This is a genomic window from Actinorugispora endophytica (assembly GCF_004363075.1).
In the GTDB taxonomy this organism is placed as follows: Bacteria; Actinomycetota; Actinomycetes; order Streptosporangiales; family Streptosporangiaceae; genus Actinorugispora; species Actinorugispora endophytica.
In genome coordinates this window covers 57672-287819 of record NZ_SNYN01000003.1, presented here as the reverse complement: position 1 = coordinate 287819, position 230148 = coordinate 57672, and the positions used below count along the sequence as shown (strand labels likewise).

The 230148-nt window shown below is 72.3% G+C and carries 197 protein-coding genes, 3 tRNA genes, 2 pseudogenes and 1 riboswitch (2 of these 203 running past the window's edge); of the genes and pseudogenes, 75 read left to right on the top strand and 127 right to left on the bottom strand.

Features of this window, described 5'->3' with window-relative positions:
- On the bottom strand, nucleotides 1-853 hold the 5' portion of the coding sequence (gene dxr, locus EV190_RS07380) for a 1-deoxy-D-xylulose-5-phosphate reductoisomerase (RefSeq protein ID WP_133740754.1). Its footprint begins 347 nt before the window's first position; only the first 853 of its 1200 coding nucleotides appear in the window; it begins with the start codon at nucleotides 851-853; the stop codon falls past the left edge of the window.
- A gap of 508 nt (nucleotides 854-1361) precedes the next feature.
- Between dxr and EV190_RS07375 the strand changes: the two genes are divergently transcribed.
- On the top strand, nucleotides 1362-2435 hold the full coding sequence (locus tag EV190_RS07375) for a trypsin-like serine peptidase (RefSeq protein ID WP_133740706.1): 1074 nt from the start codon (nucleotides 1362-1364) through the stop codon (nucleotides 2433-2435).
- Between the two features lie 255 nt (nucleotides 2436-2690).
- The gene (dacB, locus tag EV190_RS07370; protein ID WP_133740705.1) at nucleotides 2691-4289 is read left to right on the top strand and encodes a D-alanyl-D-alanine carboxypeptidase/D-alanyl-D-alanine endopeptidase; all 1599 of its coding nucleotides are present in this window, start codon (nucleotides 2691-2693) and stop codon (nucleotides 4287-4289) included.
- A 422-nt stretch (nucleotides 4290-4711) separates the two neighbouring features.
- On the opposite strand, the gene EV190_RS07365 is transcribed toward dacB, so the two are convergent.
- Both EV190_RS07365 and EV190_RS07360 read right to left on the bottom strand, forming a co-directional pair.
- Nucleotides 4712-4915: a cold-shock protein gene (locus EV190_RS07365; protein ID WP_133740704.1), complete on the bottom strand. Its 204-nt coding sequence runs from the start codon at nucleotides 4913-4915 to the stop codon at nucleotides 4712-4714.
- A 251-nt stretch (nucleotides 4916-5166) separates the two neighbouring features.
- Nucleotides 5167-6159, bottom strand: a complete 993-nt coding sequence (locus EV190_RS07360; protein ID WP_133740703.1) for an aldo/keto reductase — start codon at nucleotides 6157-6159, stop codon at nucleotides 5167-5169.
- 154 nt (nucleotides 6160-6313) lie between these two features.
- Here EV190_RS07360 and EV190_RS07355 point away from each other — a divergent pair, with 154 nt between their 5' ends.
- Nucleotides 6314-7237, top strand: coding sequence for a 3-methyladenine DNA glycosylase (locus EV190_RS07355; RefSeq protein WP_133740702.1), 924 nt, complete (start codon nucleotides 6314-6316; stop codon nucleotides 7235-7237).
- A gap of 321 nt (nucleotides 7238-7558) precedes the next feature.
- Complete coding sequence (locus EV190_RS07350; RefSeq protein ID WP_243742415.1) at nucleotides 7559-8995, top strand: pectate lyase family protein; 1437 nt, start codon at nucleotides 7559-7561, stop codon at nucleotides 8993-8995.
- Nucleotides 8996-9078: 83 nt separating this feature from the next.
- Here the strand turns inward: EV190_RS07350 and EV190_RS07345 are convergent, their stop codons facing one another.
- The 4 genes from EV190_RS07345 to EV190_RS07330 all read right to left on the bottom strand — a co-directional run bounded on the left by EV190_RS07345 (nucleotide 9079) and on the right by EV190_RS07330 (nucleotide 12830).
- Entirely contained in the window at nucleotides 9079-9954 is an 876-nt protein-coding gene (locus tag EV190_RS07345; RefSeq protein ID WP_133740701.1) for an STM4011 family radical SAM protein, read from the bottom strand.
- Nucleotides 9951-11285, bottom strand: coding sequence for an STM4012 family radical SAM protein (locus EV190_RS07340; RefSeq protein ID WP_133740700.1), 1335 nt, complete (start codon nucleotides 11283-11285; stop codon nucleotides 9951-9953). Before EV190_RS07340 ends, EV190_RS07345 begins: the two co-directional genes overlap by 4 nt.
- On the bottom strand, nucleotides 11282-12154 hold the full coding sequence (locus EV190_RS07335; RefSeq protein ID WP_133740699.1) for an STM4013/SEN3800 family hydrolase: 873 nt from the start codon (nucleotides 12152-12154) through the stop codon (nucleotides 11282-11284). Before EV190_RS07335 ends, EV190_RS07340 begins: the two co-directional genes overlap by 4 nt.
- 67 nt (nucleotides 12155-12221) lie before the next feature.
- Nucleotides 12222-12830, bottom strand: coding sequence for a helix-turn-helix domain-containing protein (locus tag EV190_RS07330; RefSeq protein ID WP_133740698.1), 609 nt, complete (start codon nucleotides 12828-12830; stop codon nucleotides 12222-12224).
- A gap of 247 nt (nucleotides 12831-13077) precedes the next feature.
- Here EV190_RS07330 and EV190_RS07325 point away from each other — a divergent pair, with 247 nt between their 5' ends.
- Nucleotides 13078-13908 (top strand): helix-turn-helix domain-containing protein, encoded by an 831-nt coding sequence (locus EV190_RS07325; protein ID WP_341770528.1) that lies wholly within the window; start codon nucleotides 13078-13080, stop codon nucleotides 13906-13908.
- Between the two features lie 14 nt (nucleotides 13909-13922).
- Here the strand turns inward: EV190_RS07325 and EV190_RS07320 are convergent, their stop codons facing one another.
- The 5 genes from EV190_RS07320 to EV190_RS07300 form a co-directional block, all read right to left on the bottom strand.
- Complete coding sequence (locus EV190_RS07320) at nucleotides 13923-15050, bottom strand: STM4014 family protein (protein WP_133740696.1); 1128 nt, start codon at nucleotides 15048-15050, stop codon at nucleotides 13923-13925.
- On the bottom strand, nucleotides 15047-16081 hold the full coding sequence (locus EV190_RS07315) for an STM4015 family protein (RefSeq protein WP_133740695.1): 1035 nt from the start codon (nucleotides 16079-16081) through the stop codon (nucleotides 15047-15049). The genes EV190_RS07320 and EV190_RS07315 overlap by 4 nt, the downstream gene beginning before the upstream one ends.
- 85 nt (nucleotides 16082-16166) lie before the next feature.
- Nucleotides 16167-17195, bottom strand: a complete 1029-nt coding sequence (locus EV190_RS07310) for an STM4015 family protein (protein ID WP_133740694.1) — start codon at nucleotides 17193-17195, stop codon at nucleotides 16167-16169.
- Nucleotides 17196-17295: 100 nt separating this feature from the next.
- Nucleotides 17296-18318, bottom strand: coding sequence for an STM4015 family protein (locus tag EV190_RS07305; RefSeq protein WP_133740693.1), 1023 nt, complete (start codon nucleotides 18316-18318; stop codon nucleotides 17296-17298).
- 90 nt (nucleotides 18319-18408) lie between these two features.
- A complete protein-coding gene (locus tag EV190_RS07300; protein ID WP_133740692.1) occupies nucleotides 18409-19374 on the bottom strand; it encodes a LysR family transcriptional regulator in 966 nt (321 codons plus the stop codon).
- 67 nt (nucleotides 19375-19441) lie between these two features.
- Here EV190_RS07300 and EV190_RS07295 point away from each other — a divergent pair, with 67 nt between their 5' ends.
- Both EV190_RS07295 and EV190_RS07290 read left to right on the top strand, forming a co-directional pair.
- Nucleotides 19442-20323 carry a serine hydrolase gene (locus EV190_RS07295; RefSeq protein WP_133740691.1) on the top strand — a complete coding sequence of 294 codons (882 nt, stop codon included), beginning with the start codon at nucleotides 19442-19444 and terminating at the stop codon, nucleotides 20321-20323.
- A 158-nt stretch (nucleotides 20324-20481) separates the two neighbouring features.
- Nucleotides 20482-21471 (top strand): MBL fold metallo-hydrolase, encoded by a 990-nt coding sequence (locus EV190_RS07290; protein ID WP_133740690.1) that lies wholly within the window; start codon nucleotides 20482-20484, stop codon nucleotides 21469-21471.
- 42 nt (nucleotides 21472-21513) lie between these two features.
- Here EV190_RS07290 and EV190_RS07285 read toward each other — a convergent pair whose 3' ends face one another.
- Together EV190_RS07285 and EV190_RS07280 are read right to left on the bottom strand one after the other, a co-directional pair.
- The gene (locus EV190_RS07285; protein WP_133740689.1) at nucleotides 21514-22098 is read right to left on the bottom strand and encodes a helix-turn-helix domain-containing protein; all 585 of its coding nucleotides are present in this window, start codon (nucleotides 22096-22098) and stop codon (nucleotides 21514-21516) included.
- 63 nt (nucleotides 22099-22161) lie between these two features.
- Nucleotides 22162-22767: a class I SAM-dependent methyltransferase gene (locus EV190_RS07280; protein ID WP_208113090.1), complete on the bottom strand. Its 606-nt coding sequence runs from the start codon at nucleotides 22765-22767 to the stop codon at nucleotides 22162-22164.
- Between the two features lie 102 nt (nucleotides 22768-22869).
- On the opposite strand from EV190_RS07280, the gene EV190_RS07275 reads away from it, so the two are divergent.
- On the top strand, nucleotides 22870-23337 hold the full coding sequence (locus EV190_RS07275) for a MerR family transcriptional regulator (RefSeq protein WP_133740688.1): 468 nt from the start codon (nucleotides 22870-22872) through the stop codon (nucleotides 23335-23337).
- Here EV190_RS07275 and EV190_RS07270 read toward each other — a convergent pair.
- Both EV190_RS07270 and EV190_RS07265 read right to left on the bottom strand, forming a co-directional pair.
- Nucleotides 23292-25247: an ABC transporter ATP-binding protein gene (locus EV190_RS07270; RefSeq protein ID WP_341770527.1), complete on the bottom strand. Its 1956-nt coding sequence runs from the start codon at nucleotides 25245-25247 to the stop codon at nucleotides 23292-23294. The genes EV190_RS07275 and EV190_RS07270 overlap by 46 nt on opposite strands.
- A 212-nt stretch (nucleotides 25248-25459) precedes the next feature.
- Nucleotides 25460-25663 (bottom strand): hypothetical protein, encoded by a 204-nt coding sequence (locus EV190_RS07265; RefSeq protein ID WP_133740687.1) that lies wholly within the window; start codon nucleotides 25661-25663, stop codon nucleotides 25460-25462.
- A 317-nt stretch (nucleotides 25664-25980) separates the two neighbouring features.
- Here EV190_RS07265 and EV190_RS07260 point away from each other — a divergent pair, with 317 nt between their 5' ends.
- Complete coding sequence (locus EV190_RS07260; RefSeq protein WP_133740686.1) at nucleotides 25981-26823, top strand: hypothetical protein; 843 nt, start codon at nucleotides 25981-25983, stop codon at nucleotides 26821-26823.
- A gap of 765 nt (nucleotides 26824-27588) precedes the next feature.
- Here EV190_RS07260 and EV190_RS07255 read toward each other — a convergent pair.
- Nucleotides 27589-28209 (bottom strand): TetR/AcrR family transcriptional regulator, encoded by a 621-nt coding sequence (locus EV190_RS07255; protein ID WP_133740685.1) that lies wholly within the window; start codon nucleotides 28207-28209, stop codon nucleotides 27589-27591.
- Nucleotides 28210-28275: 66 nt separating this feature from the next.
- Here EV190_RS07255 and EV190_RS07250 point away from each other — a divergent pair, with 66 nt between their 5' ends.
- The 5 genes from EV190_RS07250 (at nucleotide 28276) to EV190_RS07230 (ending at nucleotide 39109) form a co-directional block, all read left to right on the top strand.
- Nucleotides 28276-28926: an NAD(P)-dependent oxidoreductase gene (locus EV190_RS07250; protein ID WP_133740684.1), complete on the top strand. Its 651-nt coding sequence runs from the start codon at nucleotides 28276-28278 to the stop codon at nucleotides 28924-28926.
- A gap of 107 nt (nucleotides 28927-29033) precedes the next feature.
- A complete protein-coding gene (locus EV190_RS07245; protein WP_133740683.1) occupies nucleotides 29034-29819 on the top strand; it encodes a hypothetical protein in 786 nt (261 codons plus the stop codon).
- 163 nt (nucleotides 29820-29982) lie between these two features.
- The gene (locus EV190_RS24270; protein ID WP_166655399.1) at nucleotides 29983-36255 is read left to right on the top strand and encodes a hypothetical protein; all 6273 of its coding nucleotides are present in this window, start codon (nucleotides 29983-29985) and stop codon (nucleotides 36253-36255) included.
- An 8-nt stretch (nucleotides 36256-36263) separates the two neighbouring features.
- The gene (locus EV190_RS07235) at nucleotides 36264-38504 is read left to right on the top strand and encodes an MBL fold metallo-hydrolase (protein WP_133740682.1); all 2241 of its coding nucleotides are present in this window, start codon (nucleotides 36264-36266) and stop codon (nucleotides 38502-38504) included.
- A 179-nt stretch (nucleotides 38505-38683) separates the two neighbouring features.
- The gene (locus EV190_RS07230) at nucleotides 38684-39109 is read left to right on the top strand and encodes a hypothetical protein (RefSeq protein ID WP_133740681.1); all 426 of its coding nucleotides are present in this window, start codon (nucleotides 38684-38686) and stop codon (nucleotides 39107-39109) included.
- 269 nt (nucleotides 39110-39378) lie between these two features.
- Here the strand turns inward: EV190_RS07230 and EV190_RS23985 are convergent, their stop codons facing one another.
- Both EV190_RS23985 and EV190_RS24555 read right to left on the bottom strand, forming a co-directional pair.
- The gene (locus EV190_RS23985) at nucleotides 39379-40299 is read right to left on the bottom strand and encodes an SEC-C metal-binding domain-containing protein (RefSeq protein WP_449181823.1); all 921 of its coding nucleotides are present in this window, start codon (nucleotides 40297-40299) and stop codon (nucleotides 39379-39381) included.
- Nucleotides 40218-40556, bottom strand: coding sequence for a hypothetical protein (locus EV190_RS24555; protein ID WP_449181796.1), 339 nt, complete (start codon nucleotides 40554-40556; stop codon nucleotides 40218-40220). The genes EV190_RS23985 and EV190_RS24555 overlap by 82 nt, the downstream gene beginning before the upstream one ends.
- Before the next feature lie 12 nt (nucleotides 40557-40568).
- Here EV190_RS24555 and EV190_RS23975 point away from each other — a divergent pair, with 12 nt between their 5' ends.
- Nucleotides 40569-41219, top strand: a complete 651-nt coding sequence (locus tag EV190_RS23975) for a RelA/SpoT domain-containing protein (protein WP_243742414.1) — start codon at nucleotides 40569-40571, stop codon at nucleotides 41217-41219.
- Nucleotides 41220-41471: a hypothetical protein gene (locus EV190_RS07210; protein ID WP_133740679.1), complete on the top strand. Its 252-nt coding sequence runs from the start codon at nucleotides 41220-41222 to the stop codon at nucleotides 41469-41471.
- 180 nt (nucleotides 41472-41651) lie between these two features.
- On the opposite strand, the gene EV190_RS07205 is transcribed toward EV190_RS07210, so the two are convergent.
- The 7 genes from EV190_RS07205 to EV190_RS07175 form a co-directional block, all read right to left on the bottom strand.
- A complete protein-coding gene (locus EV190_RS07205; protein WP_133740678.1) occupies nucleotides 41652-43778 on the bottom strand; it encodes a DEAD/DEAH box helicase in 2127 nt (708 codons plus the stop codon).
- Nucleotides 43775-45112, bottom strand: coding sequence for a BREX system ATP-binding protein BrxD (gene brxD, locus EV190_RS07200; RefSeq protein ID WP_133740677.1), 1338 nt, complete (start codon nucleotides 45110-45112; stop codon nucleotides 43775-43777). The genes EV190_RS07205 and brxD overlap by 4 nt, the downstream gene beginning before the upstream one ends.
- Before the next feature lie 3 nt (nucleotides 45113-45115).
- A complete protein-coding gene (gene pglZ / locus EV190_RS07195) occupies nucleotides 45116-47884 on the bottom strand; it encodes a BREX-2 system phosphatase PglZ (RefSeq protein WP_133740676.1) in 2769 nt (922 codons plus the stop codon).
- The gene (locus EV190_RS07190) at nucleotides 47881-51639 is read right to left on the bottom strand and encodes a phage resistance protein (RefSeq protein ID WP_133740675.1); all 3759 of its coding nucleotides are present in this window, start codon (nucleotides 51637-51639) and stop codon (nucleotides 47881-47883) included. The genes pglZ and EV190_RS07190 overlap by 4 nt, the downstream gene beginning before the upstream one ends.
- A gap of 161 nt (nucleotides 51640-51800) precedes the next feature.
- Nucleotides 51801-55508, bottom strand: coding sequence for a BREX-2 system adenine-specific DNA-methyltransferase PglX (gene pglX, locus EV190_RS07185; protein ID WP_243742413.1), 3708 nt, complete (start codon nucleotides 55506-55508; stop codon nucleotides 51801-51803).
- A 164-nt stretch (nucleotides 55509-55672) separates the two neighbouring features.
- The gene (locus EV190_RS07180) at nucleotides 55673-55858 is read right to left on the bottom strand and encodes a DUF397 domain-containing protein (protein ID WP_133740673.1); all 186 of its coding nucleotides are present in this window, start codon (nucleotides 55856-55858) and stop codon (nucleotides 55673-55675) included.
- A gap of 5 nt (nucleotides 55859-55863) precedes the next feature.
- Nucleotides 55864-56721: a helix-turn-helix domain-containing protein gene (locus EV190_RS07175; protein WP_133740672.1), complete on the bottom strand. Its 858-nt coding sequence runs from the start codon at nucleotides 56719-56721 to the stop codon at nucleotides 55864-55866.
- A 144-nt stretch (nucleotides 56722-56865) separates the two neighbouring features.
- Between EV190_RS07175 and EV190_RS07170 the strand changes: the two genes are divergently transcribed.
- From EV190_RS07170 to EV190_RS07130, 9 genes are all read left to right on the top strand, one after another.
- Nucleotides 56866-57225 (top strand): hypothetical protein, encoded by a 360-nt coding sequence (locus tag EV190_RS07170; protein WP_133740671.1) that lies wholly within the window; start codon nucleotides 56866-56868, stop codon nucleotides 57223-57225.
- Complete coding sequence (locus EV190_RS07165; protein WP_133740670.1) at nucleotides 57225-57686, top strand: ATP-binding protein; 462 nt, start codon at nucleotides 57225-57227, stop codon at nucleotides 57684-57686. The genes EV190_RS07170 and EV190_RS07165 overlap by 1 nt, the downstream gene beginning before the upstream one ends.
- Before the next feature lie 173 nt (nucleotides 57687-57859).
- On the top strand, nucleotides 57860-58324 hold the full coding sequence (locus EV190_RS07160; RefSeq protein WP_133740669.1) for a hypothetical protein: 465 nt from the start codon (nucleotides 57860-57862) through the stop codon (nucleotides 58322-58324).
- A gap of 217 nt (nucleotides 58325-58541) precedes the next feature.
- Nucleotides 58542-59465 (top strand): type IV toxin-antitoxin system AbiEi family antitoxin domain-containing protein, encoded by a 924-nt coding sequence (locus EV190_RS07155; protein ID WP_133740668.1) that lies wholly within the window; start codon nucleotides 58542-58544, stop codon nucleotides 59463-59465.
- A gap of 52 nt (nucleotides 59466-59517) precedes the next feature.
- Nucleotides 59518-60693 (top strand): hypothetical protein, encoded by a 1176-nt coding sequence (locus EV190_RS07150; RefSeq protein WP_133740667.1) that lies wholly within the window; start codon nucleotides 59518-59520, stop codon nucleotides 60691-60693.
- Nucleotides 60694-60743: 50 nt separating this feature from the next.
- Nucleotides 60744-61283, top strand: coding sequence for a hypothetical protein (locus EV190_RS07145; protein ID WP_133740666.1), 540 nt, complete (start codon nucleotides 60744-60746; stop codon nucleotides 61281-61283).
- Between the two features lie 303 nt (nucleotides 61284-61586).
- Nucleotides 61587-62105 carry a DNA/RNA non-specific endonuclease gene (locus EV190_RS07140; RefSeq protein ID WP_133740665.1) on the top strand — a complete coding sequence of 173 codons (519 nt, stop codon included), beginning with the start codon at nucleotides 61587-61589 and terminating at the stop codon, nucleotides 62103-62105.
- Between the two features lie 5 nt (nucleotides 62106-62110).
- Nucleotides 62111-62566, top strand: a complete 456-nt coding sequence (locus EV190_RS07135) for a hypothetical protein (protein ID WP_133740664.1) — start codon at nucleotides 62111-62113, stop codon at nucleotides 62564-62566.
- Nucleotides 62567-63299: 733 nt separating this feature from the next.
- Nucleotides 63300-63623 (top strand): contact-dependent growth inhibition system immunity protein, encoded by a 324-nt coding sequence (locus EV190_RS07130; protein ID WP_133740663.1) that lies wholly within the window; start codon nucleotides 63300-63302, stop codon nucleotides 63621-63623.
- Nucleotides 63624-63716: 93 nt separating this feature from the next.
- Here the strand turns inward: EV190_RS07130 and pglW are convergent, their stop codons facing one another.
- On the bottom strand, nucleotides 63717-67979 hold the full coding sequence (pglW, locus tag EV190_RS07125) for a BREX system serine/threonine kinase PglW (protein WP_133740662.1): 4263 nt from the start codon (nucleotides 67977-67979) through the stop codon (nucleotides 63717-63719).
- A 366-nt stretch (nucleotides 67980-68345) separates the two neighbouring features.
- Between pglW and EV190_RS07120 the strand changes: the two genes are divergently transcribed.
- The 9 genes from EV190_RS07120 to EV190_RS07080 all read left to right on the top strand — a co-directional run bounded on the left by EV190_RS07120 (nucleotide 68346) and on the right by EV190_RS07080 (nucleotide 75690).
- Complete coding sequence (locus tag EV190_RS07120) at nucleotides 68346-68843, top strand: hypothetical protein (protein WP_133740661.1); 498 nt, start codon at nucleotides 68346-68348, stop codon at nucleotides 68841-68843.
- A 350-nt stretch (nucleotides 68844-69193) separates the two neighbouring features.
- On the top strand, nucleotides 69194-69646 hold the full coding sequence (locus EV190_RS07115; protein WP_133740660.1) for a hypothetical protein: 453 nt from the start codon (nucleotides 69194-69196) through the stop codon (nucleotides 69644-69646).
- Between the two features lie 762 nt (nucleotides 69647-70408).
- Nucleotides 70409-71662: a cytochrome P450 gene (locus EV190_RS07110; protein ID WP_133740659.1), complete on the top strand. Its 1254-nt coding sequence runs from the start codon at nucleotides 70409-70411 to the stop codon at nucleotides 71660-71662.
- 244 nt (nucleotides 71663-71906) lie between these two features.
- Nucleotides 71907-72086, top strand: coding sequence for a hypothetical protein (locus EV190_RS07105; RefSeq protein ID WP_133740658.1), 180 nt, complete (start codon nucleotides 71907-71909; stop codon nucleotides 72084-72086).
- 972 nt (nucleotides 72087-73058) lie between these two features.
- A complete protein-coding gene (locus EV190_RS24490) occupies nucleotides 73059-73394 on the top strand; it encodes a DNA/RNA non-specific endonuclease (RefSeq protein ID WP_133740748.1) in 336 nt (111 codons plus the stop codon).
- A gap of 83 nt (nucleotides 73395-73477) precedes the next feature.
- Complete coding sequence (locus tag EV190_RS07095) at nucleotides 73478-73858, top strand: hypothetical protein (RefSeq protein WP_133740657.1); 381 nt, start codon at nucleotides 73478-73480, stop codon at nucleotides 73856-73858.
- 107 nt (nucleotides 73859-73965) lie between these two features.
- On the top strand, nucleotides 73966-74361 hold the full coding sequence (locus tag EV190_RS07090) for an Imm7 family immunity protein (protein WP_133740656.1): 396 nt from the start codon (nucleotides 73966-73968) through the stop codon (nucleotides 74359-74361).
- Between the two features lie 26 nt (nucleotides 74362-74387).
- Nucleotides 74388-74867 (top strand): hypothetical protein, encoded by a 480-nt coding sequence (locus EV190_RS07085; RefSeq protein ID WP_133740655.1) that lies wholly within the window; start codon nucleotides 74388-74390, stop codon nucleotides 74865-74867.
- Nucleotides 74868-75174: 307 nt separating this feature from the next.
- Complete coding sequence (locus tag EV190_RS07080; RefSeq protein WP_133740654.1) at nucleotides 75175-75690, top strand: hypothetical protein; 516 nt, start codon at nucleotides 75175-75177, stop codon at nucleotides 75688-75690.
- A gap of 265 nt (nucleotides 75691-75955) precedes the next feature.
- On the opposite strand, the gene EV190_RS07075 is transcribed toward EV190_RS07080, so the two are convergent.
- The 7 genes from EV190_RS07075 to EV190_RS07045 form a co-directional block, all read right to left on the bottom strand.
- Nucleotides 75956-76657, bottom strand: coding sequence for a DUF6082 family protein (locus EV190_RS07075; protein WP_208113083.1), 702 nt, complete (start codon nucleotides 76655-76657; stop codon nucleotides 75956-75958).
- A gap of 48 nt (nucleotides 76658-76705) precedes the next feature.
- Nucleotides 76706-77299, bottom strand: coding sequence for a DUF6879 family protein (locus tag EV190_RS07070; RefSeq protein WP_133740653.1), 594 nt, complete (start codon nucleotides 77297-77299; stop codon nucleotides 76706-76708).
- On the bottom strand, nucleotides 77299-77538 hold the full coding sequence (locus EV190_RS07065; protein ID WP_133740652.1) for a hypothetical protein: 240 nt from the start codon (nucleotides 77536-77538) through the stop codon (nucleotides 77299-77301). Before EV190_RS07065 ends, EV190_RS07070 begins: the two co-directional genes overlap by 1 nt.
- Before the next feature lie 115 nt (nucleotides 77539-77653).
- Nucleotides 77654-78850, bottom strand: a complete 1197-nt coding sequence (locus EV190_RS07060; protein ID WP_133740651.1) for a TIGR04053 family radical SAM/SPASM domain-containing protein — start codon at nucleotides 78848-78850, stop codon at nucleotides 77654-77656.
- Between the two features lie 43 nt (nucleotides 78851-78893).
- Nucleotides 78894-79352: a hypothetical protein gene (locus EV190_RS07055; RefSeq protein WP_133740650.1), complete on the bottom strand. Its 459-nt coding sequence runs from the start codon at nucleotides 79350-79352 to the stop codon at nucleotides 78894-78896.
- Nucleotides 79353-79887: 535 nt separating this feature from the next.
- Nucleotides 79888-81285 (bottom strand): tetratricopeptide repeat protein, encoded by a 1398-nt coding sequence (locus EV190_RS07050; RefSeq protein WP_133740649.1) that lies wholly within the window; start codon nucleotides 81283-81285, stop codon nucleotides 79888-79890.
- Nucleotides 81282-82538, bottom strand: coding sequence for an ATP-binding protein (locus EV190_RS07045; protein ID WP_243742411.1), 1257 nt, complete (start codon nucleotides 82536-82538; stop codon nucleotides 81282-81284). Before EV190_RS07045 ends, EV190_RS07050 begins: the two co-directional genes overlap by 4 nt.
- 288 nt (nucleotides 82539-82826) lie before the next feature.
- On the opposite strand from EV190_RS07045, the gene EV190_RS07040 reads away from it, so the two are divergent.
- The 3 genes from EV190_RS07040 to EV190_RS07030 all read left to right on the top strand — a co-directional run bounded on the left by EV190_RS07040 (nucleotide 82827) and on the right by EV190_RS07030 (nucleotide 87938).
- The gene (locus tag EV190_RS07040) at nucleotides 82827-84905 is read left to right on the top strand and encodes a hypothetical protein (protein WP_133740647.1); all 2079 of its coding nucleotides are present in this window, start codon (nucleotides 82827-82829) and stop codon (nucleotides 84903-84905) included.
- Between the two features lie 233 nt (nucleotides 84906-85138).
- Nucleotides 85139-85885 (top strand): hypothetical protein, encoded by a 747-nt coding sequence (locus EV190_RS07035; protein ID WP_133740646.1) that lies wholly within the window; start codon nucleotides 85139-85141, stop codon nucleotides 85883-85885.
- Nucleotides 85886-86459: 574 nt separating this feature from the next.
- On the top strand, nucleotides 86460-87938 hold the full coding sequence (locus EV190_RS07030; protein WP_133740645.1) for a nitronate monooxygenase: 1479 nt from the start codon (nucleotides 86460-86462) through the stop codon (nucleotides 87936-87938).
- A 12-nt stretch (nucleotides 87939-87950) separates the two neighbouring features.
- Here the strand turns inward: EV190_RS07030 and EV190_RS07025 are convergent, their stop codons facing one another.
- Together EV190_RS07025 and EV190_RS07020 are read right to left on the bottom strand one after the other, a co-directional pair.
- Nucleotides 87951-88700, bottom strand: a complete 750-nt coding sequence (locus EV190_RS07025; protein WP_133740644.1) for an SDR family NAD(P)-dependent oxidoreductase — start codon at nucleotides 88698-88700, stop codon at nucleotides 87951-87953.
- 144 nt (nucleotides 88701-88844) lie between these two features.
- A complete protein-coding gene (locus EV190_RS07020) occupies nucleotides 88845-89273 on the bottom strand; it encodes an OsmC family protein (protein ID WP_133740643.1) in 429 nt (142 codons plus the stop codon).
- Nucleotides 89274-89661: 388 nt separating this feature from the next.
- Between EV190_RS07020 and EV190_RS07015 the strand changes: the two genes are divergently transcribed.
- The 5 genes from EV190_RS07015 (at nucleotide 89662) to EV190_RS06995 (ending at nucleotide 93067) form a co-directional block, all read left to right on the top strand.
- A complete protein-coding gene (locus EV190_RS07015; protein WP_133740642.1) occupies nucleotides 89662-90048 on the top strand; it encodes a spore germination protein GerW family protein in 387 nt (128 codons plus the stop codon).
- A 117-nt stretch (nucleotides 90049-90165) separates the two neighbouring features.
- A complete protein-coding gene (locus EV190_RS07010) occupies nucleotides 90166-91113 on the top strand; it encodes a DUF72 domain-containing protein (protein WP_133740641.1) in 948 nt (315 codons plus the stop codon).
- A 115-nt stretch (nucleotides 91114-91228) separates the two neighbouring features.
- The gene (locus EV190_RS07005) at nucleotides 91229-91807 is read left to right on the top strand and encodes a hypothetical protein (RefSeq protein ID WP_133740640.1); all 579 of its coding nucleotides are present in this window, start codon (nucleotides 91229-91231) and stop codon (nucleotides 91805-91807) included.
- Nucleotides 91808-91920: 113 nt separating this feature from the next.
- The gene (locus EV190_RS07000; RefSeq protein ID WP_243742410.1) at nucleotides 91921-92373 is read left to right on the top strand and encodes a hypothetical protein; all 453 of its coding nucleotides are present in this window, start codon (nucleotides 91921-91923) and stop codon (nucleotides 92371-92373) included.
- A gap of 151 nt (nucleotides 92374-92524) precedes the next feature.
- Nucleotides 92525-93067, top strand: coding sequence for a phospholipase (locus EV190_RS06995; RefSeq protein ID WP_133740638.1), 543 nt, complete (start codon nucleotides 92525-92527; stop codon nucleotides 93065-93067).
- Between the two features lie 71 nt (nucleotides 93068-93138).
- Here EV190_RS06995 and EV190_RS06990 read toward each other — a convergent pair whose 3' ends face one another.
- Nucleotides 93139-94023 (bottom strand): Fpg/Nei family DNA glycosylase, encoded by an 885-nt coding sequence (locus EV190_RS06990; RefSeq protein WP_133740637.1) that lies wholly within the window; start codon nucleotides 94021-94023, stop codon nucleotides 93139-93141.
- Between the two features lie 311 nt (nucleotides 94024-94334).
- Here EV190_RS06990 and pfkB point away from each other — a divergent pair, with 311 nt between their 5' ends.
- On the top strand, nucleotides 94335-95285 hold the full coding sequence (gene pfkB, locus EV190_RS06985; protein ID WP_133740636.1) for a 1-phosphofructokinase: 951 nt from the start codon (nucleotides 94335-94337) through the stop codon (nucleotides 95283-95285).
- A gap of 23 nt (nucleotides 95286-95308) precedes the next feature.
- Nucleotides 95309-95584, top strand: coding sequence for an HPr family phosphocarrier protein (locus EV190_RS06980; protein ID WP_133740635.1), 276 nt, complete (start codon nucleotides 95309-95311; stop codon nucleotides 95582-95584).
- 75 nt (nucleotides 95585-95659) lie between these two features.
- Here the strand turns inward: EV190_RS06980 and EV190_RS06975 are convergent, their stop codons facing one another.
- From EV190_RS06975 to EV190_RS06960, 4 genes are all read right to left on the bottom strand, one after another.
- Nucleotides 95660-99613: an AAA domain-containing protein gene (locus EV190_RS06975; RefSeq protein ID WP_133740634.1), complete on the bottom strand. Its 3954-nt coding sequence runs from the start codon at nucleotides 99611-99613 to the stop codon at nucleotides 95660-95662.
- Nucleotides 99614-99851: 238 nt separating this feature from the next.
- The gene (locus tag EV190_RS06970; RefSeq protein ID WP_133740633.1) at nucleotides 99852-100223 is read right to left on the bottom strand and encodes a hypothetical protein; all 372 of its coding nucleotides are present in this window, start codon (nucleotides 100221-100223) and stop codon (nucleotides 99852-99854) included.
- Nucleotides 100224-100330: 107 nt separating this feature from the next.
- A complete protein-coding gene (locus EV190_RS23315) occupies nucleotides 100331-100951 on the bottom strand; it encodes a hypothetical protein (protein ID WP_166655398.1) in 621 nt (206 codons plus the stop codon).
- A gap of 249 nt (nucleotides 100952-101200) precedes the next feature.
- The gene (locus EV190_RS06960) at nucleotides 101201-102229 is read right to left on the bottom strand and encodes a hypothetical protein (protein ID WP_133740632.1); all 1029 of its coding nucleotides are present in this window, start codon (nucleotides 102227-102229) and stop codon (nucleotides 101201-101203) included.
- 978 nt (nucleotides 102230-103207) lie between these two features.
- On the opposite strand from EV190_RS06960, the gene EV190_RS06955 reads away from it, so the two are divergent.
- Nucleotides 103208-103372 (top strand): hypothetical protein, encoded by a 165-nt coding sequence (locus tag EV190_RS06955; RefSeq protein ID WP_394345498.1) that lies wholly within the window; start codon nucleotides 103208-103210, stop codon nucleotides 103370-103372.
- A gap of 312 nt (nucleotides 103373-103684) precedes the next feature.
- Here the strand turns inward: EV190_RS06955 and EV190_RS06950 are convergent, their stop codons facing one another.
- Nucleotides 103685-104977, bottom strand: coding sequence for an aspartate aminotransferase family protein (locus EV190_RS06950; RefSeq protein WP_133740631.1), 1293 nt, complete (start codon nucleotides 104975-104977; stop codon nucleotides 103685-103687).
- A 175-nt stretch (nucleotides 104978-105152) separates the two neighbouring features.
- Here EV190_RS06950 and EV190_RS06945 point away from each other — a divergent pair, with 175 nt between their 5' ends.
- Nucleotides 105153-106754 carry a PucR family transcriptional regulator gene (locus tag EV190_RS06945; protein ID WP_133740630.1) on the top strand — a complete coding sequence of 534 codons (1602 nt, stop codon included), beginning with the start codon at nucleotides 105153-105155 and terminating at the stop codon, nucleotides 106752-106754.
- A 234-nt stretch (nucleotides 106755-106988) separates the two neighbouring features.
- Nucleotides 106989-107504, top strand: a complete 516-nt coding sequence (locus EV190_RS06940; RefSeq protein WP_243742409.1) for an Lrp/AsnC family transcriptional regulator — start codon at nucleotides 106989-106991, stop codon at nucleotides 107502-107504.
- Between the two features lie 77 nt (nucleotides 107505-107581).
- Here EV190_RS06940 and EV190_RS06935 read toward each other — a convergent pair whose 3' ends face one another.
- Nucleotides 107582-108052, bottom strand: a complete 471-nt coding sequence (locus EV190_RS06935; RefSeq protein WP_133740629.1) for a hypothetical protein — start codon at nucleotides 108050-108052, stop codon at nucleotides 107582-107584.
- A 7-nt stretch (nucleotides 108053-108059) separates the two neighbouring features.
- On the bottom strand, nucleotides 108060-109157 hold the full coding sequence (rlmN, locus tag EV190_RS06930) for a 23S rRNA (adenine(2503)-C(2))-methyltransferase RlmN (RefSeq protein ID WP_133740628.1): 1098 nt from the start codon (nucleotides 109155-109157) through the stop codon (nucleotides 108060-108062).
- 191 nt (nucleotides 109158-109348) lie between these two features.
- Here rlmN and EV190_RS06925 point away from each other — a divergent pair, with 191 nt between their 5' ends.
- The 3 genes from EV190_RS06925 to EV190_RS06915 all read left to right on the top strand — a co-directional run bounded on the left by EV190_RS06925 (nucleotide 109349) and on the right by EV190_RS06915 (nucleotide 112581).
- Nucleotides 109349-110431 carry a suppressor of fused domain protein gene (locus EV190_RS06925; protein WP_133740627.1) on the top strand — a complete coding sequence of 361 codons (1083 nt, stop codon included), beginning with the start codon at nucleotides 109349-109351 and terminating at the stop codon, nucleotides 110429-110431.
- A gap of 97 nt (nucleotides 110432-110528) precedes the next feature.
- Nucleotides 110529-110927, top strand: coding sequence for a hypothetical protein (locus tag EV190_RS06920; protein WP_243742408.1), 399 nt, complete (start codon nucleotides 110529-110531; stop codon nucleotides 110925-110927).
- A gap of 436 nt (nucleotides 110928-111363) precedes the next feature.
- Nucleotides 111364-112581 carry an MFS transporter gene (locus EV190_RS06915; RefSeq protein WP_208113082.1) on the top strand — a complete coding sequence of 406 codons (1218 nt, stop codon included), beginning with the start codon at nucleotides 111364-111366 and terminating at the stop codon, nucleotides 112579-112581.
- Nucleotides 112582-112631: 50 nt separating this feature from the next.
- Here EV190_RS06915 and EV190_RS06910 read toward each other — a convergent pair whose 3' ends face one another.
- The 5 genes from EV190_RS06910 to rpsB all read right to left on the bottom strand — a co-directional run bounded on the left by EV190_RS06910 (nucleotide 112632) and on the right by rpsB (nucleotide 116936).
- A complete protein-coding gene (locus tag EV190_RS06910; protein WP_133740624.1) occupies nucleotides 112632-113594 on the bottom strand; it encodes a phosphatidate cytidylyltransferase in 963 nt (320 codons plus the stop codon).
- A gap of 3 nt (nucleotides 113595-113597) precedes the next feature.
- Nucleotides 113598-114155 carry a ribosome recycling factor gene (gene frr / locus EV190_RS06905; protein ID WP_133740623.1) on the bottom strand — a complete coding sequence of 186 codons (558 nt, stop codon included), beginning with the start codon at nucleotides 114153-114155 and terminating at the stop codon, nucleotides 113598-113600.
- A gap of 55 nt (nucleotides 114156-114210) precedes the next feature.
- Complete coding sequence (gene pyrH, locus EV190_RS06900) at nucleotides 114211-114978, bottom strand: UMP kinase (RefSeq protein ID WP_133740622.1); 768 nt, start codon at nucleotides 114976-114978, stop codon at nucleotides 114211-114213.
- 137 nt (nucleotides 114979-115115) lie between these two features.
- Complete coding sequence (gene tsf, locus EV190_RS06895; RefSeq protein ID WP_133740621.1) at nucleotides 115116-115952, bottom strand: translation elongation factor Ts; 837 nt, start codon at nucleotides 115950-115952, stop codon at nucleotides 115116-115118.
- 54 nt (nucleotides 115953-116006) lie between these two features.
- Nucleotides 116007-116936, bottom strand: coding sequence for a 30S ribosomal protein S2 (gene rpsB / locus EV190_RS06890; protein WP_133740620.1), 930 nt, complete (start codon nucleotides 116934-116936; stop codon nucleotides 116007-116009).
- A gap of 326 nt (nucleotides 116937-117262) precedes the next feature.
- On the opposite strand from rpsB, the pseudogene EV190_RS06885 reads away from it, so the two are divergent.
- A pseudogene (locus tag EV190_RS06885) lies at nucleotides 117263-117694 on the top strand (peptidoglycan DD-metalloendopeptidase family protein); the annotation flags it as partial.
- Between the two features lie 111 nt (nucleotides 117695-117805).
- On the opposite strand, the gene EV190_RS06880 reads toward EV190_RS06885, so the two are convergent.
- The 16 genes from EV190_RS06880 to EV190_RS06805 form a co-directional block, all read right to left on the bottom strand.
- A complete protein-coding gene (locus EV190_RS06880) occupies nucleotides 117806-118720 on the bottom strand; it encodes a tyrosine recombinase XerC (protein ID WP_133740619.1) in 915 nt (304 codons plus the stop codon).
- A 285-nt stretch (nucleotides 118721-119005) separates the two neighbouring features.
- Nucleotides 119006-119368, bottom strand: a complete 363-nt coding sequence (locus EV190_RS06875; protein WP_133740618.1) for a RidA family protein — start codon at nucleotides 119366-119368, stop codon at nucleotides 119006-119008.
- Complete coding sequence (gene dprA, locus EV190_RS06870) at nucleotides 119365-120546, bottom strand: DNA-processing protein DprA (RefSeq protein WP_133740617.1); 1182 nt, start codon at nucleotides 120544-120546, stop codon at nucleotides 119365-119367. Before dprA ends, EV190_RS06875 begins: the two co-directional genes overlap by 4 nt.
- On the bottom strand, nucleotides 120543-122078 hold the full coding sequence (locus tag EV190_RS06865; RefSeq protein WP_133740616.1) for a YifB family Mg chelatase-like AAA ATPase: 1536 nt from the start codon (nucleotides 122076-122078) through the stop codon (nucleotides 120543-120545). Before EV190_RS06865 ends, dprA begins: the two co-directional genes overlap by 4 nt.
- Nucleotides 122079-122453 carry a YraN family protein gene (locus tag EV190_RS06860; protein WP_133740615.1) on the bottom strand — a complete coding sequence of 125 codons (375 nt, stop codon included), beginning with the start codon at nucleotides 122451-122453 and terminating at the stop codon, nucleotides 122079-122081. It abuts the gene before it with no gap.
- 167 nt (nucleotides 122454-122620) lie between these two features.
- Nucleotides 122621-122962, bottom strand: coding sequence for a hypothetical protein (locus EV190_RS06855; protein ID WP_133740614.1), 342 nt, complete (start codon nucleotides 122960-122962; stop codon nucleotides 122621-122623).
- An 86-nt stretch (nucleotides 122963-123048) separates the two neighbouring features.
- Nucleotides 123049-123381: a DUF2469 domain-containing protein gene (locus EV190_RS06850; protein ID WP_133740613.1), complete on the bottom strand. Its 333-nt coding sequence runs from the start codon at nucleotides 123379-123381 to the stop codon at nucleotides 123049-123051.
- Nucleotides 123382-123526: 145 nt separating this feature from the next.
- Complete coding sequence (gene lepB / locus EV190_RS06845) at nucleotides 123527-124528, bottom strand: signal peptidase I (protein ID WP_133740612.1); 1002 nt, start codon at nucleotides 124526-124528, stop codon at nucleotides 123527-123529.
- 54 nt (nucleotides 124529-124582) lie between these two features.
- Entirely contained in the window at nucleotides 124583-124942 is a 360-nt protein-coding gene (rplS, locus tag EV190_RS06840) for a 50S ribosomal protein L19 (RefSeq protein WP_133740611.1), read from the bottom strand.
- A gap of 154 nt (nucleotides 124943-125096) precedes the next feature.
- Nucleotides 125097-125882 (bottom strand): tRNA (guanosine(37)-N1)-methyltransferase TrmD, encoded by a 786-nt coding sequence (trmD, locus tag EV190_RS06835; protein ID WP_133740610.1) that lies wholly within the window; start codon nucleotides 125880-125882, stop codon nucleotides 125097-125099.
- Nucleotides 125883-125896: 14 nt separating this feature from the next.
- Entirely contained in the window at nucleotides 125897-126409 is a 513-nt protein-coding gene (gene rimM / locus EV190_RS06830; RefSeq protein WP_133740609.1) for a ribosome maturation factor RimM, read from the bottom strand.
- Between the two features lie 207 nt (nucleotides 126410-126616).
- Nucleotides 126617-126859 carry an RNA-binding protein gene (locus tag EV190_RS06825; RefSeq protein ID WP_133740608.1) on the bottom strand — a complete coding sequence of 81 codons (243 nt, stop codon included), beginning with the start codon at nucleotides 126857-126859 and terminating at the stop codon, nucleotides 126617-126619.
- A gap of 1 nt (nucleotide 126860) precedes the next feature.
- Complete coding sequence (gene rpsP, locus EV190_RS06820) at nucleotides 126861-127298, bottom strand: 30S ribosomal protein S16 (protein ID WP_133740607.1); 438 nt, start codon at nucleotides 127296-127298, stop codon at nucleotides 126861-126863.
- A gap of 259 nt (nucleotides 127299-127557) precedes the next feature.
- A complete protein-coding gene (gene ffh, locus EV190_RS06815) occupies nucleotides 127558-129153 on the bottom strand; it encodes a signal recognition particle protein (RefSeq protein ID WP_133740606.1) in 1596 nt (531 codons plus the stop codon).
- 149 nt (nucleotides 129154-129302) lie between these two features.
- Nucleotides 129303-130460 carry a hypothetical protein gene (locus EV190_RS06810; protein ID WP_243742407.1) on the bottom strand — a complete coding sequence of 386 codons (1158 nt, stop codon included), beginning with the start codon at nucleotides 130458-130460 and terminating at the stop codon, nucleotides 129303-129305.
- Nucleotides 130461-130852: 392 nt separating this feature from the next.
- Complete coding sequence (locus EV190_RS06805; RefSeq protein WP_133740604.1) at nucleotides 130853-132148, bottom strand: ammonium transporter; 1296 nt, start codon at nucleotides 132146-132148, stop codon at nucleotides 130853-130855.
- Nucleotides 132149-132529: 381 nt separating this feature from the next.
- Between EV190_RS06805 and EV190_RS06800 the strand changes: the two genes are divergently transcribed.
- Together EV190_RS06800 and EV190_RS06795 are read left to right on the top strand one after the other, a co-directional pair.
- Nucleotides 132530-133459: an ABC transporter ATP-binding protein gene (locus tag EV190_RS06800; protein ID WP_133740603.1), complete on the top strand. Its 930-nt coding sequence runs from the start codon at nucleotides 132530-132532 to the stop codon at nucleotides 133457-133459.
- Nucleotides 133449-134246, top strand: a complete 798-nt coding sequence (locus tag EV190_RS06795) for an ABC transporter permease subunit (RefSeq protein ID WP_133740602.1) — start codon at nucleotides 133449-133451, stop codon at nucleotides 134244-134246. The genes EV190_RS06800 and EV190_RS06795 overlap by 11 nt, the downstream gene beginning before the upstream one ends.
- A 91-nt stretch (nucleotides 134247-134337) precedes the next feature.
- Here EV190_RS06795 and ftsY read toward each other — a convergent pair whose 3' ends face one another.
- From ftsY to recG, 13 genes are all read right to left on the bottom strand, one after another.
- On the bottom strand, nucleotides 134338-135507 hold the full coding sequence (gene ftsY, locus EV190_RS06790; protein ID WP_133740601.1) for a signal recognition particle-docking protein FtsY: 1170 nt from the start codon (nucleotides 135505-135507) through the stop codon (nucleotides 134338-134340).
- A gap of 81 nt (nucleotides 135508-135588) precedes the next feature.
- Complete coding sequence (locus EV190_RS06785) at nucleotides 135589-136632, bottom strand: FecCD family ABC transporter permease (RefSeq protein ID WP_133740600.1); 1044 nt, start codon at nucleotides 136630-136632, stop codon at nucleotides 135589-135591.
- A 20-nt stretch (nucleotides 136633-136652) separates the two neighbouring features.
- Entirely contained in the window at nucleotides 136653-137588 is a 936-nt protein-coding gene (locus tag EV190_RS06780) for an ABC transporter substrate-binding protein (RefSeq protein WP_133740599.1), read from the bottom strand.
- Between the two features lie 306 nt (nucleotides 137589-137894).
- Nucleotides 137895-141446 carry a chromosome segregation protein SMC gene (smc, locus tag EV190_RS06775; RefSeq protein WP_133740598.1) on the bottom strand — a complete coding sequence of 1184 codons (3552 nt, stop codon included), beginning with the start codon at nucleotides 141444-141446 and terminating at the stop codon, nucleotides 137895-137897.
- 494 nt (nucleotides 141447-141940) lie between these two features.
- Complete coding sequence (locus EV190_RS06770) at nucleotides 141941-142132, bottom strand: hypothetical protein (RefSeq protein ID WP_133740597.1); 192 nt, start codon at nucleotides 142130-142132, stop codon at nucleotides 141941-141943.
- Between the two features lie 349 nt (nucleotides 142133-142481).
- A complete protein-coding gene (locus tag EV190_RS06765) occupies nucleotides 142482-142757 on the bottom strand; it encodes an acylphosphatase (protein WP_133740596.1) in 276 nt (91 codons plus the stop codon).
- Nucleotides 142758-142799: 42 nt separating this feature from the next.
- The gene (gene mutM, locus EV190_RS06760; RefSeq protein WP_133740595.1) at nucleotides 142800-143684 is read right to left on the bottom strand and encodes a bifunctional DNA-formamidopyrimidine glycosylase/DNA-(apurinic or apyrimidinic site) lyase; all 885 of its coding nucleotides are present in this window, start codon (nucleotides 143682-143684) and stop codon (nucleotides 142800-142802) included.
- Nucleotides 143685-143690: 6 nt separating this feature from the next.
- Nucleotides 143691-144419: a ribonuclease III gene (gene rnc / locus EV190_RS06755; RefSeq protein WP_133740594.1), complete on the bottom strand. Its 729-nt coding sequence runs from the start codon at nucleotides 144417-144419 to the stop codon at nucleotides 143691-143693.
- A 276-nt stretch (nucleotides 144420-144695) separates the two neighbouring features.
- Nucleotides 144696-144875, bottom strand: coding sequence for a 50S ribosomal protein L32 (gene rpmF / locus EV190_RS06750; RefSeq protein ID WP_133740593.1), 180 nt, complete (start codon nucleotides 144873-144875; stop codon nucleotides 144696-144698).
- Nucleotides 144876-145060: 185 nt separating this feature from the next.
- A complete protein-coding gene (locus EV190_RS06745) occupies nucleotides 145061-145615 on the bottom strand; it encodes a YceD family protein (protein WP_208113081.1) in 555 nt (184 codons plus the stop codon).
- Nucleotides 145616-145806: 191 nt separating this feature from the next.
- Nucleotides 145807-146295 (bottom strand): pantetheine-phosphate adenylyltransferase, encoded by a 489-nt coding sequence (gene coaD / locus EV190_RS06740; RefSeq protein ID WP_133740591.1) that lies wholly within the window; start codon nucleotides 146293-146295, stop codon nucleotides 145807-145809.
- A gap of 67 nt (nucleotides 146296-146362) precedes the next feature.
- Nucleotides 146363-146944 (bottom strand): 16S rRNA (guanine(966)-N(2))-methyltransferase RsmD, encoded by a 582-nt coding sequence (gene rsmD, locus EV190_RS06735; protein ID WP_133740590.1) that lies wholly within the window; start codon nucleotides 146942-146944, stop codon nucleotides 146363-146365.
- 194 nt (nucleotides 146945-147138) lie between these two features.
- Nucleotides 147139-149343: an ATP-dependent DNA helicase RecG gene (recG, locus tag EV190_RS06730; protein ID WP_133740589.1), complete on the bottom strand. Its 2205-nt coding sequence runs from the start codon at nucleotides 149341-149343 to the stop codon at nucleotides 147139-147141.
- A gap of 387 nt (nucleotides 149344-149730) precedes the next feature.
- Here recG and rpmB point away from each other — a divergent pair, with 387 nt between their 5' ends.
- Complete coding sequence (gene rpmB / locus EV190_RS06725; protein ID WP_133740588.1) at nucleotides 149731-149916, top strand: 50S ribosomal protein L28; 186 nt, start codon at nucleotides 149731-149733, stop codon at nucleotides 149914-149916.
- 136 nt (nucleotides 149917-150052) lie between these two features.
- Here the strand turns inward: rpmB and EV190_RS06720 are convergent, their stop codons facing one another.
- Together EV190_RS06720 and EV190_RS06715 are read right to left on the bottom strand one after the other, a co-directional pair.
- Nucleotides 150053-150781 carry a cellulose binding domain-containing protein gene (locus EV190_RS06720; protein WP_133740587.1) on the bottom strand — a complete coding sequence of 243 codons (729 nt, stop codon included), beginning with the start codon at nucleotides 150779-150781 and terminating at the stop codon, nucleotides 150053-150055.
- Nucleotides 150782-151057: 276 nt separating this feature from the next.
- Nucleotides 151058-152020 (bottom strand): thiamine-phosphate kinase, encoded by a 963-nt coding sequence (locus EV190_RS06715; protein WP_133740586.1) that lies wholly within the window; start codon nucleotides 152018-152020, stop codon nucleotides 151058-151060.
- A gap of 141 nt (nucleotides 152021-152161) precedes the next feature.
- On the opposite strand from EV190_RS06715, the gene EV190_RS06710 reads away from it, so the two are divergent.
- Nucleotides 152162-152395: an Lrp/AsnC family transcriptional regulator gene (locus EV190_RS06710; RefSeq protein WP_133740585.1), complete on the top strand. Its 234-nt coding sequence runs from the start codon at nucleotides 152162-152164 to the stop codon at nucleotides 152393-152395.
- A 22-nt stretch (nucleotides 152396-152417) separates the two neighbouring features.
- Entirely contained in the window at nucleotides 152418-152903 is a 486-nt protein-coding gene (locus EV190_RS06705) for a DUF3515 domain-containing protein (RefSeq protein ID WP_133740584.1), read from the top strand.
- Between the two features lie 43 nt (nucleotides 152904-152946).
- Here the strand turns inward: EV190_RS06705 and EV190_RS06700 are convergent, their stop codons facing one another.
- Nucleotides 152947-153666: a DUF3105 domain-containing protein gene (locus EV190_RS06700; RefSeq protein ID WP_133740583.1), complete on the bottom strand. Its 720-nt coding sequence runs from the start codon at nucleotides 153664-153666 to the stop codon at nucleotides 152947-152949.
- A gap of 119 nt (nucleotides 153667-153785) precedes the next feature.
- Here EV190_RS06700 and EV190_RS06695 point away from each other — a divergent pair, with 119 nt between their 5' ends.
- The 6 genes from EV190_RS06695 to EV190_RS06670 all read left to right on the top strand — a co-directional run bounded on the left by EV190_RS06695 (nucleotide 153786) and on the right by EV190_RS06670 (nucleotide 161856).
- Nucleotides 153786-154445 (top strand): DUF305 domain-containing protein, encoded by a 660-nt coding sequence (locus EV190_RS06695; protein WP_243742406.1) that lies wholly within the window; start codon nucleotides 153786-153788, stop codon nucleotides 154443-154445.
- 144 nt (nucleotides 154446-154589) lie between these two features.
- Nucleotides 154590-156044 (top strand): cytochrome ubiquinol oxidase subunit I, encoded by a 1455-nt coding sequence (locus EV190_RS06690; RefSeq protein ID WP_133740581.1) that lies wholly within the window; start codon nucleotides 154590-154592, stop codon nucleotides 156042-156044.
- Between the two features lie 9 nt (nucleotides 156045-156053).
- Nucleotides 156054-157088: a cytochrome d ubiquinol oxidase subunit II gene (gene cydB, locus EV190_RS06685; RefSeq protein WP_133740580.1), complete on the top strand. Its 1035-nt coding sequence runs from the start codon at nucleotides 156054-156056 to the stop codon at nucleotides 157086-157088.
- An 18-nt stretch (nucleotides 157089-157106) separates the two neighbouring features.
- A complete protein-coding gene (cydD, locus tag EV190_RS06680; protein ID WP_133740579.1) occupies nucleotides 157107-158906 on the top strand; it encodes a thiol reductant ABC exporter subunit CydD in 1800 nt (599 codons plus the stop codon).
- Nucleotides 158903-160681 carry a thiol reductant ABC exporter subunit CydC gene (cydC, locus tag EV190_RS06675; RefSeq protein WP_133740578.1) on the top strand — a complete coding sequence of 593 codons (1779 nt, stop codon included), beginning with the start codon at nucleotides 158903-158905 and terminating at the stop codon, nucleotides 160679-160681. Before cydD ends, cydC begins: the two co-directional genes overlap by 4 nt.
- Nucleotides 160682-161049: 368 nt before the next feature.
- Nucleotides 161050-161856, top strand: coding sequence for an EI24 domain-containing protein (locus tag EV190_RS06670; RefSeq protein WP_166655397.1), 807 nt, complete (start codon nucleotides 161050-161052; stop codon nucleotides 161854-161856).
- Nucleotides 161857-161922: 66 nt separating this feature from the next.
- Here EV190_RS06670 and EV190_RS06665 read toward each other — a convergent pair whose 3' ends face one another.
- From EV190_RS06665 to EV190_RS06650, 4 genes are all read right to left on the bottom strand, one after another.
- Nucleotides 161923-163038 carry a D-alanine--D-alanine ligase family protein gene (locus EV190_RS06665; RefSeq protein WP_133740577.1) on the bottom strand — a complete coding sequence of 372 codons (1116 nt, stop codon included), beginning with the start codon at nucleotides 163036-163038 and terminating at the stop codon, nucleotides 161923-161925.
- Nucleotides 163039-163107: 69 nt separating this feature from the next.
- Nucleotides 163108-164328, bottom strand: coding sequence for a trans-sulfuration enzyme family protein (locus EV190_RS06660; RefSeq protein ID WP_133740576.1), 1221 nt, complete (start codon nucleotides 164326-164328; stop codon nucleotides 163108-163110).
- Nucleotides 164329-164469: 141 nt separating this feature from the next.
- Nucleotides 164470-165495 (bottom strand): NAD(P)H-dependent glycerol-3-phosphate dehydrogenase, encoded by a 1026-nt coding sequence (locus tag EV190_RS06655; RefSeq protein ID WP_133740575.1) that lies wholly within the window; start codon nucleotides 165493-165495, stop codon nucleotides 164470-164472.
- A complete protein-coding gene (locus EV190_RS06650) occupies nucleotides 165492-166247 on the bottom strand; it encodes a lysophospholipid acyltransferase family protein (RefSeq protein ID WP_133740574.1) in 756 nt (251 codons plus the stop codon). The genes EV190_RS06655 and EV190_RS06650 overlap by 4 nt, the downstream gene beginning before the upstream one ends.
- Before the next feature lie 292 nt (nucleotides 166248-166539).
- Between EV190_RS06650 and cofC the strand changes: the two genes are divergently transcribed.
- Nucleotides 166540-167196, top strand: coding sequence for a 2-phospho-L-lactate guanylyltransferase (gene cofC / locus EV190_RS06645; protein WP_243742405.1), 657 nt, complete (start codon nucleotides 166540-166542; stop codon nucleotides 167194-167196).
- 69 nt (nucleotides 167197-167265) lie between these two features.
- Here cofC and EV190_RS06640 read toward each other — a convergent pair whose 3' ends face one another.
- The 4 genes from EV190_RS06640 to leuC form a co-directional block, all read right to left on the bottom strand.
- Nucleotides 167266-167544, bottom strand: coding sequence for an HU family DNA-binding protein (locus tag EV190_RS06640; protein WP_133740572.1), 279 nt, complete (start codon nucleotides 167542-167544; stop codon nucleotides 167266-167268).
- A 77-nt stretch (nucleotides 167545-167621) separates the two neighbouring features.
- Nucleotides 167622-167891, bottom strand: a complete 270-nt coding sequence (locus EV190_RS24550) for an SCO5555 family protein (protein ID WP_133740571.1) — start codon at nucleotides 167889-167891, stop codon at nucleotides 167622-167624.
- Nucleotides 167870-168460 carry a 3-isopropylmalate dehydratase small subunit gene (gene leuD / locus EV190_RS06630; protein ID WP_133740570.1) on the bottom strand — a complete coding sequence of 197 codons (591 nt, stop codon included), beginning with the start codon at nucleotides 168458-168460 and terminating at the stop codon, nucleotides 167870-167872. The genes EV190_RS24550 and leuD overlap by 22 nt, the downstream gene beginning before the upstream one ends.
- An 18-nt stretch (nucleotides 168461-168478) precedes the next feature.
- Nucleotides 168479-169876, bottom strand: coding sequence for a 3-isopropylmalate dehydratase large subunit (leuC, locus tag EV190_RS06625; RefSeq protein WP_133740569.1), 1398 nt, complete (start codon nucleotides 169874-169876; stop codon nucleotides 168479-168481).
- A gap of 200 nt (nucleotides 169877-170076) precedes the next feature.
- Between leuC and EV190_RS06620 the strand changes: the two genes are divergently transcribed.
- A complete protein-coding gene (locus tag EV190_RS06620) occupies nucleotides 170077-170778 on the top strand; it encodes an IclR family transcriptional regulator (protein ID WP_133740743.1) in 702 nt (233 codons plus the stop codon).
- A gap of 52 nt (nucleotides 170779-170830) precedes the next feature.
- Here the strand turns inward: EV190_RS06620 and EV190_RS06615 are convergent, their stop codons facing one another.
- The 6 genes from EV190_RS06615 to EV190_RS06590 form a co-directional block, all read right to left on the bottom strand.
- Entirely contained in the window at nucleotides 170831-171964 is a 1134-nt protein-coding gene (locus EV190_RS06615; protein ID WP_133740568.1) for a PQQ-dependent sugar dehydrogenase, read from the bottom strand.
- A gap of 125 nt (nucleotides 171965-172089) precedes the next feature.
- Nucleotides 172090-172165, bottom strand: a tRNA-Glu gene (locus EV190_RS06610).
- Between the two features lie 127 nt (nucleotides 172166-172292).
- A tRNA-Glu gene (locus tag EV190_RS06605) sits at nucleotides 172293-172365 on the bottom strand.
- Between the two features lie 63 nt (nucleotides 172366-172428).
- Nucleotides 172429-172500 (bottom strand) — tRNA-Gln (locus EV190_RS06600).
- Nucleotides 172501-172638: 138 nt separating this feature from the next.
- Nucleotides 172639-174018 carry a glutamate--tRNA ligase gene (gltX, locus tag EV190_RS06595; protein ID WP_243742422.1) on the bottom strand — a complete coding sequence of 460 codons (1380 nt, stop codon included), beginning with the start codon at nucleotides 174016-174018 and terminating at the stop codon, nucleotides 172639-172641.
- Between the two features lie 206 nt (nucleotides 174019-174224).
- On the bottom strand, nucleotides 174225-175022 hold the full coding sequence (locus tag EV190_RS06590) for a fumarylacetoacetate hydrolase family protein (protein ID WP_133740566.1): 798 nt from the start codon (nucleotides 175020-175022) through the stop codon (nucleotides 174225-174227).
- Nucleotides 175023-175531: 509 nt separating this feature from the next.
- On the opposite strand from EV190_RS06590, the gene EV190_RS06585 reads away from it, so the two are divergent.
- On the top strand, nucleotides 175532-177271 hold the full coding sequence (locus EV190_RS06585) for a glycoside hydrolase family 6 protein (RefSeq protein ID WP_133740565.1): 1740 nt from the start codon (nucleotides 175532-175534) through the stop codon (nucleotides 177269-177271).
- Nucleotides 177272-177444: 173 nt separating this feature from the next.
- Nucleotides 177445-177798 (top strand): antibiotic biosynthesis monooxygenase family protein, encoded by a 354-nt coding sequence (locus EV190_RS06580; RefSeq protein WP_133740564.1) that lies wholly within the window; start codon nucleotides 177445-177447, stop codon nucleotides 177796-177798.
- 583 nt (nucleotides 177799-178381) lie between these two features.
- Here the strand turns inward: EV190_RS06580 and EV190_RS06575 are convergent.
- On the bottom strand, nucleotides 178382-178717 hold the full coding sequence (locus EV190_RS06575; protein WP_133740563.1) for an EthD domain-containing protein: 336 nt from the start codon (nucleotides 178715-178717) through the stop codon (nucleotides 178382-178384).
- Between the two features lie 148 nt (nucleotides 178718-178865).
- Between EV190_RS06575 and EV190_RS24410 the strand changes: the two genes are divergently transcribed.
- Nucleotides 178866-179369 (top strand): MerR family transcriptional regulator, encoded by a 504-nt coding sequence (locus tag EV190_RS24410; RefSeq protein WP_133740562.1) that lies wholly within the window; start codon nucleotides 178866-178868, stop codon nucleotides 179367-179369.
- An 8-nt stretch (nucleotides 179370-179377) separates the two neighbouring features.
- Here the strand turns inward: EV190_RS24410 and EV190_RS23960 are convergent.
- Nucleotides 179378-179650, bottom strand: a pseudogene (locus EV190_RS23960) (IS5/IS1182 family transposase); the annotation flags it as partial.
- A 341-nt stretch (nucleotides 179651-179991) separates the two neighbouring features.
- Here EV190_RS23960 and EV190_RS06555 point away from each other — a divergent pair.
- On the top strand, nucleotides 179992-180717 hold the full coding sequence (locus tag EV190_RS06555; RefSeq protein ID WP_243742404.1) for a DUF3152 domain-containing protein: 726 nt from the start codon (nucleotides 179992-179994) through the stop codon (nucleotides 180715-180717).
- A gap of 256 nt (nucleotides 180718-180973) precedes the next feature.
- A complete protein-coding gene (locus EV190_RS06550) occupies nucleotides 180974-181384 on the top strand; it encodes a Rieske (2Fe-2S) protein (RefSeq protein WP_243742403.1) in 411 nt (136 codons plus the stop codon).
- Nucleotides 181385-181424: 40 nt separating this feature from the next.
- Here EV190_RS06550 and cimA read toward each other — a convergent pair whose 3' ends face one another.
- The 9 genes from cimA to gatB form a co-directional block, all read right to left on the bottom strand.
- Nucleotides 181425-183008, bottom strand: coding sequence for a citramalate synthase (gene cimA / locus EV190_RS06545; protein WP_133740559.1), 1584 nt, complete (start codon nucleotides 183006-183008; stop codon nucleotides 181425-181427).
- 296 nt (nucleotides 183009-183304) lie between these two features.
- Nucleotides 183305-184423, bottom strand: a complete 1119-nt coding sequence (locus EV190_RS06540; protein ID WP_133740558.1) for a branched-chain amino acid aminotransferase — start codon at nucleotides 184421-184423, stop codon at nucleotides 183305-183307.
- Nucleotides 184424-184625: 202 nt separating this feature from the next.
- On the bottom strand, nucleotides 184626-185690 hold the full coding sequence (locus tag EV190_RS06535; RefSeq protein ID WP_133740557.1) for a 3-isopropylmalate dehydrogenase: 1065 nt from the start codon (nucleotides 185688-185690) through the stop codon (nucleotides 184626-184628).
- A 635-nt stretch (nucleotides 185691-186325) separates the two neighbouring features.
- Nucleotides 186326-187912 (bottom strand): phosphoglycerate dehydrogenase, encoded by a 1587-nt coding sequence (serA, locus tag EV190_RS06530; protein ID WP_133740556.1) that lies wholly within the window; start codon nucleotides 187910-187912, stop codon nucleotides 186326-186328.
- Nucleotides 187913-188159: 247 nt separating this feature from the next.
- Complete coding sequence (ilvC, locus tag EV190_RS06525; protein WP_208113079.1) at nucleotides 188160-189155, bottom strand: ketol-acid reductoisomerase; 996 nt, start codon at nucleotides 189153-189155, stop codon at nucleotides 188160-188162.
- A gap of 110 nt (nucleotides 189156-189265) precedes the next feature.
- On the bottom strand, nucleotides 189266-189790 hold the full coding sequence (gene ilvN / locus EV190_RS06520; protein ID WP_133740555.1) for an acetolactate synthase small subunit: 525 nt from the start codon (nucleotides 189788-189790) through the stop codon (nucleotides 189266-189268).
- Nucleotides 189791-189801: 11 nt separating this feature from the next.
- Nucleotides 189802-191571 carry an acetolactate synthase large subunit gene (locus EV190_RS06515; RefSeq protein ID WP_279536608.1) on the bottom strand — a complete coding sequence of 590 codons (1770 nt, stop codon included), beginning with the start codon at nucleotides 191569-191571 and terminating at the stop codon, nucleotides 189802-189804.
- A gap of 488 nt (nucleotides 191572-192059) precedes the next feature.
- Complete coding sequence (locus EV190_RS06505) at nucleotides 192060-194711, bottom strand: putative bifunctional diguanylate cyclase/phosphodiesterase (RefSeq protein ID WP_133740741.1); 2652 nt, start codon at nucleotides 194709-194711, stop codon at nucleotides 192060-192062.
- 546 nt (nucleotides 194712-195257) lie between these two features.
- On the bottom strand, nucleotides 195258-196808 hold the full coding sequence (gatB, locus tag EV190_RS06500) for an Asp-tRNA(Asn)/Glu-tRNA(Gln) amidotransferase subunit GatB (protein ID WP_208113078.1): 1551 nt from the start codon (nucleotides 196806-196808) through the stop codon (nucleotides 195258-195260).
- 380 nt (nucleotides 196809-197188) lie between these two features.
- Here gatB and EV190_RS24265 point away from each other — a divergent pair, with 380 nt between their 5' ends.
- The gene (locus EV190_RS24265; protein ID WP_133740552.1) at nucleotides 197189-198394 is read left to right on the top strand and encodes a thioester domain-containing protein; all 1206 of its coding nucleotides are present in this window, start codon (nucleotides 197189-197191) and stop codon (nucleotides 198392-198394) included.
- Nucleotides 198395-199173: 779 nt separating this feature from the next.
- Nucleotides 199174-200406: a thioester domain-containing protein gene (locus tag EV190_RS06490; protein WP_243742402.1), complete on the top strand. Its 1233-nt coding sequence runs from the start codon at nucleotides 199174-199176 to the stop codon at nucleotides 200404-200406.
- Nucleotides 200407-200572: 166 nt separating this feature from the next.
- On the opposite strand, the gene gatA is transcribed toward EV190_RS06490, so the two are convergent.
- From gatA to mnmA, 11 genes are all read right to left on the bottom strand, one after another.
- Nucleotides 200573-202069 carry an Asp-tRNA(Asn)/Glu-tRNA(Gln) amidotransferase subunit GatA gene (gatA, locus tag EV190_RS06485; protein WP_133740551.1) on the bottom strand — a complete coding sequence of 499 codons (1497 nt, stop codon included), beginning with the start codon at nucleotides 202067-202069 and terminating at the stop codon, nucleotides 200573-200575.
- The gene (gene gatC / locus EV190_RS06480; RefSeq protein WP_133740550.1) at nucleotides 202066-202365 is read right to left on the bottom strand and encodes an Asp-tRNA(Asn)/Glu-tRNA(Gln) amidotransferase subunit GatC; all 300 of its coding nucleotides are present in this window, start codon (nucleotides 202363-202365) and stop codon (nucleotides 202066-202068) included. Before gatC ends, gatA begins: the two co-directional genes overlap by 4 nt.
- Nucleotides 202366-202442: 77 nt before the next feature.
- Nucleotides 202443-204503 (bottom strand): putative bifunctional diguanylate cyclase/phosphodiesterase, encoded by a 2061-nt coding sequence (locus EV190_RS06475; protein WP_133740549.1) that lies wholly within the window; start codon nucleotides 204501-204503, stop codon nucleotides 202443-202445.
- A 309-nt stretch (nucleotides 204504-204812) separates the two neighbouring features.
- Nucleotides 204813-207017 (bottom strand): NAD-dependent DNA ligase LigA, encoded by a 2205-nt coding sequence (gene ligA / locus EV190_RS06470; protein ID WP_133740548.1) that lies wholly within the window; start codon nucleotides 207015-207017, stop codon nucleotides 204813-204815.
- A gap of 19 nt (nucleotides 207018-207036) precedes the next feature.
- On the bottom strand, nucleotides 207037-208062 hold the full coding sequence (locus EV190_RS06465) for a methionine synthase (RefSeq protein WP_133740547.1): 1026 nt from the start codon (nucleotides 208060-208062) through the stop codon (nucleotides 207037-207039).
- An 11-nt stretch (nucleotides 208063-208073) separates the two neighbouring features.
- A complete protein-coding gene (locus tag EV190_RS06460) occupies nucleotides 208074-208493 on the bottom strand; it encodes a hypothetical protein (RefSeq protein ID WP_133740546.1) in 420 nt (139 codons plus the stop codon).
- The gene (locus EV190_RS06455) at nucleotides 208490-209569 is read right to left on the bottom strand and encodes a serine/threonine protein kinase (protein WP_166655396.1); all 1080 of its coding nucleotides are present in this window, start codon (nucleotides 209567-209569) and stop codon (nucleotides 208490-208492) included. The genes EV190_RS06460 and EV190_RS06455 overlap by 4 nt, the downstream gene beginning before the upstream one ends.
- A complete protein-coding gene (locus EV190_RS23310; RefSeq protein WP_166655395.1) occupies nucleotides 209566-210603 on the bottom strand; it encodes a hypothetical protein in 1038 nt (345 codons plus the stop codon). Before EV190_RS23310 ends, EV190_RS06455 begins: the two co-directional genes overlap by 4 nt.
- A gap of 37 nt (nucleotides 210604-210640) precedes the next feature.
- Entirely contained in the window at nucleotides 210641-211318 is a 678-nt protein-coding gene (locus EV190_RS06450; protein ID WP_133740544.1) for a vWA domain-containing protein, read from the bottom strand.
- Between the two features lie 271 nt (nucleotides 211319-211589).
- On the bottom strand, nucleotides 211590-212111 hold the full coding sequence (locus EV190_RS06445; RefSeq protein WP_133740543.1) for a DedA family protein: 522 nt from the start codon (nucleotides 212109-212111) through the stop codon (nucleotides 211590-211592).
- Nucleotides 212112-212228: 117 nt separating this feature from the next.
- Nucleotides 212229-213314: a tRNA 2-thiouridine(34) synthase MnmA gene (gene mnmA, locus EV190_RS06440; protein WP_208113076.1), complete on the bottom strand. Its 1086-nt coding sequence runs from the start codon at nucleotides 213312-213314 to the stop codon at nucleotides 212229-212231.
- A gap of 98 nt (nucleotides 213315-213412) precedes the next feature.
- On the opposite strand from mnmA, the gene EV190_RS06435 reads away from it, so the two are divergent.
- On the top strand, nucleotides 213413-214558 hold the full coding sequence (locus tag EV190_RS06435) for a DUF695 domain-containing protein (RefSeq protein WP_133740542.1): 1146 nt from the start codon (nucleotides 213413-213415) through the stop codon (nucleotides 214556-214558).
- Nucleotides 214559-214663: 105 nt separating this feature from the next.
- Here the strand turns inward: EV190_RS06435 and EV190_RS06430 are convergent, their stop codons facing one another.
- Nucleotides 214664-215833, bottom strand: coding sequence for a cysteine desulfurase family protein (locus tag EV190_RS06430; RefSeq protein ID WP_133740541.1), 1170 nt, complete (start codon nucleotides 215831-215833; stop codon nucleotides 214664-214666).
- Between the two features lie 212 nt (nucleotides 215834-216045).
- Between EV190_RS06430 and EV190_RS06425 the strand changes: the two genes are divergently transcribed.
- Both EV190_RS06425 and EV190_RS06420 read left to right on the top strand, forming a co-directional pair.
- Entirely contained in the window at nucleotides 216046-216645 is a 600-nt protein-coding gene (locus EV190_RS06425) for an RNA polymerase sigma factor (protein ID WP_243742401.1), read from the top strand.
- Entirely contained in the window at nucleotides 216642-217628 is a 987-nt protein-coding gene (locus EV190_RS06420) for a hypothetical protein (protein ID WP_133740539.1), read from the top strand. Before EV190_RS06425 ends, EV190_RS06420 begins: the two co-directional genes overlap by 4 nt.
- A 105-nt stretch (nucleotides 217629-217733) precedes the next feature.
- Here the strand turns inward: EV190_RS06420 and EV190_RS06415 are convergent, their stop codons facing one another.
- The 9 genes from EV190_RS06415 to glgP form a co-directional block, all read right to left on the bottom strand.
- A complete protein-coding gene (locus EV190_RS06415) occupies nucleotides 217734-218678 on the bottom strand; it encodes an electron transfer flavoprotein subunit alpha/FixB family protein (RefSeq protein WP_133740538.1) in 945 nt (314 codons plus the stop codon).
- Nucleotides 218679-218703: 25 nt separating this feature from the next.
- The gene (locus EV190_RS06410; protein ID WP_208113075.1) at nucleotides 218704-219483 is read right to left on the bottom strand and encodes an electron transfer flavoprotein subunit beta/FixA family protein; all 780 of its coding nucleotides are present in this window, start codon (nucleotides 219481-219483) and stop codon (nucleotides 218704-218706) included.
- Nucleotides 219484-219724: 241 nt separating this feature from the next.
- Nucleotides 219725-221578, bottom strand: coding sequence for a serine/threonine-protein kinase (locus EV190_RS06405; protein WP_133740737.1), 1854 nt, complete (start codon nucleotides 221576-221578; stop codon nucleotides 219725-219727).
- A gap of 481 nt (nucleotides 221579-222059) precedes the next feature.
- Nucleotides 222060-222602, bottom strand: a complete 543-nt coding sequence (locus tag EV190_RS06400) for a YbaK/EbsC family protein (protein WP_133740537.1) — start codon at nucleotides 222600-222602, stop codon at nucleotides 222060-222062.
- A gap of 6 nt (nucleotides 222603-222608) precedes the next feature.
- Nucleotides 222609-223397, bottom strand: coding sequence for an enoyl-CoA hydratase/isomerase family protein (locus EV190_RS06395; protein WP_133740536.1), 789 nt, complete (start codon nucleotides 223395-223397; stop codon nucleotides 222609-222611).
- Nucleotides 223398-223656: 259 nt separating this feature from the next.
- A complete protein-coding gene (locus tag EV190_RS06390; RefSeq protein ID WP_133740535.1) occupies nucleotides 223657-224439 on the bottom strand; it encodes an energy-coupling factor transporter transmembrane component T family protein in 783 nt (260 codons plus the stop codon).
- Entirely contained in the window at nucleotides 224436-226010 is a 1575-nt protein-coding gene (locus EV190_RS06385; RefSeq protein ID WP_133740534.1) for an ABC transporter ATP-binding protein, read from the bottom strand. Before EV190_RS06385 ends, EV190_RS06390 begins: the two co-directional genes overlap by 4 nt.
- 4 nt (nucleotides 226011-226014) lie before the next feature.
- Nucleotides 226015-226644 carry an ECF transporter S component gene (locus tag EV190_RS06380; protein ID WP_133740533.1) on the bottom strand — a complete coding sequence of 210 codons (630 nt, stop codon included), beginning with the start codon at nucleotides 226642-226644 and terminating at the stop codon, nucleotides 226015-226017.
- A gap of 104 nt (nucleotides 226645-226748) precedes the next feature.
- Nucleotides 226749-226856, bottom strand: a riboswitch (TPP riboswitch).
- A gap of 88 nt (nucleotides 226857-226944) precedes the next feature.
- The gene (gene glgP, locus EV190_RS06375) at nucleotides 226945-229566 is read right to left on the bottom strand and encodes an alpha-glucan family phosphorylase (RefSeq protein WP_133740532.1); all 2622 of its coding nucleotides are present in this window, start codon (nucleotides 229564-229566) and stop codon (nucleotides 226945-226947) included.
- Nucleotides 229567-230126: 560 nt separating this feature from the next.
- Between glgP and EV190_RS06370 the strand changes: the two genes are divergently transcribed.
- Nucleotides 230127-230148 carry the 5' end (the start) of an alpha-1,4-glucan--maltose-1-phosphate maltosyltransferase gene (locus EV190_RS06370; RefSeq protein WP_133740531.1) on the top strand. It continues 1961 nt past the right edge of the window, so only the first 22 of its 1983 coding nucleotides appear in the window; its start codon is at nucleotides 230127-230129; the stop codon falls past the right edge of the window.

Below are 230148 nucleotides of genomic sequence, written 5' to 3'. Positions count from 1 at the left end.
ACGCGATGCCGTTGGCGATCGGGATGCGCATGCTGGGAGGGCTCGCCTGGGCGAGGGTGGAGCCGTCCACGAACTCCACCATCGAGTGCACGACCGACTGCGGGTGCACCACGACCTCGATCCGGTCGAAGGGGATGTCGAAGAGCAGGTGCGCCTCGATGACCTCGAGCCCCTTGTTGACCAGGGTCGCGGAGTTGACGGTGATGACCGGGCCCATGCTCCAGGTGGGGTGCGCGAGCGCCTGCTCCGGGGTGACGTCGGCGAGCCCGGCGGCGGAGCGGCCCCGGAACGGGCCGCCGCTGGCGGTGATGACGAGGCGGCGCACCTCCTGGCGGCGGGCCGCGACCCCGCCCTGGGCCAGGCTGGCGAGTTCGTCCTCGGGCACCCGGGGGAAGCACTGGGCGAGCGCGAAGTGCTCGGAGTCCACCGGCACGATCTGGCCGGGCGCGGCGAGGGCGCGGACCAGCGGGCCGCCCACGATCAGCGACTCCTTGTTGGCCAGCGCCAGACGTCGTCCGGCGCGCAGCGCGGCGAGCGTGGACTCCAGGCCCAGCGCCCCGGTGATGCCGTTGAGGACGACGTCACACTCCGCGGCGGCGAGTTCGGCGACGCCTTCGGGACCGGCCAGCACCTCGGCCGCGCTGCCGCGCGCGGCGAGGCGCTCGCGCAGTTCGACCGCCCTGGCGCGGTCCGCGACCGCCACGGTCCGCGCGCCGAGCGCGCACGCCTGCTCGACCAGCAGGTCCAGTCGGCCGCCTCCGGCCGCCAGCCCCACCACGTCGAAGCGGCCGGGCGCGCCCTCGACCACCTCGATGGCCTGGGTTCCGATCGATCCGGTGGAACCGAGGATCACGACCCGGCGCGGGGGGCCGGAGAGCTGGGAGGACACCGGAGCAGACACCTCGTTGGACTGGTATGCGATGGTCACGCCCCCATTGTGGCGCAGCACCCGGTCCTTCGGGGGCGCACCCGCCGGGAACGGCGGACCGGTGGGCGGCGGTGTGACGCGCTCCACTGATGTCCGTCGTGCGAGGGTTTCGTCGGCGGTCTTGGGCTTTCTGCCCGTTTCGGGGCCTGGAAGGGCGGAAAGCCCGTGATCATTCCGAGCGGGGGCGGGACCGGTCGGCGCGGTGCTGCCGGCCGCCACGCCGAGGGCCGCGGTGAGCGGCTACGACTTCGTCCGCTGCGTGCTGCTGGACCCGGTGCGGGGCGCGGGCGCGGGGATCGCCTGCCATGTGGCGCTCTGGCAGGCCGTTCGGCTCCTCGGGGTCCTCCCCGGGAACGGGCGCCTTCCCCCCTCGAAGCAAGATACAAACTCACCGTAATTAAATGAACACGTATCGTGTGGCATGATCCGTGGCATGACTGCGTCCATCGCCCAAGCGATCCTGGGCTCCCTCGCCGGGCTCACCATCGCCACGGTCGGCGTCCCCGCCGACACCGCCCTGACCGCGCCCGCCCCCGAGTCCGGGCTCACGGCCGCGGCGCCCCTGTCCCAGGCCTCGCTCCCGCGGCCCGAAGCCCCCGACGGACCGGACGGAGTGGACGGAGCGGACGGAGCGGACGGAGCGGCGCACCGGCCGGCGGCGGAGGAGCCCGCCGGACAGTCCGGCACGCTGGACTACTGGACCCCCGAGCGCATGGCCTCGGCCGTCCCCAGGGGAAGCCTGCTCGGCGGGGTGGTCGACGCGCTCCCGCCGCTCCCGCCGCTGTCCGGGGCCTCCCCCGAGACCCAGGGCGCGCCCGTCCCGACCAGCACGGGCCGGCGCTGGACGGGCGGCGGCCGGGTCGTGGCGACCACCGGCCGGGTTTTCCTGCGCATGGACGGCGGGGACTACACCTGCTCGGCCTCGGTCGTCGACGCCGAGAACAGGGACACCGTGCTCACCGCGGGCCACTGCCTCAAAGACGGCCGGGGCTCCTGGGCCGACAACTGGATGTTCGTGCCGGGGTACGACAACGGTGTCGAGCCGTACGGCCGCTACCCCGCCCGCAAACTGGTCGTCTCGCCCCGGTGGTCCAGGGGGGCCGACGACAGCTACGACTTCGGGTTCGCCGTGCTCGACACCGACCGGTCCGGCGGGCACGTCGCGGACCGGACCGGCACGCAGCGGATCGTGTTCAGCGACCGCGTGGCCGACCGGGTGTACTCCTTCGGCTACCCGTCCGTCTCCCCGTACAGGGGCCGCCACCTGCACTACTGCTCGGGCCCGACCACCCCTGACCGCAACGGCACCGCGGGGGCGGGCATGCGCTGCGAGATGACGCAGGGCTCCAGCGGCGGCCCCTGGTTCGCCGACTTCGACGCCGGCGCCGGAACCGGGACGATCACCTCGGTCGTCAGCTTCAAGTACGCCAACGACCCCGACGTCCAGTACGGCCCCCGCCTGGGCGCCGAGGCCAACCGCGTCTACGACACCGCGCAAGCCCTCTGACGCCCTTGTCCGCCCGGCGGGGACGCGGGCCCGCCGCCCGCGTCCCCGCCCCCGGGACTCGGCCGAAGAGGTCCCGGCGGTCGTCCCGCGCAGCGCTCCTCCCGCGCCCACGGCTTCCACCAGCGCCTCCACGGCGGGGTGACCTACGGCACACCGCCTCGGCGCCACCGGGAAGGCACTCCGTGCGGACTTTCGGCCCGGAACCGGGTAGGTTGCCGTCGCCGACCCCCCGACCCGAAGGAGTCCGAGGCCGACATGCCGACCCGACAGGGAGACCGACGCCCGAAATCGTCACTGACCGTCACGACACCGTCGCTCCTGGCCGCCGCGCTCGTTGCCGGGCTGCTGGGGGCCGCCCCCGCCTCCGCCGACACCGACGGCCTCGCCGACCTGCGCGCCGACCTGGACGCGCTGCTGGCCGACCCCTCACTCGCGGGGGGCACCTCGGGGGTGGTCGTACGCAGTCTCGACAACGGCGAGGTGCTCTACCGGAACGAGCCGGACGCCTCGCTCCTGCCCGCTTCCAACAACAAGCTGTTGACCACGGCGGCCGCGCTGGACGTGCTGGGGACCGACCACCGTTTCAGCACCCGGGTGGTGGCCGCCTCCCGCCCCCGCCACGGCACTCTCCGCGGCGACCTGCACCTGGTCGGCACCGGCGACCCGTCGCTGACCGTCGAGGTCTTCGACCGGCTCGCCGCGGACGTCGCCGCGGCCGGGGTCACCACGGTCACCGGGGACCTGGTCGCCGACGACAGCTGGTTCGACGACCAGCGGCTGCCGTCCGACTGGGAAGAGGGCGACCTGCAGTACTACTACGCGCCGCAGATCTCGGCGCTGACCCCGGCCGCCAACGCGGACCTGGACACCGGCGTGGTCGCCGTGCGGATCACCCCGGGCGAGAGCGCCGGAGACCCGGTGACGACGGCCCTGGAACCCGCCACGGACTATGTGAGCGTCGACAACCGGGCGACCACCGGCGACCCCTGGAGCGTCGGCGTCGACCGCGCCCTCGGCGGCAACACGATCACGGTGACGGGCGCCATGCCGCCCGGCGACCAGGGCTTCACCACCATGCGCACCGTGCACGAGCCCACCGGGTACGCCGCCGACCTGTTCGCGCGGGCGCTCGCCGACCACGGGGTGGAGGTCCGCGGCGACGCGGTCCGCGGCGAGGCCCCCGGCGACGCGGTCGCGGTGGCCCGGCACGACTCCGCCGAACTGGGCGAGCTGCTGGTCCCCCTCCTGAAGCTGAGCAACAACGGGCACGCCGAGATCCTGGTCAAGGCGATCGACCGCGAGACCGGCGGCGACGGAGGCTGGGAGGACGGCCTGTCCGAGGTCGAACTCGCGCTCACCCGGATCGGCCTGGACACGTCCGACCTGGAGCTGACCGACGGGTCGGGGCTCTCCCGCGGCAACCGGCTGTCCGCGGGGCTGCTGGCGGACCTGCTGGAGGAGGCCCCCGACGAACCGTGGTTCGCGGCGTGGTCCGCGGCCCTGCCGGTCGCCGGGGTCGACGGCAGGCTGGAGGGCGGCACCCTGGAGAACCGGATGCGCGGCACCTCGGCCGAGGGCAACGTGCGCGCCAAGACCGGCACGCTGACGGCCGCCAGCGCCCTGTCCGGCTACGTCACCGGCGCCGACGGCGAGTCGCTCCTGTTCTCCGTCGTCAACAACGGCTACACGGGGGCCGCGCCGCGCCCGGTCCAGGACGCCATCGCGGTGCGCCTCGCCGACTTCTCCCGGACCGCCCCCACCAGCGACGCCACCGCCGGCGCCGTCCCTCGGCAGCGCCTGCTGTCCGACCCGGCCGCCGACCACCTCGAGTGCTCCTGGGTCGAGGCCTGCTGACCCCGCGCCCAGGACCGGGCAGCGCCACCCGTCCGCAGTCGCCGTGGACGGGTGGCGCGTCCGCCTCCGGTCGGCCGCAGTTGGACGGGGAGCGCTTCCGCGAAGCGCGCCCCGGGTCAGTGCGCCGGAGGGGTCCGGAAGGCGGCCCCGCGCCACCGGAGCGGTCGGGGAGGTCAGGCGCCGCGCCACGCGGATCGCGGGGTCACGGCGGGCGGCGGGTACGGGTCGGGGCCGCGCCCACGATGACCGTTCCGCGTGGTTCCTGTCCGGTGATCTAGACCTTTCCGGGGCCTCAACCGTCTCTGAGACCCCGAAAAGGTCAAGATCAGCGAGAAGAACACCGTGAAGCGGGAACGCGAAAGGCCCCGCGGAGTGATCCGCGGGGCCCTGGACACGCGGTGTGATCCGCGGTCGAAGCTCTGCTAGAGCGGGAAGACGTTCTCCGCCTGCGGGCCCTTCTGCCCGGCGACGACGTCGAACTCCACGCGCTGGTTCTCCTCCAGGTTACGGAAGCCCGAACCGGAGATCGCGCTGTAGTGCACGAACGCGTCGGGGCCGCCGTCATCCGGGGCGATGAAGCCGAAGCCCTTTTCACCGTTGAACCACTTCACGGTTCCCTGAGCCATGTTCTCTCCTTATATCGGCTCTACTCGGACACTTACTAACGGTGCCCGAAGTTGTCGCGAGCCGTCTTCGAAAAGAGAAAACGCCCGCCGGCCAACAACTCCGCGGGCGATCAGGAACCATCAACTGCGAAATCAAAGACTAACAACTGAGTAAGAACCTACCAGACCCTCCTCCCACCCTGTCCAGCATCCGAAGGGTGACCCTCGCCACAGGCCGGCGGGGCGCGCGGCGCGCCCCGCCGGGACCGGGATCAGCGCCGGACGAAGCGCATGCCCTCGGGGGCGTAGCGCTCGCCCGCCGCGGCCCCGCTCGGCGCGACCTCGTCGATGGCCTTGAGGTCTCCCGGGGTGAGCACGATCGACGACGCCTGGGCGTTCTCCTCCACGTACCGGACGCGCTTGGTGCCCGGGATCGCCACGACGTCCTCGCCCTGGGCCAGGACCCAGGCCAGCGCGAGCTGGCCGGGCGTGGCGTTCTTGACCGCGGCCAGCTCGCGCACCCGGTCCACCACGTCCAGGTTCCTGGCGAAGTTCTCCCCCTGGAAGCGCGGGAGGAGGTGCCGCCGGTCGTCGGCGGGCAGGTCCTCGGGCGTGCGGATGGCGCCGGACAGGAAGCCCCGGCCCAGCGGGCTGTACGCGACGAAGCCGATACCGAGTTCGCGGGTGGTGGCCAGCACCCCGTCGTCCTCGACCTCCCGGGTGAACAGCGAGTACTCGGTCTGCAGGGCGGTGACCGGGTGGACGGCGTGCGCCCGGCGGATGGTCTCGGGCGCGGCCTCGGAGATGCCGAGGTATCCGACCTTGCCCGCGGTGACCGCCTCCTGGAGCGCACCCCAGGTCTCCTCCACCGGCACGTCCGGGTCGACGCGGTGCTGGTAGTAGAGGTCGATGTGGTCCACGCCGAGCCTGCGCAGCGACCCGTCCAGGGCCCGGCGCAGGTAGTCGGGCCGCCCGTTGACCCGTCCGGTCAGTCTGCCGTCGGGGTCCACCTCGTTGCCGAACTTGGAGGCGATCACGACGCCGTCCCGGCGGCCCTTGAGCGCCTCGCCCAGCAGCTCCTCGTTGCTCCACGGCCCGTACATGTCCGCGGTGTCGAAGAAGTCGACGCCGAGGTCCAGCGCCCGGTGCACCGTGCGGATCGACTCCGCGTCGTCCTGCCCCCCGTAGGCGAAGGTCATCCCCATGCAGCCGAGCCCCTGCTCGGAAACCGTCAGTCCCTGCGTCCCCAGAGCCCGCTTGCGCATGCCGCCTCCCCGTTCCCGTCCGCGATGGGCGCGTCCCGCCCCCGCCACACCTCCCCGTACCCGTCGCACGCCAAACCAGGCGTCCCGGGAACCTCCCGCTCGGGGCGCCGGGCCCGGGGGACGGGGTCCTCGGGCCGCCTACCCTGGAGCTGTTATGGACAGCGGCATCACACCCCAGGTTCTCCCCCCGACCCGCGTCGTGCTCGCCGAGGAGGAGTGGCGCGAGCGTGCCGAGCGGCACGCGGCGCGGGCCGAGGAGTTCGTGCGCAGCGCCGGACGCGCGTCCGCCCGGCCGGTGGAGGGCTTCCTCTTCACCTACTACAGCCACCGCCCGGCCCAGCTGCGCCGCTGGCACCCCGGGCCGGGCGTGGTGCTGCTGGGCGGGTCCGCCCGCGCGGGGTTCGGGCGCTGGTACCGCGAGACCACCGCCGCCGACTCCTCGGGCACGCCGGTTCCCGGCGTGGAGCTCGACGTCCCCGCTTTCCGCGCCGCCCGGGACCGGGCGCTGGGCTTCGTCGGGGACCTGCTCTCCGCGGTCCGGGACCGCCCCGCGAACTTCGGCTGCTTCGGCCTGCACGAGTGGGCGATGGCCTACCGGCTCCCCGCCGGGGAGCTCCGGCACTCCTCGCTCCCCCTGCGTCTCGGCGCCGAGGGCACCGACCGGGTGGTCGAGTCGCACCGCATCCGCTGCTCGCACTTCGACGCGTTCCGCTTCTTCACCCCGGAGGCGCGCCCGCTCAACCAGCTCCAACCGACCCGCGAGAGCCAGGTCGCGCTCGACCAGCCGGGCTGCCTGCACGCCACCATGGACTGCTACAAGTGGGCCTACAAGCTCTCCCCGGCCACGCCGGGCGAGTTGCTGCTGGACTGCCTGGAGCTGTCGCGGGACGTGCGCGAACTCGACATGCGCGCCTCCCCCTACGACCTCGCGGACCACGGCTACCCTCCGGTCCGCATCGAGACCCCCGAGGGCAAGGCCGAGTACACCGCCGCCCAGCGGGCCTTCAGCGAACGCGGCCAGGTGCTGCGCGGCCGGCTGCTGGCCGTGGTCCGCGCGCTGGCCGCCGAGGACCGGTAACCCCCGGTTCCGCGGCCGGGGCGCGGTTCCGGGGCGACGGGCCCCGGAGTGTGACGCGTTCCACAGCGGACTATTGACACCATCGAAAGCACTCCGTAACATTGTTCTTACGGAAAGCGCTTTCCTATCCTGCGACGGGCTCGGGAAAACGGCATCCGCCGTGCGCGGTGCGACGGCACCTCGATGGATACCGCCCCGCCAGCCCCGGCTACCCGGTTCCCCGGCCCCCACGGGGAACCGTCCCCCACCGTCCCGATCCCCCTCGGCCGGACAGCGGTCCTCCGTCGGGGGCGTCGGGATTCGCGAAGGAGGTATTTCCCCATGCGACTCCGAGCGGCAGCATCCCCGGTCAGACGGGTCCCCGAACGATGGCGCCTGCTGGCGGCGATCACCGCGGCGCTGGCCATGGCCCTGGCCACCGTCGCCGCGGTGGCGCAGCCCGCCGCCGCGGCGACGATCGACACCAACGCCTACTACGTGCTGGTGAACCGGCACAGCGGCAAGGCGATGGACGTGTGGGAGTGGTCCACCGAGAACGGCGGGGAGATCCGCCAGTTCGCCGACCTCGGCGGCCACAACCAGCAGTTCCGGTTCGTGCCCTCCGGCGACGGCTACTACTCGCTGGTCAACCGGCACAGCGGCAAGGCCGTGGACGTGTGGGAGCACTCCACCGCCGACGGCGCCGAGATCCGCCAGTACGACCCGCTGGGCAACCCCAACCAGCAGTTCCGGGTCGTGGACTCCGCCGACGGCGACGTCCGGCTCCTCAACCGCAACAGCGGCAAGGCCCTGGAGGTGTGGGAGTGGTCCACCGCCGACGGCGCCCGCCTCTCCCAGTACACCGACGCCGACGGCGCCAACCAGCGCTGGCGCCTGACCAAGGTCACCGACGACGGGGGCGGCTCCTCGGACGGCCTGACCGGCTGGGCCACCCAGAACGGCGGCACCACCGGCGGCCAGGGCGGCTCCACCACCACGGTCACCAGCGCCTCCGCGCTCACCTCGGCCATTCAGGGAGACAACGCCGCGGTCGTCCGGGTCAGCGGGACCATCAACCTGTCGGGGATGAACCGGGTGGGTTCGAACAAGACCATCATCGGCGTGGGCTCCAACGCGGCGATCACCGGCGGCGGCCTCAACCTGAACGGCTCCCACAACGTCGTCATCCGCAACATCGCCTTCAGCGGATGGGACGACGACGCGATCAACATCCAGGAGAGCAGCACCAACGTCTGGGTCGACCACAACAGCTTCACCGACGGCTACGACGGCGCCGTGGACGTCAAGCGCGAGTCCGACTTCGTCACCGTCTCGTGGAACCACTTCTTCGACCACGGCAAGTCCATGCTGCTGGGCCACTCCGACAGCCACGACGAAGACGAGGGCCACCTGCGGGTGACCTACCACCACAACTTCTTCGACGGCAGCGACACCCGCCACCCCCGCGTGCGCTTCGGCAACCCCGTGCACGTCTACAACAACTACTACCGCGACAACGAGTACGGAGTCGCCTCCACCATGGGCGGCGGCGTCCTGGTCGAGGGCAACTACTTCGAGAACGTCGAGGACCCCACCCTCGTGGGCTACGCCTCCTCCGACGACGGCGCCATCGTCCAGCGCGGCAACGCCTTCACCGGCTCGGGCACCCCCGAGAGCGGCGGCGGCACCGTCGACCCCATCCCCTACAGCTACTCGCTCGACAGCGCGGGCAGCGTCCCCGGCATCGTCTCCAACGGCGCGGGCCCCGGCAACATCTGACCCGGCCCGCCACAGGAGTGAACGGGTGAAGAGGAGCCCGGCCCGTGCGGGCCGGGCTCCTCGCCCGTCCCCGCACCGGTTCCTCAGCGGCCCCAGCCCGCGGGGATCCGCTCCAGCACACCGCCCCGGAACACCTCGTACAGGTCGAGGGGTTCGAGGTGGACGTAGCCGATGTGGCAGTCGCAGCTCGCCGCCGGGCAGGGGCGCGGGCGCAACCGGGCGGCGAAGGAGCCGTCGTAGAGGTTGCCCAGCTCGGTGGGCAGGAAGTGGCAGCGGCGCACCGTCCCCTCACCGTCCACCGAGACGACGGTGTCGCCGGTGCGGCAGGCCAGGCCGAGGCTGCGGTGCGGATCGCGGCTGTAGTGGAAGTGCGGGTCGAGCTCCTGCCAGAGCGCGGCCTCGGCGTCCGTGTAGGAGCGCCCCTCGGCGGCGTTGACCCACAGGTAGACCCCGTCCGCGAGGTCCGCGCGGAGCCTGCGCGCGTCGGCCAGGTGCTCGGGCAGCCCCACCACGCCCACGCTGAACCGGACCCCCAGCTCCCCCAGTCGGCGGCACTTGGCGAGGAAGCGGTCGTACGGCGTCTGGCCCGGGTGGAAGGTCGCCCACAGCGCCGCGGTGGAGCGGTCGCACCCGGCGAGCCACTCCACGCGCCCGCTCAGGTTGGTCTGGATGGCGACCCGCTCGACGTTCGCCAGGTGGCTGAGCCGGGTGACGGCGGCGCGGTACCAGGAGCGGACGAGCCCCTCGCCCCACGGGGTGAACAGCACCGACAGGCGGGTTCCGGGATTCGCCCCGGCCTGCTCGGCCACCCAGTCGGTGAACCGGTCCAGGGCGGCGCGGTCGGCGCGCAGCTGCCCCGGGGTGTCGCGCCGCTTGGCGAAGGGGCAGTAGGGGCAGTCGTAGTCGCAGCTGGCGAGCGGCCCCCGGTACAGGACGGACAGGGTCTCGGGCAGGCTCATCGCGCCTCGTATCCGGCCATCAGGTCCGCCACCGGGGCGGAGAAGAACAGCGGGCCGATCGCGTCCGAGTGCGCGAGGCCGGTCGGGGTGAGCCGGGGCGCCCCCTCCTCCACCCAGCCGCGCCCGGCGAGCAGCGCGAACTCGGCCGCGAAGTCGGCGCGCGGGTCGGCGCCGAAGCGCGCGCGGTACAGGTCCGGGTCCACGCCGTCGGCCTGGAGCAGCGACTGGAGGAGGTGGCGGCGGCGGCGCTCGTCCCCGTCGAGGCGGAAGCCCACCTCGGCCCGGCCGAACCCGCCGGGGCCGCGCGAGGTGTAGTCGTCCAGGATCGCGCGGACCGGTGAGACCCCGACGGCGTAGTCGAAGGAGTAGTGCAGGTCGCGGGTGTAGGAGCGGGCGCCGCAGCCGAGCCCCACCATTCCGTCGGTCTGGCAGCAGTAGGCGGGGCCGTCCTCGGTCGGCGCGTCCGCGCGTTCGAACATGCGCATGGAGACCTGCCGGTACCCGCGCTCCAGGAGGTGGTCGCGGCCCTGGTGGTAGAGGCCGAGCCGGTGGTCGTCCCAGTCGCGGGCGCGCCGCCCCAGGCCGGTGAGGGGGCGCACGTACAGCGGGTAGAGGTAGACCTCCTCGGGGGAGTGCTCCAGCGCGGTGTCCAGGGAGTACCGCCAGGTGTCCGGCGTCTGGCCGTCGATCCCGTAGATCAGGTCGAGGTTGAGCCGGGCGCGGGGGGCGTGCGCGCGGATCGCGGCCAGGGCCCGGTCCACCTCGGAGCGGCGCTGCGGGCGCCCGGCGGCGCGCGCCTCGGCGTCGACGAAGCTCTGCACCCCGATGCTGATCCGGGTGGCCCCCCGCTCGGCCAGCACCGCCAGGCGGTCGGGGGTGGCGGTGGCCGGGGAGGTCTCCACCGACACCGGGATGCCCGCCAGGTCGGCGCCGAGCGTGTCCTCGGCGAGGTCGTAGAGGCGTTCCAGCTCCGGCGCGCTCAGGTAGGTGGGGGTGCCCCCGCCGAACGCGGCGCGGGCGAACCCCGCTCCGCCGCCGACGGCCCCGGCTGCGGCCTCGGCCTCGCGGGCCAGCGCGTCGAGGTAGGCGGCGACCTGCCCGGCGGGCGGGGTGGAGCGGGTGAACAGGTTGCAGAAGCCGCAGCGCATCTCGCAGAACGGGATGTGGAAGTACAGCGACAGGGCGTCCACCGGCTCGTCCCGCCACACGTCGGCGAGGGTCGGGGGTTCGGTGAAGGGCCGGTAGGCGGTCTTGTGCGGGTAGCCGTAGACGTAGGAGCGGTACGGCGAGTCCGCGGCGGGCGCGGCGGGTCCGGTGTCGGGCGTTGTCACGGTGTCCTTGGTCTTTCTGTGCGGTCTCCGCCGGTCGGTGGCCCCGGGCGCCTGCGGTCCAGCGTGAAGTGCGCGTAGGGGACGGTCCAGACGGTCTCGTGGCCGACGCGGTGCCCGGTGTGGCCGTCCTCGCCGTACGCGGTGCCGTGGTCGGCGCACACGATGGCGAAGCAGGGGCGGCGCGCGGCCGCCGCGTCGAACAGCGCGGGGATGTGGCGGTCCACGTACTCCAGGGCCGCGGCGTGGCTGGCGGGCGTGTCCCCGTCCCCGCTGGTGGCCCCGGGCAGGTGGAACCAGTTGGGCTGGTGCAGGGCGGCCACGTTCAGCAGCAGGAACAGCGGCCGGTCCGCGGGGGCCGACCCGATGACCCGCTCGGCGCACGCCACCTGGTTCTCGAACGAGGCGGGGTCGGCGACGCCGTAGCCGGGCTCCCAGTGGCTCTCGGCGAACATGCCGGGCAGCACCGAGCCGAGCGCGGACCCGCGGTTGAAGAAGCCGGTGCCGCCCACGCACGCGGTGTGGTAGCCGGCGGCGGCGAGCCCCGCGGGGAGGTCCGCCTCGTCGAACACCCAGGTCCGCTCGTCGGTGCTGGTGCTGCCGGGGAAGCCCGCGGCGAACAGCCGGGGACGCGGCCCGGGTTCGGCGGGTGTGGGCAGGAAGCCGGCCAGCATCGCCAGGTGGGAGGCGTAGGTGAAGCTGGCGGGGGCGTGCCGCCGCTCCCAGCCCCCGGCGGGCAGCACCGACGCGAGGTTGGGCGTGCGCCCCTCGGCGAGCAGCCGCGCCGCCACGTCGTACCGCAGGGTGTCGAGCGTGACGAGCAGGATGTCGTGCGTTCCGACCACGTCGTTCATGTCGGGGCGCGTCCCCATCGGCCTCTCCTCCGTCCCGTGCGGTGTGCTCGGGAAATCTATCCGACGGGGGTGTCAGCCGGGGCGTTCACCCGGCGGCCTCCCACGGGCGCGGCTGGAGGCCGACGAGGCGTCCGGGGACGCGGAGCGCGTCGGCGATCTCGGTGATCTTGTCGTGGGTGGTGACGCGGCCGTTGCCCTTGGCGAGGTGGCCCACGCGCGCGGGGTTCATGTCGCAGGCGATGGCGATGCGGGAGTAGCTGATCCCGCCCCACTTGCGGGCGAGGCGGAACACGGTGCCGAAGTCGTGCGCGGCCAGGGCCTCGCGCACGTCGGACCGGGCGAGCACGTGGTCGGGCAGCACCGCGTCGGGGCCGGGCGGGGCCGGGCGCGGCGCGGGCGCGTACGGGGCGGGGCCGGGGGCCGCCGTTCCCGCGTGCAGGAGCGGCCAGGCGCGGAACAGCACGCCCCCCGTGCCCAGGACCTCGTCCAGGGCCAGCGCCAGGGGCGCGGGGCAGGGGCAGGCGCCGGCCTCGACCTGCCCGACGAGCGCCGGCGCGGCGTTGACGCGCCGCGCGAGCGCCTTGACCGTGAGGGCGCGGTGCCGGCGCCAGTGGCGCACCTCGGCCCCGAACCAGTCGGCCACGGCACGGGGCGGGGCGGGGGGTTCGCACGTGGGGGAGCGGTCGGCGGACACGGGTTCTTCTTCTCCTCCGGATCGTCGGCGGGGCCGCGCACGGCGGCGGGTCGGGGGCCGGGAACGGGGCCGGAATTCAATGCGGGCGCATCAATGCGGAGCCGTTTCGGCGCATTCGGAGTTCGATTCCCGCACGCTTTACACCGCGTTCCCGAAAAGAAGAATAGGGCCTCTGTGGACGGCGATTTGCCACGTCTTCCGGTCAAGTGCTTATCTAAGCCGAGAGCCGTGAGCAGCCACTTCACCGGTGTGCAGAAAGGTGTGCAATAAAGTGCAGGAAGACAAGGGCCGTTGGGGGAGGATTGGCGGCCACATTCGTTTCCACCGTAAACGCGCTGGTCTTTCCCAGAGCGATCTGGCCGGCCGAGTCCTGTTGTCGGCCACCATGCTCAGTGCGATGGAACGCGGTGTACGGGGCATCAAACGGGAGTATCTGGACCGCATCGACAGCGCGCTCGGCACAGGGGGAGCGCTCGCCGACCTCTGGGACCGCACCCTGGACTCCGGGCTCCCGGCCTGGTGCCGGAGGGTCGTCGACGTCGAACAGGCGGCCTCCGAGATCCGGACCTACCACCCGCTGCTGGTCCCCGGCCTGCTCCAGACGGAGGAGTACGCCAGGCACGTCCTCCTCGTCAGCCGCCCCAAGGACACCGCCGCCGAGATCGACGTCCTGGTCCGGGAACACATGCGACGCCAGGCGGTCCTCGACCGGGAGCGCCCGCCCCGCCTGCTGGTCGTCCTGGAGGAGGGCGTCCTGCGCCGCCCCACGGGGGGCCGCGAGCTCATGCGGCGCCAGCTCGGCCGCCTGCTGGAGGCGTGCGACCACCCGGGCACGGCGATCCAGGTGGTGCCCTACGAGAGCGAGCACCACCCGGGCCTGTCCAACGCGTTCACCCTGTTCACCGTCCCCGGGAAGGAGACCGTCCTGCACGTGGAGACGCGGCGCCCCGGAGCGCCCACGAGCGACCCCGAGACGGTGGACGACCACGTCGAGCTGTTCGGCGACCTGCGCGGCGCCGCGCTGCCCCTGAGGACGTCGCGGCGGCTGGTCGCGGAGGCCCTGGGCGGCTCCCCGTGAGCGGCCCGGGGGCCTCAGGACCGGACGCCCGCGGCGGCCCCTCGGGGCGCGAACCCTCCCGAGCGCACCGCCTCCACCTGCTCCCCGTAGGTGTCGCGCCCCTCGTGCAGGACACCCGGCAGCAGGTCGCCGAACGCGTTCACCTCGCACACCGCGCTGGAGTGCCACCCGGGGGCCAGCAGCAGGTCCACGCCCGCGTGCAGCGACCGGGGAAAACACTCCGCCGCGTGCTCGGCGACGGCCATCGCGCCCGACCAGGCGGCCTCGCCCATCCGCTCGCGCAGCGCCGCCAGGTCGCCCCGCGCGTTGCCCAGGTGCAGGTTGGTCATCGGGGACTTCGACGAGCGCACCACGACGTGGGTGGCCCGCCCCGCGACGACCACCACCCGCAGGTCGATGACGCGGTCGTGCAGCCCGGCCTTGGGCAGCCAGCGCTCGACGTGCACCCCGTCGGCGCACAGCGCGTCGACGATCGCGGCCACGTCCGCCTCGTCCTCGTACTCGCGGATGGCGAGGCTGTTGTACAGCTCCGGCCCCGCCCCGGCGCGCACCAGGTCCACCGAGGTCACCGCGCGCACCCGGCCCGGGCGCGTCGCCAGCGCCACCACCCCGGACGCCGAGGAGCCGTGGGCGGGCTTGACGAAGACCCTGCCCCAGCCCCGTTCGGACATCCGCTCGCGCAGTTCGGCGTACCCGGCGACCGGTCCGGCCAGCGCGGGCGGCACCGGCACCCCGGCCCCGGCGAGCACCGCGTGGCAGCGCCGCTTGTCGCACATGACGGCCAGTTCGCCGGGGTCCTGGAGCAGCCGCGCGCCGGGCGCGTCGGCCACGGCCCCGGCGAGCCGGTCCAGCGCGGCGCGCAGCCCCGCGTGGAACGCGGCGGTGCCCTCCACCCGGTAAGGGTCGGGCGCGCGGTCGAGGCCGCGCAGCAGCCGCGCGGTCTCGTGGTCCTCCCCCGGCGAGTCGATCCGCACCAGCGCCCCCGGCGGCACCCGGACCCCGCCCGCCGCAAGCTCCGGCCAGGGCAGCAGCACCGGGCCGGCCATCCCCGCGGCGCGCACGGCCTCGGTGAACAGCCGCAGCCTCCGGCTTCCGGGGACCGCGACGACGGCCAGGGGGGCGGTGTCCGTGCCGGTCCTCATTCGGTGACCGCCGGGTAGTAGACGTCCCGGACGTCGTCCGTCCCGGGATCCTGGGGCTCCCCCAGGTCGACCTCGACTCCGGGCAGCGCCGCGCGCACCCTCTCCGCCATCCCCTCCTCGGCCAGGTAGTGGTGGCGCAGGTCCAGGCGGCCCAGGCCGCGGAACCCCGGGCTGTCGGCGATGATCCGGGCCCCGTCGTCGGTGAGCGTGCCCATCGACAGGTCCAGGACCTCCAGCCTTCCCAGAACCGGCGCGTCGGCAAGGGCCCGGACGAGGTCGTCGGTCCGCTCGGCGTTGCGCAGCCCCAGCGAGCGCAGCGCCGGAAGCGCCGTCCCCGACAGCAGCGGGGCCAGCGTGTCCACGGTGGTGGTGCGGCCGTGGTCCTCCACCCCGAGCCACAGCTCCAGGTTCTCCAGCGCGGGCAGGTCCGACGCCAGGATCCCGGCGACGGCCTCCTCGGGCAGCCCGCCGGTCTGCGCGGTCAGCGAGGTGAGCGCCTCGTGCCGGACCGCGGAGAACTCCAGCCCCATCCCGCCGCGCACGGTGAACTCCTCCAGAGCGGGGAACGCCGCCACCAGGGGCGCGACGTCGCACTGCTCGATCCAGGAGATCTCCGACTCCTCCAGGACGAACTCCCCGAAGAACAGCGACCGCAGCGCCGGGAACCGGCCCGCGCTCTCCACCAGCAGGTCGCGCGGCACCGCGTCCGGCTTCTCGTAGTACTCGCTCCAGCTCCCGACGACGAGCGCGGTGACCCTGGTGGTGTCGACCTCGGCCAGGAAGCGCGCGAAGCACCCCTCGAACGGCTTCTTCCCATTCGGGCCCACCGTGCGCAGCCGCCACGCGACCGACCCCGGGTCGGCGAGTGCCGCCGCGTAGGCCGCGTCCGGCTCCAGCCGCTCGGGAAGCGGCCGCCCCTCGCGCTGGGCCCGGTACCGCAGGACGCGCAGCCGCTCCGCCTCCAGGTCCGGGGAGAGGAACTCCATCACGGGAAGGCCCGCGAACTCGGTGATGTACTCGTTGATGGTCACACGCCACTCCGGGGAAGGGGGGTTTCTGTCGGTGGTCCCGGCGCCGGCGCGGCCCGGAACGGCCGCCGGGGACCGTCGTCCGGGGTCACTCGGTGACCGAGGGGTAGTGGGACGGCTTGTCGGGGGTGCTCTCCCCCCGCCAGTCGTCGAGGACGACCTCGACCCCGGGCAGGGCCGACGGCAGCGTGGCCGCCCTGTCCCGGGACAGGAAGTGGTGGCTCAGGTCCAGGCGGCTCAGGCCCCGGAAGGCCGGGCTGTCGGCGACGGCCCGCGCCCCGGTGTCGGTGAGGGTGCCCATCGACAGGTCCAGGGAGCGCAGCCCCTCCAGGACCGGCGCGTCTGCCAGCGCCCGCACCAGGTCGTCGGTCCGCTCGGCGTCGCGCAGCCCCAGGTGGCACAGCTCCGGGAGCGCCGCCCCCGACAGCAGCGGCGCCAGCGTCCCGGTGGAGGTGTCGCCGCCGTAGTGCCCGACCCCCAGCCACAGCTCCAGGTACTCCAGCGCGGGCAGGTCCGAGGCCAGGATCCCGGCGGTGACCTCTTTCGGCAGCCCCCCGGTCTGCACGACCAGCCCGCGCAGCCCGCCGTGCCGGACCGGGTGGAACCCCAGTCCCGTCCCGCCCCGCACCGTGAACTCCTCCAGTGAGGGGAACCCCTCCAGCAGCGGGGTGACGTCCGTCTGCCGGATCCAGGAGATCTCGGCCTCCTCCGAGAGGAACTCGCCGAAGAACAGCGAGCGCAGCGCCGGGAACCGGTCGGCGCGCGCCAGCAGCGCGTCCCGGACGCGGCCGCCCAGCGTCTTCTCGGCGGTGTCGCCCCAGCAGCCGATGACGAGCGCGCCCACCTCGGCGGTGTCGACCTCGGCGAGGAAGCGCGCGAGGTACTCCTCGAACGGCTCCCGCGGATCGTACGAGGACACCCGCAGCCGCCACGCCGCCGATCCGGGATCGGCCAGCGCGGCGTCCAGCGCCTCGTCCGGTCCGGGCTCCTCGGGCTCCGGCATCCCTTCGCGCCGGGCGCGGTACCGGAGGTCCCGCAGCCGCTCCGCTTCGAGGTCCGCGGAGGGGAAGTCCACCACGGGAAGGTCCGCGAACTCGGTGATGTGCTCGTTGATCACGCGTGACTCCGGGGGGAGGGGCGGTCGGGACACGACAGTGATACCAGGCCGGGGCGACACCGCGCCCCGGCGAGCCGCCTCCGTCACCGGCGGCGCGGACTCACTCGGTGACCTCGGGGTAGTAGTACACCTCGTCCTTGTAGGCGTCCGGCTCCTCGGGGCCGCTCAGGTCGAGGTCGACCCCCGCCAGGGCGGCGCGCAGTTCGGCCATGACCGGCTCGCTCAGGAAGTGGTAGCGCAGCACCAGGCGTTCCAGGCCGCGGAAGGCGGGCGCGGAGGCGAGCACCCGGCCGCCCTCGTCCCTCAGGACGTGCCCGGACAGGTCCAGGACCCGGATCCGGCGCAGCACGGGCGCCCCGGCCAGGGCGCGCACCAGGTCGTCCCCCCACGGGGAGTTGCGCGGGCCCAGGTGGCGCAGGCTCGGGAAGACCTTCCCCGACAGCAGCGGCTCCAGCGTCTCCACGGTGGTGGTGCCGCCGTAGTCCTCCACCCCGAACCACAGCTCCAGGCGCTCCAGCGCGGGCAGGTCCGACGCCAGGATCCCGGCGACCGCCTCCCCGGGCAGCCCGCCGGTCTGCACGGTCAGCGACGCCAGCGCCTCGTGCCCGGTCGCGGGGAACTCCAGCCTCTCCCCGCCGCGCACGGTGAGCTCGCGCAGCGCGGGGAACGCGGCCAGCAGCGGGGTGACGTCCGTCTGCTGGATCCAGGAGATCTCGGCCTCCTCCGCGAGGTACTCGCCGAGGAAGAGGGCGCGCAGCGCCGGGAACCGGCCCGCGTTCCCTACCAGGAGGTCGCGCGGGACCGAGGCGTCGACCTCGTAGGACTCCCCCCAGCAGCCGATGACGAGCGCGCCCACCCGGGCGGTGTCGACCTCGGCCAGGAAGCGCGCGAAGTACTCCTCGAACGGCTCCTGCGGATCGTACGAGGACACCCGCAGCCGCCACGCCACCGACCCCGGGTCGGCCAGCGCCGCCGCGTAGGCCCCGTCGTCCGGCTCGACCCGCGCGCCGTCGGCCCCGGCGTGGCGCCGGGCCTTCTGGTACCGCTCCTCCTCGATGTCATCGGAGAGGAAGTCCACGACGGGAAGGCCCGCGAACTCGGTGATGTGCTCATAGACGGACATGCCATGCTCCATACGACGGCGGCTCGATCGCGACCAGTGAACCAGTATCCGCCGACAGCGGGCGCGCACCACGCCCGCGCCGGGCCCGGCTCAGCGGAGCGTCGGAGGCGTGTAGACCACCGACCAGGGCAGGGGCCCGTTCCCGGTCGGGGCGACGCTCTCCGCCGGCCGGTCCGCGCCCAGCGCCGCGGCCGCCGGTTCCGCGACCCGGGGCGCGGCCGGGTGCGGGAACGCGGCGGGCCAGGCCGCCGAGATCCGGTGGTGCAGCGGCTCCCCCTCGATCGGCCGCCAGGCCACGCGCGGCTCCCTGCGGGCGGCCGCCTCCGGCGCGAACGCCACCCCCTGTCCGGCCAGGACCAGCCCCAGCAGGAACTCCAGGTTCCCGGCGTCGCGCACGCGCCCGGGGGCGTACCCGTGCGCCCGGCAGGTCCCCAGGACGTGGTCGTGCCAGGCGGGGGCCGCCGCCCGGGGGAAGGACACCAGGTCGTGGCCGTCCAGGTCGGACAGGGCGACCACGCGTCGGCGCGCCAGCGGGGACGCGCGCGCCAGCACCACGCCCAGCGGGGTCCGCGCCACGGGGCCGAACCGCAGGCCGTCGGCGTCGGCCGGGTGGTACACCAGTCCGACGTCCAGGCCCGCCGAGGCGAGCCGCCGGACCTGCTCGGCGCTGGTCAGCTCGTCGAGCTCGACGCGCAGCCCGGGGACGCGCTCCGCGATCCCGGCCAGCAGCGCCTGCAACGCCACGGCCGGGGTCTCCGGCGGGACGCCCATGCGCAGCGTCCCGACGTCGCCGTCGCGCACCCCGCGCATGACCGCGCGCAGCCGCTCCTCCCTGGCCAGCAGCTCCCGCGCCTCGTCCAGGAGGTGCAGCCCGGCCGCGGTCAACTGGATCCGGCGGCGCGACCGGTCGAACAGCTCGACGCCCAGCTCGCCCTCCAGCCGCCGGATCGACTGGCTCAACGGCGGCTGGGCCATCCCCAGCACCTCGGCGGCCCGTCCGAAGTGCATCTCCTGGGCCACGACGACGAAGTGGCGCAGATGCCGAGAGAGGTTCACCGCGCCACCATAGGCGATCACCGCCGGGGCCGGTGGGCTGCCGTCTCGGGACCGATAGCGTTCGGGCGTGAATACGGAAGAGCGGATCATCGACCTTTTCGATGGCGCGGACGTGGACGCGCGGCTGCACGCGGTGGACATCGAGACCGGCCGGGAGGTCGCGGCACGGGCCGACGAGCAGGTCGTCATCGCCTCGATGTTCAAGATCCTGCTGGTCCTGGAGTTCTCCCGGCAGGCCGAGGCCGGGCAGGTCGACCCGGCCGAGCGCGTCACGGTCGGCCGGGCCGACCGCCTGGGCGGCTGGGGGACGGCGGGGTGCGCGGACGACGCCGAGCTGTCGCTGCGCGACCTCGCCTTCTTCGCGATGTCGGTCAGCGACAACACCGCCGCCGACCTGCTCATGCGCAGGATCGGCCTGGACACGGTGCAGCTGCTGGCCGCCGAGCTGGGCCTGGAGCGCACGCGGATCGTCGGCGGCCCCCGCCAGGTGCTGGAGACGATGCTCGCGGACGCGGACGCCCGGGACCCCGCCGAGTTCGCGCGGGTCTTCCCGACCCTGCCGCTGGAGCGGGTCCGGTCGATGCGGGTGCTGGACCCCGCGCACACCACGTCCAGCACGCCCCGGGAGATGACCCGGCTGCTGGAGATGGTGTGGCGGGACGAGGCCGGGCCGCCCCGGGCGTGCGCGGCGGTGCGCGGGCTCATGGGGCAGCAGATCTTCTGGACCCGCATCGCCTCGGGGTTCGACGCGGGCGTCCGGATCGCCGCCAAGACCGGGACCCTGCCCAGCCTGCACATGGAGTGCGGGGTGGTGGAGTACCCCGACGGGGGCCGGTACGCGGTCTCGGTCTTCGCCCGGACGCGCAGGCTGGAGACCCGGCGCATCGACGTGGACCTGGCGATGGGGCGGGCCGCCCGCGCGGCCGTGGACGCGCTGCGCGGCGAATGAATTCCGTGCCCGCCGCCCCCGGCCGGGCGCGGCCCCGCCTGGTGCGATAGCCGATCGGGTATCGGTCGCGGCGGCGGCCGGTCTTGGACGCGCCGGGCCGGTCGGTGGTTGTCTTCCACCGCGACAACCTCCACCGACATCGAACCGAGGGGACCCTCATGTCCGAGAACGGCTTCAACCGGCGCGGCTTCCTGCGTGCGGCGGGCGCGGGCACCGCGCTCGCCTCCGTCCTGGGGGCGGGCGCCTCCGCCGCGCACGCCGCCCCCGCCCCCGCCCCCGCGGGGACCGCCGGCAGCGGAAGCGGCGGCCGGGCGGTGTGCGACTGGCTGGGCACGTCCGGCTGGCGGGTGCGGATCGGCTCCGCGCAACTGCTGGTCGACCCCTACATCACCCGCTTCCCCACCGGCCTGTTCCAGGAGGGCGAGGAGTTCGACTCCAAGACGTCGTTGACCGTGGACGCCGCCACCGTCGACAGGATCGCCGGGGACCCGGGGGTGGTCCTGGTGACGCACTCGCACTGGGACCACTTCGGCGACGTCCCGCACATCGCGACCACGACCGGCGCGCGCGTGGTGGGCACCGCCACCACCTGCAACCTGGCGCTCGCCATGGACGTGCCCACGTCCAAGGTCAGCCCGGTCAAGGGCGGCGAGGTGCTGGACTTCGGCGACTACACCGTGGAGGTGGTGGGGTCGCTGCACAGCCGCAACCCCAACTACTCGATGGCCTTCCCCGGGGTGCGGCTGGAGCGGCCCGCCACCCGGCCCGCGACCATCGCCGACCTGCCCGAGGGCGACACGCTCGCCTTCCAGGTGACGGTCGGGAACGGGCCGTCGCTGTTCTTCATGGGCGCCAGCGACTTCGTCGAGCGCAACCTCGAAGGGCTGGCCCCCGACGTGGCGATGCTGGCGGCGCCGTCCACGACCAGGACCCACGAGTACGTGCCCCGGCTCATGGAGGCCCTGGACAAGCCGCGCAAGGTCGTCCTCGTGCACTGGGACAACTTCGAGGTCCCCCTGGAGAACCCGCCCAAGCCCGACACGACCATGGCGTTCACCCCGCAGGAGCTCGCCGACGCCGTGCGGGCGGTGAGCCCGCAGACGGAGGTCGTCATCCCCGAGTACCTGACCTCCTACACCTTCCGCTGACGCTCCCGGCGGGCGGCCCGGCTCCCGGGCCGCCCGCCGCGGTCAGCGCCCGGCGGGCCGGGCCCTGACGTGCATGCGCTCGCCCTGGGGGCCGAACAGGGTGAGGATCTCCACCGGCCGGTCGTCCGCGTGGCCGAACCAGTGGGGCACGCGGGTGTCGAACTCCGCCGCCTCCCCGGCCTTCAGCACGACGTCGTGCTCGCCCAGCACCAGCCGGAGCCTGCCGCTGATCACGTACATCCACTCGTAGCCCTCGTGCGTCTTCGGGTCCGGCTCCCTGCGCTCGCCCTCGCCGGGGAGGATGTGCTTGAACGCCTGGAGTCCGCCCGGCTGCCCGGACAGCGGGAGGATCGTCATGCCGTTCCCGACGATCGGCTTGCCGTGGATCCGCGGGTCGGCCGTGGCCGGGGCGCCGACCAGTTCGTCCAGGGGGACGCCGTACGCCCTGGACAGCGGAAGCAGCAGCTCCAGGGTCGGCCGCCGGTTTCCCGACTCCAGCCGGGACAGCGTGCTGACCGAGACGCCGGTGGCCTCGGACAGCGAGGTCAGCGTCATCTCGCTCTTCTGCCGGAGGGCGCGCAGCCGGGGACCCACTCCGGTCAGCACCGCGTCCAGGTCGTCGCTCATACCGCTATTGCAGAACCGGCAACGGGTTTTGTCAAAACCGTCCGGACCGGGGCCGCCGGCGCGTCACTCCGGCCGGTGGGCGGCCACCCGGTCGAAGAAGCCGAGCGCGAGGCGGTCGTGGCGGTCGACCACGAAGCCCTGCTCGACGGCGACGTCCATCGGGCGCCGGCGGGGACCGGCGGCCCGCCGCCTCCCGCGCCTCCGCTCGATCCAGCGGACCGGCGCCCGCGTGTACTCGATGTGGTCCACGATCAGCAGCCCGCCGCCGGGGCGCAGCACCCGGTACATCTCGGCGAGGCCCGCGGCCTGGTCGGGGATCGAGCACAACGCGAGGGTGCACACGACCGTGTCGAAGGACCCGTCGGGGAACGGCAGGTTCTGGGCGTCCCCCTCGCCCAACCCGACCCGGCGCCCCAGGCGGGCGGCCTCCGCCCGGGCCTTCGACAGCATGCCGGGGCTCAGGTCCACGGCGGTCAGCTCCACGTCGTCGGGGTAGAAGGCCAGGTTGCGCCCCGTCCCCACCGCCACCTCAAGAGTGCGGCCCCGGGCCTGGCCGCACAGCCGGGCCCGGGTGTCCCCGATGATCCACCGCTCCGCGCCGGCGCCTCGGTCGTATCCGGCCGACATCCGGTCCCACTGCTCGCGCGTGCGCTCGGTGTGCTCGTCCAGCGGCCTCTCCGGCCTCTCCGGCCTGTCCCCGCCCATCGCGTCCACCCCTCTTCCTCCGGTGCTCCGGTTGACTTCCCCTCCAGTCTGGAAGTTAATGTCGACATGAAGTCAAGCGCCGCGGAGATGTCGATCGGCGAACTCGCCGAGCGGTTCGGACTGGCCGCCCACGTGCTGCGGCACTGGGAGTCGGTGGGCGTGCTGCGGCCGGACCGGCGGGTCAACGGCCGCCGCCGCTACACCGCCGACCACCTGACCCGGGTCGCGCTGATCCTGCGCGGCAAGGACGCCGGGCTCACCCTGGAGCAGATGCGCGACGTCCTGGACGCGCCCGGCGGGCCGGACCGCCGTGAACTCCTCACCGTCCACCTGGGCGAACTGGACGCCAGGATCGCCCGCCTCCAGCTCGCCCGCCGCATCGTCGAGCACGCCGCGTCGTGCTCCTCCGACGACTTCCTGACCTGCCCCCGCGTACGCGGCCTGCTCGAATGCTCCGCCACGGCGGCCCCCGGCCGTGACCTCCCCCGTCACACGGCGCGCGTCCCGTCCCCGTCGGCGGGGACGGGACGGTAGGCCGCGGCCTGGATCGAGTACAGCTCGGCGTAGAGGCCCCCGGCCCGCATGAGCTGGTCGTGGGTGCCCTGCTCGGTGACGCGGCCCCCGTCCAGCACGTAGACGCGGTCGGCCATGCGCACGCTGGCCAGGCGGTGGGTGATGAGCACGACCGCGCTGCCGGTGCTCCGGGCGTGCTCGTGGATGGACTCGAACAGCCGGTGCTCGGCGCGGGCGTCCAGCGCGGCGGTGGGTTCGTCGCAGATCAGCAGGGGCGCCTCGCGGTAGAAGCCCCGGGCCGCGGCCACCCGCTGCCACTGGCCGCCGGACAGCTCCTCCCCGGCGGCGAAGCGGCGGTCCAGCAGGGTGTCCCAGCCCCGGGGGAGCTCCTCCACGACCGCGTCCGCGCCGGACACCAGCGCGGAGCGCTCCAGCCGCTCGTCGTCGTCGGGGCTGCTCATGGTGACGTTGCGGCGGGCCGAGAGCGGCCAGTGCGTGTGGTCCTGGGCGATGACCGCGACGCGCTCGCGCAGCAGGTGCGTGTCGACACCGGCCAGGTCGGTGCCGTCCCAGAGCACGCGGCCCCGGTCGGGGGCGTAGAGCCCGGCCAGGAGCTTGGACAGGGTGGTCTTGCCCGACCCGTTCTCCCCCACCAGCGCGATCGTCTCGCCGCGCCGGATGTGCAGGTCGACCCCGTCGAGCGCGGGCTCCTTCTTGCCCGGGTACCCGAACACCACACCCTCCACGGTGATCCGCTCGAAGTCGCGCGGCGGCGGGGCCAGTCCGGTCGGCGGCAGCCACTCCCGGGCGTGCTCGCAGAACTCCAGGAAGTCCCGGAAGTACAGCCCCGACTCGTAGGCGCTGTTGACCGCCATGAGGGTGGTGTTCAGCGCCGACTGGCCGGTGCGGATCGCGATCACCGCCGCGCCCGCCACCGCCAGCGGCATCGCCCCGCCGACCAGCAGCATCCCCAGGACCACGTAGGTCAGCGCGGTGGCCGCCCCGCTCGCGCCGTCCCCGGCCATGCGCACGAGGGCCTGGCGGCGTGCCAGGTTCAACTGGACGTCGCGCTCGTGCCCGGCGATCGCGGCGAACTCGGCCAGCAGCGGCTCGCGCATGGTGAACGAGCGGACCTCCGCGCAGGTGGCGCGGGAGGTCATCAGGTCGTCGAGCATCCCCTTGCGGCGGCGGCTGTCGGTGATCGCCAGGATCCAGGTGTAGCGCATGCGCGCCGCCCAGGACGCCGCCCACCCCTCGGGGAGCACGGTGAGCATCAGCAGCGGGATCAGGACCGGGTGCAGCACGCCCAGCACCCCGGCCGCGGCGGCGATCCCGATCACCCCGGTGAGGATGTCCACCGCGTTGGTGACGACGCGCTTGGCCTCGCTGGCGCCGCGCATGGTGGCGCGGAACATCCGGTCGTGGAAGTCGTTGTCGTCGAAGGCCAGCACCCGGACCCGGGTGGCCAGTTCCATCAGGCGCAGCTCCGAGAGCCGCTCCACCTGCGGTTCCAGCCGGGACTGCGCCCACCCGGCGCCCGCCGAGAGCACTCCGCGCAGTACGCTCGCCACCGCCACCAGCACCAGCGCGGGCACCGCGGCCACCACCCGGTCGGGGGTCGGCCCGGCGGCGAAGAGCTCTTCGAGCACTCCGGCGGTGGCCACCAGCGCGACCGCGGTGAAGACCCCCGACGCCGCGTTGAACCCGACCGTCGCCACGACGTCCCGGGGCGAGGCCCGCCACGCCAGGGTCAGCGCCTGCCACATGAGGCCGGGCAGCCGCCCCGCCATGCGCGCCCACCCCGCCTCGGCCAGCTGACCCTCGTACCTGTACCAGCGGGGTTCGCTCAGTTCGGGCAGGTCGAGCCCTGTGGCCGCGCCCTTGCCCGCGGCGTTCGCCGCTTTCCCTGACCTGCTCCGCCTCGATCGCACAGGGGCCTCCAGAGGGTCGAAGATGCCCCGACGATGATGCTCGGCCCGCGGTCCGCCCGCATCGGTTTTCCCGGAACCGGCCGCATTACCGGCGGCCCGAAACCCCGCGCCGGACCGGAGGGGGCCCGCGCGCGGGCGTGGTTTTCGTCGATCTCGGCGTCAGCGCCCCGGAACCGGGGGTTCCGGGGCGCTGACGCCGAGGCCGCCAACGGTCACTCCGACGGCTGGGGGACCGGAGGGCAGTCGACCTCGGGGTTGGTTCCCACGTAGTTCAGCGGCCCCGAGACGACGGTGACCAGGGTGGTCCCGACCGACGCGCAGCTCTGCTCCGAGTCGGTGAGGTAGCCGCGCTGCCACGCGGCCAGGAACCCGATGACCAGCCAGACGACGATGACGAGTGAGATCGCGCTGCGCACTGCTTCCTCCGGGGGGTGCGTCGGTTCGGACTGGTCGGCCGCTACCCCGGGGAACGGATTCCATCCGCCGACCGGCCGGCGGGCGCCACACGACCGTTCGCAGGCCCTCCATCGGGGGCGTCCGCGTCCGGCGGAAGGCCGGGATCTCCTGCCGGCGTGGAGGCCACGGCTGCAACGATATCGTCAGCGGGTGAAGGACCGTTAACGGTCCCGATGGATCGGTGTTCGCGCCGGCGCCCCGGGGCATCCGCCCCGGGGGCTTGTTCGACCTTCGCGCCGGGGGCACCGGAAGTCAGGGAAACGGAGAAGGAGCCGACATGGACGACCGGTCACCATGGATCTGCCTGACCTGCGGCGGCCACTACCCCCCGGGGGAGGCGCCGCCCACCGCCTGCCTGGTCTGCGAGGACGAGCGCCAGTGGGTGCCCGCGACCGGCCAGCGGTGGGCCACCATGGCCGAGCTCGCCGCGTCCGGCTACGAGACCGACGTCCGCGAGGTGGAGCCGGACCTGATCGGGATCGGCGTGCGACAGGAGATCGGCGTCAACCAGCGGGGGCTGCTGGTGCGCACACCGGAGGGCAACCTGCTGTGGGACCCGCCCGCCTTCCTCGACGACCGGGCCGTCCAGGCGGTCCGGGAGGCGGGCGGGCTGCGCTTCGCCACCGCCAGCCACCCCCACATGTACGGGGCGATCGTCGACTGGAGCGACGCCTTCGGCGCGGAGATCCTGCTGCCCGAAGCCGACGCGCGCTGGCTCAACCGTCCGTCCCCGGCCGTGCGCACGTGGTCCGGCACCCTCGAAGCACTCCCCGGGACGACCCTCGTGCAGTGCGGCGGGCACTTCCCCGGCAGCGCGGTCCTGCACTGGGAGCGGGGAGCCGACGGGGCAGGCGCCCTGCTCGTCGGCGACACCTTCTTCGTGACCCCGGGCGAGGACCGGGTCACCTTCGCCTGGAGCGCGCCGAACCGGCTGCCGCTGCCCGAGCGCGGGGTGCGCGGCGTGGTCGAGGCGGTCCGCCCGTACCGGTTCGACCGCGTCTACGGCGGCTGGTGGCAGCCGGTGCTGCGCCGGGACGCCCGTCGGATCCTGGAGACCTCCGCCGAGCGGTACATCCAGTTCCTGCGCGGGGAGGTGCCGATCGACCGACCGGACCGCTGATCTCCGGCCGCACCGGAGCCGCCCGGGGGCGGGCCGCCGGGCGGACCCCACGCCTGTCGGTGCCCCGCCGCAACTGGCCGAGGAGACCGGCTCCCAGCTCGGCGAGCTCGACGACCTGGCCGCCCCCGCCCGCCACGACGACACGAGCCGCGCCGCCAAGGCCGCCTACTCCAGCCAGTACCAGGCCAGCCGAAAGCGCGGCAACGCCCAGGGCGGCTAGGGAACCTCCGGCGCGGGGGTGATTCGGGCATCGGTGTTTCGGGGGTCTTTCGGCCTCACGCCGCGCGGATCGCGAGGTGACGGCGGGCGGCGACGGCGGGTGCGGGTCGGGGCCGCGCCCACGACGTCCGTTTCGCGTGGTTTCCGTTGGTGATCTTGCTGTTTCCCCCCGAGAACCTTGACCTCGGGGGAAACAGCAAGATCACCGGACATTCGAGGGCCGGTTCCGCCCCCACCCGGAATGATCATGGGCTTTCCGCCCTTCCCGGCCCCGAAACGGGCAGAAAGCCCACGACCGTCAACGACACCCTCACGCAACGGACATCACGGGCGCGGCCCCGACCCCCGCTCGCCGTCGCCGCCCCCGTCACCGCGCCGCACACGAGGACACCCCGACGATCCGGTCGGCGGATTCCCGACGTCGAACCACCCCCGCGCCGGAACCCCCATACCGGAGCGGCCCTCGGCAGGGCGGCCCCGGGCAGCCGAACAGCTGACCCGGCCGAGGCCGGGTCCGGCGACGGCGCCCGGCCTCCCTTCTCGACCTCAGGCGGACCGGTCCGGGCGGCCCACGGCGGCCCACGTCGCGCGGGCCACTGCCGGCGCGAACTCCTCCACCGGCTGGACGGTGTCCTCCCCGGAGAAGTGCAGGAAGAACGCCCGCTGGAAACAGGCCCCCAGAAGCAGCGCCGCGGCGGCGCGCGGGTCGGCGTCGGGCCGGATCCGCCCGCGCCCGCGTTCGCGCTCCAGGCAGCCGGCCAGCGCCTCGAGCACCTTGTGCGGTCCCGCGCCGATCCCCCGGACGCCCTCCCGGTGCCGGTTGAGCAGGGAGGGCTCCGCGAAGAGGGAGCCCGCCAGCGGCATGGCCTCGGCGTAGAAGAGGGAGGCGTGGCGGGCGATCCTCTCCAGCCGCTCCGGGACCGCGCACTCCCCCGGCTCGGCCGCCAGCTCGGCCATGAGCGGACCGGCGTTGGCCGAGCGCTCGGTGAGGACCCGTACGAACAGCTCCTCCTTGTTCGTGAAGTGCTTGTAGAGCGCGGCCTCCGAACAGCCCGCCTCGCGGGCGATGGCCCTGGTCGTGGTGTTCGCCAGCCCGACGGTGCGCATCAGCCTCTCGGCCGCGTCCAGCAGGCGCTGCGGGGTGGGGCTTGACTTCGGGGTAAGCATCCGCTCACCATACAGGAAAAGGGGTGAGTAAACACTCACCCACCTTCTTTCACCGACGGAGTCCCCATGAGAATCACCGTTCTCGGCGCCACCGGCCGCGTGGGCCGGCTGGTCGTCCGGCAGGCGCTCGCCGCGGGCCACGAGGTCACCGCGGTGGTCCGCGACCCGGCCCGGCTGCCGGTTCCGGCCCACGAGCGGCTCCACGTGGCCACGGTGCCCGACATCACCGACGCCGAGGCCCTGCTCCCCGTCGTCACCGGCCGCGACGCGGTGGTCTCCGCGGTGGGCGCGGCGAGCAACGCGCGGGCCAGAACCGCTCCGATCGCGGCCCCCGCCCTGCGGTCGGTCCTCACCGCCATGGAACGGGCGGGCGTCCGGCGGCTGTCCGCGGTGAGCGCCACCCCGGTCGGTCCCCCCGCGGACGGCGAAGGCCCGTTCACACGCTTCGTGGTGCTCCCGATCCTGCGCAGGGCGCTGCGGGACGTCTACGCGGATCTGGCGGCCATGGAGGAGGCGATCGCCGGGAGCGGGGCGGAGTGGACCGTGGTCCGGCCGCCCATGCTGGTGGACAGGCCGCTCACCGGCACCTACCGGCGCGCCGTCGGCGGCAGCCTCGCCGGCAGCCGGACCATCGGCCGTGCCGACGTCGCGGACGCGCTGCTGACGAGCCTGGACGACCCCGCGACCGTCCGGCAGGCCGTCGGCGTCGCCGCGTAGACCACGTCGGACAGGACCACCGCCCGGGGGACGGGCCGGGCGGCGGTCCTGTCCGCCCCGTGTGGCAGGTTGGGCGCTGCTGACGGAGGACACCCCTTGGAGGAGACATGGACGCCCACCCCGGGAAGGCACCGGAACCCGCGCGGGTCGTGGAGGCGCTGCGGTCGGCCGCGGCGGCCTCGGAGGGCCGGATGGCCCTGCGCCCCGGTATCGGCGACCGCGCCATGGACGCCTGGGAGGTCCCCGTCCCCGAGCACGTCCGCGCGATCGCCCGCGAGGTCGGCGGCTTCGACACCCTGGACCCGCATGGCCGGCCGCGCAAGGAGTTCACCCTGGAGCACCGGGACAACCGCGACCCGGGCGGCAGCTACCACAGCCGCTGCGGCGAACCGGGGACGTTCCGGATCGCGCACACCAACGGCGCGGCCGAGGCGTACTACGCGGACGTGGACCCCGGGACCGGCGAGTGGAACGGGGTCTTCTCGCTGTGGGACGGCCTCGACGCCCGCTTCGAGGCGCCCAGCCTGGCGCACTGGCTGCTCGCCCTGGCCGACGGCGCCCGCGCCGCCGCCGACGCCGTCCGCGCGGGCCGCTTCGACGACTTCGACGACGCCTTCGGGAGGTGGTTCTGGAACGGCCTCCCCGGCGGGGACGACCGGCGGAACCCGCCGCGCGCGACCGTCGTCGACGCCCCGAGCGCCCGCGCCTCCGCCGACCCGGTCCTGGCCGGGGCCGCCGCGCGGCTGCCGGACTCCGCCTCGATCGCCGACCTGCGCGGCGTCACCCGCCGCACCTACGTCACGACCATCGCCCACTCCGACATGGACCTCGACGCGGCCTTCCGCCGCTTCCACGGCGGCCGGATCCTCGCGGCCGTCCCCTGGGACTGCTGAAGGGCCCCGGTCCCGCCGATGCCGCGTCCTCCGGCCGGTTGCGGCCTCCCGCCCGGGAACCTCGGAAAGACACTCCGCTTTTTACCGAAAATTCGCGAAGATACTCCTGCGACCCCCATGGTTCCGTGAGGAAGCCCCCCAACAGAAAAAGCGAGAGCCGACAGTGAGCCACCGGTACGGACAGGCCAGCGCCGAGACGGACTTCGACCACATCTGCTCCCCCGGATGCGACACGGCCTTCCAGACGGAGCTGGGCGGCGCGGCCGCGGACGGGGCCGGGGTCCGCCTCCGGCACGAGCTCCTGCGCCCGGTCCTGTGGCTCAACAAGAGACAGCTGCGCGAGACCCTGGACGTGCTTCCCCCCGAGCTCACCCGGGCGCTCCTGGGCGGCCAGCGGGCCGGTCTCGCCAAGTCGCTGTTCAGCATGGACACCGCGATGAGGGTCCACGACTACCTGTACAAGAGGTCGTCGGAGACCCAGCGCGTCCGCTACCTCCTCGCGTTCGCCGCCCCCCTGTCCACGATCGTGCGGGCGCCCCGCTCCCTGGGGCTCGACGCCGCGGACTGCGCCGCCCTGCTGGCCGGGGCGGACGAGGCCCGCGAGGTGATGGAGCGGCGGCCGGAACTGCTCCACCACCTGGGCCTCACCGGTCTCCGGCCCGCTGCCACGCGGTTGTGCGGGCTCGGCGCGGCCGTCCTCAGCTGTCGCCCCGCGCCGCCGCTCGCCGTGGGTCTGCTGCTGGCGGACCCGGGGACCCCTCCTCCCGTCGCCGCCGACGCCGCGGTCCTGTGGGCTGCCATGCGCGGGCACCGCCCCGGCCTCCCGGAGGCGCCGCTGCCGCTGGACCGCCTCCTCGAACTGGCGGCCGAGGTACGCGAGGGCCTGCCGACCGGGGAGGAGCCGCCCCCCGAAGCGCCTCCGCGAGGCGCTCCCCACTCCCCGGCCCCGACCGAAGGACCCGCCGACACCATGACCGCCTCCCCCGCCGCCCCGCCGCAGGACGCCCCCGGCCTCGACGCGCTGGCGGCGGAGATCACGCGGCTCCGCTCCTCCTTCGCCACCGCCGCCGACTCCGCCCGGGGCGTCCACGACGCCGTCGCCGAGGGCCGCCGACCCGACCCCGCCGACCTCGACCGGCTCGGCTCCCTGGTCGGCGACCTGGACCGGGTCGGCTCGGCTCTGGCCTCGATCACCGGCGGCCCCGCCCCCACCTCGCTGACCGGCCTGGACGCCGGCCTGGACCGGGCTCGCGCCCGCGCCGCCCGGGCGGGCGTCCGCTCCCGGTTCGCGTCGCTCACCGGGCCCGACGAGATCGCGCCGGTCCTCGCGGAGATCCGGTCCGCGGCCGCGGACCCCGACGCCGACGAGGGCGTCACCGAGCACCTGCGCGCACTGGCCGGACTGGTGGACACGGCGGAGCGGACCAGTCCCTTCGACCCCGCCCTGTTCGAGCTCGCCGAACGCGTCCGCCAAGCGGTCCCTCCGGCATGGCACCCCTCCGTGATGGCCGCCATGCAGCGGCAGCTGGTCCTGGGCGCCCCGGCCGCCGCTCCCGCGAAACCGGTCGGGGCCTCCTCCCCGGAACCGGACGAGGGCCCCGGGGAGCCGGACGGGGCCCCGCCTCCTGCGGAGCCCTCCCCCGCCCCCGGCACGCCTCCACCCCCGCCCGCCCCCGGCCCCCTCGACGGGCTGGCCGAACTCGACGCCGCACTGGCCCGCGAGTCGGCCCCCGGACCGGTCGCGCGGGACGTCCCCGGACCGGGACCGGCCGCCGACCCGCCCGGAAGCGCCCCCGAGCGGCCCGCCTCCGGCAGCGGGGCCGCGCCCGAGGCCGAAGCCCCCGATCCGAGGCCCGAGCCGGCGGCCCCCACCGCCCGGCCCGCGCCGGACTCGCGCGCCCCGACCCTGGTCCGGCTGGAACGCCGGGCCATGGAACTGCACCGGTTCGCCCTCGCGGGCTGGCTGAACCGGGCCGCCGGAGTGCCGGGCGCCACCGCCGAGATCCGCTTCGCCGCCGCCTGCGCCGAGCAGGTGTACGACACCACCGGCCCGATGGCCGAGGCGTTCCGCGTCCGCGCCGAGGCCCTGTGCGCGGACCTTCCGGACGAGCCCGCCGACCGGCTGCTGGCGTGGGCCGCAGCGATCCGCGCGGCCCTGGTGGCCCCCCTGGAGGCGTTCCCGCTCATCGAGCAGACCTCGGCCGTCAACTCCGACCGACCGGCACTCCAGGTCATCGGGGAGGCGTTCCGCAACGCCGCGCAGTCCGGCGTCTACCTGGACCTCTCCCACACCGGCGAGCAGCTGCGCGACGCCGACCGCGCGCGGCAGGAGCACGGCGAGGCGGTGCGCAGGGCCGCCGAGCTCCGGGAGACCGCCCGGTCCCGGACGATCAGCTACCAGGCGGCCACCGAGCTCTGGCGGGGCATGGTGCGGCCGAAGGGCCAGCTGTGGGACCTGCTGGACATCCCGGCCGAGGACGACGCCGCGCGGCTGGAGGAGTGCCGCCGCCTCGTCGCCGGGCTGCTCGGCTCCGACGCGATCGACGACCTGATCACCCGGCAGTACAGGGAGTCCCGCAGCGGCACGTCCGGGAAGAAGCGCAGGACCATCATCGCGGGGGCGCGCACCGCGCTGCGCAAGTACATCGAGGAGGTCCGCGACACCGCGCACGAGTGGGTGAGGGCGGTGCAGCGGACGCGCGCCCTCGGCGACTCGCGCGGCGGGCTCGGCAACACCGGCCACGGCCTCACGGAGCTCGGCCAGGTCATGACCGAGCAGCGCGAGCAGGCCGACCGCGAGCTGGACGCCCTGGCCGGCGGGGACAACCCCCTGCTGGGCGCGGTCGCCGACGGCGTCCGCCGCCTGCTCGACGACACCCACGACCTGCTGCGCGGCCGCACCCCCGAGGCGAAGGGGCGCGCGGTCGGCCTGACGCTCAACCGCGACCTCCTGCTCATCCCCCGCATCCGGGTCCCGCTCTCCGGGGAGGTCTCCGACCTGCCGACGCTGCCGGAGCTCGCCGAGGTCCTGCACGGGGACGACCCGGACTGGGCGGCCGCCTGCGACGCCCGGATCGGGCGCGGCGACCTGGTGGGCGCCGAGCTCGTCGCCGCGCTGGTCCGCGAGACCGATCCGGCGTCGGCGGACCGGCTGGTGTCCCGGATCGCCGACCGGGTGGACGGGGCGCGGGCGCGGCTGCGCGCCGCGAGCGAGGAGTTCCAGGACGACGTGGCGCTGCACTGGCGCAACGGCGCGCTCTCGGAGGAGGAGGCGCGGCACCTGCGGGGCGCCGCGGAGGCGCTGCTCGCCGAGCCGGACCGCCGCGACTTCGACGTCATGGCGGCGGAGCTGGAGGGCCTGCGCGCGGAGTCGGGCCGGCTGCGCGACCGGCGCGTCAACGAGCGCAAGGAGGAGGTGCGCCGGGAGGCCGAGCGGTCCGGCCAGGTCGCGCGGCACGTCGACCGCCTTCGCGACTACCTCGACGACGGCCAGGTCACCAGCGCCGACGAGATGCTCGCCCAGTTGAAGGCCAACCGGGAGATCGTGCGGCGCGGCGCGGAGACCGACCACTTCTCGGCGTTCTACCCGGCCTTCCCCCGGGAGCTGGAGCGGACGCAGGGCCGGGTCCGCAGGGGCGACACCCCCGTCCACCCGGTGATCTCCGAGCTGCTGGCGCACCTGGGCCGGGGAGCGGGCGGCGCCGCTCCGGGGCTGGCCACGTCCGGGCACCAGGCGCTGTTCGCGGGGCTGCTGGCCGCGCGGGGCTCCGACAGCGAGCGCGCCACCGCGGGCGAGGCGCTGCGCCAGTGGCGGACGGTCGCGCGGAGCCCGAAGAGCTCGGGCAACCTCAAGAGCGCGGTCGAGAAGATCCTGCTGCTGCTCGGCGTGGACGGCACCGTTCCGCAGAGCCCGCTGTCCAGCGAGCCGCAGCACCGGGGGAAGCTGCTGTCGATGTCCCTGACCCGGGTCAAGCTCACCGGTGACGCGCTGCTTCCGGCGTTCGGCTCCAAGATGAGCCCTTCGGGCGACGAGCTCTCCCTGTGCCTGCTGTGGAACCGGCCCGAGCCGCGCGAGCTGTTCGACTGGCTGCGCAACGCCCCCCGCGACCGCACGGTCCTGGTGCTCTACTTCGGCCTGCTCACCCACGCCCAGCGCCAGAGCCTGGCGGCGCTGGCCCGCAGCCGCCCCGGCCCGGTGATCGGGGTGGTCGACGACGCCGTGGTCGGCTACCTGGCGGCGCTGGCCGAGCCGTCGTGGTCGACCACCGTGCGGCTGATCGCGCCCTTCACCGCGACGCGGCCGTTCCAGGCCACGCGGATGATCCCCGAGGAGATGTTCTACGGCCGGGAGGAGGACCTGGGCGCGGTCATGGCGCCCTCGGGCGCGCACTTCGTCTACGGCGGCCGCCAGCTCGGCAAGTCGGTCCTGCTGGCCGAGGCCGGACGCCGCCTCCTCACGCAGGGCGACCGGACCGCGGTCATCCAGCGCGACATCTACGAGATCGGCCGGTCCGAGCTCCAGGCCGAGTACTTCTGGATGACGCTGGGCGGCAAGCTGTCCGAGCACGGGATCGTGTCGGCGGCCGTTCCCGCGCCGTCGGGCAGGGAGGAGGTCTGCGACGCCATCCGGGCCTGGTCGCGGGAGAACCCCGACCGGCGGCTGCTGCTCTTCTTCGACGAGGCCGACGAGTTCCTCAACCTGGACGCCAAGGAGCACCGCTTCGCGAACGTGGTGGCGCTGCGCGAGCTGATGAACGCGACCGAGGGCCGGGTCAAGGCGGTCTTCGCCGGCCTGCACAAGATCGCCCGGTTCCGCAGCTACCCCAACCAGCCCTTCGCCAACCTGGGCGAGCCGCTGGGCATCGGCCCGCTGTCGTCGCAGGACGCCTTCGACCTGCTGGTCCGGCCGCTGCGCACGCTCGGCTTCCACCTGCCCGAGACCCTGGCGGTCAGCGTCATCGCCCAGGCCAACAACGCCCCGGCGATCGTGCAGTACTTCGGCGACCTGCTGCTCGACCGGCTGCGCCGGGCGCAGCCGGTCGAGCTGCCCTACGAGGTGACGCTGGAGGACGTCAAGGCCGTCCGCTCCGACACCGACCTCGACAAGGCGTTCCGGGACCGGTTCGAGTGGACGCTCGACCTGGACCTGCGCTACAAGGTGATCGCGTACGCGGTGGCGCTGCAGACGATGGACGCGCGCGACGCCACCGTGGACGAGAAGGAGCTGCTGGCCGAGTGCCGCGACTGGTGGCCCAAGGCGTTCGACCGGTGCTCGCTCGACGAGTTCGGCGCGCTCCTGGAGGAGTGCGTGGATCTGGGGGTGCTCGCCGAGAGCAACGGGGACTTCGAGCTGCGCACCCCGCACATCCTCACCCTGCTCGGCGGGCGCTCCAAGGTGGAGCGCGAGCTGGCCGAGGCGGAGGAGCGCTACACCCTGCCCGACGACAGCTTCGACCCGGCCTACTACCGCGCCTACTACAACGGCGGCCCCCGGCTGTCCCCGCTCACCGCGGCCCAGGTGGCCCGGCTGGGCAGCCCGGGCGGCAGGATCAGGCTCATCGTCGGCTCCGACGCCCTGCACCTCGACCTGGTCCCCAAGGTGCTGGAGGACGCGATCTCGAACGTGCGGGGCCGCTGCCACCGGGTGGAGTCGGGCCGGGAGACGTTCGAGGGGGCCGTGCAGCGGGCCCGGCAGAAGGACGTCGTCCTGGTCCCGCTCAAGGAGGACGTCAAGGCCGCGCTGGCCCAGGTCGCCGCGGCCGAGGCGGCGCTGCACGAGGACGCCGGGCGCAGGCCCAACATCGTCATGCTGGCCCGGCCCGCGCACGCGCCGCTGATCAGCGGCGCGCTCGGCTACCCCGCCTCCGACGCGGCGGCCGACGCGCTCGCCCGGATCGACGTCGTGGAGCTGCGCCGCTTCGGCCGGTCGGGGGTCGGGCAGTGGCGGCTGCTCGACGACTTCACCCGCATCGCCAACGACGCCTTCCACGAGCAGCTCTTCGAGGTGACCGGCGGCTGGCCGTGCCTGGTGAACGCCGTCATCAAGGACGTCGTGGGCGGCGAGCAGCTCGTGCCGAAGAACGCGCTGGAGCGCCGCGCGGCGAGGCTGCGCGAGGATCCGGGGGGCTTCCTGGAGAGCACCGGGATCACCGACCACCCGGCCGTCCTCGCGGCCTGGGGCGAGATCGTGCGGCACGGATCGGCCGAGACCCAGGACGACCTCGCGCTGCTCCTGGAGCTGGCCGAGGAGCAGTCCCCGGGGTTGTTCGACGCGGACCGGCACGGGGGGATCGGCCACACCGGCCTGGTGAACGTGCTGCGCGCGCTGGGGGCGCTGGTCCCCGGGGAGGGCGGCCTGCTGTCCCCCGAGCCGGTGCTGCTGCGCACCTACCAGGCGTCCCGGTACTCCGCCGCCGACGAGAGCCGCGTCCGGTGAGCGGCGCGATGACGGAGCGCCCGGACCCGGCGCTGCGGCTGGTGGCCTCGGTGGTCCTGGCCCGGCCGACGTTCGGAGGACCCGAGCGCACCGCGGCCGAGCTCGCGGACGGCCGCCCCGCGTGGCTGCTCGGCCTGCTCGCCCGCTTCCCCGCCCTGCGCGACGGGGCGCGCGCCGCCGCCCGCCGCCCGCTGCCGCCCGCCGGCGCGCCCGGCGGCCTCGACGAGGCCGAGGCGCTGTGCCGCCTGCTGCTGCACCCCGCCCCGGGCGTCGCGGACGCGGCGGCGGCGCTGGTGGAACCGCTGTTCCCGCCGGTCGAGGAGAAGGCCCCGGAGGACGCCCCCGCTCCGGCGTCGGAACCGGTCGCCGCCCCGGCCTCGGCGGCCACCGGTCGACCCGCCGACACGGGGGCGTCCCCCCGGAGCAATCCGGCCAAGAGGCTCAAGTGGCTGGAGCGCAGCCGCGACGAGCAGCGGAGGAAGGCGAGCAACCTCTCCGGCCGGCTGCTCAACGCCGAACGCGAGCGGGACCGGGCCCTGGCCGAGGCCCGCGCCGAACGGGCGCGGGCCGAGGAGCTGGCCGACCAGCTCGACAGCACGGCCCAGCGGCTCGACTTCGCCGAGGCCGACCGCACCGACCCGCGCGTTCTCGCCGGGAGGCTCGCCGGGGTGTGGGAGGCCGCGGAGCCCGGCCGCGCCGAGGCCGACCGGGCCGGGCGCGACCCGCGCCCGCGCGGGCACGGCGTCCCCGTCGAGGGTGCGGCGCGGACGCGGTTCCGCTCGGCGGCGGAGCGGGCGGGGATCGCCGTCGAGGGCCTCCTGGCCGCGCTGCGGGCGCTCGCCGCGCCGGAGGCCGCCCCCGCGCCGTCCCCGCCCCGGCCGTCGCTGGAGGTCGGCGCGCAGCGGGAGCTGCGGGTCACCCAGCTCGGCGGCGGCACCTCGATCGGCGGCTCCTGCGTGCTGGTGGAGGCGGGCTCCACCCGGCTGCTCGTCGACGCGGGGACGGCGCCCCGGCGCGCGTGGGGCGACTCGGGCGCGCCGTCCGGGATCGCCGCCGTCGACGGGCTCCGCCTGGACGCGGTGGTGGTCACGCACGCGCACAACGACCACGGCGGCTACGTCCCCGCGCTGCTGGCCGGGCGCGCCCGCTTCCCCGTCGTCGCCACCCCCGAGACCGCGGAGCTGCTGCCGACGATGTGGCGCGACTCCGCCCGGGTCAACGGCCGCGACGCGGCCCGGCTGGCCGACTACGGCGCCTCCGGTTCCGGCGCCCTCTACGGCGTGGCCGAGGTCGCGGAGGCGCGGCGGCGGCTGACCGCGCTGCCGGTGGGCGTCGAGCACTCCGTCGGCGACGTGACCGTCGAGCTGTTCCCCGCCGGGCACATCCTGGGCGCGGCGGGCGTGGTGGTGCGCGCCGGGGACAGGAGGGCCGTGGTCACCGGGGACATCTCGGGGTTCGCGCAGGAGACCGTCGGCGGGTACGCGCTGCCCGAGTCGGCGCGCGGGGCGGACCTGCTGGTCGTGGAGACCACCTGCTGCGGCATGGACCTGGGGCCCCGGGAGAACGGGGTCGACCGGCTGGTGTCCACGGTCGCGCGGACCTGCGAGCGGGGCGGGCGGGTGCTGATCCCCGCCATGTCGCTGGGGCGCGCCCAGGAGCTGGCGGGCATCATGCGCCGCCGGCTGCCCGAGGTCCCGGTGCTCCTGGACGGGATGGCGGCCCTGCTGGCCCGGCAGTTCGAGCAGGCCACGGCGGGCGGCCCGGCCCCGTTGTCGATCCTCGGCGGCAACGTGGCGCGGGTGGACCCGCGGCGGCGCGCCGAGGAGGTCGCGTCGCTGCGCGGCGGGGTGGTGATCAGCCCGGCGGGGAGCCTGGCGGGCGGCCCCGTCGTGGAGTGGGCGCGCGCGATCCTGCCGGACCCGGACAGCGCGGTGCTCATCTCGGGCCACACCGACGAGGAGGCCCCGGGCGGCCGCCTGGAGCGGCTGCGCGACGGCGACGGCCGGCGCTTCACCCTGGACGGCCCGGACGGCCCGGAGGAGGTCGAGGTCCGGGCGCGGGTCGCCGACATGCGGCTGTCCGCGCACGCCGACCGGCCGGGTCTGCTGGAGATCGTCCGCGAGGTGGACGCGTCCCGCGTCAGCCTGGTGCACGGCGTCCCGTTCCACCAGAAGGAGTTCGGCCGCGTCCTCACCGCCGAGCGCCGCCGGTGGGCCCTGGGGCAGGAGGGCGTCCCCGTGGCGCTGTGACCCCCCTCGTCCCGGCGACCGTGACCTCTCCAGGGTCCCAACCGCTTCCGAGCCCCCGGAAGGTCACGACCACCGGGAAGAACGGACGCCGCGGCCCCGGACTACGTCAGGTCCGACGTGGCGGCGGCCGGAGAACCGGGTATGTTCGTCGGCCCCCCTCGCGAATCGGAGTCCCCTACATGAAGGTGCGCCACGCACGCTGGATACCGGTGTCCGTCTGGATCGCGGGCGCCGCCCTCCTCGCCCTCGGCGCGTGGCTGTGCGCGACCGCGGACTACGAGACCGGGGTCCCGGTGATCGCGGCCGGCGCGGCCGGAAGCGCCTACGCCCTGCTCCAGTGGCGGCTCCCCTACTTCGTCCTCACCGACACCCAGATGGTCCTCCCCCTGCAGCTCGGCCCCTACCGGCGGACGGGCATCGGCGGGCCCGACCGCCTCGCCGTCGAGGGGGACCGCGTCGTCGTCATCGCCGCGGGGAACCGGCGCGTCCCCCTCCCGGTCTGGCGCCACCTGGCCCACCCCGCCGACTGGGCCGAGCTGGCCGCCCGCCTGCCCCGGCGCGGCGGACCGGACCCCCGGGACCGGGAGCCTGGCCGGTGGTCTTGAGCTTTCCGCCTGTTCCGGGGTCCGAAAGGGCGGAAAGTCCGCGACCGCCACGAGCGAGGGCGGAACCGGTCCGTTGACCGGTCAGGAAGCCGGGGTGGACAGCGGTTCCGCCGGTTCGCGGACGGGATCGACCCGGCGGGCGAGGACGACCGCGACGACCGCGCGGGCTCCGGCCCTCTTGAGGCGGTGGGCCGCCGACCGGGCGCGGGGGGCCGGACCGCTCCCCGGACCCGGGAGCCGGTCCGCGTGTCCCCGGGGCCGCGTGGCGGCTACGGCCTGCCGCAGCACTTCTTGTACTTGCGGCCGGACCCGCACCAGCACGGCTGGTTCCGCTCCGGCGGCCACACCGGGAAGTCCCCGCCGCGCCGGTACTTGTCCAGGGCCGCGTCGTCTCGGGTCTCCCGGGTGAGGACGCCGGTTCCCCGCCTCTCCGCGAACTCCCGGATCTCCACGAGGGAGAGCGGGATGTCCGGCCCCCTGGAGAAGTCCGTCTCCGCCCGCATCCGCCGCCGGTCCAGCTCGGTCTCCCGGAAGTAGCGCTCCGGGGTGGGCTCCTCCCCGCCCTCGAAACCCGCGAGCAGGCTCTCGGCGTGCGCCGCCGCGACGTCGGAGCGGACGACGTGGGAGAGGACCGGACCGTCCCGGTCCTCGGCCGGGGAAGGGGCGGCCGCTCCCAGCGCCTCGACCCCCCGATCCCTCCGGAACCCGATCTCGCGCTCGGCCATCCGGTCGATGTCGTCCGGGGCCAGGCCCTGCCTCCTGCGGAGTCGGGCCCGCACCTCGGCGGCCAGCAGGTCGCCCGTGTCCCCGGCCTCTTCGACGCCGTCCGGGGCCAGCCAGCCCTCGACACCCCGGTCGTCCCGCCACAGCGCCCGGCGCGTCTCCCCCCGTTCCTCCAGGAACTCCGCGATCAGCGACGCCACCGTCCGCGCTTCCTCGTCCCGCTCCCACAGCTCCGCGATCGCGGCCTCGGCCTCGTCGTCGCGGCCCAGGCCGAACAGGGTCTCGACGCGGACGCCGTAGGCGTATCCCACGTACTCGCTTCCGGGAAAGTCCGCGATGATCCGCGCGGTCAGGTCGAGGGCCTCTTCCGGCCGCCCGATCCGGTTCAGCTCGTCGATCGTGTCCAGCATGGTCTCCCCCGCGGCCTCGGGGTACTGGCCGATCTCGCCTTCCATGACCCGGAACAGGGACCCGACCTGCCTGTCGTCCGCGCGCCGCCCGGATCTCTTTCTCCTCGCCATGCGGAAAGCCTACGAGAAACGGCCCGACCGGGTACGGGACCGCACGGGATCCGGCGGTCCACTCCCGGACGGCAGCCCCGCCCCGTGGGCGGCGCGTCGGGGAGGAACTGGCCGAGCACCGTCCCCCGCTCGGCGGTCTCGTCCTGGAGCTCCCGGTTCTCACTGGGACAGCAGCGGTTGGTCCCGGTTCCGATGACCGCCACGGTGCGTCCGCCGTGCCGCAGCGCGGCGGTCCGAGGGCCGGTCCCGCCCCCACCCGGAATGATCACGGGCTTTCCGCCCTTCCAGGCCCTGAAACGGGCAGAAAGCCCAAGACCACCAACGCCCCCACACAGACGACCAGGGCGGCCCGTCAGGACCGGCTGTGCCACCGGGTCGAGTCCCTCTTCTCCGACTGCCCCAAGCTCCCCAGGGTCATCGACCGGCGCGCCGCACCGAGCCACGGCTACCGGGCCGTCCACGTCGTCGTCTATCCCCACGGCATACCGGTGGAGGTCCAGGTGCGCACCCGCCTCCAGCACGAGTGGGCCGAGGCGTTCGAGAGGTTCGCGGATGCCGTGGGGAGAGGGGTCCGCTACGGTGAGCCCCCGAAGTACGAGATGGTCTACGACCAGCAGAACAATACCTGGATCACTGTCCCCTTCCGTGGCGAGGGGGCAGGACTGGGATCGGATACGGGCACACCTGCCATCCACCACCTGAGCGAGCTGTCGGATCTGATCATCCGACATGAACAAGAGAGACGTCTGGCTCCTGAAGCGACCCAGACCAGTCAGGCCGAGGCCGAGATCCTGGCGAACCTCAGACGTCTTCAGCGTGTGTTCTCCAACCTGGCCGATGCACTCAACGGAAGGTACGGTGGATAAGTGACGAACTTCCTTCTGGTCTATGACCGCTCACGGGGCGAGCTTCTCCGCGAGACGGAGTTCGACAACACCCGCGAGGCCATGCGCGCCCGGTTCGCAGCCGAGGACGCCTACCAGGGTCAGAACATCGAGGTCGTGGTGCTCAGCGCCCAGTCTCGTGACGACCTGCTGCAAACACACGGACGGTACTTCCTGTCCATGAACCAGCTCATCGAGAGATTCTCGGCGTCGGTCCGAACCGCCGCAGCTTGAAAACCCAGCGCGTTCAGCCGCCAGCGCGGCCCCTCACTCGTGGTTCCGGGTGCAAGGACGGGGTGATGGCCCGAACCGAACCTCCATCCCAGCGCGGCCTCCGCCACGGCCTCGGGGACCGGAAGAGCAGCCTCCGGACAACGGTGGATCCGTATCGGCCCCACCCCCATGTCCTTGGGGTCAACCCACCGTGAACCGCGTCCGCTCCTCCAGCAGCGCCCGTGCCCCTTCCACGTCCGCCAGTCTCGCGGCGAGGGTGCGGGACGCCAGGTGGGGCGGCAGGGCCGCGGTGAACTTGAGGCCCTGGAGGGCCTTCTCGCTCACCTCGGGCAGGGCGACGCGCTCGGCGGCGCCCTCGCGGGCGGCCGCCCAGGCGGCGGGGTCGAGGTCCTCGCGCAGGCGCAGGTAGTCGTCGCGGGCCTGCTGTCCCGGGTCGGCGAGGCCCGCCAGGGTCGCGCGCAGGGTCAGGTTGGCGCACGTTCCCGCCCACGTCCACCAGCGGACGTCGCCGGGGGCGCGGGTGACGACCGAGCCGCCCGTCCACACGTGGTCGGCGTGGCGCTCGCGCGCCTTCGCCAGCGCCTGGACCGCGCGCCTGGTCAGGCGCACCGGCGGGTCGGCGCCCAGCAGCACCTCGCGCACGGCGCGGGTCAGCGCGAACGACGCGCCCGCGTGGTCGGCGGAGTCCCAGCGGGCCTTCCCGCCGTCCTCGGCGGGTTCCACGAAGCAGCGCTGCCGCTTCCAGTCGACCCAGGTCACCGCCCAGCTGCGCCCGGCCAGCAGCAGCCGCCGGGGCCCCTCCCCCGGCTCCCGCGCCGACAGCAGCGCCGGGTTGGCCCGCCCGATCTCGGTGCGCCCGTGCAGCACCGTGAACTCGGGCGGCGCGGTGAAGACGCTGGTCAGCTCCATGAAGTGCCGCCACCCGAACGTCCGCTCGGCCTCGGGCCCGATCATCAGCATGCCGCCGTCGCGGTCCACGAACCCCTCGCGCAGCAGGTGCGCCACGATCGGCTCGCCGTGCCCGAACGGCTCCAGCCCCGGCCACCACTCGCGCCACAGGCGCTCGCCCACCCGGGACTCCTGCAGGCACAGCGCCAGCAGCTGCTGGGCGACGATGTGCCGAGGCTCGGGCGTGGGCGTGACGGGTTCGACCCAGTGCCGTCCCCACAGCCGCAGCAGCGCCGACGCGCGCAGCAGCCCGGCCTCGTCCAGGGTGAGGAACAGGCAGTTGCGCCGGGTGCCCGCACGCCGCCCGGTGCGTCCGACGCGCTGCAGGAACGACGCGACCGTGCCGGGCGCGTTGACCTGGATGACCCGGTCGAGGTCGCCGACGTCGATGCCCAGCTCCAGGGTGCTGGTGGACACGATCACGCAGTCGCGGGCCTCGGCGAACGCGGCCTCCGCGCGGCGGCGCTCGTCCGCCGACAGGGAGGCGTGCGACAGGAACACGGTGACGCCGCGCGGCCGCAGCGCCGCCCCCAGCTGCTCGACGGCCTGGCGGGAGTCGCAGAACACCAGGCGCTTCTCGCCCGCGTGCAGCGCCGCGATCACCTTGGCGGCGTTGTCGAGCGAGCCCACGTAGTCGAGTTCGACGTCACCGGGCGGCGGCTCGGCGGGCGGAACGGCGCCCGGAAGGCGCACCCCCGGTGCGACGACCCTGCCGGGCCGCGTCCCCGCTCCCCCGCCCTGAAGCCAGGCGAGCAGGTCGTCGGGGTTGCCGACGGTGGCGGAGAGCCCGACCCGCTGGACCGGCCGCCCGCACAGCCGGGTGAGCCGCTCCAGGACCGCCAGCAGGTGCCAGCCCCGGTCGTCCCCGGCGAAGGCGTGCACCTCGTCCACCACGACGGCGCGCAGCCCCGCGAACACGTCGCGGTGGTCGACCTTGGCGCTGACCAGCATCCCCTCCAGGGACTCGGGGGTGGTCAGCAGGATGTCGGGCCGGTCGCGCAGGACGCGCTGCCGGGCGGAGGCGCCGACGTCGCCGTGCCACAGCCCGACCGAGCGCCCCATCCACCCGGCGTAGGACCGCAGACGCGGCAGCAGGTTGTTGAGCAGCGCCTTGATGGGGCACACGTACAGCAGCGACACCCCGCTCCACCCGCCCGCCGCCATCGCCGACAGCAGCGGGAAGACGGCGGCCTCGGTCTTGCCCCCGGCGGTGGGCGCGAGCAGCACCGCGTCCTCCCCGCCTGCGAGCGGCGCGAGCGCCTCGCGCTGCAGCGGCCGCAGCCCCGGCCAGCCGAGCGTGTTGACAACGTGGTACGCCAGCGTGGGGTGCAGCAGGTCGAGGCCGCCGGCGGTGGTCACAGGTCGAGGTCCACCTCGTCGGCGGAGGAGGCGCGCTGGGTCCAGGCGTTGCGTTCGACGTCGTCGAGGTCGGCGGCCCTCACCGTCAGCCGGTAGTGCCTGCGCGGGTCGAAGCCGTCGATGTCGTCGACCCGGTCGACGACGTCGACGAGCTTGCGCAGGAACAGGCGCGGCGCGACGCCCGCCCGTCCGCCGAGCTCTCCGGCGACCGCCTCGGCCAGCTCCATCAGGTAGGCGTCGTCGACCCGCTCCCGCACGCGGCCGGGCTGCTCCGCGCCGTCGGCGTACAGCTCCCGCACGGCGACGCCGAGCCGGTGCAGCTTCTCCAGGTCGAACCCGCCGAGCCGGACCTGCGCGGCGCGCAGGTTGTCGTGCCGGGGGTCGGCCGTGAAGTCGGTGGCCAGGCGCTGGGCGAGCGGCGCGAGGCGCTGCACGCCCTGGGGCCCGTCGTAGAAGGCGGGCGTGCCGGTGATCACCAGGTACAGCCCGGGGAAGCGGCCCGCCGCGATCTCGTCGAGGAGCTGGCGCAGCGCGTTGAGCGCCTTCTCGCGGGTGTCGGTGCGCGCCCGCTGCAGGGTCTCCAGCTCGTCCAGGACCACGAGCAGTCCGGGGTGCCCGCAGTCGCGCAGCAGCGTCAGCAGCCCCTGGAGGGCGGTGAGCGCCCCGTAGTGGTCGAGGTCGCCCTTGATCCCGGCGTAGCGCTTGGCGGCGGCCGCCACGTTGGGCTGCCCGCCGAGCCAGGCGATGAGCGCCTCGGCGACGGCGCGCTCCCCCTCGGTCTGCGCCCGGTGGTAGCCGCGCAGCGCGGCGGCGAACCCGGGGTTGCCGCGCGCGACGTTGGCCAGGCGCCGCTCCAGGAGCTTCTCGACCTCCTCGGCGAGGCGCCCGGGGTCGGGACCGTCCGGTCCTCCGGGGACGGCCCCCTGGTCGAGGACGTCCTCCTCCAGGGTGTACACCCAGTTGTCGACGATCTCGCGCAGCGCGCTGGGCGCCAGGGTGGCCGTGGACAGCCGCTCGGTGAGCCGCCGGTAGACGGTCTCCAGCCTGTGCAGCGGCGTCTCGGTCTCCGACACCTGGATCTCGGTGACCGCGAAGTTCATCCGCTTGGCGCGCTCGCCCAGCCAGCGGGAGAAGAAGGTCTTGCCGGACCCGTACTCGCCGCGCACCGCCTTGAACCCGGCGCTCCCCGACGCGACCGCGGCGAGCTCCTTGTCCAGGACGCCCTCGAAGCGCTCCAGCCCGACCGCGAACAGGTCGAGCCCGGACGCCGGGACGGTGCCGCGCCGCAGCGCGTCGACGACCTCGCGGCGGCGCGCCGCGCTGACGTTGCTCAACGGTTACCTCTCCCCCGGCAGGAACTGCTCCCTGAGCAGCCCGGTGTTGAGTTCCACGGCGCGCTCGGCGTCGGTGAGGGTGAGCACCGGGAACGTCTCCACGTTCAGCACCTTGGCCACCATCTTGAGGAAGCGTACGGCGCGGTAGGGCTCCTTCCCCGCGGCCTCGGCGACGGCGCCGACCGGCAGCCTGGGCCGGGCTCCCCCGGCCTGGACGAGCGTGTCGACGACGGCGGCGACCTCCTCCCCGGAGGGGCCGCGCGGGACCTGGCTCCGGCTCGCCTCGAAGGCGGGCGATTCCGTGACCCGCTCGCCCAGGGTTCCGCCGTGCGCCTCGTCCGCGCCGAACAGCGCGGCCTCCTGGGCCGGGGCGCTCCTCCTGGTCTTCCCGGCCGGTCCGGCCCCCTCCGGCGCGGCCCCGGCGCGCGGTTCGACGGTCAGCGGCTGGGTCCACCAGGCGGGCTCGTGCTGCGCCGGGCGCAGCGCCGCCCACTCTCTGGGCGCGAGCGCGGCGTCGGGCGCGAACACCAGGACGGGGATGACCATCTCCGCGGTGGAGATCCCGCCGTGGTAGCCCTCCTTGCGGGAGGTGTAGCGGACGCGCTCGTCCCAGGGCACCACGATCCGGCCGCCTCCGGCGAGCACCCGGTCGCCGGTGACGAGCAGCTCGCGCTCGCCCGGTTCCCCGGTGCGGTAGCGGGCCGCCTCGCCCTTCTCGGTCCTCGTGCTCTCGCCCCGGTCCCACACGTGGCCGTGGTCGGAGGTCAGCACCACCGGGCGGCCGGCGCGGGCGGCGGCCTCCAGCAGCGCGCCGAGCTTGCCGATCTGCTCGATCCGCCAGCCCGCGCTGTCGGCCTCGCGGCCGTCGCCGAGCGCGTCGTCCACGATGTTGACGACGGCGGCGACGACGCGCTCGGTGTCGGCGACGGCGTCCTGGACGGCCTCGGGCAGCGCCTCGCCCACCCCCGCCTCCAGGTCGCGCTGGTACAGCAGGGTGGCGGGCCGGGGCCTCCCGGACCGCTGGCCCCACAGCGTGGCGAACCCCTCGCGCTCCTCGCTCTGGCCGCCGGTGGTGAGGCGGCCGCACAGGAGGGAGGCGCGCGAGCAGGTGGTGACGGACGGCAGGGTGGCGAGCGCCCCCTCGCGCCCCCTCGCGCTGCGGGCGATCTCGGTGAACCGCCCGCCCGCGGCGATCTCCGCGCCGATCTGCACGGCGACCTCGGCGCTCATCCCGTCGAGCACCACGACGAGCGGCGCGTGCCCGGCGGCGGCGAGCGGCCGGGCGATCCGCTGGAGGATGTTCTCGGCGAGCAGCAGGCCGTCGGTGTGCGCGGACACCTCGGTCCACGCGGCGACCCGCCGGGCGAACGCCTCGTCGATCTCCGCGCGCCGGTCGCGCACGCGCGCGTACAGGCCGCGGTAGGCCGAGCGCAGCGCCGCGACCTCGGTGCGGGAGGACCAGATCCGGCTGGCCGCGCGGTCGGTCCAGGCGGTGTCGGCGATGTGCGCGGCGACGCCCTCGGCGACGGTCCGGGGCTCCTTGGGGGCGGAGGCGAGCCAGCGCGTCAGCCGGACGGCGGCGACCGCGTCGGCGCCCCAGGGGGAAGCGGCGTCGAAGCGGCGGTGCTCCCACAGCCGGGTGAGCGCTTCTTCGACGGGCGCCAGGTCCCTGGGCTCGGGGTCGGGCGCCCCCGGCCGGACGGCGGCGCCGATCTCCGCGCCGAGCGCGGCCAGCCGCGCCTGGAGGCCGGTGCCGAGCACCCGGCTGTCGGCCGCGATCCCGTCGGCGCCGAGTTCGGCGAGGATCTCCTCGGCCCGGTCGCCGGCCTGGACGGCGGCGTCGTGCTCCTCGCCGTCCATCATGCGCAGCAGCACGGCCTCGCTGCTCTCGGCGAACCGGGACAGCGTCTCGGGGCGCGGCGCGGGGCTGCCCACGAACCGCTCCTCGGCGCGCGCCCGCGCCTCCGGCGCCCCCGGGCGGCCCGCGCCGTCGGCGGCCAGCAGCTCCCGGAACACCAGCCCGGCGGGGATGGCGTCGTGGACCTGGCCCTTGTCGAGCATGCGGAAGACCACCCGGGCGACCGCGCCGGTCTCCCGTTCGAGGTGGGCGCGCAGTCCGCGGTGCTCGTCCTCGCGCAGTTCGCCGAACCGGGTGACGAGGGTCGGCCTGCGCGTCCAGTCCAGGAGCGCGGCGGCGTCGATCCGGTCCCCGGCCTCCTGGCCGAACCGGATCGCGGCGACCCGCCGCACCGCGTCGTCGAGTTTGAGCACGGCGGCGGCGCGCCGCCACTCGGCGGCCGATCCGACGTCGCGCAGCGCCTCGGCGAGCCAGGACCACTCCCTGGAGTGCAGCCGCGGGTCCAGCATGCGCAGGCCGAGCTCGTCGGCGAGCAGCTCCCAGCTGTCGACGGTGAACACCTCGTGGCACAGCAGCCGCCCCAGCAGGGAGGGGCCGAGTTCGGCCTCCTCGCACGGGGTGAGCAGGACGAGGCGGTCGGCGCCCGGGGCGGGCGGGCGGCCCAGTTCGGCGAGCGCGGCCAGCACCGTGGGCGCGACCGCGACCCTGGCGCGCACCGGGCGTCCCCCGTGCTCGATCTCGACCTCGTCGGGTCCGTGCCACACGGGCGCGGCGCGCAGCGCGACGGCGCGCGCCCCGGAGGGCAGCCACCCCTTGCCGACCCTCAGGTCCTCTTTCTCCAGCGCCCGCCGCAGCCCGCCCCGGACCGCTTCGACCGTGGCCTGCTGAACCGTCCTGGTGCCGGCGGGGGTCATCCGACCACCCGGACCGTGACCTCGATGGTGGCGGCGGGGGAGGCGCCGAGCCGCTCGCGCAGTTCCGCGATGACCTTCGCCGGGTCGTCCGCCGCGCCGATCGTCGCGACGGCCTCCCCGTCCCCGGCGGCGCGCTCGGTCCCGCCCGGAGGGGTGCCGTCTCCCGTGTCCGGCCGCACGACCGGCGGCTTCGGGGGCTGCGGCCGCGTCACCGCCTTGCGGATCAGCACGGCCGCGTCGGCCGACACCGCGTCGAGTTCGGTGGCGAGCTTCTGCTGCTGCTCGTCGCAGCGGGCCGATTTCGCCAGCCGCTCCAGCAGCCGCGCCGCGGCCTCGGCGTGGTCGCCGCCGCCGTTGGCGAGGTCGTTCAGCGTCTCGAGGTTCGCCCAGCCGGTGCTCTCCAGCTTCGCGGCCACCGTCCCGGCGGCCGCCAGGCCGGCCTGGTAGACCGCGCCCTCACCCGGCAGGCCGGCCCGCGCCAGGGCGACCACCAGCTCGGTGTCGTCGGCGATTCCGCGCAGCCGCGTCAGCAGCGCGTGGGTGGCCCGCGCGGTCCGCAGGCGCGGCGACTCCTCGTCCAGGCCGAGCAGGCCGGCGCGCTTCTCCAGCTGGGCGAGCAGCGCCTCGGTCCCGGCCAGCCACGCGCCGCTCCGCTCCTTGAGGTCCTCGGCGAGCCGCTGCACGGCGCGGACGTTGAGCACCGGCTGCCGGGCGAGTCTGAAGACCTGCTCGGCGCGCCGGTTGGCGAGGTCGAAGTCCTCCTCCGAGGGCAGCGCCTGGCGGCGCAGCACGATGTCGCCTTCGAGCCTGCCGATCCCGACGTCGGTGTAGCGCCTGCCGCCCCGGATGAAGGCCCGGTCGGACTGCACCGCGTACACGAGGACGAGCAGGTCCACGATGTCGGGCGGCAGCCCCTTGCCCTGCTCCTGGTCGCGGATCCACTCCTTGAGCTCGCGCACCCGGATCTCGGTGGTGTCGGCCTTGGCGGTGCGGGCGGCCTCGTCCAGGGCGGCCAGCCAGGTCCTGTTGAGCGAGAACACCTCGGTGACCTTGGCGATCCCCAGGTTGTGGGCGACCCGGTACAGCGCGTCGAGTTCGCCCTTGACGGGTTCGTAGCGCTGGAGCTTGTCGGCCTTGGCCTCCTCGACCGCCTGGAGGACGGCGGTGAGGTCGGCCCGGCGCACCTCGGGCGTCGCCCCGGACGGGGACGCGAACCTGGGGTGCTCCGGGTACAGGTGGTCCAGGAGCTTCCCGGCGACGCGGTGGAGCGCGGCGCCCAGCTGGCTGCCCGCCTCGACGCGGATGCGCACGCCGGGCGGCAGCGCCTCGATGTGCTCGTCGATGCCGTGCCCGAAGTCGGTGTCGTTGCGGTTGGCCGCGCCGTAGGCCCCGCGCAGCAGGTCGCGCAGCTGCCGCTCGATCTGGGAGCGCTGGTTGTCGAGCTGGGCGCGCGCCTCGCGCTGGTCCTCGGAGCTCCAGTTGGGCGCCTTCTCCTCGATGACGCCGGGCTGGACCAGGTGCTCCATCATCAGCAGCCGCCGCGCGTCCTGCTGCCGGTTGGCCGACAGGAAGTGCGGGATCCAGGCGAGGGTGGCCGGCGGCGTGTCGAACTCCTCGCGCAGGTCCCGCACCCGCTGGCGGTCCTCCGCCGGGTTGTGGTCGCCGTCGTCGAAGGGGTAGTCGATGACGACGCGCACCGCGCCCGGCGCCTCGGGCACGAACCGCTGGCGCATCAGCGAGTCCTCGGAGCGGATGTTCCCGAAGTCGAGCTCGACGAGGCGGCGGGTGCCGCGCCACGTGGTCGTGGTGCTCGCGGCGTCGGGCCCCAGGCCCATCTCCTCCCACAGCATCCGCTTGAACAGCCGCCGCAGCGCCTGGTCGTTGGCCGCGGTGTAGCTGCTGCGCATCAGCGACTCGGTGTCCACGCGCAGCAGGTTGAGCGCGACCGTGGGGTTGCTCTTCTCCGCCCCGACCCGGACCTCGCCGAACTGGGCGTTGAGCTCGCGGAAGAACTGGGCGACGCGGGCGATGTCCTGGCCGGTGCGCCGGGCCGGGACGATGCCGTGGTTCAGGGCGATGAGCCGCCCGGCGGTCAGCTCCTTCAGGGCGGGCACGTTGGGCACCAGCGCGGACAGCAGCAGGGTCTTGACCAGCAGGTCCTCGGCCCGGAAGGGGTGGCGCACCTCCAGGCCGCCGGTGTCGCCGTCGCTCATGCCGTGCCGCCGCAGCAGCCAGGGCCGGACCCGGTCGCGGTAGAAGCCGCGGATCTTGTCGTACTCGGCGCTGAGCCGGTCGCGGAAGGGCCGGTCCTCGCCCTCGACGAGGACGTCCAGCACCGCGCCCATGGGCACGAGCTGGCCCACGGGCAGGGTGGCGCGGTGGTTGACCATCAGCTGGCGCATCAGCTTGAGGGCGCTGCGCTGCCGCTGGAGCGCGCTCGACAGGTCCACCATGACGTGCAGCAGCGCCGGGCTGAACGGGTACAGCGCCCCGAAGTCGTCCCAGGTGTCGGCGTCGCCGCCCTCGGTGTCCAGGAGGGTGTCGCGCACCTCGGGCCGGGTGTTGACCATGCGCTCGAAGGCGGCGGCGATCTCGGTGGCGGCCTCGGGGCTCCTGGGCCGCAGCAGCCGGTGCCGGACGACCTCGGTGAGGTTCCTGTCCTCCAGGCTGATGTGCCCGAAGCGCCCGTCCCAGTACTTGATGGTCTGGCCGACGCCCTCGGTGCTGCCGGAGAGGCCCACGAGGTCGCGCAGGTCGCGCTGGCGCGGCACGAAGCTGAGGATGGGCGCGGGCCGGTGGCTCTCGGAGGACTCCACGAGCTTGGAGACCTTCTGCACCTCCTCGTTGATGCGGCTCTCGTCGCCGATGAACTTGGTGAACCGCAGGACCAGCTCGTCCAGGAGGAGGATGACGGCGTCGCAGCCCAGCTCCTCCTTGGCGTGGCGGCTGATGGCGGACAGCCCGTCGTCGAGGGTGACGAACGCCTCGGCGTCGCCGTGCACGGTGTCGGCGTAGCGCTTGAAGTGGCTCTTGAGCAGGGCGCTGACGAGTGCGCGGCGCAGCGCCAGCTCGCTCTCGTCGGTGCTCGCGGGCGAGACGGCGAACGCCTCGTCGAGGCGCTGGGTCGTCCACTCGGCGGGGGCGGACCACTTGCCCCAGGATCCGCCGGAGCCGGGGTCCGCCGCGGCGGACAGCCCCTCGGCGAACTTCTCGTCGCCGAGCGCGGCGCGCATACCGCGGGCGTCGGCCAGCAGCCCCTCGGTCCGGTAGACCGCCGGGACGGACGCCTCGGGGTGGTTGCGGTGGACGTGGCGCGCGTAGCCGCCGAGGATGGCCGATTCGATGGAGTCGGCGTCCACGAGGTGGCTGGTGACGAGCAGGAACTTCCTGCCCTCCAGCCAGTCGTCGTGCCTGGCGAGGACGGTGGGCATCCGCTCGACGCCGCGCACCGCCGGGTCGTGGCGCAGCACGGCGTGCAGCACCGCCATGAAGTGGCTCTTGCCGGACCCGAACGACCCGTTGAGGTAGGTGGCCCGCGACTGCCCCTTGGCGAGCGCGCCCTTGATGGTGCCGAGCGCCTCGTCGAAGCACGCGGCGAGCTGGGGGGTGACGACGTAGTCCCGCACGGCCTGCGCGGCCTGCTGTTCGACCCCGTCGGAGACCTTGAACACGAGGTCGCCGTCGTGGACGGCCTCGGGGATCTCGATGAGGTCGCCGATGAACCGCTTGCCGTCGGAGCTGGGGGAGGAAGTCATCGCCGAGCGGAACCCTTCTGACGCGCGTCGGGGGAAGGCGTGGAGGTGCACACCGCTTAACAGTATTCACCGCCGGGGACAACGGCGCCCCGCCCCGGAGCACTCGGGGGCGCTCCGGGGCGGGGCACGCGGTTCCCGGCGGGGGGGCGGGGCGTCGGCTTCTACGCCTTCCTGCGCCGCCCCCGCGTCGGCGCGGGGGGCCGCCACGCCTTCATGTCGGACTCGGTGACGCCGGTGTCGTTCATCAGCGACTCCAGGTCCTGCGCGATGTAGTCGGCGGGGCTCTGCCCGTAGTCGTCGGGCTCGGAGTGCCATTGCCGCACCCACGGCATGAGCTCGGCGATCCCGGCGAGCAGCGGCGTCGCCTTCTCCCGGACGCTCCCCCACCCGTGCTCCCCGACCCGGTCCAGCGCGAGCGTGGCGAGCGCGTCGGCCTGCTGGGCGTGGTCCCACCCGGCCCAGCCGAGCACCAGGGAGCCGTCCTGCTCGGTCTCCGCGCCCGGGTAGGAGGTGAACCGCTCCTTGGGCACGTCGAGCTTGCCCCGGTTGGCCCAGTAGGAGGACTTGCGGAAGTCGGCGGAGGTGTACTTGGGCGGGACCGGGATGGGCAGCCGCTTCTCCTTCTCGCCCTCGGCCAGGTCCGCGTTGAGCCGGTCCTCCTCGCGCTGCTTGTCCCACACCTCCTCCCACTGCGCGCGCTTGCGCATCCCGGTGTCCTTGTACCGGAGCGCGGCGAGGTAGGGGACGTGCTCGGTCTCGACGACCTCCTTGACGACGTCGGCGAAGTCCTTGTCCGCGTCGTAGAGCGCGGCGACCTCGACGGCCTCGGGGTGCAGGTCGCGCAGCCGGTTCCCGAGAGCCAGCACGGACCGGACGACGGGCACCTCCGCGCCCGTGTCGTCGGCCGCGAACCAGAGGGCGCGGTCCTCGCACCGGTCGAGCAGCCACGACTTGAGGGCGGCCTTCTCCTTCTTCTCCCACGGCTCGGACTGCCAGCGGCGCTTGCACTCGGGACGCTCGATGAGCGCGATGTCCTTACGGGACTCGATGAGGGCGATGCGCTTTTCGACGACCTGCTTGTAGGCGTCGGGCCAGTGGGAGGGGAGTTCGGTGACGGGGGTGGAGTTGTGGCGCTTGAACCACTCGGTCTTGACCTCGCCCGCCTTCACCTTCCGGGCGAGGACGATCTCGAAGGCGCGCTCACCGAGGTTGAGGTTCGGGACGTCTGCGGTGTCGGGGACGACCAGCTCGGCGTGCTCGGCATCGGAGATGAGGCCGTAGCGGTGGTAGACGTCCCAGTCGAGTTCTTCCTGGAGCGCGATCATCCGGGCGCGGATGGCGGCGTATTCGGTGTGGGCCTTGCTCAGGAGAAAACGGGAAGGGGTGTCGGACTCGACGACGGAGGAGGGTTCGAGGGAGGAAAGGCGCTGAGCGAGGGAGTCGAGTTCCTTGGAACGGGAGAGGGGGAGGGTGGCGGGGAGGGGGAACTCTTGGAGCTTGGTTCCGGTGAATTCGTAACGTTCCTCCCATTCCTCATCCTGGAGTCCTCGCCCGAGACCACTTCCCCCCTTTCCTTGGCTCACCTGCTTCAGCCAGAAGCACGCCGTCGAGGAGTTCAACACCCCGAGAAGCTCCAGGTGCTGGTCCTCCGTAGCATCCTTGGGCAGCTTGATCACCGGCGCGGAACGATTGAAGACCTTCCCTTCACGATCCAGAACAAAGTGGTTATGGGTGGCAACAAACGCAAAAGCAATTGCCCAACGATGAGATTTATCATCTTTAGGAAGCTGATGCCACTCCCACCACAAACGCCCACTAGAAAGGTAAGTTCCTCCTCCAAACGTCCCACGCCCCCAAAGAGTAGTACGAAAACCCCAGAAGCGTCGAATAAAAGATTGCCCAATTTCGTGGGCCAGTAGAGGATTTTTAGTTGAGCCATAAGGAAAAACTACAAAATCCTCTTCTTTTGCCCCCCAATCTCTAACATCTTCCCCACGCGAAGATGGAAAAGCAAACCACTCATCCCTAGCCCTCAGCCCAACAGAAATTGTCTTTGGCAAGGTGAAGGCTTCGTCAGCATGGGTATCACCGTAGAATCCAATCCGCTCAACAAGGCCATCGAGCTTCGAATTGCCCCCTAGAACCCCAACGAGACCAACCGCGCCACCGCCATTCAAATTCCAAGGGTGGTTTTTAAAGTTCCCCCACCCCAAATCAGCAGAACTCACCCAGTCATTTTCACTTGTGGAATCCTCAATCTGCTCGACGATCGCAGACCAGACCAACCCCTTCGCCGCATCTTTCGGCTGCTCTGGCTCTCCACGAATACCCAGAACAGCTCGCACCTCGTTCTTGTGCGAGTTCCTCATGTTCCGACCGATGAGGATGACCGTCGGCGTCCCGTGTCCAGGGATGTAGGCACCCGAGGTGTCGATGACGTGGGTCAGCCGCACCTCGTCCCGGAAGAACTCCTGGATGAGCTTCTTGCCGAACTCGCGCTTCATGAAGGAGTTCGCGGTGATCTGGCCGACGACCCCCGCCCCCACCCGGTCTCCACCGGCGCGCTTCGCCAGGTTGAAGAACCTCTCGGCGAACGGCACCGAGAGCGCGTAGGTCCCCGCGCAGGTCGCGTAGCGGTCCCGGTAGTTCTGGTTCTCCTGCTTGTCCTTGACGGTGATATAGGGCGGGTTTCCGACCACCGCGTGGTAGCTGCCTGCGTCGAGCAGGTCGTATTCGGCGTAGTCGTAGACGTCCTCGGTGGCGTACCGGTGGACTTCCTCCGTGTCGAACAGGCTGGTCTTGCGTCCCGGGGCTCCGTCACCGTGGATCAGCGAGTCCCCCGTCGCCACCACGATCGGCCAGTCCGGGTTTCCCGCCGACAGCGTGGTGATGCCGCCTTCCCGCATCGCGGCGATCAGCAGGCGGAACCGCGCGATGGCGACCGCGAACGGGTTCTTGTCCACGCCGTGGACGCTGCGCAGGCTCCGGGCGATCAAGTCCCAGTCCGACACCCCCGGCTCGGCCTCGCGCCACTTGGCCAGCAGCCGGTGGAACGCCCCCAGCAGGAAGTGCCCCGACCCGCACGTCGGGTCGATCAGGCGGAAGCCCTTGCTCTCCACCTGGTAGATCTTGTTGCCGTCGAGCCCGAACTCCTTGAGGGCGGGTTCGAGGGTGTAGTCGAGGATGAACTCCTCGACGAACTCCGGAGTCTGGAGCAGCGCGTAGTTCTTCTTCGCCGCGTCCGACAGGTCCTGGTAGAGGTCGCCGAGGAACCGGGTGTTCCAGTCCGGGTCGTAGAAGCTGTGTACCAGGTGCCCGTTGTCTCCGACGGTGCGCCAGAACTCGATGAGGTTCTTGGCGGCCTGGTGCGACGGGGTGATGGTCCACATCGGGTTGTGGGCCCGGTCGAACAGGCCCGCCATGACCGACGAGACGCTCATCTGCTCGAAGGCGTGCACCAGCCAGTCGCGGTCGGTGCGCTCGGGCGCGTCCGGGTTCCGCTTGCGCTCTTGCAGAACCCAGTCGTCCTTGAGCTCCTGGGCGATGTCGTACCGGTTGGACTCGTCCCGGGGGCCGGTGATGAACGGCTGCTCCAGGAGCAGGTTGTCCTCGCAGAACCGCACGAAGACCGTCGCCAGCACCCACGCCACCGCGGCCTGCGTCACCCGGTCGTCGCGCCACGCCCCGTAGGTGGCGGCGGTGCGCTCGGCCTGGAACGCGCGGTGGTACTCGACCTTCAGCTCCTCCTCGAAGGTCTTGCCGGTGTGCTCGTTGACCGCTTGAGGATCTTCGCTCCGCTCCCGGAGATCCCCCTCAAGGACCGCGACCTGTTTCCTCAGGTCCTTGAGCAACGATTCGCGATTGATCACGGGCACTCCTGGCGATGCTGGGGGAACCGACCTGCCCATTGTCACCGACGCCGGTGACCATCCGCACGGGAAGCCCCAGATGAGGGCATCTCGCACACGTGGTGGCGCGGTAGGAGGCTCCCACGCCACCGGACGCCCCGCCGGACTGCTCCGTTCCGGCCCCTCTACACCTCGCGCCCTTTCAGCGCGGCGAGGAACGCCCGCCACTCGGACGCGGCGAAGGAGAGCTGCCCGACCTGGGGATGCTTGGAGTCCCGGACAGCAGCGGCACCGGGAAGTTCGGCCACTTCGACGCAGTAGTTGTTGGCGCCGCTGTAACTGCTCTTACGCCATGTTTGCTGGTCAGACACTGTTCTCACTCTTCTTCTAGTGACTTGATGACGTCGGTGATGAACTCCAGCGACTGCGCGGGACTGAGTGCAGATCCCTGTGCTCCGCCGAAGATGGAGTTGAGCTCGGCCAGTTCGTCCTCTTCTTCTACGTACACGCTGGATGTCGGTGTCTCCACGTAGCCGATACTCGCGTCCATGGGGTTGGGGAAATCCATGATGACAAAGCTGCCCATCGTCGTGGGATGGGCGCCCGCCGAGAACGGTAGTACGTAGATGTTGATGTTGTGGCGTGCGGCCATATGGGTGAGATGGCGCAGCTGCACCTTCATCACCTCTCGGGACCCGACGGTACGCCGCAAGGCCGCCTCATCGAGGATCACCCAGTAAGCGGGGGGATCGACACGGTTGAGGATCTCCTGACGCTTGAGTCGGGCAACCACCCGCTCCCGGATCTCTTCATCACTGCGAACCAGGTTCGCCCGGAAGATCGCCTCCGCGTATTCGGCGGTCTGGAGAAGTCCTGGGATCACCTGGCACTCGTAGGTCCGGATCACCGACGTCTCAGTCTCGAAGTCCGGTAGAGCCATGGAGAGGACACCCTTGTAACGCGCCCACCAGCCGCGTTGCTTAGCCATCCGAGCGCACTCGTGCAGCTCAGCGCGGACCTCCGGGTTCTCCTCCTTGTAGTGGTCCAGGAGCGCGTCCAGCTCGTCAGGCTGGACCGTCTTCTTGATCCCGGTCTCAATACGGGAGACCTTCGTCTGCTGCCAGCCAAGGGCCTGCGCCACCTGGCCGGTTGTCTTACCGGTTGCTTCCCGATAGCTACGCAGCCTGGAGCTGAGACGCCGACGCCGAACGCTCGGACTGTAGGGCTTCTGCATACGCGGCATCCTAGCCACCTCCCCAAGTTTTTAGCATTATCTAATTTTCTTCTTGACGACTCTAGGTAACCTAACTCACTATGGAGGGTAGGCAGCCAAGGCCAAGCTTGGCAGCTTGAGACCGGCTATGTAGGAGGTTTCTCCATGCCCGTAAACAACCCCCCGCCCCTGCGGCCCCCTGCGGCCGCTCGCTCCCAACTCCTCTCCGACCTGGCCGGACGGGTCCGGGCCCTCGGTGGGGTGGCCCTGTTGGCGTTGGCCGACGGGGAGCACCCGGTGCTGTACGTCCGCTCCCAGGACCGGACCGTCCCGGTCGTCCTCGTGCAGGGGGTGACCGGAGGGTGGTGGTTCATCTGGGGCAGGTCCGGGTGGGCCGACTCCTCGCAGGTGGACCGGGTCGCCGCCACCCTGGCCGCCCCCACCCCCGCCCCCGGCCCGGGCCCCGCGTGCCCGGACGGCGTCCCGGCGTCCGGGCGTCACGCCTCGCTCAAGGCCGTGGCCTGATGGGGCCGCGTCCGTTCGGCCGCCTGACGGCCGTGTCGGAGTTCTGGGAGTATCCGGGCGAGCCGGTGTGGTGTCGGGAGGTCCGGCATCGGACCCGGGCCGCGCTGGCCTCCTTCTCCCGGGTGGTGGACGAGGCCGAGCTGGTGGTGTCGGAGCTGTTCGGCAACGCCTGCCGGCACACGCGCAGCGGCGAGGGCGGCAAGGTCGCCGTCAGCGTGTCGGCGCTGCGCACCGGGCTGGTGTTCCTGTCGGTCGCTGACGACGGCCCGCGTCTGAGTCCGGGCACCCGGCGGCCGCTGGCGCCGCGCGTGGTGGCGTCCGATCCGGACGCCTGCGCCTTCCGGGGGCTGGGCCTGGTCGCCGAGGTCACCGACGACTGGGGGTACTGGGTGACCGAGGAGGGCGGCCACGCCGTGTGGGCGCTGTTCGAGCCCCCGCCCCCGGCCTTCCCCCACTCCTGACCGCACTCGCAGCACCCGCAGCACCCGAGGGGACCGCACATCCCTTCCGTGGGGCGAGCCTCCACGCAGGCCCGCCCGGGCCGTAAGCCGTCCGCGCCCGCTCGCCCCCGCCCCTTGAACCTTCCCGGCCCTCACCCGGCCCCCGCACGCCCGCACGAGAGAGGAACACACCCATGACCATGACCACCACCCACCGCGACCTCCTGGTCACCGACCGGGACGCCGCGCAGGACGCCGAGCTGGCCTCGCTCATCCGGCTCCTCGCCGTCCGCCGCCCCGAGATCGCCATGGGCTGGACCCCGCCTCCGGCACCCGTCCCTGCTCCGTCCGCGCCGCCGGTTCCCGCCCGGACGCCGCGGCCGCTGCCCTGGCCCCGCCTGCGTGACCCGCTCGCCCCGCACCCCGTCACCGGCCGCACCCCCACCCGCGAGGACTTCCCCGCGAACCGCGAACGCGCCGACTCCATCGCCCGCCTGCGCGCCATCGCCGCCGGAACCCACCGCCCCGGCCAGCACTGGCCCGCCCACGCCACCCCCGCCTACTACGCCCGCAAGACCCGCCCCACCCGACTCCACCGCACCCTCCGCGCCCTGCGCCGCGCCCTGCGCGCCGCCCTCCTCCTCTCCACGACCCCTTAACCACGGATCCTGGCGTTGGAGTTGGAAAGGATCTTGGGCTTTCAGCCCTTTTCGGGGCTGAATAGGGCTGAAAGCCCAAGGCGGTGGCGGTCAAGGGCAGAACCCCGACGACGGGCCGCCGTGAGGACCGCGCGGCCGATCACGTGTTCCGGCCGGTTGTCCACAGCCGGGAGATCCGGATCGCGGCGGCCCGGGCGTGCGGGCCATGCTCGACCGTATGGACGCGACTTGGGCGGCGGGCGCGCTCGCGGCCCGCCAGTACGGGGTGGTGAGCAGGGACCAGGTGATGCGGTGCGGGCTCTCCGACTCCGCGCTGCGCAACCTGGTGCGCCGGGGCGGCTGGACGCGGGTGCACCGGGGCGTCTACCGCGTCGCGGGGCACGCGCCCGTCACCGAACGGGAGCGGCTGCTGTCGGCGGTGATGGCCGCCCAGCTCACGCTGGGCCCCACCGCGTTCGCCAGCGGGCGGACCGCCGCCCGCCTCTGGGGCGTCCGGGGGCTGCCGCCCTGGACCGGCGCCGTGCACATGACCGTCCCCGTCGGGGACGCCCGGCGCAAGGTCCCCGGGATCATCCGGCGCACCTGGGCCACCGACCCGGCCGAGGTCGTCGCACGCGGCGGGCTGCGGGCCACCACCCCCCGGCGCACCCTGCGCGACACCCTGCTGGACGTGGACCGCTCCACGGCGGTGTGCCTGCTGGACTCCGCCCTCAACCAGGGGCTCGTCGCCGCCGAGGACCTGCCCGCGCTCGCCTCCGCCAACACGGGCCGTCCGGGGTGCGCGCGCTCGCTGCCGTGGTGGGGCCTGGCCGACGGCCGCGCGCAGAGCCCGCTGGAGACGAGGGTCCGGCTGGTCTGCGCGGACGGCGGCGTCCCGCCCGACTCCCTGCAACACCCCTTCCACGACGCGCGGGGACGGCTGGTCGCCATCGGCGACCTGTGGTGGCGCGACCGCGGGCTCCTGGTCGAGGCCGACGGCCGCGACCCGCACGAGCGCCCCAAGGCGCTGCTGCACGACCGCCGCCGGCAGAACGCCCTCGAACTCGCCTTCCCCGGCATCCGCATCCTCCGCTTCACCTGGGCCGACCTGGCGTTCCCCCGCTACATCGCGCACACCGTGCGCGCAGCCCTCGCCCGGTAGGGGGCCTCCGGCGCGGAGGTGGTCCGGCGGGCCGCCGGACCGCCGTGAGGCGTTGACGGCTTCGGCACCGGAGGTCCCGCCCCGGACGGCCCGCACCGGTTCTCCGCCGGCGGCCGTTTCCGGCCACCGCCCCGGCTCCGACGCCACCACCGGCGCTGCTTCCGGCAGCCTGTCCCCCACCGCCCACACCACCACCGGCGACGGATCCGGAGGGTCCAACGAGCTCTCGAATGACAGCGACAATCCAGGTGGATCCGAGAAGGGGACCGACCTCTCCTACAGCGAACCGAAAAATCACGACGGCAACCATTTCGGTTCTGGTGATGGGAGCTTCAACGGGATAGAAGGAACCTCGACCGAAAACGGGGATCCAGGAATTGGGGACGGGAACGGCAGGCCAGGCAACGACTCGGACAGCAGCGCCGAGGAGGACTTCGATCCCCGGAAAGAGGGGCGTCTGAAGAGGGCTGCAAGTCTCGAAGAGCCTCTACGCGATGGCGGACTCACCGAGGAGGAGATCGTCCGGCTTCGAGGTGACAACCCGCGCGGCGGAGATTCCTGGCAGCGGGCCGCCGACGCCCTCGGACAGAATTTCGACAAGAATGTCCACGGACGACTACACCCCGAGGCGACACGTTTCGCCTTCGAAGGCGCCGGCAATCCGAGAGAATTCGCCTATCGCCACGAGCACTACAAGGCAATATTCCAAGACGAGGTACGGCGACTTAGCGAAGACGATCCCGGGGGGACTAGACATCCAGGGCGGTCGAGAAGGCAGGCAGCCGCAGACAATATGATGGAAATGGATGTCGGTGCCATGCTGAGAGCCGACCGCGATGCGGTGCTCGAAGTCCGGAACGGCGTGGTCCGGATCGACCCGGAAGGACTCTCCGCAGACGAACTGGACCAGGCTGTGCGCAACCAGGCCGGGGAGAGCAACATGGGCCACGAGGCCTCGGCCGCATACCATCTGCGTAAGCACTACCATGAGCTTCCCGAAAGCGAGACCACCGGAGACCGGGTCCGGGATTACCACGACAGCATGGAGTTGACCATCCGCAATGGGACCCTTGTTGACTGGATCCCATTTCCCGGCGTAGGGGAAAAATTCGTATACCAGCGCGAAGTGCCCGACCCGACGGGGAGGGTCGACACAATGAAAGCAATCGTCCTTGTCAGATCCGATGGAATGCTGGTCACCATGACCTACGGGAGGAGGCCCGGGTGAGAAGTCGAACAAACGCCTCCCAGGATCGAGCACCCGGAACGACTGAGCTGATGCGGGATGTTATCCGCCTACTCGATGCGGGCGCTTCGGATGCCGGTGGGGACAGTTCGTTCGCGCAGTCAGCGCTGGAAAGGCTCGCACACCTCTACCAGGCCTCTCTCGACACCCCGATAAAAACGGAGGAAATGCGCGCCTTCAAGGATCAGGTCGTCACACTGCTCAAAAAAGGCAAGAACCCATCCGGGCTCAGTCTGTACAGCTTCGAGTGCATGGTGTACGCGGAACGGGGCCGTCTCGACGGTTTCCAGGAGGCGTGCCGGCGACGCTCGGTGCTTCAGATCCTCGACGACGCGTTCGCCCCCTGGGACCAAGTAGCTCCTGAACCCGACCGTGAAGAACTCGAAGAGATTGACGAGACTCTCAGGGAGGTCTCTGACGAGGCCCCTCCCGTTCCGGAGGAGGACATCCCCTCCTGGCTCCCGGACTCGCACTGGTGGTGGCGGGCGCCCAGGAAACAGGACATGAGCCAGGAGGAACGGGAGAGCCGCCTCAACTACGACCAGTACGACGGGCTGGAAACCCTTGGCTGAGGAGCGCTCCTCCCAGGAGATCGCTGCGGCGCGGATGCTCGCCGTCCCCGGAGCGGTCCGCCGAAAGCCGCAGGCCGACATCACCGCGCTCCAGGCTCGGAGGCACGGCGGTGTGCGAGTCGATCCGGCCTCCGGCACCGGGCGCAGAAAACGCGGCCTGTACGTCACCGACACAGACGGTGGTGTCATCGAGATCCGCACCCAGTCCGGCAAACCCAAAAGCTGGAATCCCGAACTGCGCCACCCCCGCCCCGACATGACCTACCTGGGGGATGACCGGTACACCTACCGGACCGACAGCAAATCCCGCACCGTTTCAATGGAGGGGTCCCTCCAACTCAGGACAGGATTCCGAGGCCCGACCAGACTCCGATCAGGACAGAGGGAAGAGACCACTACGAGGACGACCATAAAGCGGTCATCGAAAAGTTCGAGGAGCAGCACGGCAGACCCCCGAAACCGGGAGAGGCGACGCTGTACGAAGATGTCAGATGGAACGGCGGACACCTCGTCGGCACGCGGTTCTACGGCTCCGGAGGACGCGTCAACATGGTGCCGATGCTTGAGACCGTCAACAGGAACCTTCGGGGCGGCGGACCGCAAAGAACGTTCAAGGACAACTCCTACCTCCTGGAGAGAAAATGGGCCGACGCCCTCAAAGATAACCCACCGAAGACAGTGCGGATAAAGATCGATAATATTTTCAGTGGAGATTCAAATTCGCCGGACAGGATCATCGTAGAATATTGGACAGACGGCGTCACCCAAGGAATAGAGCACTACAGTAATATTCCCAAGACGGCACCCCGAACCAAAGGATGAGACAATTGAACTCCTCCGAAGGATCCATCAGCGAAATTGAACAGGATGCACTTCTCCAAGAAATCGGGGGAATGCTTCTGAGCTCAGCCCCAGAGGACTGGGAAGAAGTGACGATGTCCCACTACGCAGTTGTGGACAGATCCACCACCGATTCGGAATTCATCCGGAACGATGGATCAAAAGAATCCTTCTTCCCGCCTTCCGAAATCCTCGAGAAACTGGACGAACTTCGAAACGGAATGTACACCCCGAAGAAAGGGACCTGGTTTTCCGCGCGCTATGTGATCACACGTCCGGGCAACTACAGGATCGACTACAACTACGATGAGGAGCCGGCTTTCACGATCCCCCCCGTGGCCGGAAGCTACAAGCTGGACCTCCAGCACTTCCCCCGCGACGACGAGCACATCCCCGACTGGCTGCGCCGCAAGCTCCAGGAAGCGGAGGGTGAGCAGCAGTAGAGGGCCCCGCGCCCCTCTGGCTGCGATGCGGACCGGTGGTTGGGAGACTCCGTTCCCAGGGCCTCGGCACGATGCCGTGTCGTCCGGGTCTGTTCGCGTGTGATCCCGAGTAGGACAAGGGCGCCAAAACGCTTCGGCCCGACCCCTCCGGGCCCCCATGACCCCGCCCTGACGAAAAGAACCCCGTGGCCACTGGGGTACGAGTCGCACTCCGGCGGACACGGGGCTACCGCGTTCTGGTCCCTGACCAGCGGTCGCGTCTTCCCTCTCCCGGTTGATCGTTCACGGCTTTCGGGAAAGCCGGCGTCCCCAGGGCCACCAGCTCCTCCACCCACCCGAACGGGCCGGTTGGGACGCGCCGCAGCCCGCCCGGGTATATGTCCGTTCCGAGGGACGCCGGCGTCAAGACCGCCAACGGGACTCCCGAAATCCGGACGTCCCCCGCGCGTAGTCCGCCGCCGAGGACCGAACGGCACAACCAGCGGGGAGAGCAGAGGACGAGGAGCCGCCCTCCCGCCGAGTACACCGGGCCGGCCACCACCGACGGCCACGTCGACACGTTCGGCCGGTTCGTCGACGCGGCCGACGTCGCCGGCCTCCTCTCCGAGACGGGGATCTCCGACTACGTGAAGTACCCGTACCCCGAAACACCCCGTGCCCGAGGCTCCTCAGCGGCTGCGGCCACCGAACGCCGGGCCGCAGACCCGCGCACCAGAGAACACAGGGAACCACCATGGACCGGGACTTCAGAGAAGAGTTCAGCCACCTGACTTATTTCGTCGAAGCATATCTTCACCAAGACTGGGGGATCGAAGGAGGAAGCATCGAAGAGGTCATGAGAAGCAAGCGGGAGCTGGCTCCAGTTGTTCCCGGAATTCGGAGCGACGCAGAGAAACTGCTGGCAGAGAGCCTGTCCGAAAGGGCCCTCGAAGACATCTTCGAAAACACCTGGGGGAGCGGCTACGAGCCCGGAGACGCCACGGACGGGAGCTGGGCCGACGCACTCCGGGAGATAATTGACGCAAGCCTCTCCGTGGAGTCCACGGAGAACACTTGACAGAGCCTCCCCTCGGCCCCTCCCCCGGCCGCGAGGAGTGCGGGGAGGAACCGGCCGACCGGGTCTGACCGCCGGGTCCGCACGGACGCCCGATCACCCCGCCAGCGCCATCTCCGCGCCGAAGCCGCGCGGCAGCTCCAGCTGCTCGGACTCGATGATGGTCTCGGCGGACGCGCCGTCCAGGGTGGCCGGGCCCTGGGGACTGCGCATCGGGCACAGGACCCACAGGCCGTACGGGGCGGCTCCGCTGTCGCGGGCCTCCTGCGACAGCGCCCGCAGCAGCGTCCGGCCCGCCGGGTAGCGGCCCAGCGGAGTGGCGTTGTACAGCAGCACGGGGCGGTCCGCACCCGCCGAGCGGACGCGGCCGCCCAGGTTCTCGCACGCCTCGGCCACCATGGCGGCGAACTCGACCGGACCGCCGGGGCGGTCCGCGTCGACCACCATGCTCCACGGCGGGCCGCCGAACTCCTCGATCATCCCGGTGAGAATCGACACGAACTCCGCCGAGACGTCGATCGCGGCGACGTCCGGACGCGCGCCCAGCCGCGCGGCGACGCGCTCGGCGTCGCCCAGCCAGGTCTTGACCGCCAGGTAGCCGCCCCTGAGCGCGGACTGGTCGAGGCGCCGCCCGGCCGCCCGCTGCTCGGCGGGCGCCGCCGCGGGGCCTCCGCCGAGTTGGGTGAGCGTGCCCGTCGAGGTTCGGCTGAGCACGGCCGGCAGGGACCAGTACTCGACGCCGTCGGGGTCGGCGCGCCTCTCCAGCCTGGGGTACCTGCGGTGCAGCAGGGCCCACAGCTCGGCCTCGCCGGGGATTCCCAGCTCGGGGAACCGCGCCTTGACCCGGTCCCGGATCTGCTGCGGCGTGATCCCCGGATCACCCAGGTAGCTGACCGCCTGGGTCAGGTCCAGCGCCCTGTCGAAACCGAGGCTCTCGGGGTACAGCTCCAGGCGGGCGGTGACCCTGGCCCGCTCCGACGCGGCGGCGGCGACCGTCACCAGGTCGACGTCGGACAGCGGCGCCATGCCCTCCTCGACCGGGACCTCCCGCAGTACGGCGCGCACGTCCCCCGGCGAGGGGAGCGGGGCGTCGTCGCCGAAATCCACCAGCCGGTCGGCCGTCCGGCCCAGCGCCACCGCGTAGTCCAGAAGGTCGGCCTCGACCGGGACGCCGGGGTCGTCGTCGATGACCTGGGCGACCAGCACGCCGGCGCTGCCGTGCACACGCCGCAGCGCGAACCCCGGGCTGTCCTCTCGCTCCTCGCACTCGGCGACCGCGCGCACCGCCGCCAAGGCGTGCGCCCGACGGGTGTCGGAGACCTCCAGCGTGGAGCCGCGCATGCTGAGCAGCTCCTCGGCGATCTGGCGGACCTCGCGCAAGCGGCCGTGGCGTTCCAGGATCGCGACGACGTCGTCGCGCACCGCCGTGAGCAGGTCGCTCTTCTTCCAGTGCCGGCGCGCCTTGGCCAACTGCTGGGACACGTACACCTGGTCCAGGCCGAGCCGTTCGGCGACCTCGCGCTGGGTGGGCCAGACGGGGCGGGCCGCGGCGTCCTCGGGCAGGCCCAGCAGTTCACGGGTGACCCGCACCCACGCCCTGTTCTGCTCGGTGCTCTTGGGGATGAACTGGCGGATCACCTTGTCGAGGTTGGCCTGCCTCTTGGCGAGGTTCCGGGCCTCCTCTCCGCCGCCCTGGGGGAGTCGGACCGTGACGGAGGAGTCGACCGGCTCGGCCACCTCCAGGCGCCTGCGCCACCGGTTGACCTGAGCCGCCAACTCGTTGCGCACCTGGTAGCTGACCCCCCGGACACGGCGCAGGTCGGCGGCCGGGCGGGTCAGGAGGTCGCCCACGGTCTCGCAGCGCAGCACGCGGGTGGCGGCGTCCAGGGCGTTCGGGGTGAGCCCCGCCAGGTACAGCGGGGTCTCGGCGGTGGCCGTCTCGGCGTTGCGCAGCCGCGTCGCCTCGTCGTCCAGCGGAACCGCCCCGGCGCTGTCGGGCGTGGTGACCGGCCGTTCCGCGGGGGTCCGGAAGACCTGCTCCCAGGCGTCGCGCATGCCTTCCAGCGTGTCGAACCGCCGTTCGGGCCTGCGGTGCAGGGCCTGCTTGAAGAACGCGGTCAGCGGCCTGCGCAGCTGGTCGGGGAAGCTCTCCTCACGCAACCGGGGAAGCTCCAGGTCGGCGGGGAGGAAGCGGAGGTCGACACCGTCCTCGTGCCAGACGGGAAGCTCTCCCGAGGCCATCTCGTGGAGGGTGACGGCCAGGGCGTAGCGCTCGGCCGCGGCGTCGTAGACGCGCTTCGGCTCGTCCAGTTCGAGGAACGGGTCGAGGTAGCCGGGGGTTCCCGCCCTGGTGTCCGCGGGGTCGGCCCCCGCGAGCGAGAAGTCGAACAGGACGAGCGCGCGCCCCTTCTTCCTGCGCTCGCGGACCCCCACGTTGGCGGGCTTGATGTCGCGGTGGAAGACCTTGCGGTCCTCCAGGTAGTCGACCACCTCGAACAGGTGGACGCCGAACCGGTGCAGTTCCTCGACACCGAGGCTGCCCCCGATGTGCAGGTAGTCGGCGAGGGTGTGCTCCCCCGCCAGCTCCAGCTGCAGGACCGTGTGCTCGCCGACGGTCAGCAGCCCGTCGTCGACGATGGCGACGATGCGGTGGTTGCGCAGCTCCTTGAGCTGCGCCGCCTCCGCGCTGAGCTTCTGGACCGCGCCGGTCTGGTTGACGGCGACCTTGAAGACGCGCTCGGCCCCGTCCCGCTCCACCAGGAGCGCGCGGGAGGTGGCCCCCTTGCCCAGCACGCTCTTGACCGTCCAGCCGTCGATGACCTCCTGCCCCCGGACCGCCGTGAGGGGGTCGGTGACGGCGTCGGGACGGGTCAGATGCTCCTCGACCTCGTCGATCCGGCGCAGGAAGTCGCGGGGGGAACGGGTGCGCTCGCCCGGTTCGCGGCGGGTCGCCTCGCGCACGAGGGTGTCCATGATCGGGGTGACGTCGTCGTTGACCGACGCCGGGGTCAACTCGCCGTGCTCCCTGATCTGCTCGCTGACCTCGTGGCGGTCCTGCCCCGGGGGGCGACCGCTGAAGACCAGGTAGGCCAGCGCCCCCAGCCCGAACATGTCGAGCGCGCGCGGGTCGCCGTCGAACGCGGGGAACTCCGGCGCCAGGTACGCCTGCGCGGCCGCCTCGACGTGGTCGGCCAGGACGCGGGCGCCCAGGTGCCGGGTGACCTGGTGGGTGGTGTGGCCCCCGCTGCTGAACGCCGAGCCCTGGCGGGAGGCCACCTGCCAGTCGGCGATCCGCAGCCGCGGGTAGCTTCCGTCCATCTCCACCCAGACGCTGCGCGCGGCCAGCGCCCGGTGGAACAGCCGGTTGCGGTGGGCGTGGTTGACCGCCTCGGCGAGCTGGCGCACCATCTCCACCTGGGTGGAGACGTCCAGGTCCGCGCCCTTCTCCTGCATGAAGTGGTCGAGGCGCTGCCAGTTCCTGCGATGGGAGAACGCGATGGCCGGTCCGCGGCCGTCGATCACGTCGTAGTGCTCGGCCTTGACGATGCCCTCGTGCGCGATGCCGTCGAGGGAGCGGAACTCCCGGTCGGCCGCGCGCTTGATGGACTCCCTGGCCGCCTCGCTGCCCGCCTCGCCGTAGTGGTAGACGCGCACCCGGCTCTGCTTGCTCTTGAGCACCTCGTGCTGGCCGAGGTAGTCGGTCCAGGTGGGGCCGCTGCCGAACGCCCTGCTGTCCAGTGTGTACGCGCCGAACTTGAGGTCGCGGGCGATGGCCTGCGCGCCGATCTCCTGCATCAGCCGGGAGACGTTGCGCAGGAAGACCGGATCGGGCCGCTCCTTGCCCCGCGGCTTGTTGAGCAGTCCGTTCCAGATCCCCGGGAGCCCGGTCTGCCCGTCCAGCCCGTCGCGGCCGTAGACGTGCTGGACCTGGACCTCGTCGAAAGCGCAGCGCAGGTCGGGCGCCGAGAGGAAGACCGCGGCCTCGAAGAACGGCGACCGGTAGTCGCGGATCTTGAGCTTCCGGGCGGCCCATTCCAGCTGGGTCTTCAACTGGAGGGCCTTCAGCCGGGTCAGGTGGAGCGGGTTGTCGATGGTCCGCCTGCGGTCCTCACCGTCGAAGAACCAGGTGCCCCCGTGGTTGGTGGCCCGTCCGGGATGGCTCTTGATCTCGACGAGGAAGGCGCCCACGGAGGTGACGACGAACAGGTCGCACTCACGGATCTGCCCCGAGTTCGCCGTGAAGGAGAAGCACTGCCACGCGCGGTAGGGATCGCGGTCGGGCATCTGCGCCTTGACGTGGTCGAGCGCCTCCTGCTCCCACACGTACTCCGAGCGCTGCCCCCACCACCGGTCGGCCATAGAAACGCCCTCTCTCCGCTCCGTGCTCCGGGCCAAGGATAGGGGGTGCCCCGGACACCCGTCCTCCGTGCGTCCGCGTCATCCGCTCCCCTGCCGTCGGGAGAACCCATGAGACGACGTGCCGCGGATTCCCCACCCGGAATGATCACGGGCTTTCCGCCCTTCTCGGCCCCGAAACGAGCGGAAAGCCCAAGATCATCAACAAAAGTCCTACATAAAGGACATCGCGGTAGGCTTTCCCCCGAGCCCCTACAGCGCCTTCTCCTTCACCCAGCAGGAACTGTGGGAGCTCCACCGGCACGGAATGGCCCAGGAGTTCTGGGTGACGGGGAGTTCCCAGATCAGTAGTCCGGGGAGTGAATGACGATGGGCCGTGGATTCCCCGCTCTCACACTGGCGGTGATCCTCTGCGCGACCGGCTGCGCCGCGACCGGGGATCCCGAAGGCTCCTTCCGGGAGTCGACACCGCAGGCGGCCTCTCCCCTGCCCACCGCGAGCGCGAACCTGCACGCGGCCTTCGAGGACCTGAGCGGCCTGACCATCCCGCAGGACGCGACAGACCTGGAGGTCGCCGCGGAGAACAACTCCGCGAACCTTCCCGTCTACCGGGTCCGGTTCACCACCAGCCGCGGAGGCGCCGAGCGGTTCTGCACGACAGCCGGATTCAACGCCTACCGGGATCCCGACGCCCCCGACCGGGAGACCCGGGAGGAGTTCGGGATCACCGGGGAAACCATCGAGGGCACGGTCACCTGCCGCGGCGGGGACCCGGGCTCACGGGCCAGCCGCAAGGTCGTGGTGGTCTTCCCCAGTGCGGAGAGCGCGGTGGTCCACGTCATCGCCTACGCGTTCCCCAACGACTAGGGCGCGGGGTGTTTCGGGCACCGGTGCTTCGGAGGCCTTCCGGCTTCACGCCACGCGGATTGCGAGGTGACGGCGGGCGGCGACGGCGGGCGGGGTCGGAGGCCCGCGCGTGCCCGCCGGATGTCCGTGACGCGGCGGTTCGAGGGCCGGTCCCGCCCCCGCTCGGAATGATCACGGGCTTTCCGCCCTTCCAGGCCCCGAAACGAGCAGAAAGCCCAAGACCGTCAACGAACCCCCCACACACAACGGACATCATGGACACGACCTCGGTCCCCGCCCGCCGTCGCCGCCTCGTCGCCGCACCGGGCACAGGAACACCCCGACGATCCGACCTACGGAAGAGAGCCCTCATGGCGACCGGAACCCCCCTTACCCCGTCGGAACAGGATTCCATACTGAAAGAAATAGGATCCTCCCTCGCCCGGACATCCCCTTCCGGCTGGGAGAGGATCTCCTTCCACTACCGGACCCTTGTCGACTTCGCCAGTTCTCAGCTCGAAGTCGCGCTGCCCGGGGGTATCAGCAAGCGAATCGTTCCTCCCATCGAAGTCTCGGTCAAGATGGACGAACTTCGGAAAGGGATGTACATCCCGGGGAAGGGAACCTGGTTCTCCGCCCGCTATGTCGTCACACGCCCGGGGAATTACGGTATCGATTACGACTACGAGAACGAACCGGAGTTCACCACCGCTCCGGTAGCCGGCAGCTACGAGCTGGACCTCCGGTACTTCCCACGCGACGACGAGCACATCCCCGACTGGCTGCGCCGTAAGCTCCGGGAAGCGGAGAACGGGCAGCGGTAGAACCCCGCCGGGGCACGGGCGCCGGGCGCGGAGAGGAACGGCTCCGTTCCGCGTCGACACCCCGGCTCACAGCCGAGGGAGGACGAGGAGCCGCCCTCCCGCCGAGTACACCGGGCCGGCCACCACCGACGGCCACGTCGACGGGGCCGGCCGGTTCTTCGGCGAACTCCGGACCCGGTGGGTGACGGTCGAACGCCTCCAGGAGTACGACGAGTCGGACCTCGAGGGGTACCGGGCGTCCAAACGCGGGGAGCGCCCCTCACGGGGAGCGCTCCCCGGCCCGGCGGCGCGGAGCGGCGGAGCGACATCGGAGCCTGTGCCGGGATTCCTGGTCATCAACTTCTCCACCAGGGGTTTTCTGGTGTTCAGAAAAGGGACAGGCAACCGGCGTATGGCCGTGACCAGCACCTTCAATAGAAAAAAGGCCCAATACGCCTAGACCTCGCAACACGGACTCACTAGAGTCTCCGGTGTGCCGAATATGGCTCCCACTGTGTGGGGTTTTATGCGTGCCGTAGACGAGTCCACCCCCACCGCGACTCACCGTCCGTGCGAGGCGTGCCGCCCGGTCGTCGCCCGGTCGGCCGAGCACCGCGACGGTCGCTGTCCGCACACAGCACCGGGTCAGGACCCTCCTGCTGCCGCGAACCCGCGCCTCACACCACCCCTCGGCCGGGTCGGCGCCGCTCTGGTTCCGGCCCGCGTCCGTTCACGACGTGGGAGTCGCACGGCAGGCCATTCCGCGACCGAAACAGGGGCCCCATGACCGACTCCATGACCACGCCGGCGGAGATGATCGCCAGCTGGAACCCCACCGTCTCCCCCCACCGCGAGGACCCGAACAGCTACTACGCCTGGGCTCAGCAGCAGCAGCCGGTGGCCTGGAGCGAACTCGTCCAGGCGTGGGTGGTCACCCGCTACGAGGACATCCGCCAGGTCGTCACCTCCCCCGAGACCTTCTCCTCAAGCGTCGCGGTACCGCCGCTGGACAAGATCCTGCCGCCCGACGTGCTGGCGATCCTGGCCCAGGCCGGGCCGCCCGGGGTGAGCGTCCTCCAGACCGACCCTCCCGCCCACGACGCGATGCGCCGGATCGGCGAGCAGGTCGTGCGGGGCCCGCGCATCAACCGCGCCATCGACTACATGCGGCAGGCGGCCCACGAGCTGCTCGACTCGGCGGGAGAGGGCGAGATCGACCTGGTCTCGCAGTTCGCCTCCCCCTACGTGCACCGGGTCCTCAACAGGCTCGTCGGAATCCCCGACGAGGACATGGAGCGCGTGGACGCCTGGAACAACAGCTTCCTCGGTCTCATGGCCCCCTCGACGGACCACGAGACCAAGATCGCGCTCGCGCACCAGTTCCTCGACTACGAGAACTACCTGGCCGAACTGATCGCGGCCCGCCAAGCCGAACCGCGCGACGACATGGCCAGCGCCCTGGTCGCCGTCTACGACGACGAGCTCGGCGCCGATCCGGGGGAGTCCCTGGCGGAGATGCGGATGTGGCTGCGCGGCCTGTTCGCGGGCGGCATCCACACCACCAAGGACGCCATCGTCTCGACGGTCTGGACCCTGCTCACGACCGATGGCGGCGAACCCTGGCGGCAGGCCGTGGCCGACCGGAAGAGCATCGGCGGCGCGCTGGAGGAAGTGCTGCGCCTGGAGGCCCCGCACCGGGGCCTGACCCGCCTGGCGCTGCACGACACCACGATCGCCGGGGTGGAAATCCAGGCCGGCCAGCAGGTGATGCTGCTCTACGGCGCCGCCAACCGCGACTCCACCGTGTTCGACCAGCCGGGGGAGTTCCGCCCGGGGCGCGACAACATCAAGCAGCACATGGCCTTCGGGCACGGCAGCCACCGGTGCCTGGGCCGGGCCCTGGCCCGCACCGAAGCGCGTGAAGCGCTCACGGTGCTCACCCAGCGCCGCCCGGAAGCCCGGATCGCCGAGGACTGGAAACCCGAGTGGACGCCGGAGTTCTACTTCCGCGGCCTGACCAGCCTCCGACTCGCCTAGGACCTCCGGGGCGCCCGCTCCCCGGGCACCGTCCTGGGCGGGGCACGGCGGTGGCCGTCTCCGGCCACCGCCGTGTGCGCTCCCTCACGCCCCGCGTCGACGGAGCGTGAGGGAAGGCGCAGGTCGCGCCCCTTCCCCGACTCTCCGACGCCTCAGCGAACACCGACCACGCTCCCGTCCTGTCACTCAAGGGCTCCAGGGTGATCCGCGATTCACTGGGCGGCGCGGGTGCGAGGTGGCGGGCGTGGCGGGCAAGGGCTTCAGCGGAGCCGGACACGCCGGCGGCTCCACCATCCGCAACACCGGCGAAGAGGTCTACGGCCTCGACACCGCCCTCGACCACGCCGACACCCCCACCACCCCCGGAAACACCGGCGGCCACACCCCGGCCCGGGGAACCCAGAACCTGCCCACCACCCAGTAGGTCCAGGACCTCGTCAACCAGCTCCACGCCGACATCGAACGGGCCGAACAGCAACCCGGCGGCCTCACCGCCGCCCTGGGCGGCGACCGCCACCCCACCCTCGTCAACGCCGGAGAAACCGACGCCCGCGTGGAAGCGGACGGTCCCACCCCCGGCGTCACGACCGTCGACGGAAGCGGGAACTCCAGCGGACCGGGAGGAGGCGGCGACCCCACCAGCCGCAGCGGAGTACTGGGCTCCGGTACCGGCGGTTCGGGGAACGGCCACGTCTCCTCCGGCAGCGGCGCCGGTTCCGGCAGCGGCGGATCGGGCCCGTCCAGGGAAGCGGCCAGAGCGACAACGACGCCTGGGGGCCCGACGACGCCGAACTGTCCCCGCCGGTCGACATCGACGCGGACGACCCCAGAGCCCCAAGCCGGGGGAGGTGTTCGGGCAGAACGGCGGCCTGGAACCCAAGGCGCAGTACCGGGTCGTCGACTCCTCGGGCCGGGAACGCGGCGTGTACGTCACCGACGAGAACGGCGACGTCGCCCGGACCCGCATCGAACAGGGAACCTCCCTGTCCCCTAAAACCGACCAGCTGTTCGCGGAGAACGGCGGCCTCGACCCCGACGCCCGCTACGAGGTCTTCGACGAATCCGGCAGAAAGCGCGGCCTGTACGTCACCAACACTGACGGTGGTGTCATCGAGATCCGCACCCAGTCCGGGAAACCCGGAAGCTGGAATCCCGAACTGCGCCATCCCCGCCCCGACATGACCTACCTGGGGGATGACCGGTACACCTACCGAACCGACAGCAAATCGCGCACCGTTTCAATGGAGGGAAATCTCCAACTCAGGACAGGATTCCGCGGCCCCGACCAGACTCCGATCGGAACAGAGGGAAGAGACCACTACGAGGACTACCATAAAACGGTCATCGAAAAGTTCGAGGAGCAGCACGGCAGGCCCCGAAACCGGGAGAGGCGACGCTGTACGAAGATGTCAGATGGAACGGCGGACACCTCGTCGGCACGCGGTTCTACGGCTCCGGAGAACGCGTCAACATGGTACCGATGCTTGAGACCGTCAACAAGAACCTTCCGGGCGGCGGGCCCCCGAGGTCCTTCAAGGACAACTTCTACATCCTGGAGAGAAAGTGGGCCGACGCCCTCAAAGAGAACCCACCGAAGACAGTGCGGGTAAAGATCGAGAATATTTTCAGTGGAGATTTAAATTCTCCGGACGAAATTGTTGTGACATACTGGCTAGACGGCATAATGCAACAGATTGAAAATTACGACAATATTCCCGAAGTAACACCTTGAACCAAAGGATGAAGTAGCTGCCCTCCATCAAAGGTCCCATCAGTTCAATTGAACAGGATGTACTTCTTCGTGAAATCGGAGAAATGCTCCTGAGTTCAATCCCAGAGGACTGGTCAGAGTTGACCATGTCCCACTGTGCAGTCATAGGAAGATCCACCACCGACCCGGAATTCATTCGAGAGAACGGGACAAAGGAGCGCTTTTCCCCTCCTCTGGAAATCTTCAAAAAATTAAAGGAACTCCGAAGGGGGATGTACATTCCCGGAAAAGGAACCTGGTTTTCCGCGCGCTATGTGATCACTCGTCCGGGTAACTACAGGGTCGACTACAACTACGATGAGGAGCCGGCTTTCACGATCCCACCCGTGGCCGGAAGCTACAAGCTGGACCTCCAGCACTTCCCCCGGGACGACGAGCACATCCCCGACTGGCTGCGCCAGAAACTCCAGAGAACAGAGAAATGACGAGGAAAGGCGCCCATCTGACTATGAAGCGAACCGGAGATCGGGAAGTGGATAGCCTCAGAATCTTGACATGACACCCCCCAAAAAATTTGAGGAGCATTTCAGTCATGTTCCAGTACCATGCTTGGATCACTATTCAGGACTCTCCAGGAGATGGCAACGACAGCTCCCTGTCGCTGGCATTCGATTCGATCAAGAAAAGAACCGAAGTCTTGCGAGAGTTCAGCGGACTTGTCGACATCAGATGGGTCAATGGACTCCCGATGATTCACCTAGGGGGATTCTTGAACCGATATTCCAGCCAAGGCGAAGAAGTCTTCTCTCTACTTGAGCACACGGGAAGAGTGGCACCCGGGTCGTACGGAGTTCTCTACACATCCGACGACGAAGGCCCTCTCCATCGAAACGAGTTCAGAGTCTTCATAATGAGAAGAGGAAAAATAAGCGAACACCGCGACCCGTTTCTTTCTCCCATCACCCCCGTCATCGAAAATTTCGAATAGTCACAAAATCGAACAAAAAGGGTTCGTTGAGCATTTTTGCCCAGGATGCACAGAAGGAAGTGGAAACGAGAAACCGAATCCCAATGCCAGTTACTGAACAGGAAGTCGTCTTGCAAGAAATCGGCATCTCTCTCGCCAGCGCCTCCCCTGACGAATGGAAGAAGGTACATTTCCAATGCGACGCCCTCGTCGATACCGCCAACGTGAAGTTCGGAGTAGTCCGACCCGGCGACTCCAGAGATCGCACACGCCCCTCCATGGACGTTTCAAAAAAGATGAGAGAACTACGCAACGGAATGTACAGCCAAGGGAAGGGGACCTGGCTTACCGACCATCACATCGCCACACGCCCAGGGAAGTACAGCATCGATTACGGGACCGAGCCGGATTTCACAATCCCTCCAGTAGCCGGAAGCCGCAAACTGGACCTCCAGTACTTCCCCCGGGACGACGAGCACATCCCCGACTGGCTGCGCCGCAAGCTCCAGGAGGAGAAGAACGAATAGTGGCTGCGCTACTCGTTGTCCAGTCCTCAGCACCGGGGATGATTCTCCTCCGTACCCGGCGAACGGTTCCGAAGATAAGGCTCACGGAGGGGGTCTTAATGCGCCACGGTGAAACTCGCCGCCCTCCGCGATGCCCCAGCCGCCACGCCGATGAGCATCGAGTACCCAAGGGTCCTCGGAAATTCTTTCTTGATTGGAGCACAGGCGGATCACGATAGATTAATTCTGTTTCGATACTCGCCTCACGTCGCCCGGCAGAATCCTGACGATCTTTTTCCCGACCCACCACACCCGTCAAGGAATCCCCATGCCAAACGGTTCGACCGAGCATCTCGCAAACCGGCTTCTGGCTCTCGACTGGGAGGAACGTCAGGGGCGAAGAGCCTCTCAGGCGGGGTTGATGAGCGAATACCTACGACGCTCCGCCCTATGGTCGGACGGGATCGGCGCAGTCTGGCCTTTTGATGATTTTGCACGGAGAATTGATCCAACAGTTCGAGCCGACCCGAGACTGGTGCGCACTATAGAAGACCGCTTCCCTCCCCTGATTTTCCACATGGTGATCCGCACATGCACCTGGGCCTTGCATTTTGAAGCCTTGAGGGAGTCAGAGGGCCCACTCCCGAACCTGCCGAGTCCGTTCGACCCGTTGATCCTCATGTACGAACGCGGGAACTCGTTCAGCATGGAAGGGGCCGGGTACATAGAAGTCGGAGTCACCGGGATACCGAAATGGAATAAAGAAAGGTACCTGACTCCGAAGCCGCTCTCCCCCATGGACCCGAAGAAGCTGGACGCAATGGACCTCGAGCAAGGAGCCTGAAGAGCCTCAAGGGACAGGGAGAGTCCGGCGGTAGGCGGCCACGAGGCCGAGTCGCCACAAGACCGGCTACAGCCGTGACGATGGACCGGGGCTCACGGCTCCGCCTGGACGGGATCCCGTTCTCGCCCCCAGGTTCTCCTCACGAGGACGAGCACACGCCCGACCGGCTGCGCCGCAGGGTCCGGAGAGGAGAGCGAACAGGGCGGAGATGTCGACGGCACGACGCCGCTCACCGTCTTTCGGATTTCAGGGCGTTCCCGCTCCGCTATCCCCGCCGGGACCGGCGCTCGCGCCGCCACCGGCCCACCGCGTCCGTCAGGACGGCCGCCAGTGCCTGGGGCCGGGGAGGTCTTGCCCCGGCGAAGGCCGCGTCGACCTCGGCGGTGAAGAAGTCCTCGGCCTCGTCCCCGGCCGTCACCGCGGCGCGGGCCTCACGCGCCTTGGCCCAGAAGGAGTGAATATCGCGGCTGGTCATGAGATGGCGGAGCGCGCCGCGCAGCTCGTCGAGTTCGATCGTCCTCGTCTCGTACGCCACCTTCTGGAGATTGAGGACGAGGTTGCAGTAGTGGTCCCTGCGCGTCTCACTCGTCCCCGGGCTGATCTCGGGCCAGACTCGGAGGAGTTCCTCGTCGTCGATGGCCATCTTCACGAGGTCGGTGTGGATCTGCCGCAGTGAGATCTCGCTGCTCCGGCGCTGGTCCTCGATGGCGATGTCCAACTGCACCTGCTGGTTGCGCAGGTCGCGCCGCTGCAGGAAGAGGGTCAGCGCGATCCCGAGGAAGGCGACCCCCGAGAAGAAGACCCCCACGGGCGAGACGGCCTGCCCGATCTGGGACCAGCGGTCGAGCGTCCTGTCGTCGGTGCGCCACAGCAGGAGCACCGGGACAGCGAGACTCGCGGTGACCGCTCCGACCCCGAGCAGGACCATCGAAGCGGTGAAGACCGGACGCACCCATCGCTGTCTCATCGCACGCAGGTTACCGATCGCGGCCGAGCGGTTCCAGGGCCGTTCCGCTCAGGGTCGGACGGCCGCGAGGAAACGGGCGAGGGGTTCGGCCTTGGCGCGCAGTTCCAGCGCCCGCGCCTCCAGGCGGCGCAGGACCGCGCTCTCCCTGACAAGCCATCCGCCCGTCTGGACACCCGTCGGCCCCCTCCCGTAGTCGTGCACCAGTGCCGTGTCCCGGTCGAAGAGCAGGAAGTCGAAATGGTCCCCGTCGGGAAGGACACGTTCCGAGGAGGCCGGGACGACCTCGATGCTCTCTCCCATCTCCGAGCGGATCCGGTAGCCGACCATCTCGTACCGAAGGTAGTCGGTCAGAGGCGGTTGGACGATCCGGATCCGGGCGAAGTCGATCCCGCGCTCCTGGACGTCCTCGTAGAGGGGGCGGTCCGCCTCGGCCTCGTATCGCAGGAGTTCGTGGGCGCGCTTCACGTCCCCTCGCTCGAAGGCCTGCTGGGACTCGTTGTCCGCGCTCTCCCGGTAGGACTGCCACGCCTCCACCTTGAGGAATCTGGACTCCAGTCGGGACCAGGCCCGGGAGAACTCCGTTCCGAACCCGTCCAGATCAAGGCGGACCGCGTCCTCCACGGCCCAGGAAGGCGGTTGCACTAGACCTCCGGGATGTCTTCTCGGGCCGCGATGAGGGTGTTGCGGGGAATGCGCACGATCCGCTCGTTCGGCGCGCATCGCGCGTCGCCCAGCGGCGTCCTGCCGATCTCGTCGGTCACGTCCACCCCGATGACCGCGAAACCGCCGTCATCGAGCTCCAGGATATCGGGGGAACCGCTGACACCCGTGGTATTGCCCAGTTCCGCTGGTGTCCTCCCCAGACGCCGAACCGCTCTCATACCGGACTGCCCTCCAGGTCTGGTCTCCGGTGTTCCGGTGCCCGACGCTACAGACGCCTCCCCGTCGCGGACATCCCCGGCGGGGCCAGAGTCAGATGGCCGTCTCGGGAGCGGATCACCCCGGGACGCGGGTTCCGGCCGGGATCCCGAGCTCCGCGAGGTCGTCCTGGTAGGGGAAGGAGCCCGGCTCGTAGGCGCACCAGGGGTCCTCGGCGTGGGGGTCGCCCGAGGTGGCGAAGGCGCGGGAGCGGGAGCCGCCGCAGACGGTCCGGAACTCGCAGGCGCCGCAGCGCCCCGTCAGGCGGTCGGGGTCGCGCAGGCCGGTGAACAGCGGGGACGACCGGTAGATGTCGGGCAGCGGGTCGCGGCGCACGTCGCCCGCCGCGACCGGCAGGAAGCCGCTCGGGTGGACGGCCCCCCGGTGGGAGACGAAGACGAAGCCCCGGGCCGCGTTGACGTCCATGGGCGGGCGCCGGGCCCTCCGCCGGGGCAGGCCCAGTCCGGACAGCCGCTCCCGCAGGCGCTCGTACAGCGGGCCCAGTCCGAGGGCCTCGACGTGGTCGGCGCCGCGCCGCTCCAGGACGCCGCGCTGGACGGCGACGCGGCGGAAGTGGTGCGCCTCGGTCGTGCGGGAGGGGACGAACGCGCCCGCGTCGTAGACGAAGTTGAGGACGTCCTCGACCTGTCGCGCGTCGAGGCCGGGCAGCAGGCGTCCCCGACCGGTGGGCACGAGCAGGAAGGCGCTCCAGGTGGTCGCCCCCAGTTCGCTCACGACACGCACGACCTCGGGCAGGTCCGTGATGTTGTGCCCGGTCACGGTCGTGTTGACCTGGACCTTCAACCCCGTCTCGCGGGCGGCGCGCCAGGCGTCCAGGGTCCAGTCGTAGACGCCCCGGGTGGCCCGGAAGTCGTCGTGGACCTCCCTCGTCGAACCGTCCAGGCTCAGCGAGACGGCCTTGGCCCCCGCGTCCTTCAGCCGGGCCAGGTTCCCGGCGGTCAGCGTCGGGGTGCCCGAGGGCGAGACCGCCACCGGCAGGCCGGCCCCGGCCCCGTACCGGACCAGTTCGTACAGGTCGGGACGCTGGAAGGGGTCGCCGCCGGTGATGACGAACAGGGGCGGCGGCGAGCCGAACGCCGCCACCTGGTCCATGAGGCCGCGCGCCTCGGCCGTGGTGAGCTCGCCCGGGTCCCGGTCCGGCACCGCCTCGGCGCGGCAGTGCCGGCAGGCCAGCGGGCACGCCCGCGTCGCCTCCCAGATCACGATGAACGGGCGCTCCGAGGAGCCGTGGCGGGGTGCGCGTATGTGTCTCATGTCCGTCTCGTGGTCGCCGGGTGTCCTGCGGGTCGCGCCGCTGTCAGAGCGCCTGCCCCAGGACGACGAGGGCCGCGCCCAGGGCGGCGAGGAGGGCACCCAGGGCCGTCACCAGCGTGGTGAGGAGCCACGCCTGGTAGGCGGACATGAGGGAGGCCCGCAGCGTCTCGCCGGTGAAGGCGGTCTGGCGGAGCCGGGCGAGCGCCTCGTCCCTGTTCCCGGCCGTGATCTCGGCGCTGATCTCCGAGTAGGCGCGCCCGCCCGTGGCCTTGGCGAGGTTGCCCTTGATCACGTCCGCGAACGCCTTGGCCTGGATCCCGGTCGTCACCGGCCGCCCCGCGGGCAGGCCCTCCTTCTCGGGGAAGGTGATCCTCTGCTCCGCCAGCTCGGCCCGGATCTCCCTCCTGCCGAGCACCCCCCGCACCACCATGACCGGCCCGGCGGCCAGCATGGCGGCGCCGACGGCGGTGAGCAGGATACTCGCGAGCTGACTGAGGGGCATGGGTGCGCTCCATCCGCTTCGGGCCGGACTGCCGTGACCACCATCCACCCCGCCGCCCCCGCCCGCGTGGGGCCACTCGTCACCACCCCCGCGCCGAAGGTCCCCGCCGGCCCTGCTCGATGATCGTGACGCCGGCGCTCCGGAACCGCGCGGCGACGGTGGGGGCGGGTCGAGGCCGCGCCCACGATGACCGTTGCAGGAGGCTTCCGTTGATGGTCTTGAGCCTTCTGCCCGTTTCGGGGCCTTGGAGGGCGGAAAGCCCAAGATCATTCGAGCGAGGGCGGAACCAGCCCTCGAACCACCGCGTCAGGGACACCCGGCGGTCACGCGCGGACCTCCAGCCCCGCCCGCCGTCGCCGCCCGCCGTCACAGGCCCGGAGCGGACCCCGCCCCGACAGAGCCCGAAACACCCCGCGCCGGAGACTCCCAGATCCGGGACAGCGCGCTTCGGGCGGCCGACGCGACCTCGGGGTCGGGGTGGGTCCGGCTCACACTCCGGGCGGCGGATCCGGGCCGCCACGGGCTTTTCCGCGCCTCACCTCGGCACCGGGCGTCCCAGGAGGCGTTCGCCCTCCGCGTGCTCGGCCGCCGCCTCCCCGGCCGCGCCGGTCAGCTCCAGGCCCTTGGCGAGCCAGATCCGGGCCTCGCCCGACTCCGGATCGGCGGCGACGGCGGCGCGGAGTGTGGGGACGGCCTCGCGGGCGTCGCGGAGCAGCTGGGTGCTGCCGCGCAGGACGAGCGTGTCGGGGTGCGCCGGGTGCTCCTCCAGCGCACGGGCCGTGGCCTCCAGGACCCCGTCGTGGTCCCGCAGCGCGGACAGGGCCAGCGCCTCCACGTAGTGGAAGTTCCAGTCCCCTCCCTCGAAGCGCCGAGCGCCCTCGCGCGCGATCCCCGCCGCCTCCTCGTGGCGCTCCAGGTCGTGCAGCGCCAGCGCCGCGACGGCGTACCCGTCGGCGTCGGCGCGCCCCTCGCAGACCAGCCCCCCGGCCGTTTCCCACGCCTGCTCGCACTCTCCCCGTTCCAGGAGCGCCTCCGCCTGCCTGGCGCGGACCCCCGGATGGCCGGGGTTGTCCTCGTACAGGGCGGCGACGATCGGGGGGACGAGGTCAGAGGCGCCCAGGTCCGCGACGGCGTCCAGCTGCCACCGCACGAGCCCGGGGTCCGTCCCCGCCGCGTGCGGGACGGTGGGGTCGGGCCTGCCCAGCGCCGCGCACACCCGCGTCAGGAGGCCGCGCAGCGGCTCGGGAGCCCCCGCCCCCAGCAGCACCCCGACCATCCTGGTCAGCTGCCCGGGCAAAGGACGCTGGCGCAGCGTGGCCAGGAACGCCTCCTCGGCCTCGGTATGGCGGCCCAGGTACATCAGCACCTCGCCGAGCCGGAACCAGTGCCCGGCATCCCCGGGCCGGAGCGCCGCCGCCGCGCGGGCGGGCTCCAGCGCCTGCTCCCACTCGCCCAGAACGCCGTGGACCCTCCTGAGCGCCTCGTGGCAGGCGGGGTCGTCGGGGGCGATCCGGAGGGCCCGCCGCGCCGCCGTCCGGGCCTCATCCGCGCAGCCCCGAAGCTCGACGGCGACCACGGCCAGGACGCACAGTTCGAACTCGCCGTCCGGGGACAGTCGGACGGCGTGCCGCGCGTACGACAGCGCCCGCGAGTAGTGCCCCTCGACGTCGGCGACGAGCGCCGCGTACCAGGCCAGCCCGGCCGGGAAACCGGGGTGGAGGGCGAGCAGCCGCTCGGCCGCCTCCATCGACCCGCCGCCGTCGCCGCGCCTGTTCCGCGTCCGGCTGAGCATGAGCAGCGCCCACTGGTCGTCGGGCTCCGAGGCCAGGATCCGCAGGGCCTCCTGCTCGCACTGCTCGTAGCGGCCCATGTCGAACAGCGCTCTGACGCGGACCTGCCGGTTCCGCCGCTCCCCGGCGACCGGGCCGCTCACCGCCCACCGCCCTTGTCGAGGTAGGCCACCAGGTCGTCGTAGGCGCCGCCCTCGTTGGCGAACATCGCCACCCCCCGCGCCGCCTCCAGCCACGGCCCGGTCGAGGAGCGCACCTCGGTCAGCGCCTCCTCGAAGTCGCCCATGCCGATCATCCGCGCCCTGCCCCTGTCCACCGAGTCCAGCAGCGCCCGTTCGGCCGCCGACTCGCACAGGTGCACCATGTCCGCTCCCGAGAAGCCGTCCGTGGCGGCCGCCAGCGCACCCGTGTCGATGCCTTCGATGGGCCTCCCCTCCAGGTCCGAGCGCAGGATCGCCTCGCGCGCCGAGGCGTCGGGCGGGGTCACCAGGACGGTCCGGTCGAAGCGCCCGGGGCGGCGCAGCGCGGGGTCGACGTCCCAGGGCTGGTTGGTCGCCCCGAGCACGAACACCCCCTCGTTGTCGGTGTCGACGTTGTCCAGCTCGGTCAGGAGCTGGTGGACGGTGGAGTGGGAGGGGTTCCCGCCGTTCCGGCGGCGGCCCAGAGCGTCGAGCTCGTCGATGAAGAGCACGCACGGCGCCCTCCGCCTGGCCTGCTCGAACAGGGCGCTGACGTTGCGCTCGGACTGCCCCACGTACATGTCCAGCACGTCGGAGATCCCCACGGAGACGAAGTCCGCCCCCAGCTCCCCGGCCAGGGCACGGGCCAGGAACGTCTTGCCGCAGCCGGGCGGCCCGTAGAGCAGCAGTCCGCCCTTGAGGCTCTTCCCGTAGAGCTTCCGCAGCCCGGGGTTGCGCACGGGAGCGAGGAAGGCCGCGTTCAGGCGCTGCTTGACCTGCTCCATTCCGCCGACGTCGGCCAGGGTCACACGCGGGCGCTCCGCCTCGTAGCCGTCGCGCCCCGCCTTCTCCGGCGTGCTGGTGACGTAGCGGGGCTCGACGATGTGCTCGACCTCCCCCTCGGCCGCCTCCCAGTCGAAACCGGAGGGGGGCGCGCCCCCGTCGTCCGGGCCGCGCGGGCCGGGGCCGGAGGCGGGCGCGCCCCTGTCGGTGCCGGCCACCGGGGCGGGGGCCAGCGCCCGCGCCATCAGGGCCCGTGCCTGCCCGGATTCCGGTTCGAGGTGCAGCGCCTGTCCGATCTCGGCGATCGCCGCCCCGATGTCGCCTCGGGAGACGAGGAGCTCCGCCAGGTGCAGCCGCAGCGCGATGTCCTGCGGCGCCGCCGCGACAGCCGTCCTCAGACCGTTGATCAGTGCCGGGCTGACGTCCACGATCACTCCCTCTGTCCTCTGCCCCGTTCCAAGGCCGCGTCGCCCTCTATGATCCCGGCTCCGCCGTCCGCGTTCCTCCGGCCCCGAGACCGCGGGCCCCGGAGCGTCGACGGGGGTCGCGGGCGGGTCGGCCGGCATGACGACCGGGGCCGGGGCGAGTCCGGCGGCGCCCTCGGGGGTGGAGATTTTCCCTGGCCATGAGGGCGGGCCGGCGCCCCGGGTCGTATTCTGCGAACAGACGGGGCCGCCGGCGGACGGTCCGGCCCGGGACGCGGCTCCGCGAGGGGGCACGACATGCCGAAGCGAATTCCCGTCCTCGTTCTCCGCTGCGACCTCGGGGACCCCGTCGCCGGCGCCGTCGTGAACGGCGCGCGGACCCCGGACCGGCCTCTCGGGAGCGTGTACCAGGAGGTGGTGGGCCCCCAGGGGCGGCGGAGCCTCCTGCGGTTCTGGCGGGACGCGAGCCTGGGCCACCTGGACCTGCGCGGGTCGCGGCTCTCCCCGGTGCTCGGGATCGACGTCGCGGACGTCGTCGACGCGGACTCGCCCCGGGACGGGCGCGGCGACCCGGAGTGGCGCCTGAGCCGCGGCAGGATGCTCGCCGCCGCGCTCGCCGCGGCCCGCGCGCGCGGCGTGGACACGCAGGCGTTCACGGCCTTCGTCGTGGTCGTGCGCCAAGGACGCCTGCGGTTCGGGGGGCGCGAGGTGGCCCCGTTCACCGGCGGGGCCGTCGGCACGGCCGCGATCGTGCCCATCGGCGCCGACCACTTCACCTTCGCCCACGAGATCGGGCACGCCCTGGGCTTCCCGCACACCTGGGGCGTGCGGACCCCGGCGTGGGGCTGGTTCGACCCGCCCTTCGACCTCACCCGCGAGTACGGCGACCCGTTCTGCGTCACCGGCCGGGTCTTCGCCGAGCACGACTCCGCGTGGCTGGAGCGCAACCCCGTGCACGTCGACTGGCCGGGCAGCACGTTCACCTCCCCGGGCGCCGCCCCCGCGCTGGCCACGGTACACGTGGTCTGGCCGGGCGCGCCGGCGGAGGACCGCTGCGTCCGGCGCCTGGCCCACGAGGAGTGGACCGGCGGCGCCCCGCGCCCCTTCCGGCTCCACCCCGCGGGCGACCGGACCCCCGGGCGCGCCAAGCTCGTCGTGCTGGAGGGGAGCGGCCCCCCGGCGACGCTCGGCCCCGGCGAAGCGGGCCCGCCGGTGGACCCCCGCGACACCTACTACGTCGAGTACCGCCCGCGGCGGGGGTGGGACCGCTCCCTGGTCACCGACCCGGCCCACCGCGCGCGGGCCTGCCCCGCCGTCGTGGTCCACCAGCTCAGGGACACCTCCTCCTGCGTCCCGCCGCGCGACCGGGAGGGGCGGCGGGTCCCCGGGTACGACAGCTCGCTCCCGGCGTGCGCGCGGGGGGAGGGCGCGGACACCGGGGAGGGGCGCCTGCGGTCGGACGGCGTCCAGCTGCACTTCCGGGCGCGCGTCCCCGTGCCCGGCCCGCTGAGCGCCGACTGGCACGACGGCGCGTCGCCGTACCTGCGGGTCGTCGACGCCGCCCCCGACCACTCGTGGGTCGACGTGGTGGTCGGCCCCCCGGTGCGGTCCTCCTTCCGCGACCTGCTGCCGCTGGGCGTCCCCTCGATGCGCGAGGTCCGGCGCGAGCGGCTCTACGGAGGCCGGGACCGGATCACGGCCCCCTGCTTCCCCCAGGGCATGGACTCGGCCTTCTGGGTCGACGCGGTCACCCTGGAGCAGGCGCTGGGCGTCGAACCGCGCGGGTACGGCGGCGGGACCGGTCCGACCGGCGACGACCCCGCTCTGTCCTGGACGGTCGCGGGCCGGCCGGTCCGGGTCCCCGCCATCGGCGAACCGGACGCGCGCGGCACGGTCGTCGGGACCGCGCGGGTCCAGCGGTACGAGGGCGGCGTCCGGCCGACGGTGCGGGACGGCGTCCGCGTCTCCCTGGACTTCGTGGTCCGCGACGACGGCCTGCTGGTGCTGCGCAACCGCCCGGAGGACGGCAACTACCAGGTGGACGTCGCGGTCTCGGCGGTCGACGCGGACGGCGACCCGGCGACCCGGCGGGAGCGGAGCCGGACCCTGGTCGTCCAGGGCCAGGCGCTGACCCTGTCCGGCGACGTGCGCGACGCGGTCAGCGGCTGCCTCGACGACCTCCTGGAACGGGCGCACGACCTCCCCCTCGACCTGTCGGCGGTCCCGCGGCCGCGCCCCGAGCCCTGGCTGGAGCGGGACGACCTGGTGCGCCTGGGACGCGCCTCGACGGCGTACCGGCGGCTGACCCGGTCCGATCCGCACCTGGCCGGCGACCTCGCCCACCTGGTGCGGCTGCGCTACGGGGTGGAGGTCTGAAGCGGCCCGCCCACCGCGGCGGAGGGCCCATCCGGTAGGAATGGTCCTGGTCCGCGCCCTCCCACGGCCGCGAGGGCGGGCGGCACCGGCCGGTGGTCGGCAGGACCGATCCGGGGCCCGGGATGCTTTGCCAGAGGCGTCCCCCGGGAGTTATCGTTTCGATTCGACGGCGCATTCCTTATTGGGGGGCGCATGAGCGAGCCGACATCGCATGGAATGGAATAGAAAAAGAAATGGACCCGGAAGAGACCCAGGTATTGACCTGGACCGGAGAGTTCTCCGCCCCCGAGGACGCCGTCCCCCAATGGGAGGCGGACACGCGGAGCCGACTGGCCTCGGCCATCGAGAGTTTCACCAAACCCCTCAATGACCTGCTGTCCCGGGACGCGAACGAGGGCGACACCCGTATCCTGGTCACCGATTTCCTCGGCGACGGACTCGGCTACAGCAAATACGACGACCTTACGACCGAATACCAGACCAAGGGCGAATCCGTCGACTACGGTCTGAAAATCGGGGATTCGGTCTTCGCCTTCCTCGAAGTCAAGCGCAGCGGGCAGAATCTCGGTTCCCGGAATCTGCGTCCGGCCCGGGCGAGCGCGGCCCAGGAGAAGGTCGAGTGGCTGCTGCTCACCAACGGCGGGGTGTGGCAGGCGTACCACCTGGAGTCCGGCGACGCGGCCCCCGAGCTGATCCTGGACGTCGACCTGCTCGGCGAGGGCGACCCCGCGGCCAAGGCGGACGCCCTGTTCCACCTGAGCAAGGAGGCCGTCGAGCAGGGACGCCTGGAGCACCTGCGCAAGTGGCGCGAGGCGTTGAAGGGCGGTCCTCTCGCCGAGGCCGTGCAGAGCGCCTCCGTGGTGGAGGCCATCCGCGCGGAGGTGCGCCGGCGCACCGGCCACTACGGCCACGTCGGCGACTCCTGGGACGTCCTGCGCGCCCTGCGCGAGGAGGTCCTCCCCAAGGGCCTGGTCTCCTAGGTCGGTACCCCCGGGGAACCTCCGGCGCGGGGGTGGTTCGGTGTCGGGACTCCGCCGGCCGGATCGTCGGGGTGTCCTCGTGTGCGGCGCGGCGACGAGCGGGGGCCGGGGCCGCGCGGAGAGCCCCGGTTCGCGGTCCCCCAGGCCCCTGTCCGGTGATCCTGCCGCTTCCTCCGAGATCCTTGATCTCAGGGGGAAAACAGCAAGACCATCAACAGGAACCGCGCGAGACGGGCACCGTGGGCGCGGCCCCGACCGGCACCCGCCGTCGCCGCCCGCCGTGGCAGGCCCCGAGCGGACCCCGGCCCGACAGAGCCCGGACCGCCCCCGCGGGAGACTCCACCGTCCGCTGACGCGAGGTCTCCGCCCGGTCGGACGCGGAGGGCCGCCCGGCCGCCCCTCCGCCCTCGGCCGGGGCGGGGCCTCCCGCCGACGGCCGGGGTTCGTCGCCCCCTTCGGGACCTTCGGTCCCGCTTTCGCACCCTTTGGCCCCGGTTCTCCGGAACCTGTTCTACTGTCGACTGGAGAACCGCCCCAGCAGGGCGCGTATCTCCCGACGACGAGAAGGGCTGGGATGACCGTCACAGTGGGACCGACCGGCGACCGATCACCAGGAGAGGCCGCGAACGAGCCGCCCATGGTGATCCAGGGGGGTATGGGAGTGGGGGTGTCCGGGCACCGGCTCGCCAACGCCGTGGCGCGGGCCGGCCAGCTCGGGGTCGTCTCGGGAGTCGCGCTGGACCTGCTCCTGGCCCGGCGGTTGCAGCAGGGTGACCCTGACGGGGCGATGCGCCGGGCCGTGGCCCGCTTCCCGGTCCCCGAGATCGCCGAACGGCTCCTGGACCGCTACTTCGTGCCGGGCGGCCTTCCCGAGGGCCGCTCCTACCGCCCGGTCCCCCGGCTGGGGCTCCGCGACAACAGGCACCGCACCGAGCTGACGGTCCTGGGCAACTTCGTGGAGGTCTCGCTCGCCAAGGAGGGCCACGACGGCGTCGTGGGGATCAACTACCTGGAGAAGATCCAGCTGGCCACCCCCGCCGCCGTGTACGGGGCGATGCTCGCCGGTGTCGACTACGTCCTGATGGGCGCGGGCATCCCCTCGGAGATCCCCGCGCTGCTGGACGCGCTCGCCGAGAACCGGCCCGGCCGCGTCTCGGTCACCGTCGAGGGCGCCGCCTCCGGGCAGCGCCACAGCATCGGCGTCGACCCCGGGGACGTCGCTCCCGGGCTCGCGCCGCCGCGCAGGCCGAAGTTCCTGGCGATCGTCTCCGCCACCGCCCTGGCCCTGTACCTGAACCGCTCCCCCGCCACGCGCCCCGACGGCTTCGTCATCGAGGGGCCGGTCGCGGGCGGGCACAGCGCGCCGCCGCGCGGCAGGCTCCAGCTGGACGAGGCCGGCGAGCCGGTGTACGGCCCCCGCGACGAGGTGGACCTGGCCAAGGTCTCCGCGCTGGGCCTGCCGTTCTGGCTGGCGGGCGGCCGCGCGGACCACGACGGGTTCACCCGGGCCCGGGCCGCGGGCGCGGCGGGCGTCCAGGTGGGCACGGCGTTCGCGCTGTGCGCGGAGTCGGGGCTCTCCCCCGATCTGAAGCAGCGACTGCTCGACGACGCGGCGGAGGAGGTCCTGGAGGTCCGCAACGACCCCCGCGCCTCCCCCACCGGCTTCCCGTTCAAGGTCGCGCAACTGCCCGGGACGGTGGCCGACGAGCGCGTGGCGGCCGCGCGGCCGCGCCTGTGCGACCTCAGCTACCTGCGCACGCCCTACCTCAAGGACGACGGGGCGGTGGGGTACCGGTGCCCCTCCGAACCCGTCGACGACTACGTGCGCAAGGGCGGCGCCGTCGAGGAGACCGAGGGCCGGCGCTGCCTGTGCAACGGCCTGCTGGCCACCATCGGCCTGGGCCAGCACCGCCCCGACGGCTACGTCGAGGCCCCGCTGGTCACCCTGGGCCAGGACCTGGACTTCCTGCGCGACCTCCAGGAGCGTCACCCCGGCGGCCACTCGGCGGCCGACGTGCTGGCCCGCATCCTGGGCGGGGAGGGCGGCGGCTGAGCCGCAGGGGCGTCAGCGGGCCAGGTAGCCGCCGTCCACCGGGTAGTAGGAGCCGGTGACGAAGCTCGACGCGTCACCGGCGAGCCAGCCGACCAGCTCGGCGACCTCCTTCGAGGCCCCCAGGCGGCCGAGGGGGTGCAGGCCGACGAGCGCGTCCATCGCCTCCCGGTCCAGATTGGCCTCCAGCAGCGGGGTGCGGATGAAGCCCGGTCCCACGGCGTTGACGCGGATGCCGTCGGCCGCGTGCTCCAGCGCGGCGCTCCGGGTGAGCCCGACAACCCCGTGCTTGGCCGCCACGTAGGCGCTGGAGTTCACGAAGCCCACCGCGCCCAGGATGGAGGCCATGTTGACGATCGAGCCGCCGCCGCTCCCGCGCATCGCCCGCACGGCGGCGCGGGTGCAGTAGAAGACCCCGTCGAGGTTGACGCCGATCACCCGGCGCCACCCCTCGGTGCTGTGGTCGCCCACGGGCGCGGACTCTCCGCCGATCCCCGCGTTGTTGACGGCCACGTGCAGGCCGCCGAACCGCTCGACGGCGGCGGCGGCCATGGCGTCGACGGAGTCGGGGTCGGTGACGTCCACCCGCACCGGGTGCGCCTCGCCGGGCAGCGCCTCGGCGGCGCGCGCCGCCGCGTCCTCGTCGATGTCGGCGAGGACGACCCGCGCCCCCGACGCCGAGAGCACCCGGGCGCACTCCAGGCCGATCCCCGACGCCGCCCCCGTGACGACCGCGACCCTGCCGTCCAGTCCGTAGTCCGCCATCGAACTCCGCTCCCCTCTGTCGTCCTGCGGCAACGTTAGGCAGCGGGACGTCCGCCGGGCGGGACCCGGGAAGGGCGTGTCTCCCCGCCGGCGCCTGGGGCAGCGCGTCCGGCGGGGGCGGAGGCCGCACGCGGCCCCGGGGCGCTACTGCTCCAGCGCCGCGTCCAGGGTGATGGGCGTGGCGGCCAGGGCCTGGCTCACCGGGCAGCCGGCCTTGGCGTCCTCGGCGGCCTTGACGAAGTCCTCGGCGGAGATGCCGGGGACCTCGCCGCGGACGGTGATGTGGATGCCCTTGATGCCCTCACCCGGCTGGAAGGTCACGTCGGCCTGGGTGCGCAGCTTGGTCGGCGGGGTCCCGGCCTGGGCCAGGCCGTTGCTCAGGGCCATGGAGAAGCAGGACGAGTGGGCGGCCCCGATGAGCTCCTCGGGGCTGGTCAGCCCGCCGTGGGACTCGGCGCGGGCCTTCCAGTTGACCTCCTGCTGGGGCAGGTTCGACGAGTCGAAGAAGACCGTTCCCCTCCCCTCGAACAGGCTTCCCTCCCACTCGGCGTGCGCGGTGGAGACGATCGGCATGGCAACTCCCGTGTATGTCGGTTCTGCGGTTGTTCTTGACGCTGTGCCCGCCAAAGGCGCGCACGGCACCGATCATCCCCGATTCCGGGCCCGGTTTCACAACCGGGCCGTCGCGGGCGCGCCGCGCTCGCCCGCCCCCGCCGCCGATTCACTTCCGGCACACGATTGGTTTAGACCTATTGGTCTATGACGAACCACCCGCCGCCCCGACCAGGGCGGCCCGGTCTCGGTCCCGGGACCGGCCCCGTCGCGGCCGTCGGCCCCGGGGAGAGACCGAGCACCGGACCGCTCCCGGTTCGGCGGCGTTCCCGCCCCGGACGGGTACGCTCGTGCGCTCCACGCAACGCCCGGGGCCGACGGCCCTTCCGGGCCCACGAGAGGACTGGCGATGATCCACGCACGGCCACCGGCGGAGCGGACCACGACCCCCGGCGAACTCCTGGACTCCCTGGCCGCGAAGCTGGGCGCCCGGGCGTCGGCGGCCGCGGTCCACGGCGATCCCATCGAGTGCGGCGGGGTGACGATCATCCCGATCGCCAGGGTCGGGTACGCGTTCGGCGGCCGCACCGGAACGGGGACCGGGCGTGTCGGGCGGGGCGAGGGCGGGGGAGGCGGCGGAGGCGTGTCGGCGGTGCCCGTCGGCTACATCCGGGTCGCCGACGGCCAGGCCGTGTTCAAACCGATCCACGAACCGGTGAAGTCGCTGGTCGTCCCACTGGCCGTGATCGCCGGGATCACGGCCGTGCAGATCGTGCGCACCGCCCTCAGGCGCTGACCGGTACCCGCCCGCCGGGTCCGGCGGGCCCGGCGCGGGTATCAGTGGATCGCGTTCGGGGCGCGCCGTCGCCCCGATTCCCGGGATTGTTCCGATGACTGGGGGTAGCGTCGCGGCATGGGCGACATCAGAACAGGAACGGCTTCGTGGACGGACCCCTCACTGGTCGAATCCGGCTGGTATCCCGCCGACGCCGCCACCCCCGCGCACCGGCTCGCGCACTACGCCTCCCGCTTCCCGATCGTGGAGGTCGACTCCACCTACTACTCCCCTCCGGCGGAGCGGACCGCGCACCTGTGGGCGGAGCGGACCCCCGACGGCTTCACCTTCAACATCAAGGCGTTCTCCCTGTTCACCCACCACCCCACCCGGGTCTCGGCGCTACCGGTGGACCTGCGCGCGGCCGCGGGCAGGGCCGTCAACCGCAAGGGCAACCTGTACCTGCGCGACACCGCCCCCGAGCTGGTGGAACAGATGTGGGAGCGCTTCCTGGCCGCGCTCCGGCCGCTGGAGCGGGCGGGCAGACTCGGCGCGATCCTGCTCCAGTTCCCGCAGTGGTTCCCCGTCGGAGAGGCCAACCGGCGCTACCTGCTGGCCTGCCGGGACCGGTGCGCGCCCATGCGGGTGTGCGTGGAGTTCCGCAACCGCACCTGGATGAGCGAGGAGAACAGGGACGAGACACTGGGCTTCCTCCGCGGGAACGACCTGCCGTACGTCTGCGTGGACATGCCGCAGGGCCACTCCAGCTCGGTCCCGCCGGTCGCCGAGGCCACCTCCGACCTGGCCGTGGTGCGCTTCCACGGCCGCTCCGAACACTGGGCGAGCGGGGACAAGCAGCGGCGGTTCGGCTACCGCTACTCCGACGAGGAGCTGGCCGAGTGGGTGCCCCGGCTGGGCCGCCTCGCCGAGGACGCGGACACCGTGCACGTGCTGTTCAACAACTGCCTGCGCGACCACGCCCCGCGCAACGCCGAGCGGTTCGCCGAACTGCTGCGCGCCGACGGGCAGCCGGTCGTCCCGGCCCCGGAACCGCGGGCCGCGGAACGCGCGGACCTCGAAATATAACAAACAGGTGTATTTTCCTCTTTTCGGGAACCCGCCCCCTCCGCGCCGCGTCGCACTATCCGGCCGCCGTCGCACGGCGGCCGGACCCCCACCCCCCGAGTACGACAGGGCGAACATGGACATCCAGCAGCTCCAGGGACTCCAGCGGCTCATCATGCGCCAGCGGATCCGCCCGATGGTGAACCAGTACCAGATCCACGCGGCCGACGCCGAGGGCGGCGAGGGCCCGATGGTGGCGTTCGCCCAGCAGAAGCGGCTGGCCTTCAAGGAGCAGGTCACCCTCTACACCGACGACAGCAAGCAGTACCCGGTGCTGGGCTTCAAGGCGCGCAGCGTCGTCGACCTGGGCGCCACCTACGACGTCACCGACCCCTCGGGCGCCCCGATCGGCCTGTTCCGCAAGGACTTCAAGCAGTCGCTGCTGCGCTCCACCTGGCACCTCGAGCAGCCGAACCTGGGCCAGGTCACCGGGCAGGAGCGCAACACCGCGATCGCCGTGCTGCGCCGCTTCATCGAGATCTTCTCGTACGTTCCCTTCCACTTCGACTTCGTCGCCAACGGCGAGGTCGTCTTCTCGGTGGACAAGAGGTGGGGGCTGCGCGACCGCTACACCATCGACATCCCCAACCCGTACATCGACCGCCGCCTGGTCATCGCCATGGCCGTCGGTCTGGACGCGCTCCAGGGCCGCTGACCCGGGCTCTCCGCCATCCGCCCCGAACCCGTCGTCCGCCGCCCCTCCGAGCAGTGGGACCATGGAGGCCGGGCAGGGCAACGGGGGAAGGGCGGACGGTGGACGTTCACGAGTTGGCCGATCGGGTTCGGCGCTCCAGCTACGGGGCGGCCGGCGCCGACGCGGTGGAACGGCAGGTCACGGCGATCGCCGCGCGGTTGGCGGAGTACGCGGAGGACTTCGGCTACTCCCCCGGGTCGCTGGGCGAGGAGCAGGCCGAGGTGCTGGCCGAGGTGTACCTCGCCGAGCGCGACGTTCCCGTGGTGGAGGCCGAGCACATCCGGGACATGTACGAGGCGCACGAACCCGGGTCCGTCCCGCACAACGACGACATCGCGGTGCTGGCCGTGGACGGGGACCACTGGGACGACTACGCGGTGATGAGCTCCGCCGACGCCCAGCACAAGGGCATGGTCGCGGTCTACCACGCGGGCCTGCTCGCCGAGCGCCTCAACGGGGCCGAGCTCACCGACGAGCTCGCCGAGGAGATCGCCTGGGAGGTCACCAGCGAGGTCTCCCCCCGCTGAGCGGCCGGAACGGAGCGGGGGACCTCCTCTCCGAGGTATCCGGAAAGCCACCAAGAAGTCACCCTCCGTCCCGGGCGCGTCACTTCCCTCGAGCGGCCGCGATCGTTTATTACTCAGGGGTCGCGTCTCCTGACGGAAGGTCCCACCGCACATGCGTCCTCGCGTCCGACGCCTTGCCTCCGCCGCGATCAGCATGATCGCGGCCGCCCTGCTCGTCCTGTCCGGCTCGGGAGTGGCCCACGCCGCCCTCACCCCGAAGCAGCTGCGAACGGTCACCGACCAGTACCTGTTCGAGTACACGCTCGCCTCGTTCACCGCCACCCGGGCCCAGCAGCCCTACGCCGACCAGCTGGACTGGAGCTCCGACGCCTGCTCGTGGTCGCCCGACGCACCGCTCGGCTACGACTTCACCACCAGCTGCAACCGGCACGACTTCGGCTACCGCAACTACAAGCTCCAGTCCCGCTTCACCGAGGAGAACCGGCTGCGCATCGACGACCGGTTCCGCGAGGACATGTACTCCTCGTGCGGGGGCAACCCGCTGTGCCGGGGCGTGGCCAACATCTACTACAGCGCCGTGCGGCAGTTCGGCGGCTCCAGCTCCAGCACCGCCGAGGCTCTGAGCAGGGCGAACGTCGACGAGAGGGTCGAGAACTACGTCCGGGCCCATCTGGCGGCGCACGCCACGCGGTAGCAGGGCGCGGGTCCGCCGGTCCCGCGCCCCTCCCGGCGCCCGCCCGGGGGAGCGCGGTCCGGCGGGGACCGCTACCGCGCCTGGCAGCCCGGGCACCAGTAGAGGGTCCGGGCCGCCAGCCGCTCCGAGCGGATCGGCGCGCCGCACCGACGGCACGGTTCACCGGTGCGGTAGCAGACGTAGAAGGACTCCTCGCGCGGAACCGGGTCGGCGGCGGGGTCGCCCCGGTCCTCGGGCCGGGTGGTGACGATGCGGCCGCACTCCACGCCCGCCTCCAGCAGGCCGGTCAGGTCCGCCCACAGCGCGTCCCATTCGGCGCGGGTCAGGTCGCGTCCGGCGCGGTGCGGTTCGACACCGGCCCGGAACAGCGCCTCGGCGCGGTAGATGTTGCCGACCCCCGCGATGACGTCCTGGCGCATCAGCAGCGCCGCGATCGTGCTGCGGGACCTGCCGACCGTCCGCCACGCCCGTTCGGGGTCGGCGTCCGCGCGCAGCGGGTCGGGGCCCAGCCGGTCCTGGACCGCCCGCTTGCCCGCTTCGTCCAGGACCTCGCAGGCCGAGGGGCCGCGCAGGTCGACCCAGCTGTCGGCCGCGACGAGCCGGACCCGCACCGCGCCGACGGGCGGCGGCGCCGCGAAAAAGCCGTCGGCATCGCGCGCGGGTGTCCGCGAGGCGCCCGGGACCGCCTCTCGCGGCATCGCCAGACCGTACTCGCCGTCGGCGTCGCCGAAGGTCAGGGCCCCGTAGAGGCCCAAGTGGATCCGGAGCCACTCGCCGTGGCCGAACCCCAGGAACAGATGCTTGCCGTACGCCTCCGCCTCGGCCATGACCCGTCCGTCGATCCGGGCCGCCCCCTCCGCGAAGCGGCCCTGGGGGCTGGAGACGCGCAACCGCCGGCCTCCGTAGAACTCGGCGAAGTGGTTCGCCAACCGGTGCAGCATGTGGCCTTCGGGCACCGTGCCGTCCTCTCCCGCAGTCGTCGCCAGGCCATGGGTGCGGCCGCCCGGCCGATTCGCACCCTATCCCCGCCTTCGACGGGGCCTCCGGACCCCTCGGATCGAACACCTGTCCTCGTATTTTCGGTGGCCTGTTTTTGCCAGACCTCTTGACATCACCACACAATCAGACATATTCAAATAGAAACACACACGAAACCAAGCCAAAGCCCCACGGAAAGCGAGTATTGGCGCGGCATGCCAGCCCCTGAACGCCACCGGCGGTCCCCGGTGTGCGAACCCCAGGCCGCCGGACCATGAAACGAGTACGCATGATCCTTACCGTCACCCCCAACCCCAGCGTCGACCGAACCCTGGAGATCGACGCTCTGGTACGCGGAGAGGTCCTTCGGGCTCGCGTCGCGCGGGCCGAGGCCGGCGGCAAAGGGGTGAACGTCTCGCGGGCACTGTGCCGCCACGGCGTCGCCACCAGCGCGGTGCTTCCGGTCGGCGGGGCCGAAGGCGCCCAGCTCACCGATCTCCTCGCGGAGGGCGGTGTGTCCGCCGTGGCCGTGCCCATCTCCGGTGCGACCCGCAGCAACATCACCGTGACCGAGACCGACGGCACCACCACCAAGCTCAACGTCTCGGGCCCCGCGCTGAGCGAGGCCGAGACGGACGCGCTCCTGGCGGCCGTGGACACCGGGCTCGCCGAGGAGCCGCGCTGGCTGGTGGCCAGCGGAAGCCTCCCCTCGGGAGTCTCCGGGGACTTCTACGTGCGTCTGGCCCGCCGCGCCGCCGAGCGCGGCGTCCCGGTCGCCCTCGACACCTCCGGCACCCCGCTGGAGACCGCGGCCCGCTCCGGCTCCCTGTCGCTGCTCAAGCCCAACCAGGAGGAGCTGTCCGAGCTCCTCGGCCGCGAACTTCCCACCGTCGGAGACGTCGTGTCCGGCGCGCGGGAGGTCCTGGACTGGGGCAACGAGGCCGTGCTGGTGACCCTGGGCGCCCACGGCGCGCTCCTGGTGCGCCGCGAGCACTCGTGGCTCGCCCGGGGCCCCCAAGTGGTGCCGCGCAGCACGGTCGGCGCGGGCGACTGCTCGCTGGCCGGATACCTGTCCGCGCGCGAGGCCGCCCCGTCGGAGCGGCTGCGCAGCGCGGTGGCGTGGGGAGCGGCCGCCGTGGCGCTTCCCGGAACGACCGTCCCGGGCCCCGACGAGATCGACCCCGCCGCGGTCGACATCGTCGAGGACCCCGACCCCGCACTGATCATCAAGGAACTCTGACCCGTCCCCCCAAAGGAGAAGACATGCCCCAGCGAACCGCGACCATCGGCTCCTCCGTCGGCCTGCACGCCCGTCCCGCCACCCTGTTCGTGCAGGCGGCCACCGCGACCGGCCTGGCCGTCACCATCGCCAAGGAGGACGGCGCCCCCGTCGACGCCCGCAGCCTGCTGTCCGTCATGGCCCTGGGCGCGGGCAACGGCGCCAAGGTCACCCTGACCGCCGAGGGCGACGGCGCCGAGGCCGCCCTGGACGACCTCGTCCGCCTGCTCGAGATCGACCACGACGCGGCCGCCGCCTGACCTGTTCCGTTCGGGAGCCCCCGGACACGCGCACGACCCCCGCCGTTGCCCCCCTCCGGCGGGGGTTCCTCCGTCTCAGGCACCGTCGGGGCCGGCGGCGGAGCCTCTCCCCCCGGCCAGCACGACCTCCTCGGCCAGGGCTTCGGGGGCGTGCAGGCAGCGCCAGACCGGGGCGCGCAGGACCGGCAGTCCCGTCACCTCCCGGAGCCGGTGCAGGCGCTTGAGCAGCCGGCGCAGCCCGCGGCCGTCGCCGGTGCGGTCCACCAGGACCAGGACCGGACCGTCCGGGGTGTCCACCCTCAGGTCCACGCGGTGGCCCCGCACCACGGGGGCGAGGTCGACCCCGCCCGACACCCGCCGCAGCGCGGCGGCCAGGGCGGCCAGGGCCTGGTCCGGATCGGCGCCGGGCGGCTCCTCCGCCAGGTCCGCGAGGGTGGCCAGGACCCCGCCGGCGCCGCGCCAGAAGCCGCGGTCCCCCACCACGGCGAGCAGCCCGACCGCCGCGGTCAGGACCGGGTTCCACCGTTCGGGCCCGGACAGGTCCCGCGCCGTCGGACTCCTCGCCCCCGCCCCGCTCAGCACGGGGGACACCACGAGCACGTCGCACGGGCGCGGACCGAACGCGTGCGGCGCCTCGATCCGCACCTCGCGCAGCAGCCTGCGGTCCACCAGCCGGCGCAGCAGCGCGCGCTGCCGGAAGAACGGGCTGGCCACGCCCAACTCCATCCGCTCGGGCAGCCGCGCGTCCAGTTCCGCCAGCACCCCCACCGCCCGGTACGCCTCCTCCCGGTTGACGAAGGAGCCCCAGCCCTCCCGCTCGCACTCGCCCACCGCGTCGTGCCACCGCACGGGCCGGTCGGCGCACGCCAGCGCGCGGGTGTCGGTGAGCACGGCCGACCGGCCGCCGTAGCCGTACCGGTCGGCCGTCTCCGCGAGCAGCGGGTGGGAGCGGTCGTGCTCGTCCAGCCACAGCACCCGCCCGCCCGCCTCGGTCCCGGCCCGCGCCAGCGCGCGGTACGCCGAGGTCCCGGGGCCGCCCAGCGCGCGCTCGGCGATCCAGCGCGGAACCGCGTCGGAACGGGCGCCGCGGCCGGCCTCCTCGGCCGGGACCCGGGCGGGCGCGCGGCGCGCCGGGTCGCCGACGGCCAGCACGCGCCGTGCCCGGTACAGCAGCGGCAGCGCGGCCGCGACCCCGCACCGGTCCGCCGCGTCGAGGATCACCAGGTCGAACATCCCCGCCCTCGGGGGCAGCCAGCGCGCCCGGCCCACCTCCACCGCCCGGGCCGGGACCGCGGTGAGCGACTGCTCCAGCCCGGGCCAGGCAAAGTCCTCCGACCGCCAGTTCAGGCACTCCAGGCGGCCGGCGAGGGCCTGGTACCCCTCGGCCCGCCGACGCTCCACCACCGCCGCCAGGTACCCGGTCGCCGTGTCCCGGTGCGCGGCCGCGGCCTCCTCCAGGTCCCCGTAGAGCTCCTCCAGCGCGGTCGTGCGGCGCCACACGTCGACCGCGGCCCTCCAGGCCGCCTCGACCCGGGCGATCTCGCACACCCGCGCCAGGTCCTCGGGGGTGACGAGCGCCCCCAGGCGCCGCCGGACGACCGAGCGCCGGAAGCGGTCGATCCCGAACCGGCCGCTCCCCCGTTCCACCAGGCGCAGCCAGTCCTGCGGTCTTCTGCCGCGGAACAGCGCCTCGGGGTCCCAGCCCGCGGCGACGATCCGGCCGCGCGCGTCCGCCAGGAGCGCGAGATCGCGCTCGGTCCGCGAGATCGCGTCGATGGCCAGCCGTGCGACGCACGACGCGGCCCAGGTCCGGCTCGCCTCCGCCCACCACCCCGCCGGATCCTCCTCCCCCCCGGTGTGCGGCAGCCCCTTCAGGAACTCGGCCTCGGCCTCCAGCAGCTCGGGCCCGCCGGTACGCACGACCAGGTGGTCCACGCCCGCCTCCGCGCCCGCGCGGGCGGCGAAGGCGTCGGCGGCGGCCCGGTCCGGCCCGGCGTAGAGCACACTCTGGCCGGCCGCGACCGCGGTGTGCGCGACGGCCGTCACGAGCGCGTCGGCCCCGGTTCCGGGCGGGGCCGCCACCACCGTGAGACGGCGGTTCATCACCGCCTCCAGCACCCGGTGGTGGGACTCGCTCAGGGCGGTCGCGGCGACGGGCAGGACCGGCGCGGCGCTCCCGGCCCCGGGTCCGGGCCCACCGGTGAGGCAGTCCAGTGCCGTCTCCCCGACGCGCGCCACGTCCAACCCGTCGTCGGAGGTGTCGTCGAGGTCGTCGAGCAGCGGGCTGACCGCCTCCGCTCCGGCGCGGAACACGACGGCGACGTTGCGGGCTCCCGGCCGCGTCCCGGCGCGGTCGAACCCGCCGCCCAGCGCGCGGGTGTCGATGTCGTCCACCCGATCGATGCCCAGGTGGGCCAGCACCAGCCTGGTCGTGGCCGCGAGGTCGCGTACGCCGCCCTTCCCGCGCTGGGCGCGCCACCAGGCGCGCAGCGGCTCGTGTTCGGCGTCCGCGGCCACGAGCGCGGGGTTGACCTCCGGCGGCCCGAGCGCGCGCAGCACCGGCTCGTCGTCCCCGGGGCGGACCTCGACGTCCATGACGAACAGCGGGGCCGCCCGCTGGGACGGGACGTCCCCGCTTTCGGAGACCCCCCGCTCCAGGACCATCGGGTAGCCGTAGCGCAGCGCCTGCCCGCACCGGGCCGCGGCATCGGCCAGGCGCAGGACGGCGCGGGTGGCCGCCACCGCGTCGGCGGCACCGCTGATCAGGGACTCCCTTCGGGCCGGGAGGACCACCCAGCCGTCCGGATCGGCGGGGTCGAACAGGTGCGTGCGCACCTCGGTCCTCACCAGGGCTTCACGGTGGTGGGCCAGGAGGAGACGCCACCGCCCCTCGTCCAGCGGCTCGACCCGCTCCGGCGGGGCCGCGGGCGCCCGGACCGTCTCGTGGGCGGCGTCGGCCTCGCGGTCGCGCCGCAGCCGCAGGGCGAGCGCCGCGGCGGCGGCGCCGAACGCCGCGACCTCGGTCTCGGGGTCGGGCCCCCGTCCGGGGAACTCCCTGGGCTCGGTCCGGTCCGGGTCGTCGCCGTCCACCAGCAGGAGTTCGACCGCGGCGGCGGTCTCGGCCGCGAGTTCGGGGGCCAGCCCGGTCGACGGCAGTTCGATCCGGAGTCGGTCGCGCAGCTCCCGCGCGGTTCGGCACTCCCAGAGCAGCCCGGCGGTGAGAACCTCGATCTCGGCGGCCAGGTCCGCGTCGGCGCCGCTCTCCACGGGGGGTGTCGGGGGCGGCTCGGGGTCCGCGGGCGGCGCCCCGGCCCCCTCCACGCGGGCCCGCGCCAGGGGTACGGGCTCCGCTCCGGTGATGAGCGCGGGCGGGCAGCCGGTCCCGTCGAAGGCGGAGCGCAGGTACTCGTCCAGGTCGGCGGTGTCGATCCAGCCGTCGCCGTCGCGGTCGGGCGCCGCGCCCCCGAGCGCGTCCGCCACGCTCAGGGCGAAGGAGACGGCCGTGCCATCGGCCCGGTGGACGCGGTCGGCCGCGGTGTCGGCGATGACGACGCACCGGTCCGCGGGGAACACCCGGCGGATGTCGAGCCGGGGGACCGTCCGGGTGCGCCCGTCCGGGCCGTCGTCGGACCAGCCGCTGTAGTGGCAGCCGAGCAGCACGACCGTGGAGCGCGCCGCTCCCTCGCGGATCGCCGCGCCCACGGCGGCCAGTTCGACCGCGTCGTGCCCGGGGCGGCGCCCCTCCGGCGCGGCCGGGAAGTACAGGGCGCCCTCCCCGGTCTTGACGATCCCCCCGTTCAGCGCGAGGACGAGGACGTCGGCCGGTCCCGCCGCGGCGAAGAAGGAGCGCAGTCCCTCCAGCAGTCGTGACCGGCCCGGATCGGTCAGGGTGCGGACCTCGTCGAAGGCCGCGCCGGTCAGCGCCGAACGCAGCGCCCTGTTCTGCGCCCCGGCTCCGTCGCGCCGGACCACGGCGCCCACCGTCCCGGTGACCGCCACGAGCAGCGCTCTGCGCTCCCACCTCCTCATGGCGCGCCCGCCCCGAACGGTGTCTGAAGTATGTGAATTGACCGCACGCGGCACCCCTGGACTCCCCGCTGACCGACCCGACCGTGTCACCAAGTGATGAATTCATCACGTAAAGCAACCAATTGCATTGTCGCGATCGGCGGCCCCGCGCGTGGGGAATATCCGAAAAAACAAGGACTCCCCTGCCCCGGCCGCGCCGGAGGGGGAGTCCCGCGTGGGCGCGGTCCTGGTCCCGGGGTCAGATGTCGAGGCCCTCCTCGATACCGCGAAGCTGGTGGCGGGCCATCGCCAGGTTCGCGCGGCCCCGGTCCAGCGCCAGGTAGATGAAGAGCCCCTGCCCCTTCCGGCTGCTGAGCGGCCGGATGATGTGGTACTGCTTCCCCAGCGTGATGAGGATGTCCTCGATCGCGTCGTTGATGCCGAGTTGGTCGATGGTGCGCACCTTGGCCCGCACCACCTCGGTGTTCCCGGCCGAGGCGACCGTGACGTCGAGGTTCTGGGCGGTGGTCAGGGAGCCCAGGGCCATCCCGCTCCCGTAGTCGACCACAGAAGCGGCGATCGCGCCTCCGATCGCCATCATTTCCTTGAGTCCGGTGTCCAGGTCAGCCATGGTCAGTCCTTTTCCGTTGGGGGGCGAGTACGTCGGTTCCGGTGGTCCGCTCCGCTGTTCCGACCGCTTCACCAGCAACTTCTCGATGCGCCGGATGATCCGCACCCTCAGGTCGCCTCGGCCCTGACCATGACGCGCCCCGGCAGTCCGGCCGGGGGCGCGCACAGGGACCTCAACGCGCCGAGCACTCGTTCGAGGGTGGCCCGGTCCGGCGGGGACCACCCCCCTCCCGTGCCTCGCGCCGGCCGGCCCGGGTTCGGGGCCCGCCGGAGCGACACCGCGCCGCCGTCGGCCCCGCCCACCGCGTACCGCCGCCTGGGGAGCGGACCCCCCGTCCAGGCGGGCGGCCCCGCGTCGGCGTCCGCCCCCAGCCGCGCGGCCAGGCGACGCAGCGCCTGTCGTCCGAGCGCGAGGTTGCCGCCGCCCCGGTCCAGCCGGAGCTGGAGCCGGCAGCGCGAGCGGCCCGGCACCCGCACGACCGCCACGAGCAGGTACTCGTACCGGGTGGTGAGCACCAGGTCCTCCAGGGCCCCGGCGATCTCCATCGAAACGAACGCCGGATTATCGGCGATCGCGTGAACGACGCCTGCCGCTCCCCGGTTCTCCTCCCGGGGAAACGCGGTGTCGTGGCCGAATTCGGCCACGACACGGCCCGAATCCAGCAGGGATATGCTCCGCGCGCCGGGAATCTCCAGGATCGCCTTCAGGTCGCCGTCGATCGCGAACACCGTGTTCCTTCACTGTGTCGGTACAGCTCGCCGTTTCGAATTGAACAGCTTCGCCGCAAACGTCATCGCTTCGGGACAGCAGTGAGAATATTCGGCCGCGCGCGACTTGCGCAGGGGTTCGGTCGAAAAAAAGAATTCAAACCATAGAGTAGTTACTAAGTCACTTAACAATCGGGCGCGGACGGCGTGGAAGACCGAGGTCACGGCCGAGGGGGGCGCCTCTCCCCTGCGGGCCGCGGCCGGATCCGGTCAGTCCCGCTCCGCGCGGCGGGAGGGCAGGACGAGCACCAGGCCCACGAGCGCGAGGAAGGGGGCCGCGTAGATGAGGAACTCGGCCGCCCGGTCGAAGGCGGCGCTCCCGCCGTCGTCGCCGCCGCCCAGCCTCCGAAGCAGGTTCGTCAGGGTGGTGTCGGCGCTGTCGCGGTCCCTGACGCTGTTGGCCAGGCCCGCCAGGTCGTCTCCGCGCAGACCGAACCGGTCGTTGGACACCCGGCCGCTCGCGGCACTGGAGACGACGCGGCCGCCGGGGTCGACCAGGTAGACGATGACCGGCATGTCGCTCTCGCCCTGCACCAGCTCGGCGACGTTCCCCGATCCCCGCCGCGCCACCGCGCTCTCGTACTCCACCGCTTCGCTGGGCAGCAGCGCCACCCTGACCCGGGCGGGGACCGCGGCGAACCGATCGGCCAGCTCCTCGGCGCGGGCCGCCCCCAGGTCGGTCCTCAGGCAGGGGGGCACGTGCAGCGGCGAGTCGGCCAGCGACTCCGCGGCCCTGGAGATGACGTCCCCGCGCAGCACCGTCTCCAGCTGCGCCAGGCTCCGGAGCAGCTCGCCGGGGGCCGCCCATGAGCCGACGGTGGCGAGCGCCCCCTTCGGACCGGCCCCGTCCCCTCTCCCCGCCAGGTGGGGCCGGAAGCCCCCGTCGTGCCAGACGTAGAGGACGGCCGCCCCCTCGGCCCGCCCCTCGTGCATGTCCTCGGCGACCGCGTCCGGATCGGCCTCCACCGCGGGGAGCACGGCGACCCGGGTGGTCGTGTCCTCCCCGAGGACGCCGGCGACGGAGTCCGCGGTGATCGACGGGAACCGGTCGGAGACCCGCGGGTGCACGAGGGGTCGACCCTCCCGCACCGCCTCGAGGATCTCGGGGGCCGGATCACCGCCGAGCTCGGCCGCGAGCGGGTCCGGCGCTCCCCCGCCGTCGGTTCCGTCGGCCGCGGCCGGCGGAACCGAGAGCACCGCGAACACCACGGCCGCACCCGCGGCAGCCGCTTTCACCATGATCCTGACCATCGTCCCCCCGGACCCGACCCCCTGTGCGGGCGCGGGAGAAGAACCCCCCGACTCCGCTCCCGCGCCCCCGCCGCTCCCCACTCCGGGCGACGTCCGTGACCTCTAACGCACCACCCCGACCAGACATTCCACTTCCTCGGCCAACCCGTCCGCCGGCCGGCGGGGAAGGCCCCCGGCCCCTTCCCCGTCTCTTCCCGGGGCCGTCCGATAACGAAGACCACAGGTGAGAGCCGATTAACACCAAGATCATCGATAATGCGGACTGCCACCGAGCTCCTGGGAAAATACGCGCTGACGCCTCCGGCCGTGCCGAGCGCCCCGAAAACCTCGCATAACGGGAGAGGAACAAAGGCCGGTACGATTTCGGAGGGCGTATTCCCGTAAAGCATCGGAGCCTTCTCCCGAAACACCTTTCTCCTTGAGCAGTACCGCCGCCGATCAGGGATCCGAGGCAATTGCACTCGTCCGGACCACGGAAACCGCACCGCCGGACCGGCCTCTTCCCCCGGCGGTCCGGCCCCCGGCCCGGAGCCCCACCACGACCGCCGCGTGACCCGGCGCGGGGGACGGACGAGGCCGCCCCGCGTCCCGCCCCCTCCGGCGGCCCCCGCCCGGCCCGCTGACCGAAATGCCCCCGAGGGGCGCCTCCCACCGTCCCGGACGGCTTCCCATGTCTGACATGTCGACTGATTCATGAAGAGACAGGCCGCCACGCTCACCTTATGGCTACTTAGAGTTATTATTACCAAGCCCATAGTCACAAAATTTGGTCTTGGCTATTCCGGAAGCGCTCAACGTCTGCTTGAATTCCAGATGCCGATAACTATTGGCCCGCGACTGTCCTAAACCACGGGGGGAGCAGGGACGTTGAGCGGTCTGAGCACCATGTGCGATCGCGGGACAACCGCCGCCGAGAGCGGCGACGACGAGGTCTTCGATCCAGGGTCACTGACGAAAGCGCAAGTCATGGGGGATGCCTGCGCGGTCTGCCACACGCGGTGGCCACGGCCGCGAGATCCACTGGGCGAGCTGCCCGACGGAACCGAGGTGTACGGCTGCGCCGAGTGCGCGGAGATCGCCGCCGACCATCGCCGCGCGAGCATGTTCGACCACATGTTCGCGGCCCACTGACCCCCTCACGGGGAGGCGCGCCGCGAAGCGGGAAGGCCGGATCGAGACAGAGAGCGCTCCGGGGCCAAGGAGGGGTGTGGCCCCGGAGCGCTTCCCGTTGACGTGCTCGCCGCCCCGGGAGGAGGGGTGCGCGAGCACGCCGGCCTTCGGCCGTCCCGCGCCGCACCGCGGCGCGGGACTCCGGGGACCACGGTACTCCGTGTAGCGTCCGTACGACCGTGAGTAGGAGAACTTCACCGGTCCCGGTGGAGTTCCGCTACCCGTCCGGGGCCCGCTCCTCCCGGTGGCGGGGCGCCGCCGTCCGCGGGCCGGTCAGACGGCCGAGCCGCCGACCGAGGTGACGGCCTCCACGAGGATGCCCGCGCCCTCCAGCGCCTCCTCCGCGCAGAGGGTGAGCGGCGGAGCCATCCGCAGGGTGTGGCCGTGCAGGCCGCCCTTGCCGACGAGAAGCCCGAGCTCGCGGGTGCGCTCCAGGACGGCGGCGGCCAGCTCCGGGTCGGGCGCGCCGCTGCCCGGGTCGACCATGTCCACGGCGAGCATCAGCCCCCTGCCGCGCACCGCGCCCACGGCGGGCAGCCGCTCCAGCGGCGAGAGGCGCTCCAGCAGCAGCGAGCCCATCCGCGCCGCGTTGGCCTGGAGGTCGTGGTCCAGGACGTAGTCCAGGGTGGCGTTGGCCGCCGCCGTGGCGACGGGGTTGCCGCCGAAGGTCGCGAGCCCGTTGGCGGGCAGGGCGTCCATCAGGTCCCCGCGGGCCACCACGCCGCCGATGGCGAAGCCGTTGCCCAACCCCTTGGCGAAGCTCATCATGTCCGGGGCGACCCCGTGGCCGCCGATCCCCCAGAAGCTGGAGCCGGTGCGGCCCCAGCCGGTCTGCACCTCGTCGGAGACGAACAGGATCCCCTGCTCGTCCAGGACCTCCTTGTAGGCCGCGAACAGGCCGTCGGGGGCCGTCGCGATCCCGCCGACACCCTGGACGGGCTCGGCGATCAGGCAGGCCACGCCGGACGCGGTCGCGGTGGCCAGGACGTCGCGCAGGTCGGCCACGCAGGCGTCGACGTACTCGGCGTCGGACAGCTTCGCGAAGGCCGGGCGGTCGCGGTCGGTGCCGTGCAGGTAGTGCACGTTGAGCGGGGACAGCGAGGAGTTCTTCCACCCCCGGTTCCCGGTGACGGCGGTGGTGCCGTACGAGCGGCCGTGGTAACTGTTGCGCATGGCCAGAACCTGGTCGGTGCCGCGCGCGTGGGTGGCCAGGAGCAGCGCCGTCTCGTTGGCCTCGGTGCCGGAGTTGGTGAAGAACACCCTGGCGTCAGGGATCCCGGAGAGCCGGGCGATCTTCTCGGCCAGCTCCACCTGCCCGCGCAGGAGGTAGAGGGTGGAGGTGTGCGCGACCCCCCGGGCCAGTTGGGTCTCGACGGCCTCGCGGACCTCGGCCACGTCGTAGCCGAGCATGTTGGTGGCGATCCCGGCGAAGAAGTCGAGATAGGTGTTGCCGTCCGCGTCGACGACACGGTTGCCCTTGCCGCTGACGATCTCGATGGGCGTTTCGTAGTACAGGGCCAGCCACGAGGGCATGACCGCGCGGTGGCGCGCGAGCAGATCCGACATGCTCCCAGTCTCACCGCCCCGCCCCGCCTTGACCAGCACCAGACCGATGTTTCCCGACAGAACGGCCCACACCCCGCGAAAGCGGGTGGGGCGCCCGCGGCGCGTCGTCCCCGTGCTCGGCGGCCCCGGCCGCGATCACCGGTGACGGCGGTCACCCGGTTTGTACACTCGGCCTGTGCTGCCCTCACTCGCCGACGTCCTCGCGCTCCCCGCCCTGCGGCACGCCCGCCCCCGGGTCGTGGCGGGGTCGGACCGGCTGGACGTCGCCGTGCGCTGGGTGCACATCGCGGAGGTCACCGACCTGGCGCACCTGCTGCGCGGTGGCGAGCTCGTCCTGACCACCGGGATCGCGATGCCGGACGACGACGAGGCGCTGCGCCGCTACGTCACGGACCTGGCCGCGGTCGGGGTCAGCGGGATCGCCGTGGAACTGGGGCGCAAGTACCACTCCCGGCTGCCCGAGGCGCTGCTCGAGGCCGCCCTCGACGTGGGCATGCCCGTCATCTCGCTGGACCGCGAGGCCCGGTTCGTGGAGATCACCGAGGCCGTGCACAGCCGGGTGCTCAGCGAGCGGCTGGAGGAGCTGCGCGAGTCCGAGCGGCTGCACGAGGTGTTCACCGGCCTGTCCGTGGAGGGCGCCCGGCCCGACCGGGTGCTCCGGGAGGCCGCGCGGCTGTCGGGGTGCCCCGTGGTCCTGGAGAACCTCACCCACCAGGTGCTCGGCTGCGACCCCAACGGGGAGGACCCGGGCCTCCTCCTCGCCTCCTGGGAGGACCGCTCGCGAGCGGTGCCCAGCACCGAGCGGACTCTCCACGACCCGGCGTCGGGCTGGCTAGTCACCGTGGTGGGCGCGCGCGGCCTCGACTGGGGGCGGCTCGTCCTCGTCTGCGGGGCCTCACCCACCCAGCTCCAGACCGTCCTGGTGGAACGCGCGGCCACGACGCTGGCGCTGGGACGGCTGCTGGAGCGGCGCCAGGAGAGCCTGGAGCGCCAGACGCACCGCACGATCATCACGGGCATCGTGGACCGCGCCTACTCCGACCCCGAGGAGGCCCTGGTGCGCGCCGGCGCCGCGGGCGTCCCGCTCACCGGCCGCAACCTGGTCGGCCTGGTGCTGCGGCTGCCCGAGGCGGGGGCCGGGCCCTCCGCCCAGGCCCGGCTCGCCGAGGGCGCGGCGCGCGCCTGCCGGGAGGCGCGCCTGCCCGCACTGGTCGGCTCGCTGGACGACGTGCGGGTGGGCGTCCTGCTGGAGGTGCCGCCCCGGGAGGAGCTCGGCGGCTGCCTCGACCGGCTGGCCCCGCTGCTGCGTGAGCGCGTCGGCGACGGCCCGGTGATCGCGGCGGGGTCGCGCACCGAGGACATCCGCCAGGTCAGGCGCTCCTTCCTGGAGGCCCGCCAGGTGGGTGACGTGGCGCTTCACCAGCCCGGCGACCGGCTCTACTACCAGCTGCCCGACCTGCGCCTGCGCGGGCTGCTGCACCTGTTCCGCGACGACGAGCGGCTCCAGACCTACGTCGAGCGCGAACTGGGGCCGCTGCTGGCCTACGACGCCCGGCACGGCGCGGCCCTGACCCCGATACTGCGGCACTACCTGGACTCGGGCCGCAACAAGGCGCTGGCCGCCTCCACGGCGCACCTGTCCCGGCCCGCCTTCTACGAGCGGCTGCGGCGCATCTCGCACGTGCTGGACGCGGACCTGGAGTCGGTGGAGACCTGCCTGTCGCTGCACGTCGCCCTCCTCGCGCTGGACTCGGCGCGCGATCGGCTGTCCGGGTGACACCGGGACCGGCCAGGGGCTACGGTGGCGCGAGGGCTCCTGCTTCTGCTGTCCGAACCGCTCGGAACACCCGTTTCACGAAGATCCATCGGAAAAGCAGACGTGAGAGGGACAGGTGGCTGACCGAGGTCCGATTACCGGGTTCTGCGTCGAACCCCTCGATGATCTTGGCGTCAGCGCCCCCGAAACGGACATCGCAGGGCGTTGGCGTCAAGATCATCGAAGGTGGCGGCTGTGCGGATTCGACGGTCAAACCCCAGTGAGCAGCCGGATACAGCGTCTGCGGCACGCCGGGGCGGGACCGCCGCGGTCCTCGACGACACCGCGAAACGGATCATCGAGCAGCTGCGGCAGGACGGGCGCCGCTCCTACGCGGCCATCGGCAAGGCCGTCGGCCTGTCCGAGGCCGCAGTGCGCCAGCGCGTCCAGCGCCTGCTGGAGACCGGCGTGGTCCAGGTCGTGGGGATCACCGACCCGGTGATGCTGGGTCTGGGCCGCCAGGCGACGGTCGGCGTCCGATGCGCCGGCGCCCCCGACGCCGTCGCCGACGCGATCTCCGAGCTGGAGGGGGTCGGCGACGTGGTGGTCACCGCGGGTTCCCTGGACCTGCTCGTCGAGGTCGCGGCCGCGGACGACGAGCAGCTGCTGGAGATCCTCACCCGCATCCGGGCGACCCCCTCGGTCACCGGTACCGAGAGCTTCCTCTACCTGGCCCCCCGCAGGCGGACCCGGACCCCGGGCGCCCGCTGACCTCTCGGGGGGCACGCCCCGGCAGGGACCGCCGGGCGGCGGGACCCCGCGAACGGCAGCACCCCGTCCGGCCCCTGTCAGGGGAGCAGCGCGAGCGCCGCGCCCGGGGCGTAGACGAGGAGGAGGAAGCGGGCGGTGCGGGTCACCGCGGTGACCGCGACGAAGGCGGCCAGCGGCATGCGCACGGTCCCGGCCAGCACCGAGACGACCATGAACGGCGGGACGCTGGCGAAGGAGCTCACCGCGACCAGCCCCGCCGTCCACAGCGGGCGTCCCTCCGCCTTCTTCTTCCAGCGGATGACGTGCCCGCTCCACCGGCCCGGCGTCGAGGCCTTGCGACGCAGCCAGGGGGTGGTGAGCACGCCCCGGCCCATGTAGTAGTAGGCGATCTTGCCGAGGGTCTGGCCCGCCCCCGCGGCCACCGCCATCGCGGGCAGCCAGCCGTCGCGCACCAGCGCCGCCGCGCCGACCAGATAGACCTCGATGTTGATGAACGGCAGCAGTGCCGAGGCCAGCGCGACCAGGAAGGCCAGCCAGGTCTCGGTCACGCGCCGGTCAGTCCTCGGCGGCCGCGAGCTGGCCGCAGGCCCCGTCGATCTCCTGCCCCCGGGTGTCGCGGACCGTCACCGAGACCCCGTGCGCCTGGATCCGGCGGACGAACTCGCGCTCGTCCTCGGGGCGCGAGGCGGTCCACTTGGAGCCGGGGGTGGGGTTCAGCGGGATCAGGTTGACGTGCACCAGGTGCCCGGCCAGCAGCCTGCCGAGCAGGTCCGCGCGCCAGGCCTGGTCGTTGATGTCGCGGATCAGGGCGTACTCGATGGAGACGCGGCGGCCCGTGACGTCGGCGTAGCGCCAGGCGGCGTCCAGGACCTCGGCGACCTTCCAGCGGTTGTTCACCGGGACGAGCTCGTCGCGCAGCTCGTCGTCGGGGGCGTGCAGCGAGACCGCCAGGCGCACCTGGAGCCGCTCGGCGATGAGCTTGTCGATCGCCGGGACCAGCCCGACGGTGGAGACGGTGACACCCCGCTGGGAGATGCCGAGGCCGCCCGGGACCGGGTCGGTGATGCGGCGCACCGACTCCAGGACCCGCTTGTAGTTGGCCAGCGGCTCGCCCATGCCCATGAAGACGATGTTGCTGATCCGGCCGGGCCCCCCGGCGACCTCGCCGCGGGCCAGGTCCCGGGCGACCGAGACGATCTGGTCGACGATCTCGCCGGTGGAGAGGTTGCGGGTGAGCCCGTTCTGGCCGGTGGCGCAGAACGGGCAGTTCATGCCGCATCCGGCCTGGGAGGACACGCACAGCGTGATCCGGTCGGGGTAGCGCATCAGAACCGACTCGAACAGCACGCCGTCGAAGGCGCGCCACAGCGTCTTGCGGGTCATGCCGTTGTCGCAGGTGATGTGCTTGACGACGGTGAGCAGCCGGGGCAGCAGCGCCTCGCCCAGCCGCTCGCGGGACTCCTCGGGCAGGTCGGTCATCCGGGCGGTGTCCGCCTCCAGGTGGCCGAAGTAGTGCTGGGCCAGCTGCTTGGCACGGAACGGCTTCTCGCCGAGCTCGGTGACCACGGCCCGGCGCTCGTCCGGGCTGAGGTCGGCGAGGTGCCGGGGCGGTTTGGTCCGGCGCGGCGCGACGAAGGTGAGCTCAGCAGGCATGAAGTGGATCCAGATCGCGGAAGGAGGTGTCTGTCGTCATTGGGGCGGCGGCGGAGGGGCTGTTCGCGGTAATTTAGGCCCACTGCGACGTTTTCGCTAGGAAGCGGCGGTGCCACCCGAACCGGCACTGCCGTCCATACTATGCGGCGCCCGGGAGACCCCGTGCGGCGAGTCGGCGACGAGGAGACACTGTGGCCCGGACGCGGATCCTCCTCGACGAGACCAGTCCGTACCGCAGCCGCCGCGTCATAGTGGAGTACGACTCCCACACCACCGCCGCCTACCTGCTGGACCCGCGCGGGCAGGTGCGGGTCCCGGTCTGGCTGGCCAACCACGAGATGGCGCCCGAGACCGGCGACCCGTCCGGGCTGTACGCGGGGCAGGCCCCGCTGATGCCCTCCGACTTCACCAGGCACCCGCAGGGGCGCCCCCAGCTGGACCCCGACCGCCTCCGGGTGGTCTGGTTCGAGGAGGGCGACGGGGTGGCGCTGCTGGACGACGACGGGCTGCTCGCGGTCATCCCGGGGTGGGCCGAGGCCGACCGCGGCCTGCCGGGGTACTCCCGCGAGGCGATCGGGCGCAGCGCGTACGCCTGGGCGCTGGACGACGTGGCCGCGCAGCTGTGGCCGCGGGTGGTGCACGCCGAGGCGTACTGGTCCTGGCGCGCGGCCCCCGGAGCCTGGCGCGGCGTGCAGCGCTCGGTGTTCAACCACCTCAAGGCCGTGGGGCCGGCCGGCCACTACTGGGACGTCTCCGACGGCCACGACCCGCTGATCCGCGTCTCCGAGCGGCCGCCCACCCCCGACCGGCCGTACACGGTGCTGAGCACGGTGGGCATGTGCGGCCAGCGGATGCCCACGCTGGACCGGTACATGGCCGACACCTCCGCCTACGCGCGGATCGAGCTGGCGCTGGCCACCACCACCCCGGCGCACCTGGCGGCCCGCATCTTCCGCTGGCTGGGCACGTTCCCGTGGCGCGCGGTCACCTGGTTCGGCCCCGGCCACAGCGTCAAGTGGATGGAGTCCGGCGAGGACTCCCCCCTGCGCGGCAACCACACGGCCGTGCTGCTGGTGTCCGACCCCGGCGTGCTGGCCGGGCCGAGTTGGGCTCCGCCGCCGGACCTGTCCGGCCTGTCCTTCCACGGCGATCCGGTGAACTGGCTGTGGGTGGTCCCCATCACCCAGCCCGAGCGCCTGTTCGCCAAGGAGCACGACGCCGAGACCCTGATCGCCAAGCTCGCCGCGGAGGGCCGGAGCTGGATCCTGGGCTGAACCCGGCGGGGAGCGGGGAGCACCTCGGAGCGGTTCCGGCGACGGTGCCCCGGCAGTGGCTAATCTGTTGTTCTCCTCTCTGCCGCACGGACGAAAGATGATCGGCGTGTTCCCCTTACTCGAACGCGGTACCCACGCCCACCTGAGCACCCTGCTCCGCCTGGCCCAGCAGGAAGGGCTGCTGACCTTCCACGAGGGCCGGGGGCGCGACGCCTACCGGATCACCACCAGGGACGGCCGCCGGGTGGCGCTGCGCCCCGAGGAGGTGGCGGCGTTCTGCGAGGGACTGTGCGCCGCGCACACCGCGGCCACCGACGAGCGGCTGGGGTCGCTGGTGCGCGCCCTCGACGAGGGCGTGGGCACCCTCTCCTGCTCGACCTGCCACGCGCCCAACCCCAAGCACGCCCTGCGGTGCCGCATCTGCGGCCAGCGCCTGGAGGAACCCACCGGGAGCGGCGCCGGAGCCGACACGACCGAGGACTCCCCCGGCCGCTGACATCGGGATCATCGAGCAGGCCCCTCCTCCCGACGCCGGCCGGACCGCCGGGGTGCTCTCGTGCTCGGCGCGGTGCCGGGGCGGCGACGACGAGCGGGGGCCGGGGCCGTGCGAAGCGACCCGGTTCGCGGTCCCCACGGGGACCCCGTCCGATGATCGCGGTGTCGGACCCCGGGGTTCCTTGACTTCGGGGGGACAACACCACGATCCAACGGAAACCACGTGAAACGGCCGCCGTGGGCGCGGCCTCGACCGGCACCCGCCGTCGCCGCCCGCCGCGGCCTCGCGATCCGCGCGGCGCGAGGCCGGACGGCCCACCCGAAGCACCGGCACGCGGGCCACCCCCGCGCCGGAGGTTCCCTGGCCCCCGGATCGATAACCGTTTGACCGATGCCGGGGAATACTCCAGGCTGCCCGGTGTGCGAAGGAGACGGTCGTGACGGTTCCGGGCGCGCGGCTGTCCGCCCCGCTGCGCTTCCCCGCGTTCCGCGCCCTGGCCGGCGGGCGGCTCCTGCTCCACCTGGGGAACAGCGTCGCCACCGTGGCCCTGGCCTTCGCCGTCCTGGACCTCACCGGTTCGGTCGCCCGGCTCGGGCTGGTGGTGGGAGCCCGCTCACTGGCCACCGTCGCCCTGCTGCTGCTCGGCGGAGCGCTCTCCGACCGGCTCCCGCGCCCGCTGATGCTCCAGGGCTCCTGCCTGGCCTCCGCGTCCTCCCAGGCCGCCATCGCGGCGCTGGTCCTGCTGGACGCCGCCACGCTGCCGCTGCTCGTCACGCTGAGCATGCTCAACGGCGCGGCCACGGCCGTCGGCTTCCCCGCCGCGGCCGCGATCACCCCGCAGACCGTCCCCGAGGCGGTCCTGCGCCCCGCCAACGTCCTGGTCCGGACCAGCAGTCAGCTGGGGATGACGATCGGCATGTCGCTGGGCGGGGCCGTGTCCGGGTTCGTCGGCCCGGGCCCGGCCCTGGCCGTCAACGCCGCCCTGTTCGCCCTCGCCGCGCTGTGCTTCGCGGCGGTGCGGGTCCCGGCCCCGCCCTCCGAGGGCGAGCGGTCCGGGATACTCAGGGACCTCCTCGACGGCTGGACCGAGTTCGTCGCACGCCCCTGGGTGTGGATCGTCGTCCTCCAGTTCATGGTGGTCAACGCCTGCGTGTCCGGCGCGACCGTGGTCCTGGGGCCCGCCATCGCGGACGCGACCTTCGGACGCGGCGGCTGGGGCCTGGCGATGGCCTGCTCCACCGCCGGCGCCCTGGCCGGCGGCTTCCTGGCCGCGCGCTGGCAGCCTCGGCGGGCGCTGTTCCTCGGGGTGGCGCTCATGCTGCTGGAGTCGCTGCCGATGCTGGTGCTGGCCGAGGCCCCGTTCATCCCGCTGCTGGTGCCCGTCATGTTCCTGGTGGGCGTGGCCACCGAGCAGTTCGGGGTGGCCTGGGAGGTCTCGCTCCAGCAGAACATCCCCGCGCACAGGCTCGCCCGCGTCTACTCCTACGACGCGCTCGGCTCGCTCGTCGCGCTGCCGGTCGGGGAGATCGCGGTCGGGCCCGTCGCCGAGGCGGTCGGGCTGGAGCGCACCATGCTCGGGCTGGCCGTCCTGCTGTGCCTGGCCACCCTGGGCGCGCTGGGCAGCCGGAGCGTGCGCTCGCTGACCCGCCGTTGAGCACGGAGAAGGGGGTGGCCGCGTCGCGGCCACCCCCTCACAGCCCGCTCTCAGCCCGCCGAGGGGACCAGCAAGGTCAGCACCATCCACGCGACCGGGCCCGCGATGAGGAGCGAGTCCACCCGGTCCAGCAGACCGCCGTGGCCGGGCATGAAGCTGCCCATGTCCTTGATCCCGAAGTCGCGCTTGACGAGCGACTCGATCAGGTCGCCCACCGTCGCCGCCAGGACCACCGCGACCCCGAGCACCAGGCCGGCCCAGACCGGTCCGTCCAGCATGAGGCCGACGGTGACACCGCCCGCGATCATGCAGCCCAGGACCGACCCGGCGAAGCCCTCCCAGGTCTTGTTGGGGCTGATCACCGGGGCCATCTTGTGCCGGCCGAGCAGGATCCCGGCGAAGTAGCCGCCGATGTCGCTGCTGATGGTCACGATGATGAACGCGATGAGCCGCAGCCGGCCGTCGTCGGGGGCGGCCAGCAGCAGCAGCCACGTGCTCAGCAGGAAGGGCAGGTACAGCAGGGAGAAGAGGCTCGCCGCCGAGTCGCGGACGTACCCCTCGGCCCCGCCGCGCAGCCGCCAGGCCAGCGTGAGGATCGCGGCCAGCGCCAGCGCTCCCACCAGCCAGATCGGCCCCCCGAAGAAGGCGGCCCCCTGTATCGCGACGCCGCCCGCGACGACCGGGGGCAGAGCCATGCGGATGCCGCGCGAGGCGAAGGCCCTGCGCAGTTCCCGCACCCCCAGCACCACCGCGATCGAGGTGATGACGGTGAACAGCGGCGGGTAGGGCATGATCGCCGCGAACGCGAGGGCCCCGAGCGCCACCCCGCTTCCGATGGCGAGCGGCAGGTTGCGGCCGGTGCGTACGGGCTGCCCGTCCGGCTTGTGCAGCGTGAACCGCCTGCCGTTGGAGTCGGCGGCGCCGTTCTCTCCCGGTCCGGTCCCGCCCTGCGGGGACGCGCCACCGGGCCGCTGCTCCGGCGGCGCTCCCTCGGAGGATTCGGAGTTGGACAAGGATCAGACCTCGAGAAGTTCTGATTCCTTGTGCTTCAACAGCTCGTCGATCCCCGCGACATACTTGTGGGTGAGCTCCTCGAGCTCGTCCTGCGCGCGACGGCCTTCGTCCTCGCCGATGTCACCGGCCTTGACGGCCTTGTCGAGGGTGTCCTTGGCGTGCCGGCGCACGTTGCGGATGGAGACCTTGCCGTCCTCGGCCTTGGTCCGCACGACCTTGACGTACTCCTTGCGGCGCTCCTCCGACAGGTCCGGGAACACCACCCGGATGACGTTGCCGTCGTTCGCGGGGTTCACGCCGAGGTCGCTCTCCCGGATCGCCTTCTCGATGGCCTGCGTCGACCCTTTGTCGAACGGCGAGATGACCACCATGCGCGGCTCGGGGACCTGGAAGGACGCGAGCTGGTTGATGGGGGTCATCGTGCCGTAGTACTCGGCGACGAGCCGGTTGAAGGTGGCCGGGCCCGGGCGCCCGGTACGGATCGAGGCGAAGTCTTCCTTGGCGACGAGGACGGCCTTCTCCATCTTCTCCTCTGCCTCGAGGAGGGTCTCTTCGATCATTTCGGGCTCCCGTATGTCGCTTTGCCGGCGTGGTGTGGAGGCTGCGCGAACCTTGTCAGGCGTCCGCGGGGCACACGATCGTGCCGATCTTCTCGCCCTGCACGGCGCGGAGGATGTTGCCCCTGCCCATGAGGTCGAAGACCACGATCGGCAGACCGTTGTCCATGCAAAGGCTCACCGCGGTGGCGTCCATGACCTTCAGACCGCGGGTGAGCACTTCGTTGTAGTCGAGGCGGTCGAACTTGACCGCGGTGGTGTTCTTGCGCGGGTCGGAGTCGTAGACGCCGTCGACCTGCGTGCCCTTGAGGACGGCCTGCGCACCGATCTCCAGCGCGCGCTGGGCGGCGGCGGTGTCGGTGGAGAAGAAAGGCGCGCCCAGACCGGCGCCGAAGATGACGACGCGGCCCTTCTCGAGGTGCCGGATGGCGCGGCGCGGGATGTACGCCTCGGCGACCTGGCTCATGTTGATGGCGGTCTGCACACGGGTCTCGATGCCCAGCCGCTCCAGGAAGTCCTGCAGCGCGAGGCAGTTGATGACGGTGCCGAGCATGCCCATGTAGTCGGCGCGGCTGCGCTCCATGCCGCCCTGGGACAGCTGGGCGCCGCGGAACATGTTGCCGCCGCCGATGACCACGGCGACCTGGATGCCCTTGGCGACCGCCTCCGAGATGGCCGCGGCGACGTAGCGGACGACGTCCGGTGAGATCCCGAGCTGGTCGTCGCCGGCGAACGCCTCCCCCGACAGTTTCAGTACGACGCGCTTCCAGCCGCTGTCATGCATGGCTGGCCCGTCCACGGCGTTCCGTCCATCGTTGTCAGGCACGGAGATCGGCCCCCTTCTGGTTCCCCCGGGTGATTCTGCTGTGCGGGCCCGCCTGGATCGCAGTGGACCCCGCACCGTCCAGATCCGACGGAGGTGCCGGGGGGACTCCTCCCCGGCACCTCCATCATCTCAAAGCTCTAGGCCTGGCCGACCTTGAAGCGAACGAAGCCGCGCACGGCGACGCCGGCCTCGTCGACGATCTTCTGGACCGTCTTCTTGTTCTCCTTGACGAACGGCTGGCCGAGCAGCGTCACGTCCTTGAAGAAGCCGTTGACGCGTCCCTCGACGATCTTGGGCAGCGCCTGCTCGGGCTTGCCCTCCTCACGAGCGGTGGCCTCGGCGATCCGGCGCTCGTTCTCGACGATCTCGGCGGGCACGTCGTCCTTGCTGACGTACGTGGGCGCGAGAGCGGCGATCTGCTGCGCCAGGTCCTTGGCGACCTCGGCGTCGGGCTTGTCGAGCTCGACCAGCACACCCAGGGTCGGGGGCAGGTCGGGGTCCGACTTGTGCATGTAGCTGGCGACGTACTCGCCCTGGAGCCTGGCGAAGCGGCGGATCTCCAGCTTCTCGCCGATGACCGCGCTGTTCTCCTCGACGACCGTGGCGACGGTCTTGCCGTCGGCGTACTCGGAGGCCAGCAGGGCCGGGACGTCGGCCGGACCGGTCCGGGCGACGAAGGCGGCGAGGTCGGAGGCCAGCTGCTGGAACCGGTCGTTCTTGGCGACGAAGTCCGTCTCGCAGTTGAGCTCCAGCAGGACGGCGGAGGTGTCCCCGTCCGTCAGCAGGGTGACCAGGCCGTTGGCGGCGGTGCGCTCGGCGCGCTTGCCGACGTCCTTGGCGCCCTTGATGCGCAGCGCCTCGACAGCCTTGTCGAAGTCGCCATCGGCCTCCTCGAGGGCCTTCTTGCACGCCATCATGCCGGCGCCGGTGAGGTCGCGCAGCTTCTTGACGTCGGCGGCGGTGTAGTTCGCCATATCTGTTTTCTCTATCCCCTGGGAGTGGATCGGGAGGGAAGCGGAGGAGGAGGCCTAGGCTTCCTTGGTCTCGGCGGCCTCTTCGGCGGCGGCCGGAGCGGCCTCCTCGGCGGCCGGAGCGGTTTCCTCGGCGACGGGGGCCTCGGCAACCGGAGCGGCTTCCTCGGCGGCGGCCGGAGCGGCCTCCTCGGCGGCGGGGGCCTCGGCGGCCTCGTTCTTACCCTCCAGGAGCTCGCGCTCCCACTCCGCCAGCGGCTCCTCGGCGGCCTTCGCCTCGCCCGTGGCGCCACCGGAGCGGACCAGCAGGCCCTCGGCGACGGCGTCGGCGACCACCCGGGTCAGCAGGCTGACGCTGCGGATCGCGTCGTCGTTGCCCGGGATCGGGTAGTCGACCTCGTCGGGGTCGCAGTTGGTGTCGAGAATCGCCACGACGGGGATGTTGAGCTTGCGAGCCTCGCTGATCGCGATGTGCTCCTTCTTGGTGTCAACGATCCACACCGCGCTCGGGACGCGGGCCATGTCGCGGATACCGCCGAGGGTGCGCTCCAGCTTCTCCTTCTCACGGCGCAGGCCGAGCAGCTCCTTCTTGGTGAGACCGGAGGCGGCGACGTCGTCGAAGTCGATCTCCTCCAGCTCCTTGAGGCGCTGCAGGCGCTTGTGCACGGTGGAGAAGTTGGTGAGCATGCCGCCCAGCCAGCGCTGGTTGACGAAGGGCATGCCGACGCGGCGGGCCTGCTCGTCGATGGCCTCTTGGGCCTGCTTCTTCGTGCCGACGAAGAGGATGGTGCCGCCGTGGGCGACCGTCTCCTTGACGAACTCGAAGGCGCGGTCGATGTAGGCCAGCGACTTCTGCAGGTCGATGATGTAGATGCCGTTGCGCTCGGTGAAGATGAAGCGCTTCATCTTCGGGTTCCAGCGACGGGTCTGGTGCCCGAAGTGGACGCCGCTCTCGAGCAGCTGGCGAATCGTCACGACTGTGGCCATGACTCGGCCTTTCCTTGATGCGGCGGGCGACGCCCGCCTCGGTTGTTCCTGACGCCCTGACCTGGCCGCCGCACCGGCCGGTGAAGGCGTGGTGCGGACCGTGAGCCCGGTCCTCCCCTGGGGAAGCACGAGGACGCGCGTGATGAGCGGCTCAACAAGGAGCCACCAGAAGATTCTAGCCGCCTGACGGAGAGGCCCGCGCCCTTTAGTCCCGTCGACGGGGCGATGTCAAGCGTTCGGCGGCCTCCGACCGGGCTCCGCCGCGTTTGTCCACAGGCCGGGGATTCGTTCGGCGGCGGCGTCGGCACGCCGGTCAGGCTGGGCGCATGAGAACTCTCCACCGAACCCTGGCGGCTCTGCTCCTCGCCTTCTGCACCACGCCGTGGGGGCCGTCCGCCCACGCCGACACAGGACCGTGGGGGTGGCCGCTGGGCGGAGCACCCCAGGTCCTCCGCGGCTTCGACCCTCCGCCCGAGCGGTGGCTGCCCGGCCACCGCGGGGTGGACCTCGCGGCCGAGCCGGGAGACGAGGTGCTGGCCGCGGGCCCCGGGGTGGTCGGGTTCGCCGGGACGGTGGCGGGGACCCCCGTGGTGACCGTGGTGCACGGCGCGCTGCGCACCACCTACCTTCCGGTGCTGGCCGGGGTGCGGAGCGGCGACCCGGTCCGCGCCGGCGAGGCCGTGGGCGTGCTCGCGGACCGGCCCCGGCACTGCGCGTCGAGACCCTGCCTGCACTGGGGCCTGCTGCGGGGCCGCGACCACCTCGACCCGCTCGCCCTGCTGGGCCGGGGCCCGGTGCGGCTGCTGCCGGTGCCGGGGACCGGAGGGGATCCCGCGGGCGCCCCGGGGACGGCTCACCGGCGGTCCGGGTCAGGCCCGGGGATGGGCCTGGTTGTAGGTCCGGGTCAACCGCTCGATGGACACGTGTGTGTAGATCTGGGTGCTGGACAGCGAGGCGTGCCCGAGGATCTCCTGGACGCTGCGCAGGTCCGCGCCGCCGTTCAGCAGGTGGGTGGCCGCGCTGTGCCGGAGCCCGTGCGGGCTGGCGCCCCCGGCCGCGTCCGTGCCCTCGCGCACGTCCCGGCGGGCGGTGCGCACCCCCAGCCGGGCGCCGCGCGCACCGAGGAACAGCGCGCGGCCGCTGGCGGGCGCGACCCACCCGGGGCGGCCTTCCCGCAGCCAGCGCTCCACCGCCGCGATGGCCGGTCGGCCGATGGGCACGACCCTCTCCTTGCCGCCCTTTCCGAGCACCCGCACCGTGTGCCGCTCGTAGTCCACGTCGTCCAGGTCCAGCCCGCACAGTTCGGCCACCCGGATACCGGTGCCGTACAGGACCTCCAGCACCGCGCGCCGGCGCAGCGCGGTGGGTGAGCCGTCGTCGGCCTCCGCCGCGGCGAGCGCGTCCGCGGCCTGCTTCTCGTCCAGCACCGTGGGCAGGCCGCGGTGCTGCCTGGGTCCCGAGACGAGCGGTCCCGGGTCGACGGCCAGGCGCCCGGTGCGGTGCAGATAGGAGCTGAACACGCGCGCGGCGGCGACCCGCCTCGCCAGGGTGGCCCGGCTCGCCCCTGCCTCGTGCAGGACACCGAGCCAGCCGCGCACCGCCGCCAGGTCCAGGTCCGCCGGATCCGCGGCCGCGCCGCCGAGGTGCTCCATCAGCCCGCGCACGTCTCCCAGGTAGGCGCGCACGGTGTGCGGGGACCGCCCGAGCTCGGCGCTCAGGTACCGCTCGAAGTCGGCGAGGACGTCGGCCACGCCCTGGGGCGGGACTGGTTCGGATTCGGCCATGCGGCCAGCTTGCCCGATTCCGTCCGGGAAAGAACGGCTACGCGCCGCGCCGGGCGCGAAACCCGGCCTCCCGGCTCCCTGGTGGAGTCCCGCCGGGACACCCGCCCGACAGAGCCGCGTGACGTTCGCGTGGTCCTGGAGCGCGGCCGGTGGCCGGGAGGGACCACCCGGTGGCCCCACCGCTCCTGGACGGGCCGGGCTTCCCCTGACCCGACCGACGGACCCCGGACCCCGGGTGGGGCCACCGGGCTTTCCGCCGACCGGGGCGGGCAGCCGACCGGGACGTCAGGACGTCCGCTGGGGCAGGGTGGCCACCGCGTCGATCTCCAGGAGGTAGCGGGAGTCCAGCAGGCCGCTGACCTCGATGAGGGTCGCGGCGGGGCGCGGATGGTGGACCAGCCGCTCGGCCAGCACCGCGCGCAGGGCGGGCAGGTCGGCGATGTGGCGCAGGTAGTAGGTGAGCTTGACGACGTGGCGCAGGTCCGCCCCGTGGGGGGCCAGGGCCTCCTCGATGTTGTGGAGGACCTGCCTGGCCTGCGCGGTGGCGTCCCCCTCAACGACGCTGCCGTCGGCGGCTTCGGGAACCTGGCCCGAGACGAAGACCAACGGCCCGTCGGCGACGACGGCGGGACTGTAGCTCTTGCTCATCCTCGCACCCTATCCCCGGGGCCCTCCCCCGCGGGGGTTCTGCGGCGCCACCCCGCGCCGGCGCGCTCGGCGTACCCGGCCGCCGCGAGCAGGCCGAGCCGGCGCAGCGCGGACTCCGGGTCCAGCCCGCTTCCCGCGGCGATCCCGGCCACCCCGGCGCTCCCCCGGCTCGGAAGGGCCGCCAGGACCCTCTTCGCGGTGTCGTCGAGGAGGTCCTCCTCCAGCCGCACCCCCTCCCCGCCCCCCGGGTCCGCGCCGATCGGCCCCACCTGCTCGACGACGTCGGACGCGTCGGTGACGCACACGGCCTGGCAGTCGCGGAGCAGGCGGTGGCAGCCCACGGACAGCGCGGAGGTGACCGGACCGGGAACCGCCATCAGGACCCTGCACAGCTCTCTCGCGTGCGCGGCGGTGTTCATCGCTCCGCTGCGCGCGCCCGCCTCCACCACCACCGTTCCGGGGGTGAGCGCGGCGATGAGGCGGTTGCGGACCAGGAAGGAGCGCCGTGTCGGGGGCGTACCGGGCGGGTACTCGCTGACCAGGACGCCGCGCGCGGCGGCCTCCGCGAAGAGCCGCTCGTGGCCGCGCGGATAGCTGATGTCGAGGCCGCAGGCCAGAACCACCACGGTCGCCGCGCCACCGGCCAGCGCGCCCCGGTGCGCCGCGCCGTCGATGCCGTAGGCCCCGCCCGAGACAACGCTCCAACCGCGTCCGGCGAGCGAGTAGGACAGTTCGGCGGCGACGTGCAGCCCGTAGCCGGACGCGGCCCGCGAACCGACCATCGACACCGAGCGCAGACAGGCGTTGCGCAGATCGTGGGCGCCGCGCACCCACAGCGCGTAGGGGCGGCGCTCGGCCAGCGGGTCGAGCTGGCTGGGCCATTCGGGGTCGCCGGGCAGCACGAGGCGGACGCCGTGCTCCCCGGCGAGCGTGAGCAGCGTGTCGGCGTCGATCGCCCGGGCACGGGCCCGCCACCGCGGCAGCCGGGTGCGGAAGGCCTCGTCCCGGCATCCGGGTGGTGCCCCCAGCGGCGCGCCCGCGCGCAGCGCGGACCAGACCTCGGCCGGGGAACGGGCGGCCAGGAGCCCTCCCATCGCGGGGTCCCCCGGTTCGGCGACCGCGGTCAGCGCCGCACGGGCCACGGCGTCCTCGGAGGTGGCGGAGTCGTCGGGGCTCATCGCGCGGTCCCCGACCAGAGGGCGAACGCGTACCCGGTGTCGTCAGGGGTCGGTGAGCTCCTGCCGCCCAGGTCGGCGATGGTCCAGGACAGGCGGATGATGCGGTCCGCGCCGCGCGCGCTGACCTCGCCCCGGTCCATGGCGCAGCCCAGCACCCGCAGCGCGTCGGGCGGCAGCGGGAAGCGGCGGCGCAGTTCGGCTCCCGGGACCATCGCGTTGCAGGTCCAGGGGGTGTCCGCCAGGCGCGCGGCGGCGCGCGCACGGGCGTCGGCCACCCGGACCGCGACGACCTCGGAGGACTCCGCGAAGGCGCGGTCGGCCAGGAGTTCGGTCCGGGTCACCGGTTGCAGCTCGATCTTGAGGTCGACCCGGTCCATCAGCGGTCCCGAGAGCCGGGCGAGGTAGCGCCGGCGAGCGGCGGCCGGGCACACGCACGCGGCCCCCGGCTTTCCGCAGGGGCATGGGTTGGCCGCCATCACCAGCAGGAAGCGCGCGGGGAAACGCGCGGTGGCGGCGGCCCGCGCGACCACGACCTCCCCGCTCTCCAACGGCTGCCGCAGCGAGTCCAGGACGCCCCTGGAGAACTCCGGGGCCTCGTCGATGAAGAGCAGTCCCCGGTGCGCGAGGCTGACCGCGCCGGGCCGGAGCGCTCCGCTGCCTCCGCCGACCATGGCGGCGCGGGTGGCGGTGTGGTGGGGGTCGCAGAACGGTGGACGGGTGATCAGCGGCTCGCCCCGGGGCAGTGTGCCCGCGATCGAGTGGATGGCGGTGACCTCGAGCGCCTCGTCCGTGTTCAGCGCGGGCAGGACCGTGGGCAGCCGTTCGGCGAGCAGGCTCTTGCCGGTCCCGGGCGGTCCCAGCAGGAACAGGTTGTGCCCTCCCGCGGCCGCGATCTCCACGGCTCTCCGGGCCGCGGGCTGGCCCAGGACGTCGGCGAGGTCGGGGCCGGGGCTGCCGTCCCCGGCGGGCGGTCCGTCCGCCGCCTCGTCCCCCTCGGGCCCGGTCTCCGCGAAGTCCGGGATCCCTCGCAGCCTTGCCACGAGCTCGGCGAGCGAACCCACCGCGATGACCTCGGCCTCCGCGACGAGACCGGCCTCCTCGGCGTTGCCGCGCGCGACGACGAAGGTGCCACGGCCCCGGCCGTTCTCGGCGAGCACCATGGGCAGCACCCCGCGGATGGGCCGGGCCCGTCCGTCGAGGGAGAGCTCCGCCAGCAGGACCGCGTCGTGGATCCCCTCGACGGGGATCGCGCCGTCGGCGGCGAGCACCGCGACGGCGATGCTGAGGTCGAAGCCGCTGCCGCGCTTGGGCAGGCTGGCCGGGGACAGGCTGATGGTGATGTGCTCCTCGGGCCAGTGCTCGCCGCTGTTCACGATGGCGGCCCTGATCCGGTCCCGCGCCTCGCGCAGGGCCGCGTCGGGCAGTCCGACGATGGTCAACCCGGGTGTGCCGTCGCCGAGATGCGCCTCGACCTCGACGCTGTGCCCCTCCACCCCGAGCAGCGAGACCGAGCGGGTGCGCGCGAGCCCCATCTAGGCCACCCCCCGCTGGTGCCGCACGAACCAGCGGCCGCCGGGCCGGGCGAGCACCCCCAGCACGTCGACCCGGATCCGCCCGGTCCGGCCGCGGGCCAGCGCCCACCGCCGCCCGAGCCCGCGCAGCCTGACGCGCTTGCGCGCGTCCACCGCCTCCAGCGGGCGGCCGAACCGGGAGCCCGCCCTCGTCTTGACCTCGACGACCACCAGGGTCCGGCCCCAGCCCGCGACGATGTCGATCTCGCCGTCCCCGCAGCGCCAGTTGCGCTCCAGGACCCGCATGCCGATCCGCTCCAGATAGGCCGCGGCGACGTCCTCGCCCCGCCGCCCCAACTCCCGCCGCCGGGCCGCCGACAGTGCTCGCGCGCGCATGCGCACCACCTCCGGAGTCCAGGGTGGGGCACGGACACGGGACGCCCGCGAGGTTTTCCTACGGCTGTGGACAACCCCGTCCGAGCCCGCTGATCCCGACCTCTCCGGGGTCTCAACCGGCTTCGGGACCGGGAGGGGTCGGGATCAGCGGACTCGGACGGGGGACCCTACGGGGTTTCCGAACCGGTGGCGGGCTGCCCGGATCGGGTGTCGACCTCGCCGTCGGGGCGGCCGCGGACCGCGTTGGCGACCTCGGCCGGGAGCCGCCGCCCGTCCTCGGTGGACCGGGCGCGGGTCGCCTGGACACCGGGCGCGTCGGCCGGGGCGTCCTCGGCCGGGACCGCGGCCCGGGACCGCGCCGGCCGGTCCGGCGCGGCGCCCAGGCCGCCGAGCTCCTCGTTGCGCCGGACCGCCTCCTGGCCGGATCCGGATTCGGGGGTGGCCGGAAGCGGTTCCGTCCGGGCCTGGTTGGTCCGGGCGGCGTCCCGGCCGGGCTGCTGGTCGTCCATGTCTGCTCCAGGGTCGCGTTCGGTCGTCTCCCCGACCCGCTACCCGAGCGGAGGCGTTCCGACCGCGGGACGCCGTCCGGACCGGTTCACTCCCCCGGTGCCGGGTTCCCGTGCGAGGGGACCTCCAGGTCAGACTTGGTGATCTCCTCGACGTTGACGTCCTTGAAGGTCACCACCCGGACGTTCTTGACGAACCTGGCGGGCCGGTACATGTCCCAGACCCAGGCGTCCTGCATCCTGACCTCGAAGTACATCTCGCCGTTGTCGGTGGATCGCGGCTGCAGGTCGACGTGGTTGGTGAGGTAGAACCGGCGCTCGGTCTCCACCACGTAGCTGAACAACCCGACGACGTCCCGGTACTCGCGATAGAGCTGGAGCTCCATCTCGGCTTCGTACTTCTCCAGGTCCTCAGAACTCATCACACAGCTCGCTTTCGTCGTGCGCTCCCTGTACGGCGGCCCGGCCTCCTTCACCAACCCGGCGGGGTGCGAAACCCCGGCACTCCCGGTGGGGTCAGGGGCTGCCCCACAGCACCATCATGGAGTACGTGTCAACTACCCGCCGTTATTCCCGGTAATGATCCGGCTCGGTGGACGGGCGCGGGCGTCGCAGGAGGCGCCGTCCGGCCAGGTGGACGGGGACCGCCGCGACCGCGCCCAGGGCCAGCGGCGCGGCGGCCGCCGCCTGACCGGCGGACTCGTCGTCCAGCATGTCGAACACGTCCGGGGCGGGCAGGGTGGTGAACCTGTCCAGCGGCCACACGATGACGAAGGCGCGGCCGACCACCGACTCCTCGGAGACGCTGCCGCCCCCGGTGTCGGCCTGGTGCATGCGCGAGTCGTAGGAGACCGCGCGGTGGTCGCCCATCACCCACAGCCGCCCCTCGGGGACCGTCACCGGGCCGAACTCCTGGTGGGTCTCCACGCTGCCGGGGTAGAGGTAGCCCTCCTCCTCCAGGGGGACGCCGTTGACCAGGACCCGGTTCTGCTCGTCGCAGCACTCGACGGTGTCGCCGGGGAGGCCGATGACCCGCTTGATGTAGTCCTTGCCGGTCGGGGCGACGCCGAACTGCTGTCCGACCCAGGTGAAGAGCCGGGAGACGGGGTTGGTGGGCTCCTGCACCACCACCGTGGTCTCCTCGTCCCAGGAGTCCCCTCCGTTGAAGACGATGACGTCGCCGCGCTCGACGTCGCGGAACTCGTAGACCATCTTGTTGACCAGGACCCGGTCTCCGATGAGGAGGGTGTCCTCCATCGACTTGGAGGGGATGTAGAAGGCCTGGACGACCCACGTCTTGATGATGAACGCCAGTACGAGGGCGATCACGATCAGGATGGGGAGTTCCTTCCAGAAGGAACCCTGGTTTTCCTCTTTCTTCGCGCTCATGGTGGCGTCCGGGCTCTCTCCCGTGCTGGCCTTCCCGCCTCCTGAAACGGCACCGGCTCCCCCGCGCGTGGACGCGGAGGAGCCAGGGGTGCCGACCGGCCCGTCCGGGGTATCCCGGGCGGCTTGGTCGTCGGTGTCGTTGTTCTCGGAGTGGCGAGAAGGCAGATCGTCTTTGCTCATCGGCTCTGAAGCCTATCCGAGCCCGATGTCTTCCGCCGGTAAAGGCGCTCCGTACTAGCGGTTGACCGGCTCGCGACGCTCGCGGATGCGGGCGGCCTTGCCGCGCAGGGTGCGCAGGTAGTACAGCTTGGCGCGGCGGACGCGGCCGCGGGCGGCGACCTCGATCTTCTCGATCACCGGGGTGTGCACCGGGAAGGTGCGCTCCACCCCGACGGCGTAGCTGATCTTGCGGATGGTGAAGGTCTCACGGCTGCCGGAGCCCTGTCGCCGGATCACCACACCCTTGAAGACCTGGATCCGGGACCGGTTGCCCTCTGTGACCCGAACGTGAACGTTCAGCGTGTCGCCCGGACGGAAGTCGGGCACGTCGGAGCGCAGCTGGGCCTTCTCAAGCTCCTGAATGGCGGTGTGCATCTCAGCGGTTCCTCATCGAAAGCGCGCCGCGGCGACGGAGTGCGCTCGCGCGGGCGGATCTGCTGGGTTCAAAACAAAGGCTGCCTCAACCCGGATTCCCGAATCCTCGGGACCGCGGAGAATCGGCATACGCCGACGGTCAGGGGCAACTCGTCTAGTCTGCCATAGATTCAGGGCCGACCTGTAACCGAGTGTCGGCGACGACCTCCCGGTCGCGTCGGTCGAGGTCGTCGGGGCCGAACCTGTCCAGGAGCTCGGGTCGGTTGCGGGCCGTCCTGCGCAGCGCCTCGTCGCGCCGCCAGCGGTCCACCGCCCCGTGGTTCCCGGAGAGTAGCACGGGCGGCACCTCCCGGCCGCGCCAGACCGCGGGCTTGGTGTACACCGGACCCTCGACCAGGTTGTCCATCACCCCCGGCGCGAACGAGTCCTGCGCCACCGACTCGGCGTTGCCGAGCACCCCGGGCAGCAGCCGCGAGACGGCCTCCACCATCACCAGCGTCGCGGACTCTCCCCCGTTGAGCACGTAGTCGCCGATGCTGACCTCCTCGACCGGCATCCGCTCGGCCGCGTCCACCGCCACCCGCGAGTCGATGCCCTCGTAGCGCCCGCAGGCGAAGACCAGCCAGGGCTCGCCCGCCCACCGGACCGCGTCCCGCTGCGTGAAGGGCACCCCGCTGGGGGTCGGCAGGACCAGCCGGGGAGCCCCGGCGGCCCCGTCGGTGACCGCGTCCAGCGCCTCGCCCCACGGCTCGGGCTTCATCACCATTCCGGGACCGCCCCCGTAGGGCGTGTCGTCCACGGTGTTGTGCCGGTCGCGCGTCCAGCTCCGCAGGTCGTGCAGGCGCACGTCGAGCAGGCCGGACGCGCGGGCCTTGCCGATCAGGGACAGTTCGAGGGGGGTGAAGTAGTCGGGGAAGATCGTGATGATGTCGATGCGCATGGGACCGTTCCTGGCTATTCGCCGAGTTCGAGCAGGCCGGGGGGCGGATCGATCACGATGCGCCCGGCCTCGGTGTCGATGACGGGCACGATCGGGCGGACGAACGGCACCAGGACCTCGGTCCCGGCCCCGCCTTCGACCACGAGCACGTCCTGGGCGTGGTGCAGGACGTCCGAGACCGTGCCGACCGCGGCGCCGCCGGTGGTCTCCACCCTCAGGCCGATGAGCTCGTGGTCGTGGAACTCGTCGGGGTCGTCCACCGGCGCCAGGTCCGCCGAGTCCACCAGCAGGGAGGCTCCGCGCAGCCCCTCGGCCGCGGTCCGGTCCCTGACCGCCTCGAAGCGCACCAGCAGCCGGTCGGCGTGCCGCCGCACCGCCTTGATCGTGAGCGGTCCGGCGCTCGGGGGGTCGGTCTCGAAGACCGCGCCCGGGGTGAAGCGCTCGTCGGGGGTGTCGGTGCGCACCTCCACCGCGACCTCGCCCCTGATTCCGTGCGCGCGGCCGATCCGGCCGACGACGAGACGCACATCTTCTCCTTGCACGTTGACGCGGGGATGGTGGTTGTGTCGATGGTCTTGACGTCGGCGCCGCACGGAACGGGCGTTCCGCGGCGCCGGCGTCGAGGCCATCGCGGGACACGCCCCAATACGAGCGCGCGGGTGGGGACTCGCCCCACCCGCGCGGTTCGCACGCCCGCGGTGACACCGGCGGCAGCCGGTGTCACCCAGCGCGTGTCAGCGCACTTCGTGCAGGTCCAACAGGTCGACGCGAACGTACCGGCCACCGGCCAGCGAACCGATGACGGTTCGCAGCGACTTGGCGGTCCGGCCGTTGCGGCCGATCACCTTCCCGAGGTCGTCGGGATGGACCCGGACTTCGAGCACCTTGCCCTTGCGGAACCGGCGGGCCCGCACTTGGACGTCGTCGGGGTTCTCGACGATCCCCTTGACGAGGTGCTCAAGCGCCTCTTCCAACACGTCAGGCCTCGCCCTCGGACTTCTCCGCGGTGGTGGTCTCGGCCGGCTTGCTCTCGGCCTTCCTGGACTTGCCCTTGCCCTCGGCACCCGGCAGGACGAGTTCCTTCAGGGCGGCCTGGAAAGCGGCCTCCTGAGCTTCCTTGTCCTTGGGCTCGGCCACCTTGAGCGGGCCCCGGGCCGGCAGGCCCTTGAACTTCTGCCAGTCGCCGGTGAGCTTGAGGATGTGCTGCACCGGACCGGTGGGCTGGGCGCCCACGGACAGCCAGTACTGCGCCCGCTCGGAGTTCACCTCGATGAGGCTCGGCTCCTCCTTCGGGTGGTACTTGCCGATCTCCTCGATCGCCTTTCCGTCGCGCTTGGTGCGCGAGTCGGCGATGACGATCCGGTACTGCGGCGCGCGGATCTTCCCCATGCGCTTGAGCTTGATCTTGACAGCCACTGGTGTGGTCTCTCCCGGTTACGGCGGAAATTGCCCTGTCCGCACGTGCCGCGTGGGGTTGCGGCACCGCGGGAAGGCGGGGACGTGGATGCGGGGGTGAGTTAGAGGGCTGACCCCGCGCACCGTTAGTCGACACCCAATTGTGCCAGACGATTGGACGCGGGGTGCGCGTTCCACCCCGCTCGGGAGGGTCCGGGCGCGTGTCCGGGGCTCCCCACCGCCGTGGGAGAGGCGCCCCGGAGCGTCCGCCCGCCCCCGGTCACTGCTTCTTCGGCAGTTTGAACCCGGACAGGTCCGGCATCTTCCCGCCGCCCAGCCCCGGCGGGAGCTGCGGGGCGCCGCCGCCGAACCCCGGGGGCAGCTTCGGGGCCCCTTCGTCGGCCGGGGCCTCGGTCCGCCGCCGCTCGCGCTCGGCGACGCGCTCGGCCTCCTGCTGCCTGGCCTTCATGGGGTTGCCGCTGCGCTGCTTGTTCTTCTTCTTGCCGGCGGCCTTCACCGCCTTCTTCTTGCCGCCGCCCATGCCGGGCATGCCCGGCATGCCGGGGAACCCGCCGCCGCTCTTCATCTGGCGGAGCATCTTCTGGGCGTCGAAGAAGCGGGTGACCAGGCCGCTGACGTCGCCGACCTGGGTGCCCGATCCGTTGGCGATGCGCAGCCGGCGCGAACCGTTGATGATCTTGGGGTTCGCGCGCTCGGCCGGGGTCATCGACCGGATGACCGCCGCGACGCGGTCCAGGTCCTTGTCGTCGACGTTGTTGATCTGGTCGCGCATCTGCCCCATGCCGGGCATCATGCCGAGCAGGTTGCCGATGGGTCCGAGCTTGCGGACCATCATCATCTGCTCGAGGAAGTCGTCCAGCGTGAAGTCGTCGTCGGAGGCCAGCGTGCTGGCCATCTTCTCGACTTCCTCCTGCTCGAACGTGCGCTGCGCCTGCTCGATCAGGGTGAGCACGTCGCCCATGTCGAGGATGCGCGAGGCCATCCGGTCCGGGTGGAAGAGGTCGAAGTCCTCGAGCTTCTCACCGGTGGAGGCGAACATGATCGGCCGGCCGGTGATGTGCCGGATGGACAGCGCGGCGCCGCCTCGGGCGTCGCCGTCCAGCTTGGTCAGCGCGACCGCGTCGTAGCCGACGCCGTCGAGGAACGCCTGCGCGGTGTTGACCGCGTCCTGGCCGATCATGGCGTCGACGACGAAGAGGATCTCGTCCGGGGTGACCGCGTCGCGGATGTCGGCGGCCTGCCGCATCAGCTCCGCGTCCACGCCGAGGCGGCCCGCGGTGTCGATGATGACGACGTTGTGGTTGTTGCGCCGCGCGTGCTCGACGGAGCCGCGGGCGACCTCGATCGGGTCGCCGACGCCGTTGCCGGGCTCGGGTGCGAACACCGGGACGCCCGCGCGCTGCCCCATGACCTGGAGCTGGGTGACGGCGTTGGGGCGCTGGAGGTCGGCCGCCACCAGCAGCGGGGTGTTGCGCTGGGCGCCGAGCCACTTGGCGAGCTTGCCCGCCAGAGTGGTCTTGCCCGCGCCCTGGAGGCCCGCCAGCATGATGACCGTGGGCGGGTTCTTGGCGTACCGGATCTCGCGGGTCGCGCCGCCGAGGATCTCGACGAGCTCCTCGTTGACGATCCTGATGACCTGCTGCGCCGGGTTCAGCGCCTTGGAGACCTCTTCTCCGCGGGCGCGCTCCTTGATCTGCGCGATGAACTCGCGCACGACCGGAAGCGCGACGTCGGCCTCCAGCAGGGCGAGGCGGATCTCGCGCGCGGTCGCGTTGATGTCCTCCTCGGAGAGACGGCCTTTGCCGCGCAGCGAGGAGAAGACCGTTGTAAGGCGGTCGGAAAGCGTCTCGAACACGGGTGAGCCCTGTCCTTCGTCTCTCGGGTTAGATCCACAAGGTTACCCGCCGGAAGCCCGGCGGGGCGCCCGGCGTCCCGGCCGCGCGGCCGGGACGCCTTCGCCCGGACCGCCTCGGCGGGCCGGGCCCGAACCGGCGGGGACCGGGATCAGTTGCCCTCCTCGGCCTCCCCGCCCGCGCCGCCCGACAGGGTGGCCTCGCGCTGCTCCCCGATCTTGCCGACCAGGTCCTCCCTCGCGTCCCCCGAGAGGGCCCGGGTGGACAGGAACGCCTCGTAGGAGATCTGGTAGGTCTGCGGGTTGGTGCTGGGCGCCAGCCCGAAGTCGACGGAGCAGGAGAGTTCGACCGTACCGCCGGCCTCCAGCTCACCGGTCTTGTCGCACTTCTTCTCGCCGAGCTCGTCGTTGCTGAAGACGCTGTCCATGCGGACCCGGACGGAGCCCTCCGAGGCGCCGCCGACGTCCGTGATGGTGCCGATCATGGTGCACGCGCCGCCGGTCTCGCAGTTGCCGCCGAGGTCCCCTTCCCAGCCGACCTCCATCCGCGCGTCGCGGGCCGAGCCGAGCTCGTCCTCGGCGATCGTGGCGAGGTCGCCGTAGAGCTGCTCGACGGCGGCGGTGTCGACCTCGACGAAGTCGGCGTCGATCCTGCTGGCCACGCCCTCGCCGTCGGCCGGGGCGAGCTCTTCGACCTGCATCCGGATCAGCTGGTACGGCTCCTCCGCGGAGATCCAGACCTTGCCCCCGGCGAGGTCGACGCGGTAGGTGACGGCTCCGTCGAGCTTCTCCTCCACCGCCTGGGCCCCTTCACCGGGGGCCTGGGCGCGCAGGCTCTCGGCGAGCCTGCCCGGGGTCAGCACGGCGCCGGGGTCGAGCCCGAACTGCTCGGGCGAGGTGCGCACCCAGTTGTCGGCGTAGGTGTCGCTGTCGGGGTTGAAGATGCCGGTGGTCAGCCAGTAGTCGTCGTCGGCGTCGACGAAGAGCTTGCGGTCGGCCTCGATGTAGCGGGCCTCGCCGGACCCGGTCTGGAAGGTGCCGGAGGTGGCTCCGGAGTCGGTGACCGTGACCATGGTGTCCACCGCCGCGGTGGTGTCCTCGGGGTCGGAGAACTGGCCCTGGAGCTGGATCGCCGGGGCCTCCTCCAGCGCGGCCAGCGCCGCGTCCAGGACCGGTCCCGCGCTGACCGGGGTCGGCGAGGGGGACTGTTCGGTCTCGGCTCCGGGCCGCCAGGAGCTGAGGTCAATCGTGCACCCAGCGGTGCCGAGGGTGAATGCGGCCGCGGCAGCGGCGACGATCGTCGTTCTCACTGGTCTCCGCGGCAGGTGAGGTGCCCGCGCCATTGTGCCTCCCGGCCCAAGCCAAAGGGTTGAGGGATGTAGGGGACGTTTCGTCTGAGCGTTTGGACGCGCCGGAGCCCGATTCGGTTCGGGGTCTCACGCGGGAACAGCGCGACCATCCGGTACCGGACCGCGTGCGGGGCGGCACCCCGGCGAACCGACCGACATCCGGGACGAGACCCGAGCCTATCCAACCCCGCCGGTGGAACTCTCTGCCACCGGTCCGGGAGCGGCCGAACGGCCGTTTCCGGCCGCGGACCGGTCCGCCCGGGACAACGGCGCGGGCCGGTGAGGAGAACCTCACCGGCCCGGCCTGCCCCCATCGCGTCACGGTGCGGGGGACGACCTCGACATTGGGGACGTCAGACCCGCACCTGCTTTGAGGGCTCCTCCCCGCCCGGAGGCGTCGGCGAGGAGAGCTCTTCCTCGTCCAGCTCGTCGAAGGCGTAGGCCGACTCGGAGTGGAGTTCGGCGTCGAGACCGTTCGTCTCGACGTGTTCGGGGATGCGGAAGCCCATGATCAGGTCGATGACCTTGCCGATGGCGAAGCTGACCACGAAGGAGTAGACGAGCACCGCGAGCACCGCGAGGGCCTGCCAGACCAGGACCATGACGCTGCCGCCGTAGAGCAGCCCGTCGACCCCGTTGCCGACGCCGTCGGCGATGTTGACGGCCAGGAAGCCGATCATCAGGGAGCCGATGATGCCGCCGACCAGGTGGACGCCCACCACGTCCAGGGCGTCGTCGTACTTGAACTTGAACTTCCAGCTGATCGCGTAGGCGCAGACGGCGCCGGTGATCAGGCCGAGGGCGATGGAACCGATCGGGGAGAGCGCGGCCGCGGCCGGGGTGACGGCGACCAGGCCGGCGATGGCGCCGGAGGCGAAGCCGAGGGCGGTGACCTTGCCGTAGCGGATGCGCTCGACCAGCATCCAGGCGGCGGTGGCGGCGGCGGTGCAGACCTGGGTGTTGACGAAGGCGAGGACAGCGGTGTTGTCGGCGGCCAGACCCGACCCCGCGTTGAAGCCGAACCAGCCGAACCACAGGAGCGCGGCGCCCAGCAGGACGAACGGCAGGTTGTGCGGACGCATGGACTCGGAGCCGAAGCCCTTGCGGCGGCCCAGCACGAAGGTCAGCGCCAGGGCCGCGGCGCCGGCGTTGATGTGCACCGCGGTGCCGCCGGCGAAGTCGATCACCCCGAGGTTGAAGATCCAGCCGTCAGCGGACCACACCCAGTGCGCGACCGGGAAGTAGACGAGCAGCGCCCAGATCGGCACGAAGAGCAGCCAGGCGCCGAACTTGGCGCGGTCCGCGATGGCGCCGCTGATCAGCGCGACCGTGATGATGGCGAACATCATCTGGAAACCGGCGAACAGGAGGCCGTCGCTGTCGGACAGGATGCTGGTGAGGCCGACCGTGTCGAGGCCCCCGATAACCGGCGAGAGCGGGCCCGAACCCGATCCGAAGGTCAGGGAGTATCCGACCACGACCCAGAGCACGCTGACGATCGCGATGCTGGAGAAGCTCATCAGCATCATGTTGAGGACGCTCTTGGCCCGGGACATGCCTCCGTAGAAGAAGGCCAGGCCCGGGGTCATGAGCATCACCAGCGCGGCACAGGTCAGCACCCATGCGGTGTTGCCGCTGTCGATTTCCACATCGCCTCCACGATCTTGTACGGGGGATTACTGGCGCATTGGGGAGTGAGTGGTTCGCTCGGGCGCGCCTTTGGGCTCGACGACCAGTTCCACGGCCGAAAGCCTCTTCCCGGCTTGTTAAGTCGGTGCGACCAGAACTGTTGCGCGCGCGTAAAGACATCGGACACGGTGTTACGGCTGCGTGAACACGCGTCCGGACGGGCGGGCGCCCGGGCCCGGCGCGGCGACGCGGCCTCCGCCGACGTCCCGGACCGCCCGGAGCCGTGTTACGGAACCGTTGCCCTCGCGGTCCCCCGGCCCGCTCCCCTCGTGGACGACGCCGGTTCCGGGCACAATCCGACAAAGCCCCGCACGAGAAGGCTCCGAGAAGGGCGAGCTCCCATGACCGCAGCACCCCCGCCCGTCATCACCACCCGTGCTCTCACCAAGAACTACGGCCGCACCCGGGCCCTGTTCGGCCTCGACCTGGAGGTCCGCGCGGGCGAGGTCTTCGGTTTCCTCGGCCCCAACGGGGCGGGGAAGTCGACGACCATCCGGATCCTGCTCGACCTGATCCGCCGCTCGGGCGGGGAGGCCCGCGTCCTGGGCCTCGACCCGCGCGCCGACGGTGTCCGCGTCCGCCGCGAGGTCGGCTACCTCCCGGGCGAGCTGACGGTCGCGAGCCGTCGCCCGGCCCGCGAACTGCTCGCCTACCTGGGCGACCTGCGCGGCGGCGTGTCCCCCGCCCGGATCGGGGAACTCGCCGACCGGCTCGGCCTGGACCTGTCACGACCGGTCCGCGGCCTGTCCAAGGGCAACAAGCAGAAGGTGGGGCTGGTGCAGGCGTTCATGCACCGGCCCCGGCTGCTCGTCCTGGACGAGCCCACCAGCGGCCTGGACCCCCTCCTGCAGCAGGAGTTCCTGGAGATGGTGCGCGAGACCCGGGCCGACGGCCGCACCGTGTTCATGTCCTCGCACGTGCTCGGCGAGGTCCAGGACGTCGCGGACCGCGCGGCCGTCATCCGGCGGGGCCGGATCGTGGCCACCGAGGACATGGACGCGCTGCGCGAGCGCGCCTCCCGGCAGGTCCGGATCCGCTTCGCCGCGCCGGTCGACGCGGCCGGGTTCACCGGCCTGGAGAACGTGCGCGATGTCGACGTCTCCGGCGACACCGTGAGCTGCGTCGTCGACGGCAGCCCCGACGCGCTCGTCAAGCGCGCCGCGCGGCACACCGTGCTGGAGTTCGACAGCGCCGAACCCGACCTGGAGGACCTGTTCTTCACCCACTACAACAACGGCACCGACCGAGAGGGCCCGTCCGATGCGGAGTAGCGTCTTCACCCGGTTCCTGCGGGACAACCTCCGCGCCCTCGTCGGCTGGACGGTCGGCGTCGCGGCGGTGACCGCACTGTACGGCTCCTTCTGGCCGTCGATGAGCGAGGCCGGTGACGCCATGGACGCCTACGTGGAGTCCCTGCCGGAGGGCTTCATGGAGTCGATGGGCTGGACCAGCCTCTCCACCGTCGACGGCTATCTCAACGCCACCGTGTTCGGCCTGCTCGTCCCGGTCCTCCTGGTGATCGCGGCCGTCTCCCTGGGGTCCCGGGCGATCGCCGGGGACGAGGAGGCCGGTGCGCTGGAGCTGCTCATGGCGCACCCGGTCACCCGGGTCGGCGTCGTCCTGCAACGGGCCGCAGCGTCGGCGGTTTTCCTCGCGGTACCGGGCCTGACCGTGTTCGGCACGCTCGCCCTGCTCGGCCCGGCCATCGACGTCGACATCCCCCTCGACCGGCTCCTGGCCGCGAGCACCGGCGTCACCCTGATCGCGCTGGTCCACGGAGCGGTCGCGCTGGCCGTCGGCGCGGCGACCGGCCGACGCGCCGTCGCGCTGGGAGCCGCCGCTGTCCTCGCGGTCGTGGGCTATCTCGGAAACACCTTCGCGCGTCAGGTCGAGGAGCTGGAGTGGCTGCGCTTCGGCTCCGCGTTCCACTACGCGATGGCTCCCGACCCGCTGGTCAACGGCTTCGACGCCGGGGCCACCGCCGTACCGGCGGCCGCAGCGGCGGTCCTGACCGCGATCGCCGCGGCCGCGTTCGACCGCCGCGACATCGGGGTGTGAACCGCTGTTGTCGATGCCGAAGGGCCCTACTCCGCGCGGAGCAAGGCCCTTCGGCATCGACAACAGCGGGGACCCGGAGCGCCGGGTGAGGCTAACCGCCCAGGATCGCGTCGACGAAGGCCTCGGTGTCGAAGGGGGCCAGGTCGTCGGGCCCCTCGCCGAGGCCGACGAGCTTGACCGGCACGCCGAGCTCACGCTGCACCTGGATGATGATGCCGCCCTTGGCGGTGCCGTCCAGCTTGGTCAGCACGATCCCGGTGACGTTGACGACCTCGGCGAACACCCGCGCCTGGCGCAGCCCGTTCTGGCCGGTGGTCGCGTCCAGCACCAGCAGCACCTCGTCCACCTGGGACTTCTTCTCCACGACCCGCTTGACCTTGCCGAGCTCGTCCATCAGGCCCGTCTTGGTGTGCAGGCGTCCGGCCGTGTCGATGATGACGGTGTCCACGCCGTCCTCGATGCCCCGCGAGACCGCGTCGAAGGCGACGCTGGCGGGGTCGGCCCCCTCCTCCTTGCGCACGACCGGCGCGCCCACGCGCTCGCCCCAGGTCTGGAGCTGCTCGGCGGCGGCGGCCCGGAAGGTGTCGGCCGCGCCCAGCACGACGGTGCCCCCGTCGCCGATGACGACGCGGGCCAGCTTCCCGGTGGTGGTGGTCTTGCCGACGCCGTTCACGCCGACCACCATGATCACGGCCGGGCTCTCGCCGTGCGGCTCGGTGCGCACGGCGCGCTCCAGCCCGGGGTTGATGTGCGCGACCAGCTCGGCCTTCAGCAGCGCGCGGACCTCCTCGGGCTTCCGGGTGCCCAGCACCCTGACCTTGGTCCGCAGGCTCTCCACGATCTGCCCGGCCGAGGTGACGCCGACGTCGGAGGTGATGAGGATCTCCTCGATCTCGTCCCAGGCGTCGTCGTCGAGCGTGTCGCCCGACAGCAGGGTCAGCAGCCCCCGTCCGAAGACGTTCTGCGACTGGGCGAGGCGTGCGCGCAGCCGGACCAGGCGCCCGGCCGAGGGCGGCGGGGTCTCGACCAGCGGCGGCGCGACCGGTTCGACGACGGGTTCGGCCACCGCGGTCGCCCCCGCGGCGCCGGCCTCCGGTTCGGCCCCGGCCTCCGGTTCGGCGACCGCCGTCGAGCCCCGCGGCTCCTCGACGCTCGGCTTCTCCGCGCTCTCCAGCCTGCCGCGGGGACGGAACAGGAGCGTGCCTCCGGCCACCACCAGGGCGACGACGAAGATGACAATGGCAACGATCGTGTAGTCCATAACGCCTTCAGTCTTCCAGACGCCCGCCGATTCCCGGGAGACCCCGGCCGGGGGAGTCACCGGCGCTCCCGCCGCGCGCGGTCACGCGACGCGGCCGCGGGTGGCGCGCAGGACCAGGACGAAGAAGGGCGCGCCGATGAAGGCGGTCACCACACCGATCGGAAGCTCGGCCGGGGCCACCAGGGTGCGCGCGAGGATGTCGACCGCCACCAGGAACGCGCCGCCGAACAGCAGCGACACGGGCAGGATGCGGCGGTAGGCCGGGCCGACGAGGCGGCGCACCACGTGCGGGACCACGATGCCCACGAACCCGATCAGGCCGCTCACCGCGACGGCGGCCGCGGTGGCCAGCGAGGCCGCCGAGATCACCACCAGCCGCACCGCGGCCGGGTTCAGACCCAGGCTGACGGCCTTGTCGTCGCCGAGCGCGAGCAGGTCGAGCAGGTACGCGCACACCAGCAGCACCAGCGTCGACACGACCGCGTACGGCGCGACGAGCCGCAGGTCCTCCCAGCCGCCGCGGCCCAGACCGCCCAGGAGCCAGGAGTAGACGCGCTGGAGGTCGTCGATCTCGGCCTGCTGGACGAGGGTCTGCACCGCGGCCAGGAAGGACGACACCGCCACCCCCGCCAGCAGCAGCGACGCGGTACCGCCGCCGCCCGCGGTCCGGCCCAGCAGGTAGGCGCCCATGACCCCGGCCAGCGCCCCCGCGAACGCCGCCATCGGCACCAGCGGCAGCGGGCTCGCGAGCCCCCCGCCGTAGACGATGAGCAGGGTCGCGCCCAGCCCCGCCCCTCCGGCCGCCCCCAGCAGGTAGGGGTCGGCCAGCGGGTTGCGGAACACCCCCTGGTAGGACGCGCCCGCGACGGCGAGCAGCCCGCCCACCACCGCGCCCAGCACGACCCTGGGCAGCCGGAGCTGGAGCAGGACCGCCCGCTGCCTCTCCGACAGGGGCGGATCCACTCCGGCGACCCCCAGGCGGGCGAGGAGCTCGTGGACGATGTCGGTCGAGGTGATGCTGGCCGCGCCCGCTCCGGCCCCGAGGACCATCGCGGCCGCGAGCAGGACCAGGCCGCCGCCGGTCCACAGCAGGCCGGCGGCCCGCACCCCCCGGTTGGCTCCCATGGGACGCTGCGCCGTACCGGTCAGCTCTCCCGCGCCGCTTCGACCGCCCCGGCCACGTCCTCCGCGAAGTCGGCGACCCGCGGGCCCCAGCGGGAGGAGGTGTCGGCGTCCAGCTCGACCACGCGGTCCTCCTGGACGGCGGTGACCGAGTCGAAGGCCGGGCGCCCGGTGAAGTCCTCGGCCCCGCCCGGGTAGGACAGGAAGACCAGGTCGGGGTCCTCCTCGACGATGAACTCCGCCGACAGCTGCGGGTAGCCGCCCGCGGCGTCCTCGGCGGCGTCGGCGATGTTGGTGAGCCCGAACAGCTCGTAGACCTGGCCGATGAAGGTCTCGGAGGTCACCGAGTACATCGCGGCGTCGACCTCGTGGTAGTAGGTCAGCTCCTCCGCGCCGCCGTCCTCCTCGACCCCGGCGACGATGCCGTCGATGCGGGTCCGGAGCTCGTCGGCGGCCGCGGCGCCCTCCTCGGCGTTGCCCGTGGCCTCCCCGAGCAGCTCCAGCTGCGCGTAGGTGTCGTCCAGGGACGTGGCCGACGGCAGCAGCAGGACCGGGACCATCACCTTCTCCAGCTGCTCGGTGATGTCGTCGCCGTCTTCGGACAGCACCACCAGGTCGGGTTCGTACTCGACGATGGCCTCGACGTTGGGGGTGAACCCGGACAGGTCGGTGGTGGGAGCGTCCTCCGGGTGGTTCGAGTACTCGTCGGCGGCGACCACCTGGTCCCCCGCGCCGACCTCGAACAGGATCTCGGTGAGGGACGGCGACAGCGAGACGACGCGCTCGGGCGCGGCGTCCAGGGTGACCTCGCCGCGGGCGTCGGTGACGGTCACCGGGAAGCCGGCCGCGGACGCGCTCTCCTCCGCCGGCTCCTCGGGGGACTGCGAACCGCCGCCGCAGGCGGTCAGGACGAGCAGCGCCGGCAGCGAGAACGCCGCCAGGTTTCGTGCGATGCGCACGGGGGCTCCTTCGACAGGAAGAGCAGGGAGAACCGCGCCCGTGCCATGGACGGACCGTCCTTCCCACGAGGACAGTGAACGCCGACGGGCACGCGAGGCGACCTGGCTCCGCCCCTCCCTCCGGGAGAAGGCGTCACAGTTGCGTAGACAGCGCCGGTTTCGTCGTCCGGACTTCGCTCACCTGCCGTCATCGCGTCCGTCACCGGCGACCGGCCGGAGCGGGCGCGACCACGCCATCCTAGATCGCGCGCCCACCGGCCGGGGGTCCGCCCCCCCGGTTTGCCGCGCTCCGGCGCGGTCCCGGCGTCAGCCCGCCACCCGGTCGAGCTTCTGGCTGATCACCCGGGATATCCCGTCCCCCTGCATCGTCACGCCGTAGAGCGCGTCGGCGGACTCCATCGTGCGCTTCTGGTGGGTGATGACGATGAGCTGGGAGGCCCCGCGCAGCTCCTCGAAGATCACCAGCAGCCGCTGCAGGTTGGTGTCGTCCAGCGCCGCCTCGACCTCGTCCATCACGTAGAACGGGGACGGCCGGGCCTTGAAGATGGCGGCCAGGAAGGCGACCGCCGTCAGCGAGCGCTCCCCGCCGGACAGCAGCGACAGCCGCTTGACCTTCTTCCCCGGCGGGCGGGCCTCGACCTCGACTCCGGTGGCGAGCATGTCGTCGGGGTCGGTCAGGACGAGCCTTCCGTCGCCGCCCGGGAAGAGCCGCCCGAAGATCCCCGAGAACTCGCGCTCCACGTCGGCGTAGGCCGCGGCGAACACCTCCTGGACCCGGTCGTCGACCTCCTTGACCACGGTCAGCAGGTCGCGGCGTGTCTTCCTCAGGTCCTCCAGCTGGGTGGTGAGGAAGTTGTGCCGCTCCTCCAGCGCGGCGAACTCCTCCAGCGCCAGCGGGTTGACCCTGCCGAGCTGGTTGAGCCGGCGCTCCGCGGTCCTGGCGCGCTTCTCCTGGACCTCGCGCACGTACGGGGCCGGTTCGGCCGGACCGGCGTCGGCGGGCGGCGGGACCGGCACGTGCGGGCCGTACTCGGCCACGAGCACCTCGACCTCGACCCCCAGGCCGTCCAGGGCGCGTGTCTCCAGCTGCTCCAGGCGCAGCCTGCGCTCGGCGCGGGCCACCTCGCTGCCGTGCACGACGTTGAGGAGCTTCTCCAGCTCCACCGAGAGCTCCCGGACCCTGGCCCGCACCGTCCTGAGCTCGGCGTCGCGGGCGGCCCGCCGCTCCTCGGCGACCCTGCGCTCGCCGTCGGCGGCGGCGAGCGAGACCGCGATGCGGGACAGCGCCTCGGCCGCGCCCTCGGCGACCGCCTCGGCCACCCGCGACTGCGCCCGGCGCCGCTCCCGGCGGCGCGCGGCCTGCTCCCTGGCCCGGCGTTCGGCGGCGGCCGAGCGCAGCAGCGCCTCGGCGCGGCCGGTGATGGAGCGGACCCGCTCCTCGGAGGTGCGCACCGCCAGCCGCGCCTCCATCTCCACCGAGCGGAGGCGCGCCGCGGCGCCCGCGAGCTCGTCGCGCCGGGAGGTGTCGGGATCGTCCTCGTCGACGGGCTCGGCCTCGGCCTGTTCCAGCCGCTCCTCCAGAGCGGCGAGCGCGAACAGGTCGGACTCGCGGCCCTCCCCCGCCTTCCCCGCCGCGACCACGTACCGCTCGGCCTCGAGGGCGGCCGCGCGGGCCTGCCCTCCGAGCTTGCCGACCTGCCCGGCGACCTCGTTGCGGCGCTTGTCGGCCGTGCGGCGGCGGGCCGCGACCGCCTCGACCGCGGCCGAGGCGGCGGCCCGTTCGGCCTTGGCCTCGGCGAGGTCGGCGGCGGCGCGCTTGCACGTGTCGACGGCCGCCTCCAGCCGCTCGGCGGCCTCGTCCACGGCCGCCCGGACCTCCAGGACGCTCGGCACCGCGCCGGAACCGCCGTGCACGAACGCGGCGGTGAGCACGTCCCCGTCGGGGGTGACGGCGCGCAGCCCCGGCCGCTCCCCGATGGCGAGGCGCGCCGCGGAGACGTCGGCGACCAGGACGGTGTCGGCGAGCAGCGCGGTCAGCGCCGCGCGCAGGCTCTGCGGCGGGGTGACGGCGTCCAGGGCGTAGCGGGCGCCCTCGGGCGGGTCGGGCCACCGCTCGCGCGGGGGAACGGCGTGAGGACCGGGGTCGGCCACGATGATCCCGGCGCGCCCGGCGTCCCCGCTCTTGAGCAGGTCCAGCGCGGCGAGGGCGTCCTCGGTCCGGGCCAGCGCGACGGCGTCGGACGCGGGGCCCAGCGCGGCGGCGACCGCGGTCTCGGCCCCGGGCTCGACCTGGACCAGGGCGGCGAGCGAGCCGACCAGGCCGGGAACGCGCTCGGCGGCGGCCAGGAGGGCCGCGGCGCCGTCCTTGTGGTCCAGCCCCATGGAGAGGGCCTCCTTGCGCGCGCTGAGCGCGGCGCGCTCGCGCTCGGCGGTGCGCTCGGTGTCGCGCAACTCGTTCAGGCGGGCCTCTGCGGCGGCCAGCTCCTCCCGGGCCTCGGCGTGCGCGGCCTCCAGTTCGCTGTCGCCCAGGTCCAGGCCCTCGGCCTCGACACGGGCCTCCTCGAACTCCAGCCGGGCCTCCGCCGCGCGCTCGCGCGCCTCGGCGGCGGCCTGTTCGAGCCGCTCCACCTCGGCCTGCCCCGCCTCCAGCCTGCTGCGCAGGGCGTCCACCCGGCCGCGCAGCTTGGCCAGGCCCTCGCGGCGGTCGGCGGCGGCGCGCGCGGCCGCGGTGACGCGCTGCTCCTCCTCGCGCAGGGCCGCCTCGGCCCCGGCTCGCTCGAAGACGACGCCCTCCAGTTCGGCGCGGGCGGCATCCAGCCGTTCCGCCAGCTCCTCCTCCTGCGCCCGGATCTCCTCGGCCTCGCGCTCCAGCTCCTCGGGGTCGCGGCCGCGCCGCTCCTCGTCCCCTCCCGCGGTGAGGCCGCGGTGGCGTTCGGCGGCCAGGCTCGCGACCGAGCTGAGCCGCTCCTTCAGCCGGGACAGCCCGTGGTAGGTCTCCTGCGCCCCGGCGAGCAGCGGGGCGGCCTCGGTGGCGGCCTGGTCGAGCCGGGCCTCGCGCTCCTGGGCCTCGGCCAGGGCCTGCTCGGCCGCCGAGCGGCGCTCGCGCACCGCGGACTCGTCCGCCTCCTCCTTGGCCAGGGTCTCGCGCAGGGTAACGATGTCGTCGGCGAGCAGGCGGAGCCGGGCGTCGCGCAGGTCGGCCTGGACGACGGCGGCGCGCCGGGCCAGTTCGGCCTGCCTGCCCAGCGGTTTGAGCTGGCGGCGCAGCTCGGTGGCCAGGTCGTTGACCCGGTCGAGGTTGCCCTGCATCGCGGTGAGCTTGCGCAGCGCCTTCTCCTTGCGCTTGCGGTGCTTGAGGATCCCCGCGGCCTCCTCGATGAGCGCCCGCCGCTCCTCGGGCCCCGCGTGCAGGACGGTGTCGAGCTGGCCCTGGCCGACGATGACGTGCATCTCCCGGCCGATGCCCGAGTCGCTGAGCAGGTCCTGGATGTCGAGCAGGCGGCAGGTGTCGCCGTTGACGGCGTACTCGGAGCCGCCGTTGCGGAACATGGTCCGCCTGATGGTGACCTCGGAGTAGTCGATGGGCAGCGCGCCGTCGGTGTTGTCGATGGTGAGGCTGACCTCGGCGCGGCCCAGCGCGGGGCGCGAGGACGTGCCCGCGAAGATGACGTCCTCCATCTTCCCGCCGCGCAGCGACTTGGCGCCCTGCTCGCCCATGACCCACGCCAGGGCGTCCACCACGTTGGACTTGCCCGAGCCGTTGGGGCCCACGACGCAGGTGATCCCGGGCTCGAAGCGGAGCGTGGTGGCCGAGGCGAAGGACTTGAACCCGCGCAGCGTGAGGTTCTTCAAATACACGGCCGTGCGCCCCTCCCCGTCCCCTCGACGCTCTCCGGGCCCTCCCGGCCCGGCGGCGTCCGGAGTCAAGGGTGCCACGATACGCGCGGGGTGCGACACGGTTCCGGACACAGAGCGGACCGCAGGTCAGCGCACATGTCAGGGAAGCGGGAGGAACGGGGTGAAGGGGGCGCGGGCGCACGTGGGGAGTCGGGTCCGACCGGAGGCGGTCGTCGTCTTCCGGCCGTTCACGGTGCGTCCGGGGGGCCGCGGTGTGGCTCCGCGAGACGGTGCGGTCAGCGGAGCCGATTATCCGCGCGAAAGAAATATGAACCGGTCGAGGCAATTGAGGATTGTCGGAAACAGTCCCCGGGTAAACCCTCGACAAATCAAACTGGAAGAAAAGAAAACGGCTCGCGAATACCGATGGCCATCCGGTGTCGACTACCGGGACGCCGAGACCGCTGTGGGCGTCCCGTTTCGGTGGACCGCGGCACGGAGCCGGTGGAACCCCGTCAGGCCAGGGCCGGCTCCCGCTCGGAGGCGCGGACCGCGACGTCCGTAAGCGTCTCGCTGAGCTGGTCGTTCTGGGTCTGGAGTCGGCCGACCTCGTCCTCGAGATCGCGTACTCGCTTCTGCAAGCGTCGCATTTCCTGAACCATACGCGGGTCCGGGCCTCCGACGTGACCGAACAGAGCCTTCGCCATGATGCGGGTCCTCCACACTGAGTGACCAGACGGAAATTCGCACGCGAGACGGGAACACGACCGGGCGACCGGTGGTCCGGTCACCTGGATGTGAACGTGGATAGGCGCGTGATTGTGCCTTCCAGCGTCTCACTCTGCGAGCCGTCGGTCAAGAATCGAATGAAAACCGGAGACGACTGCGATTATCAGTGCCACCCGGGGCATGCGGGCGATCACGATTCATTTCGGAATACCCCGCTCCGGGCACTGGACCGAGTCCGGCCACGGAGAGTGATCGTCTCCCCGGTGTGGCGCAGGCGCCCCGACACACGAAGGCATCACACGAATCGCGTCGCTGTCCCCAGCATACTCACCGTTCGTCGAATCCGGTGAAAGAACCCCTATGGTTTGCCCAACGCTCGACGACCGAATCCACCCTTCCGGGGGTCCGCCCGCTCCTCAACAGCGCGAGCAGCCGCTCGCACACGGCGCGCTCCCCCTCGGCGACGACCTCCACCCTGCCGTCCACCAGGTTCGTCGCGGCGCCGGTCAGCCCGAGTTCGAGCGCGCGCGATCGCACCCACCAACGGAAGCCCACGCCCTGCACCCGGCCGCGCACCCAGGCGGTCAGACGAATGTCACCCATCGGATACCCCATTCGCGATCGGAAACAGGCTCTTGGCGGGGCTCAGAAGCGCGCGTCGCGCGGTGCCGGCTGACACTTGGGACAGCTGTACGACGAGCGGTTCATGAACGTCTCCCGCAGGATCGGCGTGCCGCACCGGCCGCACGGGCGGTCGCGGCGGCCGTAGGCGTTGAGGCTGCGCTCGAAGTAGCCGCTCTCGCCGTTGACGTTCACGTAGAGGCTGTCGAACGAGGTCCCGCCCTGGGCCAGCGCCTCGGTCATCACCCCCCGGGCCGCCGCCAGGAGCGCGTCGACCTGCGGGCGGCGCAGCGACTCGGTCGGCCGGGCCCAGTGCAGCCGGGCCAGCCACAGCGCCTCGTCCGCGTAGATGTTGCCCACCCCGCTGACCAGGGACTGGTCCAGCAGCGCCCGCTTGACCCCGGTGCGTCTGCGGCGCAGCGCCGCGGCGAAGGCGTCGTCGTCGAAGGCCGGGTCCAGGGGGTCGCGCGCGATGTGCCCGATGACCGACGGCAGGCCCTCCCCCGCGTCGTCCGGGACGAGCCGGTCGACCAGCAGGTGGCCGAAGGTGCGCTGGTCCACGAAGCGCAGCTCCAGCGGTTCGGGGGCGCCCGCGGGCGGCGTCAGCGGGAGGCGCACCCGCAGGTGCCGCTCGTCGTCCGCGCCGGGGGGCTGGACCAGCAGCTGCCCGCTCATACCCAGGTGCGCCAGCAGCGCGTCGCCCGAGTCCAGTGTCAGCCAGAGGTACTTGCCGCGCCGCCGCGCCCGCGCGACGGAGCGCCCGGCCAGGCGGCCGGTGAAGTCCGCCGGACCGGGGGCGTGCCGACGCACCGAGCGCGGGTGCAGGACCGCGGCCTCGCCGATGGACCTGCCGACGACCCAGCGCTCCAGTCCGCGCCGCACGACCTCGACCTCGGGAAGCTCCGGCATCGCGGCTCAGCCCCCGCTCGCGGCGCCGCCCGCGTCCGCCGCCGCCCGAATGGCCTTCCAGGCCGACTCCGCGGCCTGCTGCTCGGCCTCCTTCTTGCTGCGCCCCTCGCCCGAACCGTAGCTCTGGCCCGCGACCCGCACCGTGGCGCGGAAGGTCTTCTGGTGGTCCGGGCCGCTCTCCTCGACCTGGTACTCGGGCACGCCGAGCAGCTCGGAGGCGGTGAGCTCCTGCAGGGAGGTCTTCCAGTCCAGACCCGCGCCCAGCCCCGAGGCCTTGGCGATCATCGGGTCGAACAGCCTGTGCACCAGCGCGGAGGCCTCGTCCAGACCGCGGTCCAGGTAGACGGCGCCGATCAGGGCCTCCAGGGTGTCGGCCAGGATCGAGGACTTGTCCCGGCCCCCGGTGCCCTCCTCGCCCCGGCCCAGGCGCACGTAGCGGCCGATTCCGAGGCCACGGGCCACGTCGGCCAGCGCGCGCATGTTGACCACGGCCGCGCGCAGCTTGGCCAGCTGCCCCTCGGGAAGGTCCGGGTGGGTGCGGAAGAGGGTGTCGGTGACGACCAGCCCCAGCACGGAGTCGCCGAGGAACTCCAGCCGCTCGTTGGTCGGCAGCCCGCCCTTCTCGTAGGCGTAGGACCGGTGGGTGAGCGCCCGGGTCAGCATCTTGGGGTCCACGTCGACCCCGACCGACCTCTGGAACTCACGGGCCTCGGACGCGGAGATCTGCGTTGCCATCGGCTTTCACATCCCTGGTGTTGCGCCGGGCGACACTCCCGCCGGGCGGGAACCGCCGCATGGTGAACGTACTGTGCAGATCGGACACGGCTGCGAACTGCCCGGGCGATCAGGGATGCTCGAAGGCGAGGTGAGCGTCGCGGAGGCGTTCCCTCCCCGGCGGCCACCACGGCCTCGGGATGTCCCCGATACGGCCCGGACGCCCGCGGGTTCCTCCTCGCGGGCGCGAAAGCGCGAACGGCGGGCCCGAAACCACCGGACCCGCCCTTGCCCGCCTTAGGACGCCGGGCTGATGACCTGGCGGTTGTTGTAGGTACCGCACGTCGGGCACGCGATGTGCGGCAGCTTGGGGTCGCGGCAGCGCGGGCAGTTGACCAGCACCGGGCGCGACGCCTTCCACTGGGAGCGACGGGTGCGGGTGTTGCTCCGCGACATCTTCCGCTTAGGGACGGCCACTTCAATCCTCCTGGGTCACCCCCGCGCGCGCGGGAGCTAACTTTCCTCGGTCATCCCCGCGTTCGCGGGGAACACCATGCTCCTTGCGGATCTGCCCGCCGGAGCGGAGAGCGCAACCCGGTCGGGAAGCACGGACTTACTGGGTTTCGCCGGCCTGTCCGCCCGACGCTCCCTAGGTTGTGAGTTCAGCGCTCTCCCGGCTCCTCGCGCAGCCGGTGCAGCGCCTCCCATCGGGGGTCGACGCGGTCGCCGTGACCGTGGTCAGGACCGGCGTCGGCCAGTCGGACGCCGCAGTCCACACACAGACCGGGGCAGTCCTCTCGGCACAACGGCGACGACGGCAGCGCGAGCACCACCGCGTCGCGGACCACCGGCTCGAGGTCGAGCAGGTCGCCCTCAAGATAGTAGTCCTCATCCTCGTCGTCGGCGTCCGCCTCTCCCCCGGCGTCGCGCCCGTACGGGTCGTCGTCCGGCGGATACTGGAAGAGCTCCTGGAAGCCGGCCTCGACCTCTTCGGTCAGCGGGTCCAGGCAGCGCGAGCACTCGGCCGCGAACGCGGTCCGCGCCTCGCCCGTCACGAGCACGCCCTCCATGACGGCCTCGAGCCGGAAGTCCAGCTCGATCTCGCTCCCCTCGGGCACGCTGGCCATCCCCACCGCCAACGGCGCCGGAGCCGGGACGACACGGACGTCCGTCCGCATCGAGCCGGCCTGGCGGCCCAGCGGCCGGGTGTCGACCACGAACGGGGAACGGGGGTCTAGACGAGACAGGATGATCGCGCTTTCGGTGGGACCCGCCCCCGCGGTGCGCGGGAACGACGGCTGGGACAGCGGCTGCCGGTCACCGGCGGCCGCGCGACTGGACCACGGGCACAGTCAGGCACCGATTCTAGCGACAGGAGTCGACGCGCCCCAAATCAGAGCCCCTCGGATCACTCACCGAGGCGTTCGGCGTACTTCTCCCGCAGCCGCTCCTCCACGTATCCGGGGACCAGGCTGCTGACGTCCCCGCCGTACTGGGCGACCTCGCGGACCAGGCTGGAGCTGAGGAAGGAGTACTTCGGGTTGGCCGTCAGGAACAGCGTGTCGACGCCCGAGAGCTGGTAGTTCATCTGCGCGATCTGGAGTTCGTAGTCGAAGTCGCTGACCGAGCGCAGGCTCCGCACGATGGCGGAGACGTCGTTGCGCCGGCAGAAGTCCACCAGCAGCCCGTCGAACTTGGCCACGGTGACGTTGCCGAACTCCGCCGTGGCGGCCCGGAGCATGTCGAGCTTCTCGTCCACGGCGAACAGGCCGCGCTTGTTCACGTTGACCAGAACGGCGACGATGACCTCCTCGTTCTGGCGCGCGACCCGGCCGATGATGTCGATGTGGCCGTTGGTTACGGGGTCGAAGGACCCGGGGCAGACGACGCGGCGCACAAGACCGCTCCTCTCTGGTGGTCTCCAGGGATGGCGAGTCGGTATCACCAGGATTCTGCCCAGATGGTCAGAGCTGGTCGGGGAGGCTCGCGGCGCGACCGTACCAAAGGGTCGCTTCACCGTATTTACGCGCCCTGTCCCCTTCGTAACCCCTTGGCCACTCCAGCGCGGGACCCCGGGTCGCGCGCTCCACCACGACCAGCGCGTCGGCGGACAGCCAGCCGTGGTCGCGCAGCGCCTCCAGCACCGCCGCGACCTCCCCGTCGGCCATCGGATAGGGCGGGTCCGCGACCACGAAGTCGTACGGACCCCCCTCGGGCCCCTTGGCCAGCACGCGCTCCACCCGGTCCGCGGCCAGCCGCGCCCCCGGAAGGCCGATTCCGGCCAGGTTGCGCCGGACCACCTCCGCGGCGCGCCGGTCGGCCTCCACCAGCAGCACGTGCGCGGCGCCCCGGGAGAGCGCCTCCAGCCCGATCGCGCCGGAGCCCGCGTACAAATCCAGTACACGCAGCCCGGCGAAGGACCCCAGGTCCGACAGCGCCGAGGCGAACAGCGCCTCGCGCGCGCGGTCGCTGGTGGGCCGGGTCGTGCGCCCGTCGGGGACGGCGAGCCTTCGCCCGCCTGCGGCGCCGGCGATGATGCGGGTCATGTGCGCTGCGACTCCTGGATGCGATCGTCACGGTCGTGCGACAGCTTACGGAGTCTCCCGATGCGGCGGTCGGCACCGGAAGGCTCCCCCTCCGCCGCGCCTTCCTCGACGATCCTGACTCCGGCGTTCCTCGAAACGGACGTTCCGGAACGCCGGCGTCACGATCACCGGCGGATCCCCGCACGGGGCCGGGGTCAGGTCTTCTCCAGGTACTCGGCGCGGTCCTCGCCGAGAAGCTCCTCCAGCGCCGCGGCCAGCGGGGGGTGCGCGAGCAGCTCGGGGTCGTCCTCGACGAAGGCGACCGCCTCCTCCCGGGCCTCGCCGATGAGCTCCTCGTCACGCAGCAGGGTGAGCATCCGCAGGGAGGAGCGGCGGCCCGACTGGGCCTCGCCGAGCACGTCGCCCTCGCGGCGCTGCTCCAGGTCCACCCTCGACAGCGCGAAGCCGTCGGTGGTCGCGGCCACCGCGTCGAGGCGCTCGCGGGCGGGCGCCCCCTCCTCCACGTCGGTGACGAGCAGACACAGCCCGGGGAGCTTCCCCCGGCCGACCCTGCCGCGCAGCTGGTGCAGCTGGGAGACGCCGAAGCGGTCCGCGTCCGTGATCGCCATCACGGTGGCGTTGGGCACGTCCACACCGACCTCGATCACGGTGGTCGCCACCAGGACGTCGACCTCCCCCGCAGCGAAGGCGCGCATGACCGCGTCCTTCTCGTCGGGGGCGAGGCGGCCGTGCAGGGCGGCCACCCGCAGGCCTTCGAGCGGTCCCCGCGACAGTTCGGCGGCCACGTCCAGCACGGCCAGCGGGGCGCGGCGGGGCACCGCCTCCCCCTCCGGGCCGGGGCCGGCGGGCGGCGTCCCCTCCGTCTCCTCTTCCTCCTCGTTCCCGCCGATGCGCGGGCAGACGACGTACGCCTGGTGGCCCTTCCCGACCTCCTCGCGGATGCGATCCCAGGCGCGGGCCAGGAAGTGCGGCTTCTCCCGGGCCGGGACGACGTGGGTGGCGATGGGCGCGCGCCCGGCCGGGAGCTGGGTGAGCGCCAGGACGTCGAGGTCCCCGTAGACGGTCATCGCCACGGTGCGCGGGATGGGGGTGGCGGTCATCACCAGCACGTGCGGGCGCCCGGTCGCGGACTTGTCCCGGAGCGCGTCGCGCTGCTCGACGCCGAAGCGGTGCTGCTCGTCCACGACGACCAGGCCGAGGTCCGCGAAGGAGACCTGCTCCTGCAGCAGGGCGTGGGTGCCCACGACGATCCCCGCCCGGCCCGAGGCGGCCTCCAGGAGGGCCTCGCGCCTGGCCGAGGCCCCGAGCGAGCCGGTCAGCAGGGCGACCCGGGTCGCGTGCTCGGCCCCGTCGAGCCGCCCGGCCCCGGCGAGCGGACCGAGCATCGCGGTGATGGAGCGGTGGTGCTGCTGGGCCAGCACCTCGGTCGGGGCGAGCAGCACCGCCTGCCCTCCCGCGTCCACGGCCTGGAGCATGGCGCGCAGGGCGACCAGGGTCTTGCCCGCTCCGACGTCGCCCTGGAGCAGCCGGTGCATGGGGTGCGTGGAGGCGAGGTCCGCGGCGATCACCTCGCCGACCTCGCGCTGCCCGTCGGTGAGGGTGAAGGGGAGGCGCGCGTCGAAGGCGTCCAGCAGCCCGCCCTCGGCGCGGGGGCGCGGACGGGCCGGCTGTCCCTGCGCCTCGCGGCGGCGGCGGGCCAGCGCCACCTGGAGCACGAAGGCCTCGTCCCACTTCAGGCGGCGCCGCGCCTTGGCGATGTCGGAGCCGTCCGCGGGGGTGTGCACGAGCCGGTACGCCTCTGCGAGCCCGATCAGGCGGCGTCGGCCGCGCAACCCGCCGGGGAGGGGATCGGGGACCTCGCCGAGCTGGTCGAGCACGGTCCCCACGCACTTGGCGATCTTCCAGGAGGCGATCTTCTCGGTGGCGGGGTAGATGGGGATGGGCGTGTCCGCGTAGGCCTTGGCGAGCTCGAGTTCGGCGCTCTCCGAGGACGGGAAGAGCTCGTACTCGGGGTGCGCCAGCTGCCGGCGGCCCTTGTAGACGGAGACCTTCCCGGCGAAGAGCCCCCTCGTCCCCGGCCGCAGCCGGTCCCGGTGCCATCCGGCCCGGTGGAAGAACAGCAGGGACAGCCGCCCCCGGCCGTCGGTGACGGTGGCCTCGAAGATGGCCCCGCGCCGGTTGCGCATCGGCCGGCTCTCGCCCTTGAGCACCTCGGCGACCACGGTGGCCTGCTCGCCCTCGGCCAGCCCGGCCAGGTCGGTGAGCTCGCCCCGCCTGCCGTACCGGCGGGGGTAGTGCCGCAGCAGGTCCCCGGTGGTGCGCAGGTCGAGCGAGGACGCCAGCACCTTCGCGGTCCTGTCACCGAGCGTCCTGGCCAACGGCTCCTGCAGACTGGTCACGACTCTCCTCCCGACACCACCGGGGCGTGCCTCCCGGGTGCTCTCGGATCAGCGGACGCGCCCGGATCGGCCGGAGTGACACGCCCTGGTCCCGCTTGCGCGGCTGCCTGTGGCATCTTACGGATTCCGGCCGGGCTATACTGGACCGAGCGATTATCTTGGGACGACTCTTCACCGGAGGGGCTTCCTGGGGCGGGAGTTCCCTTCCGGTCGTGAATCCGGCGTCCATCCGAAGGCGCGGGCCCTCTCCCTCGCGGGGAGCCGTCCTTTCTTCGGGTACGCTTCCACGGTTGGCGCCCCGCGTCGACCTGCCTGCTCATCAGACCTCTCTCGGGTTCGTCGGCGTGCGCCCAGCACTCACGTCCCGAGCGCTTGAATGGAGTTGCCGTGGCTTCCGTCTGTGACGTCTGCAGCAAGGGACCAGGGTTCGGGAACAGTGTGTCCCACTCGCACCGCCGCACCCGCCGTCGCTGGAACCCGAACATCCAGACCGTGCGCACGCGCGTGGGCGGCACGCCCAAGCGTATGAACGTGTGCACCTCCTGCCTCAAGGCCGGCAAGGTCGAGCGCTAGAGCCTGGTTGTCAGCGAGCGTCTTCCACACGCTCGCGAGGAGCGCCATAGACGATCTGTCATGGCGCTCCTTCTCGTTCCCGGGACTGCTGGCGACGGCGCGCCCCGGGACCGGCCCGGCGCGGCGCTGACGGCCCTCAGGGGGCGAGGCCGCACGACCGGCCGTTGAGGGAGCAGCCGTCGGGGGTCCGCGTGCTTCCCTGGGCGGTGAAGTTCACCGTCACCGACTGGCCCGGTTCGATCCCCCCGGCCCAGGAGGGCTGGCGGGCGACGAGCCCGCCCGCGGTCGCCTCCCAGTCGGCCTCCCAGGCCGTGAACACCCGCGCGTCGGAGAAGTCGAGTTGGAGCTCCCAGCCGTCGATCCGGCTGCCGCTGTTGTTGGTGATGGTCACCGTGCCCATGAAGTTCTCGCCGCCGTGGGTCACCGTCTGGTAGGAGACCATCGCCCCGCCGGGCGCCTCCTCCGGCACCGGTTCCTGGCCGTCGGAACCGCCCTCTCCCTCGTCCTCGACCTGGTCCCCGTCCTCGCGTTCGGCGGTGACCTCGGTCCCGGCCGAGGCGGCGGGCTGCGGCGCCCTCTCGGTCGCGGGCGCCTCGGGGGTCGGGGACGCCAGGGCCTCCCCGGGGACCGAGGCGTCGTGGTCGGGCTCCGCGAAGCGGAGGTAGATCTGGGTGGTGCTGTAGCTGAACAGCACCAGGCCGACGATCACCCCGGAGAGCACGAGCACACGCAGCGGCCTGGGCGGGGGCACCCGCTTGGGGACGGTACTCCCCAGCACCTGCCCCACCGTGGCCAGCGCACCGGCGTCGGGAGACTCCGCGCGGTGCGCCCCGCGCTGCCCTCTCCCCAGTCCGTACCGCCCCATAGACCGCGCCCTTTCGATCCGCTCTCCCGGCGGGTCGGCCGACTTCCCGCCCCGCTCCGATGCGGCGATGATCGGGCAGAGCTTAGCGTGAACAGTTTCGCAAAACCGGCATCTTGCCTCCGGGTGACCGACTCATGACCTGGTCGCGCGTTCCGGTCCCCCGGAAAGTGAGAGGTGCCACAGAACCACGGCGAGCGGCGGCGTCCGGGCCCGGCCACGACGCACCGCCGCGGTGCCCGTTCTTCCCGGCGGTCTTGGGCCCCGGACTCCGGGCACTCAGGAGAAGTGGTCCCAGCCCGCCGCTTCGGCGGGTGCCCCGTCCAGGGCGACGCCCTCTCCCTCGTCGATCCGGCCGATCACGGTCCACTCGGCCGGCAGCGCGACGTCCGGGGGGAAGGTGGCGGCCAGCGCGTGGTCCTCTCCCCCGGCGAGCATGAAGTCGACCGGATCGCGTCCGGTGGCCCCGATCCGGTTGAGCAGTCCGACCGCCTCCGCCAGGGCGGGCGGCACACGCAGCGCCCCGCGCCGCAGGGCCACGCGCACCGCCGAGGCCGCCGCGATGTGGCCGAGGTCCTGCACGAGGCCGTCGCTGACGTCGAGCATCGCGGTGGCGCCCAGCTCCGCGGCGCGCGGTCCCGCCGCGTACGGCGGCGCCGGTCGGCGGTGCGCGGCCAGGCAGGCGTCCTCGCGTTCGGCGCGTCCGGCCCGGAGCAGGGCGAGCCCCGCCGCCGACAGCCCCAGGTCTCCCGCGACCGCGACGACGTCGCCGGGCGCGGCCCCGTCCCTGCGCACCGCGCGCCCGCCCCGGAGGTCCCCGAGCGCGGTGATGGAGACGGTGAGGCTGTCCGAGCGGACGGTGTCGCCGCCCACCACGGCGGCTCCGGCGACCGCGCACTCGGCCTGCAGCCCGTCGCCGAACTCCTCCACCCACCGCGTGGGCAGGTCCGCCGGAGCGGCGAGGCCCAGGAGCAGCGCGGTGGGCCGGGCCCCCATGGCCGCGACGTCGGCGAGGTTCTGCGCGGCGGCCTTGTGCCCGACATCACGCGGACCGGACCAGTCGCGCCGGAAATGCCGCCCTTCCACCAGCATGTCCGTGGTGGCGACAACGCGCCGGTCGGGGGCCCGCACGACGGCCGCGTCGTCGCCGGGCCCGAGGATTACATCGTCTGTGTGCGGGAATCTGGCGGTCAACCGGGCGATCAGCCCGAATTCACCGAGGTCCCCGATGGTGCTCGACACAGCCTTCAGGGTACGGTGACGCTCCCGGCGCATTGGTCTAGACCCGGGTTTCGCCCTTTCCCCGCTCGGCCCTTCTCTCGCGGCGGTCGGTGGAGCCCGGGGTCGGCCTCGCGCTCCAACGCAGAGTCGCGGAGGGTTCTCATGGTGCAGGCGTACATCTTGATCCAGACCGAGGTCGGCAGGGCGGCCCATGTGGCGAGCGAGATCTCCGGGATCGAGGGCGTGACCCAGGCCGACGACGTCACGGGGCCCTACGATGTGGTCGTGCGGGCGCAGGCCGACGACGTGGACGCCCTGGGGCGCCTGGTGGTCGCGCGGATCCAGCGGCTGGACGGCATCGCGCGCACCCTCACGTGCCCGATCGTGAACATCTGAACCGGACTGGAGCCAGGACCTGATGCGACGCGCACTCCGTGCGGCGGCCGGACCGGCCGGCCGTGCCGCGGCGGCGCTGGCCGCGGGGCTGCTCCTGCTGAGCGGCTGCGGCGCGGTGCGGATGCAGCCGCCCGAGCCCGACGAGCGGACCGCCGGGTTGTGCCGCGCGCTGGTGGACCGGCTTCCCGAAACGCTGTACGAGCAGGACCGGGTCGCCGTCCAACCGGACTCCGACCTGGTCGCCGCGTGGGGCTCGCCCACCATCGCGCTTCGCTGCGGTGTCGAGCGGCCCGAGGGGCTGCTTCCCGACTCGCAGCTGACCGTGGTCGGCGAGGTCGCGTGGCTGGGCGAGCCCGCGGACTCGCCCAGCCTGTACACGGCGGTAGGGCGCGAGGCCTACGTGGAGCTGACGCTGCCCGCCACCTACACTCCTCCGGCCCTCGCCCTGGCGACGATCAGCGGCCTGGTCGAGGAGGAGGTCCCCGCCCTTCCCGCCGGTGAGCTCTGAGGCGGTGCGCCGGCGGCCGGCCGACCGCCGGCGGACCGCGCGGTCACTCCTGGGCGGGGACCTCCTCGTCCTGGGCGGGGGCCTCCCCGTCCTCGGTGGGGGCCTCCTCGCCGCCGCCCTCCGCCTGGTCCGCGATCATCTGGTCGATCTCGGCGGCGGTGAAGTCGATCGCGCCCGAGCAGGCCGCGCCCGGCTCCAGGGTCTGCTCACCCTGCTCGTACAACTGGACGAAGGCGTCCAGGCGGCTGTCGTCGGGGCTCTCCAGCGGCAGCTGGTGCCCCCAGGCGGAGAGCACGATGGGCGCTTCCATCTCGCCCTCGTACGGACTGACCAGCACGTAGCTGCCCGGCGTGTACAGCGCCTCGAGCCGTTCGACCTGGTCCGCGGGCAGGTCCGGGGAGTAGTTCACCCAGACCGCGCCGTGCTCCAGCGAGTGGACCGCGTGGATGTGCTTGACCGGGGCGGTGTAGACGCCGCAGTTCTGCCAGTAGGAGCTGTGGTCGCCGCCCACCGGCGGGCTCTGCTCGTACTTCACCTCTTCGGTGACGTGGTCGTTGGTCAGGCCGTCGAACTCCTGGACCCCGTCGATGTTGCGGCGCTGGTACTCCATGTACCCCGCGAAGCCGACCCCGCCGATGACGACGACGGCCGCCGCGGTGATCCCGACGGTCGTGAGGGCTTTGCGCCTACGGGCTTCGCGCTCTCGTTGGGCACGCATCTCCGCGGCCCTCTGGCGCCGCCGCTCCGCCGAGCTCTTGCTCACCCGTGTCTCCTAGTGACCGACGTCCGAGTCATGTACCGAAAGGTGCTGAACTTGATTGCCTATGATCCAACTAGGGATCATATGCACCGACAAACGTGTTACCTACCAGGATGGTTCCATTGGGCAACGAAGGCGACGACAGGGACGTGACGGCCGCGCCGCCACGGACGCCCAGAGGCGTTCCGCTGCCGATCGCGGCGTTCCTCGTCATACTCGCCCTGGTCGGGGGCTTCCTCGCGAACCGTCCCGGCCATCCCCTGGACTCCTCCGCGGACGCGGGGTTCCTGCGCGACATGAGCGCGCACCACGCGCAGGCCGTGGACATGGCGATGATCGCCTACGACGGGAGCGACGAGTCGGTGCTCAAGACCGTCTCCTACGACATCGCCCGCACGCAGCAGGCGCAGATCGGGCGCATGCAGGGCTGGCTCGTGCTGTGGGGGCTGGGCGCCCGCGGCACGCAGCCGCCGATGGCCTGGATGGCCGGGCACGGCCACGGCGGCGGGGGCGAGGTGCCGGACCGGATGCCGGGGCTGGCCACCGACGAGCAGATGGACGCGCTCGAGGCGGCCTCGGGGGTCGAGGCGGAGATCCTGTTCCTGGAGCTGATGATCGAGCACCACAAGGGCGGCATCGAAATGGCCCGGGCGGCGGTCGACACCGCGTCCGAGGACGTCGTGGTGGACTTCGCGCGCGGCATGGTCACCGCCCAGCAGAGCGAGATCGACCTGATGAACGACATGCTCGTCGAGCGCGGCGCCGAGCCGGTCGACGACTGAGCGGAGGCCGGCCGCCCCGCCCCGAACCCCTTTCCCACGGCCTCCGAGTGATCTACTACGCATCGTAGAACTACAATTTGTAGTAGTACACTTCGTAGTAGAAGCGGCCGCGCGGTCGTTGTCGGGGTGCTCTCGGAGAGGCGCATGGAAGCACTAGATCTCGCACGGTGGCAGTTCGGCGTCACCACCGTCTACCACTACCTGTTCGTCCCACTGACGATCGGACTGTCGGTCATCGTCGCGAGCCTGCAGACCGCCTGGTACCGCACCGGCAGGCACGAGTACCTGCAGGCGACCAAGTTCTTCGGCAAGCTCTTCCTGATCAACTTCGCGATGGGCGTGGTCACCGGCATCGTCCAGGAGTTCCAGTTCGGCATGAACTGGAGCGAGTACTCGCGCTTCGTCGGCGACGTCTTCGGGGCGCCCCTGGCGATGGAGGCGCTGCTCGCCTTCTTCCTCGAGTCCACCTTCATCGGGCTGTGGATCTTCGGCTGGGACAAGCTCCCCCGCGGGGTCCACCTGGCCTGCATCTGGGCGGCGGCCATCGGCACCAACCTCTCCGCCTACTTCATCCTCGCCGCGAACGCCTGGATGCGGCACCCCGTGGGCTTCGAGATCAACGAGGAGACCGGCCGCGCCCAGCTCAACGACATCTGGGCGGTGCTCTCCAACGACCAGGCCTGGTCCACCTACCTGCACGTGGTGGCGGGCGCCTTCATCGCGGCGGGGCTGTTCGTGGTCGCGGTCAGCGCCTTCAAGCTGATGCGCTCGCGGTTCCACGGCGACGGCGGCACCCCCGGCGACGTCCCGCACCCCGGCGAGTCCGAGCTCTTCCGCAAGACGCTGCGCACGGGCATGGTCGTCACCCTCCTGGCCGGACTGCTCGTCTCCGTCTCCGGCCACCACCAGGCCCAGCTGATGGCCGACTACGAGCCGATGAAACTGGCCGGCGCCGAGGCGCTGTGGGAGGACGAGGACGGCGCGGGCTTCTCGCTCTTCGCGGTCGGCGACATCGTCGACGGGCGCAACCACGTCAACGTGCAGATCCCCTACCTGCTGAGCTTCCTGGCCACCGACACCCTCGACGGCAACGTCCAGGGCATCAACGACGTGCAGGAGCGCTACGAGACCGAGTTCGGCCCCGGCGACTACCAGCCCAACATCCCGGTCCTGTACTGGTCGTTCCGGCTGATGATAGGGCTGGGCATGACAGGAGTGGCGCTGGCCGCCGCCGGGCTCTGGCTGACCCGCGGAGGCCGCCTGCCGAACCGGCGCTGGATGTACCGGGCCGCGATCCTGGCCCTGCCCGCCGCCCTGTCCGCCAACCTCTTCGGCTGGGTCCTCACCGAGATGGGCCGCCAGCCCTGGACGGTCGTGGGCGAACTCCTCACCGCCGTCAGCGTCTCCCCGGGAGTCACCCTGGGCGAGGTCGCCTTCTCCCTGTCGGTGTTCACCCTGGTCTACGGGGTGCTCGCGGTCGTGGAGGCCGGACTGCTGTGGCGCTACGTCAAGGCCGGCCCCTCGCACGTCGTCCCCCACCTGGACGACGACGCCGACGACGAGGACCGCGACGCCCCCGTCCCCGCCTTCGTCTACTAGGAGCCCGGCATGGATCTCCCCGTCATCTGGTTCGCCGCCATCGCCGTCCTGTGGATCGGCTACTTCGTCCTGGAGGGCTTCGACTTCGGGGTGGGCGTCCTGCTGCCCCTCCTCGGCCGGAACAACACCGACCGCCGGGTCATGATCAACTCGATCGGCCCGGTCTGGGACGGCAACGAGGTGTGGGTGATCACCGCGGGCGGCGCCATGTTCGCGGCCTTCCCCGCCTGGTACGCCTCCCTGTTCAGCGGCTTCTACCTGCCGCTGCTCCTGATCCTGGTCGCGCTGATCGCGCGCGGGGTCGCCTTCGAGTACCGCGGCAAGGTCGACGACGACCGCTGGCGGGCCCGCTGGGACAAGGCGATCTTCTGGGGCAGCGCGGCGCCCGCGCTGCTGTGGGGGGTGGCCTTCGCCAACATCGTGCGCGGGGTGGCCATGGACGAGGCCAACATCGTCACGGCGGGCCTTCTCGACCTGCTCAACCCGTACGCGCTGCTCGGCGGGGTGACGACGCTGTCGCTGTTCACCCTGCACGGCGCGATGTTCCTGAGCCTCAAGACCGACGGCGAGGTCCGGACGCTGGCCCGCCGCGCGGTGCCCGCGATCGCGCTGGTGGCGGTGCCCGCCGCCGCGGGGTTCCTGATCTGGACCCAGACCGCCTACGGCAAGCCGTGGACGCTGCCCCTGGCCGGGATCGCGGCCGTCGCCCTGATCGCCGCGGTCCTGCTGTCGCTCAGGGGCCGGGAGGGCTGGTCGTTCGTCGCGACCGCGGTGACCATCGCCACCGCCACCGTGGTGCTGTTCGGCTCGCTGTTCCCGAACGTGCTGCCGTCCACCACGGACCCCGCCTTCAGCCTGACCGTCGAGAACGCGTCCTCGTCCGACTACACGCTGACCGTGATGACGTGGGTGGCGGTGGTCGCCCTGCCCATAGTGCTGGCCTACCAGAGTTGGAGCTACTGGGTGTTCCGCAAGCGCGTCACACGGGAACACATCGAACCGACGCCCGCCTACGGGGGCGCCGTCCCGCCGCACGGCTCCTGATCCGGAGGTAGACCGCGTATGAGACCCCTCGACCCGAGGCTGGTGCGCGCCGCCCGCGCGGTGCGCACGCACCTGGCCGTGACGGTGGCCTGCGGAGTGGCCGTGACCGGTCTGGTGCTGGCCCAGGCGTGGCTGCTGGCGCGCGTCATCGCCGGGACCCACGCGGGCGAGGGGCTCACCGAGCTGTCGGGCGCGATCACCGCCGTCGCGGTGGTCGCCCTGGTCCGGGCGGCGCTGGCCTACGGCGCGGAGGCCGCCGCCCTGCACTCGGCGGCGCGCGCCAAGTCCCAACTGCGCCGCCGCCTGATCGCCCACGTGACGGGCGTACGAGTGACCGGCTCCCCGGAATCCGCCCCGGGGGAACGCGGTCCGGGACCGGTCTGGCTGTCAGGGCGGACCGATCCCGACGACGAGGGGGCGGGTACTCCCCGCGCCGGCGAACTGGCCACGCTCGCCACTCGCGGCCTGGACGCGCTGGATGACTACTTCGCCCGGTATCTCCCGCAACTGGTGCTGGCGGTACTCGTCCCCCTCGCCGTTCTGTTCGTGGTGGCGCGGGCCGACTGGATATCGGCCCTCGTCATCGCGCTGACGGTCCCCCTCATCCCGGTCTTCATGGCGCTGGTCGGCTGGCACACCCAGGCCCGCACCCGGCGCCAGTGGCGGCTGCTGAACCGGCTCGGCGGGCACTTCCTGGACGTGGTGGAGGGGCTGCCCACGCTCGCGGTCTTCCGCCGCGCCAAGGCCCAGGCCGCCATCATCCGGCGGATCACCGACGAGCACCGGCACGCCACCATGGGCACGCTGCGGGTGGCCTTCCTGTCCGCGTTCGTGCTGGAGCTGCTCTCCACGCTCGCGGTGGCGCTGGTCGCCGTCGAGATCGGGCTCCGGCTGATGTACGGGATGCTCGACTACGAGACCGCGCTGCTGGTGCTGGTCCTGGCCCCCGAGGCGTACCTGCCGCTGCGGGAGGTCGGCGCGCGCTTCCACGCCAGCATGGAGGGGGTCGCGGCGGCCGAGCAGGTCTTCGCCGTCCTGGACGAGAAGCCCCCCGGGCGCGCCGGACCGCTCTCCGAGGCCGCCCTGCGGACCGGGGCACGCGCGCTCGTGCGGCCCTGCCGCGACGGCTGCGCGGCGCCCCGGATCCGGTTCGACGCGGTGTCCCTGACCTATCCGGGGCGCACCGCCCTGGCCCTGTCGGAGGTGTCCCTGGTGATCCGCCCCGGACGCGGCCTGCTGCTGACCGGGCCGAGCGGGTCGGGCAAGAGCTCCCTGCTGGCGCTGCTGCTGCGGTTCGCCGAGCCGACCGGCGGGACGATCCTGGTGGAGCGGCCCAGCGGGGAGGGCGGCGCACCTCTGGAGCACGTCCCGGTCGAGCGGTGGCGCGAGCTGATCGCCTGGGTCCCCCAGCACCCCTACCTCTTCGACGACACCGTCCTGGACAACATCCGGCTCGGCAGGCCCGACGCGAGCGTGTCCGAGGTGCGGCGCGCCGCCGAGCTCGCCGAGGCGCACGACTTCGTCTCCGCCCTCCCCCAGGGGTACGGAACCCGCCTCGGCGAGCGCGGCGCGCGACTGTCCGCCGGGCAGCGCCAGCGCGTCGCGCTGGCGCGCGCCTTCCTGCGGGACTCCCCGATCGTGCTGCTGGACGAGCCCACCGCGCACCTGGACCCCGACAACGCGGCGGCGGTGCGCACCGCCGTCGCCCGGCTGCTCGAAGGCCGGACCGGCGTCGTCGTCGCGCACGACACGGGATGGTCGGACCTGGTCGACGAGACCGTCCGCATCGAGTCCGGCCGGATCGGAGCCATGACATGAGCGACCCGCACCCCGTGGTCCACCCGAACCGGGGGCTGCGCCGGATGATCGCGCTGGCCCGCCCGCGCGGGGCCCGCTTCGCCCTCGGCGTGCTGCTGGGGGCGCTGGCCACCGGTTCGGGCGTGGCACTGCTGAGCGTGGCCGCCTGGCTGCTGGCCACCGCCGCCACGCATCCGCCGATCACCGCGCTGAGCGTGGCGGTGGTCGCGACCAGGGCGCTGGGCGTGTCCCGGGGCGTCACCCGCTACCTGGAGCGCCTGGTCACCCACGACGCGGCGTTCCGCACCCTCGCGGACGTGCGGGTGCGGGTGTACGAGCGGCTCGCCCACTCGGAGCCGGTCCGCCGGTTCCGCTCCGGCGACCTGGTGTCCCGGCTGGTCAACGACACCGACGCCACCCAGGACCTGCTGGTGCGCGGGCTCACCCCGCCGCTGGTCTCGGTCGTCACCGGCGGCGCGGTGGTGGCGCTGGGCACGGCGCTGCTGGTGCCCGGCGGCCTGTTGCTCGCCGCCGGACTGCTGCTGGCCGGGCTCGCCGTCCCGCTGTTCGCGGCGGCGCTGGGCCGGGCACCGGGCAGGCGCCAGGCGGCGGCGCGCGGTGAGCTGTCCACCACCCTGGTGGACACCCTGTACGGCGCGCCCGACCTCGTCGCCTACGGCGCGATGGAGCGGGCCGTGCAGCGGGTGGAGCGGGCGGACGCGGAACTGACCCGGGTCGCCGAACGGGACGCCGTGCTGCTGGGCTTCGGCGCGGGCGCGAGCGCGCTGGTCGCCGGGGGGACCGTGTGGGGGACGCTGCTGCTGGGCGTGGCCGCCGTGGAGGGCGGCACTCTGGGCGCGATCCCCATGGCGGTGCTGGTGCTGACCGCGCTCGCGGCGTTCGAGATCGTGGCCCCGCTGCCCGCGGTGGCGGCGCGGCTGGGGGCGGTGCGCGCGGCCGGGACGCGGCTGTTCGACGTCCTGGACACCGAGCCCGTGGTCCGCGGGGGCGGTTCCGAGCGGACGGTCCCCGAGGGCGACCTCCCGCTGCGGGTCCGCGGCCTGAGGGTCCGTTACGGCCCGGACGAGCCGTGGGCGCTGGACGGGGTGGACCTGGACCTCGGACCGGGGCGGCGGATCGCGGTGCTCGGGCCCAGCGGGTCGGGCAAGAGCACGCTGGCGGCGGTGCTGTTCCGCTTCCGCGACCCCGACGCCGGGACGGTCGAACTGGGCGGCGTCGACATCACCGCGTACCCGGTCGACGAGGTGCGCGGAGCCGTCAGCGGGGTCCCCCAGGACCCGCACATCTTCGCCAGCACCCTCCGGGAGAACCTGCGGCTGGCCCGGCCCGGCGCGGACGACGCCGAACTGTGGGCGGCCCTGGAGCGGGCGCGCCTGGCGGAGGACGTGCGGGAGACGATGCCCGAAGGACTGGACACCGAGGTCGGCGCGCACGGCGCCCGCCTCAGCGGGGGCATGCGCCGCCGCCTGGCCCTGGCCCGGGCGCTGCTGGCGGCGCCCCGCATCCTGGTCCTGGACGAGCCGACCACGCACCTGGACCCCGACGCGCGCGACGCCGTGCTCGCCGACCTGCTGGCGGCCTCCGAGGGCTGTGCCACCCTGCTGATCACACACGACCTGGCCGGTCTGGAGCGGATGGACGAGATCTACGTGATCGTCGACGGCCGCGTCCTCCAGCACGGCCCCCACACGGACCTGCTGTCCCGCGACGGCTGGTACCGCCGCGCCCACGGCCTCCCCGACCTCCCGGGGCAGGGGCTCCGAGCGGTGCGCTAGGAGATCTTCGGCGCGGGGGTGGTTCGCGTGCCGGTGCTTCGGGTGGGTCGTTCGGCCTCACGCCACGCGGATCGCGAGGTCACGCCGCGCCCATGATGTCCGTCGCGTGAGGGGTCCGTTGACGGTCGTGGGCCTTCTTCCCTTCCCGGCCCCGAAACGGGCAGAAAGCCCACGACCGTCAACAAAACCACCGGTGCCCGAATCCACCCCCGCGCCGGAGACCCCATGGTGCCCGTGGTGCCTCCCCGCCGGCCTTGGCCTTTCCGGGGTCCCGACCACCTCCGAGACCCCGCAAAGGCCACGATCGGCGAGGGAACAGACACCGCCCCCGGTCCCGGCACGGCGCCCGCAACGCTATTGTCACCCCCGTGACCACTCCCCTACGCGAAATCCTCACTGGTATCGGAACGCTGTTCCGGGGGTTCGGCCTGATCCTGCGCCGGCCCAGACTGTTCCTGCTGGGGGCGATCCCGCCCCTCATCACATCGGTCCTGTTCCTGGCCGCGCTCATCGCGCTCATCGCCCGGATCGACGAGCTCGTCGTGTGGATGACGCCGTTCACCGCCACCTGGAACGAGACCTGGGCGGGCGTGCTCCAGGCGGCGATCGGCGTCGCGGTCGTCGGCTCGACCGTCCTGGTCATGGTGATCGGCTTCACCACGATCACGCTCGCGCTGGGCTTCCCGCTCTACGACAAGATCGCCGAGGACGTCGAGGACGAGCTGGGCGGCGCGCCCCCGCCCCTGGACGAGCCGCTCGCCGCGTCCGTCGTGCGGGCCCTGCGCCAGTCCGTGGCGCTGATCCTGATCTCGGTCGCGGTGGCGATCCCGCTGTTCCTGGCGGGTTTCATCCCGTTCGTCGGCCAGACGGTCGTTCCGGTGGCCTCGGCCCTGTTCGGCGGCTGGATGCTGTGCGCCGAACTGGTCGGCACCGCCTTCGACCGGCGCGGCCTGCGGCGGCTGCGGGACCGCTTCGCCGGGATGCGGACGCGACGGCTGCGGGTCCTGGGGTTCGCGGTCCCCGCGTTCCTGCTGCTCTCGATCCCGTTCGTGGCGGTCGTGGTGTTCCCCGCCGCGACGGCGGGCGGCACCATCCTGGCCCGCTCGCTCACCCCGCGGACCCCGCCCGCGCCCGAAGGCCCCGCGCACCCGTCGCTGCCCGGCGGCCAGGTCTGAATCCTCCGTCTCCCCGGCCCCGCCGCGCCGGAAGCGCGCGGAAGGGGCCGGGTGCGGCGGGACCGCTCAGCGCAGCCCGGTGCGGCGGCGCAGCGCCGTCTGGATCAGCCGGTCCACCAGGGCCCCGTAGTCCGTCCCACTGGCCTCCCACATCTTCGGGAAGGCCGAGGACGGGGTGAACCCCGGCATGGTGTTGATCTCGTTGACGTAGACCTCGCCGTCGTCGCCGTAGAAGAAGTCCACCCTGGCCAGGCCCTCGCAGCCCATCGCCTCGAAGGCGTCGGCGGCCAGGCGGCGCACCCGCTCGGCCACGTCGGCGGGCAGGTCCGCCGGGATGCTGAGGGTGCTGCTGTCGGACAGGTACTTGGCCTCGAAGTCGTAGAAGTCGAAGCCCTCGGCGACGTGGATCTCGGCCGGGACCGACACGTCGGGGGCGGCGCCGTCGACGCCCTCCAGCACTCCGCACTCGATCTCGCGGCCGCTGATCCCCGCCTCGACGATGACCTTGGGGTCGTGCTCGCGCGCCGCCTCGATCGCCGCGGCCACCGCCTCGGCGTCGGCGGCGTCGGGGACCCTGCTGATACCGATGCTGGAACCGGCGCGCGCGGGCTTGACGAAGACGACCCCCGCGAGCGCGGCGACGTCGTCGAGGACGCGCTTGCGCTCCCCGCGCCAGGCGCGGTCGGTCACCGCCACGTACCGGCCGGTCCTGATCCCCTGGCCGGTCAGCAGCGCCTTCATGAACACCTTGTCCATGGAGGCGGAGCTGGAGAAGACCCCCGCGCCCACGTAGCGCGCGCCGATCATCTCGAACAGGCCCTGGATGGTGCCGTCCTCGCCGAAGGGGCCGTGCAGCAGCGGCAGGACGACGTCCACCTGGTCCAGGGCGCGCGGCGCGGACCCCGGGGCGACCTCCAGGAAGGCGGCCCCGGTGTCGAAGGGCAGCGCCAGCGCGGTGCCGCCCTTCACGCTGGGCAGCGTGCCGTCGGTGATCGCCAGACCGCGCGGGTCGGCCGCGCTCAGCACCCAGTTGCCCTCCCGGGTGATCCCGATGGGCACGACCTCATAGCGGTCGGTGTCGATGGCGGACATCACGCTGCCCGCCGTCACGCAGGAGATCTCGTGTTCGGAGCTGCGTCCGCCGAAGACGACGGCGACCCGAATCTTTCGCTGCTCGGCCATGGTGCCCGACCTTATCTCGCTCATCCCCGCAACCGGAAACAACCACGGCCGTCCGAAACGGGGTGTTTGTCATACCCGGTGGGAAAGCTCGTCCAGAGCGCGCAGCGCGTCGGCGATCAGGTCCGCCGGGTCCTCCAGACCGATGGAGAAGCGCACCGCGCCCGGTTCGATCCCGGCGGCGCTCAGGGCGTCGTCGGACATCTGGCGGTGCGACGTGGAGCCCACGTGCCCGACGAGGGTGTGCGCTCCGCCCAGTGAGGCGGCGATGGTCGCGAGCCGCAGGCCGTCGGCGAAGGCCGTCCCGGCCTCGCGGCCGCCGTGCGGGGTGACCGTGACGACCGCGCCGTACCGGGTGCCCGCCTCGCCCTCGTCGAACAGCGTCCGCGCCAGCCGGTGTCCCCGGTGCCCGGGCAGGCCCGGGTAGTCCACCCGGGCCACGGCGGGGTGGCCCAGCACCGCGGCGGCGAACTCGGCGGCCGAGTCGCACTGGCGGGCCACCCGGAGCGGCAGCGTCTCCAGGCCCCGGTGCAGCATGAACGCCTCGTCGGGGGACAGGCACGGGCCGAGGTCGACGCGGGCGGACCGGATCCGGGCCGAGAGCTCGGGCCTGGCCACGGTCACGCCCCCGGTGGCGTCGGAGTGCCCGCCCAGGTACTTGGTCGCCGAGTGCAGCACCACGTCGGCGCCGTGCTCCAGCGGGCGGCACACCGCGGGCGAGGCGAAGGTGGAGTCCACCACGAGCAGTGTCCCCGCGTCGTGCGCGACGGCCGCGAGGGAGGGCAGGTCCGAGACGACCATGGCCGGGTTGGACAGGGTCTCGGTGAAGACGAGCGCGGTCTCGGGGCGCACCGCGGCGCGCACGGCGTCCAGGTCGGTGACGTCCACGAAGTCGGTGCGCACGCCGAACCGGCGCAGCAGGCCGTCCAGCAACGTGTAGGTGTTGCCGTAGATCGACTCCGACGCCACCACGTGCGACCCGGTCCCGGTCAGGGCGAGCAGCACCGTGCTGATGGCGGCCATCCCCGAGGCGAACGCCTGGCCGCGCACCTCGTGGTCCAGCCCCGCGCCCTCCAGCGCCGCCACCGCGTGCGCGAACGCCTCGCTGTTGGGGTTGTCGATGCGCGCGTACGAGTAGCCGTCGCCGCTGTCCAGCGTGTCCGCGTACTCCTTGGACGTCCCGAAGGCGTACGTGGTGCTGCGGTACACCGGGATGCGCACCGGGTCGCCGACAGGGGTCCCCGGCCCCGGAAGGCGCACCGCGCGCGTGTGCTCACCATGGTTTTCTGACATTCTCGTCCTCCTCCGCCATCGTAGGGAGTCCCCCCGCCCGCGCGGCACGGAGCGGGGGGACGCGGCCCGCGGCCGCCCCGTCCCGCGGGGCGGCCGGGCGTCCGGCGGAGCGTGAAGGCCCCGGTCCGGCAGGTCCGGCCATCAGGGCCGGGGGGCCGACACCCCGTAGCGCTCGGGTTTGGCGCTGCGGGACATGAACGCCAGCAGCGCCTCCGCGGGCGGCAGCCCCTTGTGCATCATCGCCACGACGGCCTCGGTGATGGGCATGTCCACGTCGTTGGCGCGGGCCAGCGCCAGGACCGACTCGGACGACTTGACCCCTTCGGCGGTCTGCCTGGTCTCGGCGACGACCTGCTCCACGGTCATCCCGCCGCCCAGCTTCTCCCCGAAGGTGCGGTTGCGCGAGAGCGGGGAGCCGCACGTGGCCACGAGGTCGCCGAGCCCGGCGAGCCCGGCGAGGGTGTGCTCGTCGGCGCCCAGCGTGACCGCCAGCCGCACGGTCTCGGCCAGACCCCGGGTGATCAGGGACGCCTTGGCGTTGTCGCCGAACCCCATCCCCACGGCCACGCCCACGGCCAGGGCGATGACGTTCTTGACCGCCCCGCCCAGCTCCGCGCCGATGACGTCGGTGTTGGTGTAAGGGCGGAAGTACGCCGACTTGCAGATGTGCTGGAGGCGGGTGGCCGTCCCCTCGTCCACGCAGGCGACCACGGCCGTGGCGGGCTGGCGCTCGGCGATCTCACGCGCCAGGTTCGGCCCGGTGACCACCGCGACCTGGCTCTGCGGCAGCTCCAGGACCTCGGCGACGACCTCACTCATCCGACACGACGTACCGACCTCGATGCCCTTCATCAGGCTGACGACGACGGCGTCGCGGGGTACCAGGGGCGCCCACCGGGCCAGGTTGGCGCGCAGCGTCTGCGCGGGGATCGCGATGACCACGAACCCGGCGCCGTCGAGCGCCTCGGCGACGTCGGTGGTGGCCCTGAGGTCGGGGTTGAGGGTGATCCCGGGGAAGTAGTCGGGGTTCTCGTGCCGGGTGTCGACCGCCTCGACCACGGAGGCGCGCCTGCCCCACAGCACCACCTCGGCGACGCCCGCGTCGGCCACCACGTTGGCGAAGGCGGTGCCCCACGAACCGCTGCCGAGGACCGCCACCTTCGTCATTTCGCGTCCTTACCGGCGTCGCCCTGCTCCAGCGCCTCCTGGCGGGCCTTCTTGGGGTCGTACGGTTCGAGCGGCGGCTCCTCGCCGCGGATCCGCGCCTGCAGGGCGGTGATGTCCGCCATGATGTCGGCGGTCGCCGCGCGCAGCGTGGTCGCGGTCAGCGGCTTGTCCCGGTACTTGGACAGGTCCACCGCGGGTCCGGCCGCCAGCTGGACGGTCTTGCGCGGGACGAGGCTGATCCGCTTGCTGCCGTAGGGCAGCACGTGCTGCTCGCCCCAGTGGGCCAGCGGGATGACCGGCACCCCCGTCTCCAGGGCGAGGCGGGCCACGCCCGTCTTGGCGACCATCGGCCACAGCCCGGGGTCCCGGGTGCAGGTGCCCTCGGGGTAGAAGATCACCGACGAGCCGTGCTCGCCGAGCGCCCGACGGGCCTCGTGCAGGGCCTTGACCGCGTCGCTGCTGCCCCGGTGGACGGGGATCTGCCCGGTGGCGCGCGCCACCGCGCCCACGACGGGGATCCGGAAGACGCCCTCCTTGGCGGTGAACGTCGGCCAGCGGCGCCCCGCCACGTACAGGTAGTGCGCGATCGTCAGCGGGTCCGCCATCGACAGGTGGTTGGCCGCGATGATCACGCCGCCCTCGCGCGGGATGTTCTCCTGCCCGCTCCAGACGGGCTTGGTGAAGGCACTCATGATCGGACGCACGATGGTGGCGACGACCGCCTTCACCCACGGTGATTCGCGGCGTTTCATGGTGGACTCCTTAATCGGTTCGGCGCGCCTGCGGTCGTGCCGTCGCGGGATTCCCCGGCCGCGCAACCGCTCCAGTCTAGGGCGTGTTTCCCGAATGCTCTCGGGTCGGCCCGCGTCCGTCCAGGACGGGTCCCGCAGGACGGTTCGCGGTGTTCGTCCCGGTCCGCCGCCCGGGTGCCGCCGGTGCGGCGGGCGCCGTCCCGGACGGGGCCGCCCTCGACCGCCTTCGGACGGCTGGGACATACTCTTTACTACCGGCTGGCGTCGAGGCGAGAGGGAGCCGAGGAAACCGGTGGACTCCGAACGCGCGCGGCAGCGCTGGTCGCTGGTGGTACCGGTCAAACGGCTCACCGCCGCCAAGTCACGGCTCGCCGCGTTCGCCGGGCCGCTCCGGCGGGACCTCGCGCTGGCGGTAGCCGCCGACACCGTGCGGGCCGCCGTGGCCGTTCCCCAGGTGGGCGCGGTCTTCGCGGTCACCGACGACGGGGCCGCGGCCCCGGTGCTGCTCGGGCTCGGCGCGCGCGTGGTGGGCGGGGAGCCCGGCACGGGGCTCAACACCGCGCTCGCGCACGGGGCGGCGCACGCCCGCGCGCTGCGCCCCGGCGCCGGGGTGTGCGCGCTCTCGGCGGACCTCCCCGCGCTGCGCGCGGACGAACTCGCCCGGGTACTGGACGCCGCCGCGGCGCACCCGAACGCCTTCCTCGCCGACACGCCCGGTGTGGGCACCACCGTGTACAGCGCGATGCCGGGCGCGGCCTTCGCCCCCGCCTTCGAGGGGGCCTCCCGACTGCGGCACCGGGCCCGCGGGGCGGCGGAGATCGGCCTGGACGACGTCCCCACGGCGCGCCGGGACGTGGACACCCCCGACGACCTGCGCGCGGCCGCGGAGCTCGGAGTGGGGCCGGCCACCGCCAGGGTTCTGGCCGAACTGGGCCTGGCCCGGACCTGAGCGGCCCCGGACACACGGCTGCCCGGGACCCATCCATTCCGGGCCCCGGGCAGTGCGTGCTGTCGGTTGCTACTTGTCGCCGTTCACCAGGGCCTTGAAGTCGGCGCCCGGACGGAACTTCGGGACGAAGCTCGCGGGAACGTCGATGGCGGCCCCGGTGGCGGGGTTGCGTGCGGTGCGGGCCGCGCGTTCGGACTTCTCAAAGACCCCGAACCCGGTGATGGCCACCTTGTCGCCCTTGGCGACGGTCTGCTGGATCGCGTCCAGCACCGCGTTGACGGCTTCGGTGGCGGTCTTCTTGTCCCCCAGCCGATCCGAGATCGCGTCGATCAGGTCACGCTTGTTCATGGTTCCTCCGGTTCCCCCTTGCTCGCTCGAAATTAGGGGACACCAGGGGGCTTACACAAATACAAACGCCTGGAAAATCAGCGTGTCGAGGGGTCTTCCGCCTGTTCTGGGAGCTCCGCGAGCATGCGGTCCAGCCGTCCCGACGCCCGGACCGGATCCCTTTTGACCCCTTCTGTGACCGTCAAAAGCCTACGAATCGCCGGAATGCGGACAGGATCAGGAAGCGCGTTGGCCCGGCGGTGGGCGTCCCGGAGACGCCGTGCCAAGTCCAGGTAAAATTCCTGATCGCGGCCGGATTCCGGCTCCTCGTCGGGGTTCCCGGCCTCTACTGGGTGACCGGCAGCCACGGCTTGCGGTGCTTCTCGAACTCGGTGATGGCGTCGGTGTGCCGCAGTGTCAGGCCGATGTCGTCGAGGCCCTCCATGAGCCGCCAACGGGTGTAGTCGTCCAGCTCGAACGGCTCCGTGATCCCCCCGGCCCGCACCTCGCGCGCCTCCAGGTCGACCGTGACCTCGGTGGCGGGGTCGGCCTCCACCATCTCCCACAGCCGCTCGATGACCTGCTGGGGCAGCACGACGGTCAGCAGGCCGCCCTTGAGCGAGTTGCCCCGGAAGATGTCGGCGAAGCGGGGGGCCAGGACCGCCTTGAACCCGTAGTTCTGCAGGGCCCACACCGCGTGCTCGCGGGAGGAGCCGGTGCCGAAGTCGGGCCCGGCGATCAGGACGGTGCCCTCCTTGTACTCGGGCCTGTTCAGCACGAACCCGGGGTCGTTGGCGCGCCAGGCGGCGAACAGGCCGTCCTCGAAGCCGTCGCGGCTGACCCGCTTGAGGTAGACGGCGGGGATGATCTGGTCGGTGTCCACGTTGCTGTAGCGCAGCGGCACGGCGCGGCCGGTGTGGACGGTGAACTTCTCCATGTCGGCGTTCCTAACTGACTACAGGTCGGCGGGCGAGGACAGCGTGCCGCGCACCGCGGTGGCCGCGGCGACCAGCGGCGAGACCAGGTGCGTGCGGCCGCCCTTGCCCTGCCTGCCCTCGAAGTTGCGGTTGGAGGTGGAGGCGCTGCGCTCGCCGGGCTTGAGGGTGTCGGGGTTCATGCCCAGGCACATCGAGCAGCCCGCCTCGCGCCACTCGGCCCCGGCCTCACGGAAGACCTGGTCCAGGCCCTCCGCGGCGGCCTGCTCCTTGACCCGCATGGAGCCAGGCACGATCATCATGCGCACGCCCTCGGCGACCCTGCGGCCCCTGATGACCTCGGCGGCGGCGCGCAGGTCCTCGATCCGGCCGTTGGTGCAGGAACCGACGAAGACGGTGTCCACCCTGACCTCGCGCAGCGGAGTGCCGGGGGCCAGGTCCATGTAGGCCAGCGCCTTCTCGGCGGCGGCGCGGTCGGTGTCGTCCTCGAAGGAGGCCGGGTCCGGGACCGCGGAGTCCAGCGGGGCGCCCTGGCCGGGGTTGGTCCCCCAGGTCACGAACGGGCTCAGCTCGTCGGCGTCCAGGAACACCTCGTGGTCGAACTCGGCTCCCTCGTCGGTGGCCAGGCTCTTCCAGTGCTCGACGGCCCGGTCCCACAGCTCGCCCTTCGGAGCGTGCGGACGGCCCTCGAGGTAGTCGAAGGTGGTCTGGTCGGGCGCGATCATCCCGGCGCGGGCGCCCGCCTCGATCGACATGTTGCACACGGTCATGCGGGCTTCCATCGACAGCGACCGGATGGCCTCGCCCCGGTACTCGATGACGTAGCCCTGGCCGCCGCCGGTGCCGATCTTGGCGATCACCGCCAGGATGATGTCCTTGGAGGTCACCCCCGGCCTGAGCGTGCCGGTGACGTTGACCGCCATCGTCTTGAAGGGCGCCATGGGCAGCGTCTGGGTGGCCATGACGTGCTCGACCTGGCTGGTGCCGATACCGAAGGCCAGTGCTCCGAACGCGCCGTGCGTGCTGGTGTGGCTGTCGCCGCAGACGACGGTCATGCCCGGCTGGGTCAGCCCCAGCTGCGGGCCGATGACGTGGACGACGCCCTGGTCGATGTCGCCCATCGGGTGCAGGCGCACGCCGAAGTCGGAGGCGTTCTTGCGCAGGGTCTCGATCTGGGTGCGCGACACCGGGTCGGCGATCGGCAGGAGGATGTTCTCGGTCGGGACGTTGTGGTCCTCGGTGGCGATGGTGAGGTCCGGGCGGCGCAGCGTCCGACCGGCCAGGCGCAGCCCTTCGAACGCCTGGGGGCTGGTCACCTCGTGCACCAGGTGCAGGTCGATGTAGAGCAGGTCCGGTTCGCCTTCGGCACGCCGGACGACGTGCTCCTCCCAGACCTTTTCGGCCATCGTGCGGGCCATGTGCGACGCCTCCTCGCGTCTCGACGGTGTTGTCGCCAAGCTTCTCGCCATCGCGCGCCGCCCGTTCCGGGGCCGGCGCGGAGAGGTCCCGCGCGCCACCCGCCCGTGCGGGCGGATTTGCATTCCAAATAGCGAGACGGCAATATCAAGCCATGGACAACTCTAGCCCATCCAGTGGCGTAGGTGTGCTGGACAAGACAATGACGGTGCTCGACGCACTGGAGTCGGGGCCCGCCTCGCTGGCCCAGCTGGTGCAGATCACCGGCCTGGCCCGTCCCACCGCGCACCGGCTCGCCGTCGCGCTGGAACGGCACCGCATGGTCTCCCGGGACAGCCAGGGGCGCTTCGTGCTCGGTCCCCGGCTCGGCGAGTTGTCCATCGCCACCGGCGAGGACCGGCTGCTGGCCATCGCCAACCCGGTCCTCACGCAGCTGCGGGACCTCACCGGCGAGAGCGCCCAGCTCTACCGCCGCCAGGGCGACGTGCGGGTCTGCGTGGCCGCCGCCGAGCGCACCAGCGGCCTGCGCGACACCGTCCCGGTCGGCAGCGAGCTTCCGATGAACGCGGGCTCGGCCGCCCAGGTCCTCGTGGCCTGGGAGGACTCCGAGCGCGTCCGCCGCGCGCTGCGCGGCGCGCACTTCACCGCCGCGACCCTGTCCCAGGTGCGCCGCCGCAGGTGGGCCCAGAGCGTCGGTGAGCGCGAACAGGGCGTGGCCTCGGTCTCGGCCCCCATCGCGGGCGCGGGCGGCCGCGTCATCGCCGCGGTCTCGGTCTCCGGTCCCCTCGAACGCCTCACCCGCTCCCCTGGCCGCCTGCACGCCCCCGCGGTGATGGCCGCCGCCGACAAGATCAGCGAGGCCCTGCGCAACCACGAGGCGCAGTCCTCGGTGGTCTCCCGCTGATCGTGACCTTTCCGGGGTCCCAACCGCCCCCGGGACCCCGGAAAGGTCACGATCAGCGGGGGTCGAGGGGGACGCGCAGCAGGCGGTCGTCGTCACCGGCGGGGGCGCCGCGGCCGTCGTGGTTGCTGGTGCCGACCCACACGGCGTCGCCGCCCGGCTCGGCCGCGACGGCGCGCAGGCGGCCGTACTCTCCGACGAAGAGGGCCTCGGGCTCGTAGACCGGGCCGTCGTCCGCGCCGGTCAGGGGGATCCGCCACAGGCGCTCACCGCGCAGCGCGGCCACCCACAGGGAGCCGCCCGCGACGGCCGCACCGCTGGGGGAGGCCTCGTCGGTGGTCCAGGTGACCACCGGGTCGACGTACTCGTCCGACCCGCCGACCCCCTCGACCTCCGGCCAGCCGTAGTTGCCGCCCGGCTCGATCACGTTGACCTCGTCGAAGGCGTCCTGGCCGAACTCCACACCGAACATCCGGCCGTCCTCGTCCCAGGCCAGCCCCTGCACGTTGCGGTGCCCGTAGCTGTAGACCAGGTTGCCGAACGGGTTCCCCTCGGCGGGTTCGCCGTCGGGGGTCATCCGCAGGATCTTGCCCGCCGGGGAGCCGGTGTCCTGGGCGAGCTCCTCCCGCCCCGCGTCACCGGTCCCCGCGTACAGCATCCCGTCGGGGCCGAACGCGATCCGCCCGCCGTTGTGGTTGCCCGCCTTGGGCAGTCCGTCCACGATCACCTCCGCCCCGCTGAGGCCGTCCGCGGGGTCGTAGGCCATTCGGACGATCCGGTTGTCCTCGGCGGCGGTGAAGTAGGCGTAGACGGCCGAGTCCTCGGCGTACGACGGGGAGACCGCCAGCCCGAGCAGGCCGCCCTCCCCCTCCGCGACCACCCCGCCGACGGTCCCGGCCTCCGTGGTCGCACCGTCCGGGGCGACCCGGACGACGCGTCCGGAGTCCCGCTCGGAGACCAGCGCCGCGCCGTCGGGCAGGAAGGCGACGTCCCACGGGACGCGCAGCCCCGCCGCCACGTCGACCGGCTCCCCCGGCGGGATCAGGCGGTCCCGCTCCTCCGCGCCTCCGGTGGCCTCGGAGGTCTGCCCGGCCGGCGGGCTCGCCGGGGCGCCCGCCTGCTCCGGAACACCCGAGCAGCCCGCCGCCAGCAGCAGCGCCACGGTCGCCGCCCCCGTCCGCACACCCATGCCGCTCCCCCGCGCCTCGACGCCTCTTGTCGAGTCAACGGGTGCCCGCTCCGGGCTCCGCTCACACTCCGGCACCGGCCCCGGAAAGCAAAGAACGCCCCGCCTCTGGTGAGGCGGAGCGCTGGTGGTACCCCCGACCGGATTTGAACCGGCGTTACCGCCTTGAGAGGGCGGCGTCCTAGGCCGCTAGACGACGGGGGCCTCGGAACTGCTCAGGACTCACTCTACCGGAAGCCGGTGGACGCTCTGTCCTGCCTTCGAATCGGGATCTCATCTCCCGCTTCCCAGAAAAAAGCCTCCACCGAGGTGGAAGCGTCTTCTCCGTGAGTACCCCCGACCGGATTTGAACCGGCGTTACCGCCTTGAGAGGGCGGCGTCCTAGGCCGCTAGACGACGGGGGCCTTGGACTGCTGAAGCAGCCGGACCGGAAACCGGCCCTTGGCGAGTCCTCGAAGGACTCGATGCTGGGGTACCAGGACTCGAACCTAGACTAACTGAACCAGAATCAGTCGTGCTGCCGATTACACCATACCCCAGTGCTCATCGGGGATCGGTTCCTTGTGAGCCCCGTTCCCCTCGGCGCAGGCACAACTTTAGCGGACATCCTGAGTGCTCGCGAACGGATAGGCGCGCGAGCCGGAGGGCGGGGCGCGCGGTCCCGCCCTCCGTCCGGCTCAGGCTCCCGCGGCGGCGAGCCTGGCCAGGGCGGCGCGCAGCCGCTCCTGGACGCGCCCGCGGCCGAGCAGCTCCAGCGACTCGAACAGCGGCAGGCCCACCGTGCGGCCGGTCACCGCGACCCGGACCGGCGCCTGGGCCTTGCCCAGCTTGAGCCCCAGCCCCGCGCCGGCCTCCTCCAGCGCGGTCTTGAGCTCCGCGGCCTCCCACGCCAGGCCCTGGTCGGCGAAGCGCTCCAGAGCGGCCGTGAGCATCTCCTCGCCCACGCCCGGCTTCATGGCCTTGTTCCAGCTCTGCTCGTCCTCGACGGGCTTGTCCAGGAAGAGGAAGTCCACGTTGGGCACGATCTCGCCGAGCACCGCGATGCGGCTCTGCGCGAGTGGGGCGACCGCCTCGAAGACGGCGGCGTCGAAGTCCGCCGCGGGCCACGGAGCCTTGCCCGGGCCCAGCCATGGCGCGCAGCGCTCGACGAACTCGGATACGCCGAGCGCGCGGATGTACTCGCCGTTGAACGCGCGCAGCTTCTTCTCGTCGAAGAAGGCGCTCGCGCTGTTCACGTCCTCCAGCCTGAAGAGCGGCTCCATCTCGGCGAACGGCATGATCTCGCGGTTGTCCCCGGGCGCCCAGCCGAGCAGCATCAGGTAGTTGACCATCGCCTCGGGCAGGTAGCCCTCCTCGAGGTACATCTCCAGCGAGACCTTGTCGCGGCGCTTGGACAGCTTCTGCCGCTTCTCGTTCACGATCACCGGGAGGTGCGCCCACACCGGCGGGGTGTGCCCCAGCGCCTCCCAGATCAGCTGCTGCTTGGGGGTGTTGGACAGGTGCTCCTCGCCGCGCACCACGTGCGTGATGCCCTGGCTGATGTCGTCGGCGACGTTGGCGAGCACGAACAGCGGGGAGCCGTCGCCGCGGGCGATCACGAAGTCCTCGATCGCGGAGTTGGGGAACTCCACGTCGCCGCGGATCCTGTCGCGGACCAGCGTCACGCCCTCGTCGGGGGAGCGGAACCGCAGCGCCCGCCCCGGCGCCCACTCCAGGCCCGCGTCGCGGTGCCGCCGGTCGTAGCGCGCCCCGCTGGGGGCGTCGTCGGCTTCGACCCCGCGGGCCTCCTCGTAGTAGGCCCTGCCCTCCTTGAACAGCCGCTCGCACAGCTCCCGGTGGTTGTCGGCCATCTGGGACTGGAAGTACGGCCCCTCGAAGTGCGGGTCCTCCTCGTTGATCCCCAGCGCGGACAGGGCGCGCAGGATGCCCTCGGTCCACTCCGGCCTGTTGCGCGCGGCGTCGGTGTCCTCGATGCGCAGGACGAACGTGCCTTCGGGCTGCTGCCGGGCGAGGGCCCAGTTGAACAGCGCCGAGCGCGCGCCGCCGACGTGGAACATCCCTGTCGGCGAGGGAGCGAAGCGGGTGCGGATTGCGTTCTCAGTCACGGGCTCAGCCTATCGGGGGGTGCGCGCGCCGGGCGTTTCCCCGCGTCAGGCGGCACGGACCCCCTCGCGCGCCCCTTCCCCGGCGATCGTGACCTTTCCGGGGCCTCAGCTGCTTCCGAGCCCCCGGAAAGGTCACGATCGCCGGGGAGGCCACCAGGTCAGTCGCGTGTCACCACGCGGTTGGTCAGGTCGCCGATCCGCTCGATGGAGACGGTCATGCTCTGGCCGACCTCGACCGGTCCGACCCCCGCCGGGGTCCCGGTGAGGATGACGTCGCCGGGCAGCAGCGTCATGAACGAACTCACGTAGGCGATGACCTCGGGTATCCCGCGGATCATCTGCGCGGTGCTGCCGTCCTGGCGGACCTCGCCGTCCACGGTGGTGGTGACGCGCAGGTCCGCGGCCTCCTCCAGGCTCAGGCCGGTCTCGATCCACGGGCCGAGGGGGCAGAAGGAGTCGAACCCCTTGGCCCGCGTCCACTGCTTGTCGGTCTGCTGGAGGTCCCGCGCGGTCACGTCGTTGCCGACGGTGTAGCCGAAGACGACGTCCTTGGCGCGCTCGACGGGGACCTCGCGGCAGACCCGCCCGATGACCACGGCGAGTTCGCCCTCGAAGTCCACCCGCGAGGAGAGCGCCGGGTAGAACACCGGGTCGTCCGGACCGGCGACGGAGGTCGAGGGCTTGAGGAAGACGACCGGCTCCGCCGTGCCCTCACCGGTGATGTGCCGCATCTCCGCGACGTGGTCGGCGTAGTTCTTGCCGATGCACACGACCTTGCTGGGCAGCACCGGGGACAGCAGGCGCACGTCCTCCAGCCTGGCGCGCTCTCCGGTGAGCTGGATCTGCCCGAGCAGCGGGTGGCCGCTCAACCGGGAGACGAACCGGTTCCCCTCGTCGTCGGAGTCGATCAGGCCGAAGCCGACCTCGTCGCCGGCAGAGAATCTCGCGATGCGCACGGGGGTCCTACCTCTGGGTCATGTGCCGTTGTTCCAGCACAGGCTATCGATCCCGGCGGCCGGGCGGCCGGTTCCGCGCGCCCTCCCCGGTGCGCCGACCACCCGGCGCACCGGGGAGGGCGCGCGAAGCACCCCTTCGGCCGGTCCGCGCGTATAAGCCCAGTTAACGGACTGTTTACATCCACCATCAAAATAGTTACCCTTTCTGGGAGCGCTCCCGTGATCTCGGTCACACAGGATCGTGAACGAAGTCACTGTTGAACTTCGCACCTCGGCGGACAACTGCACAGAACGCTCGCGCCCTGTTCATGGGAGCGCTCCCATGCACCTCTTCCCCTTCCCGTCCGACCTTCACCGGAGGAAGCCGTGCCCCGCGACCCCCGCGCCCCTCCAGGGCGGCGACGTCCATCCGTGAGTCCACAGCAGGCCCCCGAACCGCGCGCTCCGGCGCCCGGTTCCACTGACTGCCCTCTTCGGCTGAACACCCTCCAGGTAAGGAAGACATCGAGATGAGAGAACTACCCCGTTCCACGGGCAGACGCTCGTGGGCGCGGAGCGGTCTCGCGGCCGCATCCACCCTGGCGCTCGGCGCCTCGCTGGTGGCCGCGACATCCTCCCCCGCCGCCGCGGCCGCTGGTTGCGCGGTCGACTACCAGGTCAACGACTGGGGTTCGGGCTTCACCGCCAACGTCTCCGTCACCAACCTGGGCGACCCGCTCAACGGCTGGGACCTGGAGTGGAGCTTCTCGGGCAACCAGCAGGTGACGAACCTGTGGAACGGCTCCCTCAGCCAGTCCGGCCAGGACGTCACCGTAGGCAACGTCTCCCACAACGCCTCCCTGAGCACGAACGGCACCGTCACGTTCGGCTTCAACGGCTCCTACTCCGGGAGCAACCCCGCCCCTGACACCTTCACGCTGAACGGCGTCGTCTGCGACGGCTCGACCGACCCGGGGACCGACCCCGACCCCGACCCGGATCCGGGTGAACGCGTCGACAACCCGTATGTGGGCGCCGACGTGTACGTGAACCCGATCTGGTCGGCCAACGCCGCCGCCGAGCCGGGCGGCGACCGCGTCGCCGACCAGCCGACCGGCGTCTGGCTGGACCAGATCAGCGCGATCGAGGGCAACGGCAGCCCCACCACCGGCAGCTACGGTCTGCGCGACCACCTCGACGAGGCCGTCGAGCAGGCCGACGGCGGCGAGATGGTGATCCAGATCGTCATCTACAACCTGCCCGGCCGCGACTGCGCCGCGCTGGCCTCCAACGGCGAGCTCGGCCCCGACGAGATCGACCGCTACAAGAACGAGTACATCGACCCGATCGCCGAGATCATGAGCGACCCGGCGTACTCGGACCTGCGGATCGTGACGACCATCGAGATCGACTCGCTGCCGAACCTGGTCACCAACGTCGGCAGCCGCCCGACCGCCACCCCCGAGTGCGACGAGATGCTCGCCAACGGCAACTACGTCGAGGGCGTCGGCTACGCGCTGGCCACGCTGGGCGACATCCCCAACGTCTACAACTACATCGACGCCGGCCACCACGGCTGGATCGGCTGGGACGACAACTTCGGGGCTTCGGCGGACAAGTTCTACGAGGCCGCCAACGCCGCTGGCGCCACCCCCGACGACGTGCACGGCTTCATCGCCAACACGGCCAACTACTCGGCCCTGCAGGAAGACCACTTCACCATCGACCAGACCATCAACGGCCAGATGGTGCGCCAGTCCGACTGGGTCGACTGGAACCGGTACACCGACGAGCTGTCCTTCTCCCAGGCGCTGCGCGAGGAGCTCGTCTCCACGGGCTTCGATCCTGGCATCGGCATGCTGATCGACACCTCCCGCAACGGCTGGGGCGGCCCCGACCGGCCTGACGGCCCCGGCTCGACGAGCGACGTCAACGCCTACGTCGACGGCGGCCGCTACGACCGCCGCATCCACCTGGGCAACTGGTGCAACCAGTCCGGCGCGGGTCTGGGCGAGCGTCCCACCGCGGCTCCCGAGCCCGGCATCGACGCCTACGTCTGGATGAAGCCCCCGGGCGAGTCCGACGGCTCCAGCGAGTTCATCGAGAACCCCGAGGGCAAGGGCTTCGACCGGATGTGCGACCCGACCTACGAGGGCAACGCCCGCAACGGCGACAACATGAGCGGTGCCCTGCCCGACGCGCCGGTCTCCGGCCACTGGTTCTCCGCCCAGTTCCAGGAGCTGATGGAGAACGCCTACCCCCCGCTGTAGGCCCCTGACCTGCCGCTGACGGGAGAAAACACAGGAAACCGGCGCCCGTCCACCACCGAGGTGGGCGGGCGCCGCCCTGTCCGGCGCCGTTCGCGGCCCGGTGGCCGCGCGACCGCGGGCGCATGGTCTAGGTTGGGCCGGTAACCCGACCCGTGATCACTGAGAGGCGTCTCATGAGTGTCGTGAAGTTCAACGTCCTGACCGTACCCGCCGGCACCGGGGCGACCCTGGAGGAGCGCTTCTCCAGGCGCGCGGGCCTGGTGGAGAACCAGCCCGGTTTCGAGGAGTTCCAGCTGCTCCGGCCGGTCGAGGGAACCGACAAGTACCTGGTCTACACGCGCTGGCGCTCCGAGCAGGACTTCCAGGGCTGGCTGCGGAGCCGCTCCTTCCAGCAGGGACACGCCCAGGCCTCCGAGGACGCCGGGCGTACCGGGCACGGCCACGGCCACGGGAACGAGGGCCCCGCCGCGACCGGAAGCGAACTCTGGGGCTTCGAGGTCGTCCAGCACGTCCGGGCCCAGGACTGATCCGAGGCGGACGCCCGCACCCCGCCTCCCGGATAGGTCAGCGGGGCTTGCGGGCCTCGATGAGGAGACGGGGCGCCGTGGCCGTGGACAGCCCTTCGCGCTCGATGCGCGCGCCACCGCTTCTGCCGGGGCGCCGAACTCCTATCGCGACAAGCCCAGGAGAGCCGCTTCAAGGACGCTTCCGATTCGTCGTTCCCCCCTGTCCTGACTCAAAAGCCAAAGGACTATGGAGGTTCCGGCGCGGGGGTGGTTCGCGTGCCGGTGCTTCGGGTGGGTCTTTCGGCCTCACGCCACGCGGATCGCGAGGTCACGGCGAGCGGCGACGGCGGGCGGGAGCCGGGGCCGCGCCCATGATGTCCGTCGCGTGAGGGTTCCGTTGACGGTCGTGGGCTTTCTGCCCTTCCCGGCCCCGAAACGGGCAGAAAGCCCGTGATCATTCCGGATCGGGGCAGGGCCGGCCCGCGAACCGCCGCGTCACGGACACCTGGCGGGCACGCGCGGACCTCCGGCCCCGCCCGCCGTCACAGACCCCGAGCGGACCCCGACCCGACAGAGCCCCGACCACCCCCGCGCCGGGGCTTCCCTAGATCACAACCCTTTCTTCGGTGACCATTACTGCCACCGAATTCATATCGATGAACTTGCCCTCGTCCGGGTTCACCAGCTCTTTGTAATTCTTGGAAGCAAAGAAAGCGTCGTGGTCCGCCCAGCTTTCAAACCAGATCTCGGTGAGACCGTCGTAGGCCGAACCAGGGTACCCTTCAGCCGAAACCGGATGAGAGACGGCGTACCTCTTCACATACTGCCGCGCTTCCGGGATGGAGGCGAACAACGGGGCGTGGCGGTTTCGGTGGTGCTCAACGAATTCCTCGAAGGCCATTCCATCGACACGGTTGACCATGAAGGCGAACTTGATCAATGACTTCTCCACTTTCGTGCTCTCGTGGACGCGGGAGGCCAGCGACCTGACGCCCTGGAAGCGGGTCGCGGGCCATTGGGTTTAACCTAAACGCTCACATCGACGTCAAGGGCAAGTCGCTGTGACCCAATGCACACGAGAGGTTGAGATGCGGATCGGTGAACTGTCCGCCCGGACGGGAGCGAGCCGTCGTTCGCTGCGCTACTACGAGCAGCAGGGTCTGCTGGCCAGCACAAGGTCCCCCAGCGGCCAGCGGCGCTACGACGACGGGCACGTCCAGCGGGTGGCGCTGATCCGGGTCTTCCTGGCCGCCGGGATGTCCAGTAGGACCATCGCCCAGTTGGTCCCCTGCATGACGCATCCCGACATGGACAGGGCCCGGCAGGCATCGACGGCGATGAATGAGGAGCGGACCCGCCTTTCATCCACGATTGACAGTCTGGCCGCCGCCAGGGAAGCACTTGACCACCTCATCGAGGTCAACCAGAAATTCCTGGCGAACGTAACGGGTTCCTCGACTTCGGACGGGACGAATCAACTTTCTGATTCGCCTCCAGCGGGACGCTCCAATGCAGATCGCGCCCAGAAGGCTTCCCTGGCTGACATCTTCAGCGATCCGCCGGATTTGGGTCTGCGAAAGTCCGCAGGGTAGGCGTGCGGTCATGGCCGACGGTTCGGGCGTACTCCCCAGCGGCGAGTCGTCCATGCTTGGCGGATCAGGCTACGCACGGTTATGATCATCTCGGCGAGGTCGAAGAACGCGTCGACCACGGTGGCGCACCGCTCGTAGCAGCGGGCGAGCCGACAGAAGGCGTTCCGCCATGCGTGGACGCGTTCGGCTTGCCACCGCCGGCTGGTCTGGATCGGCGCCTTTCCGCTTCTGTGCGCAATGCGGCCGCGGATTCCGCGTACGTTGAGCAGAGCGCGGGTCTTGACCAGGGCGGTTTCGCAGTTGTGTTCCGTACCGGGTTTTCAGAGGCTTTGGCATGTACCGGGCACGGGCACAACGGGGACGGCGGCCCCGCCGCGACCGGAAGCGAGCTCTGGGGCTTCGAGGTCGTCCAGCACGTCCGGGCCCAGGACCGATCCGAGGCGGGCCACCCCGTCGGCGCAGGGCGAAGGAGGCGCCAGAACCGTGCCCCTTTCGTAATACGGACTTGCCTGATCTGCGATAATAGAACGATTCCACCGCCCGCGAGAAAGGTCGCCGCTTGTCCACGTCCTCGCCGAAGACACGACGACCGCGACGAACCGGTCGGCATCGGCGGCGTCGGGTGCCGTGGGTGGCGCTGCTGGGACTGGCCCTCGGCGCCACCGGCCTGGGAGCCGTGTCGACCGGTGTCCTGACACCGGACGGGTCCGCTCCGGACTCGGCGATCCCCGCGACGTCCCTCGACCCGCAGCGCGAGCCCGCCGTGCCGTCCTCGTCGGCGGCACCCTCTCCACCCCCTCCGCTCCTGCGGTCCGTGGTGGAGGAGGTGTCCAGCGGCAGCGGCGACCTGCGGGTGGTCGAGGGCGAGAGCGAACCCGCGGGTGAAGGCCCGCTCAAGCGCTACACCGTGGAGGTCGAGAAGGGCCTGCCCGGCGAGGCGGAGGACTTCGCCGCGGCGGTCGAGACGATCCTGGGCGACCCCAGGAGCTGGAGCCACGACGGCGCCATGTCCCTGCAGCGGGTGGACGAGGGTCCGGTGGACTTCCGGGTCACCCTCGCCTCCCCCGCGACCGTTGACGACAGGTGCGCGCCCCTGCGGACCGGCGGCTACGTCTCCTGCTTCGCCGAGGGCCGCGCGATGATCAACCAGAACCGCTGGGTCTCCGGGGTTCCGCACTTCGACGACGACCTGGAGACCTACCGGACCTACGTGATCAACCACGAGGTCGGCCACGCCCTCGGCCACGGCCACGTGGGCTGCCCCGGCGCCGGCGAGCAGGCCCCCGTCATGCAGCAGCAGACCTTCGGCCTCGAGGGCTGCGAGAAGAACGGCTGGCCGCACCCCTAGGAAGGCTCCGGTTCGTGGTGGTTCTCCCGGTGATCTTGACCTTTCCGGGGTCTCAAGCACCTCTGAGACCCCGGAAAGGTCAAGATCACCGGGAGAACCGGTAAGAGTCCTCTATCCGGAATCCAATGGTTCTCTAGTACGCCTCTTCTACCGTTTCAGTCCCGCTCGATCGGACCGAGACGACAGGAACACGTCGATGGCAAACAGCCAGCACTGCGATGGAGCCGTTTGCACCTCTCGAAGAGGCGTGCTCGCGGTGGCCGGGGGAACCCTCCTGACAGGGGTGCTCGCGGCCTGCGGAGGCGCTCCGGAGGAGACCCCGGAACCGTCCTCCCCCGCACCGTCCGATCCGGCGGGCAGCGGCACTCCCGAGGGCGGCGGCGAGCCCTTCGCCCGGATCGACGAGATCCCGGTGGGAGGCGGAACCGTGTTCCCGGACGGATCGGTGGTCGTCACCCAGCCCGAGGCCGGAACGATCATGGCGTTCTCCTCGACCTGCACGCACCAGGGCTGCACGGTCGCCGACGTCAGCGACGGCACGATCAACTGCCCCTGCCACGGGGCCCGGTTCGACATCGCCGACGGGTCCGTCGTCGCCGGACCCGCCACGGAGCCGCTGCCCGAGATCGCGGTCAGCGTCGGGGACGACGGGATCACCCTGGCCTGACCGGGCGCGTGCCGGGCCCGCGGGCCCGGCACGCGCCCGGTCAGCCCTGCGGGTAGCCCTGGCGCATCAGGCCGTAGGTGATGGCCTGCTCCAGCGCGATCCAGGAGGCGTCGATGACGTTCTCGCCGACGCCGACGGTGGTCCACTCGCCCCTGCCGTCGGTGGAGCCGATCAGGACCCGGGTGACGGCGTCGGTGCCCGAGGTCCCCTCGAGGATGCGCACCTTGTAGTCGGACAGCTCCATGGTGGCCAGCGCCGAGTAGACGCCCTCCAGCGCCGAGCGCAGCGCCCGGTCCAGCGCGTTGACGGGGCCGTTGCCCTCACCGGTGGCGATCACCCGCTCGCCCTTGACGTGCAGTTTCACGGTGGCCTCGCTGACGTTGGCCCCGTCAGGGCGCCGCTCGGAGATCGCGCGCCACGACTCCACCTCGAAGTAGCGCACCGGTTGGCCCGCCTCCTCGCGCAGCAGCAGCTCCAGGGAGGCGTCCGCCGCCTCGAAGCTGTACCCGGCCAGCTCCAGCGCCTTGACCCGGTCCACGACCCGGCCCAGCGTCTCGCGGTCCCCGGCCAGCTCCACACCGAGCTCCCGGGACTTGAGCTCGACCGAGGCGCGCCCCGCCATGTCCGAGACCAGCATGCGCATGTCGTTGCCCACCAGCTCCGGGTCGAGGTGCTGGTAGAGGTCGGGGTCCACCTTGATCGCCGAGGCGTGCAGCCCGGCCTTGTGCGCGAACGCGGAGACGCCGACGTACGGCTGGTGGGTGGCCGGTGCGATGTTCACGATCTCGGCGACGGCCTGGGAGACCCTGGTCATCTCGCGCAGGCAGCCCTCGGGCAGCACCTCGCGGCCGTGCTTGAGCACCAGGGCGGCGGCCACGGAGAACAGGTTGGCGTTGCCGACCCTCTCGCCGTAGCCGTTGGCGGTGCACTGCACGTGCGTGGCGCCGGCGTCGACGGCGGCCAGCGTGTTGGCCACCGCGCAGCCGCTGTCGTCCTGGGCGTGGATGCCCAGGCGCGCCCCGGTCGCCTCGCGGACCTCGGTGACGATCCGGGTGACGTCGGCGGGCAGCATCCCGCCGTTGGTGTCGCACAGCACGACCACGGACACGCCCGCCTCGACGGCGGTGCGCACCACGCTGAGCGCGTACTCCGGGTTGTGGCGATAGCCGTCGAAGAAGTGCTCGCAGTCCAGGAAGACGCGCTGCCCCTGCTCGCGCAGGTAGGACACGGTGTCCGCGACCATCGCGAGGTTCTCGTCGAGGGTGGTGCGCAGTGCCAGTTCGACGTGCCGGTCGTCGCTCTTGGCGACAAGGGTGACGACCGGCGCGCCGGAGTCGCGCAGGGCGGCCACCTGAGGGTCGTCGGCGGCCCGCACACCGGCCCGGCGGGTCGCGCCGAACGCGGTGAGCTGCGCGTGTTTCAGCGAGAGCTCTGTTCGAGCCCGCTGAAAGAACTCCGTGTCCTTCGGGTTGGCCCCCGGCCATCCCCCCTCGATGAAGCCCACGCCGAACTCGTCGAGCAGCTTCGCGATCGCCAGTTTGTCGGCGACGGTGAGGTTGACGCCCTCGCGCTGCGCGCCGTCGCGCAGCGTCGTGTCGAATACGTGGAAACTGTCGTCCAGCATTTGGGGAACTCCCGGAAGTGGATGTCACCTGGTGGCCGACCCTCCGATGCCAACAAAAAAGACCCCTCGTGGACACGAGAGGTCAGCGCGCCGGCGGGGTCCGTTTTCAGCCGGCGCGCCTCACGATAATGATGGCCTGAGGCGACACGGGAACAAGTGTGCCACACGCCTCCCCCGGATCGCACCGGGGCTCCCCCGCCTCCGGTGCCCCACGTGGCGCTCGGGGGCGGTCCCGGAACGGGAACGGCCCCCGCGAAGGCCGCGGAGGCCGTTCCCGCGCTCGGGGCGGGGCCCGGTCAGCCGAACGTGCGGACCCAGCCGTGGTTGTCCGGGCGGGTGCCGTACTGGAGGGCCACCAGCTCCTCGCGCAGGCGCATGGTGACCGGGCCGGGCTGCCCGTCGCCGATCTGGAACCCGCCCCGGGTGCTCTTGACGTGCGAGACCGGGGTGATGACGGCCGCGGTGCCGCACGCGAACACCTCGGTGAGCTCGCCGCCGACCGCCGCCTCGCGCCACTGGTCGGTGGAGATTCGGCCCTCCTCGACGGGGATGCCGAGTTCGGGGGCCAGCTTCAGCAGCGAGTCGCGGGTGACGCCCGGCAGCAGCGTGCCGGTCAGCTCGGGGGTGAGCAGGCGGGCGTCCGCGCCGGAGCCGAACACGAAGAACAGGTTCATCCCGCCCATCTCCTCGACCCAGCGGTGCTCGACCGCGTCGAGCCAGACGACCTGGTCGCAGCCCTTCTCCACGGCTTGCGCCTGGGCCAGGAAGCTGGCCGCGTAGTTGCCGCCGAACTTGGCCTCGCCGGTGCCGCCGCGCACTGCGCGGGTGTAGTCCTCGCTCAGCCAGACCGTGACCGGCTTGACCCCGCTGGCGAAGTACGCCTCGGAGGGGGAGGCGATGAGGACGAACAGGTAGGTGCCGGACGGCCTGTTGACGCCCATGCCCACGTCGGTGGAGATCATGAAGGGACGCAGGTAGAGGCTCATGTCGGGCTTGACGGGGACCCAGTCGGCCTCGTGCGCCAGCAGGGTCTCGATCGCGCCGATGAACAGGTCCTCGGGCAGCTCCGGCATCGCCATGCGCACGGCGCTGCGGTTGAAGCGCGCGGCGTTGGCCTCGGGGCGGAAGGCCGCGATGGAGCCGTCGGGGTGCCGGTACGCCTTCAGGCCCTCGAAAATCTCCTGCGCGTAGTGCAGGACCGAGGTCGCCGGGTCGAGCGAGAGCGGCCCGTAGGGCTCGAGGCGGGCGTCGTACCAGCCCTTCTCCTCGCTGTAGCGGATGGTGACCATGTGGTCGGTGAACACTTTGCCGAACCCGGGGCTCTCCAGGATCGCCTCCCGCTCCTGCGGGGTCCTCCGCCGGGGGGAGACCTGGATGTCGAACGTCAACCCGCTTGTGGTGGTGTCGTTGCTCATTTGCTGTGGGTCCTCTCGGTACATCGGAACGGCAGCGCTGCCGTTCCGGGATCTAGTCTGACGGAAGCGACGCACCCGGGGCCAGAGCCGCCATCGCGGCGGACACGACGACGGGCGCGCCGTGGGGCGCGCCCGTCGCATCAAGGTGTGCTGGTGCCCGGCCGCGCCGTGGAGACAGCAGGGCCGGGGAGGTCTTTCCCGTCTAGCCCTGCTCCGCTACTCGCCGGGCGATGTCATCGCCGACCGCGCTGGTGGAACGCGCGGTCGAGTCCTTGGCCCGGGCCTTGAGGTCCTCGGCGACGGCGGCCTCGACCTGCCCGGCCGCGGCCGCGAGGCCGAGGTGGTCCAGCATGAGAGCCACGGACAGGATGGTCGCGGTGGGGTCGGCCTTGCCCTGGCCCGCGATGTCGGGGGCGGAGCCGTGGACGGGCTCGAACATGCTGGGGGAGTCGGCCTCGGGGTTGATGTTCCCGCTGGCGGCCAGTCCGATGCCGCCCGCGACGGCGGCGCCGAGGTCGGTGATGATGTCGCCGAAGAGGTTGTCGGTGACGACGACGTCGAAGCGTCCGGGGTTGGTCACGAAGAACATGGTGGCCGCGTCCACGTGCAGGTAGTCGACCTCGACCTGCGGATACCCTGCGCCCACCTCGCGCACCACGCGCTGCCAGAGCTCGCCCGCGAAGGTCAGGACGTTGTCCTTGTGGACCAGGGTGAGCTTCCCGCGGGGGCGCTCGGCGGCCTTGGCGAAGGCATACCGGACGACGCGCTCGACGCCGAAGCGGGTGTTGACGCTGTCCTGGGTGGCGATCTCGCCGGGGGTCCCCTTGCGCAGCACCCCGCCCATGCCGGCGTAGGGGCCCTCGGTGCCCTCGCGCACGACCAGCATGTCGATGTCCTCGGGCGCGACACCGGCCAGCGGGGTGGTCACCCCCGGGTAGAGCCGGACCGGGCGCAGGTTGACGTAGTGCGCGAAGCTGAAGCGCAGGCGCAGCAGCAGACCGCGCTCCAGGACGCCGCTGGGCACCGTGGGGTCGCCGACCGCGCCGAGGAGGATGGCCTCGTGGCCGCGCAGCTCCTCCTCCACCGAGTCGGGGAGGGTCTCGCCGGTGGCGTGCCACCGCTTGGCGCCGAGCTCGTACTCGGTGGTGTCGAAGGTGACCCCGTGCCGGGGCGCGACCGCGGAGAGGACCTTGAGCCCCTCCGCGACGACCTCGGGCCCGATGCCGTCACCGGGGATGACGGCCAACTTCACGGTACGAGCGGACATAAAGAGCCTTGCCTTTTGGTTCGATGGTGTCTCGGGGGTCCCAGGCGCGCGCTCCGGCCTCCGGAACCTGCCCGGACGCTGGAGCCCCGCAGACCTCGCGTCTCACTCTCTGAGACGTGAGGCGACGGGAATGAGACAAGCCTATCGAAGCGGGTGAGCGTTCGCGGAGGCTGCCTGGGTTTTCCCCGGAATCCCCGGCGCTCAGCGGCCCGCCGGTCCCCCGTTGTCGCGGCGGTCCAGCGCGGTCTGCAGCGCGCGGGTGGCCTCGTCGCCGTCCGAAGGGGAGGTGGTCTCGTACATGTCGGTCCTCGATTCGCGATCCCGAGCCGCCCCCGCGCGGGGCAGGGGTGAACGGCTCTGCACGGAGGTGCGGGTCCGGAGGGAACGCGCCGTCCCCGGTGGGATCGCCTGACCGGGAGGACCACCGCTCACACCCGGGTCCGGGCGGCGGCGCGGTGCGCGTGGCTGTCCCGGCTTCGTCACCGAGCACCATCTCCTAGGAAGGCAGAATATCGGAGGACCAACTAAATGGCCACACCGCCCCGGAAACGGGTGGGGCCCGCACGGCGCGTTTCGCCGTGCGGGCCCCATTCCGGACGGGCGCCCGCCCGCCCGGGAGCGTCCTGGGGACGCCCCTAGTCGTCCAGGTCGACCCGGCTGATGTCCGCGCCGATCTCGGCGGAGATGGTGGCGAGGGTCTCGTCGGGGATGGCGGAGTCGACGGTCAGCGCGATGAGCGCCGAACCGCCCTCCTCGTCCCGGCTGACCTGCATGCCCGCGATGTTGATCGACGCCTTGCCGAGGAGCTGGCCGACCACGCCGACCACGCCGGGGCGGTCGTCGTAGAAGAAGAACGCCATGTGCTCGCTGGGCGCGATCTCCATGGTGTAGCCGTTGATCTCGACGATCTTCTCCAGCTGGCGCGGCCCCGTCAGGGTGCCCGACACCGACACCCGCCGGCCGTCGGCGAGGATGCCGCGCACCGTGATGAGGTTGCGCCAGTCCGGGCTCTCCTCCTGCGTCGTCAGGCTGACCTCGATGCCGCGCTCCTTGGCCACCAGCGGAGCGTTCACGTAGGTCACGGCCTCCTCGACGACGTCGCCGAAGACGCCCTTGAGCGCGGCCAGCTCGATGATCTTGACGTCGTGGGCGACGATCTCGCCGCGCACCTCGACCTCGACGCGGGTGACCGCGCCGTCGGCCAGCGCGGTGAGGATGCGGCCGATCTTCTCGGTGAGCGGCAGGCCGGGCTTGATGTCCTCGGCCACGCCCTTGCCCTGGATGTTCACCGCGTCGGGCACGAACTCGCCCGACAGCGCGAGCTTGACCGAACGGGCGACCTGGGTGCCCGCCTTCTCCTGCGCCTCGTGCGTGCTGGCGCCCAGGTGCGGGGCCACCACGACGCTCTCCAGCTCGAACAGCGGGCTGTCCGTGCACGGCTCCTTGGCGAACACGTCGATGCCCGCGCCCGCGACCCGGCCGGCCTTGATCGCGTTGTAGAGCGCGGTCTCGTCCACGATCCCGCCGCGCGCGGCGTTGATGACGCGGACGCCCGGCTTGACCTTGCCCAGGGCCTCCTCGCCGATCAGGCCGATCGTGTCGGCGGTCTTGGGCAGGTGCACGGTGATGAAGTCGCTGCGCTCCAGCAGCTCGTCCAGGGTGACGACCTCGACGCCCAGCTGTGCCGCGCGGGCGGGCTGCACGAAGGGGTCGTAGGCGATCAGGTTGGTGCCGAAGGCCTCCAGCCGCTGGGCCACGAGCACGCCGATGCGGCCCAGGCCCACGATGCCGACGGTCTTGTCGTACAGCTCGACACCGGTGTACTTGGAGCGCTTCCACTCCCCGTTGACCAGGGCCGCGTGGGCGGGCGCGGTGTTGCGGGCCGAGGCCAGCAGCAGGTTGATGGCCTGCTCGGCCGCGCTGATGATGTTGGAGGTGGGCGCGTTGACGACGAGTACGCCCGCCTTGGTCGCGGCCTCGACGTCCACGTTGTCCAGCCCCACACCCGCGCGCGCCACGACCTTCAGGGCGGACCCGGCGGCCAGGGCCTCGGAGTCCACCTTGGTGGCGCTGCGCACGATCAGGGCGTCGACTCCGGCGAGCGCGGGGAGGAGCTGTGAGCGGTCGGCGCCGTTGACGGAGCGGACTTCGAAGTCCTCCTCCAGCAGCGCGATTCCAGCGGGCGAGAGTTCTTCCGCGACCAGGACGACTGGCTTGGGCACAGCGAGTTCCTTATGGGGAGTGCGTGTGTTCGGCTGCGACGGCGCCGCAGCCGTGACGTTGGCGGCGTCGGCTCCAGCCAGGCGCCCCGACCGGTGAGAAGTCTAGTTGCCGGGTTTCTCCGATGTTACGAGAACCCCCAGCTTGGCCGACAGGTCCATCCGGGAATTGGTATGGACCAGCGGTTTCCCCGGAGACGGGCGGGGCCCCGGGAGCACGGCGGCGTCCCGGGGCCCGCGCGACCGCCGCCTAGGCCTTGAGCCAGCTCATCAGCGGGCGGAGCTCGGCGCCGACCTTCTCGATCTGCTCGTTGTGCTCGGCCTCGCGGCGCTTGAGGAAGTTCGGACGACCGTTGTCGAACTCCTCGACCAGCTCGCGCGCGTAGGTGCCGTCCTGGATCTCGCCCAGGATCTTGCGCATCTCCTCGCGGGTGGCCTCGGTGACGACGCGCGGGCCGCGGGTGTAACCGCCGTACTCGGCGTTGTCCGAGACCGACCAGTTCATCTTGGAGATGCCGCCCTCGTACATGAGGTCGACGATGAGCTTCATCTCGTGCAGGCACTCGAAGTAGGCGACCTCGGGCTGGTAGCCCGCCTCGACCAGGGTGGCGAAGCCGGCCTTGATCAGCTCCTCGGCGCCGCCGCACAGCACGGCCTGCTCACCGAACAGGTCGGTCTCGGTCTCCTCGGTGAAGGTGGTCTTGAGCGCCCCGGCGCGGGTTCCGCCGATGGCCTTGGCGTAGGACAGCGCCAGGTCCCAGGCGGAGCCCGAGGCGTCCTTCTCCACCGCGACGAGCACCGGGACGCCGCGCCCGGCCTCGAACTGGCGGCGCACCAGGTGGCCGGGGCCCTTGGGGGCGACCATCGCCACGTCCACGCCCGCCGGGGGCTGGATCAGGTCGTAGCGGATGCTGAAGCCGTGGCCGAAGAACAGCGCGTCGCCCTCGCTGAGGTGCGGGGCGATCTCGTTGGCGTACAGGTCGCGGTGGATGTGGTCCGGGACCAGGATCATGATGAGGTCGGCCTCCTGCGCCGCCTCCGCCGGGGTGACGACCCGCAGGCCCTCCTCCTCGGCCTTGGCCCGGCTCTTGGAGCCCTCGGCGAGGCCGACCCGCACGTCGACACCGGAATCCCGCAGCGACAGCGCGTGCGCGTGCCCCTGGCTGCCGTAACCGATGACGGCGACCGTGCGCCCCTGGATGAGGCTCAGGTCGGCGGCGTCGTCGTAGTACATCTGTGCTGCCACTTCGGCTTACTCCTTGATGAAAAGACTTCTCGTCCGTGCTGCGCGGCGGCCGGGCTGGCCGTGGACGCCGCCGGGGCACGCGGGTTCTCCGGTCGGTCCCGGAGAAGGGGTCAGGCGCTGCGCTCGACCGCGCGCAGGGACCGGTCCGTGATGGACCGGGGCCCGCGGCCGAGTGCGACCAGACCCGACTTCACCAGCTCCTTGATCCCGAAAGGCTCCAGGTTGCGGATCAGCGCCTCGAGCTTCTCGGGTTTGCCGACGGCCTCGATGACGACCACGTCCGGGCTCACGTCGACGACGTTGGCACGGAACAGCTCGGCGGTCTCCAGCACGTGGGTACGGCTGCCGGCGTCGGCCTTGACCTTCACCAGCAGCAGTTCCCGCCGCACCGAGGCGTCGGAGTCCATCTCGACGATCTTGATGACGTTGACCAGCTTGTTCAGCTGCTTGGTCACCTGCTCCAAGGGGTGGCGGTCGCAGTTGACCACGATCGTCATGCGGGACAGGCCCTCGTACTCGGTGGGTCCCACCGTGAGGGAGTTGATGTTGAAACCGCGACGGGAGAACAGCGCGGAGGCCCGAGCGAGCACGCCCGGCGTGTCCTCCACGAGGACGGACAGCGTGTGCAGACTCATCGAAACCGTTCCTATTCCTCGTCGTCCCAGTGGGGCGCCATGTCGCGGGCGTACTGGATGCTGTCGTTGCTGACACCAGCGGCGACCATCGGCCAGACCATCGAGTCGTGGTTGACGGTGAAGTCGATGACCACGGGCGCGTCGTCGACGGCCATGGCCTTCTCGATGGTGGCGTCCACATCCTCGGCGCGCTCGCAGCGCAGCCCGACACAACCGTACGCCTCCGCCAGGCGGGTGAAGTCCGGGATACGGACCTTCTCGGTCCCGGGCGAGGGCGAGGTCTGCAGGTTGGTGTTGGAGTAGCGGCCCTCGTAGAACAGGGTCTGCCACTGCCGGACCATCCCCAGGTTCCCGTTGTTGATGACGGCGACCTTGATCGGGATGTTCTCCACGGCGCAGGTGGCCAGCTCCTGGTTGGTCATCTGGAAGCAGCCGTCGCCGTCGATGGCCCAGACCGCCCGGCCGGGGTCGCCGACCTTGGCGCCGAGCGCGGCCGGGACCGCGAAGCCCATCGTCCCGGCGCCGCCGGAGTTCATGAAGGATCCGGGACGCTCGTAGTTGATGAACTGGGCCGCCCACATCTGGTGCTGGCCGACCCCCGCGGCGTAGGCGGCGTCGGGGCCGACGATCTCGCCGATGCGCTGGATCACGTGCTGGGGGGCCAGGGAGCCGTCGCCCGGCTGCTCGTAGCCCAGCGGGTAGGCGGCGCGCAGCCGGTTGAGCTGGTCCCACCACGCCTCGTAGTCGCCCTGACGGCCGGCGGCCTGGTCGTTGCGCACGGCCACGACCATGTCGGCGATGACCTCGCGGCAGTCGCCGACGATGGGCACGTCCGCGTGCCGGTTCTTGGAGATCTCGGCCGGGTCGATGTCGGCGTGCACGATCTTGGCGTCGGGGGCGAAGGAGTCGAGCCTGCCGGTGACCCGGTCGTCGAAGCGGGCGCCGAGCGCGACGATCAGGTCCGCGCGCTGCAGGGCGCCGACCGCCGCGACGGTGCCGTGCATGCCCGGCATCCCGACGTTCTGGGGGTGGCTGGCCGGGAAGGCGCCCAGCGCCATCAGGGTGGTGACGACCGGCAGGCCGGTCAGTTCGGCCAGGACCCGCAGCTCCTGGGAGGCCCCCGCCTTGAGCACGCCGCCGCCGACGTACAGGACCGGGCGCTTGGCCTCGGCGATCATCCGGGCGGCCTCGCGGACCTGCTTGCCGTGCGGCTTGGTGACCGGCCGGTATCCGGGCAGGTCCAGGCGCTGGGGCCATTCGAAGCGGGTGTCGGCCTGCAGCGCGCTCTTGGCGATGTCCACCAGGACCGGCCCGGGGCGGCCGGTGGAGGCGATGTGGAACGCCTCGGCGATGGTGCGCGCGATGTCGTCCGCCTCGCGGACGAGGAAGTTGTGCTTGGTGACCGGCATGGTGATGCCGCAGATGTCGGCTTCCTGGAAGGCGTCGGTGCCGATCGCGGGCGCGGCCACCTGGCCGGTGATCGCGACCATCGGGACCGAGTCCATGTGCGCGTCGGCCAGCGGGGTCACCAGGTTCGTCGCCCCCGGACCGCTGGTCGCCATGCACACTCCCGGACGCCCCGTGGCGTAGGCGTAGCCCTCGGCGGCGTGCCCGGCGCCCTGCTCGTGCCGCATGAGGATGTGGCGCACTTTCTCGGAGTCGTACAGCGGGTCGTAGGCGGGGAGGATCGCTCCGCCGGGGATCCCGAACACGACATCGACGCCGACATGCTCTAACGACCTGATGAGCGACTGGGCTCCGGTCATCTGCTCGGTCATCACTAGATCCTTCGGAGAGGGCGGGTAACGCGTGTCTGGCAACAAAAAACCCCTCACCGCACCAGCGGTTGAGGGGAGCGCGCAGCGTTGACTCGATCAGCTGGCTGCGCGCCGACCAAGTACGAGAATCAGGGAGTTGCTCTGCACGCCACCAACAATGACCGAGGAAGGGACGCTACGTCAAACGGAACACCACTTTGTCTCAACATGTGAGATATTTGGACCACCATATGAATCCTCGCAGGTCGTCCGTTGGAGCCCGCCGGAAGGCCGCGGCCGTGGGGGGCCCCCCCCCCCCGCCCCCGCCCCCCCCCCCGGGCCCCCCCCGCCCCCCCGCCCCCCCCCCCCCCCGGCCCCGCCCGCCCCCCCCCGCCCCCCCCCCCCCCCCCCCCCCCCGGGGGGGGGGGGGGGCGGGGCGCCCCCCCCCCCCCCCCGCGGGCCGCGCGCCCGCCCCCCCCCCCCCCCCCCCCCCCCCCCCACGGCCGCGGCTCCTACAGCGCCGTGGCGCTCGTCTCCCCGCCGACCAGGGCCTCGACCCTGTCCGCGGGCATCGGCCGGGCCACCAGGAAGCCCTGGCCGAACGCGCAGCCCATCTCGCGCAGCCGCTCCAGCTGGCGGGGGTGCTCGATGCCTTCCGCGGTGACCTGCATGCCCAGGTCCTGGCCGAGCCGGATGATGGCCTGGGTCAGCAGCGTGACGGTGCCGTCCTCGCCCAGGTCCCGGATGAAGGACGGGTCGATCTTGAGCTCGTCCGCCCGCAGACGGCGCAGGTGCGCCAGCGAGGCGTGGCCCATGCCGAAGTCGTCGATGGCCAGGCGCGCCCCGAGGTCCCTCAGTTCGGCGAGGCGCTCCACCGCCTGCCCCGGGTTCTCCAGCAGGATCTCCTCGTCGACCTCCATCGTGAGCGCGTCGGCGTTGAGCCCGCTCTCGGCGAGCACCTCGGCGACGGTCGTCACGAACCGCGGCGACAGGACCTGCTTGACCGAGACGTTCACCGAAAGGCCGATGTCCAGCCCGGTGGTGGCCCGCCACACGGCGACCTTCTGGCAGGCCTCGCGCAGGATCCACTCCCCCAGCGGGACGATCAGGCCCGACTCCTCGGCCGGGCCGATGAACTCCTCCGGCGGCACCAGCACGTCCCCCTTGCGCCAGCGCACCAGCGCCTCCACCGCCGTCACCCGGGAGGTCTCCAGGTTCACCACCGGCTGGTACTCGAGCGTGAACGCGTTGTCGGCGAGGGCCTGGCGCAACTCGGTCTGCAGCTCCAGGCGGCTCACCACCTGGGCGTGCATGTGGGCGGCGTAGACCTCCAGGTGGCCGCCGCCCTCCTCCTTGGCCCGCGCCATGGCCATGTCGGCGTTGCGCAGCAGTTCGGAGCCGCCGGTCCCGGGATCGGCGAAGGCCACGCCCACGCTGGCCGTCACCACCACCTCCCGCTCGGCCACCTGGAACGGCTCACCCCCGATCACCCGGATCATCCGCTCGGCGAGGTCCACGACGTTGTCGGCCCTCGGGCGCTCCTCGACCAGCACCGCGAACTCGTCACTGCCCCACCGGGCCAGCGTGTCGCCCGGGCTCAGCGTCGCGCGCAGGCGGTGCCCGACCTGGGCGAGCAGGTAGTCGCCGAAGGTGTGCCCGGCGGAGTCGTTGACGGCGGTGAAGCCGTCCAGGTCCAGGAAGATCGCGGCGGTCTCGACGGGCGCCCGCCCCTCCTCCGCGTGCCGGTCCAGCACCTCCCGGGTGCGCTCCTCCAGGTAGGCGCGGTTGGGCAGGCCGGTGACCCCGTCGTGGAAGGTGAGGTGGTTGACCTGGTTCTGCAGCTCCACCTGGGCGCTGATGTCGCGGGTGGTCAGCAGGAAGCGGTTCGGCTCGCCGGGCCGCTCGTACACCGAAGCCGTCGACGTGGTGTGCCGCCAGGTCCCGTCGGCCGCGCGCACCCGGACCCGCATGTGCACGCTGTCGGCCCCGCGCTTGAACCCGGCCATCGCGGCGGCCACCGCCGGCAGGTCCTCGGGGTGGACCAGGGCGGTCACGGGCTCGGTCAGGATGTCGTCGAGCCGGTATCCGAACGTCTCGGCCGTTCCCGGGCTCACGTAGAAGACCTGGCCGTCCGTCTCCAGGATGAGGATGACGTCCCCGCTGTGCCTCGCCAGCTCGTGGAAGTGCCGTTCGCGGACGTTCACCATCCGGGCGAGGGTCGCGCTCTCCTCCAGCATCCCCAGCATCCGCACCAGCAGCACGACCACCGCCGAACCCGCCACCAGCGGCAGCACCGGCGCGATCCCGCTCATCCGCAGCCCCGCCACGGTCATGGCGACCACGGCCGCGGCCAGCGCCACCGACGCCGCGAGTTCGGGGGCGAACCGGTACAGCCCCCGCCCCGTGATGCGGCGCGGCACCGCCCCCGCGTTCTCCCTGATCAGCCAGGGCAGACCGGCCAGCACCGTGAAGCCGAGGAACCGCACCGCGTACTCGATGCCGCCCGCCACCGGCTCTCCCGTGAGGCGGGTGACGGTGCTGATGAGGTCCGCGCCGCAGATGACGGCGAACGCGCCCATCGCGAGCACGACCGCGCGCCGGGTGCTGTGCGGCGAGGTGAACACGAGCGGGGCCAGCAGGCACAGCACGGCGATGTCCGCGACCGGGTAGACCAGCGCGAACGCCACGAACCCCGAGCCCTCGCCCAGGTCCTGGTAGAGCGGCTGGAAGAGCACGAGCCACACGACGGTGAACACCGAGGCCGCGCACACGTAGCTGTCGGTGAAGTGCCGCAGCGCCGGGCGCACACCCTGGGGCATCGGCGCGAACTTGGTGAAGCCCAGTGCGAAGAGCGGGAGCGCCGCCAGCGAGAACAGGTCGCCGAAGGTCAGCGAGAACGCGGCGGAGCTGAACAGGCCGGTGACGCCGTAGGTGATCGCGCCCGCGCACCAGGCCAGCGCGGCGAAGCCGAACAGCCGCAGCGCCAGCACTCCGTCGGTGCCGTCGGCCCCGGCCCTGCCGTCGTCGTCGGCTCGCGCCCGCAGCCGGGCCGCGTACAGCAGCGAGCAGGCCGCGGCACCGGAGGCCGCGGCGGTCGGCCAGGTCCCCGCCCAGGTGGTCAGCGACACCTCGCCGACCTGGAACAGCGTGCCCAGCGCGTACATCAGGACGACCGCCGCGGCCGCGCCGAGCCAGACGCGCGGGCTCCTCACCGCTCCTCCTCTGGCGGGCGGCCGGGGGGAGCCGGGAACGTGGACGCGCCCGTGCGGTGGTGTTTCTCGACAGTGCCGACCGTGAACATGGGCACCCTTCCAGTCGGTGGTGCTCGAGTCGCTGCGGACTCATGACCCGGGGGAAGCGCACCGGCGCTCCGACGGGGGGATCAGTACTGGGCGGTCTGCCGGGTTCGCGTCGCCTTGTTCTGACGGCCACGGCGGAAGGGCCGTGGCGGCGGGCTCGAACACACCGCCGGATCCGGTGCCTGAAGCCCCTGCCTGCTCACCTCTCAGGCTATTCGGCCAAGGTCACGGTGAGATTGAGAGGAAGCCGAGAGTAGGTGACGGAGTGGTCACACTTCGTCACACGCCGCCCGGACCTGGGACGAGGGCGAGCACGCGATCCTGTGATCTGCGCTTCACCCCCGTCCGGAGCTCCCGGGGGCAGGCCCCCGCCGCGACGGCCGCGGGCGTCGCGGCGGCGGAGGGCACGCCTCAGCCCTGCACGCCCAGGCGCTCCAGGATGAGCTGGCGGGCCCGGCCCGCGTCGGCCTGGCCCCGCGTGGCCTTCATGACCGCTCCGACCAGGGCGCCGGCCGCGGCGACCTTCCCGCCTCGGACCTTCTCCGCGGCGTCGGCGTTGTCGGCGATCGCCTGGTCCACGGCCGCGCCCAGCGCGGAGTCGTCGTTGACGACCTTGAGGCCGCGCGCCTCGACGACCGCGTCGGGGTCGCCCTCTCCCGCCAGCACGCCCTCGACGACCTGCCGGGCCAGCTTGTTGGTGAGCGCGCCCTCCGCGACCAGCGCCGCGACTCGGGCGACCTGCGCCGGGGTGATCGCCAGCGCGGACAGTTCGGTGCCCGCCTCGGTGGCGCGGCGCGAGAGCTCGTTCAGCCACCACTTGCGCGCGTCGGCCGGCGGGGCGCCCGCCTCGACGGTCTCGGCGACCAGGCCGATGGCGTCGGCGTTGACGAGGTCGCGCAGCTCCTCGTCGGACAGGTTCCACTCGGCCTTGATCCGGCGGCGCCTGGCCGCGGGCAGCTCGGGCAGGGCCGCGCGCAGCTCCTCGACCCACTCCGCGGCGGGCGCGACCGGCACCAGGTCGGGGTCCGGGAAGTAGCGGTAGTCCTGGGCCTCCTCCTTGCTGCGCCCGGACACGGTCCCGCCGGTGTTCTCCTGGAAGTGCCGGGTCTCCTGCACGACGCGCCCGCCCGCGGAGAGCACCCCGCCCTGGCGCTCGATCTCGTGGCGCACGGCGCGCTCGACCGAGCGCAGCGAGTTGACGTTCTTGGTCTCGCTGCGGGTGCCCCACTCGGTGGCGCCACGCGGCATCAGCGAGACGTTGACGTCGCAGCGCATCGAGCCCTCCTCCATCCGCACGTCCGAGATGCCGAGGGAGCGCACCAGCTCGCGCAGTTCGCTGACGTAGGCGCGGGCCACCAACGGCGCGAGGTCGCCGGTGTTCTCGATGGGCCTGGTCACGATCTCCAGCAGCGGGATCCCGGCGCGGTTGTAGTCCACGATGGAGTACTCGGCGCCGTGGATGCGGCCGGTGGCCCCGCCCATGTGGGCGGTCTTGCCGGTGTCCTCCTCCATGTGGACGCGCTCGATCTCGATCCGGAACTCGCGCGGCCCGTCAGGGGTGTCCACCGTGATGTCGAGGTGGCCGTCGAAGCACAGCGGCTCGTCGTACTGCGAGATCTGGTAGTTCTTCGGCATGTCCGGATAGAAGTAGTTCTTCCGGGCGAAGCGGCACCACGAGGCGACGGAGCAGTTCAGCGCCAGGCCCAGCCGGATCGCGCTCTCCACGGCCACGCCGTTGACGACCGGCAGCGAGCCCGGCAGCGCCAGGCAGACGGGGCAGACCTGGGTGTTGGGCTCGGCCCCGAACGCGGTGGCGCAGGAGCAGAACATCTTCGACCGGGTGCCCAGTTCGACGTGGGTCTCCAGCCCGAGGACCGGCTCGTACCCCCGCAGGACCTCGTCGTACGCCATAAGCGCCGGAGCGCCGCCCGTGGCCGGGCTACTCGTTACCGCGCTACCCATCGCCGCACAACCCGTTTCCGTATCCGAAGGACCCCGTCCGGCGCTGCCCCCGCCGACCGGACGTCCGTTGGCCATCGTGCGCGCCCCGCCGTGCCGGGCAGTGATCGGGCAGGACACGTTCCGAGCCTACCGATGCCCTGGCGCGCGGGTGACGTCCCGAACCAGGTTGGGCGCGTTCCGGCCTCCGGGGTCGCGCCCCGGCGAAGGTCACAGGAAGCGCACGATTGTCCCGCGGTTTCGCCGGTGGCCGAAAGTGACCGGGTCACTCCGGTTACGCTTTCCGGGATCCGTCCTTTCGGGATCGGCGCAGCACCCCGCCACGAGCCCCGCACGGCCCGGACGCGGGTTCCCTCGCCGTGGTCCTCGCCCCGGGAAGCACATTGCCCAGCCTCACCTCTCTCACCCGACACGGACTGGCGGCACTGGCCGCGGCGGTCCTCGTCGGCTGGGCCGTCCCCCTTCCCGCCGCCGCCGAGGCGGCCTCCGTCGCCCGGGTGGACCGCGCCGGCACCCCCGGGGAGGACATCCACTTCGGCACCGGCGAGTCCGCCGCCACCACCCTGTTCGACCTGAGGGTCGACGACGACGCGACCGTGCGCGCGTACTGCGTGGACGTGAGCGAGTCCGTGGACCACCAAGCGGCGTACGCCGAGACCGGGTGGACGGACCGGACCGCCGCGCGGGACCCCGGCCGGGTCAACTGGATCGTGCGCAACTCCTACCCCGCGCTCCCCCTGGAGCGGGTGGCCGCCGACAGCGGGGTCCCCGGGCTTCGGGCCGAGCAGGCGATCGCCGGCACCCAGGCGGCGATCTGGCACTTCACCAACGGCGTGGACCTGGCGGCCGAAGGACCCGGCGACCGCAACTCCCCGCAGGCGCGGACACTGTACGAGCACCTGCTCGACGGCGCCGCCGACGTGGCCGAACCGAGTCCGGCGCTGGCCATCGGCCCGGCCGAGGTCGTGGGCGAGGCCTCCGCCGCGCTGGGGCCGCTGACCGTGCGCACCACGAGCGAGCAGCCGGTCCGGCTCACCGTGAACGGGGTGGAGGGGGTCGCCCTGGTCGACGAGCTGGGCGACCCGGTCTCCGAGGCCCGCGACGGCGACCAGGTCCTGCTCTCCGTCCCCGCGGGCACCGGCACCGGCACCGCCACGGTCTACGCGCACGCGGAGGAGGCCGCGGTGCGGACCGGCCGCGTCTACACCGGAAGGGACGGCGTGCAGACGCAGCCCCTGGTGGCGGCCGAGCCCGCGACGGCCTCGCTCACCGTCTCGGCGAAGGTGAACTGGAACGCGCCCGCCGCGTCGGACACCGACGCTCCCCCCGCGGACGGCGCCCCCCCGGCCCCGCCGACCGCCGCCGAGCCGCCCGCCGGCCCGGCCCCCGACTCCCCGAGCCCCGTGCCCGGCCCCGAGCCCGGGCCGTCCTCCCCCGTGGCCATCGCCGAGGACAAGCGGGCCGAGCCGGACCTGCCGTTCACCGGGACCTGGCTGGGGGCGATCCTCCTCGCCGCACTGGTCCTGCTGGGGCTGGGCGCGGTCGCCCTCGTCGCGTCGGCCCTGCCGTTCCGCCGCCGACGGGAGTAGGAAGCCCCCGCCGCAGGAGTGTTCCGGCGTCGGGGGTCCGCCGGCCGGATCGCCGGGGCGTCCTCGTGCGCGGCGCGGTGACGGGGCGGCGACGGCGGGCGCGGGTCGGGGCCGCGCCCACGATGTCCGTTTCGCGAGGGTCCCGTTGATGATCGTGACGCCGGCGTCACGGTCATCGGGGTGTTCTCATACTCGGAGCGGGAGCGGGCGCGACCGCCCCGGACGAAGGTGACCGAAACCGGTCGGGAACACTTCCGCAACCCTTGGACAACAATCGGCCGACGCCGGTAACCCTTTCCGGCCCTTTGCGCGTCTGCCATAGCAGGGCATCATAAAAATTGACTAGACAACGGGAAAGGCCCAGGCCCCGACCTTGCGGGGCGCGGAAACCCGACGGGGCAACGGAAGCGGGGCGGGAAAGCGGTCGCGGGGAACGCCCGGACGGACGGCTCCGAAGAGCCTGCTTAACGGGTTGTCCAAAACATATCCGGTTGTTTTTCGCGATCCCTATTGGAAGCCGCCGTTAAGGCTCGCTAGTATCTGGCGGTGCGGTGATCGACCACCTGTCGCCCCGGCGTCGCCCGGGGCCCTGACGTAGCGACGACCGACGTCGGCACAGAGCGACCCGCTGGTTTCCCGATCCGACTGGATACCCGCATCGAGGACTCGGCCCAGGCCCGACCACCCCTCGCGGCGCGGTCCCCCGCACGTGACCACGCGTCAGACCCTGGCGCGGGCGGACCGCTCATCCGGCCCCCCTCTACACACTGGGACACAACTTGCTGACCAACACATCCGTATCCCCCAAGGCCCGCCGGGGCGCACGGCGCGCGCTGACCACCTTCGCGGCCACCACGGCGGCCGGCCTGCTGGCGCTGGGCATCGCCACCGCCCCCGTCTCGGCCGACGAGATCGAGCCGTACGCGGGCGGCGCGCAGGGCACGTACACCGGCAACATCCTGGACGGCGTCAACCTCAAGTTCGACAACCGGGGCTCCGTCCGGGCCTCCCTCTTCGAGCTGACCCTCGAAGACAAGACGACGCTCCCCGCCTACTGCATCGACTTCGAGACCAGCATCGTCTCCCAGGCCGACTACCAGGAAGGCGAGTGGGAGGAGTACCCGGGCGAGGGCGAGTTCGCCGACTCCCAGCCCGGCAAGGTCCTCTGGATCCTGCAGAACTCCTACCCCACGCTCGACGCCGCCGCGCTGGGCGAGGCCGCCGGGGTCGAGGGCCTGAACGACAAGCAGGCCATGTCCGCGACGCAGGCCGCCATCTGGCACTTCAGCAACGGCGTGAACCTCTCCGAGGACAACAACGGGAAGATCCGGGCCGTCTACTCCTACCTGCTGGAGAACGCCACCGAGATCACCCAGGCCCCGGCCTCGCTGACCATCACCCCGAACGAGGCCTCCGGCGTGGCCGGCACCCCGATCGGCGACTTCACCGTCAGCACCACCGCCTCCTCGGTGCCGCTGACCCTGGACGGCCCCGAGTCGGGCGTCGAGATCCGGGACATCGAGGGCAACGTCATCACCGAGATCGGCGACGGCCAGCGCTTCACCGTCACGGTCGAGGACGACGTCCCGGCCGGCGAGGCCACCGTCACCGGTTCGGTGGAGGCCACCGTCCAGATCGGCCGCCTCTTCCAGGGCGTGGACCCCGAGAAGCCGACCCAGACCCTGATCACCGCCGGTGAGGGCGAGACCGAGGCCAGCGCCTCGGCCAAGGTCACCTGGACCGCGCCGGAGGAGTCCCCGAGCCCGACCCCGAGCACCCCGGAGGAGTCCCCGAGCCCGACCCCGAGCACCCCGGAGGAGTCCCCCACCCCCACCCCGAGCACCCCCGAGGAGTCCCCCACCCCCACCCCCACCACCCCTGACGACAAGCCCGGCCTGCCCGTGACCGGTGCCGCGCTGGGCGGCCTGATCGCCGCCGCGGTCGTCGCGGTCGGCGGTGGCGGTGCCGCGATGTACCTCTCGCGCAAGCGCAAGAGCGACCACGGCGCCTGACCGGGGAGTACCGCCCTGTAGAGGGCGGTGACCACGAGCGCCCCCGCCGCAGCGATGCGGCGGGGGCGCTCCGTCGTTCCCGGCGCCGGGAGCGGTCACGGCGGCGGGTCCGGCGACGCGGAAGCCCTCGGGGGCGCGGCCCCCGAGGGCTTCTCCGGCTCGGCGCTCAGACCGCGAACGCGCTCCTGGACAGCAGGTCGCCGCCCCACCGGTCCTTCAGCGCGGCCTCCACGGCCGCGCCCACCAGGTAGGTGCGGTCGTCGGCCAGGGCCGGCGCCATGACCTGCAGGCCCACCGGGAGGCCGTCCTCGGCCGCGAGTCCGCACGGCACCGACAGCGCGGCGTTCCCCGCCAGGTTCGTGGGGATCGTGCACAGGTCGGCCAGGTACATCGCCATCGGGTCGTCGGCGCGCTCGCCGATCGGGAACGCCGTGGTCGGCGTGGTCGGCGAGACCAGCACGTCCACCTGCTCGAAGGCCGCGTCGTAGTCGCGCTTGATGAGCGTGCGCACCTGCTGGGCCGAACCGTAGTAGGCGTCGTAGTAGCCGCTGGACAGCGCGTAGGTGCCCAGGATGATGCGGCGCTTGACCTCCGGCCCGAAGCCCTCCGCGCGGGTCAGCGACATGACCTCCTCGGCGCCGCGGGTGCCGTCGTCGCCGACGCGCAGGCCGTACCGCATCGCGTCGAAGCGGGCCAGGTTGGACGAGCACTCGCTGGGGGCGATGAGGTAGTACGCGGGCAGCGCGGTGGCGAAACTCGGGCAGGACACCTCGACGACCTTGGCGCCGAGGGACTCCAGCAGCTCCACCGCCTCGTGGAAGCGCTCCAGGACGCCCGCCTGGTAGCCCTCCCCGGAGAGCTCGCGGACGATGCCGACGCGCATCCCGGCGATGTCGGCGCGCTTGGCGGCCTCCACCACCCGGGGGACCGGCGCGTCGACGGAGGTGGAGTCGCGGGGGTCGTGCCCGGAGAACGCCTCGTGCAGCAGGGCCGCGTCCAGGACGTTGCGGGCGAACGGGCCCGGGGTGTCCAGGGAGGAGGCGAAGGCGATCAGGCCGTAGCGCGAGGAGCCGCCGTAGGTGGGCTTGGCCCCCACGAGGCCGCACACGGCGGCCGGCTGGCGGATGGACCCTCCCGTGTCGGTGCCGGTCGCCAGCGGGGCCTCGAACGCGGCCACGGCCGCCGAGGAGCCGCCGGAGGAGCCCCCGGGGACGCGGTCCAGGTCCCACGGGTTGCGGGTGGGGCCGTAGGCGGAGTTCTCGGTGGAGGAGCCCATCGCGAACTCGTCCATGTTGGTCTTGCCGAGGATGACGAGCCCGGCGTCGCGCAGCCGCGCGGTGACGGTGGCGTCGTAGGGCGGCTGCCAGCCCTCGAGAATCCTGGAGGCCGCGGTGGTGGGCATGTCCTTGGTGCTGAACACGTCCTTGTGCGCGACGGGCACCCCGGCCAGCGGGCCGAGATCCTCGCCCGCGGCGCGCCGGGCGTCGACCGCGCGGGCCTGCTCGAGCGCGCCCTCGGTGGCCACGTGCAGGAACGCGTTGACCTCGCCGTCGACCGCATCGATCCGGTCCAGGTAGGCCTGGGCCGCCTCGACCGCCGAGGTCTCGCCCGAGGCGATGGCCGCGCCGAGCTCGGCCGCGGTCAGCCGGATCAGCTCGCTCATTCTTCCTCCCCGAGGATCTGCGGTACCCGGAACCGGCCGTCCTCCACCGCGGGGGCTCCCGCCAGCGCCTGGTCGGGGGTGAGGCCCGGCACGGCCTCGTCAGGACGGTAGACGTTGGTCAGCGGCAGGGCGTGCGAGGTGGGCGGGATGTCGCCCTTGGCGACCTCCTGCACCTTCGCCACAGCGGAGATGATCACATCCAGCTGGGCGGCGAGCTGGTCGAGCTCGTCCTCGGGCAGCGCCAGCCGCGACAACCGGGCGAGGTGCGCGACCTCATCGCGGGTGATGGCGGACATGGATTAACCGTTCCTTCGGCGGATTCGGACAGGTCAATCCTATGGCCGCCGCAGGGTCCTCCGAGGACTCCGCCCGGTCAGCCGGTCGAACCGGTGCGCTCGGTGGACTGCGTCCCCAGGCCGCCCTGCTCCAGCAGCCATCCGGTGACGGCCCCGGCGTCCAGCGGCGGGGTGAAGTACCGGCCCTGCGCGGCGTAGCAGCCCAGGGACCGCATGTTCTCGGCGTCGGCGGCGCTCTCCACGCCCTCGGCGGTGGCGCGCAGCCCCAGGGTCCCCATCAGGTCCACCGCCGAGCCCACGATCATCCGGCCGTCCGGGCTCTCGGCCACCCGGCGCACGAACGACTCGTCCACCTTGATCTCCTCGACCGGCAGGCCGCCGAGGCGGGCCAGGGTGAAGTAACCGGTGCCGAAGTCGTCGAGGGCCAGTGAGACGCCCAGGTCCGACAGGGCCAGGATGGTGGGCGCGATGGACTCGGCCTCGGAGACCATGACGCGCTCGCTGATCTCCAGGCGCAGTGCCCCCGGCTCCAGGCGGTGCCGCCGCAGCCCGGCGGCGACGATCTCGGGGAGCGTGGGGTCGAGCAGCTCGCGCGCGGACAGGTTGATCGCCACCGGGACCCTGATGCCCTCGCCCCACCAGCGGGCGATCTGCGGGAGGGTCTGCTCGATCACCTCGTGCGTGAAGCTGCGCATCAGGTAGGACTGCTCGACCATGGGGACGAACTCCTCCGGCGGGAGGATGCCGCGGCTGCGGTGCCGCCAGCGCACCAGCGCCTCCACGGCGACCACGCGGTGGTCGGCGAGTCCGACGATCGGCTGGTAGAACATCTCCAGCTCGTTCTCGATGAGCGCGCGGCGCAGCTCGCTGAACAGGCTCAGGCGGGCGGTGGAGTTGCGGTCCTTGTGCGGTGCGTACAACTCGACCCCGGTGCGGCGCTCCTTCGCCACGTACATCGCCACGTCGGCCCGTTGCAGCAGCAGTTCGAAGTCGGGGGCGTGGTTGGGGTACAGCGCGATGCCGACGCTGGCCTCCAGGTCGAAGTCCATGCCGTCCAGGCGCATGGGCTCGGCCAGGGCCACCCGCAGGCGCGCGGCGACCTCGCGGGCCGATGCGGCGTCGCGGATCTGCGGCAGCAGCACCGCGAACTCGTCGCCGCCCAGCCGGGCCACCAGGTCGCCCGGGCGCACGCTGTGCGTGAGCCGGTGCGCGACCGTCTGTAGCAGGCGGTCGCCCGTGGGGTGCCCGAGGGTGTCGTTGACCTCCTTGAACCTGTCCAGGTCGAGGAGCAGCAGGCCGACCCGCTGCTTGCGGACCTGGGCCTCGCTGAGCGCCTCCTGGGTGCGCAGGATCAGCAGCTTGCGGTTGGCCAGGCCGGTGAGCTCGTCGTGGTTGGCCTGGTGCTCGCGCTTGACCGAGAGCGAGGCGCTGCTGTGGAGCGCGGCCAGCGGGAAGAAGAACAGCGGGACCAGCCAGACCGAGTGCGCCATGGCGACGACGACGAGCGGGGACAGGCTGAGCAGCACCCCCGCGACGAAGAGGCGCTGGCTGATGTCCTTCATCAGCACCTTGTGCAGCGGCGCGCGCTCGTGCATGGCGACCGCGCACTCCACCAGGACCAGGTTGGTGGCGAAGTACGCGGCCCCGGCCAGGGCGACCAGCAGCAGGCCGACGCCCTCGGGCACCCACGGGACCTGCGGCGTCCTGGGGTAGACCAGCTGGACGGCGGCGTCGGCGACGCCGAAGCTCAGGGTGTACTGGGCGACGTTGAAGGCCGTGCGGTGCGGCGCGTGGCCCCGGGCCACCCCGGCCACCAGGGAGGCGACCGCCTGGACCAGCCCTGCGACGGGCAGCCCGTAGTAGATGACCAGCGCGAAGGCGAAGGGCAGCGAGGTGGGGGTGCCGTCGCCCCCGGTGACGTGCTGGGCCGCGATGGGCCGCAGCTCGCCGATGACCACCATGCACAGCAGGACCCACACGAGCGGCTCGGCGCCGAACGCCTGGAGCCGCTCGGCCCCCAGCCAGACCAGGGACACGACAAGGAGAACGCAGCCCGCCGCCGTGGTGCTGACGAAATACAGCCACAGCGGTGTCCCTACCCGGGGTCCGACGTCCCGGGTGTTGTTGGGGTCCTTCATAACGTCCTCGGGGTGGTTCGTGGAACGCTGCTGAACGGGCCGGACTCCCCTCCCGCCCTCGCGCCCCTCACGGGCTCTGTGCCGACCGCCTCGATCACCCCCATGACCGGAACAGCCGCGAACGGCGTGTGCCGCCGCTGGCCAGCTTACGATGTTTCGTCACCACGTGTCGTTGATCGCAGACTTTAGGTGAACCGGACACCACCTGAAACGATCGCCCTTTTCACCCCACAGTACTACGACACGTAGTCTGCCGGACGCGCATCGTATTACCCCGCCGGCCGGCGGGAACAGCCCCCCGGACAGGCCCTACCCGGCCGCGCCGCCCTCCGGCTCCGGCGGGTTGAGCCGGAGCGCCCCGGCGGCTTCGGGCCCCTGCGTGAGCAGGACCCCGAACCCCGCCTCGTCCAGGATCGGGACCCCCAGTTTGACGGCCTTGTCGTACTTGGCCCCGGGGTTCTCCCCCACGACGACGAAGTCGGTCTTCTTGGACACCGACCCGGTGACCTTGCCCCCGAGCTCCTGCACCGCGGCCTTGGCGCCGTCCCGGCTGTAAGCCTCCAGCGAGCCGGTGACGACCGTGGTCAGCCCGTCCAGCAGGCGCGGGCCGTCGTCCGCGCCCTCCTCCTCCATCCGGACCCCGGCCGCGCGCCACTTCTCGACGATCTCGCGGTGCCAGTCCACCGCGAACCACTCGGTGATGGAGCGCGCGATGGTCGGGCCGACGCCGTCCACCGCGACCAGCTCCTCCTCGGTGGCCTCGGCGATCGCGTCCAGCGAGCGGAAGCGCCGGGCGAGGTCCTCCGCCGCGCGCGGACCCACGTGCCTGATCGACAGCGCCACCAGGACCCGCCACAGCGGGCGCCGCTTGGCCTCCTGAAGCTGCTCGAGCAGCTTCTCGACGGTCTTCTTCGCCTCCCCCTCGGAGTTGGCGAAGAAGGTCACCACCTTGGGCTCGCCGGTTCTGGGATCGGTCTTGGGTTCGGTGGTGTCAGGGTCCAGGACCAGCGTCTTGATCGGCAGCAGCTGCTCGACGGTGAGGTCGAACAGGTCCCCCTCGTCGCGCAGCGGCGGCTCGGCCGGCTCCAGCGGCTGGGTCAGCGCGGTGGCCGCCACGTAGCCCAGGGCCTCGATGTCCAGCGCCTTGCGCCCGGCGATGAAGGCCACGCGCTCGCGCAGCTGGCCCTTGCAGTAGCGGGCGTTGGGGCAGCGCAGGTCGATGTCGCCCTCCTTCTGCTGGCCCAGGAGGCTGCCGCACTCGGGGCACTCGGAGGGCATCACGAAGGGGCGCTCGGCACCGGTGCGCTTGTCCGGCACCGGGCCCACGACCTCGGGGATGACGTCCCCGGCCTTGCGCAGCACCACGGTGTCGCCGATGAGGACGCCCTTGCGCGCGACCTCGGAGGCGTTGTGCAGGGTCGCGAACTCCACCTCGGACCCGGCCACGTGCACCGGCTCCATCACCGCGTACGGGGTCACCCGCCCGGTGCGGCCCACGCTCACCTTGACGTCCAGCAGCGTGGTGGTGACCTCCTCGGGCGGGTACTTGTAGGCGATCGCCCAGCGCGGGGCGCGGCTGGTGGAGCCCAGGCGGCGCTGCACCGAGACGTCGTCCACCTTCACCACGACGCCGTCGATCTCGTATTCGGGGTCGTGGCGGTGCTCGGCGTAGTAGGCGATGTAGTCGCGGACCTCGTCCAGGGTGGCCACCACCCTGGTGCGGTCGCTGACCGGCAGCCCCCACGCCGCCAGCAGGTCGTAGGACTGCGACTGGCGGGTGACGGCGACGCCGCTGTGCGCGCCGACGCCGTGCACGAGCATGCTCAGGGGCCGGGTGGCGGTGACACGGGGGTCCTTCTGGCGCAGCGACCCCGCGGCGGCGTTGCGCGGGTTGGCGAACGGCGGCTTGCCCTCGTCCGCGAGCCGGGAGTTGAGCTCCTCGAAGGCCTTGCCCGGCAGGAACACCTCGCCGCGCACCTCCAGCAGCTCGGGCGCGGGGTGCGCGGACTCGTCCAGCCGGAGCGGGATCGCCCCGATGGTGCGGATGTTGAGCGTGATGTCCTCGCCGACGCGCCCGTCGCCGCGGGTGGCGGCGCGCACCAGGCGGCCCTCCTCGTACACCAGGTCCACGGCCAGGCCGTCGATCTTGAGCTCGCACAGGAAGGCGTCGACCGGCACCTCGGCGGTGACCCGCTGCCCCCAGGCCGCCAGCTGCTCGTCGTCGAAGGCGTTGTCGAGGCTCTGCATCCGCTCCAGGTGCACGACCTCGGCGAACTCGTTGCTGATCGGCGCGCCGACCTTCTGCGTGGGGGAGTCGGGGGTGGCCAGCGACGGGTACCCGGCCTCCAGCGCGCGCAGTTCCAGCATCAGCCGGTCGTACTCCGCGTCGGCGATGACCGGCGCGCCGAGGTAGTACCGGTAGCTGTGGTCGTCGAGGTCCTGGCTCAGGCGTGCGTGGTGCTCGCGCGCCTCGGCGGGGACTCCGTCGACGGAGGTCGGGTCTTGCGCGCTCACGCACACGTCCTTTCGTTCACTACCGGCGCTGTGGTTCATCGCGCAGCACCCGTGCCGCCTCGCGGCAGAGCCCGAGCGCGGCGCGGGCGTGCCGGGGAGAGGCTCCGGCCAGCCCGCAGGTGGGCGTCACGACCACGTCGCGGGTCGCCAGTTCGGGGTCGAAACCGATCCGGTTCCACAACTCACGTACGGGGTCGACGGTATCGGCCGCCGCCGACAGTTCCACGTCCTCGGTGGGCGCCACTCCGAGGAGGAGCCCCACCCCGGCCTCCACCGCCGTCCCGATCGCCTCGTCCGACTCGCGGGTCAGCCGCGTGGCGTCCAGGCTGATGGCGCGCGCTCCGGAGCGGCGCAGCAGGTCGACGGGGACCCGGGCGGCGCAGCAGTGCGCGACGGGGTACCCGCCCGCGTCGGTGACGGCGGCGAACAGCGCGCGCAGCCGCTCCTCCACCACGGTCCGGTCGACCGCGCGCAGCCTGCCGTAGCCGCTGGCGGTCGGCACCGAACCGGTGAGCACCGCGGGCAGGCCGGGCTCGTCGACCTGGACGAGGATCCGCGCGCCGGGCAGCCTGCCCCGCACGTCGGCCAGGTGCGCGCCGAGCCCTTCGACCATCGACTCGCACAGGTCGTCGACGGCGCCGCTGTCGGCGACCAGCTTCTCGCCGCCGCGCAGTTCGACGGCGGCGGCCATCGTCCACGGACCGGCGAGCTGGATCTTGAGGGGGCCCTCGTACCCGGCGGCCTGCTCCTCAAGGGCGTCCAGGTCCCAGGCCAGGAAGCCGCGCGCCCGCGTCAGGTCGCGCCCCGGCCGCCGGGCGACCCGCCACCCCGAGGGCTGCACCTCGATCGGGTACTCCACGAGGAGCGCGCCCGCGCGCCCGATCATGTCGGCCCCGGCCCCCCGGCCGGGCAGCTCGGGCAGGTGCGGCAGGCGGGGGAGTTCGCCCATGACGGCGCGCGCGGCCTCGACCGGCTCCGTCCCGGGCCACGACCCGACTCCGGTGAAGGCTCCCGGCTCCCAGGGATGACGCTGTTGATCACTCACGATGCAACAGATTAGGGCACGCCGGACCTCTCATAGATCACCGAGGATTCCCAGAGGACGGCCAGGCCCGAGAGGACGACCAGGAAGGAGAACACGAGGAGGAGGATGACCCATCTGGCTCGCCAGAGCCATCCGAGAACCCCCCACACCGCCATCAAGGACAGGAGGACGGCCAAGAGAACCACCACGATCGGCCATATGACGATCCGGCCGTACCAGGGGTACTCCCCGATGAGCTCGCCCAGCGGCCTGGACTCGGTCTTCCTCCCCGAGGCCTCGGAGAGCACGGACCCGCCCGGTGCTCCTGCTTCGGCCGTCGCTGGCAGAGCCGCGGAGGCGGGTGTCCCGTCCTCGAGCCGCTCGTCACAGACCGCGCAACGAAACGCGCGCCTGGGGTTGAGGGTCTCGCAGACGGCGCAGCTCTTGTTCATGCGGACGAGGAGTCCCGCCCGCGGAGCAGGCTACCGCGCAGCCGGCCGCCTTCCCCCGATGCTCCGGACGCGGCGTGCTTCGGCGCGTCCGGCTCCGGGGCGGCCGCCTCCAGCAGCTTTCCTCGCAGTCGGCGTCCGGTCGAGGGCCCCTCGGACTCCGTTTCCCTCGGCCACCCGCCGGTCCGCTTGGCCTCCGTGCGGAGCTCCTTGAGCCCGTCGAAGACCTGGAGAGCGGTCGGCCGCTCATCCGGGTCCGCGGACAGCATCCTCTGGATCAGAGCGTCGGCCCGGGCCGTCCGTCGCAGGCCCGTGGAGCAGTCCGCACCGGCTCCGCGGAGTTCACCCGGGTAGCGTCCGGCATCCGCCACCGATTCGAAGGCCGCCCCCCGGCCGGTCAGGAAAAGCGCGGCGACCAGGCCCAACGCGAAGACGTCCGAGGCCGTCGTCAACCGCTCCCCCGTGACGCCCCCATTGAAGTAGCCGAAGATCTCGGGCGAGTAGTAGTTGGGGTCCCCGACCATGTCCTCCGGCGGGACCGGTCGGCCGGAGAAGAAGGCGTTGTCGAAGTCGATCAGTTTGGCGGCGTAGTACCCCTTGGCGGTCTCCTTGATGAGGATGTTCTCGGGTTTGAGGTCTCCGTGGACCAGACCTGCTCTGTGCAGGATCTCCAAGGAGTGGGCGACCGTGAGCAGAACGAGGATCCTGCGCTCCACCGGCTCACGGGAGATCATCCGCGGGGAGAGCGAGGTGACGTCGACCTTCTCCGTCACCTTGTAGTACTTCGCCCCTTCCCGGAAGAAGTCGCGCGTGGTGACCAGGTTCCCGCCCGTTTTGGAAAGGGGGGCCAGAGCACTGGTGACAGACTGGTGGTGCTCCTCGAACTTCTCGCACTTCCGAAGCTTGCGCTCCTTCGTCGTGGCGGAACCCGGTGATTCGGGGATCGGATACGTGGGTGCCAGGAACTCCTTGAGGAAGTACTCGTCACCGTCACGGACCGCGAAGGCCCATCGGCACTGACCCCCTCCCGCGGTGGTGAAGTCGGTGGTGATCCGGTACCCCCCGACGGACCTGCTCACGAGGTTCCTCCCAGCCCTTCGGAGGGGAGGATCGCTTCGTACGACTTCCGGTACTCGTCCCACGAGGTGCGGAGTGCTTCGGAGTACTCCTTCTCCGCCGCTTCGGCCTCCGACCGAAGCTCGTCGCGCCTGGCCTGTCTCACGCGAAGCGGTCCGACCCTGTCCTCTACCCGTTCGCGCCGCACCGCGAAGGACTCCTTCATCTGCTGAAATCCGGAGAAACCGACACCGACCGCGGAAAGCGTGGCGTCGTCCCCGGTGGTCCGGTCCACTTCAGCCGTGAGGCGGTCCTGCCACTCGCCGACGGAGTCGGAATCCGCCAGGGTATCGAGGAGCAGCCCCTCGAAAAGGACCGGGCTCTGCAGGTAACCGAAACAGCCGTCCGTAGCCGCGAGAAACACGGCCGCAGTCCTTCCGTTGACGGAGGCTTCGGACAGGCGGAAGGGACGGTCCGCGCAGACGCAGTTGGACAGGGGGGAGTCGGCGGAGAGGTTCTCGTAGGCGTCGGGGGACCCTTTGAGGTGGTCTCGGGTCAACTGCTGGAGTCCGGCATCCGGAGACAGGAGGTAGCCTCGCGAGTCCCCGGCCCAGAAATACCGGCAGACGACTTTCGATGGAAGGCCGTCAGCGCTGTTCCCGACCTCCGGCTCCGGCCTCCCAACCTCCGACACGGCGAGCACCGTCAACGTGGTGGGCAGGGTCCGCAGCATCGAACTGCGCAACCGGCTTCCTGAAGGCCGCAGCGACCTGGAGTACTCGTTCAGGTCCTTCCTGATGCGCTGTTCCAGCCTTGAGCCCGCGTCGGGGGGTATCTCCCCTGAGCGGAGAACCTCGTACGACCACTCTCGGACAGAGCTTCTGACTCTGCGGGACGCCAGGTAGGCTCCACTGAACGTCCCGTTCGGGGTCTGGTAGCCCACCGCGCCGGCCCCGCCGAGACCGTCGAAGACACCGAGGACCGTTGTCCTCCCGATGGCCTCGCACAGCGGTGGCGCGTCTTCCCTCGACCCCTCCCTGTCGATCTGGATCGTCAAGTGCAGCCGTCGCATCACCATCGATTCGGACCGGCCTTCAGATGCTGTTGGCGATGGTGTCGAGGATCGTGGAGTAGTCGACCTCCTCCAGCCCCTTGCCTCCCTGCGAGGGAAAGTGGATGACGTTCTCCCAGTGGTTGGCGATCTCGGTCCAGCCCAGCGCGTCCGGCGCGTAAACGATCAGCCGTTTGGCGTTGGGGTCCATGTGCTCCTGGCCTTCCCACATGTCGGTCAACGCGTCGAAGTCGGCGGGAAGGTCCTCGGGGTAGCCCTCGGGCTTACTTCCGGCCTTCCTCTCCAGCGGATGGACACTGGCATCGGTCCAGACCACGATGATCTGGCGGCGCTTGTCGCTGTCGACGGCCCAGTTCGAGCGCATCGCCACAGCCAGCGCCTCCAGGCCGTTCTCCGGCTCGTCACCGCCACCGGTCGCCGTGATGCCGTCGACGAAGCGGGAGAAGTCCGATGCCTGCTGCGGCAGCGAGAAGAATTCCGAGGCCTCCATCGCCTTGGAGAGGTCGTCGAAGTAGTAGTCGCGGTAGACCACGGCCCGAACCCTCAGCGAGTCGATGCTCTTGCTTTTGTCATCCATCACCCGTCGCAGGTCTTCATGGAAGCGCAAAGCGCTTTCCTTGACCCGGTCGATGATGGGATACATGCTGCCGGTGGCATCGATGCAGAAGACGATGTCGACACCGTAGGTCAAACCCTGCATGCGCGGTGGGGCCTCTCCGATCGGGGGACAGCGGACCACGGCCGTTACAGCACGTCGCCGAGCCGTTCGAATCCCGAGCATCGCCGAGCCCCGACCGGATATCCATCCTCAAAAAAGAGGGGACGGTGGCTTTCCGTCCGACACCACACGCAGAACGGGACGACCCGGACGGATCTCCTGCTCAAAGGGCCTTCGGTGGCCTCATTCGGCCAACCGGAGGGCCGTCTCCGGCGTGGCGGAGGCCGCTCGGAGCCACCGCCCCGGCCCCGGCCTACTCGGCGGCGGAGACCGGTTCCGACCGTTCCGGGGCGGCCCCGGGGTCGGTCGCGGCCCTGCGGCGGCGGCGCCACCACAGGAGGCCGGTGACGGCCGCGGCGGTCGCCGCGACGACGGCGAGCGCCAGGAGCGGCGAGCGCAGGAACAGGCTCCACCACGCGGCCAGGACCGCCATTCCGCCGAGGCTGTAGATCGCCGCCCAGATCAGGCAGCCCAGGAACATCGCGACGAGGTAGCGCGGGAACCTCATCCGCACGCCCCCGGCGGCGAGGTTCACCGCCGTCTGGATGCCGACCGTCATGAAGGAGAGGGTGACAGCGGGCGGTCCGAAGCGGTTGACGAGGCCCTCGGCCCTGGCCAGCCTGGGGCCGATCCGCTCGGCGAACCCGGAGCGGTGCACGCCCGCGCCGAGTCCCCGCCCGATCCAGTAGGTCGCCTGGGCTCTGGCGAAGACGATGCCGAGCAGGGAGAAGTAGACCACCCAGAACGGGCGCCCCTCCAGGAACTCGTACGGCATCACGGTCCTCCCGACGCGGGGTTGGGCACGCCTCCCGGACCGTTCCGGGCGACGCGCCCCAAGGCAGAACTATGCTATGCCTAACCTAACTTGGCGCGACGGAGGGGGGTGAATCGGTCAGCCCGCCGCGGCCGCCTCGCCCACGCGGGACGTCGCCGAGATCGTCGCCGACCCCATCACCACGTCGCCGTCGTAGAGCACCGCCGCCTGCCCCCGGGCCACCCCGGTGGCGGGCTCGTCGAGGACGATCTCCAGCCGGCCGTCGCGCTCGTGGGCCCGGCAGCCGTGCACCTCTCCGTGGGCGCGGAGCTGGACGGTGAACGCCGTCGGCTCGGCGGGCGGCTCGCAGCCGGACCACACCGGGCGCTCGGCGGTGATGCGGTCCACCGCGAGGGCGTCGCGCGAGCCGACGGTCACGGTGTTGCTCACCGGCTCGATCGAGAGCACGTACCGCCGGTTGACCGCGCCGCCGAGGTTGAGGCCCTTGCGCTGGCCCACGGTGAAGGCGTGCGCGCCGTCGTGGCTGCCCAGCACCTCCCCGGACTCGTCCACGATGGGGCCGGGCTCGCTGCCGAGCCTGCGGTTGAGGAAACCCGCGGTGTCGCCGTCGGCGATGAAGCAGATGTCGTGGCTGTCCGGCTTGTCGGCCACCGCCAGACCGCGGCGGTCGGCCTCGGCGCGCACCTCGGCCTTGGTGCAGTCGCCGAGCGGGAACATCGAGTGCGCGATCTGCTCCCGGTCGAGCACCGCCAGCACGTAGGACTGGTCCTTGGCGTAGTCGACGCTGCGGCGCAGCCTGCCGTCCTCCAGCCGCACGTGGTGGCCGGTGCAGACCGCGTCGAAACCGAGCGCGACCGCGCGCTCCAGGACGGCCTCGAACTTGATCTTCTCGTTGCACCGCAGGCACGGGTTGGGGGTGCGGCCGGCCGCGTACTCGGCGACGAAGTCCTGTACGACCTCCCGGTCGAACTCCTCGGCCATGTCCCAGACGTAGAAGGGGATGCCGATCACGTCGGCGGCCCTGCGCGCGTCCCGGGAGTCCTCGACGGTGCAGCAGCCGCGCGCGCCCGTGCGGTAGGACTGCGGGTTCTTGGACAGCGCGAGGTGCACGCCGGTGACATCATGGCCCGCCTCGGCGGCACGCGCGGCGGCCACCGCGGAATCCACGCCGCCGGACATGGCGGCCAGTACTCGCAAAGTCATAACAGTCCAAGCCTAAGCGCTCACCGGAACCACTCCCTACCGGGATCCCGACGCGGTCCCCTGCGGAGAGCACCCCCGGACTCTGCGAAAATCAGGACATGGCTCTGTTCCGTCGCCGCCGCCCAGCCGACTCCGAAACCGCCGTCGCCGTCGACGGCTTCTGGTCCCAGTGGGCCGACCTCCGCGACGCCCTGGCGTCGTCCGTCGACGCGGGGACACCCGTGCCCGACGAGACCTCCGAACTGCTCGGCGAACGCGTCCGGCGCATCCACCCGAACCTCCGCTGGGAGGTGTCCCGCGCGCCGACCCCGGACCCGATCGACCTGACCGCCTCCTTCGACGACCCCGACGCGCTGTTCGCCCGCCTGGACGCGCCCGCCTCGGCGAGCGCCTCCTACGCGCTGACCCTGTCGGCCGGAGCCGACGACGACGCCCGCGTCCTGGCGGAGCGCTGGTACCGGGCCGCGCCGCCGGACGCCGACTGGACGTTCTTCCCGGCCGTCCCCGCGGACCACACCGGGCTCGTCCGGCCGACGACCTGGGACGACCACGAACTGGACCTGTCGCACACGTCGGTGGCGCTGCGCGTGGACCACGCCAGCGGGCGGATCGAGATCGGCGTCTACCACCCCGACTTCATGTTCCTGCCCGAGGAGGTCCAGCGCGGGGTCTCCGAGCACGTGGCGATGCTGGCCCTGGGCGAGGACGACTTCGTGCGCTGGGTCTCCTCGGTGAACCCGCTGGTGGAGAAGCCCTTGGACCCCCTGCCGCCCACCTCGATCCCCTCGGTGGTGCAGCAGCTGTCCGGTGTGGGCGCCAGTGGCGGCTGGGTGACCTTCCAGGGCCGGATACCGCTGCGCGGCGCCCTCCAGATCACGGCGCGGCACCCGCTGCACCGGCGCGACTACCCCGCGCTCTCCTTGTACGTGCAGGTCACGACGGCCTACGGCGAGAGCGACGAGGACCGGCTGCCCGCCGGCTCCTCCGCCTCCGCCCTGGACGCCTACGCCCTGGGCCTGCGCGAGCTGCTCGGCGCGAACGGCGCCCTGTTCGCCCAGCAGACCGTCGGCGGGCAGCGGACCTTCCACTTCTACCTGGACCCCGAGTCGGGCGTCCTTCCCGAGTTCGAGAAGGCCGCGCGCGGCTGGTCCGAGGGAAAGGTCCAGATCACCAGCGCCCTGGACCCCGACTGGAGCACCATCGACCAGATCCTCCGTCCCATCAGGCGCCAACTGGACCGCTAGCGTCCGGTCCGTGGTGTTTTCCCCGCCGATCGTGGCCTTTTCGGGGTCTCGGAGGCGGTCGAGACCCCGAGAAGGCCACGATCGGCGGGAAACCGGCGCGGGGCGCTAGCGGCGCTTGGCGCGGGCCGCGCGGGCGCGCTCCACGGCCGGGCCGATGGCCTCGGCCAGGGTCTTGACGTCGGCCCGGGTGGAGCCGCGCCCCAGGGAGAACCGCAGGGAGTCCCGCGCGGTGTCGGGGTCCGCGCCCAGGGCGAGCAGGACGTGGCTGGCCTGGGAGACCCCGGCCGAGCAGGCCGAGCCGGTGGAGCACTCGATGCCCTGGGCGTCCAGCAGCATCAGCAGCGCGTCGCCCTCGCACCCGGGGAAGCCGATGTTCGCGTTGCCCGCCAGGCGGTCGGTGGGGTGGCCGTTGAGTCTGGCGTCGGGCACCACCGCCCGCACCGCCTCCACCAGCTCGTCGCGCAGCGTCGCGAGTTCGGCCGCGTGCTCGACGCGCTCGGCCGCGGCCAGGCGCACCGCCGTGGCGAAGCCGCGCAGCAGCGGGGTCATCAGGGTGCCCGAGCGCACCTCGCGCTCCTGGCCGCCACCGTGCAGCACCGGGACCGGGTCCACCCCCCTGGCCAGCAGCAGCGCGCCCGCGCCGACGGGACCGCCGAGCTTGTGCCCGGTCACGGTCAGCGCCGACACCCCGCTCGCGGCGAAGTCCACGGGCTCGACGCCGACCGCCTGCACCGCGTCGGTGTGGAACCAGATCCCGTACTCGGCCGCGGCGGCGGCGAGCTCGGCGACCGGTTGGACGGTGCCGACCTCGTTGTTGGCCCACATCACCGACACGAGGGCCACACTCGCCGGATCGCGCTCGATCGCCGCGCGCAGGGTTCCGGGGTCCAGGCGGCCGCGGCCGTCGACCGGCAGCTCCTCCACGACCGCGCCCTGGTGCTCGGCCATCCAGTGCGCCGGGTCCAGGACCGCGTGGTGCTCCACCGCGCTGACCAGGATGCGCCGCCGCGCCGGGTCCGCGCCGTTGCGCGCCCAGTACAGGCCCTTGACCGCGAGGTTGTCGGCCTCGGTCCCTCCGCTGGTGAACACCACCTCGTGAGGGGTGGCGCCCAGCGCCTCGGCGACGGCCTCGCGCGACTCCTCCACCGCGCGCCGGGCCCGGCGGCCCGCCGCGTGCAGCGCGGACGCGTTCCCGAGGGCACCGAACTCGGCGGTCATGTCGGCGACGGCCTCGGGGCGGACCGGGGTCGTGGCAGCGTGATCGAAGTACACCATGGCGATCACAGGATACGACCGCGAAACGGTGTGAAACGCTCCGCCCCCTGCCGGACATGTGTCTTGGTACAGGGCGCGCTCCGGGCCCTGCCCACCAGAACGACGCCTGCGGCGCCGATCCGCCCGGGCCTCCCCGGGCGGCCCTCGCGAACCGGCCGGCCCGGGGACGCGCCCCAGGACGGCCCGCCCACAGAGACAGAGGAGGAGACCACGTGCCTCGCGATGCCCCGGCAAGCGCGCCGGAGGATTCCGTCACACGCTTCGAGGCCCTCTACGACACGTGCTACGGCGATGTCCTCGGATACCTGCTACGCCGTCTCGACCATCCCGAGGCCGCCGCGGACCTGGTCGCGGACGTCTTCGTCACGGTGTGGAACCGCATCGGCGACGTGCCGCCGGCCCCGCAGGCCCGTCCCTGGGTCTTCGGGGTCGCCCGCCGGGTGCTGGCCAACCACCGGCGCGGGGCCCGGCGCGGCAACGCCCTCGCCGCCCGGCTCCGGCTCGAACTGGGCGCCGCCGCGGTCTCCCGCCCCGACTGGGAGGACCAGGCCGTCGCCGACATCGGCCGGGTGTTCCGGACCCTGTCCGACAAGGACCAGGAGGTCCTGACGCTGGCCGCGTGGGAGGCGCTGGACCCCGGGCAGATCGCGGTCGTGCTGGGCTGCGCGCGCGGCACCGCACGCGTCCGGCTGCACCGCGCGCGCGGCCGGTTCGCCCGCGCGCTGCGCGGAGCCGGGCTCGACGTCGCCTCCTGCCTGCCCCCCGAACCCCCTCCCGCCGCCCGCAGAACCCCGAAAGGAGCACTCCGATGAGGGCCGATGAAGGCATCGACCGCGTCGTGGGGCGGCTCGCCCCCCGTGTGGAGGCGCCGTTCGCGCACGATCCGGCCGGCCCGGCCGCACGCGAACTCCGTTCCATGATCATCCGACAGAGCAAGGAAACCACCATGGCAGGAAACCCCCTCCGCCGCCGCAGCCTGCTGATCGGCATCCCGGTGGCGGCCGGCCTGGCCGGAGCCGCGGTCGTGGGCACCGCCCTGGTCTCCCCGTCCTCCCCCGCGGGACCGCCCGCCGCAGAGGCCGACGTACTGGCGATCTCCGAGGACGGCGGCTACCTCGACGTGACCGTCAACGACCCCGTGGCCGACCCCGTCGAGTACGCCCACCAGTTCGAGGAGTACGGGCTCGACGTGGACCTGAGCCTCGTCCCCGCCTCCCCGACCCTGGTCGGGCGGATCGTCATGAGCGACGCCGGGGGCGGGATCGAGGTCATCGAGGCGCCCGGGGAGTGCGCGGCGACCCTGGGCGGCTGCGCGATCGGCGTGCGGATCCCCCTCGACCATCCCGACCCGGTCCGGCTGGTGTTCGGCCGCGCCCCGGCCGAGGGCGAGGAGTACCGGTCCTCCGGCCTGGTCACCGACCCCGGCGAGATCCTGGAGGACGCCGACCTGGCCGGCATGCGGGTCTCGGAGGCCCGCGACGCGCTGGCCGAACGGGGGATGCGCGCCTCCGACTACCGCTACCAGGTCGACTTCCTCACATCGGACGGGACGCCGAGCGGTGTGGGCGCCTCCCGGGTGGTCGCCGGGGACGAGGTCCCCGGCGACTGGTACGTCCACGACGTCGTGGGCACGAGCGACGACTCGGTCCTGCTGTTCGTGGGCCCCGGGACGGAGACCGAGCAGCTGCCCTGCGACTCCCCCGAGGCCCTCGACGCCGCGGAGGCCGCCGGCGCCCCCGCGACCGCCGCCTGCGAGTCGCTGGACACCATGAGCTCCCCGGTCCCGGGCTCCTGAACGGGCCCCGGCTGTTCGGCGGCGGCGGCGCGGGCACGCGAAAGGGCGGCGGCCCCGGGAGGGATCACTCCTCCCGGGGCCGCCGCCCCGCGCCCGGTCCAGGCGCTACTTGCGCTTGTTGATCTCCTCGGTCAGCTGCGGGGCGACCTTGTGCAGGTCGCCGACCACCGCGAAGTCCGAGATCTCCAGCAGCGGAGCCTCGGGGTCCTTGTTGACCGCGACGATCGTCTTGGACGTCTGCATGCCCGCCCGGTGCTGGATGGCGCCGGAGATGCCCAGGGCGATGTAGAGGTTCGGCGAGACGGTCCTGCCGGTCTGCCCCACCTGGAACGCGTTGGGGTACCAGCCCGAGTCGACCGCGGCACGGGAGGCGCCCACGGCCCCGCCGAGCGAGTCGGCCAGGTTCTCGACGACGGAGAAGTCGTCGCCGCCCACGCCGCGGCCACCGGAGACCACGACGGCGGCCTCGGTGAGCTCCGGACGCGAGCCCTGCTCCTGCTTCACGCGCTCGGTGACGCGGGCGGCCTTCGCGGAGTCCGACAGCTCGACCGAGACGGCCTCCTCGACCGCGGCGCCGGGCGCGGCCTCGGCGGCGATCGCGTTCGGGCGCACGGCCACCACCGGTACACCGGTCCTGACCTTGGCGTGCGTGACGACGGCGCCACCGAAGACCGAGTGCTCGGCGACCACGTCGGCGGTGATGTCGACGACGTCGGTGAGCACGCCGGAGCCCAGCTTGACCGCGGTGCGCCCGGCGATCTCCTTGTTCTCGGCGGTGGCCGAGAGCAGGACCGCGGCGGCGGACCTGTCGGTGGCCAGCGTGGCCAGCAGTTCGGCCTTGGGCGCCACGACGTAGTCGTCGAGTTCGGCCGGGGCCGTGTAGACCTTCTCCGCGCCGTACTCGGCGAGCTTGGCCTTGATGCCGTCGGTGGCCTCCCCGACGACCACCGCGGCGGGCTCGCCGATGCGGCGGGCCGCGGTCAGCAGCTCCAGGGCGACCTTCTTGACCTGTCCGTCGACGTGGTCGACGAGGACGAGGACCTCAGCCATGATCTTTCTCCTCTCGTCTCGTCGCTTACAGGAACTTCTTGGCGGCGAGGTAGTCGGCGATCTGCACGCCGCCGTTGCCCTCGTCCTTGACGACGGTGCCCGCCGCGCGCGGCGGGGCCGCCGCGAAGTCCACGACCTCGGTGGTGGCGTTGGCCAGGCCGACCCTGGCGGTGTCGATGCCGGCGTCCGCCGCGCCGAGCTTGGCGACCGGCTTCTTCTTGGCCGCCATGATCAGCTTGAACGACGGGTAGCGCGGCTCGTTGATCTTCTCGACGACCGAGACGACGGCCGGCAGCGTCGCCTCGACCACGTCGTAGCCCTCGTCGGTCTGGCGCTGGATCCGCACCGACGTGCCGTCGATGTCGACCTTGTTGGCCAGGGTGAGCTGCGGCAGGCCCAGGTACTCGGCCAGCGCCGCGCCCACGACGCCGGTGCGGGCGTCGGTGGACTCCGAGCCCAGGATCACCAGGTCGTACTCGACCGTGCCCAGCGCCTGCGCCAGCGCGTAGGCGGTCTGCAGCGCGTCGGAGCCGTGCAGCGCGGCGTCGTTCAGGTGCACCGCCTTGTCCGCGCCCATGGAAAGGGCCTTGCGGATGGAGTCCGTGGCCTGGTCGGGACCGGCGCTGAGGATGGTGACCTCACCGCCGTGCTTCTCCTTGAGCAGCAGCGCCTCTTCGATCGCGTACTCGTCGAGCTCGTTGATCACACCGTCCGAAGCGGCACGGTCCACCGTGCTGTCCGCCGGGTCCAACTTGCGCTCGGTCGCGGTGTCCGGGACCTGCTTGACCAAAACGACAATATTCATGGCCGGTGGCCGACCTCCCTGCCCTTGCCTGCGCCGCCCTGGTGGACGCCGTGGACGCTGGCGCGTCCGTGGTTTCTCTCAAGAGTGCCAAATACCCGAACGGGATTCGGCATCGGGTCGGCGTTCCGGGAACGCCGTCCCGCGCTGTCTCGTCTACTGCTTCCAGACCGATGTTACTGACTGGTAGCAAATGGCGCGAACACCACCTCCCCTCGTCAATTGAGGGAAGGCTCTCCTAAGCTTAGGACCCGAACCACTCCGACGGCCCGGGAAGGGGGTCCCACGCCTGGCCGGGCTGGATCCCGAACACCACCAGGAACAACGCGATCAGGCTGACCGCGACGATGGTCCCCCAGTACACGTACGGGTTGCGGACGGTGATCTTGCCGACCAGCCACCGCGCCTGGCGCTGGGCGCCCCGCGCGTGCGGACCGAACAGGAAGTTCATCAGGACCACGATCCCCACGGCCCAGGTGCCCACCACGTTCGCCGAGTTGCTCCCCGTCGCCAGCCCGATGCCGATGCCGATCACGATCCCGGCCAGCAGGTAACCGAGCCCGTAGGCCGCCGCGGACCCCAGCGTACGCAGGACCGCCCACGGCAGGCTCAACGCCACGACCATGTTGTCGGAGTTGCGCGGGCCCCTCTCGTGCAGGCGGCGGGCGTGCTCGCGCTTGGCGATGTCCAGACCGCCCAGGATCGAGACCGCGATCAGTCCCAGGATCAAGCCGATGGTGGGGACCATGAGGGTCAGGCCGACGATCCACAGGGCGGCCGGAACGGCCAGCAGCCACGGCAGCCGCCGGGCCTCGCGGTCGTCGTACTCGTCCTCGTCGTCCCCGCCCAGGTAGTCGCTGAGCCGGTCCTCGCCCCTGCGGCGCGCGCGGAACCGCTCGAGCAGCCCCTTGGGCTCGTCGTCCTCGAACTCGTCCGCGGAGAAGGTGGAGGTCCGGTTGGCCCGGCCGCCGTCGTAGTCGACGGGAGGAAGGATGTCGCGGAACTCGTCCGGACGCAGGGTGGAGTTGAAGAACTGGGTATGTGGTGGCGAGTCGTCGTCCTCGGGATCGCCCTCGGCGGGCAGCAGCCCGGTGCGCCGCGGGTCGTCCCCGGGCGCGGCCATGGTCTGCTCCGGGGCCCTCTCGGCCCCGGCCGCCATGGTGCGGTCGCTGTTCTCGGCGACGGGGGCGACCTCGGTCCTGGACGTGTCGGGCCGGCTCGCGGCCACGGTGTGGTTGCCGGTCAGCCCCGAGGCCTGGTAGTCGGCCTCGGTCCAGGGCAGGTCCAGGTTGAGCCGCTCGGTCTCGGCGAGCAGCCGGACCGCGTCGGGGCGGGAACTGACATCGCGCGCCACGGCGGACTTGACCAGCGGGCGCAGCGCGTCGGGGATGCCGTCCAGGTTGATCTCGCCGTTGAGGATCCGGAAGAAGATCACCTCGAAGGCGCCCGCGCCGTAGGGCGGGTTGCCGGTGGCGGCGAAGGCCACGGTGGCGCCCCAGGCGTGGATGTCGGTCGCCGGGCTCAGGTCCGACCCCTCGATGACCTCGGGGGACAGATAGCTCGGCGTGCCCACGAAGGTGCCGGTCTGGGTGAGCTTGGCGCCGTCGACCGCGTGCGCGATGCCGAAGTCGATGACGATCGGCTCGCCGTTGGAGATGATCACGTTGCCGGGTTTGAGGTCCCGGTGGATGACCTCGGCGACGTGGATGTCGCCGATCGCCCGGGCCAGGCCGGTGACCAGCCGGGTCAGCGCGCGTCCGCGCAGCGGCCCGTGGTTGGTCACGGTGGAGTCCAGGGTCGGGCCGGGGATGTACTCGGTGACCACCCAGGGCAGCCGCGCGTTGGTGTCGGCGTCGATGACCGCGGCGACGTTGCGGCTGCGCACCCGCCGCATGGTCGCGACCTCGCGGGCCAGACGGGCCCGGGCGATGTCGTCCCCGGCCACCTCCGAGCGCAGCACCTTGACCGCGACAAGGCGGTCTTCAGGGTCTACGGCTTGGTACACAACGCCCATTCCGCCCTGGCCGATACGCCGGCGGATCTTGTACGGGCCGATGTGTTCCGGCAGCCCCTCAGCCTCGGGGAAACCTGCCGTCATTGCCATAGTGAACTCATCCCCTCGAACACCGCATACCGCCTAAAACCGGCCTGGTCGCCGCAATCTTTCGGACCCGCGCACCGGAACCCGGCCGCGCTGTGCGCCGCGCCGATCACCAGGACCGCGCCGACACAGCCTCCCGGCGACACCGGGCGGTCCACGCGGTATCACCGCGGTCACCTCACGCTAACCGGATCGCGCACGGCCGCAAAGAGCTTGCCCTCGACGTCCCACGCGTCCCACGGAGGGACTCCATGAGTATGACGGAAAAACAGGCGATCCGGTTCCCGCGAATATCGGCGGCCGCCTGCCCGGCCGGCTCCCGGACAGGCCCTGGCCTCGGGGTTGTGCGGATCGTAGCGGTCCGCTGATCTTGGGTGATCAGGGCGCTCTCCGTCTCACCCCCCGAGACCCCGCCCCCGGCGCCGCGACCCGCGCCCCGGGGGCCCGGCGCTCCCGCCGGACGCCCCGGGGCCTCCCCTCAGGCGGGTCGTGCCAGGTCCTCGACGACCTCGGCCCCCGGAAGCCCGGCGAGGGCCGCGCCCGGCAGGACGAGTTTGGAGCGGCGCAGGCCGCTGCCGACGACCACATGCGGCCGGGCGAGCACGGCGGCGTCGACCAGGACCGGCCAGTCGTCGGGGAGGCCGACCGGGGTGATCCCGCCGTACTCCATACCGCTTTCCCGCACCGCGTCGTCCCGGGGGGCGAAGCCGGCCTTGCGGGCCCCCAGCCGCCTGCGGACGACACCGTTGACGTCGGCCCTGGTGGTCGCCAGCAGCACGCAGGCCGCCAGGCGGGTCTCACCACCACGCCTGGCCGCGATCACCACGCAGTTGGCCGAGGCGTCCATCGGCACGCCGTAGGCGGCGCAGAACTCGGCGGTGTCCGCGAGTTCCGGATCGATCCCGGCCACCAGCAACCGCTCCACCGGGGTGGTGTGCTTCCAGTCGGCCACCGCCGCGGCGACCGGCGCGGCCAGCAGGTCGGTCCGCTCGACGGCGGGACGGGCGTCGAGCCCCCACATCCCCGCTCACCGCCCCGAGAAGGCGGCCTTGCCGGGCCCCCGCTCGACGAAGCCGCGCATGCCGGTCTTCTGGTCCTCCGTGGCGAACAGCGCGGCGAACTGGAGCCGCTCGACCTCCAGGCCGCTGTCCAGGTCCACCTCCAGGCCCGCGTCGATGGCCTGCTTGGCCGCGCGCAGCGCGACCGCCGGACCGCCCGAGTAGCGCGCGGCCATGGACACGGCCGCGGCGTACACCTCCCCGGCGGGCACGACCGAGTCCACCAGGCCGATCGCCAGCGCCTCCGCGGCGTCGACGTGCCGACCGGTGAAGATCAGGTCCTTGGCCCTGGCCGGGCCGATGAGGCGGGGCAGCCGCTGGGTGCCGCCCGCGCCCGGGATCACACCGAGCAGGATCTCGGGCTGGCCGAGCCTGGCGTCGTCGGCCGCGACCCGGAAGTCCGCGCACAGCGCCAGTTCGCAGCCGCCGCCGAGGGCGTAGCCGGTGATCGCGGCGATGACGGGCTTGGGAATCCGGGCCACGGCGGTGAAGGAGCTCTGGAGCGTCCGGGAGTGCTCGGCCATGCGGACGTAGTCCATGTCCGCCATCTCCTTGATGTCGGCCCCCGCGGCGAACACCCGCTCCCCGCCGTAGAGCACCACGGCCGCCACCGACCGGTCCGCGCCCACCTGCGCGGCGGCCTCGGCGATCTCGGCCTGGACCCGGGCGTTCAGCGCGTTCATCTTGGGCCGGTCCAGCCTGATGACGGCGACCGCCGGATTGTCGGGGTCAGTCTCCACACGAACGAACTCGCCCACAGTCGACACCTCTCACGCGGCTTCGCTTTCCACCCCCTGCCTACCATCCGGAGGCGCCCGCGAAGCGCCGGAGCGTCAACCTCCGGTTCGCTTCGCGCCCCGAACCGGTCACGTCGGCGCGCCGCGGCGCGCCGTCCGGCGGCGGACCCGCCCAGAATCGGCACCGGGGCGTGTCCTCGGTCCAGGTGACCCCGAGGACACACCCTTCCCTCGTCCGCAGGACCGGGAGGCCGGACCCCGCCTCCCGGCCCCGCGGAGCTCAGCCGAACAGCAGTGTCAGCGTGCCGAGTCCGGCCGAGACCGCGTAGGCGGCGGCCAGCAGCACCGGACAGGCCGCGACGAGCAGGGTGTCGGCCGGGCGCCACCGGCTGGTCCGGGCGTGCGAGCGCGGACCGGTGCCGAAGGCGCGGGCGTCCATCGCGGTGGCCAGCAGGGTCCCGGTCCGGATGGAGCGCACCAGCAGCGCGAACAGCCGACCGAAGAAGAGCGCCGTCATCGCGACCGGGTTGTGCCCCGCCTCCAGGCCGCGGGCGCGGCGGGCCAGCGTGATGGTGCGCCACTGGCCCGCCAGCAGCGGGATCAGCCGCAGCGCCGCGAGCACCCCCATGGCGGGCCGCTCGGGGATCCGGAGCCGCTGCACGAGGCTGTCGGCCGTCTCGGTCGGGTCGCTGCTGACGGCGGCCAGGATGCCGGGAAGCGCGATGGCCAGCAGCCGCACCGCGGCGCCGAGCGCGCCCAGCGGCCCGGCCTCGCCGTACAGGAGGTTGACCAGGCCGCTGGACAGGCCCATGAACAGGAACGGGACTCCGAGGACCAGCAGGGTCCGGCGGTCGGCCCCGCTGAACAGCACCAGCGGCAGCACCGCGGCCAGCACCACCCCGCCGGTCACCGCGTCCACCGCCGGGACCAGGCCGACGGCCAGGACCAGCGCGGCGATCAGTTTGGCGGCCGGATTGAACCCCAGCAGCCAGTAGCGCGCCCCGCCGTCCCCGGGGGCGTCGAGGGTCATCGGGTCGCCCCGCCCCCGGTCGGTCGTCCTCATCGCGTCCCTCCGTCCGGGCGCTCCACGCCGTCCGGGCGCTCCACGGGGGTGACCCGGCCGTCGGCGACGCGGAGGCGCGTGTCGGCGAGGTGCCGCAGCAGCAGCGCGTCGTGTGTGGCCATGACGATCGCCCGCCCCTGGGCGCGCAGGTCGCCCAGCAGTTCCACGAGTTCGGCCCAGGTCCTGGTGTCCTGGCCGAAGGTGGGCTCGTCCAGGACCAGCGCGTCGGGGGCGTGCGCGGGGCCGGAGCTGAGCGCGGTGGCCACCGAGAGCCGCCGCTTCTCGCCTCCCGACAGCGTGAAGGGGTGCGCGTCGGCGAGCCGGGCCAGCCGCAGCCGCTCCAGCAGCTCGTCCACCCACGCGTCCGTCTCCGCCCGGCCCATCCCGGCCCTCAGCGGCGCGAACCGCAGCTCGTCCCGCACGGTGGCGGTGACGAACTGGTCCTCGGCGTGCTGGAACACCGTGCCGATGTGCCGGGCGAGCCGCCGCGCGGGCCACCTGGCCAGCGGACGGGCGTCGGCCTCGGCGAGGGGGCCGCGCGGCAGCACCGCCCCGGCGCGCGGCCTGGCGAGCCCGGCCAGCAGCGTCAGCAGCGTGGACTTGCCCGCGCCGTTGGGCCCGGTGAGGGCGGTGGCGGTCCCCGCGGCGACGGCGGCGCGCACACCGCTCAGGACGGTGCGCGCCGGGGCCGCGCGCATGCCCAGGTCGGGCGGGGTGCGCACGAGGCAGTCCACGGCCTCGATGAGGACCGGCCCCCCGGGAGCGGGGGCGAGCCCGGGGTCGGGCTCGCCACCCGGGACCCACACCCCCTGCCCGGCGAGCGCCCTGCCGTGCTCGGCGAAGACCGCGCGGGGGGCGCCGTCGGCGATGACGCCGCCGCCGGGTTCGACCACGACGACGCGGTCCACCAGGTCCACGACCTCGGCGACGCGGTGCTCCACCAGGACGAGGGTGGCCTCGGTGGCGGCCAGCAGCCGGGCCAGGACCCCGCGGATGAGCTCGGCCCCCGCGGGGTCCAGGTTCGCGGTGGGCTCGTCCAGCAGCAGCAGCCGGGGGCGCATGGCGAGCGTCCCGGCGATGACGAGCCGCTGCTTCTCCCCGCCCGACAGCGCGCCGGTGGAGTGGTCGCGCCCGTAGGGGAAGGCGACCTCGCCGAGGGCGGCGTCCACGCGCCGCCAGACCTCGTCGCGCTCGACGCCCAGGTTCTCCGGTCCGAAGGCGACGTCGTCGCCCGCTCGGGCCATCACCAGCTGGGTCTCGGGGTCCTGGCTGACCAGGCCGACGCGGCCGCGCCGCCGGGTGGCGGGTTCGCCGTCGACCAGCAGGACGCCCTCCTGTTCCCCGCTGATGGCGCTGTCGGGGCCGGTGAGGCCGGCGAGGGAGTGCAGGAGGGTGCTCTTCCCCGCGCCGGAGGCGCCGAGCAGCAGCACGCGCTCACCGGGTTCGACGCTCAGGTCGACGCCGCGCAGCGCGTACTCGTCCCGGCCGGAGTGCTTCCAGCCCCAGCCCTCGAGTTCGACGCGGGCGCCGGGGCCGCCCGACGCGCGGGCGGCCCGGTCCGTGGCGGCCACGGTGTCAGTCCCCGGCCGACGGGAAGGGGGCGAGCGCGCCCGCCCTGGCCAGCGCGGTGGTGAGCAGCCTGGCGCCCACGCCCGCGATGACGCCGGAGCTGACCACGACGATGACCCCGTAGGCGATCTGGTGGCCGAGCGGCCAGGTCACGTTCCACAGGATGTTGTCCTTGACGGCGGGCGAGAGCCCCGCGGCCATGGCGGCCAGCACGGCCGCGCCCATGCCCCAGCGCCGGTAGGCGAGGGCGAGGAAGACGAGTTCGGGCAGGAGCCCCTGGAGGGTTCCGTCGATGACGACCATGAGGCCCCACTGGGTGCCCAGGACCGCCGAGACGGAGGCCGCGGCGATGGAGGTGAGCAGCGCCGCGCCCGGCTTGCGGATGACGAGGGCGCCTAGGACCCCGGAGAGCATCCACATGCCGTAGATGACGGCCTGGGCGGGCGGGAAGACCACGAACAGGGGCGTGGTGGCGGTCCACACCATCCCCCACAGCCAGAAGACGACGCCGACGCCGACGCCGATGACGGCGGCCACCACGATGTCCACGGTGCGCCAGTCGAGCAGGTCCCGCAGAACAGCACGGAAGAAGGCGGCGAGGCCCCTCCGCGGCTGGGGGGCGGCCTGGGTGTCCATTGAACGAAGTCCCTTCGTGCATGACGAGAGGGCTCTGCTGCCAAGAGCACTACCGGGCCGTGCCGCGCGCGCCGGAACGGCCGGCGCGCGGGAGCACGCCACCGGCGGCGGTTCCTACGACTTCCTTCGCTGGCATTACCCAGATCAGGTGTGTAAGGGTCTGCGGCGGGGTGCCGCACTCTCAGCGCCGAAGCGCTCCCCTGTCGGTTTCCCCCATTATGGGCGCACGGTCCGTCTTCGGGTCAAGGCGCCCCCCGCGAAGGGGCCGGCGGGCCCGGCCCGCCGGTCCCGGCCTCGTTGTCAGCGAAGGACCACCCCGCCGATGCCCGCCGCGGGTTCGGGGACGACGACCAGGCCCATCTCGGCCGGGTCGGCCAGCAGCGGGTGCCTGGGCAGCACCCGGACCGTGTAGCCGCACGCGCCCGACCTGGCCAGGGGGACCGATCCGGCGAACCGCACGAGCGGGCCCTCGGCGGGCTGGCCGGCCAGCACCGCCAGCTCGGCGAAGGACGGGGTCACCAGCTCCTCCGCCTCGTCGACGCGGCCCAGCGCCACCTCCACCCGCAGGTCCTCGGGGTCGATCCCGCCCAGCACGAGGGTGGCCCGCACCGTGAGCTCCCCGCCGACCTGCGGCGGGTCGTCCATCCCGGTGATCTCGACGTGCTCGATGCGCACCCCCGGCCAGGCCCGCACCACCCGCTGTTTCCAGGCGGCCAGCTCCCGGGCACCGCTCAGCGCCTTCGCGGCGAGCCGCCGCGAGGAGCACGCGGCGGGCCGGTAGAGGCGCTCCACGTAGTCGCGGACCATCCGGGTGGCCAGCACCTTGGGCCCCAGGGAGACCAGCGTGTGCTTGACCATCTCCAGCCAGCGCTTGGGCAGCCCGGCCTCGTCGTGGTCGTAGAACAGCGGCGCGACCTGCTCCTCGAACAGCTCGTACAGCGCGGTGGCCTCGATGTCGTCGCGCCGGTCCGGGTCCTGCACGCCGTCGGCGGTGGGGATCGCCCAGCCGTTGGAGCCGTCGAACCACTCGTCCCACCAGCCGTCCCTGACGGACAGGTTGAGACCGCCGTTGAGCGCCACCTTCATCCCCGAGGTGCCGCACGCCTCCAGCGGGCGCAGCGGGTTGTTCAGCCACACGTCGCTGCCCTGCACCAGCGACTCGGCCAGTGCCATGTCGTAGTCGGGCAGGAAGACGATCCGGTGCCGCACCCGGGGGTCGTCGGCGAACCGGACGATCTCCTGGATGAGGCGCTTGCCGCCCTCGTCCGCGGGGTGCGCCTTGCCCGCGATGACGATCTGGACGGGCCGCTCCGGGTGCAGCAGCAGCGACGTGAGCCGCTCGGCGTCGCGCAGCATCAGGGTGAGCCGCTTGTAGGAGGGCACCCTGCGGGCGAACCCGATGGTGAGCACGTTCGGGTCGAGCACGTCGTCGATCCAGCCGAGTTCGGCGTCGCTCGCGCCGCGCTGGTGCCACGAGTGCCGCAACCGGGCCCGGACCTCGGCGACCAGCCGCCCGCGCAGGGAGCGGCGCATCTCCCAGAGCTCGTTCTCTCCCACCCCGACGACGCGCTCCCACCCCTGGGCGGTGTCGAAGTCCGCGGAGTCGGGGACCAGGGACCGGCCCATCGCGAACGCCTCGTCGGCCACCCAGGTGGGCGCGTGCACACCGTTGGTGATCGAGGTGATGGGCACCTCGTCGACGTCGAATCCCGGCCACAGGCCCTGGAACATGCTCCGGCTGACCGCGCCGTGCAGCCTGCTGACGCCGTTCACCCGCTGGGCCAGGCGCATGCCCATCACGGCCATGTTGAACAGGCCGGGGTCGCCCCCCGGATAGTTCTCGGCGCCCAGCGCCATGACCCGTTCGACGGGCAGCCCCTCCAGCGCGACGGGCCCGCTGAAGTGGCGCTCCACCAGCTCGCGGGGGAAGCGGTCGATCCCGGCGGGCACCGGCGTGTGCGTGGTGAACACCGTGCCCGCGCGGGTGGCCTCCAGCGCCTGGTCGAAGGTCAGCCCCTCGGACCCGATGTACTCGCGTACGCGTTCGAGGCCGAGGAACCCGGCGTGGCCCTCATTCATGTGGAAGACCTCGGGCTCGGGGTGGCCGGTCCGGGCGCAGTAGGCGCGCACGGCCCGCACCCCGCCGACTCCCAGCAGCAGCTCCTGGCGCAGCCGCTGCTCGTTGCCGCCGCCGTAGAGGCGGTCGGTGACTCCGCGCAGCTCGGGGTCGTTGTCCTCCTGGCAGGCGTCCAGGAGCAGCAGCGGCACCCGGCCCACCCGCACCACCCACACGTGCGCCACCAGCGCGCGCCCGTCGGGAAGGTCGACCACGATGCTGACCGGGTCGCCGTCGTCCTCCAGCCGGCTCATGGGCATCCCGCGCGGGTCGATCTCGGGGTACCCCTCCAGCTGCCAGCCTTCGGGCGAGAGCGACTGGGTGAAGTACCCGTGCCGGTACAGCAGGCCCACGCCGATGACCGGGACACCCAGGTCGCTGGCGCTCTTGAGGTGGTCCCCGGCGAGGATCCCCAGCCCTCCCGAGTACTGCGGCAGCGCGGCGTCCAGTCCGTACTCGGCGGAGAAGTAGGCGATCGCCGAGGGCGGCGCGGTCTCGGCGTCGTGCGGGAGCCGCTGGTACCAGAGGGAGGCGTCGAGGTAGTCGTCGAGGTCGGCGGCCGCCTCGGCGAGGCCGGCGCGGAACCCGTCGTCCGCGGCGAGTTCGGCGAGGCGCTCGGGGCGGACCTCGCCGAGCAGTCGGACCGGGTCGTGGCGCACGGCCGCCCAGATCTCGGGATCGACGGCGGCGAACACCGCGCGCGTGGGGGCGTGCCACGCCCAGCGCAGGTTGGCGGCGAGCCTGCCCAAGGGGGCCAGCTCGCCAGGCAGGACGGTACGGACGGTGAACCTACGAATGGCCTTCACGGAGCGTGAGGCTAGTCAATGTACCCGCCGTATGCGAGCCCTCCACGCCATCTCGCGCCACATGTCACGAAATAAGCTTTTTCGGAACCTCATCCCCCGCCAAGGGAAGTGTCAGGAATGTTTCCCGCGATCCGGGGAAGTGGAAACCCGGAGGACCACACTGAGTCATATCGGCCGGAACACTGTGTTATGTCATGCGGAATGCGTGCGTGTTTCGCTTGGTTTACAGGGAAAAGACCGTCGAACTGCAGCGGGGTGACGGATGTGACACCCGGGAACCAAGTCCGCTATGTCCGCCGATGTCACCCCTGGTCAACGATCGACCCCCCCTTGTACAACAGTGAAACCTGTGACTACTCTCACAAAAACGGAACTCTCCGGACTGTCGAAGAGTGGGGAATTCGGCCTGACGATAGACATTAGAGAGACCCTGACACCCCGGTCCGGAAATCTGCGCGAGCGGCTTTTCGGCTAATTCGCCATACCCCGATCCGCTCCCATCCCCATGAACCCGCCGAAACCACCAAAAACACCCACGCCTCTACATCTACGGTGCATCTGTGATCGGACGATTTCCCATTC

What these genes read in the sequence shown, in the direction of transcription:
- EV190_RS07375 (WP_133740706.1), top strand. Translation starts at nt 1,362, where the DNA reads ATGACTGCGTCCATCGCCCAAGCGATCCTGGGCTCCCTCGCCGGGCTC.
- dacB (WP_133740705.1), top strand. Translation starts at nt 2,691, where the DNA reads ATGCCGACCCGACAGGGAGACCGACGCCCGAAATCGTCACTGACCGTC.
- EV190_RS07365 (WP_133740704.1), bottom strand. Translation starts at nt 4,915, where the DNA reads ATGGCTCAGGGAACCGTGAAGTGGTTCAACGGTGAAAAGGGCTTCGGC.
- EV190_RS07360 (WP_133740703.1), bottom strand. Translation starts at nt 6,159, where the DNA reads ATGCGCAAGCGGGCTCTGGGGACGCAGGGACTGACGGTTTCCGAGCAG.
- EV190_RS07355 (WP_133740702.1), top strand. Translation starts at nt 6,314, where the DNA reads ATGGACAGCGGCATCACACCCCAGGTTCTCCCCCCGACCCGCGTCGTG.
- EV190_RS07350 (WP_243742415.1), top strand. Translation starts at nt 7,559, where the DNA reads ATGCGACTCCGAGCGGCAGCATCCCCGGTCAGACGGGTCCCCGAACGA.
- EV190_RS07345 (WP_133740701.1), bottom strand. Translation starts at nt 9,954, where the DNA reads ATGAGCCTGCCCGAGACCCTGTCCGTCCTGTACCGGGGGCCGCTCGCC.
- EV190_RS07335 (WP_133740699.1), bottom strand. Translation starts at nt 12,154, where the DNA reads ATGGGGACGCGCCCCGACATGAACGACGTGGTCGGAACGCACGACATC.
- EV190_RS07320 (WP_133740696.1), bottom strand. Translation starts at nt 15,050, where the DNA reads ATGAGGACCGGCACGGACACCGCCCCCCTGGCCGTCGTCGCGGTCCCC.
- EV190_RS07305 (WP_133740693.1), bottom strand. Translation starts at nt 18,318, where the DNA reads ATGTCCGTCTATGAGCACATCACCGAGTTCGCGGGCCTTCCCGTCGTG.
- EV190_RS07290 (WP_133740690.1), top strand. Translation starts at nt 20,482, where the DNA reads ATGTCCGAGAACGGCTTCAACCGGCGCGGCTTCCTGCGTGCGGCGGGC.
- EV190_RS07285 (WP_133740689.1), bottom strand. Translation starts at nt 22,098, where the DNA reads ATGAGCGACGACCTGGACGCGGTGCTGACCGGAGTGGGTCCCCGGCTG.
- EV190_RS07275 (WP_133740688.1), top strand. Translation starts at nt 22,870, where the DNA reads ATGAAGTCAAGCGCCGCGGAGATGTCGATCGGCGAACTCGCCGAGCGG.
- EV190_RS07260 (WP_133740686.1), top strand. Translation starts at nt 25,981, where the DNA reads ATGGACGACCGGTCACCATGGATCTGCCTGACCTGCGGCGGCCACTAC.
- EV190_RS07255 (WP_133740685.1), bottom strand. Translation starts at nt 28,209, where the DNA reads ATGCTTACCCCGAAGTCAAGCCCCACCCCGCAGCGCCTGCTGGACGCG.
- EV190_RS07250 (WP_133740684.1), top strand. Translation starts at nt 28,276, where the DNA reads ATGAGAATCACCGTTCTCGGCGCCACCGGCCGCGTGGGCCGGCTGGTC.
- EV190_RS07245 (WP_133740683.1), top strand. Translation starts at nt 29,034, where the DNA reads ATGGACGCCCACCCCGGGAAGGCACCGGAACCCGCGCGGGTCGTGGAG.
- EV190_RS07235 (WP_133740682.1), top strand. Translation starts at nt 36,264, where the DNA reads ATGACGGAGCGCCCGGACCCGGCGCTGCGGCTGGTGGCCTCGGTGGTC.
- EV190_RS07230 (WP_133740681.1), top strand. Translation starts at nt 38,684, where the DNA reads ATGAAGGTGCGCCACGCACGCTGGATACCGGTGTCCGTCTGGATCGCG.
- pglZ (WP_133740676.1), bottom strand. Translation starts at nt 47,884, where the DNA reads ATGACCCCCGCCGGCACCAGGACGGTTCAGCAGGCCACGGTCGAAGCG.
- EV190_RS07190 (WP_133740675.1), bottom strand. Translation starts at nt 51,639, where the DNA reads ATGACTTCCTCCCCCAGCTCCGACGGCAAGCGGTTCATCGGCGACCTC.
- EV190_RS07175 (WP_133740672.1), bottom strand. Translation starts at nt 56,721, where the DNA reads ATGCAGAAGCCCTACAGTCCGAGCGTTCGGCGTCGGCGTCTCAGCTCC.
- EV190_RS07170 (WP_133740671.1), top strand. Translation starts at nt 56,866, where the DNA reads ATGCCCGTAAACAACCCCCCGCCCCTGCGGCCCCCTGCGGCCGCTCGC.
- EV190_RS07165 (WP_133740670.1), top strand. Translation starts at nt 57,225, where the DNA reads ATGGGGCCGCGTCCGTTCGGCCGCCTGACGGCCGTGTCGGAGTTCTGG.
- EV190_RS07160 (WP_133740669.1), top strand. Translation starts at nt 57,860, where the DNA reads ATGACCATGACCACCACCCACCGCGACCTCCTGGTCACCGACCGGGAC.
- EV190_RS07155 (WP_133740668.1), top strand. Translation starts at nt 58,542, where the DNA reads ATGGACGCGACTTGGGCGGCGGGCGCGCTCGCGGCCCGCCAGTACGGG.
- EV190_RS07145 (WP_133740666.1), top strand. Translation starts at nt 60,744, where the DNA reads ATGCGGGATGTTATCCGCCTACTCGATGCGGGCGCTTCGGATGCCGGT.
- EV190_RS07130 (WP_133740663.1), top strand. Translation starts at nt 63,300, where the DNA reads ATGGACCGGGACTTCAGAGAAGAGTTCAGCCACCTGACTTATTTCGTC.
- pglW (WP_133740662.1), bottom strand. Translation starts at nt 67,979, where the DNA reads ATGGCCGACCGGTGGTGGGGGCAGCGCTCGGAGTACGTGTGGGAGCAG.
- EV190_RS07120 (WP_133740661.1), top strand. Translation starts at nt 68,346, where the DNA reads ATGGGCCGTGGATTCCCCGCTCTCACACTGGCGGTGATCCTCTGCGCG.
- EV190_RS07115 (WP_133740660.1), top strand. Translation starts at nt 69,194, where the DNA reads ATGGCGACCGGAACCCCCCTTACCCCGTCGGAACAGGATTCCATACTG.
- EV190_RS07110 (WP_133740659.1), top strand. Translation starts at nt 70,409, where the DNA reads ATGACCGACTCCATGACCACGCCGGCGGAGATGATCGCCAGCTGGAAC.
- EV190_RS07095 (WP_133740657.1), top strand. Translation starts at nt 73,478, where the DNA reads ATGCTCCTGAGTTCAATCCCAGAGGACTGGTCAGAGTTGACCATGTCC.
- EV190_RS07090 (WP_133740656.1), top strand. Translation starts at nt 73,966, where the DNA reads ATGTTCCAGTACCATGCTTGGATCACTATTCAGGACTCTCCAGGAGAT.
- EV190_RS07080 (WP_133740654.1), top strand. Translation starts at nt 75,175, where the DNA reads ATGCCAAACGGTTCGACCGAGCATCTCGCAAACCGGCTTCTGGCTCTC.
- EV190_RS07075 (WP_208113083.1), bottom strand. Translation starts at nt 76,657, where the DNA reads ATGAGACAGCGATGGGTGCGTCCGGTCTTCACCGCTTCGATGGTCCTG.
- EV190_RS07065 (WP_133740652.1), bottom strand. Translation starts at nt 77,538, where the DNA reads ATGAGAGCGGTTCGGCGTCTGGGGAGGACACCAGCGGAACTGGGCAAT.
- EV190_RS07060 (WP_133740651.1), bottom strand. Translation starts at nt 78,850, where the DNA reads ATGAGACACATACGCGCACCCCGCCACGGCTCCTCGGAGCGCCCGTTC.
- EV190_RS07055 (WP_133740650.1), bottom strand. Translation starts at nt 79,352, where the DNA reads ATGCCCCTCAGTCAGCTCGCGAGTATCCTGCTCACCGCCGTCGGCGCC.
- EV190_RS07040 (WP_133740647.1), top strand. Translation starts at nt 82,827, where the DNA reads ATGCCGAAGCGAATTCCCGTCCTCGTTCTCCGCTGCGACCTCGGGGAC.
- EV190_RS07035 (WP_133740646.1), top strand. Translation starts at nt 85,139, where the DNA reads ATGGACCCGGAAGAGACCCAGGTATTGACCTGGACCGGAGAGTTCTCC.
- EV190_RS07030 (WP_133740645.1), top strand. Translation starts at nt 86,460, where the DNA reads ATGACCGTCACAGTGGGACCGACCGGCGACCGATCACCAGGAGAGGCC.
- EV190_RS07025 (WP_133740644.1), bottom strand. Translation starts at nt 88,700, where the DNA reads ATGGCGGACTACGGACTGGACGGCAGGGTCGCGGTCGTCACGGGGGCG.
- EV190_RS07020 (WP_133740643.1), bottom strand. Translation starts at nt 89,273, where the DNA reads ATGCCGATCGTCTCCACCGCGCACGCCGAGTGGGAGGGAAGCCTGTTC.
- EV190_RS07015 (WP_133740642.1), top strand. Translation starts at nt 89,662, where the DNA reads ATGATCCACGCACGGCCACCGGCGGAGCGGACCACGACCCCCGGCGAA.
- EV190_RS07010 (WP_133740641.1), top strand. Translation starts at nt 90,166, where the DNA reads ATGGGCGACATCAGAACAGGAACGGCTTCGTGGACGGACCCCTCACTG.
- EV190_RS07005 (WP_133740640.1), top strand. Translation starts at nt 91,229, where the DNA reads ATGGACATCCAGCAGCTCCAGGGACTCCAGCGGCTCATCATGCGCCAG.
- EV190_RS06995 (WP_133740638.1), top strand. Translation starts at nt 92,525, where the DNA reads ATGCGTCCTCGCGTCCGACGCCTTGCCTCCGCCGCGATCAGCATGATC.
- pfkB (WP_133740636.1), top strand. Translation starts at nt 94,335, where the DNA reads ATGATCCTTACCGTCACCCCCAACCCCAGCGTCGACCGAACCCTGGAG.
- EV190_RS06980 (WP_133740635.1), top strand. Translation starts at nt 95,309, where the DNA reads ATGCCCCAGCGAACCGCGACCATCGGCTCCTCCGTCGGCCTGCACGCC.
- EV190_RS06975 (WP_133740634.1), bottom strand. Translation starts at nt 99,613, where the DNA reads ATGAGGAGGTGGGAGCGCAGAGCGCTGCTCGTGGCGGTCACCGGGACG.
- EV190_RS06970 (WP_133740633.1), bottom strand. Translation starts at nt 100,223, where the DNA reads ATGGCTGACCTGGACACCGGACTCAAGGAAATGATGGCGATCGGAGGC.
- EV190_RS06960 (WP_133740632.1), bottom strand. Translation starts at nt 102,229, where the DNA reads ATGGTGAAAGCGGCTGCCGCGGGTGCGGCCGTGGTGTTCGCGGTGCTC.
- EV190_RS06955 (WP_394345498.1), top strand. Translation starts at nt 103,208, where the DNA reads ATGGGGGATGCCTGCGCGGTCTGCCACACGCGGTGGCCACGGCCGCGA.
- EV190_RS06950 (WP_133740631.1), bottom strand. Translation starts at nt 104,977, where the DNA reads ATGTCGGATCTGCTCGCGCGCCACCGCGCGGTCATGCCCTCGTGGCTG.
- rlmN (WP_133740628.1), bottom strand. Translation starts at nt 109,157, where the DNA reads ATGCCTGCTGAGCTCACCTTCGTCGCGCCGCGCCGGACCAAACCGCCC.
- EV190_RS06920 (WP_243742408.1), top strand. Translation starts at nt 110,529, where the DNA reads ATGATCGGCGTGTTCCCCTTACTCGAACGCGGTACCCACGCCCACCTG.
- frr (WP_133740623.1), bottom strand. Translation starts at nt 114,155, where the DNA reads ATGATCGAAGAGACCCTCCTCGAGGCAGAGGAGAAGATGGAGAAGGCC.
- tsf (WP_133740621.1), bottom strand. Translation starts at nt 115,952, where the DNA reads ATGGCGAACTACACCGCCGCCGACGTCAAGAAGCTGCGCGACCTCACC.
- rpsB (WP_133740620.1), bottom strand. Translation starts at nt 116,936, where the DNA reads ATGGCCACAGTCGTGACGATTCGCCAGCTGCTCGAGAGCGGCGTCCAC.
- EV190_RS06880 (WP_133740619.1), bottom strand. Translation starts at nt 118,720, where the DNA reads ATGGCCGAATCCGAACCAGTCCCGCCCCAGGGCGTGGCCGACGTCCTC.
- EV190_RS06875 (WP_133740618.1), bottom strand. Translation starts at nt 119,368, where the DNA reads ATGAGCAAGAGCTACAGTCCCGCCGTCGTCGCCGACGGGCCGTTGGTC.
- dprA (WP_133740617.1), bottom strand. Translation starts at nt 120,546, where the DNA reads ATGAGCCCCGACGACTCCGCCACCTCCGAGGACGCCGTGGCCCGTGCG.
- EV190_RS06865 (WP_133740616.1), bottom strand. Translation starts at nt 122,078, where the DNA reads ATGGGGCTCGCGCGCACCCGCTCGGTCTCGCTGCTCGGGGTGGAGGGG.
- EV190_RS06860 (WP_133740615.1), bottom strand. Translation starts at nt 122,453, where the DNA reads ATGCGCGCGCGAGCACTGTCGGCGGCCCGGCGGCGGGAGTTGGGGCGG.
- EV190_RS06855 (WP_133740614.1), bottom strand. Translation starts at nt 122,962, where the DNA reads ATGGACGACCAGCAGCCCGGCCGGGACGCCGCCCGGACCAACCAGGCC.
- EV190_RS06850 (WP_133740613.1), bottom strand. Translation starts at nt 123,381, where the DNA reads ATGAGTTCTGAGGACCTGGAGAAGTACGAAGCCGAGATGGAGCTCCAG.
- lepB (WP_133740612.1), bottom strand. Translation starts at nt 124,528, where the DNA reads ATGAGCAAAGACGATCTGCCTTCTCGCCACTCCGAGAACAACGACACC.
- rplS (WP_133740611.1), bottom strand. Translation starts at nt 124,942, where the DNA reads ATGCACACCGCCATTCAGGAGCTTGAGAAGGCCCAGCTGCGCTCCGAC.
- trmD (WP_133740610.1), bottom strand. Translation starts at nt 125,882, where the DNA reads ATGCGCATCGACATCATCACGATCTTCCCCGACTACTTCACCCCCCTC.
- EV190_RS06800 (WP_133740603.1), top strand. Translation starts at nt 132,530, where the DNA reads ATGACCGCAGCACCCCCGCCCGTCATCACCACCCGTGCTCTCACCAAG.
- EV190_RS06795 (WP_133740602.1), top strand. Translation starts at nt 133,449, where the DNA reads ATGCGGAGTAGCGTCTTCACCCGGTTCCTGCGGGACAACCTCCGCGCC.
- ftsY (WP_133740601.1), bottom strand. Translation starts at nt 135,507, where the DNA reads ATGGACTACACGATCGTTGCCATTGTCATCTTCGTCGTCGCCCTGGTG.
- EV190_RS06785 (WP_133740600.1), bottom strand. Translation starts at nt 136,632, where the DNA reads ATGGGAGCCAACCGGGGGGTGCGGGCCGCCGGCCTGCTGTGGACCGGC.
- EV190_RS06770 (WP_133740597.1), bottom strand. Translation starts at nt 142,132, where the DNA reads ATGGCGAAGGCTCTGTTCGGTCACGTCGGAGGCCCGGACCCGCGTATG.
- EV190_RS06765 (WP_133740596.1), bottom strand. Translation starts at nt 142,757, where the DNA reads ATGGGTGACATTCGTCTGACCGCCTGGGTGCGCGGCCGGGTGCAGGGC.
- mutM (WP_133740595.1), bottom strand. Translation starts at nt 143,684, where the DNA reads ATGCCGGAGCTTCCCGAGGTCGAGGTCGTGCGGCGCGGACTGGAGCGC.
- rnc (WP_133740594.1), bottom strand. Translation starts at nt 144,419, where the DNA reads ATGGCAACGCAGATCTCCGCGTCCGAGGCCCGTGAGTTCCAGAGGTCG.
- rsmD (WP_133740590.1), bottom strand. Translation starts at nt 146,944, where the DNA reads ATGACCCGCATCATCGCCGGCGCCGCAGGCGGGCGAAGGCTCGCCGTC.
- EV190_RS06720 (WP_133740587.1), bottom strand. Translation starts at nt 150,781, where the DNA reads ATGGGGCGGTACGGACTGGGGAGAGGGCAGCGCGGGGCGCACCGCGCG.
- EV190_RS06710 (WP_133740585.1), top strand. Translation starts at nt 152,162, where the DNA reads ATGGTGCAGGCGTACATCTTGATCCAGACCGAGGTCGGCAGGGCGGCC.
- EV190_RS06705 (WP_133740584.1), top strand. Translation starts at nt 152,418, where the DNA reads ATGCGACGCGCACTCCGTGCGGCGGCCGGACCGGCCGGCCGTGCCGCG.
- EV190_RS06690 (WP_133740581.1), top strand. Translation starts at nt 154,590, where the DNA reads ATGGAAGCACTAGATCTCGCACGGTGGCAGTTCGGCGTCACCACCGTC.
- cydB (WP_133740580.1), top strand. Translation starts at nt 156,054, where the DNA reads ATGGATCTCCCCGTCATCTGGTTCGCCGCCATCGCCGTCCTGTGGATC.
- cydD (WP_133740579.1), top strand. Translation starts at nt 157,107, where the DNA reads ATGAGACCCCTCGACCCGAGGCTGGTGCGCGCCGCCCGCGCGGTGCGC.
- cydC (WP_133740578.1), top strand. Translation starts at nt 158,903, where the DNA reads ATGAGCGACCCGCACCCCGTGGTCCACCCGAACCGGGGGCTGCGCCGG.
- EV190_RS06665 (WP_133740577.1), bottom strand. Translation starts at nt 163,038, where the DNA reads ATGGCCGAGCAGCGAAAGATTCGGGTCGCCGTCGTCTTCGGCGGACGC.
- EV190_RS06660 (WP_133740576.1), bottom strand. Translation starts at nt 164,328, where the DNA reads ATGTCAGAAAACCATGGTGAGCACACGCGCGCGGTGCGCCTTCCGGGG.
- EV190_RS06655 (WP_133740575.1), bottom strand. Translation starts at nt 165,495, where the DNA reads ATGACGAAGGTGGCGGTCCTCGGCAGCGGTTCGTGGGGCACCGCCTTC.
- EV190_RS06650 (WP_133740574.1), bottom strand. Translation starts at nt 166,247, where the DNA reads ATGAAACGCCGCGAATCACCGTGGGTGAAGGCGGTCGTCGCCACCATC.
- EV190_RS06640 (WP_133740572.1), bottom strand. Translation starts at nt 167,544, where the DNA reads ATGAACAAGCGTGACCTGATCGACGCGATCTCGGATCGGCTGGGGGAC.
- leuD (WP_133740570.1), bottom strand. Translation starts at nt 168,460, where the DNA reads ATGGAGAAGTTCACCGTCCACACCGGCCGCGCCGTGCCGCTGCGCTAC.
- leuC (WP_133740569.1), bottom strand. Translation starts at nt 169,876, where the DNA reads ATGGCCCGCACGATGGCCGAAAAGGTCTGGGAGGAGCACGTCGTCCGG.
- EV190_RS06620 (WP_133740743.1), top strand. Translation starts at nt 170,077, where the DNA reads ATGACGGTGCTCGACGCACTGGAGTCGGGGCCCGCCTCGCTGGCCCAG.
- EV190_RS06615 (WP_133740568.1), bottom strand. Translation starts at nt 171,964, where the DNA reads ATGGGTGTGCGGACGGGGGCGGCGACCGTGGCGCTGCTGCTGGCGGCG.
- gltX (WP_243742422.1), bottom strand. Translation starts at nt 174,018, where the DNA reads ATGTTCCACGTCGGCGGCGCGCGCTCGGCGCTGTTCAACTGGGCCCTC.
- EV190_RS06585 (WP_133740565.1), top strand. Translation starts at nt 175,532, where the DNA reads ATGAGAGAACTACCCCGTTCCACGGGCAGACGCTCGTGGGCGCGGAGC.
- EV190_RS06580 (WP_133740564.1), top strand. Translation starts at nt 177,445, where the DNA reads ATGAGTGTCGTGAAGTTCAACGTCCTGACCGTACCCGCCGGCACCGGG.
- EV190_RS24410 (WP_133740562.1), top strand. Translation starts at nt 178,866, where the DNA reads ATGCGGATCGGTGAACTGTCCGCCCGGACGGGAGCGAGCCGTCGTTCG.
- cimA (WP_133740559.1), bottom strand. Translation starts at nt 183,008, where the DNA reads ATGCTGGACGACAGTTTCCACGTATTCGACACGACGCTGCGCGACGGC.
- EV190_RS06540 (WP_133740558.1), bottom strand. Translation starts at nt 184,423, where the DNA reads ATGAGCAACGACACCACCACAAGCGGGTTGACGTTCGACATCCAGGTC.
- EV190_RS06535 (WP_133740557.1), bottom strand. Translation starts at nt 185,690, where the DNA reads ATGTCCGCTCGTACCGTGAAGTTGGCCGTCATCCCCGGTGACGGCATC.
- ilvN (WP_133740555.1), bottom strand. Translation starts at nt 189,790, where the DNA reads ATGAGTCTGCACACGCTGTCCGTCCTCGTGGAGGACACGCCGGGCGTG.
- EV190_RS06505 (WP_133740741.1), bottom strand. Translation starts at nt 194,711, where the DNA reads ATGTACGCGCTGGGCACGCTGTTCCAGGTCGGCGAGGTGTCGCTGACC.
- gatB (WP_208113078.1), bottom strand. Translation starts at nt 196,808, where the DNA reads ATGGGTAGCGCGGTAACGAGTAGCCCGGCCACGGGCGGCGCTCCGGCG.
- gatA (WP_133740551.1), bottom strand. Translation starts at nt 202,069, where the DNA reads ATGAGCGAGCTGATCCGGCTGACCGCGGCCGAGCTCGGCGCGGCCATC.
- gatC (WP_133740550.1), bottom strand. Translation starts at nt 202,365, where the DNA reads ATGTCCGCCATCACCCGCGATGAGGTCGCGCACCTCGCCCGGTTGTCG.
- EV190_RS06475 (WP_133740549.1), bottom strand. Translation starts at nt 204,503, where the DNA reads ATGAAGGACCCCAACAACACCCGGGACGTCGGACCCCGGGTAGGGACA.
- EV190_RS06460 (WP_133740546.1), bottom strand. Translation starts at nt 208,493, where the DNA reads ATGAACAAGAGCTGCGCCGTCTGCGAGACCCTCAACCCCAGGCGCGCG.
- EV190_RS06450 (WP_133740544.1), bottom strand. Translation starts at nt 211,318, where the DNA reads ATGCAGGGTTTGACCTACGGTGTCGACATCGTCTTCTGCATCGATGCC.
- EV190_RS06445 (WP_133740543.1), bottom strand. Translation starts at nt 212,111, where the DNA reads ATGCCGTACGAGTTCCTGGAGGGGCGCCCGTTCTGGGTGGTCTACTTC.
- mnmA (WP_208113076.1), bottom strand. Translation starts at nt 213,314, where the DNA reads ATGACTTTGCGAGTACTGGCCGCCATGTCCGGCGGCGTGGATTCCGCG.
- EV190_RS06435 (WP_133740542.1), top strand. Translation starts at nt 213,413, where the DNA reads ATGGCTCTGTTCCGTCGCCGCCGCCCAGCCGACTCCGAAACCGCCGTC.
- EV190_RS06430 (WP_133740541.1), bottom strand. Translation starts at nt 215,833, where the DNA reads ATGGTGTACTTCGATCACGCTGCCACGACCCCGGTCCGCCCCGAGGCC.
- EV190_RS06420 (WP_133740539.1), top strand. Translation starts at nt 216,642, where the DNA reads ATGAGGGCCGATGAAGGCATCGACCGCGTCGTGGGGCGGCTCGCCCCC.
- EV190_RS06415 (WP_133740538.1), bottom strand. Translation starts at nt 218,678, where the DNA reads ATGGCTGAGGTCCTCGTCCTCGTCGACCACGTCGACGGACAGGTCAAG.
- EV190_RS06410 (WP_208113075.1), bottom strand. Translation starts at nt 219,483, where the DNA reads ATGAATATTGTCGTTTTGGTCAAGCAGGTCCCGGACACCGCGACCGAG.
- EV190_RS06405 (WP_133740737.1), bottom strand. Translation starts at nt 221,578, where the DNA reads ATGACGGCAGGTTTCCCCGAGGCTGAGGGGCTGCCGGAACACATCGGC.
- EV190_RS06400 (WP_133740537.1), bottom strand. Translation starts at nt 222,602, where the DNA reads ATGTGGGGGCTCGACGCCCGTCCCGCCGTCGAGCGGACCGACCTGCTG.
- EV190_RS06390 (WP_133740535.1), bottom strand. Translation starts at nt 224,439, where the DNA reads ATGAGGACGACCGACCGGGGGCGGGGCGACCCGATGACCCTCGACGCC.
- EV190_RS06380 (WP_133740533.1), bottom strand. Translation starts at nt 226,644, where the DNA reads ATGGACACCCAGGCCGCCCCCCAGCCGCGGAGGGGCCTCGCCGCCTTC.